Consider the following 230,686-nt stretch of genomic DNA (forward strand, 5'->3'; position numbering starts at 1 on the left):
AGCCGCTGAAGCCGCCGGCGAGCCCGTCCCCGCCAATCTGGAGGACATCACCCGCTTGTTCATCTCGGGGATCGACGGCATCAGCATGCAGCACCTGGCAGACCCCGACGAGGAGCGGTCCAAGCGTTTGGTGGAGCTCATGGCCCGGTCCCTGTCCGGTGCGCTCGACTACGCCTGAGGCTGGCGCTTCATCACCAAGGACGTCACAACACCCAGCAGCAGGAGGCCCGCGGCGGCGGCCATGGAAACCACGAAAGCCGCGCCCGGGCCCTGCGTTTCGGCCAGCTGTCCGGCCAGGTAGGAGCCAAGCGCAGTACCGGCCACAATCCCGCTGGCCAGGGCAGTCATGACAGTCGCCATTCGGCCGGACGGGGCAACGACGCCGCCGATGCTGAAGACCGTGACCATGACCGGACCCACCGGAATGCCGAGCACCAGCAGTACGAAAACCATGGGCCAGATACCCGCAGGAAGAAGCAGCAGCAAGGACAAAGCGGACATCGCCAAGGCAGCCACAACCCACCGCGAAGCCAAGCTGAAGCGCTGCGGCCAGAACGCGACAGACAACGCGGCAACCGCCGAGCTCAGACCCATCACCGCGTACAACAGGCCCGCAATCTCTGCAGTGGCGTATTGCGCTGAAAAGGCGCTCAACGCGTTCTGCGTCGCACCGAAGAAAGTGCCCATGCACACCATCGCCACCACCGGCACCGCCACTACCGCCCCGGCCCACCGCTTGCGTCGCGGCGCGGCCGCCTGAGTGCCCTCTTCGCCTGAACCCTCGACGCCGGCCTTCACCTTGCGCGGAGCCGGCACCACGGCCTGCTGGCTGGGGTGGACGGCGAAAGCAGGGACCAGGGTGATGGTCATGACGGCGGCAAGCGCGAGCGGCAGCCATGGGGCTACCATGCTGGCCAGCACACCCACCAGCGCCGGGCCGAGCACGAACGTGACCTCGTCAGCGGTGCCTTCGTAAGATAGGGCCGTGTCAAGATCAGCCCGGCTGGCGGCCACGCTTCTTTTCCCACCGGTTGCGCCGGGAGAAAGATTGCGGGTGGTCAGGGCCATCCAGCGCACGCGGGCCATGGGGCCTACCTGGGGGCAACTCGCACCGGCAAGGAAGGCCGCGATCAGGACGCCCGCAGCATCGGCTACCTCCCCGTAGCCGGGAGTGATATAGGCTGCGGCCAAAAGCCCGGCAACAGCCAGGGTATTGATGACCGCGGCGACGAGCAGGACGATGCGTTGCCCCGCACGATCAGCCAGGGAGCCCAGGACAGGTGCGCCCAGGGCGGAGCCGATGCCGACCGCTCCCGCAGCCATGCCGCCGATTGCATACGAGTGGCTGACTGAGGTCACCAAGGTCAGGGTGCCAACGGTCAACATGGCGAGGGGAAGCCGGGCGAAGAGGCCCAGCGGCAGGAAACCAGGTCCGGCAAGTTCCGGAAGCCGTGCGAAACGGCCAGGCAGACGCGAGGTCCGCGCGGGTGTCGATGACAAGGGCTGGGAGGCCACAGAAGTTTTTTCCATTAATCCGGGTTCGCTAAAGGTTGCGCATCGTCCCTCCTCCCGATGCGCGCGACCCGGTGTAACGGGTTAAGTCTATCGGATACCTGTCAGACCGGAACAGCTTCGGCAATCCGCACGCTGGAGCCGTGCCGTCCCTTGACCACCTGGAGCTGGTTGGTGATGCGTTGCTTCATTTCGGCAACGTGACTGACCAGGCCCACTACCCTGCCGCCGTCGCGCAATCCTTCCAAAGCGTCCATCACTTGCTCCAGCGCTTGTTCGTCCAGGCTGCCGAAGCCTTCATCGACAAACAGTGTCTCGATGTCCACGCCGCCCGCCTCCTGCTGGACCACGTCAGCCAGGCCGAGGGCCAGGGCAAGCGAGGCCATGAAGGATTCCCCGCCGGACAGCGTGGAGGTGTCGCGCCGCTGGCCGGTCCATTCGTCCACCACTTCAAGGCCGAGGCCGGATTTCTGGTTCCGGGCCGCGCGGGCGTCGGTGTGCTGCAGCGTGTACCGGCCGTCGCTCATGGCAACGAGCCTTTCAGAGGCCGCGAGTGCCACTTGCTCAAGGCGTGCCGCCAGGACGTAGGCGTTCAGGCTCATACGGTAGTTGTTGTCCCCGGCACCACGGACAGTGTCGGCCAGTTCAGCCAGGATGCGGGCCTGGTTGCGGGGTTCCCTGCCGGCCTCGGCCAAGGTGTTGTACTCGACCCGGATCCGTTCAATGGCCTCCACCGATTTCGCGGCAAGGGCTGCCGACAATGCTGCCGCCCTTGCCCGATCAGCCGCGTCGGCGGCGTGGAGCTTGACCTCGGCGAGTTCAGCCTCAGGCAAGGGAAGCTCGCCGATCCGGACTTCCTTGGCCGCCAGAACCAAGTCCTCGCTGGCAAACAACTCGTCCAGGCGGGCCGCTTCAGTGTCGAAATCAGCCACGTCTTTCTCCAGACCGACCACATCGGCCGGCGGAAGCAGTTCGCCACGCGCTTCCTCTGCCGAGGCGAACCCTGAGTCCGGCAAGGCATTTTGGAGCGATACGGCGGCGTCGGCCTGGGCCTGTCCTGCCTGCTGGAGTTCCCGGTCGGCATCAGCTGCCGACTGAAGGAGCGTGCGCTCGGCGGACAGGGCTTCCAGCCGTTCACGAAGACTTGGGAAATCTTCCCGTAAACCGGCGAGGTCGGCCTTCAAGGTGTCGTGCTGTTCCTGCAGGTGAAGGACGGCCGAGGACGCCCGGGAGGCTGCACCGGCGTCCTCTGCGTGCTGCTCCTGCACTTGAGCCAGTTTCCTGGTGATGCCCTCCTGCTTGCTCCGAAGCTGGTCAAGGGTCCGGGATGCCTTTGTCGCCGCCGAAGTCGAGGTCCGGGCAGCCAGGAGACGCGCCTGTGCCTCCTCCGCATCCACGGTGCCGCCTTGGGCCGCTAGTCCGGCAAGGATCTGGGCGGCTGCGGAGACTTGCTCGGCAAGGACACCCTGGGCTTTTTCGCTGGCCTCGAACCGCTCCCTGGCGTGTTCCTCTTCCTGGGCCAGGGACAGGGCCGACCGTACCGCAGCTGCGGGATGCGGGTGGTCCTCGCTCCCGCACACAGCGCATGGCTGACCGCTCTCCAACGCGGCAGCCAGCTCCCCTGCCGCATTGGCCAGGCGGAGCTCGCGAACGTCAAGCCATTCCTGGCGGTGATCCTGGGCCGTGGCACGGGCTCGAAGGTGCTTCTCGGAGATCTCTGCCAACTCGTTGGCTGCCTCGGCATGGCGGGACACAATTTCCACCAGCTCAGCAGCATTGGCTGTTTCGCGCTCAAGCTCCGCGAGTCCATCAGCCGCCGGTTCCAGTGGTTCAATCAGGCCGCTCACAGCTGTTGCTTCTTCACGCAGCCGTTCCAGTTCGTCCACGGCCCGGTCGACTGCTGCTTCATGGTCTGCCTGTTCGCGACGCTTGGCGGCAAGCCGGCCGGCGATGTCCTCCAGTCGCTTTTCGTCAGGGAGGCGGGCTTCCAGAACCGCATAGGTGGCCTTGAGGCGTTCAAGGGATGCGCTGGAGTTTGTTGCCTCCAGCCCTGCAGCTTCGAGCCGTTCCCGTAGCTGCTCAACCTTTGCGACGGCAGCGCGATACTTGCGGGCGGAGGAGTCAACGGCGTCAAGCTGGCCGCTCAGAACGGAAGCCCGGCGGTGCCTCGCGAGCTTGTCCTTGTTCTCCAGTGCCCGCGGCGCGGCCAGTTCAAGAAGGACGCGCCTCTGCGTTGCGGCTCCGAGCCGGGCATGCCGCAATGACTTTTCCTGGGCTTGCCGGAACTGTTCGGCAAGGCGCAAGGACAGCGACTCTGCCTGGTCTGCTTCGTCTGTCCTCCGCGTCCATTCAGCACTCACCTCCGCTGCCACCTCTGCCAGCCAGGCCTCCGGTTCCTGCCCGGCTGTTCCGCCGGCATCAGGGTTGGCAACTGTAGTCCCGGCAGTTTCCGTCGCGGCTTGGTCGAGCCCCAGTTGCCGGCGCTCCGCTGCAGCCCGGTCCAGCAACAGCTTGAGTTCCAAGGCATTTTCCTGCACGGCCCGGGCGGCTTCCGCCGCCTGCCGTGCGATCCGGCGTTCGACGGCTTCAAAGCGTTGCGTACCGAAGAGTTTCTGCAGGAGCTCCAGGCGGTCGTTGGCCTTGGACCTGAGGAACGCCGCAAAATCACCCTGGGGAAGCATCACCACGCGGGTGAACTGTTCCCTGTCCATCCCCAAAATGTCCGCGAGCTCGGCACCGACTTCGTCGTTCCTTGAGGATTTTTCCTCCCAACTCCCGGCGATCCGTTCCCGAAGGAGGGTCTTCGCCTGCTGGGTGGTGAACCCTTTCCTGCCCCGTGCGCTGGGGCGTTCCCAGGCGGGCGAGCGCGTCACTTCGAAGCGCCGTCCGCGTGCCGAGAATTCGCAGACGACGCGTGGTTCGGCTGAAGGTGCCGCGTGATCGCTGCGGAGGCGTTTTCCTTCCTGGCGTGCGCCGGGCACGGCTCCGTACAAGGCAAAGCAGATGGCATCAAGGATGCTGGTCTTGCCTGCCCCGGTGGCACCGTTGAGGAGGAAGAGTCCTTGCGCTCCCAAGTGATCGAAGTCGATGTGTTGGGCAGTGGCAAAAGGGCCGAAGGCTTCTATTTCCAGGCGATGGATTCTCACAGTTCCGCCTCTTCCAAGCGGACGGCTTCGAGTGCTTCCCGGAGCGCAGCTTCTTCGGCCTCGCCGGCTCCGCGGTCCCGGACATGCTCCAGAAAGCCGCAGCAGACTCCGAGATCGTCCTGGGCCTTGGCGAGTCGGTCACTGTAGCTCGTCGTGGTCCGGGTCCCGGCGCCTTCGGGATCAAAGGAAAGGACCAACGTGTCCGGAAAGCGGACTCTCAGTTTTTCCATGGCCTGGGTTGGCCGCTGCGCGTCAGTAATGGTGATCTGGCAGTAGGCCTCTTCCGCCCAGGCATACTCCCCGGACTCCAGGAGCTCATCCAAAGTCCCGCGCAGTACGGCCAGGGTCTTGGGGGCTTCCCACACTACTTCCTGGACGTCGATGTCCCCTGACGGGTTGATGTCCACCAACCAGGCACCTTTGCTGTGCTTGGCTTCGGAGAATGAGTACGCCAGCGGCGAACCCGAGTAGCGGACATTGCCGGCCAATTGCTGCCGTCCGTGGAGGTGGCCCAGTGCCGTGTAAGTGAATCCTTCGAAGAGGTCCAAGGGCACCGCTCCCAGTCCCCCGATACTGAGGTCCCTCTCGCTTTCGGACGTGATGCCTCCGCTGGCAAATGTGTGTGCCAGGACCACCGGGTAGACAGGTCCGGATTCGCGGCGACGTTCAACGTCCTTCTTGATAAGCCCTACTGCCTGCTGTGTGACGTCAAAGTGGTTGGCAGAGTCCACGCCCAGCCGCTCGGCCACAAGGCGGGGTTCAAGGAAGGGAATTCCGTAGACCGCCACTTGGCCCGGGGCGTCCCGTTCGCCTCCAAAAGGGAAAACAATGGGGCTGTCCAGGTCCTCCACCCGCGTGCGCAAGTGCACTCCCCCTCGTTCCAGCAACCGGGAAGCGAAACCCAGTCTGATGGCGGAATCGTGATTGCCGCTGGTGAGCACAACGCTGGCCCCGGCCCGGGTGAGCCGCACCAAAGCATCATCCAGCAGTGTGACGACGTCCAGGCCCGGCAGGGCGCGATCATAAACGTCCCCTGCAATGAGCACGACGTCCACCGAGTTGGCGTCCACGAACGTCACCAGCTGGTCCACGAAGCCGCGTTGGGCCTCGAGCATGCCAACGCCGTGGAACGACCGGCCCAGATGCCAATCCGAAGTATGGAGTAACCGCATAATTCCAAGCTAACCGGGGTCACCGACAATAAAGCGCAGACAAGCCGCCCGGCGTCGATCCTGGCCGGTTGCTAGCCTTTCTTGCCGTCGAAAAAGTCGCGTGCGTCATCGTTCGCCGGCTTCGCAGGGAGCGGCTCCGGAGTCGTTTCGGCCCGGGGGTCCGCAGCCTCCTCAGCGCTCCCGGTTCCAGCGTCGAAGTGGTCGTTGATGGCGTCCGTCCCACCCTGGTGTTCGGCAGCGGCGCGGGCAGGCCCGGACAACCCCTGGAAACCGCGGAAAGCGAGTCCGGCAAGTGCTGCGCCCATCAGAGGTGCCACCCAGAAAAGCCACAGTCCTTCAATGGCCCAGGAGGGGCTGAAGAAAGCTTGCGCGCTTGCGCGTGCGGGGTTGAAAGGGAGGTTGCCAAGAACCTGGCCGAACTGCAGCAGCACGGCCGTCGCCAGGCCCACTGCGAACGGTGCCAAGGAAGGAAGGGCACGGCGTCCGGCCGCCGCTCCGAGGAAGACGGCAACAAGCAAAGCAGAACCGATAACTTCCACCAGCAGCACGCCCGCCAGCTGGGTTTGGGCGGGAGCGTGCTCCCCGAAGCCGGCTGCTGTGGAACCAAAAGCGGCCCGCACGTCCGCGAGAACGGGCACGGTAGTCACCACAACGTAGACAAGGGCTGCACCAACCACGCTTCCGATGAGCTGTGCTGCGATATACGCGACGGCGGCGAGTGCCCGGATGCGTCCGGCAATGAGGTTGCCCAAGGTGATCGCGGGATTGAAGTGTCCACCCGAAACGTGCCCGAAAGCCACCATGCACACAGTCACGGTCAGCCCGGCGGCCAAGGCTGAGGGCAAAGGCGCCGCTGCAGGGCTCGAGAGTATCGATACACCCACTGCAACGAGCACAATGAACAACGATCCCAGGGCTTCAGCCGACAGCCTGGCCAGGAGTCCCGGTTGGGGATCGGTAGCGGCCTGCACAGAAGAGGTCATGTGGAACGGGTCCTTACGGTCGGTGTGAAAGTTGGTGCGCTGTTACCGAAGCACAGCGGGCAACACTAGGGCACGCCTTTCGACGCGCCAGGAGCCCTCGAGTATCTTGCCATCCGAAGCTGGACAGCTGCTGGGTTAACGCTGGAGACGATGAAAGCTGCCCCTTGAGCTTATCCGCCCAAGGAAATGGCCGCGATCGCGGCGGCGCCGAGGCCCATCACGGCCAGGGTGCTGGCCAGGATCAACCGCGTGGGGGCTGCCTGGAAGCCGGCCTGGAGTTGCCGTGAGCGCACCCACACCACGGAAGCGAGGACAACGGTGGCCGCCGCGGCGGCCAGCGCACAGATCCCTTGGTAGTCCAGTCCAGGCAGGCCGGTAACGATGGTGCCGGAGGAAGGCTCTGATGTCAGCCAACTCCGCCAGATGAACAGGTCCACCACCACCAGGGAGATCAGCGTCCTGCGCCAGGCAAGGGTGGTCCGCTCGGGCTGCAGGCCGGGATCCCGGGTACTTTCCGGAACGGTGCCGGTCACTGGGTCTTCCTGCTCATCGGGCCACCAGGATCAGCACCGCGAAGGCGAACGCTGCCACGGCTACCACTATGGTCATGAACAACATCACCCGTGAGAAAGGCAGTGCCTGGTCCTGCCGCATCGCCGCTTCCATCTGGCCCCACCGGCGGTAGGACAGTGCCGCCAGGCCGGCCCCTACGAGGGCCAGCAGGACGCACAAAACCAGCCGGACGGGCGTCGGCGCGATATTCGGCGCCAACTGATCTACGGCCACAGCTCCGGCAAGCAGAGCCAGCGAAGTGCGGATCCAGGCCAGGAAAGTACGCTCATTCGCCATCGAAAACCTGTAGTCAGGTGTTTTACCTGTTCGTCGCCAAGCAGGTTCACGCACGTTATCTCTCCAAGTTTTCGCAGTGCCGGACAGCTTCCCCACCATATCAGCGGGGCCTCACGGGCACGGTAAGTTACTGGCATGAGTGTTGAAGATACTTCCCCCGCCGCGCCGTCCTTCAAGTCCCGTGTCTACGGCTCCCTTTTGGGCGGGGCCCTGGGCGATTCCCTTGGATACGCCGTCGAGTTTGACTCCATCGCGGCGATTCGGGCACGCTACGGCTCCGCGGGACTGACCTCTTTTGAACAGCTCGACGGCGGCAGCCACTTTTCGGACGACACCCAGATGACGCTGTACACGGTGGATGGTCTGGTGGAGGCGCTCGAATGGGCGAACGATGGAGTGGCGGCAGACGAGATCGCCTGCCTGTGGCTTGCCTACCTGCGCTGGCTTGCGACGCAGGACGTTGCGGTTTCCTCGTCAGCGCCCGTCCCGCAGCCCCGGTGGATCGATGCCCAGGCTGTGCTCCGGCACCGGCGGGCTCCGGGCAACGCCTGCCTCAGTGGCCTGGCCTCGGGCGAGATGGGAACGGTGGCGCGGCCGGTGAATCCTGAGTCCAAAGGATGCGGCACAGTAATGCGTTCGGCGCCGTTCGGCCTGATCCCCCACATCTCCCGGGACGCCGTCTACAAACTCAGTTCCGACGCAGCCTCGTTGACCCACGGACACCCTTCAGCACGGCTAAGCGCGGCCGCCTTCAGCCTGCTGATCCATCACATTGTTGCCGGCAGCGATGTCCGGTACGCAGCCAAGGAAGCCCTCGCATATGTGAACAACGTCCCCACCGAGGCCCCGGAGCTCTCCGAGAGCCTTGAAGCCGCGTTGCAGTTATCCGCCCGGAACACCGTATTGAGCCCGGAAGAGCTGACCGCAGCGCTCGGTGAGGGGTGGGTTGCCGAGGAGGCACTCGCCGTCGGGCTTTACGCCGTTCTGGCTACCAGCGGCGGGGATCCCGCCGAGCACTTCCGCAATGCGGTGGCGGTTGCCGTCAACCAAAGCGGCGACAGCGACTCCACAGGCTCCATCGCAGGAAACATCCTGGGCGCCTTTTATGGTGAAGAGTGCCTTCCCGCGGACTGGCTGGAAGCACTGGAAGCCCCCGAGGTCATTCGCGGCATGGCGGACAGGCTGCTTGCCGTGACCACCGGCTGAGGGACCCTACGATCTGCGAACGGAGATGTCGGCGCACGCCTCGCACACGTCGGCGGGGATAAGGCCCCGGCGCTGGAGGAAGCCAAAGATGGCGCAACCGAGGCAAAAGCCAGCCAGCGATTCCAGTGAGGCTGCCACGATCAACAACGCGAGCAGCACCCATGCCGCCGGCTGGAGGCCGGTGAAGAACAACACGACGGCGGCACTCGTCAAAGCTGCCCCGATGCCTTGGGCGAAGCGCTTGGGAGGACCGGGCACCAGCTTGGCACGCCCGATCCTGGGCGCCAGGACTTTGACGGACAGCAGTGCCAACGGGGAAATCCGGGGACCAAACAGGACCCGCAGCCAGAAGCCGGCCGCCAGTGCCACCAGTCCCCCACCCCAGCTGGTCAGCAGCGTCGTAACGGCAAGGATCACCACCAGGCCGGCAGTTATCCGGGCGGCGTATTCGTTGACCGGGTTGGGGAAAGCGAAGACTCTCCGCCAATCAACCCCGCCCGCCGGCGCGTTGGCAGTTTGCCGCGCCGGGGCCAGGGAAACGCTTGGCTTGCTCATTAGCCAAGGCTAGGAGTCCCGCTCCCCGGACAGGAAGCATTGTTGCGCACTATGACCCGCGGGGGCCTTATGCGCCGCCGACCATCTGCAGGAACTCGCCCTCCGAGACGACCTCGATTTGTTGGCCCTTGGCGTGGAGTTCCAGGACCCGTTTGGCTTTGCCCGTGAGCCGTCCGGCACGAAGGTCTCCGGCCACGAAACCGTCGCCGACAATGAGAACCGTGGTCCGGGCGGTGACGCGGCTTTCGGGCCGGGCGCCCATCTCCGCGGCCCGCGATTTGGCTTCCGGCCGGGTGATCGCGAGGTCTCCGGTGAAGACCACTGTTTGCCCGAACAGGGGGTGGCCGGGCTCTGCCGCGAGGTTGGGCAGAGGATTGGGCCCTTCCTCCGGCCAGGCAGACCAGCCGCCGGCGATGCCCGGAGTGCGGTCCAGTGTTCGCTCGAAGGAGCTGCCGGTCCTGGCGGCCAACGCGGACATCGTCGCCTTGGACAAGCCGAAGGCGGGGTCGAAAGCGGGCTGGCTTGGCAGGCTGAGTCCCAGGGAAAGGTAGAGCTCGGCGATGCTGTTGGCATCGTTGCGCCGTGCGATGTCCACCAGGATCCCGGCGCATGCGCGGGCATCCTCTGCGGCGTCGTGATGGTTCACGAGCGGTACGCCGGCTTCTTCGGCCGCATACGGCAGGGAGTTCGAAACGAGTGAATAGCACCGGCGCGAAAGCATCACGGTGCAGACGTAGTCGTAGGCCGGCCCGGCGAGACCGGAGACTTCCAACCCCGACCTGATGACTCCGAGGTCGAAGGCGGCGTTGTGTGCGGCCAGGATATCGCCGCCGATGAACGCGCCGATTTCGGGGAACAGCTCACCGAACCTGGGCTGGCCCGCTACGTCCTCGGCACGGATGCCGTGGATGCGGGTGTTGTGGAACTCAAAATGATCGTGGTTCTCCGGGGGACGCATCAGCCAGGAGGCTTCCTCCACAACAACCCCGTTGCGGACCTTGCTGAGACCCACTGAACAGGGCGACCCCCTGAAGCCGTTGGCTGTTTCAAAGTCGATCGCCGTAAAGTCCAATGCCACTGGACAAGATTACAGCCGGAAAAGGCCGCCCCTGCCGATTTCGACGGCGGGGCGGCCACTTGCACCGCTAATGTGGGGAACGCTACATCGTGTTGCTTACCGTGTTGCCTAAGGTGTGGCGTGGCGAAGAGTGGCGTAGGAGCCGGCTGCGAGTGCCACGCACAACAATGCCATCCACCCGCTGACGCTCAGTGGGGTCTGCTGGGCCGTCCAGCTTCCCACTGCGCCCCACCATCCCAGCAGGGTTGCCAGCGCAGCCAGGCCGATGAGGGCCACCGCCGTTCCCAGCGTTGATACCAGAGTTCCGGTTGTCCCCCAGCGCTTGAAGATGGTGGCGAACCAGAACCCGATGATGAACATGAACATCATCACCACGAAGAAGAAGGCCGCTGTTGAGTACCAAGGCCCGTCCGTGACCCACGGAATCTTGAAGAAGTAGCCATAGACACCCCAACCGTTCGTTGCCCCTTCAATGGCACCACCCAGGAGATAAAGGCCTGTCATGCCAAGAGCGATGAGCGAGAAGAGCCCCACAGTACCCAGGTAGAAAGCCCGACGACTGATGCTCAGTCCCTGGGAGAACGGGAACACCAAGGTCATGCTCTGGATTCCGAGCACCAGGAAGTACCACAAGGGGGCTTGGCTTCCACCGCCGTATTTGCCCTCGTTGACGGGAATAAGCGCAAAGATGGCCAGCGACATCAGGAACGAAGCGGCCAGGATGGTCAGCGGCCATCCAATGTAGGTCCACTTGTTGATCAGTTGCATCCGGGCAACCGCTAGTGTTCTGCTCATCGCTTTGCCTCCAACGCGTCGTCTGCGAACTCCTGGGCACCCTGTCCCTTGGTGCCGGCTCCGGCCATGGTTTTGCGAACCACCAACTGCTGCAGGGATACGGGCGAGAGTTCAAGCCCCAGCTCCTGCGCTTCCGCGCGTTCGCGGCTGTTGAGCGTCTCGTCCACAGTCACCGAGGCCAGGGAACCGAGGGTTTCGCGATGAAGGATCTTCCGGCCGGAGAGGAAAGAGTCCACCTTGTCCGCGGAACCGGAAACAGTCACGGCGGAACCACGGATGTCCTCCGCGTCCGCGTTCATGATGATCCGGCCCCGATCGATAACAACTACGTGTTCCAGAAGGTTGGCTACCTCATCGATCAGGTGGGAGGACAGGATGATGGTTCGCGGATGTTCCGCGTAGTCCTCCACCAACCGGTCATAGAACAATTGCCGGGCTACGGCGTCGAGTCCCAAGTACGGCTCGTCGAAGAACGTCAGTTCTGCGCGTGAGGCAAGGCCGATGATGACTCCTACGGCGGACAGCTGGCCGCGGGAGAGCTTTTTGATTCGTCTCTTGACGGGGAGCTGGAAGTCCTCAGCCAGCCGGTCCGCGAACTTCTGGTCCCAGTTCCTGTAGAACAGCGCGGCGGAGCGGAAGGCGTGCCTGGGCTGGAAGTCATCCGGGTATTTTTGGGACTCTCGGATGAAACAGATACGGGACAGCACAGAGTCGTCCTCGTAAGCGCCGGAGCCGAAGACGAGGGCTTCGCCCGAACTCGCGAAGGCCTGGGCCGTAAGGACGGACATCAAGGTGGTCTTGCCGGCGCCATTACGTCCGAGCAAGCCGTAGATGCGGTTGGCCGGGAGGCTCAGGTTGACGTTGTCCAGCGCGTTGAGATCCTTGTATTTCTTGAACAGGTTACGGGCCTCGACGACGGTATCGCTCACAGGGCCGCGCTCCTTTCCTTGTCCGTTCCGGAGTCAGGTGCGAGTCCGGAACTGCGTTCAATCATGGTGTTCAGCTGCTCCTTCGAGATCCCCAGCTTTCGGGCTTCCAGTGCCAGCGGCTTGACGTATTGTTCGAAGAATTCCTCGGTGCGCCGCGCTATCACGTTGGCGCGCGCCCCTGTCGCCACGAACATCCCTATCCCCCTGCGTTTGTAGAGAATTCCTGAATCCACCAGCACGTTGACGCCCTTGGCTGCCGTTGCCGGATTAATACGGTGGAAAGCTGCGAACTCATTGGTGGAAGGCACTTGGGATTCCTCGGCCAGGCTGCCGTCCACGATTCCGTTCTCGATGAGTTCGGCGATCTGCATGAAGATCGGTTTGCTGTCATCGATCATGAGCAACACCGCCTCATTGGTTCATTACTCATGTAACTAACCATACAACCGCCGAAGTTTGAGTCAAGACTTTCGCCGAAAAAGACGACGACGGCCGTCCAGTAGGCTTGTTGGGTGATCTTTTCTGCGATGAGCGACCTTGCCGTATCCACTTTCGGGGGTGCAGGACCGGTGCAGCCCTCCATGGCTTCGTTCCTGCCCGACTGGCTCAACCCCCAGATCTTCCTGGCCGATCCTGCCCTGGCACCGTGGGTTGTACTCCTCGTGTGCGGCATCGTCTTTGCCGAGACGGGCCTGCTGGTGGGCTTCTTCCTGCCCGGCGACTCAATGCTGTTTACCGCGGGCCTGCTGGTTGCCACGGATACCATCAAGTTCAACATCTGGGCCCTGGCCGGCCTGATCATCGTCTCCGCGATCATCGGCAACCAGACGGGCTACCTCATCGGTTCCAAGGCCGGTCCCGCGATCTTCAACCGTCCGGACTCAAAGCTCTTCAAGAAAGAGAACGTTGAGAGCGCCCACGCCTTCTTCGAGAAGCACGGCGGGAAAGCGTTGATCCTGGCGCGGTTCGTCCCCATCATCCGCACGTTCGTCCCCGTCATTGTGGGCGTTGCCCAGATGGACAAGCGCAAGTTCTTCATCTTCAACGTCATCGGCGCAGTGCTGTGGGGCGGCGGCGTCACGTTCCTGGGTTACGTTCTGGGCGATCGTATCCCCTGGGTCAGCAAGAACCTGGACATCATTTTCATTGTCATCGTGCTGATCTCCGTCATCCCGGTCATCATCGAGGTCACCCGCGGCTTTGTGGCGAAGCGTAAAGCCGCAGCCGAAGGGACTGACCCGGTGGAGGAATTCATCGAAGAACATGACGGTGGGAAGCACGGCGAGCACTAAGGCTCCCGCAGCGCCACAGCAAAAGCTTCACAGCAAAGAAGAGGCACCCCGCGAACGCGGGGTGCCTCTTCTTTGACGGCTGCACAGTCAGCCGATGACGTTACTGCTGCGTCGGCGTCGCGGTCCCGGAAAGAGCAGCGATGACCGCAGGCAGCAAAGCCCGGAACGCTTGACCGCGGTGGCTGATGGCGTTCTTTTCCTCGGAGGTCAGCTCGGCGCAGCTGCGGTCCATGCCGGCAGGTTGCAGCACCGGATCGTAGCCGAAGCCCCCTTCACCGCGGGGTTCACGAAGAAGCGTCCCCTCCAGCTGGCCGTACTCCACGGTCTCGTGGGCGATGCCATCCGTCCCCGGGACAGCCAGGGCCGCGGCGCACACGAACGCTGCCCCACGGAATTGATCCGGAACATCGGACAGTTGTGCCAACAGCAGGTTCAGGTTGCCGGTGTCGTCACCGTGCCGGCCCGACCAACGGGCCGAAAAGATCCCGGGTGCGCCGCCCAGGACATCCACTGCCAGCCCGGAGTCGTCGGCGATGGCAACCAAGCCGGTCGCTTCGGCCACGGCACGGGCCTTGAGCAGCGAATTCTCGGCAAAGGTGACGCCGGTTTCTGCGACGTCGGGGGCACCCGCTGCGGCGGCATCCACCACTTGGGTATCGACGTCGAGGCCCGGCACTTGGCCCCGCAGCAGTTCGCGGAGTTCCTTCAGCTTGCCCTTGTTGTGGGTGGCGAGAACGAGACGGGGACCGCCGGCCGCCGAGGCGGCGCTCACGGAGCTTCCGCCAGCGTCTCGCGCTGGATGGCGGCGAGCTGGCTTGTGCCCAGCAGAGCAAGGTCGAGAAGGGCATTGAGTTCGTCGCGGTCGAACGGAGCACCTTCCGCGGTGCCCTGGACCTCGACGAATTTGCCCGAGCCTGTAACCACGACGTTCATGTCGGTCTCCGCGCGGACGTCTTCAACGTAGGGCAGGTCCAGCATGGGGACACCGTCGATGATGCCAACGGAAACCGCCGCAATGGTGTCCACAAGGGGCTCGGCATTGCGGGAGATGAGCTTGTTCTCCCGGGCAAAGCGGATGGCCTCGGCGAGCGCGACGTAAGCGCCAGTGATGGCAGCGGTACGGGTGCCGCCGTCGGCCTGCAGGACGTCGCAGTCCAGGACGATCGTGTTCTCGCCGAGTGCCTTGGTATCGATGATGGAGCGCAGGGAGCGACCGATCAGGCGGGAGATTTCATGGGTGCGGCCGCCGATCTTGCCCTTGACGGACTCACGGTCCGAACGGGTGTTCGTGGCACGGGGAAGCATGGCGTATTCGGCCGTCACCCAGCCGCGGCCTTCGCCCTTGAGCCAGCGTGGCACGCCCTCGGTCAGGGAAGCGGTGCACAGAACCCGGGTGTTGCCGAACTCGATCAGGGCAGAACCCTCAGCCTGCTTGGACCAGCCGCGGGTGATACTGATGGGTCGCAGTTGGTCAGGGGTCCGGCCATCGGCACGGACGACGGGTGTGGCTGTAGCTTCAGAAGTCATGCTCCAAGCTTAGCGACGATGACGGTACTGCCACCGCCGGGCCTTGCCGGATCGTGCAGTGGCTGCTGGATCGTGTAGTGGCTGCTAGATCGTGTAGTGGACTCCGGCCACGGCGACGGCGACGTCCCCGGCGAACACAGGCTTGGCCTCGGACAACACTTTAGTTTGCGAGGTCCACACGGGGATGTGAGTGAGGAGAAGGCGTTTGGCTCCTGCATTCGTTGCAGCCTCGCCCGCACGCTTGCCGGTGAGGTGGACGTCCTTGATGTCGTCGTCCCGCCCCTCTTCAAAGGCCGCCTCGCACAGGAAGAGGTCCGACCCCTTGGCGGCGTCTTCCAGTCCCTGACAGGAATCGGTGTCGCCCGAATACGTCAGGATCTTGGTCACGGGGACACCGTCCTTGCCCGGTTCGGTGGCCGTGACACGCAAGGCGTAGGCCTCCTCCACCGGGTGGTTCACGGCGAACGGCGTCACGGTGAAGGGACCAACAGTGACGGGCTTGAGCTCGGTCCAGTTGGTGAAATCGAATTCCTCATGCATCCCCGGGTCCAACTCCAAACCGTAGGCCGTGGCCATCCGGTCGGCAGTGGCAGCCGGGCCCCACACGGGAAGGCGGTCCCGTCCCCAGCCGCCCGGCTTCCAGCGCACCGCGACGTGGAGGCCGCACAGGTCCATGCAGTGGTCAGGATGCAGGTGCGTGAGGAAGATCGCGTCGATGTCTTCAAGGTCCGTGTAGCGCTGGATGGCACCCAGGGCACCGCTGCCAAGGTCCATGACGATTTTCCACTCGCGTTCGCCATCATGGGCGGTGACGAGGTAGCACGACGCCGGCGATCCCGGCCCGGGGAAAGATCCGGTGCACCCGACAATGGTCAGCTTCACAAGCCACGCCCCATGGCTGCGTCCGCGCTCGCTCCGGGGTTCACGAAATACGAGCGGCGGCCAAGGCCGGCACCGGACTTGGCTGCTTCCAGCATCTCGGGGGTGATCCGGGCGAGGCTGCCGGTTGGATACTGCGCTGCCACGTGGTCGACATGCTTCACGGAGAGGACTTCGGGTCCCAGGAAACGGCGCGCCAGTATCTCAAACTGCGCAGCGTCCCCGGTGGCGACGAACTCGTGGCTCGGCGCACTCGACCCGGTGCGCTGGATACCGTGCGTGGCCAGGGCCCGGTAGACGTCCTTGGCGGTTTCTTCCGCACTGGAAACCAGCGTGACGTCCTCACCCATGACGAACGAGATGACCCCGGTCAGCAAGGGATAGTGCGTGCATCCGAGGACGACGGTGTCCACGCCGGCATCCTTGAGCGGGGCGAGATACTCGTTGGCGGCCGCCAGGAGCTCAGGTCCGGTGGTGACGCCAGCCTCCACGAAACTCACAAAAGCCGGGCAGGCCACGGACGTGATGGTGAGGTCCGGTGCAGCGGCAAAGGTGTCCTCATATGCTCGCGAACCCACCGTGGCAGATGTTCCGATGACGCCGATCTTTCCGGACCGGGTGGCTGAAACCGCACGGCGGACAGCCGGTTGAATCACTTCAATCACCGGGATGCCGTACCGGGCCGTGTACCTTTCCCTCGCATCGCGAAGCACAGCCGCCGATGCCGAGTTGCAGGCAATGGTCAGGAGCTTCACTCCGGAGTCCACGAGTTCGTCCATCACGCCAAGGGCGTTGGCGCGGACCTCTGCAATCGGGAGCGGACCGTACGGTCCGTTGGCAGTATCGCCAACGTAGAGTATGGATTCGTTGGGCAGCTGGTCGATGATGGATCGTGCCACCGTCAATCCGCCCACGCCGGAATCAAAAATACCGATCGGGCGCGTTCCCACGATTTCCCCTGTGCTGACGGGGGCGCTACTGCCCGTAGCGCCGCTTTGTGAACCCGATGCTGAAGTCATGATTATTCGAGAATAAGGCTTCCCGTGGAGTGCGGCCATCAGGTGTGTCCTCCGCCTCGTGTCTTATGTGTCACAAGGCGTGGGTGGCGCCAGGCCCCCGGGATCAGGATTTTGCCTGCCTGGCAGAGATCATGGCCTGCACCAAGGACTCCTGCAGCCACGTGGTGAAGTTGTAGACCAGGGCCAAGTAGCTCTCCACATCTTCAGCCTGGCTCCAGTCCTGCATGGTGTGGATGTGCTCGGCGTCCGCCTCATCGCGGATGTCCAGACGTTCGGCCAGAACAAGCCTGACGTCGTTGAGAGCCATTGACCACCGGGCAGCCTCCTCGGGCGTCAGGACCAGGTCTTCCTTGTCCAAACCCATGGCCGTTGCCCGCAGGGCGCCGATTTTGTTTTCCCGGACTGAGCGTTCGGTGAGTTGCCGGAACTCAAGCGAGCCGCCGTCGTCGTCCTTCATAACGTTGGGCAGGAGCCGCAGCAGGGCCCTGTCCGTTGGCTGCTTAACGTCCATGTCCAGGCCGATCAGGGCAGCCAGCGGGTCTTCGTTCTCCCGGACTTCCGGGTCCAGCATGGAGATGACGTCGTCCAGCAATCCGCGGAGGAGATCACGTTCAGCCGGTTCAAGAAACCCGGTGATGCCTTTAAGACCGTATTTGAATGCCTTAGCCACGCTGGCGGCCGCCCTTTCCGGGTGTTTCATTGCCACTGGCAGCCTTCTCCACGGTGGCCCACAGGCCAAAACCGTGCATGGCCACCGCATGCTGCTCCACTTGTTCCTTGCTTCCGAACGCAACGATGGAGCGGCCCTTCTTGTGGACCTCCATCATCAACTTGTGTGCTTTCGACTCGGAGTAGCCGAAGTAGCTCTGGAAAACATAGCTCACGTAGCTCATCAGGTTGACGGGATCGTTCCAGATCACCAGGTTCCAGGGGACATCAGGGGCTGTCAGGACATCAGTGGACGTTTGCTCTGCAGCTTCCGTCCGCTCATCGATGTCCGTGCCAAACGCAACGCTAGGGCTCATCTGTCCATTCTATGGCGGCTCGCACTAGAGTGAATTCGTGAGTAGAGCCGCGTCGTGGGACCACCCCGCAACATCCTTGTACACAGACCACTACGAACTGACGATGCTGCAGGCCGCCCTGCACTCAGGTGCCGCGCATCGCCGTTCTGTGTTTGAAGCCTTCGCCCGACGGTTGCCGGATGGCCGCCGCTACGGCGTGGTGGGTGGCACGGGACGCTTGCTGGAAGGCATTGCGGACTTCAGGTTCGGCGATGCTGAACTCGCATTCCTGGAGCAGAACAAGGTAGTGAACAGGGAGACCCTGGATTACCTTGCCGACTACAAGTTCAGCGGCGACATCTGGGGATACGCCGAAGGGGATGCCTATTTCCCCAACTCCCCCATCCTCATCGTCGAATCGACTTTCGCCGAGGCCTGCATCCTTGAGACGTTCGTCCTTTCGGTCCTTAATCACGACAGCGCCATAGCCTCGGCTGCGTCACGGATGACCTCGGCGGCCGGAACCCGCCCCTGTATCGAGATGGGCTCCCGGCGCACACAGGAGGAATCGGCGACGGCGGCAGCACGCGCCGCTGTCATCGCCGGCTTCGCCAGTACCTCCAACCTTGAAGCCGGCCGGCGCTACGGCATCAAAACCGTCGGTACCGCAGCCCACTCCTTCACGCTTCTTCATGACACCGAGCGCGAGGCCTTCGAAGCCCAGATTGCCACCTTCGGTCCGGGGACTTCCCTGCTGGTCGATACCTACGACGTCGAAACTGCGGTTCGGACCGCCGTCGAGCTCGCCGGTGACAAACTCGGCGCAGTACGTCTGGACTCCGGCGACCTCGTTGCCCAGGCGCAATGGGTCCGGCAACTGCTCGATGACCTCGGCAACGTCAACACGCGCATCGTGGTGACCTCGGACCTGGACGAGTTCGCCATCGCGGCGCTGCAATCTGCCCCGGTGGACTCCTATGGCGTGGGGACGTCGCTGGTCACCGGTTCAGGCGCTCCGACGGCGAGCATGGTCTACAAGCTGGTCAGCCGCACCAACGACGCCGGTGAGTTCATCTCCGTGGCCAAGGCTGCCAAGAACAAGGCAAGCGTCGGTGGCCGCAAGTACGCCCTCCGCAAGCTCAACGAGCGCGGAAGGGCCACCGCCGAAGTCGTGGGCATCGGCCACCGCCCGGAAGATGACGGCAACGACCGTCCGCTGCTTCATCAGTTCGTCAAGAACGGCGAGGTCCTGCCGGGATGGACCGGGCCGGAAGGTGTTGTCCGCGCCAAGGAGCGCCATGCGGCAACCATGGCCGAACTGCCACCCGTAGTGAACCGCCTGCAGCGTGGCGAAGCCGCCATTCCCACCATTTACGAGGAGAACTGATGTCCCGGGCCTTGATCATCGTTGATGTCCAGAACGACTTCTGTGAGGGTGGCACTTTGGCGGTCGAAGGCGGCGCGGATGTCGCTGCCGCGATTACGGAGTATGTGGACGCCAACCAGCAGCACTTCGATCACATCGTCGCCACGCAGGACTGGCACATCGAACCGGGCGACCATTTCTCGGACGATCCCGACATGGTGGACTCGTGGCCGCCGCACTGCCGGGCCCGTAGCAAGGGCGCCGAGCTCCATGAGGACCTTGACCCTGAGTACATCCAGGCGTACTTCCGCAAAGGACAGTACACAGCCGCTTACTCGGGCTTCGAAGGCGTCCTGGCCCCGGAAGACGATGTTCCTACCGGGGACCTGAAGGCGGGAGCAGCGGTCGAGGAAGTACTCGACGAGGACGCGATCGGGCTCGATGACTGGCTCCAGAGCCATGACGTTGAAGACGTGGTGATTGTTGGCCTGGCTACCGACTATTGCGTCAAAGCCACAGCTTTGGATGCTGTCCAGGCCGGATACAACACCACCGTGATCGCCGGCCTCACCGCGGGAATCGCCGGGGACCTCAGTGACACCTTCGACGAAATGGAAGCTGCCGGCGTCGACGTCGATCACAGTTGACCCATCGCATCTGAACCATCGCATCTGAACCATCGCATCTGACCCAGGGCACCGTTCCCTGAAGTCACGCGGAGATGACGAAAGGGCGCCGCTGGTAGCGGCACCCTTTCGTCATGGGGGCTTGTTACTGGTTACTTCCGGCCGATGAACCAGTCCTGAAGCTTCCGAAGCCGTGCCTGCAGTTGCTCCTCGTTGGCCTGGGCAACAGCCGGACCGCCGCATACCTCGCGCAGCTTGGTGTGGACCACCCCGTGCGGCGTCCCTGTCCGGGCAGCCCACGCGGCAACGTTCTTGGCCAGCTCATTGCGCAGGTCCATGAGCATCCGGTGGTCCGGAATCGCCGGCGAAGCCGCAGCAGCCAGTGGCGACTGCCGCTTCTTGCGCGACTGCTGCTCGTGCTGGCGCTGCCGGAGCAACGTTCCCACCTGCTCGGCATCAAGGAGTCCTGGGATGCCGAGGAAGTCCAGCTCCTCGTCGGAGCCGATGTCCGCCCCGGTACCGAACTCGCCACCATCGAACAGGACACGGTCGAAGGACGCTTGGGAGTCCAAGGCCTCAAATTTGCCCTTGGTGAGCTCGTCGGAAGCTTTGTCTTCGCGGTTGGCCTCGGCCATCAGGTTTTCTTCGGGACTGAAAAGTCCGTCCTCGTCCTTTTCAGGGCGGTCCAGCGCATGGTCGCGCTCGGCCTCCATGGTGTTGGCGAGAATCATCAAGGGCGGTACCGACGGCAGGAAGACCGACGCCGTTTCGCCCCTTTTGCGCGCACGGACAAAACGTCCGACAGCCTGGGCAAAGAACAAGGGGGTCGAGGTAGAGGTGGCGTAGACGCCCACGGAGAGGCGGGGTACGTCAACACCTTCGGACACCATGCGCACGGCGACCATCCAGCGCTTGTCCCCTGCGGAGAACTCCTCGATCTTGCTCGATGCCTTGGAGTCGTCCGAGAGAATCACTGTGGGCGATTGGCCGGTGATTTTCTTCAACTGGCCGGCGTAGGCGCGGGCGTCATCGTGGTCCGTGGCTATCACCAGGCCACCGGCGTCAGGCACTGTTCGACGGACTTCGCTGAGGCGCTTGTCCGCAGCTGCCAGGACGGCGGGAATCCATTCCCCGGTGGGATTCAGAGCTGTGCGCCAAGCCTGTGAGGTGATGTCCTTGGTGACTGCTGCCTCGCCCAAGGAAGCCGCCATTTCGTCCCCGGCACTGGTTCGCCACCGCATCTGGCCGGAGTAGGCCATGAACAGGACGGGGCGCACGACGTGGTCCCGCAGGGCGTTGCCATAGCCGTAGGTGTAATCGGCCTTGGATCTGCGGATCCCGTCCCGGTCCTCGGCGTATTCGACGAAAGGAATGGGTGAGGTGTCGGAACGGAAAGGCGTACCCGTCAAGGACAGACGCCGGGCGGCGGGATCGAAAGCCTCACGGAGGCCATCGCCCCACGACAGGGCTTCACCACCGTGGTGGATCTCATCAAGGATCACCAGGGTGCGTGCCGCTTCCGTCTTGGCGCGGTGCAGCATTGGTTTGCTGGCCACCTGTGCGTAAGTGACGGCAACGCCCACGAACCCCCTGCCGTGCTGGCCGTCGGAGTTCTTGAAGTTGGGATCGATGGCGATACCCACCTTGGCGGCAGCATCGGCCCACTGCCTCTTGAGGTGGTCCGTTGGCGCCACGATGGTGATGCGGTTAACCACGCCGCTGTCCAGCAGCGTGGTCGCAATCCGCAGGGCGAAGGTGGTCTTACCTGCACCGGGCGTCGCCACGGCGAGGAAGTCCTTCGGGTTGCGGGTCATGTACAGGTCAAGTGCCTCCTGCTGCCAGGCGCGCAGCTTGGGAGCTGTTCCCCAAGCTGCGCGCTCCGGATACGCGGGAGGCAGTGAAGGACCACCGAAAAGTGTTTCTGTCATGCTGACTCCCCCGGCCTCACGGCAGTTGCGGTTGCCTCAGGCTTTTCGGGCACGCAAAAGCGGACCGGAAAGCGGTGACGTTCAGAAGGGGACTGTGTTTTCTTCCCACCCACTACTTGGAGTTGCCCGGGCCGCCGTTGTTTCCACCGTCATTGCCGGGACGGAGGCCTTCGTAAATCTCCTTGCACTCCGGGCAGACCGGGAACTTCTGCGGATCGCGGCCCGGCGTCCAGACTTTGCCGCACAAGGCAATCACGGGCTCGCCGGTCAGGGCCGACTCCATGATCTTTTCCTTGCGGACGTAGTGGGAGAACCGCTCGCGGTCGCCGGGCTCCACTTCCTGGCGTGTTTCTTCACGCTCAATGGTGGAAGTGGACGTTCCGGCTCCGGAAAGCTCGCGCATGGGGTCGTTTTCGAATGGATCCGGAGGAAGCGTAGTCATGCCAAACATCTTACCGTCTACAGGCCCTGCCACTCCGGCTTGTTGTCGTAGGTGTGCCGGTAGTAATCAGCCAGTTTCAGTGATGAAGCTGCCGCTTCATCCACCAGGATGGTGGCGTGGGGATGCATCTGCAGGATCGATGCCGCGCAAATCGCAGCCACCGGGCCTTCCACGAAATCCCGGACCGCCTGGGCTTTTTGGGCGCCCGTGGCCACCAGGACCACATGCTTGGCGTCCATAATGGTCCCCAGCCCCTGGGTCACCACGTGGTGCGGGACGTCGTCGATGCTGTCGAAGAAGCGGGCGTTGTCTTTGCGCGTCTGCTCAATCAGGGTTTTGATCCGTGTCCTCGAGGCAAGGGATGAGCCAGGCTCATTGAACCCGATATGCCCGTCAGTGCCCACGCCCAGGATCTGGAGATCCACGCCTCCGACGGCCCTAATGGCGTCCTCGTAGTCCTGGCATGCTGCTTCAAGGTCTTCGGCGGCACCATCGGGGCCGTGGACGTTCTCCGGTTTGATGTTCACCCTGTTGGTAAATTCACGCCGGATTACCTCCCGGTAAGACTCAGGATGTCCGGCCTCAAGGCCAACATATTCGTCCAGGGCGAAGCCGTGGGCCTGGCTGAAGTCCAGGCCCCCGGCTTCGTAGCGGCTGGCCAATTCGTCATAGATGGGCAAAGGAGATGATCCCGTGGCAAGGCCCAGCACGGCATTCGGCTTTCGCCGCACCAATGCCTCGATGGCATCGGCAGCAAGCGCACCGATCTGCTTGGTGCCCGGGAGAATGACAACTTCCATCGTCATGGCCTTTCTTTCTGAGGATCATCTTCTGTCACAGAGGTTATCCCATGTCCCATCTATAGGCCACGGCAATCACGGTTATTACGGAATCAGCGGTTAACGCTGAGCTCGGCAAACATCTCCGGTCCGCGCGCGTCGAGCCACTTCCCCCCGAGGCGAACGCCCACCACGAAAAGAGCCAGGCCCAGCAAAGGACCAACCGCGAGATTGATCCAACCTGCTTCAGGACCGCCGCTGAAGGCCTGGACGGCCACCAAGGCGAGTTCCGGAATGAGGAGCAGAGCCAGGACTGCCATCCCGGCTCCCTGGACAAGCAATGTCTGGGCAACGTTTCCCGGAGGCTTCTTGAAGGGGCTGTCGCCAGGCAAGGGTACGGCAATGTTATACCGGGCCGAGATCACCGAGGAGAGTCCCAGCCCCGTGAGCAGCGTTCCGAGCGACAATCCCAAAAGGTTGGGCAGCCACTGCCAGTCCCCGGTGAGGAACAACGGTCCCACGGTAAAGACCAGCACCACGGGAAGTGAGATGACCAGGCATGCCAAGGCGCGGCCCAACCGGTCATCGATTCCCCGGACACCCGCGGCCAGGTGCAACGCGAAAGCGGTGTTGTCGTAGGAAACATCTGCACAGATGGACCAGGCCATGGTAAAAGCCGTCAACGGTCCAAGAATCATGAACAACCCGTAGCTGCCGCTCTGCGAACTGCCGAAGAAGAAGAGGACGGGGAACAGCGGAACGATGACCAACGATGCCGCATACCTCGGATCCTTCATCCAATAGACCAAGGCACGCGCCATAACCGCACCCGTAGGAGTGCCGGGAAGCGTGCCGAAGAGACCAAGCTTCCCGCCCTTCCGGGCTGAGCCTCCCGAGTAGCTGGGAGTCACCAGCGCGCGCCGAAGAAGCAAGTGCCAGCACAGCAGCAGTGCGCCGATGGTGGCCAACGCAATCAAAACCTTCAGTCCGGCAGCTGCCCACTCCCCTGCTTCGAGGTCCCCGCCGAGCGACCACGCTGCACCGAGGGGTGTCCACGACAGGGTACGGGCGAGCCCGGGAAGGTAATCCGAAGTGTTGCGGACACCCTCCACGATTCCCATCATGATGGGTCCCAGCAGGACCAGGGGGATGAAAACGATGATGCTGCTGATGTCCTTGAACCGCCGTGAGGCCGAAAGGCCGGCGGTAGCCGTAGTCACCACCTTTGACAACACGATGCAGGTCAGCGCTCCCAGGACGGCACCCAGCAAGGCGCCCACCACAGACGGAGCGCTCCGCCACCAGGTCCCTACCGTTCCCAGGGCCGCAATCAACGTTGCCAGGCCGGGGATGCCAATGAATCCAGCAAGAGCCAAACCGGTCAGGAGCTGCCGGGACGGGATCGCGAACGTGGTGAAACGTGCGGGATCCAGTGTCATGTCGGCTGCGGACGCTACCAGAGGGATGATCGCCCAGCCCAGGACAGTGGCCACTCCACCCAATACCACCACGGTGTGGGCGATCTCCGGATCGGCCCACCGCAGCGCTATAAGGCCTCCAACAAGGAGGACCAGCATTCCCAAGGCGTAGAGCAATCCCAACGCCATACCGACCAACTGCCATGGGCTCCGCTTGAACCCGTTAAGAAGCAGGCGCCACTTCAGGCTTAGAAGGTGCGCAACCATTCCAGCCCCTCCGTCCGGTGTCCGCCGCCTACCAACTGGACGAAGCGTTCCTCCAGGGTCGAACCGTTGCGGACTTCATCAACAGAGCCTGCGGCCAGGACCCGGCCACCGGCAACTACCGCGACGTGGCTGCACATGCGCTGCACGAGATCCATCACGTGGCTCGAGACGATGACAGTGCCCCCGGACGCTACATAGCTTTCCAGGATGCCCCGGATGTTGGCCGCCGACACCGGATCCACCGACTCGAACGGCTCGTCCAGCACCAGCAGCCGCGGCGCATGGATCAGCGCCGATGCCAAGGCAATCTTCTTGGTCATGCCGGCCGAGTAGTCGACCACAAGGGAGCCGGCATCGGCTTCGAGGTCAAGGGCCGCCAACAGCTCCGAAACCCTCGTGCCCACTACGTCACGATCCATGCCCCGCAGGAGGCCGGAATATGTGACCAATTGTTCGCCGGTCAGGCGGTCGAACAGGCGGACGCCATCGGGCAGGACGCCCATGAGCTTCTTGGCGGCCAGTGGTTGGGCCCAGACATCGACTCCGTGGACCAATGCGGTGCCGAAGTCAGGACGCAGCAAGCCTGTGGCCATGGACAGCGTGGTGGTCTTGCCGGCCCCATTGGGTCCGACCATTCCGTAGAACGAGCCCGCGGGTACTTCCAGACTGACTCCGTCGACGGCGATCTTCTCGCCGAATCTCTTGGCCAGCCCCCTGATGGACAGGGCAGCCAAGGGCGGCTCACCTGGTGTCTGCGGCGGTTGCGCCGGCCGCGTTGATGCAGCGGCGTCGGGCGTGGAAGCCGCGGGCGGGGACTCGGATGCCTGGGCGGGCGTGGATATGGGCATGGATTCATGGCGTGGTTCCGTCATGTGACCAGCCTAACCTCGTGGGCAGAGGCGCGCCGGGGTTCTAGAAGCCGTGGCGGGGCACGGCCCGCTGGTACTGCGGAACCCAGGGCAGATCGTAGCCAAGCCCGTAGGCAGCCCGGAGCCACCAATGCGGATCGCGGAGCGCCGCACGCGCCATGAATACGGCATCAGCCCTGCCGTTGGCCACGATGTCCTCCACTTGGGTTGGACTTGTCAGCAGCCCCACCGCGGCGGTGGGCACACCGGCGTCGCGCTTTACCTGCTCGGCGAACCCGGCCTGGTAGCCGGGTACCGCGCGGATCTTCTGATGCGCAACCGCCCCTCCGCTGGAGACATCCACCAGGTCAACGCCCCGTTCTGCCGCAGCGCGTGCCAGCCTGGTCGAGTCTCCCACCTCCACGCCGCCGTCGGCCCAGTCGGAGGCCGAGATGCGCAGGAGAAGAGGCATCGAATCGGGGATGACTTCCCGGACAGCCTCCACCACTGTGAGCATGAGCCGGTTCCGGCCCTCCTCGTTTCCACCCCAGCGGTCCGTACGGGTGTTGATGAGCGGACTCTGGAACTGATGCAGAAGATACCCATGGGCGCCGTGGATTTCGACAGTGTCGAAGCCAACGGCCACAGCCCGGGCGGCCGCTGCGGCAAAGTCGGACACGACACCCTGGATGTCCTCTTCGCTCATGGCCGCCGGCGCCGCATAGCCGTCATAGGCCTGGTTCGTTGGACCGACTGTCGACCAGCCGCCGTCGTCCGCCGGGACCGAACCGGAACGTTCCGCGAACGGCCAGTAAGTGGAGGCCTTCCGCCCTGCGTGGGCCAGCTGGGCACCGATCCTGCAGTCCACGGCGCCGTGCCTGTGCACGAACTGCACGATCCGTTCCCAAGCGGCAGCCTGTTCATCCGAATAGAGGCCGGCATCCAACGGGCTGATCCTGCCCACCGGGTTGACAGCCGCCGCCTCACTCATGATCAGCGCAGCGCCTCCGGCGGCGAAGGAACCCAAGTGCATCAGGTGCCAGTCGTTCGGAACCCCCTCACCAGTCTCCGGATGGCAGCTGTACTGGCACATCGGCGAGACCCAACCCCGGTGCGGGATGGTCAGCGAACGCAAGGTGAGCGGAGAAAACAGCGCCGATCCCACTAGAAGAGGACCCTCGCCAATCCCTGCCGGGCCTTGGCCACGCGGTCGTCCTTTATTCCCACAACCTCGAAGAGCTCCAAGAGCCGCAGACGGGCAGTCTCCCGCTCGGGACCGAAGTTCCTGCCGATGAAGCTGATGATCCGGTTGAAGCCGTCCTCGATGTGGCCACCTGAGATGTCAAGGTCAGCGACGCCCAGTTGCGCCTCGACATCATCGGGCTCCTGGGCGGCACGGTTGCGGAGGGCTTCTGCCTCGGGGGCCGTGAGTTTCTCCAGCCTTGCCATCAACTCAACCTGTGCCAGGCCCGCTTTTGCCTCAGCATCAGCCGGCTGTTCAAGGAGCGCCTGCTTGTAGGCCGCTACGGCGGCGTCGTAGTCACCGGCTTCGATGGCATCGACGGCGGTCTGGTGCAGCGGCGGGAGCGGTGCGGGTTCGGCATCGTCAGCCTGCGCGGCGTCGCCGATGCTTCCGGTGACACCATTCGCGGCCGCCACTTTGAGCAGTTCATCGACGAGGTTCCGGATCTGCGCGTCATCCGCCGGGCCTTGGAACAACGGAACAGGCTGGCCTTTGATCACGGCGACGGCGGTCGGGACGGCATCTACCTGGAAGGCCTGGGCCAGTTGAGGGAAGGCATCTACGTCGGCGGCGGCAAGCACCAGCCGTCCGCCATAGCTTTCAACGACCTGCTGGGCAGTGTCCAGGACAGCGGGCGATTCTGGGGCGTACCGGGACCAGAGAAGGAACAGTACGGGAATCTGGGCGGACAATTGCACCAGATCCTGGAAGTTTGTTTCTGTTGCATCCACACGGAGCGGGGATTTGCCGGTCTCACCCCCTTGGGGTGTCTCGCCGTCCGCGGGGGCAGGAGGCCCCTGTGGCGGGGTCGGGCGGCGCAACGACGAGAGGTCGACGGCGCCGCGCAGGTTGAGCTGGCTGGCAGCGGCTGGAGTGGGTCGGTATCCGGGCGAACTCATACCGTCCACTCTAGCCGCTGCCTACCTGCTGGTCGGGCTACTTGAAGCTGGCTCCAACCAGACCGCGGGTAGCGGCCACGAGCTTCATGGGATCGGATGATCCCGCAGGCGGGATGTACACGGCCACGGACTCGGCGAAGTTCAGGACCATGCCGGTGGTGGTTTCCTTGCCACCGGCGAATACGGCGGAGTCGTCCTCAAGCAGGAGCTTGTCGCCCGCCGCCTTGGGAGTTCCCTCGAACGCGAAGTCCAGGCGTCCCACTACCAATGCTCCCCCGTCAGCGGTCTTCAGCACCACAGTCTGGTTTGGCACCGGAGTGTGGGTGAACTTGAAGTTGGCGCTGGTGCCGTTCTTCACGGTGTCCGCCTGGTAGGCAAGGGCCCCGGCGATATACGGGGACGACTGGCCATCGGCGAGCTTGCTCCGGTTTGGCGAATCCGGGTTCGTCAGCATCTCACTCAGGATTTCCAACGCCTGGTTGCCGCTGTAGGCCAGGCCGGTGCTGTCGCTGGCAGGCACTGGCGTAGTGCCCTTGCGGGCCACCGGGAAGGACGGGAAGTTGGTGCCCGGCTGGAGTGGCGCGGTGCCCCACAGCTTGTAGTTCTCACGCGGAGAAAGCTGAACGAGCGTGAGGACCTGCGGAACGACGTTTCCTTCACCCTGGGTCAGGGCATATACGGTCCTGGGCCAGTCCTTCTTGGTGCTGATGACGCTGCTCTCGAGCTTGGTGGCCCGGACAGGCATGCGCGGTTCATACGCCGAAACGGTGGACCGGATCTTGTAGTTCTGGGTGCGGATCTGGAGTTCCATTTTGTCGACGCGCGGGGCCAGCTTGGCAGCATCCTTCGCGGCATCGGCTGCGTCCACAGTGCTGGCTACCTGCTCCAGGATGCGCTGGAGCTGCGATTCGAGCATCACCGGTGTTCCGCCGTCGCCCTCAGCTGGTGAGGAAGCCGACGCGGTGGAGGTGGCATTCGGTGAGGTGGTGGCTTGGGCGGCCACAGCGGACCCGCCGACCATGACGGCGGCCAAGGCGGCTGCGACGGCAGTGACGCGCAACGCCGGACCTTCGACTCCACCAGAACGACGGCGGGCCTCATCGCCGGTGGGCGACTGTACGGGCAGGGTGGTGGTTGCTTCGCCACCCTGCGGCCCGTCTCCTTCGCCGTATTTACGACGACTGCCCAGAGCCTTGGCAATGAACGGCAGCGCCGCGCCAACCAGGATGATGATGATGCCCAGAACAATCAGGGGCACAGCCCAGGGGGTGGTTTCCTTGTTCGGGAAGGTCATGGAGATGGCAGACGGGGCAGGCTTGGTTCCGTCGGCAGCCACCAGCAAGGACCACTCGCCGTCAGCGGGCGGGTTCCACGTGTATTCGTAATCGCCGCTCGCGTCTTCAGTGCTGACCCAGAGATCGGAACCTGCCGGGGACGGCGCAGTGGCCTCACCATCGGCGGATGTCGCTTCGAGTGACTTCTGGTCTGCCGAGACGCCGGTCAGCGTGGTGTGGGCGGTCTTACCTACCCAGGCGTTGACGTCGTCGGGGCGGCCAGTGGCAATCATGTAGTTGCCTTCACCCTGGATCTTGATCTTCACCGGCCCCTCATGCAGGTCAATGAGTTTTTGATCGATCACGGTCAGCGGGGCAGCTTTGGTATCACTGGGAACCGAAGCCGTCACCGTCTCAGCGGGGGCCCAGAAAGTCAGCTGGCCAATGCCGGCCAACATCGTCAGCAGGCCCAGCAGCACCAGCAAGGCTGCAGTCTTCAAACGCACAGGATCACCTATCATCAGCGGTCGTTGAACTTCAAGGGTAACCGTTTTGTTATCAAGGAGTCAGATCGGGGTGATCCCGGCGACACCCGAAAAAGCCTGCCGTGGCGCCGCTGTGGCCCGATTCCGCGGTCCTGATAGTGTGGCGATGATCATGACATCCGGGCCCATAACTGCCTGAATTGACCCTGTACCACCAACGAAAAGGCTGTACAAGCGCGTGAAAGACCACATGGAGTCCCGTCCCGACGATGAGCCCGGGTCAGCCGCGGTGAACGCGTCATCGGACGCGCCGTCAGCCTCGGTTCCCGTCCGGACCGGGCGGCTCGCCGCCATCAGCCGCAGGCTCAGGCAGCCCATCCCCGGCGCGCGCACCCGTGTCCGCTTCGAGATGCCGCCGGAAGACGACGGAACGGGCGATCAGGACGGCTTCCGCCCGGAAGACGATCACGGCTTTGGCGCGCCCGGCCCCCGGATGTCGTCGCAGCACCCTCTTTACGTCGGTTTCATGGGAACGGCTGGCGTGGGAGTCGCCCTTGCGGTGTTCTATATCGCAAGCAACACCACCCAGCTGATCCTGTGGATCGTGGCCGCCCTCTTCATTGCGTTGGGCCTTGACCCCGTGGTGCGCTGGCTGGAGTCCCACAAAGTACCGCGCCCGGCAGGCATCCTCATCTCTGTCTCCGCCCTGGTACTTGCTGTTGCCGGTTTCTTTGCGACCCTGATTCCCACCATCGTTGAGCAGGTGTCCGAAATCGTGCGGCAGGCCCCGGATTGGATCCGCGGCTTCCTCGACTCGGACTTCTTCCGCAACGTGGACAGCCAGTTCGGCGTTCGCGACCGGATCACCACCGAACTGGACAAGTTCGTCAAGGACCCCGAAGCCATGGGCGGCATCTTTGGCGGTGTTGTTGGTTTCGGTTCAACCGTGGCTAACGGCCTCTTCGGTTCCCTCATCGTCCTGGTCCTGAGCCTGTACTTCCTGGCAGCCCTGCCCTCCATGAAGAAGTGGGCTTACCGGCTGGCACCCCGTTCCCGCCGCCCACGCGTGGAAGCGTTGTCTGAAGCCATCACGGATTCCGTGGGCAACTACGTGATCGGCCAGGCTTGCGTCGCCCTCTTGAACGCCATCTTCGCCTTCATCGTGATGACCATCCTGGGGATTCCCTTCAGCGTCCTGCTGGCATTCGTCGTGGCGCTGCTCGCCTTTATCCCGCTCGTGGGCGGCATGATCGCCGCCGTCGTTGTAATCCTCGTGGCCCTCACCGCAGGGTGGCAGACGGCCGTTGTCTACGCGATCGCCTATTTCGCCTACCTCCAGTTCGAGGCCTACTTCATCTCGCCGCGCATCATGCAGCGCGCAGTCGCAGTGCCGGGCGCGGTGGCCGTCATCTCCGTTATTGCCGGCGGCAGTTTGCTGGGCGTCCTGGGCGCACTGATTGCCATTCCCACCGCGGCCGCCATCATGCTGCTCATCAAGGAAGTCTTCATTGTCCGCCAGGACCGGCACTGACGGTCCTGATGTGCCCATGAAGAAGCCCCTGAACCGTTTGGTTCAGGGGCTTCTTCATGTCCGGGATGTTCGCCACGAACCAGCCGGATCAGGCACTCGCCACCGGATCAGGCATTGGCCACCAGATCAGGCATTGGCCACCGACCCCGCCCACTCACGCGGCAGTCCCTGTGCGCCGGCACCCGCCGGCGTGACGTCGTCGACGATCTCATCAAGGACGCGCGCCGCGTACTTTTCGCCCACCCAAAGGTGCTTGGCTCCGTCGACGCCAACAACCCGGGCCTGCGGCACCAGGCTGAACCGGCCGGCAGCCTCTTCCGGCTGCAGGTAGTCATCATGCTCAGGCACCAGAACCGTCAGCGGCTTGCCGGACTCCGCCCATTCCTTGAGGTGCACATCCGTGGCCCGATGCAGCGGCGGGGACAACAGAACCGCGCCTTCGATCCGGCTTGCCACCGGCTCCACCGCTCCATACATCAGCGCCAGTTCCGTCCCGAAAGACCACCCCACCAGCCAGCGGTTCGGCAGGCCGCGTTCGACGGCGAAACGCACAGCCGCCTCGACGTCGTACCGCTCACCTACGCCTTCTTCGAACTGTCCCTCACTTGTCCCGCGCGGAGATGATGTGCCACGGGTGTTGAAGCGAAGCACCGCGACGCCAGCCAAGGCAGGAAGCCTGTAGGAAGCCTTGCGGTAGACGTGGGAATCCATGAAGCCACCGTGCGTCGGCAACGGATGCAGCGTTATCAGCGTGGCCGTGATCTCCCCTGATTCCGGCAGGGCGAGCTCGCCCAGCAGGACCTTGCCGTCCTCGGTGGTGAATGCCACATTCTCGCGTTTGGCGGGAAGAACCGTTGAGGCACGGATCTCCGATGGCGCGTCCTGTGGGGTGAAAACGAACGAGGCGGGATCGAAAGTCATGCATCCAAGCCTAAGCGCATCAGCGGTAGCGGTACGTCCGGGTAGTCCAGCAATTGGTGTGCCAGTGGCGGCGCTCAGCCAACCCCGCGGCCTGGCCGAAGAGGTGGTTGTCGGACCACACCACCAGGTGGGCGATTCCCGGCAGGATCGCCGTTGAACAACCCGGGCAGATGTACTGCTTTTCCGCCTTCCTGGCCGTCATGGTCCGCACCATCCAGTCACCATCCGGAGCACTTTCGCGCCGGGCGATCCCCGCCCTGGCCCGCTCAAGATCGAGCTCCGGCACCGGTTCCGCCCATTTGCCTCCACCACTGCCGGGACGTGGGCCGGACGCGTTGCGGCGGGGACGGTTGGAGCGGGGCATACCTCCATTCTGCCCCAGACAACCGGGCATACGCGGTAATGTGGGGCGGGTGCGACTCGTCATAGCCCGTTGTTCTGTTGATTACGTTGGCCGCCTGAAGGCCCACCTCCCCCTCGCCACCCGGCTGTTGCTGGTCAAGGCGGACGGCTCGGTGCTGGTGCACTCCGACGGCGGCTCCTACAAGCCGCTGAACTGGATGAGCCCGCCTGCCACACTGCGGGTGACCACCCCCGAGGAAACCGAGGTGGAAGAGGGAGTAGTGGAGCAATGGACGGTGCAGTCAGCCAAGACCGATGACCGCCTCATCATCAATATCTACGAACAACTCCACGACACCTCTCATGACCTGGGCACCGACCCGGGACTGATCAAGGATGGAGTCGAAGCGGACCTGCAGCGCCTCCTGGCCGAACAGATCGAGACCCTCGGTGCCGGTTACTCGCTGATCCGCCGCGAATACTTCACGGCGATCGGCCCCGTGGACATCCTGGCCCGCGACGCCTCCGGCGCCACAGTCGCCGTCGAACTCAAACGCCGCGGCGACATCGACGGCGTTGAGCAGCTCACCCGGTACCTGGAATTGCTCAACCGGGATCCTTTGCTGGCACCGGTCCGTGGCATTTTCGCCGCCCAGCAGATCAAGCCGCAGGCGAAAGTCCTCGCCAATGACCGCGGCATCGATTGCGTGACGCTCGATTATGACGCCATGCGCGGTGTGGATGACAGCGAGTCCCGCCTCTTCTGAGGACGCCTCGGGCTGAGTGTGCCCAGGGCCACTAGAATCGGAACATGACTGCCGCAACCCGTTTTGCCACATCGTCCGCGCCAAGCCACCAGATCATCAAAGGAACGCTGGTCAGCGACGGCGAGGTGGTGGAAGACGGCCTGCTGGCCATCGACGGGGACCGGATTGCCTACGCCGGCCCTGCTGATGCCTTTGACCAGGAAGCCTTCGAAGGTTTCGAAGGGGCCATCCGCCTGGGAGTTCCCAGCGGCAGCTACCTCATTCCCGGACTGGTTGACGTCCACTGCCACGGCGGCAACGGCGGCGACTTTCCGAGCGGCGAGGAAGTTGCGGCCCGCAAGGCCATCGAGTTCCTGCACCGTTCGGGAACCACCACGTTCCTTGCCAGCATGGTCACCGCTCCACGGGAGGACCTCCTGCGTGGCATCGAGCTTTTCGTGAAGCTCGCAGAGGAAGGGTTGGTCGCCGGAATCCATCTCGAGGGTCCATTCCTCTCCCACGCTCGCTGCGGAGCCCAGAACCCGGACTACCTGCTCGAGCCCGACCTGGAACTCATGGATGAGTTGGTGGCCGCTGCGGCCGGCAAGCTCGCCACCATGACATACGCCCCGGAACTCCCCGGCGCGGCCGCACTGGTGGACCTCATGACTTCCCATGGCGTGACGCCTTCCTTGGGGCATACGGACTGTGACGACGCCACCGCCACGGCGTCGTTGGCCGCCGCCCGCGAAGGGCTTGAGTCGGCAGGTTTCGACGGCGTGAGTTCACTCCCGACCGTCACCCACCTTTTCAATGGGATGCCTCCGATGCATCACCGCGCGCCAGGACCCGTGGCTGCGTGCCTTCGCATGGCGCAGGAGGGCAAAGCCGTGGTCGAACTGATCGCCGATGGGACGCATCTGGCCCCCAGCATGGTGGCCACCGTCTTCGAGCTGGTCGGTGCGGCCAACGTTGTCCTGGTGACCGACTCCATGGCGGCGGCCGGCCTTTCCGACGGCAGCTACATGCTTGGCCCGTCCCCGGTCACGGTCAGCAGCGGCGTAGCCACGCTCGATGCCACCGGTTCGATCGCGGGGGGCACCGCTACGCTCCTGGACGTTGTCCGCAAAACGGTGGCCGCCGGCGTCGCCCTTCCTGATGTCGTCTGTTCCGCCACCGCAGTGCCGGCCGCGGTCCTGGGCCTTTCGGATGAAATTGGCGGGCTGCGGCGCGGACTGCGTGCCGATGTTGTTGTCACCAATGAGGACCTTGAACTGACCCGTGTGATGCGCAACGGGCAATGGTTGTCTTAGAGAAGTCAGGGGTAATTGCAGGCAACCATGCGTTACCTTCTTTTTACCTAAATTTTTCTCAAATACGCCTAAAGACCGTTGACCTCCGGCAGAGCACATGAAAGTGTTGTAGCAGTCTTTGTGTAGGTGGTTTTCATGCTCGCAAGACGAGTTGCGAGCGTGAAGCTCCTGCGAATCCGACCAGGTCCGCCTGGGAGGAATTCAGGTCTTCTCGCGGAGTAACAAGGCCGGTACGAAGTGTATCGGACTGAAGTTCCATAATGAGGAGATATACATGGCACTGGGAACCGTAAAGTGGTTCAACGCTGAAAAGGGCTTCGGCTTCATCACCCCGGACGACTCGGATGGGGACGTTTTCGTTCACTACTCCGAGATCCAGACCGGTGGTTTCAAGACCCTCGATGAGAACCAGCGCGTTCAGTTCGAGATCGGCCAGGGCGCCAAGGGCCCCCAGGCCACCGGCGTTACCGTCGTCTAGTCTTAACCGTTGATTTCTGCTTCCCGCAGAAACGACAAACAGGTTGGCCCTGGCTTTCGAGCCGGGGCCAACCTGTTTAAATCCGGGTTCAACGGCATAAGGCAGTTCAATAGCCCGCCGCGGGGTCCCATTACGACAGTGACTGTTACTAAACGTGAAGAAAGCGAAGAAAGGGCAACGATAAAAGGATTGACAATTCAACCAACCAATGTCCGGAGCAGCCTGGCGGAATGTCGAACCGACAGCCCGGGAAGGTATGCCCGGCTGAGTGCCCGTCCCATTGCCGGCAGGTGCAGCGGGTCCTGGTAATACATGTACAGCGTCCGGTACTCAGGTTGGAATCGTGACTTAAAGGACGCAAGGGACCGAAACCCATAAACGGGCTCCAATGCCTGACCCACGACATCCAGCAGACCCGCCAGGCCTTTGGCCTGCTGTTCGATCTCACCCTTTTCCCGGGCAAGCGGCGAGCCCGACAGGGAGATGACTTCCACTGAATCGCGCAAGTGGAGGACAGCCGAGGCGATGAGGAATTCCATCACCCCGGGGAAGGCATCGCCGCGCCGTCGCATGAAGTCCAGAGTCCAGCTGACGATCTTCCCGTCTTCGAAAACCGGCAGCCAACTGGTTACGCCATGGACATGGCCGGCGTCATCCACCGCTACGCCGCAGAGGACCTCATCGTCCTCGAGCTCATCCAGGCCTCCCAATGTGAAGCCCATTTCCGGGATCTTCTTTTGGGCCGCCCATTCCTCGGACACCTCACTGATCTGCGTGCGTATGCCATTGGGCAGCTCAGAGAACCTGCTCCAGCGTGCCGAAATGCCCAACTTCGCCGCTCGGTTCAGGGAGGTCCGGACGTTCTGCCATTCCTTGCCGCGGAATTCCAGGCCCCTGATCCGCAACCGGGTTTCCTGGGCGACCGCCACCCGGCGGAAGCCCCGTGCCTCCAGCATGGGCCACAGCTCATCGGTGCAGGAATAAAGGCAGGGGATCAGAGCATGCTGCGAGCAGTACTCCAGGAAGCCGCCGGCTGTTTCCACATGCTTCCCGGCCGGCCCGAAAGGACCGGCCATCGTCAGGGCCACGTGCCCGTGTTGCTGGTAGGCCACTCCCCCGGTCCCGTCCGGTGCGAACCAGTACTTGTTCGGCTCCCACAGCGCCATCCACGACAATGAGTCGCCCCCGGACTTCACTAGGTGACGGGCCTGCCAACGCGCCTCGTGGTCACGGCCTCCCGTATGGTTCCCTCGGATGAAAAGGACCCATACCCCAACCAGCGCGACCAGCCAGAAGACAGTGCCGGAATAGGAGAACAGGAACACTTCCAGCACGTCACGCTCGGCGAAGACCTTCCGGTAAGCCCCCGGAAGCGGAACAGGAAGATATTGCCTGGCAAGCTCCGAAGCCAAGCCGAGGAGGCCACCGTCCCGTGACATGCCCCCGGAGGAAAACCACACGATGCAATAGGCGAGACCAAGCCCGGCGCCGGTCAGGCCAACAGACCAGAACACCCTGCGCCGGAGACGGTGCGCGGAGACAACACGGAAGTGTCCCCGATAGGCGAACAACAGCACAGCGAGAATCAGGGGCACCAGTACCAGCGGGATGAGGTGCACTACGGCCGAGCTCATCATCCCTGAATGCGGACGGCCCTGTGGCCTTGGGATGGTGGCAAAAAGTCCCAGGTAGATGGCCGAAAGCACAACCACGAGCACCTGCACGCCTACCGCGATGCCCAGCGCGAGACGGCGTCCGCGCCTCATCCCGTCAGCGCAGATCAGCAGGAGCACCACAGGCACCACGGCCAACGCCAGTCCGAAGGGACCTGTGTAGCCTTGGCGTCCCAGCTCCAAACAGGAGACATCGATGCTGCCCCCGCAGTTGCTCTCAAGCTGGCCCAGTGTAGGTATCGGATTGAGGATGACATCCCGGAGCAAGGCCAACGGACCCGAAGGGCTTTTCGCAGCCGCGGTCACGATAGGACCCACCGCAAAAATTGCCATCGTCAGGGACAGCAGGTTCCGGACTTCCCTGCCTGTGGACCTGTGCAGGTGGAGATGCCCCTGGCTGCTTTGGGTCCACCAGCCCGCCGCCAAACCGATCAAGGCTCCGAGGAAGCCCACCACCGTTTCCGCGTGGCCCACGTACAACACAAGGAGCAAGGAAATTGACAGCACCACTGTCCGCAGGCGTCGTTGCCACAGCATGGGAAGGAGCGCGCTGGCCGCCAAACACGTGGACAGGACTGCTGCATAGGGTCCGATCAGCCGGGTTTCGGCCATCCGGGCCAGCCAATCGTCGTCGAAGGCTTGCGCGACCTGCGTGACCAACAGAAATGCCGACACACTGGCAAACTGGCTGCCGAAAAATACAGCCGCGGTCTTGAACGAGCCGAAGCGCCGTTCGGCAAGCCCTAGAAGGAAGACGATCATCAGGACAGCAGTGACGTAAGCCAAGGGGTTGGTCGTGAAGAAGAGCGAGGTCCAAATCGACCACCACTCACCCGATTTGAGACCAGCCAGGCTGACGCCTGCCACCCGCAGCCAGGTGTCCGGAGGCCCCGTGACGAAGCTGCCGGAGATGATGGATAGCGCCACAAACAGCGCCAGGACGCCGACGGTGAAAGGGGTGCGCCGGACGTGCTGCGCGGCCTGCCGCAATGCAGGCAAGATGACCCCTCTGACAGCAAGGCTCACTTGCGCAGCCCCCAACGCGTGGCGAGGAAGTCCAGGCCACCCGGCATTCCGCGCACTACGGCGTCCCAGGAATGACCAGCGTTCCGGATGGTGTGCTCTTCGGTTTGGAAACCGGCGCTTGCGGCACTTTGGGCCAGTTCGTGCATGTAATTGGTGAACTCGTTGTCCGTTGCGCCGGCGGCGAAGTACACACCGCTGCCGGCAAAGGTGCGCTCCCCCATCAACGCCAAAGGCGTCCGGGATTCAAAAGCCGCGACGTCGCCGTCGAACGAGTCCGCAATGGTCTTGTTGCGGTCCTTGGCGAGGGCAGGCTCACGCTCCGCCGAGAAAGCCAGTACCGATGGAAAAATGTCCGGGTGTGCCGTGCCCATTTGCAGCGCACACGTCCCGCCGAAGGAGAATCCGCCCACAGCCCACTGCTTGTGGTCCGTGGAAACGTCAAGGTTCTCGGAAATCCAGGCTGGAACGTCCTTCGAAAGGTATGTGTCTGCAGGGGCTATCCGGCTGTCCATGCACATGGTGTTGGCGCTGCCGGACCCGTTGGGATCCACCACCACGGTTACCGGTGAAATGCCCTGATGGGCTTCAGCGAACCGGTCCATTTGTGCCCGCAGCTGACCGCCCGTCAACCAGTCCGCAGGGCCACCGGGTTGACCGGAAAAAAGGACCAGCACGGGAAGGACAGGCCGTGGGGTGGTCTGATATGCCGGCGGAAAGTAGATATACGCTTCGCGGGCACTGAAGCCCGACACAGATCCGGGAATCGCGGCCTTACGCAGAATGCCGTTGGACGGCATGGACTCAGGTGCCTTCCATGCCGAAGCCAAGGGACCGGGCGTGGAACCGGGAGAACGCTTGAGGCTCTGCTCCAGCGGTTGGATGCGTGCAACAGCGGTGCCCAGGAGGTCGGCCACCGTATTGTTCAACCCGAAATACAGATTGACTTGGACAGCGCTGAGCAAGATGACCCCAAGCATCGCCAGGGTACTGAACCCGCGACCCTTCCAGGAATTACGCGGAAAACGTGCGGTACAGAGCAGGACGGCCGCAACTGCCGGGACGGACCAGGCCACCGTCTCGAACGGGAGGTTCTCTGAAAACGCGGCCAGCACGTCCACGAGGATCCAGTGGACCAAAGTCACCAGGCCGATGGAAGCCAACAGGGAGGCGGGAACAAGCAAAAACCAGGACCGCTTCCGCCGCCACAGCAGGTAGGCTGCCCCTGCCACGCCGCAAACGATGCTGAACCACAGAAACGGGCCACTGACGAGGCTGACGTCCAACAGGAAGTCCATAACGCCTAACGCCAGGTTCCGACGCCGATAACCGGCCCGGCCTCCAGCCAGGAGGACAGCCCGGCATAGGCATCAAAGTTCATCGCAAGCATGAACTTGTTGCCTTCGTACTGCAGTTCAACCACTACGACCCCGGGCTGGACTTTGACGAGCTCGTCCTCAGTCGGTTGGCGGCGCCCGAGGCGCTCCAGTGAACTGCGTTTGAACTTATGTTTGGGCACCACACTCAGCGACATCAGGCGGAACCACTCGAGATCATTGTCCTGATAACGACAAACCCCCATCTGCCAGCTGTTTCCAGCCGTGCAAATGGAGGCGTCGATCGTGCCGAGGGCGCGCCGCAGATTGAAGCGGCGCACCCCCAAAAGGCACAGTGAAATGATCAGCAACGTGAACGCTGTTGCCAAGGCGATGAACGGAATGAGGGAATCGTCCATCAAGGTCGTGCTATCGGATCCCCGCTGTAGCCGCTTCGCCCAGTTTGGCGTTGTCAGCAACAATGACCACGCGATCGTTGTCCACGGAGAAGAACCCACCGTCAACAACTACAGCGATCCGGTCACCGGAAACCGGCTGGATTGCCAGCTCGCCCTCGGCCATGATGGCCAAAAGGGGCGAGTGGCCCGGCAGGATTCCGATTTCACCATCGCTGGTGCGGGCCTTCACCATCTTGGCCGCTCCGGACCACACGAAGTGGTCCGCCGCGACAATCTCAACCTCGAGCTCAGCCATACTACTTGGTCTGTTCCTGGATCTTGGCCCAGTTGCGCTCGACGTCATCCAGGCCGCCGACGTTGAAGAACGCCTGCTCTGCGATGTGGTCCAGCTCGCCGTCGCAGATGGCGGTGAAGCCTTCGACGGTGTCCTTGATGGACACGGTGGAGCCTTCGACGCCGGTGAACTGCTTGGCGGTGTAGGTGTTCTGGGAGAGGAACTGCTGGATACGGCGTGCACGCGACACGACGATCTTGTCCTCTTCCGACAGTTCGTCAACACCGAGGATGGCGATGATGTCCTGGAGTTCCTTGTTCTTCTGCAGGATCTGCTTAACACGGACAGCCGTGTTGTAGTGGTCCTTGCCGATGTACTGGGGATCCAGGATACGGGAGGTCGACGTCAGCGGGTCAACGGCCGGGTACAGACCACGGGAGGCGATTTCACGGGAAAGTTCCGTGGTCGCGTCGAGGTGTGCGAAGGTCGTGGCCGGAGCCGGGTCGGTGTAGTCATCAGCCGGCACGTAGATGGCCTGCATCGACGTGATGGAGTGACCCTTGGTGGAGGTGATGCGCTCCTGGAGCAGACCCATCTCATCAGCAAGGTTCGGCTGGTAGCCCACGGCGGACGGCATACGGCCGAGCAGCGTGGAAACTTCCGAACCTGCCTGCGTGAAGCGGAAGATGTTGTCGATGAAGAGCAGCACGTCCTGGTTCTGGACATCGCGGAAGTATTCCGCCATTGTGAGCGCGGACAGGGCCACGCGCAGACGCGTTCCCGGCGGCTCATCCATCTGGCCGAAGACAAGGGCGGTGTCCTTGAGGACGCCGGCCTCTTCCATTTCAACCCAGAGGTCGTTACCTTCACGGGTACGCTCGCCGACACCGGCGAATACGGAAGTACCACCGAAGTTGCGGGCAACACGGGTGATCATTTCCTGGATCAGAACGGTCTTGCCCACGCCGGCGCCGCCGAAGAGGCCGATCTTTCCACCCTTGATGTACGGGGTGAGAAGGTCGATGACCTTGATGCCGGTCTCGAGCATCTCCGTGGAGCCCTCGAGGGAAGCAAAGCTCGGAGCCTTGCGGTGGATCGGCCAGTAAGCGTCGGCCTTGATCTCGGACTCTTCAACGTCCAGCGGCTTGCCGAGTACGTTGAAGATGTGGCCCTTGACGCCGTCGCCAACGGGCACGGAGATCGGAGCGCCGGAGTCCTGGACGGTGGTACCGCGGACGAGTCCGTCGGTAGCCTGCAGGGAGATGGCGCGGACGAGGTTGTCACCCAGGTGCTGGGAGGTCTCGAACGTGATGGTCTTGGTCTGACCGTTGAGAGTAATCTCGGTGGTCAGAGCGTTGTAAATCGAGGGGATTGCGTCAGCCGGGAATTCGACGTCGACAACCGGACCAATAACACGGGCAATGCGGCCGGTGGCACCGGCCGTTGCTACGTGTTCGGTAGCAGTGGCAGTCATCTCTCTCACTTCACTCAGTAGATGGCGTGGGTTAAGTTTATCTGTTTGTTGCAGGTGCGGCTTCGAGCCGAATCCGTTGCAGGCTAGGACGCGAGAGCGTCGGCGCCGGCCACGATTTCGGAAAGCTCCTGCGTAATCTCGGCCTGGCGGGCCGTGTTGCGAAGGCGCGTGTACTTCTTGATCAGATCCGTCGCGTTGTCACCGGCCGACTTCATTGCACGCTGGCGGGCTGCGAGCTCGGAAGCTGCTGCCTGCAGCATGGCTGCGAAGATGCGGGACTCGATGTAACGCGGAAGCAGTGCGTCAAGCACCTGCTCTGTTTCCGGTTCAAACTCGTACAACGGCAACAGCTCGGACTCCGAGGTTGCTTCCTCTTCGACGACCTCCAGCGGAAGCAGACGGATAACCGTCGGTTCCTGCGTCACCATGGACTTGAAGCGGGTGTAGACAACGTGAATTTCATCCACGCCACCCTCTTCGAAATCCGTGGAGAAGTCTTCGAGAAGTGCAGCTCCGACTTCCTGCGCGGTTTCGAATTCCGGTGCGTCCGTGCCACCGGTCCATACGCGGGCGTAGGACCGATTGCGGAAATCGAAGTACGCCTGAGCCTTGCGGCCAACCAGGTACGCCTTGACTTCCTTGCCTTCTGCGTGAAGAAGCTCGAAGAGACCTTCGGCCTGCTTGAGCACGCTCGCCGAGTAGGATCCTGCAAGGCCACGGTCCGATGTAACGATCAGGACTGCGGCGCGGCGGATCTGCTCCGGTTCGGTGGTCAGCGGGTGGTCGATTTCGCTCTGAGTTGCGACAGCAGAAACGGCGCGGGTAATCGCGTTCGCGTAAGGCAGTGAAGCTGCTACGCGGGCGCGGGCCTTACCGATGCGCGAGGTAGCGATCAGTTCCATCGCCTTGAAGATCTTGCGCATCGACGTCGTCGAGCTGATCTTCTGACGGTAGACCCGAATCTGGGCTCCCATACTTATCCTTTCCTAAGTTCCCGATGCGCTGCCCTGCCGGGGCCCTTGCGGACCCCGGCAGAGCAGGTTATCGAAACTAGCGCTTCTGCTTGACGATCTTTTCCTGGTCGACGTCGCCGCCGGAGATCGCTGCGTGCTCTTCGTGGCCAGCGCCAACCAAGTGGTTGTCGCCTTCGCCGAAGAAGCCCTTCTTGAAGGACACAATGGCTTCCTTCAAAGCTGCAGCGGTGTCGTCATCCAGGACGTTGGTCTGTGCCAGCGTGGTCAGGATGGAGGACTTGTGCGTGAGGTGCTCCAGGAACTCGGACTCGAAGCGGCTGATGTCCTCAACCGGAACGTCGTCCAAGTAGCCGTTGGTGCCGGCCCAGATGGAAACAACCTGATTCTCGACAGGGAACGGCGAGTACTGGCCCTGCTTCAGCAGTTCCATGAGGCGTGCACCACGGGTCAGCTGCTGACGGGAAGCAGCATCCAGGTCCGAGGCGAACATGGCGAATGCCTGCATGTCGCGGTACTGGGCCAGGTCCAGCTTCAAGGTACCGGAGACCTTCTTCATGGACTTGACCTGTGCAGCGCCACCAACGCGGGAGACGGACACACCAACGTCAACAGCGGGGCGCTGGTTGGCGTTGAAGAGGTCCGACTGGAGGAAGATCTGACCATCGGTAATGGAGATCACGTTGGTCGGGATGTAAGCGGAGACGTCGTTTGCCTTAGTCTCGACGATCGGAAGACCGGTCATCGAACCTGCACCGAGCTCGTCGGAGAGCTTGGCACAACGCTCCAGCAGACGGGAGTGCAAGTAGAAAACGTCACCCGGGTATGCTTCGCGTCCCGGCGGACGACGCAGCAGAAGGGACACGGCGCGGTAGGCTTCGGCCTGCTTGGACAGGTCATCGAAGATCACCAGAACGTGCTTGCCGCCGTACATCCAGTGCTGGCCGATGGCCGAACCTGCATACGGCGCCAGGTACTTGAAGCCAGCAGGGTCGGACGCCGGGGACGCCACGATGGTGGTGTACTCCAGCGCGCCGTGGTCCTCGAGGGTCTGGCGGACGGCTGCGATGGTGGAAGCCTTCTGGCCAACACCGACGTAGACACAGCGAACCTGCTTGGTGACATCTCCGGAAGCCCAGTTGGCCTTCTGGTTGATGATGGTGTCGACGGCGATGGCCGTCTTACCGGTCTGGCGGTCACCGATGATCAGCTGACGCTGGCCACGGCCGATCGGGATCATGGCGTCGATAGCCTTGAGGCCGGTCTGCATCGGTTCGTGAACCGACTTGCGTTCGGTGACGCCCGGAGCCTGGAGTTCCAGTGCACGGGTGGCCTCGGCCTTGATCTCGCCGAGGTCGTCGATCGGCTGGCCCAAGGGGTCGACAACGCGACCCAGGAAGGCATCGCCAACCGGAACGGACAGGATTTCACCGGTGCGGTGAACTTCCTGGCCTTCTTCAATACCGGTGAAGTCACCGAGGATAATGACACCGATCTCGCGGACGTCAAGGTTCTGGGCCAGGCCCAGCGTGCCATCTTCGAAGCGAAGCAGCTCGTTCGCCATGACCGAGGGAAGACCCTCAACACGGGCGATGCCGTCACTTGCGGTGGTCACACGACCAACCTCTACGCGCTCTGCGTTACCGGGTTCGTAGGACGCCGCGAACTCGTTCAACGCATTACGGACGTCGTCGGCGTTGATGGTCAATTCGGCCATCTGCAGTCCCTGCTCTCCTGTTTTCGTGATCATCGTTGCTCACGATGACCGGGTTTTATATCAGTTAAGTTGTGCTTTGTCTTCGCTAGCCAGCGAGCTGACGGCGGAGTTCGCTGAGGCGGGCAACTACCGAAGCGTCGAGCACTTCGTCACCTACCTGGACACGGATTCCACCGATCAGTGCGGGGTCAACATTTACGTTGACCTTCAGTTCGCGGCTGTACAGGGCGTCAAGTCCGGTCTGCAGACGGCTGGCCTGCGTTTCCGTCAACGGACGGGTAACGCTGACAGTTGCAATCCAGCGCTGCTGACGCTTGGCTGCAAGCTTGGCGAATGACTCGACGAGCTTGCTCGGCTTGACACCGCGCGGCTGCGTAACTGCCTGGCTGATGAGAACCTTGGCTTCCTCGCTGCTGCCAGGAACAAGCTTCTCGGCCAATGCAATCTTCGCCGCAGGCGATGCCTGCGGCTCAGACAGAGCACGTTGTACTTCGTGGCTGGAGGCGACGGCCTGGTTGAAGGCAAACAGATCGTTTTCCAGCTCTTCCAGCCCCGTGATACCGGAGGCAGAAACGGCCGACTTGTTTTCAGCTACGGCAATGACCACCGTGGCGGCAAGCGTCTCGAGTGCATCGCCGATATCGCGGGCCGATGCCCAGCGTGAGCCGGCCAATCCACCTGCAATCTCAGCAGCATCAGCGGAGACTTTTCCGCCAACCAGCTGCTTGACCAGCGCCGACTTTTCGTCTCCTGAACGGGACGGGTCAGTCAGGGCGCGGCGCAAGCCAGCCGAGCTGTCCACCGTTCCCAGGATTCCGAAGAGGTCCTTAGCCAACTGCAGCGAAGCGAAGGGAAGCTTGGCTTCCAACTGCGCCAGCGCTGTGGTCAGCGATTCGCTCGATATACCTGCCATTATTTAGCTGCACCTGCGCTCTGGGTCTCCAGATCTGCCAGGAAGCGGTCCACGACGCGGGCGGCGCGCTCGTCGTCGGTGAGTGCTTCACCAACGATGCGGCCGGCCAGGGTGGTGGCCAGGGTGCCGACCTCGGAACGAAGCGAGACAACAGCTGCCTGGCGCTCCGATTCGATGGCGGCGTGTGCCTGCTCGGTGATGCGTGCAGACTCCGCTGCAGCCTTGGCCTTCAGGTCCGCGAGGATCTGGGCGCCTTCGGCGCGTGCTTCTTCGCGGATGCGGTTGGCCTCGGCCCGGGCGTCGGTGAGCTGCTGCTTGTATTCTTCAAGTGCAGCAGATGCCTCAGCCTGGGCCTTCTCAGCCTTGGCGATACCGCCTTCGATGGCTTCCGCCCGCTCTGCGAACGTCTTCTCGAACATCGGGACAACAAACTTGACCACGATGAACATGAGAACGGCAAAGCTGATTAGGACAACGCCCATTTCCCAAAGGTTGGGAGTGAGGGGGCTGACCTCTTCGCCCTCTGTGGCGGCTGAGATGATCAGCTGATTCATATTTCACCCGTCGTTTTCTACTCGGTTCTGGATGTTCGCTCGTTATGAAGTCTGGCTAGAGAACGAGCGCGAAGACCAGGCCGAGAATGGCGAGGGCTTCAGTCAGGGCGAGGCCCAAGAACGCGATGGGCTGCAGGACGCGCTGAGCTTCCGGCTGGCGTGCAACACCGTTGATGTATGCGGCGAACACGAGGCCAACACCGATACCACCGCCGATTGCGGACAGACCGTAACCTACGAGGTTGAGAGTGCCTTCCATTTTTCTTCCTTTCAAGATGCCAGCTCTGTGGCAGGTTGTTTGGGTTGCTTCATCCCCGCTGCGGGGGAAGTTGAGGGTGCCTAGTGGCTATCGGCGTGAAGCGCGCCTTCAATGTAGATAGCCGTCAACAGCGTAAAAACGTATGCCTGCAGCACCATAATCAGCGCCTCCAGCATGTACATGGCAATCGCGCCGACAAGGATCAACACCGATGTGCCCTGGAGCAGGATGTTCTCCTGGGAGATCAGGAATTCGATACCCGCGCCAGCGATCATGACGATCAGGTGTCCTGCCAGCATGGTTGCGAACAGACGAAGGCTGTGCGTAACGGGGCGGACGAGGAAGTTGGAGATGATCTCGATCGGAATGATCAGCGGCAGGATGTATGCCGGAACTCCAGAAGGAACCGTGGCCAACTTGAAGTAGCGCAGACCGTTCTTCTTGATGCCAATGGCAATCCACGTGATGTAGACGATGGCTGCCATCACATAGGTACCGCCTACGTGAGAGAAGGTAGGAAGCTGAATGTACGGAATTGCTCCGTAAATGTTGTTCACCAGGATGAAGAAGAACAAACTGAACAGCAGCGGGACGTACTTCATGAAGTCCCTGCCACCGATGATGTCCTTGGCGATGCTGTTCCTCACGAAGCCGTAGGCCATCTCGCCTGCGAACTGCAGCTTGCCAGGAACCAGCTGCTGCTTACGTGCAGCTATCACAAAGAAGGTAGCAATGATGACGACCGAAAGGATCACCAGCAGCATCTGCTTCGAGAATCCTTCTGCCGCACCCCACGGCAGGATTGCCGGCAAATGCATTTCGTTAATACCAGGAGGGGCAAACTCTCCTGAGTCTTTGGCCGGGAGCGCAAGCGCGATCAACGCGTTTCCTCTCTGCAGTGTCCATCATTGGGCGTTTGGTGGGTTCCTGCAGAAGCATGGCCTGCTGGTTCCCTTGTGAAATTATTTGGCATTGCTGGGACCGTCTTTGGACGGGCCGCTGGCAGCACGGTCGCCACCAGTTCGTTTTTTGCTGCCGGTGAGGCCATGCATGTAGGACAAGTAAAATCCTCCGAGAGCTCCAAGCAGAGCGCCTGCGAGCACAATCCAGCGGGTACCCCACAGATTATCCAGACCCCACCCTATCAAACTCCAGACGATGATTCCGCCAGTTATATAGCTGAATACGGCCATACCATCGTTGTAGCCCGCACCACCGCTACCCACTTCTTGACCGGCCCTTTGGCCGGATCGCTTTGGCTCAGACATCGCCGGTTCTTTCACTGGAGTTGGGGTCGTTGAAGGTTTGAAGGCGCGCCTTGCTGAAGCCATAGAGCTCAGCAGCCTGCCACATAACCACGGTCACAATGGCACCGATCACGAACCACCGCGAGTGCAGCCACTCAGGTCTGCCGATCGCGAAAAGTATTACGGCGAAACCGACGACCTTTACGAAGTATGTAGCAACGAACAAGCCAATGGCCCCGGAGGGATTATTTCGTCCTACGTAGTGGCCCACCAACAGACTGATGCCGAAGAACACCATCACCAGCAGTCCACCAAGAACCTCCGACAGAGCACCCGCTGGGCCGTCCATGAGGGCGGCCAAGGCAGCAGCAACGAGCAGACCTGCCGATCCCACAATGGTGCTGAGCTTTAGAAGATGCAGCCAAAGCGAGGGCGTGGCACCGGAAGCTTCAAGAGGACCATTGCCCGGCTCAGGCCCGGGCTCGGCGTTTGAAGCCATGGAGATCCCTATCGTCATCTGTAAAAGGGGAAGTGTGCAGCAATGCACTGCACCTGAATTCTACACGAGATAGAACAGGTGCAGGCCATGCCAGCAGTTTTCCACCTAATGGTCACCGCTGACACGCCAAGCCAACTGATGCCGAAGAGACTGACTCGCGCATCGCACGCCAGATGTTCACAGAGGCCAGTCTTCGCAGCCATGCACTCAATGCGCGGACGCCCTACCCTCGCGGAGTGTGGGATTCCCACCTCTTCAAATCACGCAAAAGAACCCGGTTCCAGCTAGCGCTGAAACCGGGTCCTCTTGTACTTCCAACCCTGATCGACTCCTGCTGGCTAGCAGGATCCAATGGCATAAATATTAATGATCGGATTCCACAACGGACTAGTAATTCCGTCGGTCACACCCGGGTTGAGGCACCTCGTGTCGCTGCCAACATTGTAGTCGAGCCGGACAAGCACCTTGCCCGAACCGCAGTGGTTGTAAGCCGACGTCTGACCCGCGATCCAGTAGCTGGTGCCTAGAAAGCCACACGCCGTAGCCGTAGTTGATGCCTGAGCTTCCACGGCACTTCCAGTTCCGGCTGAGGCCTGAGCAGACATAGGCGCCAACGCCACCGAACCCAAGGCCAGTGCCCCGACAGCGGCAATCTTTGCAAATCGTCCCATACTTTTGACTCCCCCAAATATCGATCCCGAGTTGCAGGATCACCGAATGCCCATCGCTTGACATCACTTTTACATCATTTGCAATGGACTTGACTGCACCATGGTTACAGGCTTGTCACAAGTTGTCAAACAATGGGAACGCTGCAGACCCTGTTGGTGAAATGGGGTGCGCGGTGAGGGTTCCGTCAGGATCAGCCCCGTCCAAAGTCCAGCTCGGCAACTTGAAACTTAGAGAGCGGAGTCGTTCTTGGTCCGGCGAATGTAAGGCCACGCCGTCACGACAGCCATGACCAGCGCGGCGGCGATGACGATGATCAGCACCATTTGCCAGGGGAACACGGCAAAGGCGACGCCACCGAAGGCCAGGATGCAGGTCCACACGTACAACATCACGACGGCGGTGCGGTGCGAGTAGCCCAGGTCCACCAGCTTGTGGTGAAGGTGCCCGCGGTCAGCCGACCACGGAGACTGCCCCCGCGCTGTTCTCCGGACAACTGCCATGCCCAGATCCAGGAGGGGAAGGGATAGGACGGCAAACGGCAGCAGGATAGGAACGATCGTGGGGATGCCGTTCGCGCGGTCATACAGGCCGGAACCGATTTGTCCCGTGGCAACGACGCCAGCAGAGGCCATGAGGAGTCCGATGAGCATCGCCCCGGAGTCTCCCATGAAGATCTTCGCCGGGAACCAGTTGTGGGGCAGGAAGCCAATGCAACTGCCCACCAGGATGGCCATCAGGAGGGTTGCGAGGTCCGAGTTGTCGGTGGAGGGGTTGTTCCGGTGGACCCAGTAGGCGGTGAGGAAGAACGCTCCTCCCCCGATGATGGCCACGCCGGCCGCCAGGCCATCCAGCCCGTCAATGAAGTTGACGGCATTCATCGTGGTCACGATCAAACCTGCGGTAAGGACTATCTGGACTACTTCGGAGTCCAGGAAAATGGGTTCGGGAATGAACGGCACTACGGACATCCGAACGCCCCAAATGGCCACGATGAAGGCGGCAGCGCCCTGGCCCAGGAGTTTGATCCACCAGCGGATATCCAGGATGTCGTCGGCGACCCCCACCGCCACAATCACCACGGCACCTGCCAGGATTCCCCAGGGAGCATCGTTGTGCCTGAAGATGTCCTTGACGAAGAAGGAGTTGGACGCCACCACAAGTGCGGCGAAAAAACCCACGAAAATACCCAGGCCGCCAAGCTTCGAGATCAAGGCGGAGTGCATGTCACGGCTTCGGATGGGCTGGTACAAACGAAGCTTGTTTCCGACGACGCGGGCGCCCCATGTTCCCGCGTAGGCCACAACGGCGGCCGTGAGTGCCATCAGCAGATACATGATCATGGGGCGACTCCATGGAGCAGCCCGCTGGACGTTGCGGACACCTTGACCAGGGCACGCGGCCCGGGCGCTGCAGAGAGGGGCAACTCAGGGCAGCTCAGGGTGTGGAATTCTGTCAGTGGATAAATGGAACTACTCCGTCGCCATGCCTGCACCGGCTGTGCCGAATGTTGCGGGATTTCTGTGGACTCTAGTCACGATACTAATGCCAATGGCCGTGACCACCCTGTGACGCAGCCGCAAGGCCGCAGCTTGTTTTGGCTGCGACCTGGATGTTTGGGTGTTACCGGGCGGGCTCCTGGACGTCGCGCAGAGAGTAGATTCCGTCCAGTACCTCCGCGTTCGAACGCGGAGCCCTCAAGGCGTGCCGCAGGCCCTTGAAAAGCCCGTCCAACAGTACCCTGCGGTTGGACGAAGCAGCGATGGTCCGCGTCCAGTTGCGGAGCGAAGCCCCCGTGAACAGGACTTTTTCCCAAGGGGCCAAAGCGTTCGAGCGGGTGTAAACCCAGAGCTTGTTCCGCACCTCGTAGTAGAAGCGAGGCCCAGGATCTGCTCCTGCGTCGCCGAAGACTTTCGTATGGTGGTTGGCCACGGACGCGTTCGTGGTCAAAGCGATCCCCCGACGGGAAATCCTGGCCGTGTACTCGAGGTCGTCGTTCCAGATGAAGTAATCTGCGATCGGAAGTCCGTGCTGTTTGATCTCTTCGGCACGGATCAGCACCGACACAAAGGAAGCACTCCGGATCTGCGTAGCCCCGATGCGGGCAGCGGCGCTACGGGCGTCGTCGCTTGCGCCCATCCGGGGACGCATTCTGTTCATGGGGTGGTCCCGTCCGTCGCTCCACACAACGCGGCTTGCTATGAATGCCGGGGCTTCCCCGGTCTGCTGCCGGTAGGCATCGGACACCTCGAGGGCTTCGCGCAGAGCGGCCGGCTGCGGTTCCGTGTCGTCATCCATGATCCACACGTGGTCCGCGTTGTGATCCAGAACGGCACGTTCCATACCGACGACGAATCCCCCTGCACCGCCAACGTTGGTGTTCAATGTGACGACGTCGGTTGTCACCGGTCCTTGGTACTGCTTGAGGAATTCGGCGGTTCCGTCGGTGGAAGCGTTGTCGACGACGACGATCGCATCCGGTACCCGGGTACCTGCGCTGATGCCCTCCAAAGTGGTCTGGAGGAGATCACGGCGGTTGAAGGTCACTACCACAGCGACCACGACAGCTTGGGACGTCATTTATTTGCCTCTGGTCTTGGATGGTTGGATACGGCGCCGAATCAGCAGGGCAGCCAGCTTCCACGGTTCAACAAATACCCGGTAGGCAACCCTCCCGGGGTGCAGAACCAGGCGCCAGGCCCATTCCAGCCCCAAGCGACCCAGCCAGCGAGGCGCGAGCTTCTGGACACCCGCCACCTGCTCAATGGCACCCCCGACTGCGCAGTAGACAGCAGGGGGAAGCTGACCCAGCCTGCGATGCAGGACTGTTTCCTGAAGCGGCATCCCGAGTCCCAGCAATACAAGTTGCGGGCGGAACCCCTTCAACCACTCCACGACGGCACTTTCCAAGGACTCATCCCATGCTTCACCGGGCATCCCGTCCACAGTCGCACCTGGGACGATGGATGCCAGCCGGGCAACCGCCTTGCTGTTCGCCTCGCGGCCGGCCCCGACGACGGCGACCCGCTGAAGTCCGGGAATCTTTCCCAACTCAGGAATCCAGTCCATGGAACCGAGCCTGTAAGCCATGGTCCCCTCGCCAATCGGCTGCAGTTGCCGTTTGTGCGCGAGTCCCCACAACATGGCAACGGGAGCGCCGTCCAAGAGGACGATGGAACCCTCCTCATAGACCGCTCGAACATCAGGGTGCGAATGCACCAAGGTGACGCTGTGGAGATTATGTCCCAATACCGTACTTGTGGTTCCGGCCGCGAGGAGGCTGCCCATGGCATCGAGAAGTTCCTGGACGCGCATCGGAGTGGCGTCCACGTCGAGGACGGGGACGCGTTGGCGTGCTGGAATCATTCCGGCTGGTTTTCGCTTGCAGCCTGGGACTTCGCTGTTGCGGGTGCAGCGTCCTGAGCGGCGTTTTTCACCGAAGCAGGCTCCTCCGATGCTTCGACAGGCGGTTTCTCGCCGGTTTCGTCCGCGGGGGCCGGCTCCTCAGCAACGTCCTCGGTGGTTGGTTCCTGGGGGGCTTCCGGTTCAGCGGCAGCGACAGTCTCACCGATGCCAAGGATCGAGGGCACGATCTCCCGGAGGCGTTCAAGTTCTATGGCCCCCTGCCGCACCACGCGGAAAGGAGTGGATGTTGCATCAACAATCGTGGAAGGCACGGCGTTGGTACCCTTGACGGGCCGGAAGCCGCCTTCAAGGTATACCTCAACGGATTCAGCCAGCTGCAGGCGTGCCTCGGAAGCCGTCTGTGCTGCTTCCTGGCCGGTCCGGTTGGCGGATGAAACCGCCAACGGCCCCGTCATGCTCAATAGATCCAAAGCAAGGTGGTCATCCGGCATGCGAAGGGCTACGGTGCCCTTGGTATCGCCAAGGTCCCAGTCCAGGGACGGCTGCGCGTGCAGGATCAATGTCAACCCGCCGGGCCAGAAAGCCTGTGCCAATGCCCGCGCGTCAGCAGGTACATCAGTTGCCAGCCCGTCCAGGGCATTAACGCGGGGAATCAGCACGGGAGGGGGCATCTGCCGGCTGCGGCCCTTGGAAGCGAGCAACATGGTTACAGCCAAAGGAGAAAAAGCGTCGGCAGCAATGCCATAGACGGTGTCCGTGGGCATGACGATGCACTTCTTTTCGCTGATGGCGCGCTGGGCGTGCTGAAGTCCTTCAGCACGCTGGTCCTCGGAAGTGCAGTTGTAGGTTGTGGTCACAGCGCTATTCTTTCACTCATCAGGCGCGATGCTTGCCAGTACCGCGCTGGTTGCACGTTCTTTGCCGTTCAAGTCAAAGTGTGTGGTGATCTCTTGCCAGCGTCCGGCGCGTTGCAGCATACCGGCGATCCATTGTGCCTGGACTTCGGCGTGCTCCATCACGAAGTAGCCGCCCGGTTTCAGGAGCCGCGCCGCAGAGGCCGCTGCCGCCGTCGGAAGTTCCATACCGTCCGTTCCCCCACCGTACAGGGCTTCGGGAGGATCGTGGAGGGCGACTTCCGGTTCCGAGGGTATCGCCTCGGACGGGATGTATGGGGGGTTGGAGACGACGACGTCGAAGGTACCGTTGTGCTCAGGAAGGGCATCCCGGAGGTCGCCCTGGATCAACGAAACCCCCAAAGGTTCGAGATTCCGGGCCGCCCAGGCGTGCGCAAAGCTGCTGTATTCCACCGCGTGGACCTCAGCGCCGGGAACTTCGTGGGCTATCGAGCCTGCAATGGCACCCGAACCCGTACCGAGATCCACCACCTTCGGGTTTGCCATGCCCGAGACGTGGTCGATGACCAGTTGAACCACCGATTCCGTTTCCGGTCGGGGTATGAACACCCCCGGGCCCACGCGCAACTCCAGGTGACGGAAATACGCGACGCCCGTGATGTGCTGCAAGGGAACCCGGGCCGCACGCTCCAGCACCAAGTCCCCATAGCCATCAGGAGAGGGCGCATCGCCGAGGAGCATGGCACGGAGCCGGCCAAGCCCCACACCCAACAGGTGGTCGGCCAGCAACTCAGCGTCCACGCGTGGGCTGGGAACACCGGCGTCGGACAAAACGGCAGTAGCCTCGCGAACTGCGTCCGCGAGGCTCTGGCCTTGGTAAAACGTCATTAATGGACCCTGGATGCTGAAGTCGTAGGCGCTTGGGCTCGGCTATTCGCCGATGGCGTCCAGGCGTGCCTGCTCGTCTGCTTCAATTGCGGACTGGATGACGGGCTCAAGATCGCCATTCATGACGGCGTCGAGGTTGTAGGCCTTGTAGCCCGTGCGGTGGTCTGCAATGCGGTTTTCCGGGAAATTGTACGTGCGGATGCGCTCCGAACGGTCCATGGTCCGGATTTGCGATTTGCGCTGCTCGGAGTTGGCGGCGTCGATCTGTTCCTGCTGGTGGGCAAGGAGTCGGGCGCGGAGGACGCGCATGCCGGCTTCGCGGTTCTGCAGCTGCGACTTCTCGTTCTGCATGGCGACGACGATGCCCGTGGGCAAGTGGGTAATGCGGACAGCAGAGTCGGTGGTGTTCACGGACTGCCCACCCGGGCCGGAGGAACGGTAAACGTCGATCTTGAGGTCGTTCTGGTTGATCTCAAGTTCTTCGGGCTCGTCCACTTCGGGGAGAACCAGCACACCGGCGGCCGAGGTGTGAATACGCCCCTGTGATTCGGTCACGGGAACACGCTGTACGCGGTGCACGCCGCCCTCGAACTTCAAGCGGGCGAAAACGCCCTGTGCGGGATCGTTCGAGTTGCCCTTGATGGCGACAGCAACGTCCTTGTAACCACCGAGGTCGGACTCAGTAGCTGAAATCATTTCTGTCTTCCAGCCACGGGACTCGGCGTAACGCATGTACATACGCAGAAGGTCGCCAGCGAACAAGGCGGCTTCGTCGCCACCTTCGCCACCCTTCACTTCAAGGATGACGTTGCGGGCATCGTCCGGATCGCGCGGGATCAACAGGCGGCGCAATCGCTCCTGTGCCGCCGGTATCTGCTCCTCCAACTGCACAACCTCGGCAGCAAATTCGGGATCCTCGTCAGCCATTTCCTTGGCCGCTTCCAAATCGTCATTGAGCCCGCGCCACTTGTTGTACGCCTCCACAATGCCTTGGAGCTGCGCGGAGCGCCGCCCCAACTTCCTGGCAGCAGACTGATCGGCATAAACGGCAGGATCGCTCAGCTGTGCCTGAATAGCAGCATGCTCATCAAGCAATCCCTGTACGGACTCAAACATTTTCAAACCTCTTTCGACTTCTACAAGTCTAATAACTGCATCGTGGGGTCACGTACAGCCCATCTGGCGGGGCCCACATGGGCCATATGACCTCGCGTGGGGTCGGGTCAAGGATTCCGTTTAAACAAAGACCGCTCAAAATATGCCGGCCAGGGAGTGGCTTCGGGCCTGCCGGAGCCGGGCAGCTTCCGATCGCAGATCGAAAGCTACCCGGCGCAGGGGCGGGGCCGGCATATTTTGAGCGGTTAGAGCACAGCTATTTGTCGTTGTCCGACTTCGCTCCGAGCGTCGTCTTCTGAACCTGCATGAGGAACTCGACGTTGCTCTGGGTCTCCCGGATCTTGTTGGTCAGCAGCTCAAGGCTCTGCTGCTGCTCCAGTCCGGAAAGGACGCGGCGCAGCTTCCACATGATCTTGACCTCCTCAGGCGAGAGCAGGTTCTCTTCGCGGCGCGTGCCGGACGCGTTGACGTCCACAGCCGGGAAGATGCGCTTGTCCGCCAGCTGGCGGGACAGGCGGAGCTCCATGTTGCCAGTGCCCTTGAACTCTTCGAAGATGACTTCATCCATCTTGGAGCCGGTCTCAACAAGAGCCGTTGCCAGGATGGTCAGCGAGCCACCGTTCTCGATGTTGCGGGCCGCACCGAAGAAGCGCTTGGGCGGGTACAGTGCTGCGGAGTCCACGCCACCGGACAGGATACGGCCGGAGGCCGGTGCTGCGAGGTTGTAGGCACGGCCCAGACGGGTCATGGAGTCCAGGAGAACCACCACGTCCATGCCCATCTCCACGAGTCGCTTGGCGCGTTCGATGGAGAGCTCGGCAACCGTGGTGTGGTCGTCGGCGGGACGGTCGAAGGTAGAGGCAATGACCTCACCCTTGACGGTGCGCTGCATGTCCGTAACTTCTTCGGGACGTTCGTCAACCAGCACCATCATGAGGTGGACCTCAGGGTTGTTGGTGGTGATTGCGTTCGCGATGGACTGCAGGATGAGCGTCTTGCCGGCCTTCGGCGGGGAAACGATCAGGCCACGCTGGCCCTTGCCGATCGGAGCCACGAGATCGATGACACGCGGACCGATCTTCTTGGGGTCCGTTTCCAGGCGCAGGCGCTCTGACGGGTACAGCGGAACGAGCTTTGCGAACTCGACGCGGTCCTTGAGTTCCTCAGGGGTTTTGCCGTTGACGGATGTGACGCGAACGAGCGCGTTGAACTTCTGTCGGGCCGACTGCTGGCTGCGGTCCTCACCGTCACGCGGTGCACGGATGGCACCTACGACGGCGTCACCCTTGCGGAGGTTGTACTTCTTGACCTGTGCCAGGGAGACGTAGACGTCGTTGGCGCCGGGGAGGTAGCCGGACGTACGGATGAACGCGTAGTTCTCCAGAACGTCCAGGATGCCTGCCACGGGAAGCAGGACGTCGTCCTCGGTAACCTCGACGTCGTCAACGTCCGGTCCCTGGGCGCGTCCACGACGACGTTCGTTGCGATCACGGAAACGGTCGCTGCGGGTGTTGCCGTCACGGCCGTCCTGGCCGCCCCGGCGGTCGCTGCGGTCGTTCTGGTCGTTTCGGTCACGGCGGTTGCGGCGGTTGCGGCGGTTGCCGGTGTCGTCGCCGTCGTTGTTGTCTTCACGGCGGCCACGGTTGTTGTCGCGGCGTTCGCGCTGCTGGTCGCCGGAGTCGGCCTGCTCACGCTGCTCGCGCTGTTCCGTGCGGTCGTTACGCTGCTCACGCTGTTCCGTGCGGTCGTTACGCTGCTCACGCTGTTCCGAACGGTCGTTACGCTGCTCGCGCTGTTCCGTGCGGTCGTTGCGCTGCTCGGCTGCCGGCGCTTCCGCTGCTTCAGCCGGAGCTGCGGCAGCTTCGCCGCGGCGACGGTTGCGGGTACGGGGCTGACGACGTTCGGAGCCCGCCTCGGTTGCTTCGGCCGCGGCCGGCGTTTCGACGGCGGGTGCTGCTTCAGGCTCGGAGGCGGTGGCAGTGGTGGTCGCGGCTGCCTCAGCAGCTGCAACAACGCCATCACTCGTAGCGCGGCGGCTGCGTCCACGTCCACGCCCACGGGGAGCTTCCTGGGCCGGAGCCTCGGCAGCTGCCTCAACGGGCGCACTCTTTTCCGTGGCCTTGGCTTCTGCAACCGGGGCTTCCTTGGCCACGGCGGGAGCCTTGGCCGAGGTGGCCTTGGCTGGAGCCTTGGTAGTGGAGGTGCCCGCACGGTGGGCAGAGATGGCCGTAACCAAGTCCCCCTTGCGCATGCGGGATCCCCCCGAAATACCCAGCTGGCTCGCAAGAGCCTGAAGCTGGGCGAGCTTGAGGCCTGCAAGGCCGCTGCTCTTGGTTGCTGCCGTTGACGACTCAGCAGCAGAAGATGTTGTGTCCACAGCTGAAGCCAGCTCAGTGGTTTCTGTCACGAAGGATCCTTCCCCCTCGACGGCGTCCAGAGCGAGAGCTGGACGCGATGATTTGTTCTGGGCTGCAGTTCAGATCTGCAGCCGGTGATTTTGGCCGTGCCTGATGGATTGTGGCCAACAGGGCCGGATACTGATCGCCTTCACTGGATCCGGTTACCCGGACAGCCAGCCTGAAATTCAGGAAACAGAGAGTTCTGCGGCACCTGATGCAGGCCGGAAAGAGACGACACCACCAACGTTGGCACAGTTGACGAAAGGTACGGCGAAACACCGAAGTCCAAAATCAGGGAACTGCCCGCGGCTTTACCGGCGGTGCACTTCCACTCTAGCACCTTGAACGTCAACAGCCAGCGTCATCACACGCCAACCAACGTCGGGTGTGTTGGCTGCAGTAAACGAATTGATGAATTGGACCGCTGCTGCGGCTTCGTCGGAACCATTGGCAAGGATCATCACGGTTGGTCCGGCGCCGGAAACAACGGCTGCGTGCCCTGCTGCCCGCAAAGCTGCAATGAGTTCGGCGCTGGGCCGCATGGCTTGGGCACGATAGCTCTGGTGAAGGTAGTCTTCCGTACCCGGCAACAGCAGTCCGGGATCTGCCGTGAGGGCGTGGATCAGCAATGCGGCGCGTCCGGAGTTCATCGCAGCTGCGTGGTGGCCGACCGATGCCGGGAGCAGTCCACGCGCCGTCTCGGTGGACAGCTCGTAATCCGGTACAGCCACTACCGGAGTCACAGCTGGTGCCACCTCCGCACGGGTACTGCTGTACTGCTCGCTGTCCTGCCACGACAGCGCCAGTCCGCCGAAAATCGCCGGTGCGACGTTGTCCGGGTGGCCTTCCATCTCGCTTGTCAGCTGCAGGATCCACTGAGTGTCGCGCTGGGCCTCCTGCGGTACCAACGCGTTCGCAGCCGTCACCGCAGCGACCACTGCCGAGGCAGAGGAACCCAAACCCCGCCCATGGGGGTTGACGTTGTCCGCGGTGATCCGCAAGCCGGTGTGCTGGAAACCCAGACGCTCCAGTGCAAGATCGATGGCGCGCACCACGAGGTGGGTGGCATCGCGGGGAAGGGTGTCGGCGCCCTCACCGGAGAGCTCGAACTCAAGCTCTCCGGTGGTGAGGGTCTCCACCGTCAAAGTGTCGTAGATGGAGAGGGCCAGGCCCAGGCTGTCGTAGCCCGGGCCCAGGTTGGCGCTCGTACCAGGGACCTTGACGGTCAGCCGTTGGCCTGCCGCGACGATTACCCGATCGGTCGCGGTGGGCTGTTTTGATTCCACTCTTAGTTTTCTTCCAGTCCCAGTTCTGCTGCAACGGTGACGACGTCGTTCGGCACCTTGACCGGCTGGACTTCACTGCCGTCTTCGGTCCGGAGAGCCCACTGGGGATCTTTGAGTCCGTGCCCGGTGACAGTGATGACGATGGTCTTGCCCGACGGTACCTGGCCTGCCGCGTGCTTCTTGATCAAGCCGGCGACGCCGGCAGCCGAGCCGGGCTCGACGAAGACGCCTTCCTTGGAAGACAACCAGCGGTGGGCGTCCAGGATCTCGTCATCGGTGACGGCTTCAATAAGACCGCCGGATTCGTCGCGTGCGGCCACGGCCGTCTCCCACGAAGCGGGGTTGCCGATGCGGATGGCAGTTGCGATCGTGTCAGGCTCTGTGATGGGGTGGCCGGCAACGAAGGGGGCTGCGCCGGCGGCCTGGAAGCCCCACATGGTGGGAGTCTTGGTGGAAACGGCCGGAAGGGTCCCGTTGGAGGTCTCGAACGGCGCGGCGTACTCCTTGTAGCCCTTCCAATACGCGCTGATGTTTCCTGCGTTGCCGACGGGAAGAACGTGGATGTCCGGGGCGTCGCCCAAAGAATCCACAACTTCGAAGGCACCGGTCTTCTGGCCCTGGATGCGGGCGGGATTGACCGAGTTCACCAGGAAGACGGGGTAGGACTCACCGAGTTTGCGGGCGATGTCGAGGCAGTTGTCGAAGTTGCCATCGACCTGCAGCAACGTGGCACCGTGGGCGATGGCCTGGCTCAGCTTGCCCATGGAAATCTTGCCTTCAGGAACAAGCACCGCACACTTCAGACCCGCGGCCGTGGCGTAGGCAGCGGCCGATGCGGAGGTGTTTCCCGTGGAGGCGCAAACTACGGCTTTGGCGCCGGCCTCGACAGCAGCCGTCATGGCCATGGTCATGCCGCGGTCCTTGAAGGAGCCCGTCGGGTTCATGCCTTCGACTTTGAGGTAGACCTCTGAACCGGTCAGCTCGGACAGTTTTTGCGCGTGAACCAGCGGAGTGCCGCCCTCGCCGAGGGTGATGACCTTCGTGGCTTCCGTTACGGGCAAACGATCAGCATACTCGCGGATTACTCCGCGCCATTGGTGAGCCACTTAGACCCCTTCTACCCGCAGTACGGATGTGACGGAATTGATGACGTCGAGGCCCTTGACGGCCTCAACGGTTGCTGCGAGTGCAGCTTCGGATGCACGGTGCGTCACGATCTTCAGCTCGGCCGACTCAACATTCGAGGCGGAGTCGCGGTGGATCGTTTGACGCATGATTTCGATGGAAACGCCGTTTTCCGCAAAGATATGGGCAATCCGGGCAAGCACGCCTGCCTGGTCAGCGACATCCAAGCCGATGTAGTAGCTCGTATCGGAGGCGTCAATGGTGAGCGCCGGAACGTGGCCGGTGGTGGTCTCGGTACGGCCGGGACCGCCCAGAACCAGGCGGCGGGCGGCGGAAACGAGATCGCCGAGCACAGCGGATGCTGTTGGTGTTCCCCCGGCGCCCTGGCCATAGAACATCAGTTCGCCGGCGTTTTCGGCCTCGATGAACACTGCGTTGAAGGCTCCACGGACAGCCGCCAGCGGATGCTCACGCGGGAGCAGAGTGGGGTGGACCCGCACCGAGATGCCACTGCCGTGGTCCGAAGAGTCGATCTTCTCGGCGATCGCGAGAAGCTTGATGACGAAGCCGGCTTCTTTGGCCGAGGCGATGTCTTCGGCGCTGACCTTGGTGATGCCTTCGCAGTAGACATCGTCCAGGGAGAAGCGTGTATGGAACGAAAGCGACGCAAGGATGGCAGCCTTCGCTGCGGCATCATGCCCTTCAACGTCCGCTGTCGGGTCCGCTTCGGCGTAGCCCAGTCGCTGGGCTTCGGCGAGGGCGTCAGCGAACTGCGCACCGGTGCTGTCCATCTGGTCGAGGATGAAGTTGGTGGTGCCGTTGACGATGCCCAGCACGCGGGTGATCCGGTCCCCGGACAGGCTGTCGCGGATGGGACGAAGGATGGGGATGGCGCCGGCGACGGCGGCCTCGTAGGACAGCTGCACTCCGGCTTTATCGGCCTCTTCGTAGAGGGTGGGTCCGTCCTGTGCAAGCAGGGCCTTGTTGCCGGTGACCACGCAGGCGCCGTTCTGGATCGCGGTGAGGATCAACGAACGGGCAGGCTCGATTCCGCCCATGAGTTCGATGACCAGGTCGGCGTCCTTGACCAGAGTGTCGGCGTCAGTGGTGAACAACTCGCGCGGCAGTTCGACGTCGCGCGGGGAATCGATGGTGCGGACAGCGATACCGGACAGTTCCAGGCGTGCACCGCTGCGGGCGGCAAGTGCCTCGGCGTCGTCAATCAGAATCCGCGCGACCTGGGCCCCAACGTTGCCACAGCCCAGGAGGGCCACTTTCAAGGTTCGCACTTCAGACATTCGCCACTCCCATGTCGCGGTTCAAGAGATCTTCTTCGGTTTCGCCGCGGACGATCAACCTGGCGGCTCCGTCGCGTACAGCGACAACGCCAGGCCGGGCCAGGTAGTTGTAGTTGCTGGAGAGGGCCCAGCAGTAGGCGCCGGTACCCGGTACTGCGAGCAAATCACCGGCTGCCACGTCCGCGGGCAGATATACATCTCTAACAACTATGTCGCCGCTCTCGCAATGTTTGCCCACTACTCGGGACAGCTGCGGAGCCGCGGTGGAATCACGGGAGGCCAAAATCGCCGAATAATCCGCGTCGTACAGCACCGGACGGGCGTTATCGCTCATTCCACCGTCCACCGACACATAGCGGCGCGGATACGTAACGTTCTCCTGCCCTGCGTCAACGCCGGGAGCATCCACGCGGACCGTTTTGAGGGTGCCTACTTCGTAGAGGGTAAACGTGGTGCTGCCCACGATGGCCCGTCCCGGTTCAATTGAGATGCGGGGCGAGGCTATCCCCAGTTCGGCGCAGGTGGAACGCACGACGGCCGCCATCGCCTGCGCGATCTCGGCCGGCGGACGCGGAGTGTCCACCGGGGTGTAAGCGATTCCATAGCCACCGCCGAGGTCAAGTTCAGGCAGGACGATGGAGTACTTGCTCTGCATCGCGGCAAGGAACCGCAGAAGCTTTTCTCCTGCCACGGCAAAACCGTCAGGCTCGAAGATTTGCGAGCCGATGTGGCAATGCAGGCCCAGGAGCTCAATGCTCGGATAGGACGTCGCAGCTGCCACCGCTTCCTCGGCAGCGGACAGGCCGGCTTCCTCAGTGGAGTCTTCGGCCATGGAGAGGCCGAATTTCTGGTCCTCGTGGGCCGTGGCAATGAATTCATGCGTGTGGGCATGCACACCAGGAGTAAGGCGCAGCATGACTTTGGCGGTTTCGCCGCGGCTGGAGGCGATCTTGGCTAGGCGTTCCAGCTCGTCGAGGCTGTCCACCACGATCCTGCCAACGTGCATGTCCAGCGCGCGGTTGATCTCCGCGTCCGACTTGTTGTTGCCGTGCAGGCCGAGATTCCGTCCCTCGATCCCGGCGCGGGCAGCAACGGCGAGCTCACCGCCGGAGCAGGTGTCCAGTCGAAGGCCTTCCTCTGCCACCCAGCTGGCTACTGCCGTGCACAGGAACGATTTGCCGGCGTAGTAGACATCCACTCCCCCACAAATGTCTGCGAATGCAGCATCGAAGGCGTCTTTGAAGGCCCGGGCCCGTGAACGGAAATCCGACTCGCTCATGACGAAGAGCGGAGTCCCGAACTGTTCCTTGAGTTCCTTGACCGAAACACCGTCGATGGCGACTTCACCGGCGTCATTCTTCGCCACCCCGGCCGCCCACATGGACGGCTGAAGGGCGTTGAGGTCTTCCGGGAGGGCCAACCATTCCGGTGCAAGAGGAGAAGCGTTGCTGAATTCTGTGGTCATTTCGCTACATCCGTTCCGGCGCCGAAACACCGAGCAGTTCGAGTCCGTTGGCAAGTACCTGGCTGGTAGCGTCGTTCAACCACAAGCGTGTCCGGTTCACGTCCTGGACAGGCTCGTCGCCCTGCGGCGACACACGGCACGCGTCGTACCAGCGGTGGTAGGCGCCGGCGATGACCTCGAGGTGGCGGGCCACCCTGTGGGGCTCGCGGAGCTCGGCGGCCTTGGCCACGATCGACGGGTAGCTGCCCAGGTAAGAGAGCAGTTCGTTCTCGGTTGCGTGGTCCAGGAGCGAGGCATCGAACACGGAACGGTCCACACCGGCCTCGATTGCGTTGCGGGCAGTGCCACGTGAGCGGGCATGCGCGTACTGCACATAGAACACGGGGTTCTCGTTGGAGTTCTTCTTGAGCAGTTCCGGATCCAAGGTCAGCGGAGAGTCGGCCGGGAAGCGTGCCAGGGAGTAACGCACAGCATCCTTGCCAAGCCAGGAAATGAGGTCCTTGAGCTCGATGATGTTGCCGGCACGCTTGGACAGCTTGGCGCCGTTCACGGAGACGAGCTGTCCAATGAGGACCTCGATATTGACCTCGGGGTCGTCGCCCGCGCAGGCCGCAATCGCCTTCAGCCGGTTGATGTATCCGTGGTGGTCGGCGCCGAGGAGATAGATCTTTTCGGTAAATCCGCGGTCCTTTTTGGACAGGTAGTAGGCAGCATCGGCGGCGAAGTAGGTCGGTTCGCCATTGGCACGGATCATGACGCGGTCTTTGTCGTCACCAAAGTCGGTGGTGCGCAGCCAGACGGCGCCTCCGTCGTCGTAGACATGCCCCTGCTCGCGAAGGCGCGCGACGGCGGACTCGATCGCTCCGGCGTCGTGCAGTTCCTTTTCGGAGAAGAAGACATCAAACTCCACGCCGAAGTCAGCCAAGGTGGTTTTGATATCCGCCATCTGGGCCTCGTAAGCAGCAGCCCGAATGACCGGCAGGGCGGCTTCATCCGTCAGTTCGCGGATGTCCGGGTGTGCCTTCAGGACCTCGTCGCCAAGCTCGCGGATGTACTCGCCCGGGTATCCGCCCTCGGGAACACCCCTGCCATGAAGGCGGGAAAGCACGGAGTTGGCGAAGACGTTCATCTGCGAACCGGCGTCATTGATGTAGTACTCGGCCGTGACGTCAGCACCTGATGCACGCAGGACACGGGCAATGGCGTCACCTAGCGCCGCCCAGCGGGTGTGGCCAATGTGCAGCGGACCCGTGGGGTTTGCGGAGACGAACTCCATGTTGACCACGCGGCCCGCGAGCGCCTGGTTGGTGCCGTAGGCGGATCCGGCCTCAACGATTGTCTTGGCAAGGGTTCCGGCCGTAGCGGCATCCACGGTGATGTTCAGGAAGCCCGGTCCGGCGATTTCCACGCCGGCGACGCCGGGGATGCCCTGGAGATGGTTGCTCAGGATGCCTGCAAATTCTCGGGGATTCATCCCGGCCTGTTTGGACAGCTGCAGGGCGATGTTGGTGGCCCAATCACCGTGGTCCCGGTTCTTGGGTCGCTCCACGCGCACGGCGTCGGGCACAGCAGATTCCGTCAGGGCGATTTCGCCAGTGGAGACAGCGACCTTAAGGCAGGCGGATATGGCAGCAGAGAGTTCATCGGGAGTCACGGATCTAGCCTACCGGTGGCCCGCAAAGACGCGGAATTGGTGGGCCCGTATGTGGACAATCCGGACACAGCCGGCGCACAGGGACCGCAGGCAGCCGCCACAGACTGAACCATTACGCTGATTTCAACGTTGTGAAGAACATGGACGCCGGCCGCGCCCCTCATCCGGGGCCTGCCAGTGCCATGACCACGAGCCCACGACGACATACTTCCGGTTGAACTTGTCCAGTTGAAACGAGCAGAATCATGACTACGCCACTCCGCAAGAGCATCTATGTTGGCATTGCCGGCCTCTCCATCGCGGGAACAGCCGCTGGATGCGCGCCCAGCACCCAAGCGCCTGCCACCCAAGCGCCGGCCACCCAGGAGGGCGGCCAGGCCTCGACAGGCAGCCCTTCGCCCACAGGCTCGTCCGCCATCGCTACCACCGGAGCTACCACCGGAGCTACCACCTACAAGGACGGTACCTACAGTGCGGATGGAACCTACACGTCACCGAATGGGCAGGAAACGGTGGGCGTGGAACTGACACTGGCCGCCGATAAGGTCTCAGCGGTGAACATCACAGTCCACCCCTCCAACCCCAACACCAAGAAATTCCAAGGTGAGTTTGCCAGTGGCATCGCGGCACAGATTGTCGGGAAGGACGTGGACGAACTGAAGGTGTCCAAGGTGGCCGGTTCTTCCCTCACGTCCGGGGGGTTCAATGATGCCCTCGAGCAGATCAAGTCGCAGGCCAAGTAGCGGTCATGCCGCATCCGGGCTGGAGCAACTTCAGCTTCGACGGGATCGGCACACGGTGGGAAATTTCGACGCCGGATCAGCTGGCTCCCGTTCTCACCGGGGAGTTGCTTGCCGCTGTCGAAGCGTACGACAAGACGTGGTCGCGTTTCAGGGCCGATTCCCTGGTGACCCGCCTCTCCCGCGGTCCGGGCAGCATCACGTTGCCGGACCACGCCACCGGGCTTCAGGAACTGTATGCCACGGCCTACCGCTTGAGCGACGGGGCCATGACCCCTCTTATTGGAAGCAGCCTGGAAAGGCTGGGTTACGACGCCAGCTACTCCCTCATCCCGACGGGAGCAGCCCAGGCACCACCCCGTTGGGAGGACGTCCTTGAGTGGACAGGCACGACGATGACCGCCAGGGAACCCTTGGTGGTGGACATCGGCGCGGCCGGAAAAGGCCAGCTGGTGGACCTGTTGGGAGGGATACTCCGGGGAGCGGGCATCGATGATTTCCTGGTGGATGGCAGCGGCGACATGCTTCATTCGGGGGCCCATCCCGTCAGTGTCGCGCTGGAACATCCTTACAACCCACGACAGGCCATTGGGACCGTCGAGTTGGACAACGCCGCGCTGTGCGCTTCGGCGGCCAACCGCCGGGCATGGGACGACGGCCTGCACCATGTCCTGGACGGCACCACCGGCAAGCCGGTCCACACCACAGTGGCCACGTGGACCATGGCGGCGAGCGCCCTGGTCGCGGACGGGTTGGCCACGGCATTGTTCATGGTGGATCCTGCACCGCTTGAGAAGGAATTCGAGTTCTCGTGGCTCAGGGTCTCTTCGACGGGCGGTGCCGCGTTTTCGTCAGGTTTTGAGGGGAGACTGTTCACATGATTGCTGCCAAGTCCCGCGTTGACACCTGGTTGGGCCGCTTCACCATGTACCGCTTGATCCTGTGGGTCCTCGGGGTGCTGGTGGTGTACAGCATGATCCTCAACGTGCTGGGGTGGCTGACCTTCGGCCTGCCGGAGATGCTGGTCCACCTGCTCCTGTGCTTGGGCGTTACGTATGGATCGAACCGTTTGCTCGCCGTCGTATTCCGTGTCAGACCACACACGGAGTCTTCACTCATCACGGCTTTGCTCCTCTACTTCCTGTTCTGGCCCGCTTTTGGGCTCACCGACATGGCCGGTGTGGCGCTGGCATGCGTATTGGCGAGCGTGTCCAAGTACGCTTTGGCCTTTCGCGGCAGGCACATCTTCAATCCGGCCGCCGCTGGCGCATTCATCACCGGCCTGACCGGCTTGAACATTGCTACGTGGTGGGCGGCAACCCCGGCGATGCTGTGGTTGCTGGTGCCGGGCGTTCTGCTGGTCCTGTACCGTACCCGCAAGCTGCTCATGGCCACTGTGTTCCTCGTGGTGGCAAGCGGGATCATCACCCTTGAGCTCCTGAACCGGAGCATGACCTTCGGGCAGGCTTTGTGGCAGACCCTGGCCCAACGGCCCCTTCTGTTCTTCGTGGGCTTCATGCTGTCCGAGCCGCTCACCCTTCCTCCCCGCCGCTGGCAGCAGCTGGCGCTTGCCGCCGTCGTGGGTGTTGTCTTCGCGGTTCCTTACAACTTCGGGTTCGTGGCCAATTCCCCGGAACTGGCGCTGCTGCTGGGCAATCTCATCGCTTTCTTCCTGGGCCAACGGGGCGGGGTGGAACTGACGTTCAAGGAATCACGCGTCTTGACGCCCGGGAGCACGGAATTCCGTTTCGAACCGGCGCGGCCGGTCCGTTTTGCCGCAGGCCAGTTCATGGAGCTGAACCTGCCGCATTCGCGTTCGGACGGCAGGGGCCGACGTCGGATTTTCAGCATCACCAGCGCTCCCGGTGCGCCTGAAGTGACTTTTGGCGTGGGTACCGCCGAGCCTTTGTCGAGCGCCAAGAAAGCATTGCTTGCCCTTCGGCCAGGGGAAACCGTTTCCGCCACTGCCGTTGGTGGGGACTTTCTTCTCCCGCACGACGCCGGCAAACCGGTCCTGTTGATGGCCGCAGGTATCGGGATTACGCCTTTCTTATCGCAACTGGCGGCCGACGGCACCGCCCGCGACACCGTGGTGCTGTATCTGGCGAAGAGCCGGGACGAGCTGGCATGGGTGGAACAGCTGGAAGCCTCAGGAGCTACCGTGATTGCCCGGCTCGCCGACGGTTCCACTCCCCCGGAGTTCATGCGCGACGCCGGCATTTCCAGAATCGATGCAGCGCGCCTGAAGGAACTCGTTCCGGACATCGCCGACAGGGAAGTATTCGTCTCCGGCTCACCCGCCAGCGTTGATTCCCTGCGGTCCGCGGCACGCGGTGCAGGCGCCCGACGGGTCCATGTTGACTCGTTCGCCGGGTACTGAAGCGACGCGGGCCGCTTCCCGCTGATGGCGGGACTCACAACGGGCCGGATGTGAGCCCGTGTTGCAGTTTTCATTTGCGGCGCCGTGGCTGCTAAGCTCTAGGACGTCCCACCGGCAACGGAGGGATACCCTGGATGCCCTCGTAGCTCAGGGGATAGAGCGTCTGCCTCCGGAGCAGAAGGCCGTAGGTTCGAATCCTATCGAGGGCACAAACGAAAACCCCGCCAGTCCTGCTGGCGGGGTTTTCTGCATGCCGGCTACCGACTATCACTTACGGGCTTGCCGGGACCATGCCGCAAAATTGTCCGGCCTTGCTCCTAGGCTGATCCCAGTTGGTCTTTCCGATAGCAAAAGGGGTTTGCCGTGATGTGTTCCATCGTCCCGCCGTACATGCTTCGCAGGATTGCTGCCCAGAACGAACCCCGGCTCCGGGCGGTTGCCCGTGCAGCCAAGGAATCCCTGCTGCACATCAAGGGCCTGCAGGCCATCCGGACCGCTCCGGTTCCCGCGGCACCGCCCAGCGCACGGCAGGCCAAGCCAGGGCCGCCCAAGCGGACCATCTTCGATGCCCTCACCACTGAGGATCTTCCCGGCCAGCTGGTTCGCAAGGAAGGCGCTGCCCCCGTCGGGGACGCCGCGGCTGACGAAGCATATGACGGACTTGGTGGAACGCACCGTTTGTACGGTGAAGTTTTTGGGCGGGATTCCATTGACGATGCCGGACTGCCGCTGGATGCCACTGTCCATTACGGAAAGCTCTACGACAATGCCTTCTGGAACGGCAGCCAAATGGTTTTCGGAGACGGGGACGGACAAATCTTCCAGAGGTTCACAAAATCCGTCAGCGTCATCGGACACGAACTGGCCCATGGGGTCACGCAGTACACAGCCAACCTGGCCTACCGCAACCAGGCCGGCGCGCTGAATGAGTCGATGTCGGACGTTTTCGGCGTCCTGGTGGAGCAGTACATCAAACAGGAGTCCGTGGAGCAGGCCAGTTGGTTGATTGGACAGGGTTTGTTCACCGAGCAGGTCCAGGGAGCAGCCCTCCGCTCCATGAAGGCTCCCGGTACCGCGTACGACGACGACATCCTTGGCAAGGACCCGCAGCCGGACTCGATGGACAGCTACGTCCGCACCAGTGCGGACAACGGAGGCGTGCACATCAACTCGGGCATTCCAAACCGGGCCTTCTATCTGGTGGCAGCAGAACTCGGCGGCAAGGCCTGGGAGGCACCGGGCCAGATTTGGTACGGGACCCTGACCAGCGGGGCACTCCCTGCTACGTGCACTTTCGGGAAGTTCGCCAGGACGACGCTGGCCACGGCCGAGGAACTCTTCGGCAGCGGATCACCGGAGCATGACGCCGTCCGGAAGGCGTGGGACACTGTGAAGGTCAAGGTTTAGTCACGAGGCGGGACCGGACGCGCTGCATCCGGACCGCCCACGGGCTGACGTCGCAGGGGTAGAACGAGAAGCCGCCAGTCATGAAAATTACGGTTCAACGCAGTGGAGGAATCGCCGCGATGACACGTGTCTGGAGTGTGGAAGCCGTATCCCCGGATGAGAAGGAGCGATGGCTTCCGATTGTCGAGGCCTGCCCCTGGGATGAAGCCAAGGGCCAGGCCCGGGCGGTCAATGAACCGGACCGCTTCATGTACTCGATCCGGGCCGGACAGCACCGCGCCACCCTGCCGGACCGTGCCGTGACCGGACCGTGGCAGGAACTGATCGAGTGCGCCAAAGCCGAGGGCTCCGAGTCGCGGGGAGCCACCGGCCGGCGCCGTTAGCCGGCACTTGACGCCGTCAGATGGCTTCGGCCAGTTGCCCTCGAAAAGCCCGGCGGTAGCTCTGCGGACTCGTGTCGAGCACTTTGGCGAAATGGTGCCGCAGCAGGACCGAATGCCCGAATCCGGCTTCGCGGGCGACTTCGTCAATGTTCAGCTCTGTGGTTTCCAACAGTTCCTGTGCCCGGAGCACCCGCTGGGAATTCAGCCACGCCGCGGGCGTGGTCCCGGTTTCGGCCCGGAAGCGCCGGGCGAATGTGCGTGGTGACATGTGAAGCCGTGCTGCCAGTTCGTTGACGCTGTGTTCCTCGTCAAGGTGTTCCACCATCCACCGCAACAGCGCTTCCATGGGCGCCGATCCGCACGTCGGCATCGGCCGGTCGATGAACTGGGCCTGCCCGCCGTCGCGGTGCGGCGGTACCACCATATCGCGGGCGATGGCGGCGGCCACGTTGGCGCCAAGCTCCACGCGGACAAGGTGCAGGCAAGCGTCAATGCCCGCTGCAGTGCCTGCACTGGTGATGATGGTCCCGTCCTGTACATAGAGGACGTTCTCATCCACGATCACGGATGGATACCGGCTGGCCAGGTCCTGGGAATAGTGCCAGTGCGTAGTACAACGCCGTCCGTCCAGTAGTCCTGCCCGGGCAAGCGCATATGCTCCTGAGCAAATGGACATCACCCACGCTCCCCTGGCGTGCGCCGCCCGCAAGGCTTCGAGGACGGATTCAGGGACGACTTTATCCCGGCCAAACGGCGCCATGATCACGAGGTCGGCATCGGCCGCCGCCTCAAGGCCAAGGTTGACGTGCAGGGAGAGCCCGGACTTCATGCGGACATCCCCCGGCTCCGGGGTAACGACACGGAAGTCAAAGGCCGGAACTCCAGCCCCGCGGTCCGATCTGTCGATCCCGAAAACCTCGAAGGCCGTGCCGAACTCGAACACGGAGAAGTCCGGAACCACGATCACTGCGACTGTTTTCAACATACTTCCAGTGTGGCAGAAAATTATCTAAATGGGGCATTTCTGCCACTGTTTCTTGCGCCTGCACAGGAGCAATCTGGAGACATGGAAATCTTCGGAATCATCCTCTTCATCGTCCTCATCACCGCCGTCGCAGCCACCATCTCAGCCCTGCTGAAAGACGGACGCGGCCACAACCCTCCTGTCACGTCAAGGGAACCCTGGAGCGCCTTCGAGGCACCCAGCGCCCCGTACTGGAATCCACGCATCTACTAGGGCATGCCAGCCCACTGCAAGGTCAGCCCGACATCTACAATCGGCGCCCGCCAGTCCAAGGATTACTGCAGAGATCCTTTGACCGGCGGGCGCCCTTCTGTATGCCTGGCCGCCGCACCGTGGCGCATGGGCTAGATTCACTTGCATGATCCAAACCTCCGCCCGGCTCCTGCAGCTGTTGTCACTGTTGCAGGTCCGCCGGGAATGGACAGGCCCCGCCCTTGCCCACCGCATGGGAGTCACTGAACGTACTGTGCGTCGGGACATCGACAAGTTGCGTAATCTCGGATACCCCATACATGCCTCCCCCGGCATTGCCGGCGGGTACCAACTGGGGGCCGGCGCCCAATTGCCGCCATTGCTCCTGGACGACAACGAGGCCTTGGCCGTGGCACTGGGCCTCAACTCCGTGGCTGCGGGGCCTGTGGCAGGGATCGGCGAAGCGTCCGTCCGCGCTTTGGCAAAAGTGGAGCAGGTCCTTCCCTCCCGGCTCCGCCCCAAATTCGCCATGCTCAAGGCCGCCGTCACAACGCTTCCCAGCAACGCTGCCAGCGTCGATCCCCAACAACTGACCGTTGTCTCGGCGGCAATATCGGATCGGCGCCAGATCTCCTTTGATTACGTCAAGTCCGATGGCGACGCTTCACGCCGGCTGGTCGAACCCTACAGGTTGGTGGACACGGGACGGCGCTGGTACCTGGTTGCCTGGGACGTGGAACGCGAGGATTGGCGAACGTTCAGGGCCGACCGGTTTGCCTCGTTGCCGACCGAGCGGAAGAAGTACGCCCCGTCCATTGCCGGCGGAGGACCTGGCGGCCTACGTCCAGCAATCCATTACCCGCTCCCCCTACAGGTTCGACGTCGTTGTGCGCCTCCGCGCACCGCTCGCCGAGGTCGCCGCCGTCGTCAGTTCCCAGTACGCGACACTGACGGCCGACGGAGCGGAAGCAACGATCCTGCGGTCCGGATGGGACAACCTTGCGGCGCCGGCAGCCTACCTCGCTGCCCTGGACCTGGACTTCGAGATTCTCGAGCCGGAGGAATTCCGGTCATTTGCACGGCACCTCTCGCACCGGCTCAGTGCCGCCGCCGGGCCTGAAACAAACAGCGGAGCTGTCGCTGCGGACGCCGAACCCCGGCCACAGTAGACTGGCAGCAGCCATGACACTTCAAATTTCCTACCCCGCAGAGCTGCCCGTCTCCGAGCGCCGCGAGGATCTGATGGCGGCCATTGCCGCAAACCAAGTGACCATCATTGCCGGCGAGACCGGCTCGGGCAAGACCACGCAGATCCCCAAGATGTGCCTCGAACTCGGCCTCGGTGACAAGGGCCTGATCGGCCATACCCAGCCGCGCCGTCTGGCGGCCCGCACAGTGGCCGAACGCATCGCCTCCGAACTGGACGTCGAAATCGGCCAGGAAGTGGGCTTCCAGGTCCGTTTCACCGGCGAGGTCAGCGCCTCCACCAAGATCAAGCTGATGACTGACGGCATCCTGCTCGCTGAAATCCAACGGGACAAACTGCTCAGGAAATACAGCACCATCATCATTGACGAGGCCCACGAGCGAAGCCTCAACATCGACTTCATCCTGGGTTACCTCAAGCGCATCCTGCCGCAGCGTCCGGACCTGAAGATCATCATTACCTCGGCAACCATTGATCCCCAGCGCTTCGCCAAACACTTCGGCAGTGATGAAGAGCCTGCACCCATCATCGAGGTCTCCGGCCGCACCTACCCGGTGGAGATCCGCTACCGCCCGCTTACACAGCCTGCGGACGCTGATGACGAGACCTCGGACGACGAACTCGAAGAAGACCGCGATCCCCTTGACGCCGTCTGCGATGCCGTGGACGAGCTCGCCAAGGAAGCACCGGGAGACATTCTCATCTTCTTCTCCGGCGAGCGTGAAATCCGCGACGCCGCCGAGGCCATCAACGGCCGCATCCAAAGCAACCGGCGCCTTGCAGGCACCGAACTCCTTCCCCTCTTTGCCCGGTTGAGCCTCCAGGAACAGCACCGGGTCTTCAATCCCGGGGGCAAACGTCGCATCATTCTGGCCACCAACGTGGCCGAAACCTCGCTTACTGTCCCGGGTATCAAGTACGTGATCGACACCGGCACGGCACGCATCTCACGCTATTCGCACCGCACCAAGGTCCAACGCCTGCCCATCGAGCGGGTCTCCCAGGCATCGGCCAACCAGCGTTCAGGCCGTTGCGGCCGCGTGTCGGAGGGCATCGCGATCCGCTTGTATTCGGAAGAGGATTTCGAATCACGTCCGCAGTTTACGGATCCCGAGATCCTCCGGACCAACCTCGCCGCTGTCATCCTGCAGATGACGGCCATGGGAGTTGCCCGCGGACCCAAGGACGTGGAGAACTTCCCGTTTGTGGAACCCCCGGAGACCAGGGCCATCAACGACGGCGTGACCCTGCTGCGCGAACTCGGCGCCTTAAGCCCGGCGAAGTCCGCCGACGCCCGCGGCAACGGCCGAAGCGGCGGTGGACTGACCGCCGTCGGGCAGAAACTTGCCCAACTGCCGGTGGACCCGCGGCTTGGCCGGATGATCGTGGAAGCAGGAAAGCGCGGATGCGTCCGCGAAGTCATGATCCTCGCCGCCGCGCTGACCATCCAGGATCCGCGTGAACGGCCAACGGACAAGCAGCAGCTCGCCGCGGAAAAGCATGCCCGTTTCCGCGACGAGATCTCGGACTTCACCGGATTCCTCAACCTCTGGAACTACATCCAGGAGAAGCAGCGCGAGCTGTCCTCCACTCAGTTCCGCAAACTGTGCCGCAACGAGTTCATCAACTACCTGCGCGTGCGCGAATGGCAGGACCTTTTCACACAGCTCCGGCAGCTGGCCAAGCCCCTGGGCATCGCGCTGGATAACAAACGCGAAGCCGACCCCGTGGGGAACTACGAGGGCATCCACATCAGCCTGTTGTCCGGGCTGCTCAGCCACATTGGCCTGCTCGATGAGCGCAAGCGCGAATATGCCGGGGCACGCGGAAGCCGTTTTGCGATCTTCCCCGGTTCGGCGCTGTTCAAGAAGTCACCCACTTTCGTCATGGCCGCAGAATTGGTGGAGACCAGCAGGTTGTGGGCTCGCGTTGCTGCCAAGTTCGATCCCTTGTGGGCCGAGCAGGTGGCCCCTGATCTGGTGAAGCGAACTTACAGCGAGCCGCACTGGTCCTCCCGCCAGGGTGCGGTACTGGCCCACGAAAAGGTCACGCTCTACGGAGTGCCCATCATTCCGAACCGCCGGGTAAATTACGGACGCATCGATCCGGAGCTCTCCCGCGAGTTGTTTATCCGGCACGCGCTTGTGGAAGGCGAATGGAAGACCCACCACAAGTTCTTCCATCGCAACCGGGCACTCCTGCAGGAAATAGAAGAGCTCGAAACCCGCATGCGACGGCGCGACATCCTGGTTGACGACCAGACTCTCTTCGAGTTCTATGACGCACGCGTGGGCAAGGACGTGGTCTCCGAGAGGCACTTCGATAAGTGGTGGAAGGATGCCCGGCAGTCGGATCCCCATTTGCTGGACTTCGATCAATCGCTGTTGATGAGCGAAGACGCCGAGGCACTGGATGACTCCGCGTATCCCAAAACGTGGCTTCACAAGGGCTTCGAGCTTCCCCTGAGCTACGAGTTCCACCCTGTGGCACCCGGATCCGCTCCCAATCCTTCCGACGGCGTTACCGCTGAAGTTCCGGTACTTTTCCTCAACCAGCTGGACGATGCCCCGTTCCGCTGGCAGATTCCCGGCCAACGGGTTGAGCTCGTCACGGCGCTCATCAAATCCCTTCCAAAACAGGTACGGAAAAACTTCGTGCCGGCACCGGATGTGGCCAGGCAAGCCACCGCGGCGTTGGAAGCGGACTTCGATCCCGCCGTCGACGAGCTGGAGCCTTCCCTGGAGTTGGTCCTGCGCCGACTCAGGGGGCACATCATTCCGCCCGGCTCGTGGAACTGGGATGCGGTACCTCCGCATTTGCGCGTCAGCTTCAAAGTGGTGGACAGCAAGGGGAAGGTCCTGGACGAGGGCAAGGACCTCGCTGAACTGCAGGAAAAACTGGCACCGGCCACCCGCCGCGCCATCGCCGAATCACTGGGTGCCACGCCGGCAACCACGCTGCGGACCCCCAGTGGCAAGGGAACGGCCAGCCAAGCCGCGCCACCAGCCGGAGCCCCGGCACCTGGCGAAGGAACGGTAGCCGAACGGACCGGCATCACCGAGTGGGATTTCGGCACCGTGGATCGCCAGGTCAGCCGTGCTGTGAAGGGGCATGCCGTCACGGGGTTCCCCGCCCTGATGGACGAGGGGAAGTCAGTGGCCCTGCGGGTGTTCCAAAGCAAGGCAGAGCAGGAAGCCGCCATGCGAAGCGGCGTCATCCGGTTGCTGGCCCTGCGGATTCCTTCTCCGGACCGCTATGTGCTCGAACACCTGAGCAACACCGAAAAGCTCACCTTCAGCCAGAACCCCCACGGTTCGGTGAGCGCCCTGATTGCGGACTGCGCATTGGCTGCGATCGACAAACTCGTGCCCCAGGAACTGCCATGGGACAGGGAGTCCTTCGATGCTCTCTATGAGGTAGTCAGGGCAGAACTCATCGACACCGTTTTCACGGTGACGGCCGTCGTCGAACGCATCCTGGCCAGTACGCGGCGCATCCAGAAAGCGCTGAAGTCCAACGCCAGCCTGCCGCTCATCAGCGCCCTCAATGACATGAAGAGCCAGTTGGAGCAATTGGTCTTCCCCGGTTTTGTGGCACAGACGGGCTACGCCCAGCTCAGCCAGCTGCCGCGGTACCTGCAGGCCATTGAGAAGCGGCTGGAGAAACTTCCAGGCAACGTGCAGCGGGACAGCCTGAACATGGGCATCGTGCAGGCGCTGGAGGATGACTACGACGACGCCGTGTCGGCGCTGCTCCCGGGACGGCGGGCGGGTGCTGAGTTAACCCGGGTGCGCTGGATGATCGAGGAGCTGCGGGTGAGCCTCTTCGCGGTCGAACTCGGCACGGCCTATTCCGTTTCGGAGAAACGCATCCGCACGGTCCTCAACCAGGCACTGGCCCCGGCGTAACCCGAAGCACAAAAAACCCGGCGGTGCGTGTACAGCACCGCCGGGTTAAGAACAACGCGGAGTCAGTCTTCCGGGACAGCGTCTCCGTGTCCGGCTGAACGCAGCGCGGAACGCAGCTTTACGGCCGTCGCGTCCATCACCGCAGGGTCCGGGTTGTGATCGACATTGTGGATCTCAAAATCTGCTGTGGAATACGCAGGCCAGACGTGGACATGCAGGTGGTCCACCTCAAAACCCTCCATCAGGACGCCAACGCGCTTGGCGTCGAAGAGCCCTTCCTGCACCTTGCCGATGCTCTGGGCGACATCCATGACCTTGGCCAGAAGCTCCGGCGTGGCATGCGTCCAGGAGTCCACTTCCTCACGCGGAACCACCAGGGTGTGGCCCTGGGTAATGGGGGCTATGGTCAGGAAAGCCACCACTTCCTCGTCTTTCCACACGAAGCGGCCCGGGATCTCCCCGTTGATGATCCTGGTGAACAATGTGCTCATGCGTCTGCCCTTTCGGAGGGTTCCTGAAGTGTTGCGGTATCCAGCACAAAACGGTACTTCACGTCGCCGGCCACCATGCGGTCGTAGGCCTCGTTCAACTGCCCGGCGCCAACAATCTCGACGTCGCTGGCCACTCCGTGCTCGGCACAGAAGTCCAGCATTTCCTGCGTTTCCTCGATGCCGCCAATCAAGGAACCGGCGTAGGCGAGGCGGCGACGGATAAGCAGGCCGGGGCTGACCGGGGGCATGTCGTCGGCAGGAAGCCCGAGTTGGAAGAGTGCACCGTCCAGCCGAAGCGTACGGAAGTAGGGGTTGAGGTCGTGCGGAGCGGCGACGGTATCAATAATGACGTCGATGCTGCGGTTGGCAGCCTCCATCGCGTCGGCGTCCTTGGACAGCACCACGTGGTCGGCGCCAAGTTCCCGGGCTGCGTCAAACTTCGACTCGGAGGTGGTGAACACCGTGACTTCCGCGCCCATGGCTTTGGCGAGCTTGACCGCCATATGGCCCAGGCCGCCCAACCCCACCACTCCAACGGAGTCGCCTTCTTCAACATCGAAGTACCTCAAGGGCGAGTAGGTGGTAATCCCGGCACACAAAAGCGGAGCTGCCGCAGCCGGGTCCAGGTTCCCGGGCACTCGGAGCACGAAGCGCTTGTCCACCACCACCGCCGTCGAGTATCCACCCTGGGTGACGGCGTCTTCGTGGCGGGGATCGGCTGCGCCGTAGGTGCCCACGTTGCCGCGCTCGCAGTACTGCTCCAGTCCTTCAAGGCAGCTGTCGCATTCACGGCACGAGTCCACCATGCAGCCCACGCCAACACGGTCTCCGACCGCGAAGTCCTCCACGGCGGATCCCACCCTGGTCACGCTGCCAACAATTTCGTGACCGGGAACCAGCGGATACGGGGGCTGCCGCCATTCTCCCCGTGTTGCGTGCACGTCAGAGTGGCACAGGCCGCAGAATTCGATGGCGATCTCCACGTCGTCTTCACCAGGCTCGCGGCGGGCCACTGTCAGGGGCACGAGTCCGCTCACCGGCGAAGTGGCGCCATATGCCGCAGCCAACACTCCAGTGGAGGGCTCGGAACCGGCAGTGTCCAAAGAGATGGTCTTCGCGAGGGGCGGGGGAACAGGACGTCCAGGATTCATGCTTCGACGCTACTCCCGTCGGACCGGCTCATGCTACTTGGGCCGTCGGCAGGGTCACCATAAGGACCCTCTCCGACCACTACCTCATTCGCCCCGTTGTTCGACCATTGCGAAAACGAACCGGGGAACAAGGCCGCGCTGAAGCCTGCAATTTCCAGGGCAGCGATCTCGTGGGAGGCGGTGACGCCGGAACCGCAGTACACAGCAACCCTGGATGATGTGTCCAAACCCAACGCCTCGAACCGGCGCCGCAGCTCTTCGGCAGGAAGGAAGGTGCCCGCCTCCGAAACGTTCTGCGTGGTAGGCGCGCTGAAGGCACCGGGAATGTGCCCGGCCCGGGGATCGATGGGCTCCACCTCGCCTCTGTACCGCTCCCCTGCCCGGGCATCCAACAACACTCCATCGCGGCTCCACTGCGCCGCTTCCTGCTCAGTAATGGACGGCATTAGGCCATCGCCCAGGGAGACATTCCCGACGGCGGGACGCGCCTCGCCGGCTTCCAGGGCGTAGCCGTGTGAGCGCCAGGAGGACAGGCCGCCGTCGAGGAGGTAAACGGAGTCCACCCCCGCGTTGCGGAGCATCCACCACGCCCGGGCGGCGGCCATGCTGCCGCTGTCGTCGTACGCAACCACCGTGTCGCCGTCGTTGATCCCCCAACGGCGGGCCGCCTCCTGGAAGCGGTCCGGCGAGGGCAAAGGATGGCGCCCGCGTCCTGGAGCGGCATGGTCCGCAAGTTCCGTCGGGAGGTCCACGAAGACCGCCGCCGGAAGATGGGCCTCAAGGTAGTTCGCGTGCCCGTCTGTCCGGCCAAGGACCCACCTCACATCCAGGAGTACGGTGCGCTCTCCCGATTCAAGGCGCCGGTGCAGCTCAGTGGCAGTCATCAGGGTGGCCATGGGTTCTCCTTCGTCCGCGGGGTGATGGCCCCGTTGCTGCCGGAACCACGTTTCCAGCCTAGGCTTATCCGGTGAGCAATTCGTGTATTCAGGACCGGACCTGGGCCAGCGAGGCCATCCGCACCATCGAGGCTGAAAACAACCGCTCGGCGGACACGCATCTGTACGCGGTGCCCCTGCCGGAACACTGGGGCGTGCAGCTGTACCTCAAGGATGAGTCCACGCACCGCTCGGGCAGCCTGAAGCACCGCCTGGCGAGGTCGTTGTTCCTCTATGGACTCGTCAACGGCTGGATTACCGAGGGCACCACCATTGTGGAAGCGTCCAGCGGCAGCACGGCCGTCTCTGAGGCGTACTTTGCCCGGTTGATCGGCCTGCCCTTCATCGCCGTGATGACCAAAACCACCAGTCCGGAGAAAATCGCCCTCATTGAGGACTTTGGCGGCTCATGCTTGCTCGTGGACCATGCATCGGAGGTCTACGCCGTTGCCGAAGAGACCGCACGGACGTCCGGCGGCCACTACATGGACCAGTTCACCTACGCCGAGCGGGCAACGGACTGGCGTGGCAACAACAACATCGCAGAATCGATCTTCGAACAGCTTGCCCTCGAAGAGCACCCGGTGCCCGAATGGATCGTCGTCGGAGCAGGCACAGGCGGGACCAGCGCAACCATCGGCCGATACCTTCGCTATAACCGTTACCCCACACGCCTGGCGGTGGTGGACCCGGAAAACTCGGCCTTCTACCCTGCGTGGCGGGACGGCAACGCGGCGGCAGCGTCCGGTCTGCCTTCCCGCATCGAGGGCATCGGCCGGCCCCGCTCGGAACCGAGTTTTGTTCCGGCCGTCATCGACCACATGATCCAGGTGCCCGACGCCGCATCCGTCGCGGCCATGCGCCACCTCCGCAAACTGACCGGGCTTCACGCGGGCCCTTCCACAGGCACCAACTTGTGGGGTGTCTGGCAGCTGGTCGCCCGGATGGTGGCCGAAGGACGCAAAGGCAGCATCGTTTCACTCATGTGCGACGGCGGCGACCGTTATGTTGGCAGCTACTACGACGCCGGGTGGCTCGCGGCCCATGGCCTGGATCCGGCTTCACACGAGAAAGTGCTGGACCGGTTCCACGACACAGGAGTGTGGCCCGGCTAGACCTCTACCGACTCCCGGGGCGCGAGCCGCGTGTAGCTGGTGCCGTACCGTGCACCGATCCGCGTTACATGGCCCTCGACGACGCCACGCCCGAGTTCGTTGAGCAGGCCGTCGTGGACCGGGAAGGCCTTGGGGGCGCGGACGGAAATGACGAAGTCCACAACCTCGCCGATCTTGGACCACGGGGCGTGGATGGGGACCAGCAGTGTTTTGACTTCGATCCCGTCCGGGACCACGAAGGAGTCTCCGGGGTGGAACACGTTGTCGTCCACAAGGTAGCCGATATTTGCCACCACCGGGATCTGGGCATGGATGAGGGCGTGCTGTCCGCCGAAAGTCCGGATGCTGAAACCGGCGACGTCAAAGGATGAACCGGGGTCGACGGAGTGCACGCGGTCGGCGATGTCACTTTCTTCCTGCAGTGCGGCAGCTACCCTGGCCGGCGCATGGACCACCAGGTCAGGATTGCTCCGCAAAGCTTTGATGACCTCCGGGCTGTCGAGGTGGTCGTTGTGCTCGTGCGTTACCAGCACGGCGTCAGCTCCGTTCAACGCTTCGGCGGATTCGGAGAACGTCCCGGGATCAATCACCAGGACTTTTCCTTCCTTCTCCAACCGGACACAGGCGTGGGTGTACTTGGTGAGCATCATGAGGCCAGCCTAGGGGCGGCCGCTGAGAGTTTCCAAGCAGCCGCTGCTGGTAAAATCGAAGTTTGCCAGCATCCCCACGGAAATGAGCCTTTTCATGCCACACGGCACCAATTCCGCCACTACGGGCCCGGCCGGGCCGGTCACCGGCGGCGTCAAGGAGCAGCGCGTCACCAAGCAGCGCTTGGCCGTGAGTGCAGCGTTGGACGAATTGGATGACTTCGTCAGCACCCAGGAGCTGTACCGCCTGATGCAGAACAAGGGCATTTCGGTGTCCTTGGCTACCGCCTACCGCATTCTCCAGTCCCTGGCCGATGATGGCCTCATCGACGTCCTCCGAAATGGTGAGGGTGAGGCAGTCTACCGCCGCTGCGCCGTCACGGGCCACCACCACCACCTTCTGTGCCGGAACTGCGGCAAGGCCGTCGAGGTGGAGGCACCCGCCGTCGAGACCTGGGCAGCACGCACGGCTACTGAACACGGCTTCACCGAAGTAGCCCACACAGTGGAGATCTTTGGTCTGTGCCCCGAGTGCACCGCCAAAAAGGCCGCAGGAAAACTCTAGAGAGCCCCGGCCGGCTGGTCCCGCGTGACCCGGCCGTTCAGGCCGCGGTTGCTCCGCACCCGGCCAATAATCCGGCACACCACGTAAATCAGGAAAGACAACGTCGTCACATACGGGCTGATGGGGATGCGGCTGCCCAGGGCCAGCAGAATGCCGCCCACAGTGGCCGTCAACGCGAAGGCTACACTCAGGACCACCACCAGCTTGGGTGAGGTGGTCACACGCAACGCCGCCGCTGCCGGCGTAATCAGCAGCGCAAGGACAAGCAGTGCACCGACTATCTGGATGGACAGGGCAACACTGATGCCCAGCAGCACCATGAAGCCGATCGCCAGGCCGCGCACGGGAACACCCCGGGCTTCAGCCATTTCCGGGTCTACGCTGGCAAAGCTCAGGGGACGCCAGATGGCGAGCAAGGCGATCATCACTACCACCGCGGTTCCCGCCAACGCCTGCAGCTGAACAGTATCCACCGAGACAATCTGTCCGGTCAGCAGTCCGAACTTGTTGGCAGCCCGGCCTTCATACAGTGCCAGGAACAGAATTCCCAGGCCCAAGCCAAAGGGCATGATGACGCCGATGATTGAGTTCTTGTCCCGCGCCCTGACTCCCATGAAGCCGAGCAGGACGGCGGCCGCCACCGAACCGATCAGGGAACCGAAGATGATATCGGCTCCGATCAGAAGCGCGAAGGCCGCCCCGGCAAAGGAGAGCTCGGAGATGCCGTGGACGGCGAAGGCCAAATCCCGTTTCATCACGAACGTCCCAACCAGACCGCCCAGGAGTCCCAGTACGGCACCGGCCCAGAGCGAGTTCTGGACGAGGACCAGCAGTTCGCCGTAGTTCTCGAAGTTGAAGATGGTCTGCAGAATGGTGTCCAGATCCACTTAGAGGTCCTCCCCTGCACTTGCGTGGGCGTCGTCATGGAAGTGCGTGGTGGCGTCCGGCAGACCGACGACGACGATCCTCCCGTTGGTGTGGATGACCTCCACATGGCTGTCGTACAGTTCGGACAAGACTTCCGTCGTCATGACCTCCTGCGGCGTTCCGACCCGGAACTGGCCACCGGCCAGATAGAGCACGCGGTCCACGTAGTCGATCACGGGATTGATTTCGTGCGTCACGAAGACCACGGCGCTGTTCCGCTCGTGGCATTGCTGGTTGATCAACGAGCTGACGCCCTGCTGGTGGTGAAGATCAAGGGAGAGAAGAGGCTCGTCGCAGAGCAGGACCTGCGGTTCAGTGGCCAGCGCCTGGGCAACCCTCAACCGTTGCTGTTCGCCTCCGGAGAGCTGCCCGACCGGCACCTTGGCGTAGTCCGACGCTCCTACCAGTTCCAACAACTCGTCGATGCGCTGGTTGACCTTGCCGGACGACAACCGGATACCCCAGCGATGTCCGTCGATGCCCAGGCCCACCAAGTCCCGTGCGCGCAAGGGTGTATCCGGCGCGAAGGACTTCTGCTGCGGAATGTAGCCGATCCGCTTGCTGCCCCGTTCCACCGGATGCCCACCCAGGGACACGGTTCCGGAGTGCAGTTCCTGCAATCCCAGGAGGACCTTGAGGAAGCTGGTCTTGCCGCTCCCGTTCGGGCCGAGGACGGCGAAGAACTCACCCGGGTTGATGTCGAGGTCGAGGTCCCTCCAGAGTGTCCTCTTGCCGAACTGCAGGCTGGCTCCGCGGAGGCTCACTACGGGTGTCAAAGGTTGTCCTCGATCCATACGCTGCTGTGAACGTAGTTTGTTGGGGGCCGCTGCCTGGCGTCCGGGTGGGGGCGCTACCGGCGGCGGTGGCGGCAGGCAAAAAGGCCCCGCAGCCATCCTGAACATCTTAGGACGCCAGCGGGGCCCTTAACCGCATTGCCGGAGCCGGAAACGCCTACTTCTTCAGTGCGGATGAAACCGATTCCACATTGTCGGTCATCCATTGGACATAGTCCTTGCCCTCGGGCAGCGTTTCAGTGAAATTCAAAACCGGCACGCCGGCAGCCTCGGCTGCCCGTTTGACAGTTTCGGTCTGAGGACCGGCAGTCTGCTCGTTATAGGCCAGGAAACGGACCGAACCGGCACTGAGAAGATCAGTGGTTTCCTTCATGACGGCGGGCGGAACGTCCGTGCCCTCTTCCACAGCAGCGCTGTAGGCTTCCGGGGTCTTGTTCTCAAGGCCCGCGGCTTCCAGGAGGTACAGCGGCACAGGCTCCGTGATCGCCACGGGAGCGTGCCCGTCCGCAGCCTTCACGGCGTCGAGCTTTCCGGTCAGTTCAGTGAGCTTGGCTTTGAAGGCGTCTGCGTTGCCCGTAAAGGTCGCGGCCGAGTCCGCGTCCAGGCTGCCGAGCTTGCTTGCCACGGCATCGGCGAGCTTGCCCATGGCGTCCAGGTTGTACCAAACGTGCTCGTTGAACTCGCCGTGGTTATGCGTGTGGCCGTCCTCGGAGTGGGCCTCTTCGCTGTGGCTTTCCCCTTCGGGGGCGAGCCCTGAAATTTCGACGGCGCTGATCATGTTCTCATGGCCGATTTTGGTTTCATCGGCAATTTTGTGCAGGAATTCGTCATAGCCCCCGCCGTTCTCCACCACGAGCTTGGCTTTGGAGATCACCAGCTTGTCCTGGGCACTGGCCTCATAGGAATGAGGATCCTGGCTGGTCTTGGTGATGATGGCGTTGACGTTCACCTTGTCTCCGCCGACTGCTTTCACAATGTCGCCGTAGACGTTGGTGGACGTGACAACTTCGATGGCCCCGGAAGCCGAAGGACTGTTAGCTCCGGCCGTTCCGGCGCAGGAGGACAGCAGGAGCGCGGCCAGTCCTGCGGAAGCGGCTACGGACAGGCGGGCGGCGTAACGACGCACGTAAACCTCGGATCTACTCAAAATGAGAATCAAACACAATTACTGGGCAGATCCCAGTGTAGCCCTAATTGGGAATGATTCCTATTTAGCGAAAGGCGGGCATCGATTGAAAAATCGATGCCCGCCCGCTCTCCAAGCTCTCAGGCGGTTATGCCTGGGCTTGTTGTCCACCAAAGCGTCGAATGCCTGTCGCCTGGGTGGCATCGCGGATTTCGCCGACCAACTGCTCGATGACGTCTTCAAGGAACAAGACGCCCTGGGTGTCTCCACCGGCGCCAACAACACGGGCCAAGTGCGAGCCGGTGCGCTGCATGACGGACATGGCCTGCTCGATCTCGTCGTCCGGTGACAGGTTGGCCAAGGACCGGATGCGACCCTCGGCAATGGGGTGCCTGCGACCCTCGTCCGGGATGGACAGGATGTCCTTCACGTGCAGGTATCCGGCCAGTTCGCCGTCGTCGTCCACCATCGGGAAACGGGAGAAGCCGGTACGGCTGACCGCTTTTTCCAGGTCGACGGGCGTGGAGGCCGTCTTGAGCACCACCAGCTTGTCCAAGGGCACCATGATGTGGGACGCCGTGTGCTCCGAGAACTCCAAAGCACCGCTGAGCAATCCTGTCTCATCGTCCACCAGGCCGTGCCGGGTGGATTCCTGGACAATCGACTGCACTTCCTCAAGCGTGAAGGACGAAGACACTTCGTCCTTCGGTTCGATTTTCATCAACCTCAGGATGTGGTTCGCCAACCAGTTGAGGGACCAGATGACCGGGTTAACCACGCGGGCGATGAACATCAAAGGTGGCGCCAGCAGGAGGGCCGCCTTGTCCGCCACGGAAACCGAGATGTTCTTGGGGACCATCTCACCGAACGTGACATGCAGGAACGTGACGAACAGCAACGCGATCACGAAAGCGGAGATATCCGCCAGTTCGACCGGTACGCCCAGCAGTTCGAGCGGCTCCGCCAGGAGATGGTGAATGGCAGGCTCGGCAACCTGGAGGATCAGGAGCGAGCAGACGGTAATGCCCAACTGCGCACACGCCAGCATCAGCGACACATTCTCCATGGCGCGCAATGTTGTCTGCGCCCGCTTGGAGCCGGCCTCGGCCAGGGGTTCGATCTGGCTGCGGCGTGCCGACATGACGGCGAATTCGGCACCGACAAAGAAGGCATTGCCGATCAAAAGGACGACAAGCCAGACAATTCCTACCCAGTCACTCATACGGCACCTGCCTCGTGGTGGTCGGATCCGGCGTCGGCCTGCTCGTCATCACGGACTACGTGGTGGAAGCAGATCCTGTCGATTCTGCGGCCATCCATCCTGGTGACTGTCAGGGTGCCTCCCGGCGTTTCCACGACATCCCCCACCTTGGCTATCCGGCCAAGCTGACTCATGACGTAACCACCCACGGTTTCATAGGCAGACTCGTCGGGAACGGTGAGATTCGGGATCTGTTCCGACACTTCATCCGGCCGCAGCAGGCCCGGAAAATACCAGTCGCCTGTCGCGCTCTGCAGGACGCCGGGCCGGACTTTATCGTGCTCGTCAGCGACCTCTCCAACGATTTCTTCGACCAGGTCTTCAAGGGTGGCAATGCCCGCCGTGCCGCCGTACTCGTCAAGCACGACGGCGAGTTGCAGGTTGCCTTCGCGCAGTTCAGACAGGAGGGCATCAAGGTGGATGGTCTCAGGGACCTGAAGGACATCGGTCATGATGGCACCGGCCTGGAGCTTGGCCCGACGTTCAGCGGGTACGGCCACAGCCTTTTTGACATGGACCACGCCGCGGATATCGTCCGTGGAATCGCCAATGACGGGGAAACGGGAATATCCGGTACGCCTCGCGGCGTCAAGGATGTCAGTCACCGGCTGGTCGGCGTCGATGGTCTCCATGCGGATCCGGGGCGTCATGACGTCCGCCGCGGTCCTTCCGGAGAAGTTCAAAGTACGGGCCACAAAGTTGGCCGTACCGGCATCCAACGTCCCGAGTTCGGCCGACCGGCGCACCAAGGATGCGAGCTCAGCAGGTGTCCGTGCTCCCGAGATCTCCTCCTTGGCCTCCAGGCCAAACAGGTTCAGGACCTTGTTGGAGAACCCGTTCAGCACCACGATGGCCGGCTTGAAGACGGCAGTGAACATCAGTTGGGGTCGGGCAAGCCGCTTCCCAAGCGGGAAGGCGAGGGCGATGGCCATGTTCTTGGGGACCAATTCGCCCAGAAGCATCGACAGCAGCGTGGCGAAGGCCATGGCCACGATCAGGGCAACGGAGTGCACGACCTCGCTCGGGAGGCCCAGCAGGCCGAGCGGCCCGAGGAGCAACTGCCCGACAGAAGGCTCCATGACGAAACCAGTCAGCAGCGTGGTCAGTGTGATGCCCAGCTGGCAACTGGAGAGCTGGGTGGAGAGCGACTTGAGGCACTTCAGCAACGGAGCCGCAGCGTGGTCGCCATTGTCAACAGCGCGCTGGACGCTTGCCTGGTCGAGGGCCACCAGGGAGAACTCAACAGCTACAAAGAAGCCGGTCCCGAGGATGAGGGCAAAACCGGCGAGAAGAAGAATCCATTCCACTTAGCGCATCCCTCCAAGGGCAGGCGCGTGCAATGGGGTTAAGGCCTTCGGCCCGGGGAATCGCCCCGGCGGAGGCTGGTCGGGTGCAGCGGACGCATGGTCTGCGGCACCACCGGCAGTGAACGCCGGCGCGTGATGGGCATGTGAACGGGTATTGCCGGCTCGACGGGCACGCTGTGCGGAGTTGCCAGATTGGCTCCCCCGACAGTTCCCAGGCCGGCACCTAGATTTACTGTCCATAAGACTTTCAGTCTACAGTCCGGCAACCGTGGTCTCCCTCAGGAGGGCCAACTTCGCAACAAAAAAGCAGAGCCACGCCACTAAGTCAGCCGCAACATGATTTAGGTCACCACTATTGGCAGTTAACCAACGATCCTAACTAGACTGTCAGGGGTCTGAGTTCGCGGGACCCGGACCCTGTCCCATCGTTGCGGAAAAGCAACTTTGGCCAGCGGGAAAACAACACTCATGGAAGAGGCGTATTTCAAGTGCCAGAGCAGCCCAGCCACCGTCTACCAGAGGAATTTGGCGGAAACGAGTGGCTCGTTGACGAACTGTACGAGCGGTACCAACAGGACAAGAACTCGGTGGACACCAAATGGTGGCCGCTCTTCGAATCCTTTGCTTCCGCTGACGGCACTTCTTCCAACGGAACCTCTGCAGCCCCATCAGCTGCCAATCCCCCTACCCAAGTACTTCCCGTCGTAGCTCCGGCTGCAGCGGCACCGGCACCGGCGCCGGCGGCCCCCGCAGCAGCGCCGGCCGCCGCCCCCGCGGCTCCGGCCGCACCCGCTCCGGCGAAAAAAGCACCTGCCACGGTTGCCCGGGACGGAGCAAAGAAGCCCGCCGCCGGCACCGCTGCACAGCCGATCCCTGCCCAGCTGCCCAAGAGCAACAAGGCCCCGACAGCGCCGGAAGAGGACGTGGTTTCCGTCCTCCGCGGCCCGGCCAAGGCCATCGCCACCAACATGGTCACCAGCCTCGAAGTGCCTACCGCTACCAGCGTCCGGGCTGTTCCGGCCAAGTTGCTCATCGACAACCGCGTCGTCATCAACTCCAACCTTGCCCGTGCCCGCGGTGGCAAGGTCTCCTTCACCCACCTCATCGGTTACGCCGTTGTCCGTGCGCTTTCCCAGTTCCCGTCAATGAACGTCTACTACGACGAAATTGACGGCAAGCCGAGCGCCGTGCAGCCCGCGCACGTCAACTTCGGCATCGCAATCGACATGCCCAAGCCCGACGGCACCCGCCTGCTGATGGTTCCAAACATCAAGAAGGCCGAGACCATGGACTTCGCGGAGTTCTGGCACACCTACGAGGACCTGATCAAGCGTGCCCGCAACGGCAAGCTCACGGCTGACGACCACGCAGGAACCACGGTCTCGCTGACCAACCCCGGCGGCATCGGCACCGTGCACTCGGTCCCGCGCTTGTCCAAGGGCCAGGCGGCCATCATCGGCGTCGGCGCACTTGACTACCCGGCCGAGTTCCAGGGCGCCAGCGAGAAGATCATCGCCCAGAACGCCATCAGCAAGATCCTCACCCTGACCTCCACCTACGACCACCGGGTCATCCAGGGCGCAGGCAGCGGCGAATTCCTCAAGCTCGTCCACCAGCTCCTCCTCGGCGCGCAGAACTTCTACGACGAGATCTTTGAAGCCCTGCGCATTCCCTACGAACCCGTTCGTTGGAGCCCGGACCTGCAGGTGGATCCCGCGGACGAGATCAACAAGGTTGCCCGCATCCAGCAGCTGATCCACTCCTACCGCGTGCGCGGCCACCTCATGGCTGACACCGATCCGCTGGAGTACGTGCAGCGCAAGCACCCTGACCTTGACGTCCTGACGTATGGGCTCACCCTGTGGGACCTCGACCGCGAGTGGCCTACCGGTGGCTTCGGTGGCAAGCCGCAGCTTAAGTTCCGCGATATCCTCGGCGTGCTCCGCGATGCTTACTGCCGCACCACAGGCATCGAGTACATGCACATCCAGGAACCGGCCGAACGCAAGTGGTTCCAGGACCAGCTGGAGCACCCGTACTCCAAGCCGAGCCGCGAAGAGCAGCTGCGCATTGTCTCCAAGCTCAACGCTGCAGAGGCCTTCGAGACCTTCCTGCAGACCAAGTTCGTCGGCCAGAAGCGGTTCTCCCTCGAAGGTGGCGAGTCCCTGATTCCGCTGTTGGACGCCGTCATTTCGGACGCCGCTGACGACGGACTGGATGAAGTTGCCATCGGCATGGCCCACCGTGGCCGCCTCAACGTGCTGACCAACATCGCTGGCAAGACCTACGCACAGGTCTTCCGCGAATTCGAAGGCACCCAGGATCCCCGCTCCGTCCAGGGCTCCGGCGACGTCAAGTACCACTTGGGAACCGAAGGTACCTTCACCTCGGACAACGGCAAGCAGACCAAGGTCTACCTCGCCGCCAACCCGTCGCACCTTGAAGCCGTCGACTCGGTGCTTGAGGGCATCGTCCGCGCCAAGCAGGACCGCCTGGACCAGGGCGAGTCCTTCCCGGTGCTGCCCATCATGGTCCACGGTGACGCCGCATTTGCCGGCCAGGGCGTGGTTGCGGAAACCCTGAACCTCTCGCAGCTCCGCGGTTACCGTACCGGCGGTACCATCCACGTGATCGTCAACAACCAGGTCGGCTTCACCACTGCGCCGTCCTCTTCACGTTCCTCCACGTACTCCACCGACGTCGCGAAGATGATCCAGGCACCGGTGTTCCACGTGAATGGCGATGACCCCGAAGCCGTGGTGCGCGTTGCTCAGCTCGCCTACGAGTTCCGCCAGCGCTTCCACAAGGACGTCGTCATCGACATGGTCTGCTACCGCCGTCGCGGCCACAACGAAGGCGACGACCCCTCGATGACCCAGCCGCTCATGTACAACCTGATCGAAGCCAAGCGCTCCGTCCGCAAGCTGTACACAGAGTCGCTCATCGGCCGTGGGGACATCACCGAAGAAGAAGCAGAGCAGCTGCTCCGCGACTACCAGGAGCGCCTGGAGCGGGTCTTCGCCGAGACCCACGCCGCGCAGACGTCCCCGATCCCGATCATCACCGCGGACTCCGCGGCCGTTTCGGACATCGAGCGTCCCATTGCCCAGCAGGCGGACTTCGGGACCAACGCCCCCACGTCCACTGCGATTTCCGCTGAGACTCTTGCCCGCATCGGCCAGGCCCACCTGGAAATCCCCGAGGGCTTCACCGTCCACTCCAAGCTCAAGCAGCTGCTGGAGAAGCGCGAGCAGATGTCCCGTGAAGGCGGCATCGACTGGGGCTTCGGCGAAATCGCTGCCTTTGGTTCCTTGATCATGGAAGGCGTACCTGTGCGCCTTGCAGGGCAGGACTCGCGCCGAGGCACCTTTGTTCAGCGCCACGCCGTCTTCCACGACCGTGCCAACGGCAACGAGTGGCTGCCCTTGGGCAACCTCTCCGATGACCAGGCCAAGCTGTGGATCTACGACTCCCTGCTGTCCGAATACGCGGCCATGGGCTTCGAATACGGATACTCGGTGGAGCGTCCGGATGCGCTCGTTCTGTGGGAAGCCCAGTTCGGTGACTTCGTCAACGGCGCCCAGACCATCATCGACGAGTTCATTTCCTCGGCTGAGCAGAAATGGGGCCAGCGCTCCTCACTGGTGCTCATGCTCCCCCACGGCTACGAAGGCCAGGGCCCGGACCACTCCTCGGCACGCATTGAGCGCTTCCTTCAGATGTGCGCAGAAGACAACATGATCGTGGCCAACCCCACCACCGCGGCCTCGCACTTCCACCTTCTGCGCCGCCAGGCATACAGCCGTCCGCGCAAGCCGCTGATCATCTTCACGCCGAAGCAGTTGCTGCGCCTCAAGGGTGCCGCTTCCGCCGTCGAAGATTTCACCACGGGTGGCTTCAGGCCGGTAATCGGCGATCCGGAAGTCCAGCCGGCAAACGTGGACCGGGTCATCCTGGTCTCCGGCCGCTTGTACTACGACCTCCTCTCCAACCGCCAGAAGTCCGGTGACACCTCCACGGCGATCATCCGCGTGGAGCAGCTGTACCCGCTGCCGAAGGCTGAGATCGAGGCCGAGCTCGCCAAGTACCCGAACGCTGACATCGTTTGGGCGCAGGACGAGCCCGCCAACCAGGGCCCGTGGCCCTTCATGGGCCTGAACCTGGCACCGGAACTTGACCGCAAGCTCCGCCTGGTCTCGCGTCCGGCATCGGCATCCACGGCTGCCGGTTCCATGAAGCGCCACGCCGCAGAACAGGATGCCCTGATCAAGCAGGCATTCGAACGTAAGTAAAAACGAAACTGCCCGGCCTGAGGAGCGATTAGCACGCCTCAGGCCGGGCAGTTCTGTTTAATGGGACAGGTACCCGGTCCCAAAACCGGCCGATGATCCGGAAACTGTGCAAGGACCGTAACGAGTGTGAAGAGGTAACCGTGGAAGACAGGAAGCTGCGTATCGCAGCTGTTGGAGATGAACTGCTCGCGGGCCTGGGGGATCCCCGCGCCCTGGGCTGGCTCGGTAGAGTCCTGGCCCGCACACCCCAGGACTCCGTCGTGGTGGAGAGCTTTCCGCTCCCTTGTCCCATGGAAGGTACAGAGGGCCTGGCCGCCCGATGGCAGGAAGAAGCCGGCAGGCGCTTCAGCGATACCCATGAGAACCGGCTGGTGATCGGACTTTCAGGTCGCGATCTCGAATTTGGCCTTTCCACAGCGCGGAGCCGGCTGAATCTGGCCAACATCCTCGACGGAGCTTCGCACAGCAGCGTGGAGGTCTTCGTGGTTGGTCCGCCTCCCACTTTGGATCCGGCACGCAACAAGCGTCTTGCTGAACTCAACACAGCTTTTGCCGATGTCACCACGCGGCGCAACCACCACTACGTTGACACGTTCTCCCCGTTGCTCAATCATGAGCAGTGGAGGACGGACCTCGCAGCCAATGGGGGAACACCGGGCCAGGCCGGCTACGGCTTGATTGCGTGGCTTGTCCTGCACCGTGGCTGGTTCCAGTGGCTTAATATCGCTCAACCGGAGTAGCCATGACGCGGAACATGCAGGTTTCTGTCAGAGCAGCAACAGCGGCGGCAGTAATTGCCGCAGTGGCAGCCACAGTTTCCTGCAGTTCCGGTCCCCCGGTCTCCCCCGCGTCCTCAACAGCCGCGTCGGCACCGGCATCCACTGCTTCTCCAACATCGGCGCCCACGGCGCTGCAGCGCTTCGATTCGGAGGGCTTGCGCGCGGACTTTGAGCGGACAGCCAAGGAAGTCCTTGTCCCGGGAGCCATGGTGCTGCTGGAAACTCCCGGGGGAACCCTCACTGCGTCTTACGGCACAGGTACCCGCGGCGCCGAACGGCCGGTCTCAATGGCGGACCACATCCGGGTGGGTTCGGTCACCAAGACCTGGACAACCACAGTCATTCTTCAGCTCGTCCAGGAGGGCAAGCTCGCCCTTGGTGATCCCGTTTCAAAGTACCGTCCAGACGTTCCCAATGGTGACGGCATCACTCTCGAGCAGCTCCTGACCATGCGGAGCGGCTTGTTCAACTACACCGAAACCCTTGAGCTCAACTCAGCCATGGATAAAGAACCGCGCAGGGAGTGGAAACCGGAAGAGCTCCTCGCGCTGGGGTTTGCCCATCCGCCATATTTCGCGCCGGGGCAAGGCTTCCACTATTCCAACACGAACACGGTCCTTCTGGGCCTCATCGCCGAGAAGGTCGCAGGAAAGCCACTCGGTGATCTCTTCAAGGAGCGCATTTTCCAGCCCCTCGGCTTAAAGGGAACGGTCTTTCCGGACATTTCGTCCAACAGCATTCCGGAGCCACATCCCCAGGGCTATTTCTACGGTGACAACGTCCTGACGATGACCAATCCTGCCCTTCCCGAGGACATGCAAAAGGAAGCCGCCGCGGGCACCCTGGCCCCGAACGACGTTACTGATGTCAATCCGTCATGGGCCTGGGCAGCAGGGTCCGGAATCTCCACGACCACGGACTTGAAGATCCTCGGCGAAGCCCTCGTTAATGGGAAGCTGCTCGATGCCGGGCTCCAGCAACAACGACTCGACAGCGTCATCCCCACCAACCCGGAAAACCCCGACCGTGCTTCCTACGGCTGGGGCATAGCGAAGTTCGGGAAGCTCTACGGCCATACCGGCGAACTTCCGGGCTTCAACACCTTCATGGGCAGCGATCCCGTCAACGGAGTGACCCTCGTGGTGTGGACAAATCTGGCACCGGCGGCCGACGGCCGGGACCCTGCCGTGACCATCGCGAGGTCACTCATCGGCAAGGTCTACCAAGCCGGGAGCTGACGCCGGGTCCGTTACCTCTTGATTCGCCGGAGCTCTTGATTCGCCGGGAAACGCGATATATCGTGTTTTCATCAACGCGATATATCGCAACTTGGAGGGATCATGTCAGACGAACTATGGACCGTGACGGGCCCGCAAACCATTGAAGTGGATAACGTCCGCTCCCTGAAGCTGGGCATAGTGAAGGGCCGATTCGACGTCGTGACCCACGACGAACCCTTTGTCCGCATCGAGATCAGCGAAATCACCGGCGACCCCCTTACGGTGACACTGGTGGACGGGCGCCTGGAAGTGCGCCACCAGCTGCAGGGGCCGCAGGGCTGGTTCCGCAACCTCATGGGGACCGTCAACAACAGCAGCACCAACTCGGTGGTGGTCGGGATCGCGCTGCCACCCGGCGTCGACGTCGAGGCCGGAACCGTCAGCGGCGACGGAATGGTGTCCGGCGTCAGCGGCCGCACGCGCCTGAACACTGTGTCAGGTTCCGTCATGGCGGACGGCACCAACGGCGAACTCCACGTGAACACCGTCAGCGGGGAAGTCATCGCCAGGAACCACGACGGCGTCCTGACCGCCAAGAGCGTCTCGGGCGAAGTCACGGCGTCGGGCACCTTCAAAAGCGTCCGGGCAAGCACAGTCAGTGGCGACCTCAGCTTCGATCTCCAGGACTACACGAACGACTTTGGAGCCAACTCGGTCTCCGGCGACCTCACCATCCGGCTCCCCCACGACGTTGGCCTGGATATCGTGGCGAAATCAGCCAGCGGAACCGTAGTGATCGATGACCAGATGTACGCCCAGCCCGGCAGCAATGTCCACACAATCGTTGGTCCTGACGAACGGCTCATGCTTGTCCGCACCAATACGGTCTCCGGCAAGACCTACATCATCCACGGCTCGGCACCGTCACCGGACAACAGCCGGCAGTCGCCAGGGGAAGCTGGTCTCTGATGCCTCCCGTCTTCGCCCACGGCGCACTGCGCCTGTACCTCCTTGCCCTCTTGGAAACCGGTCCCAAGCACGGCTACGAACTGATCAAGGCCCTCGGCGACCGCTTCGGCGGAACGTACTCCCCCAGCGCCGGAACCATCTATCCGCGACTGGGCAAGCTGGAAGAGGACGGTCTCGTCGCTACAGAGACCGAGGGCCGGCGCACGAAATACTCCATCACCTCAGCCGGGCGCGCGGAACTGGACAGCCGACGGGAGGAACTGGCGGACGTCGAAGACACCATCTCCGCCTCCGTCAGGCGGCTCGCCGACAACTTACGCGAGGACATTCGCAGCAACATGCGCGGCCTTCGTGCCGATCTTGCCGCTACGGCGGAAGTAGCCCGCACAAATGCCACCTCCGCCGCTTTCCGCAGTCGGACGGCGGGCTACACACCGGAAGGCCAGCGCATCCTCAAGGAAGCAGAATTAATGGTGCAGGCCTTCCGGGACGATATCCGCGTGGAGTTGCGTCAACACGGGGCTGCCCGCCCGCTGACGCCAGTGGCACTGGAAACGGTCCGCGCGGTCCTGGATCAGGCTCGAATATCCATCAGGAATTCACTCAACAACTGAGCTGAGGCAAAGCGCCCCGCCGCGCGGACGCCTCCCGGTTCGCGGCGCAGCACCCGGATGTGCGAAACTGGAGGGCAGCTCTATTGAGTATCAATCATTGAAGGAGGCCAGCTATGAGCAAGCGTGCACGTAAGCGTCGTGACCGTAAGCGCGGCGGCGCGAACCACGGCAAGCGTCCCAACACCTAAGCCAACGGCTTAGCGTCACAGGCTTAAGAGCGAGGGCCCCGGAAACCATGCGGTTTCCGGGGCCCTTGGCGTTAAACCCTCACAAGACCAGGCCGTGCCAGCCGGCGGCCGGATCAGGCGTCAACAGGCTTGATCGAGTGAATCCTGTCCAGGATGGAATTCTTGAGGTTCTCGGGAGCGGATTCGGTGCACGAACGCTTGACCATGGTGCGGATGAGGCACTCAAGGTCATACTGTTCTGCACACTCTTCACACGTATCCAGGTGCTGCTTGATTTCCGTGAGGTCCTCACGTGTCAATGCACCGTCGAGATACTCATAGATCCGCTGCATTCGCGTATCGTCGCAATCGCCCAATCCCTGGCAGTCGCTCATTTCTCTTTCTCCTGATTGTTGCTTCCGGCCGCAGCCTGATCTTCGGTGTGGGCCTTGAAGCCCCGTTCGGCGGCATAGTCCGCCAGCATGTCCCGCAGCATCTTCCGGCCACGGTGCAACCGCGACATGACAGTGCCGATCGGGGTATTCATAATCTCCGAGATTTGCTTGTAGGCATATCCCTCGACATCCGCGAAATAGACAGCCAACCGGAATTCTTCCGGAATTGCCTGCAACGCGTTTTTGACGTCGGAATCCGGCAGGTGGTCAAGAGCCTCAGCTTCGGCTGAACGCAGGCCCGCCGAAGTGTGCGACTCGGCTTTGGCCAGTTGCCAGTCCTCGATCGTGTCCGAATTGGACTGCAGCGGTTCTCGTTGCCGCTTCCGATAGAGGTTGATGTAGGTGTTGGTCAGGATCCGGTACAGCCACGCCTTGAGGTTGGTGCCGGGCTTGTACTGGTGGAACGCTGAAAAGGCCTTGGTGTAGGCCTCCTGGACGAGGTCCTCCGCGTCAGAAGGGTTCCGCGCCATCCTCATGGCAGCCGAGTACAGCTGGTCGACGTACTGCATTGCGTCGCGCTCAAAACGCTCGCGCCGCTGCTCCGGGCTCTCCGCTGCAACATCGACGGCGGCCGGCGCCGGGGCGTTATCGTCGTCCGTCGCGTCGGCTGCTTCGTACATGGCCGCTGCGGCCGGTTCAATGGTGCTCATCGTTGCCAAGTCTACTGTCAGCTTGGGAGAATCCGGCTGCACCCCGTACCCGGCCTCCGGTAGAACCATGCGGTCCTTCACCAAAGTCAAAAAACCAACTCCGTTCAGCGAGCGGCAACGCCGTGCCGCAGTCCGGTCTCCACCGCACCTGAAACTCACAACGGCCGCTGCTGGGTAAATATTCCGCAAAAGTGCAAGACTAGATCCGACTGCACCCCGTGAACACAACACTCATCGAACAGTGTGGCAAGCCACCCAGGAGGCAAAACATGTCTTTTATCCGTTTTCTCGCGCGGCCCATGCTCGCATCCAGCTTTGTCGTTGCAGGTCTGGACAAGCTCAAGAACGCTGACGACACCGCCAAGCAACTGTCACCGGTCCTTCGACGAGCCTCTGAATCGCTGCCCTTCAAAGCGGACGAGAAGACCCTCGCCCGGGTCCTGGGTGGAGCCCAGCTCGGCGCCGGAGCCCTGCTCGGACTGGGTAAGCTTTCGCGTTTCGCAGCGACAGTGCTCGCGCTGACGTCCGCCCTGAACTCCTACGTCGAATGGCGTTCAGCCGACATCAGCACCAAGGAGGGGCGCACCGCCCGGAAGGCCCAGCTCCTGAAGAACATCTCACTTACCGGCGGCGTGTTGTTGGCGTCGGTGGACACCGAAGGCCGTCCGAGCATCGCCTGGCGGGCCGAGCACCTTGCCGCCGACGCCAGGAAGGTCACCGGCAAGCAGATCAAGAAGGCAGACAAAGCAGTGCGCAAGGCCGTAGACAACGCAGTTGGAGCATAAGGAAGCATGACAGGTACCACCGCCGCCAATACCGAACCGGACAAAGCCGCCAGCCTCCCGCTATGGCCGGCCCCTTATGCCAAAGGGCCCGTGGACGCCACCGTGACGGTCCCAGGTTCAAAATCGCTGACCAACCGGTACCTGGTGCTGGCAGCCTTGGCGGATGGTCCTTCGCGGCTCCGGGCTCCGCTGCATTCACGCGATTCGGCCCTGATGATCCAGGCCCTCAGGCAGTTGGGTGCCACCGTCACCGAGGTACCCGGTGACGGTGACTATGGGCCCGACCTGGAGATCACTCCCCTGGACCCCTCTGCTTCGAGCTCAACGACAGCCATCGACTGCGGTCTGGCCGGTACCGTCATGAGGTTCGTTCCCCCGCTGGCTGCCCTGCGCAGCGGCGCCACAGTCTTCGACGGCGATCCCCATGCCCGTAACCGTCCAATGGGAACCATCATCGAGGCACTGATCGCCCTGGGAGTTCCGGTCGCAGCCGAAGGCGGCAGGACGCCGTCGTCCCTTCCTTTCACGGTGGAAGGCACCGGCGAGGTGCGCGGCGGTCACTTGGTCATCGACGCGAGCGCTTCCTCCCAGTTTGTCTCGGCGTTGCTGTTGGTAGGCGCCCGCTTCACCGAAGGCCTGCACTTGGAGCACGTGGGCAAACCCGTTCCAAGCCTGGACCACATCACCATGACCGTTGAGGTGCTTCGGAGCGTGGGCGTTACTGTCGATGACTCCGTACCCAACCACTGGCGCGTTTCGCCCGGCAGGATCAGTGCTTTCGACCAGCGGATCGAGCAGGATCTCTCAAACGCCGGCCCCTTCCTGGCCGCCGCCCTGGCAACGCACGGCACTGTCCGCATTCCCAACTGGCCCACCGGCACCACACAGGTGGGCGATCTCTGGCGGACCATCCTTGCTGCCATGGGCGCAAGCGTCACCCTTGACGGGGGAACACTGACGGTTACAGGCGGCAATGAGATCAAGGGTGCTGATTTCGACGAAACCAGCGAGCTCGCGCCGACCGTAGCCGCACTGTGCGCTCTGGCTACCGGCCCTTCGCGATTGACGGGCATCGCCCACCTCCGCGGCCACGAAACAGACCGCCTCGCTGCCTTGGTTGCCGAAATCAACCGCCTTGGTGGCGATGCGGAAGAAACTGCCGATGGCCTGGTAATTCGCCCAGCTTCCCTCCATGGCGGAGTGGTACACAGTTACGCAGACCACCGAATGGCCACTGCCGGCGCCATCCTGGGACTCGCCGTCGACGGCGTCCAGGTTGAAGACATCGCCACAACATCCAAGACGATGCCCGAGTTCCCGGAGATGTGGGCACGAATGCTTGACTCCGCCGGCACGAATGAGGCCGGCAACTGACCATGGGCCGCGACGCACGTTCCTGGGACGAATCCGATGTCCGGATCCGTCCCAACAAAAAAGGATCACGACCCCGGACCAAGGACCGTCCCAGCTACGATGACGCCGTGATCGGACGGATCATCACGGTGGACCGCGGGCGGTACCGGGCAATCGTTGACGAAGACTCCCCCAACGAACGCATCATCATCGCCGCACGCGCCCGCGAACTCCGGCGCAACCCTGTTGTGCCCGGTGACTTCGTGGCCCTTGTAGGCGACGTTTCCGGGTCTCCGGACACGCTGGCCCGGCTGGTCCGGGTGGAAGAACGCCGGACCCTCCTTCGCCGCAGCGCCGATGACACGGATCCGATCGAACGGGTAGTCGTGGCCAACGCCGACCAGTTGGTGGTGGTTGTTGCAGCCGCGAATCCCGAACCGCGGACCGGGTTCATCGACCGCGCCCTTGTGGCGGCGTACGACGCCGGTATTGAGCCATTGCTGCTGATCACCAAGGCCGACGTGAAGGATCCCACTGAACTGCTGGCCAACTACGTCAGCCTGGATTTCCCGGTGATTATCAGCCGGACAGCCGATTCTGAAGCCGGCGGCATTGATGCCCGATCCGATGATGGGCTGTCGGCCCGGTTGGACAGGGATGCTGTTTCCCGGCTACGCGCACACCTCGGTGGCAAAGTGACCGTCATGCTGGGCCACTCCGGTGTGGGCAAGTCCACCATGGTCAACGCGTTGACGGGCGCCGAGCGGGCCACCGGCGGCGTGAATGCCGTCACCGGACGTGGCCGGCACACTTCGTCGTCGGCATTGGCGCTGAAGCTCGCGGATGCCCCCTCGGGCAGCTGGATCATTGACACCCCCGGTATCCGCTCCTTCGGCTTGGCCCACGTGGATCCGGACCGGATCTTGCATTCCTTCCCGGACCTCGAACCCGGCACCGAAGCATGCGAGCGGGGATGCAAGCACGACGCTACGGCAGTGAACTGCGGGCTGGACACCTGGGTCAATGAAGGACATGCGGGCCCTTCAGGGGTGGCGCGCCTGGCGTCACTGCGTCGCCTGCTGGGCGCGGACCCGCGCCTGGAGGCCAAAGAAGCGAAAGAGCTCGGCACGGTTACTTGATGACACTGGAAAACTGAAGGTGCAGCGGTAACGTCCCCACCGCCGCCAGTATTTCAGGATAGTTTGGTGCCATGACCCAACCCGCTTCCACCTACAACGACGACCTGCGCCTGGCCCATGTCCTCGCCGATTCCGTCGACGCCCAAACCATGGATCGCTTCAAGGCCCTGGACCTGCAGATCGAAACCAAGCCGGACCTCACCCCTGTCACCGATGCCGACAAGGCTGCGGAGGAGGCTATCCGCGGTCAGTTGTCGCGCTCGCGTCCACGTGATGCAGTCCTGGGTGAAGAGTTCGGCAGCAGTGGCCACGGATCGCGGCGCTGGATCATCGATCCCATCGACGGAACAAAGAACTTTGTCCGCGGCGTTCCAGTATGGGCAACGCTGATCGCGCTCGTCGATGAAGGCGAGCCCGTCGTTGGTGTGGTCAGCGCTCCGGCGTTGGGCAAACGCTGGTGGGCTGCCAAGGACATGGGCGCCTACATGGGTCGGTCCCTCGCTTCAGCAACCCGCCTCAAGGTGTCCAACGTTTCACGCCTGGCCGACGCTTCCATGTCCTACTCCAGCCTGTCCGGCTGGAAGGAGCGGGGCAATCTGGACGAATTCATGGACCTCACGGAGGACGTCTGGCGCACACGTGCCTACGGTGACTTCTGGTCCTACTGCCTCGTGGCCGAGGGCGCGGTGGACATCGCCTGCGAACCGGAGCTGAACCTCTACGACATGGCTGCGCTCGTCCCCATCGTGACGGAGGCTGGCGGTCGCTTCACTTCCCTGGAAGGCGAAGACGGACCGTTCGGCGGCAACGCCCTCGCCACCAACTCCATCCTGCATTCGGAAGTCCTGAAGCGTCTGAACCCCGGACTGGACGACCTCCTGCAGCCCCAAGCCTGAGGCCGGCCCTACTCCGGATTGCCGAATTTTCGACGGCGGACGCCCGCTTTTGTGCGCGTCCGCCGTTTTTTGTTCGCGGAAATGATGATTTGGCATTCCGCGTAACAAAGCGCTTAACAAAACCCCACGGCTTTGGATCGTCCCCCGGACGTGCCTTAGCCTTTTTTACAGGTCACGAGTGCCAGCGCTAAACCCCGGTTTGCTGGCCGGCAACCCTCCATTCGCGGTGGGGTGCCCCGGGTGACGACCCGGCCGGTCCGGAACGGATGCGGCAAGCGCGGATCCCCCCTGTGGGGGTCCCTCTTGAGTGAGGTCCCATGAGCACAGTCACGTTCAACGCAAACACCATCCCTTCCTTTGTTGACGAAGCCGCCCTCGAATCGGCAGCTGCGCGTCCCCTCGCCGCCGTCACGGGCGCGGAGCTTCAGGCGCCTCTGATCCAAGGTGGCCACGTCCGCTATGCCAACCTCGACTACGGCGCGTCAGCCCCTGCGCTGACGATTGTTTCCGCCTACCTCAACGAGGTCCTCCCGTACTACGCCAGCGTTCACCGCGGGGCAGGCTTCGCCTCGCAGATCAGCACCTCCGTCTACGAGAATTCCCGGAACATAGTCCGTGACTTCGTTGGCGGACGTGCAGACGATTCGGTGATCTTTACCCGGAACACCACGGACTCCTTGAACCTGCTGGCCGGCTGCCTCCCGCAGGTCGACGGCGGGTTTGCCGGCGAGGTCCTGTACTTGGACATTGAGCACCACGCAAATCTGCTGCCGTGGCAGGGCGTGCCGCACCGCAGCGTGGTTGCGGCGCCGACCCTGGCCGGAACGCTGGATAAGATCGAAGCCGAACTGGCCCTGGGCGGCGTCAGCCTGCTCGCCGTCACGGGCGCCTCGAACGTCACCGGAGAGATCCTGCCGATCGCCCGGCTTGCCGCGCTGGCCCACGAGTACGGCGCGAGGATCGTGGTGGATGCAGCCCAGCTCGCTCCGCACCGCCGCGTCAACATCGCGGAGGCTGACGTCGACTACATCGTCTTCTCAGGACACAAGCTCTATGCGCCGTTCGGCGCAGGAGTGGTAGTGGGCCGCCCGGACTGGCTCGACGCCGGGATCCCGCACCTGGCAGGTGGCGGCGCTGTCCGCGAAGCGCGCTTGGACTCCGTCAGCTGGGCCACGGGTCCGGCGCGGCACGAGGGCGGTTCCCCCAACGTCCTGGGCGCCGCGACGCTCGCCCGCGCCACGCAGGTACTCGCCGGCCTCGACCAGGACGCCTGGCACGCACACGAAGCGGGCATCCGCAGCTACCTGGTTGAGGGCCTGGAAGCCATCGACGGCGTAACAGTCCACCGGATCTTCAGCGATTCCGAGGACACCATCGGCGTGGTCAACTTCTCCGTAGAAGGATTCGACGCCGGACTGGTCGCCGCATATCTGGCGGCCGAACACGGAGTGGGCCTCCGCGACGGACGTTTCTGCGCGCATCCGTTGCTCAAGCGGCTGGGACTGCCTTCGGGTTCCCTGCGCGCAAGCTTCGGCGTCGGCTCCCGGTTGGAGGACGCCACCAGGCTGCTGGCAGGCATCGAGGAACTCAAGCGCAACGGCCTGGGCTGGGACTATGTGGTGGACGAGGGCCGCTGGGTACCGGCCAACGACCACCGCAGCTACCCCGAGTGGGCGCCCAACACCCCGGGCACAGCCGGTGCCGCTCCCTGCACGGTCGACTAGAGGGTAAATTCGTAGGGTACCTCTAACGGCCCTGTGAAGGAGTTTGCGTGTCCCTGCGCTCAGCGAACGGCGCTCCAGTCACTCCCGGTCCCGCCGGTCCCCGCGGACCCAAACTCCATGCCTCCCGCCGCCATGAACTTGGCCAAAGCTTCCAGGATGGCGGAGAGCACTACGATCGCGTGCGGCCGGGCTATCCTGTGGACTCCGTTGATTGGCTCCTACCTGAAGGGGCATCGACAGCTGCGGACCTCGGCGCAGGAACGGGCAAGTTCACCGCTCTCCTGGCCGGACGCGGACTTGAGGTGGCCGCCGTCGACCCTTCCACCGATATGTTGGCGCAACTGCGAAAGGCCTACCCCGATGTTCACGCGACGGAGGGGACGGCCGAGGCAACCGGACTGGCGGACTCAGCATTCGACGTCGTCAGCGTTGCCCAGGCCTGGCACTGGTGCGAGCCCCTTGCCGCGAGCACGGAGATCGCCCGTATCCTGCGCCCCGCGGGGGTTCTGGGGCTGATCTGGAACCAGTTGGACACCTCAATTCCCTGGGTCCACAGGCTCTCGCGCATCATGCATGCAGGCGACGTCCACAAGCCGGGATTCCGGCCGGTTATCGGCCCGGAGTTTCACGGACTGGAACGCCACCTCACCAGGTGGGAGGACCCGCTCTCGCCCGAGGACATCATGGAGTTGACCAAGTCGCGCAGTTACTACCTGCGCGCCAACGAAGCGACGCGGGCCAAAGTCATGGGCAACCTCCAGTGGTACCTCTACGAACACCTTGGCCACGCGCCGGGAGACACCGTGCCGCTGCCCTACCTGACGCAGACCTGGCGTGCATACAAAGTCCACGATGCCACACCACGGTAGGCTAGGGGTGTGAAGACCAGTACGCCCTCCTCCTCGATCGAGGACTACGTCAAGGTCATCTACTCCTATACGGAGTGGCAGGACAAGCCGATCACGTCCTCACAGCTTGCCCTGCGGCTCGGGGTCGCCAATTCCTCGGTGTCGGAAATGGTGCGAAAGCTCAAGGACCAAGGCCTCGTTGACCATCAGCCCTACAGCGCCATCCGTTTGACCTCCGAAGGCATGCGCCTCGCTCTTTCGATGGTTCGCAGGCACCGCCTCATTGAGACGTACCTGGTGGAGGAACTCGGCTACAGCTGGGACGAGGTCCACGACGAAGCCGAGATGCTGGAGCATGCGGTGTCCGACACCTTCATCGAACGCATGTCAGCCAAGCTCGGCCACCCCGTGCGGGACCCCCACGGCGATCCGATCCCGTCAGCGGACGGTGCCGTTGACTTGCCGCATGCGTACCGCATGATCGAACTCGACCAGGGCCACTCGGGCCGCATAACCCGCATCAGCGACGAAAACCCCGAACTCCTCCGGTACCTTGCCGCAGAGGACATCGCGCTCGACGCACCCGTTGAAGTGATGGGGCGCAAGCCTTTCGGCGGGGCATTGGTGGTCCGGATAGGCAGCGGCGCTGCCGGTCGGGAGTTTGACCTGGCAGATGAAGTCGCCTCCGCGCTGTGGGTGAAGAGTGCCGGCACCCACCAAGGCTGCGTGCTCCCGGCCAGCTGACCCTTGCCGCACGGATGGTCAGCCGGGCTGCCCGGCCGGACCGCCGTCGTCGGACGCTGCATCCGGTTCCCGTTCAGCGGCAGCCGCCGCCTCGCGTGGCGGGTTACGGATCCCGACGGCGGACGCCACCGCGCCGGCCAGGAACAGCAGGGCGGTCACCACCAAGGCGTTGTACAGCCCTTGCCTGGTGAAAACCGGTCCCACAATCACACCCGCGAAAGCGATCGAAATCAGGCCTGCGATACGGGCAACCGCGTTGTTGACGGCAGAGCCGATTCCGGCTTCCGTCGGCGGAACAGCGCCGAGGATCGCGGCCGTCAGAGGCGCTACGAGCGTCGCCAACCCCAGGCCGAAGACAATCTGGCCGGGCAGCACCTGCGTCCAGTAATTGAGGGGCTCCTGCACGGACAGGGACATCAGGAAGCCCACACCGCACAGCAACGGACCGATCGTCATGAACCATCGAGGACCGTACTTGCCGGCCAGGCCCCCAAAGTATGAGGCTCCCAGCATCAGGATGACGGTGCCCGGGAGCAAAGCCATGCCGGCCACGGTGGCACCCAGCCCTCCGACCTGCTGCAAGTAGATTCCCAACACGAAGAAACCGAGGGATATTCCGGCATAGATGGCCAACGTGCCGACGTTGCCCCAGGCAAAATTGCGGATCCTGAACAGTCCGAGCGGCAGCATGGGCTCGGGCGTCCTGCCCTCGTGGAACAAGAACAGGACCATGGCCAGCACACCGAGAATCAGGGGCACCCACACCTGCGGACTCCCCCATCCCATGCGTCCCTGCTCGATGAACGCGAAGACCGGACCGCCTAAAGCAACCATGGCCAGGAACGCCCCAAGATAGTCGATCCGCTTCGTCTTGTCCCTGGCGGCGTCGGAGGCGCGAAGACCGGCGAGCATGGGCCAGATGGCCAAGGCCGGAACCACATTGATGAAGAAGATGACCCGCCAGGACAGAAGATCGACGGCGGCGCCACCGATCAGCGGACCAACAATGGCCGCCGCGCTGGTCCATCCTGACCACTGGCCGATGGCCTTCGATTGCGCCGGCCCGGAGAACGACGTGATGATCATGGCCAGCGAACTTGGCACCAGGAGCGCACCTGCGATCCCTTGGAGGGCCCGTGAGACCACCAGGACTTCACCGCTCCACGCCAAGCCGCAGAGCATCGACGTGACGGCGAAGCCTGCCAGGCCCCATTCAAGGATCCGTGCCCGCCCGAAATGGTCTGACAAAGACCCCGCCACCAGAATCAAAGCCCCCAGCGTGAGCAGGTACGCGTCCACCACCCATTGCTGTATCACCAGGCCGCCACCCAGCTCCCGGCCGATGGCGGGCAGTGCGAGATTCACCACAAAGCCGTCCAGGATGGCAACGAACGACGCCACGATTGCCACCACAAGGACCCGTTTTTGGAGGGGTGTACTCGGCAACAGGACAGGAGCGTCAGTCATGTGCACAGCCTACGCCGCGTAAGTCCCGTATCGTTGAATGGTGATCAGCAGACGTGATGCCGCTTTGGCCCTTGATATTTCGATGGAAATGGCTCAGCGCCACGGCATTCCGTCCCGACTCTCCGAAGCCGAGCTCCGCGACCTTCAGGACAATCCGCCGGCCTGGCTGGCACAGTCCCGGGCCAACAGAACAGGAAAGCGACCTGTCTGGGTCCACCTCACCTGCGCCGTCTGCGGCTATTCCGAGGCTGTCCGACCCAAGAAATGGTGGCCGGACTTTTCCTTCGTCTTCTGCGGAACCCACCGGAACAGTGAACTCCCCAAGCTCTTCCTGGGCGAGGTCCGGAGCGAGTACGAAGGCGTCGGCAGCCGCTTTGTCGGCGTCGTGGATGTTCCGGAGAACAAAGCCTAGGCAACCTTCACTGCTGGCTCATTTCCGATGGATAGGCCGTGAGCTGAACAGTTTTGCCGTCCCGTAGTACTGTCAGCGGAAAAGCTTGCCCGATGGCACCCTCGAACAGCAGTTTCTGCAGGCTTTCCGCGCTGGACACGGCCCTGCCCTGCGCCCGGAGCACGAGGTCCCCCGCCAGTAATCCGGACTTCTCGGCGGGCGAACTGGAAATGACCTCCACCACCCTCAGGCCTTCCTTCTGGCCGGTCCTCACCACTGCGCTTGCATCCAGCGGAATTGGGGTGCTCACCAGGCCCAGATAGGCACGGCGCACTCGGCCATCCCTCAGCAGGGAGGCGATGATGCGTTGCGTTGTCGTATTGATGGGCACCGCCAGGCCCAGCCCCAGACCTGCCACGGCAGTGTTGATTCCCACGATGCGTCCCTTGGTATCCGCCAGTGCACCTCCGGAGTTTCCCGGGTTCAGCGCTGCATCGGTTTGGATGACGTCCTCGATGACCCTCCTGTGCTCGCCTGCACGAACAGGGATGGATCTTCCCAGGCCGCTCACCACACCGGCGGTGACAGAGCCGGACAACCCCAGGGGATTGCCCACGGCGACCACCAGTTGACCTACCCGCAGGGAATCGGCGTCGCCCAGCAGGGCCGGCGGCGGTGTGGATTTCAAGCCGCGGACTACGGCCAGGTCGGACAACGGATCTGCGCCCACCAGCTCCACGTCAGTATGTTTGCCATCGGCAAAGACGGCCCTGCCGGACTGGAGGCCTGCCACCACGTGGGCGTTGGTCAGCATGTATCCATCAGCGGTGAAGACCACTGCGGACCCGCTGCCGACTTGGACCTGGCCCCTGCGGCCTGTGCTCATCATTTCGATGGCGGCGACATGGGGTGTCACGGACTCGGCCACCCGGATAACCACTTGCGAGTAGGCGTCCAGGGCTTGCTGCTCATCAGGATCCTGAACGAATTCCGGCTCCATGCTCATTTTGTGCCTCCCGCTGCCTCCGGCGCCTTCCGCCGCCTGCCGGGCGATGCGCCTATCCACTTCAACGATCCACGGAATGCAGGTAGTCCTTGCCGCAGTACGCCTTAGGTGAACGCATCCGGTTCGGGGCACAGGAAAGCCCCTAGACCGCGAGGGTCCAGGGGCTTTCCCAGGGGTGGAGATGGGGGGAATTGAACCCCCGTCCGATGTCGTGTTGTCAGGGCTTCTCCGGGCGCAGTTTGCGTCGGATTTTCTCGGCCCCAGCCATCCTGCAAACAGGTAGCTGATCCGGGCCCAGTCATCTAAGAGTCCCGTTTACCTCAATGACGAAGGCAAACAGCAGTGGCTATCTAAATGACGCCAGGAACCGGGGCGATAGCAACCCCGGGCTGACGGACTGTCTTACTGCTTAGGCAGCGAGAGCGAAGTCAGTGCGCTTAGATTCGGCACTTATTGGTTTGCAGACAGCGTTTACGAGATAATTCTGCATCCTCGGCCCGCTTCACCTGTCGCGACTAACATCGTCGAAACCGATCATCCCCGTATTTTGTTACCAAACCCGACAGAAGGGTTAATCTCCTGTCGGACTACTCATCATAACGCATCCAGCAGGCAAGTAATTCCCCCTGGTACACCCACGTGCCTACCGGCGGTTGCGTTCACGCAGCTCACGGAGCGATTCACGCTTGTCCTGCTGCTCACGGAGGGTCTGCCTCTTGTCGTAGTCCTTTTTACCGCGGGCGATGGCGATCTCCACCTTTGCCCGTCCGTCCAGGAAGTACAACTGCAGCGGAACTACCGTGAAGCCGGACTCGCGGATCTTCTGCGAGATCTTGTCCAGTTCGTCACGGTGCAACAGGAGCTTGCGACGCCGACGCGCGGCATGGTTGGTCCAGCTCCCCTGGTGGTACTCGGGGATATGGATACCTTCCATCCACAACTCGTCGTTGTAGAACGTGCAGAACCCGTCAACCATTGAAGCGTGGCCTTCGCGGAGGGACTTCACTTCTGTCCCCATCAGCGCGATGCCGGCCTCGTAGGTATCCAGGATGAGGTAGTTGTGCCGGGCCTTCCGATTGGTGGCCACTACCTTACGGCCACTTTCCTTGGGCACGGTAGAACTCCTTGTTAGTTGCGGATTTGAACCAGTGTACGCCAGAGCGGGCCGTTTCCCGGACCCTAGAGAAGGGTCATGGGATCCACCGCTGTACCGTTCAGCCAGGTTTCGAAGTGCGCGTGGCAGCCTGTGGAGTTACCCGTGCTGCCCGAGTAAGCAATGAGCTGGCCCTGCGCGACCCTCTGCCCGTTCGCCACCACGATGCTGCTGTTGTGGTAGTAAATCGTGGTCAGCGAGTTGCCTTGCACCACACCGTGGGACAGCTTGACGCGCCATCCACCGCCGTCGGCAGAGTTCCAGCCTGAGTTGAAGACCTCACCTGCGGCTGCGGCGTAAACGGGAGTCCCGCACGGGGCGCCGAAGTCGATGCCGGTGTGCATGTAACCGCCGGTGCCGTAGAAGTCGATGGTGCCGGGCGGCGTCGCGCGCCATCCGAAACCCGAGGTGATCGGAACATAGCTGGCGAAGGGATGGCGCAGGCCGAACGCCGACGGCGAACCGGCAGCCGGCGGAACATAAGGAGCTTCAGGAGGTGCCGGCCGTCCGGCGGCAGCGGCTGCCGCAGCGGCCGCGGCTTCTGCTTCGGCGGCGAGCCGGCGCTGCTCCGCTTCCCAGGCTTCCCGCAGTTTGCGGTCACGCTCGACGATCTCGGCAGCAACAGTGTCCTGTTCCGCCTTCACCCGCGCGAGGTTCGCTTCAATCCCCGGCTTGGCCGCTTGCAACTGTCCGTTGAGGCGCGTGGTGTCCTCGATCAGCTTGTCCACTTCAGCCTTCTTGCTGGCTGCCTCGTCCCGTGCTGATTTCTCCCGCTCAAGTGCCGCGTCTGCCTTGGCCTTGAGATCCTGGATTTCTTCCTCGACCGCCACCAGTCGCGCTTGCGAGTTCACGTTGGTGGCGTTCTGCTGGGTCAGTTTGGTCATGGCCGCGTTCTGGCTTCGCATGGCCTGGTCAGCGAGATCCATGGACTCGGTCAGGTTGCCGGACTCGCTGGAACCGAACAAAAGGGCGACATTCGTGGGCACGCCGCCGGACTTGTAGGCCTGCGACGCGATCTGCCCGATCAGCTTCTTGGTATCGGTGATCTTCTGCTTGTCGTTTTCCAGCTGCTCGGTAATCTTGGCCTTGTTCTGCTGGGCGAGTTCCACCCTGGCGGCCAAAGCCTCCACTTCCTTGACGGCACTCGCGACGCGGCCCTGCGCTTCAAGCAAAGCCTGCTGGGCGCCGGGAAGGCGGCCCTGGTAGATCACAAGATCGCCGGCGGCTTTCGCAATATTCGAGTCGACGAACTCCAAGGATGCCTGTACCCGTGCGGCCTCTGCTTCCAGTGCGGCCTGCTGGTCTTCGAGGTTGTCCGCATGCGCTGCAGGCGCTCCCGACAGGAGACTGACAGCCAGCCCGACGGCGAGGACGGCACCCAGCATCCGAGCCTGGCCCGACGCAAAGCGCCGACGCAGGGAGTTCGGGTCCAACGTGGTCATCAGGAATCCTTTTCGCTTGCAGCAGTGGTAAGTCCGAGGGGCATGGTCTTCATGGCTAAACCTTCAGGTATCGCCGGAGAGTCAACAGCGACGAGACCCCCGCCAGGCCCGCGCCCAGGGCGATGAGCACAGGGGCGATCACCAGGACCTGTGTGGAGGAGATAAACGGAGTATTCAGGAATTGCCGTGACAGGTCGCCGTTGAGCCAGAAGTGCGCCATCAGCCACAGGGTAACAGAGGCCAAAACCGCTCCAACGACGGCGGCTATGACACCTTCAAGGATGAACGGCAGCTGAATCACCGTCTTTGAAGCACCTACCAGCCGCATGATGCCCGTCTCCCGCCGTCGGCTGAAGGCCGATAGCCGGATGGTGGTGGTTATCAGGAGGACCGCGCAGAAAATCATCACCGCGGCCACGCCGACAGCCGCTACCGAGGCTCCGTTCATCCACGAGAAGATCCGTTCCAGGACCTGCCTCTGGTCGCTGACTGTTTCAACCCCTGGCTGGGAGGAGAACGTCTCGCTGATGATCTGGTACTTTTCCGGGTTCTTCATGTTGATACGGAATGAGGCCGGCAGCTGGTCCTCTGATACCGAATCAACGATCGGAGAGTTCGAGAACTGTTCCTTGAAGTGCTTGTACGCCTCGGCCTGGGATTCGAACTGGAAATCGTTGATGTACTGCTTCACCGCAGGAGACTCCAACATGGCCTGGAGGTTTTCCTGCTGCTCCTTCGTCGCCGGTCCCGACGCGCAGCCGACCGCCGTCGAACCGTCGTTGCAGAGGAAGACCGCCACCTGGACTTTGTCGTACCAGTAGCCCTTCATCTGGTTGATCTGCATCTGCAGCATTCCCGCCGCACCAACAAAGGTCAGCGAAACAAAGGTCACGAGCACAACGGAAATAACCATGGACAGGTTTCGGCGCAGACCACTGCCGATTTCCCCGAGGATGAAAAGGAGCCTCACAGCTGTGCCCCCTGCGCGCGGTCGAGTTCTTCGCCGCTGGCGTCCCGCAGCCGGCGCGATTCGCCGACTACCGGAATCATTGACGTGTACAGGGCCTTCGCTTCGTCGCGAATGACCTTTCCGTTTTTGAGCTCCACAACGCGGCGGCGCATTTCGTTGACAATGTCGTCATCGTGGGTGGCCATGACCACAGTGGTGCCGTTCTGGTTGATCTTGTCCAGGACGCCCATGATTCCCATCGAGGTAATAGGGTCCAGGTTTCCGGTCGGTTCGTCGGCAAGGAGGATTCCCGGACGGTTGACGACGGCGCGCGCGATCGCCACGCGCTGCTGCTCGCCACCGGAAAGCTCGTGCGGCATGCGCCGTTCCTTGCCTTCAAGGCCCACGGTCTTCAAGACCTCGGGGACCGTTTCGCGAATAATGGAGCGGCTCTTCCCGATGACCTGCATGGCGAAGGCGACGTTGGCGAAAACGTTCTTTTGCGGCAGCAGGCGGAAATCCTGGAACACGACGCCAATCCCACGGCGCAGCTTGGGCACACGCCAACTCGAAATGTTGGCGACATTCTGGCCGGCAACGTACACGGATCCGGCTGAGGCCTTGTCTTCCTTGAGGATCAACCGCAGGAAAGTGGATTTGCCCGAACCAGAGGCGCCCACAAGGAACGTAAATTCGCCTCGGTTGATCTCAAGGCTGACAGAATCGAGCGCCGGTCGGGCATTCTGCTCGTAGACCTTGGTGACATTCTCAAATCTGATCATGGCCCTTAGTACCCCGCCGGACATGACATGAGTCGCCCAGTCCAACAGCCGGAGCGCGGGCTTTCGATGGGGGAAGTGAGAGCACCGGCCACTCGACTATACGCACGGGTAGGCCAGCATTACGGGGCTTTCGGGGGCGTGTCGCGTAATAAGGGCCGAGTCTGGGAGCCCTCTGCCAGCCTCCTGCTTATTGGCTGGCTGCTGCGTCTTACTGGTTGGCCGCTGCGTTGCGGTTACCGGTGCGCCAACGGATGCCGGCGTCGATGAAGTCATCAATGTCGCCATCCAGCACGGCCGAAGTGTTGCCCACTTCGTGTTCGGTCCGCAGATCCTTGACCATCTGGTAGGGGTTCAGCACGTAGGAGCGCATCTGGTCGCCCCATGAGGCTTTGACGTCCCCTGCCAGTGCCTTCTTCTCTGCGTCCTGCTGTTCCTTCTTAACCAGGAGCAAACGGGACTGCAGCACGCGCATGGCGGCTGCCCGGTTCTGGAGCTGGGACTTTTCGTTCTGCATGGAGACCACAATGCCCGTGGGAATGTGGGTCAGGCGTACTGCGGAGTCAGTGGTGTTAACGGACTGCCCGCCCGGGCCGGAGGAACGGAAGACGTCAACCCGGATCTCGTTGTCGGGTATTTCGATTGAATCCGTCTGCTCGATCAACGGGATGACCTCAACGGCTGCAAAGGATGTCTGCCGGCGACCCTGGTTGTCGAACGGACTGATGCGCACCAGCCGGTGAGTGCCGGCTTCCACACTCAGGGTGCCGAAGGCGTAGGGGGCCTTGACCTCGAACGTGGCGGACTTCAGGCCGGCTTCTTCAGCGTAGGACGTGTCCATCACCGTGGTGGGATAACCGTGGCGTTCAGCCCACCGCAAGTACATTCTCATCAGCATCTCGGCAAAGTCGGCTGCATCGACTCCACCCGCTCCGGCCCTGATGGTCACCACGGCTTCGCGTTCGTCGTACTCGCCGGAGAGCAAGGTGACTACCTCAAGCTCCGCGAGGGCTTTGCGGATGGACGCCAGCTCTTTGGCGGCCTCGGCCATTGAGGCTTCGTCGCCTTCATCCTGCCCAAGTTCGACCAGGACCTCGAGGTCGTCAATCCGGGCTGCGAGCTTTTCGAGTCGTTCGACTTCCGATTGGCGGTGTGACAAACGGGATGTCACCACCTGGGCCGATGCGGGGTCATCCCAGAGGTCCGGGGCCCCGGCCTGCTCGCTCAATTCGGCGATTTCAGCCTTGAGAGCGTCAACGTCAGTGACGTTTTCGATGGAGCCGTAAGTTGCTCGAAGTGCGCGGATTTCTGCGGGAAAATCTATGTCAGCCATGGTTATCCCAGCGTACGCTATCCATCAGGCTCCCTTGGCTGTCCGGCTTTTGTCCGTAGATTCATTACTGCGTGAGCCTCGACCGCGCCGTCGCCCTGACCTCGACGACGATTCCATCCGGCACCAGAAAGCTGATCACCGGCGGGTGGGCGACGGACCTGAGAACCACCACTGCCGTCCCGCCAGGCTCACTTCCGGTTCCCTCCCCCACTTCCAATCGCTCGTGGCCTGCGAAGGCGTTGCTTTTCCCAAGATATGAGCCTGCAGCCGCCAGCACCCGGTCATCCATCAGAGAAACAGCAGGTAGGCTCCCGCCCTCCAGGTCACCCACCAGGTACGAGTCTGCGGCTGCGAGCGCGGCTCCGTCAGCCAAGGACAAGAGCTTCTTGTGTTCCAGGTACACGGAGGAAGCGGCCATCACCACTGTGGCCAGGAGCAGTGCCAGCACCACATATCCGAGAATCAGCACTGTAATTTGCCCGTCATCGCGGTGGAGGACGCCATTGCGAGGCAGAATGCCAAAGCGATGCGGGCCGCCGTATCTGCGTCCCCCGGGAGGCATGGACGCTGTGAGGGGTCGAGGACTTCTTACGTTTTGTTCCCGGGTCATTGGTAGCGACCCACTATCTGCGTGGCCGAGGCGGACACCTTACTGGCGCTGAGCTTCAGGGTGTCACCAAACGGGACCATGGGAAGCAGAACATCGAGGTGGACAGTAACGGTGACACTTGCCCCTGCTGTCAGACAATTTTCCCGATCACACGAAATCTCCACGGTGGCCTGATCCGGCGTATGCCCGTAGTCGGCCAGCGCCACAATTACGGACTGCTCCGCCGCTTTCCTCGCGCTTGCCGGGTCGTGCTGAAGGACGAAAACTTTCGCGGCCTGGTCGGCCGCTCCGACCACTCCAAACGATGCGCCCTGGATTTGCCCAATGGTCACCACGAAGTAAATCAGTGGCACCATCAACAGGACTGCGAGAAAGGTAAATTCCACGACGGCGCTCCCCCTTTGTCCTTCGATGTTCCGGGCGCGACCTTCGACCGACAGTTCGGATAAGCACAGGACGTAGCACATCCTTAGCCGGAGCGCTTTGCCAAATGAATGTGCCGCTTCAACCAAGAAGGGCGGCATGGCCGTGCACCTCCATCAGGCCTTGAGGTCCAACCAACCCGAGGACCGGCATCGGCGCCTTCACCGTCACCTCCAGCGTGCGGATGCCGTCCATTACCTCTTCGCTCGTGGTGATGCTTTGTGCGAAACCCTCGTTCAGGGCCGCGGTAATCAGCTCCGCCGTCCGGGCTTTTGCCTCCAATGACGTCCGGTCGGCCAGCGCGCCGTACCTCGCTCCCGAAGCTGCAGCGTCAACGAGCGTGTTGCGTACATGCAACACCAGCATCAGTTGAATGACCGACATGCAGAGCAGGGTCAACAGCGCTCCAACCAATACGTAGTCCACCACAGCCGTTCCTTGTTCTCGGGTGGCTCGGGTCGAGCCTGAAGGGCGAAGGACAGTGGAGAACAGGGCCTGCCCCTCCACGCGGCCTATTTGCCCACCTTCGACATGGCCTGAGTGAACAAGTCATTCAAGGCAGGTGTGGCGAGGGCAAGAAGTCCAGCGACCAAGACCGCTGACATGAGTGTGATCATGACCCATCCAGGCACGTCTCCTCGTTCTTGCTCCTCTGGCTGCGGTGCCGCCCGCAAAACGAAGTCAGTGAGCAAAGCCCGCCCCGACACGGTACGGACTGGTGCAATGGGCGACCTGCTGGCAAATGTTTTCATGATTCTCCCCAATAACGGTGATACGGCGTTGTCGCTGTGGTGCTGAGTGACAGTGATGCTGTGTTGTTGCTGTATTGCTGTGTTGCTGTGTTGTGACTGTGGCGCGCTGCTGCTCCCGCTTGTTCCGGGCCGCATTCCTGCAGGAGGAGATGCAAGGGACTAGAGGCTCATCTGCAGGGCTGCGATGGCTGGAAAAGCGGCAAACACGACCGTTAGTGGCAGCACACCGAAGACGAGGGGCACCATCATGGCTATCTCCTTGCGGCCTGCGGATTCCATCAGCTCCCGCTTGGCGGCATCCCGGACATCGGCGGCCTGTGCCCGAAGCACATCTGCCAGTGGGGTCCCGCGTTCGACAGCCACCACCAAGCCATCAAAGAACCTGACCAGTGGTGGTAACTCTGCGCGGCTGGAAAAGGACTGAAGTGCTTCCGCCAGAGGCTTGCCGGACCGGGCATCCGCAAGAATCAGCGCGAACTCGTTGGAGAGTTCCCCTTGGGAGCTACGGCTCACCCGGTCCATCGCGCCCATTGCGCTTTCGCCCGCAGCTACGGCCAGAGCCATCAGCTCAGCAAGGCTTGGAAACTCGGACAGCATCCTTCTCTCACGTCGCTTGATCTGCTGCCCCAGAACCATGTCGCGGAGCACATACCCTCCCAAGGCGGCCCCAACTACCAAGACGCAGGACACCGCCGGATTGAACTGCCCGGATGCCGCGCGTGCTGTGACCACGAGCAACGCCACGACCAGACCTCCGCTGGCCCAAAGGATCTGCTCGACCCTGTAGTCAAGGATCGTTTTGGAGGACCCGGAGCGGGCCAGCCTCTTTGCCGCGACGGCGGAGCCAACGTTCAACCGCGACATGTTTTTCACCGCGTCCCGAAAGATGGGGCGAAGGATTCGTTCCAATGTTCCAAAAGGTGTGAGGTCCGGCTCTTGCGCAAGCAGGAGGCGTGACTCGAGGTTCCTGGATTTCAGCTGAGGGCTGATGCGCTCCGTAAAAGTCATTCCCCGCAGGAACGGCAGACGCGTCAAGACGAGCCAGCATCCAATTCCAAGGACGGCGCCGGAGACCGCGGCCCAAGCAGTCGACGTACTCATCGCAGAACGCGTTCATCATCAGGCAACGCACCAATACAAAGCATCAAGGAATAGCAGCACACGGAAACCAGCAAGCCAGCGAGAAGCACCATTGCTCCCACGGTTGAGTTGTAGGCCGGCATCGCTTCCGGACGGCTGGCCATCAACACCAGGACGATCCACGGGGCCGCGACTGCCAACCTCGCAGCGTTGACGGTCCATGATTGCCTGGCTTCCAGCTCACTCCGGGTGCGGGAGTTGTCCCTGAGGAAGTCGGACAAAGTCCCCAGCATTCGGCCCAGGTCGGATCCGCCAACCTCGCGGGTCATTCGAAGGGCTTCAATGATGCGATCGGCCACCGGGTCCGCGAGACGGTCCTTAAGCCTGTCCAACGCAGTCTCAAAATGCCCACCGGAGCGGTAGTCGGCACCAAAATCCAGGAAAAGCGGCCGCAATTCCTCCGGTCCTTTGGATCCAAGCTGAATGAGCGCTTCAGGCAGGGCAAGGCCAGCGCGAATAGCCGAGCGCAGGTGGTCCACGACATCCGGCCACAACAAGCGAAGCGCCGCACGACGCTTTCGCGCCCTCCGCCTCACGATTGCCAAGGGGGTCCAGGAACCGAACAACCCGAAGCATAGCGCGACCACCGGCGCCCTTGTGATGAGGAAGAAGACCGCCATGACTGCACACCCAAAACCCCCGCAGCTGAGGAGCAAGGCAGATCCTGTGACCTTTTCAATCCCTGCTGACAAAAGCAATTGGTCCAGGCGGCGTCGTTTCTTTTTCCGTGGCCTGGCTGTCGGTTGATCCCAGGTGGACCACCAGATAAGGAAAAGCCCCAAGCCACACAGAATGCCCAGGAGAGGCGGCATCAGTTCACCTCCAACAGCGCGGAGACGTCGAAGCCTGCGCGGGCAAACTTTTCCGCAGCGGGCATCGCGTTGGGCCTCGGCTGCAGTTGGCCTGCTGACATCCCAAAGACAGTGGAGGATTCGATGATCCCGTTTTCAACCCTCCGCCCCAAAGCGAGGACCTCCGTTATCTGCCTTTTCCCTGTCGGATGCCTGCCGCAATGCACCACCAGATCAATGCACGACGCCACTGTGGGGACCACAAAGGCACTGGCAATGTTGGCTCCGGCGAGAAGGGGCAATGTGCAGATCTTGGTTACGGCGTCGTGGGCAGAATTGGCATGCACAGTGCACATACCGGGAAGCCCGGAGTTGAGGGCGATGAGCATGTCCAGGCTTTCGGCTTCGCGGACTTCGCCCACAATGAGCCTGTCCGGCCGCATTCGAAGGGCTTCCTTGACGAGCCGCCGCAAAGGGATTTCGCCCTCACCCTCCAGATTCGGTTGACGGCACTGAAGTCCTATGACATCCCGTAAGGGAAGCTGGAGTTCAAAGATTTCCTCCACAGTGATGACCCGCTCGCGTGAACCTATGTGCGCTCCCAGGCAATTGAGAAGGGTGGTCTTTCCCGCCTGCGTGGCGCCGGAGACAAGAATGTTGAGGCCGCTCGCTACTGCCGCGCCCAGGAACCTCGCAGCTTGTGGTGTCAGGCTGCCGAGCTCTACCAAGTGCTCCAGGCGGCTGGCGCGCGCGGTGAACTTCCTGATGTTCACCGCCCAGTGCCTCCGGGTGATGTCCGGGATTGCCACATGCAGCCTCGAACCGTCCGGAAGTGCGGCGTCCACGAAGGGCGATGACAAGTCCAGTCGTCGTCCGGAAGTTTTAAGCATTCTCTCTACCAGGTCCCGGACCTGCTGCTCAGTGAGGCTGATCGTAGTCAGCTCGGATTCACCATTTCGGGCCACGTAGACCTCGTGGGGAGCATTGATCCAAAGCTCCTCGATCGACTCATCGTCCAGAAGCGGCTGCAATGGCCCGAACCCCGCGACAGCGTCGTAAATCAGACGACGCGCCGACTCGAGGTGACCCAAGGGAGGAAGCGGAGCGAGGAGGGCCCGTTCGTCGTAGTCGTTGACTGCCGCGTCCACCAGGCTTCGGACATCACCAGCCTGTTCCAGTGGATCCAGGCCACGACGCCGGATGAGCTCCCTGACCTCCCCCTCGACGATCCTTACAGCATCCACAGCTCTCCCCCGATGGTCACGATTGCGTAAACGAGAGGCGCATCTCGAGTGACTTACGCTAAGCGAGCCCAAGGTCCGCCTCAAGTCAGTCCGGACGGCATGTGGATAACTTGGGATCACTGGTCCCGGGGGCATCGTGAATCCCACTAGTCACTCCTGTTTCAGAATGTTAGGGTAAAGCCCGTTAGGAGCTGGCCTTTGGTCTCACGCGCAGGCGCCCCGGAGCTTGTCCCTAAGCCACACCATGCACCGCTGAGCCGCGGTACAGGGCCGGATGTGATGATGAAACGTAATTTTTTGGACCCGGTCGGACGCATCCCCATGGTGCGGGCAGGGCTGGCGCTCACCGTCGCCCTTACGGCAGGCAGTTTCCTTTGCGCGCCCGCATGGGCACAGACATCCGGTCCGCAGCCGGCGCCCACTTCTGAGGCTCCTGGCGGCGGATCATCTCAGGGCCCCCAGCCGGCTGGGAATGGCCCGGCTTCACCTCCGGTTGAAAGCACACCACGGCAAGGAAAGCTCCCTGACCAGCAAGCGCCGATCACCGGCGTCGAACTTACACCCGGTGTAGCGTCCCAACCTGCGCCTGACCCGGCCGGCAAAGCCGAAGCGCAGGCCACAAAACCCAAGTCCATGCCTGGTGACGCACCCGACGCCGAGAGTATGAAGGCCGCCATGCGCGCCGCCATCCCGGCCGGCGGCGCGGAAATGGGCCAGCGCTCCCCGAGGGTCGTGACGAACAAACAGGATAAAGAGGCGGCGGCACCGGCCCGAGGCAAGGCCGTAGGAGCAGCGGTCAAGGCCACGGTACCGATGGCGGCAGACACAGGCCACTGGCGGCCCACCATTGGAATCCAAGGGCAGGACGTGAGCGCACACCAGGGCAACGTCGACTGGCAAAGCCAATGGAGCCAAGGCTCCCGGTGGGCCTACGTCAAGGCTTCCGAGGGAAACTACTACCTCAACGAGAACTACACCCAGCAATACAACGGTTCACGGAATGTTGGCATGGTTCGCGGCGCGTATCACTTCGCCATCCCGAACTGGTCATCCGGAGCAGACCAAGCCAGGTACTTCGTAGCGAATGGAGGTGGCTGGTCGGCCGACGGCTACACTCTTCCTCCGGTGCTTGACATTGAGTACAACCCCTACGCGGGCCGGACCATCAACGGCTTCTATTTCGGCAACACGTGCTACGACATGTCCAAGGCCCAACTGGGTCAGTGGGCTGCCGACTTCGGCAACACCGTCAAGGCCTTGACCGGTCGATTCCCCGTCATCTACAGCACGACCGACTGGTGGAATACCTGCGTAGGCAACAGCACCTTTGGGAGCTACCCGTTGTGGATTGCTTCCTATTGGAACAATCCCACCAATTCGCCGGGCTCGCTGCCGGCCAGTTGGAACGACTACTCAATGTGGCAGTACAGCAGCACGGGCCCCTTCGAAGGCGACTCGAACATCTTCAACGGCACCTTTGATGAGCTCCGTACCTTTGCCCGGGGTGTTCCGACCCCTTCGAATCCCTCCATCCGTTCCGGAGCGGATGTGCTTGCGGTGATGCCTTCGGGACGACTCGATAATTTTCCAGCCGACGGCCAGGGACGTATCTCCGGGCCCGTGACCATCGGCTCCGGCTGGGGCAACGCCCTCTCCGTCCACGTCGTTGACTGGAACCAGGACGGAGTCCAGGACATCCTGGCCCAATGGGCCGACGGAACACTCCAGGTTTTCCGCGGCACTTCCGGCGGCGGCTTCAGCACGCCCATCCAAGTGGGCAGCGGCTGGCAGGAAATGTCGCTTGCCACCGGATGGTGGAACTCGAAGGATGCCTTCCCTGGAGTCATTGGCCAGGACGGCAGCGGCAACCTGTACCGATACCAGAACGCCTCGGGCGGTGCTCTGGGCGGCGGTGTCCTGATAGGTACCGGATTCAGTGGGCACCAGTTCAATCTCCTGGACTTTGACGGCGATGGCAGCCAGGACCTCGTCTCCAGAACAGGCGACGGAACGATGCGGTTGTTCCGCAGCAACGGGCTCGGGTCCTTCCTTACAGAGCCGGCACGGGTCATCGGAAACGGATGGTCCGCCATGACTTCAGTCAGCTCCGCAGCGGGCTTCAACGGCTCCGGCTCGCAAGGACTGCAGGCACGTGCCGCCAACGGCGATCTCTACTATTACCCTGCGGTGAACGGCTCGTGGGGTAACCGCTTCCTCACTGGTCTCGGCTGGAACGATGCCCTGCTCATTGGTGGTGCCCCGGTCAACGTCGAGGCAACACTGGGCGTGGATGAACCCGATGTCCTTGCCATCCGGCAGGACGGCAATCTTTACCGGTATGCGGGCTCAGGTTCCGGCGGACTCACCTCTCCCGAACTGATCGGGAAACAATGGACGGGATTGAAGGCGGGCTTCCTGACTGATTGGAATGGCGACGGCGCATTGGACATCCTTGCCCAGTGGAGTGACGGCCGGCTGACACTCTACCCGGGCTTCAAGGGGGCCGGCTTCGGCTCTCCCATCAGTCTGGGTACAGGCTGGCAGGACTGGACGCTGACCGTCGGGACGTGGAAGAAGTCCGATCCCCGGCCAAGCATTGTGGGATACGACCCCGCAGGCCGGTTGTTCCAGATCGGCAATCCATCAGGCGGGGCACTTGGAACGCGCACCCAGATCGGGACCGGCTGGTCAGGCCTGGACATAGTCCAGATGGATTTCGACAAGGACTCAAACGCCGATCTCCTGGCTAAAACCGCTTCGGGAGACCTCATGCTTTACCGGTCGACCGGTACCGGGAGTTTCATCCCGGAAGCTCCGGCAACCATCGGTACAGGGTGGAATGTCATTAACAGCTTTGGCGCAATCCGAGGATTTGCTGGAGCGGGTTCAACCGGCATCATAGGTCGAACAACTGGCGGGGAGCTCCGCTATTACCCCGTTGGGCAAAACCGTGCATGGGGTCCAACCAGCGTCATCGGATCCGGCTGGACAGGGCTGAAGATCCTCTCCCCCGCATCCAGGTAGCGCCAGGCAGCCAACAAACGTCGACTGGCGAAGGGCCCGCAAACTCCACAACGGAGCGAGCGGGTCCTTCCTGTTTTTCGTAGCAAAGCATCGCAATTGAAACAAATGATGTTCGCTTCATTGGATAGGCCTCATATTCCGGATTGCGTGATCTAATGAAGGTGGTCTCACGTATTGGCTGTTCAGCGCAATGGGAAACGGGCTTTGTTTGGGGGCAAACGAAGGTCACCATTCCGCACAATCAAGGAGTGATCTTTCATGGCGTTTACCGTTTCTACGGCCAAGGTCAGCATTTCCCCACCGTTGGATGTCAACCCATACATGGCGGGGTACGGGACCCTCGACGGTGGTCGCGAGGCTACCAGCAGTGCACCTTACGAATCCCTGTGGGCCAGGGCAATAATCCTCTGGGAAAACGGCTCGCCCAACCTGATCATGAGCGTGGACATTCTGGCGCTGCCGCACTCACTCCATCAAAGCGCCCGGGCGAGAATCCTCCAGCTCGCAAACTGGAGCAACGGGGACATCCTGATCCAATCCACCCACACACATAACGGGCCGGTGGTGGTTGATACCCTCCACCCGTTCATGTGCTACGGCCTGTCGGATTTGTCCATGGTGGAAACGTACAGCCAACAGCTCGAAGACGACCTCGTGGATGCAGCCCAAAAAGCGCTCAACAACGCCCAGACGGCAGTGACTCTCGACTACAAAGTCACCACGGCGAGTATCGCTTACAACAGGGCAGGTCTGCCGTACCTGGAAGACACCGTTCCCGTTATCGTCGCGCGTCGGGCAAACGGCAAAGCGAGGGCGGTCATTTTCAATTACGCATGCCACCCTGTAGCTGCCGGCATGCGCACACTCTTTGACGGTGATTTCCCGGCGGGGGCCTGCAACTACATCGAGAACAACAACACGAACTGCTTTGCGCTCTTCCTCCAGGGAGCGGCCGGAGACCAGAATCCCATGGGCGAACCCAGCTGGGAACTTCGCGACGAGTATGCCACCAAGCTGGGTTCGGCCGTCTCGATTGCCATGCAGACCCCCGGAAGGACCATCGGCAGCCCTCTCCAGACGAGCTATCAAGAGGTACAGATTCCCCTGGACATCACGCCCACAGCCGGCAACCTGGCGGCCGTGCGCGCGGCCTACGCGTCCAGGCTGCCCAACCTGGATGGAAATCCGGCCTGGTATGGACGCCACGCCCAAGTGATGATCGGACGGATCGACAGCGGAAGCTACTCCACCTCCGTCACGTGCCCCTTCCAGGTTTGGAAATTCGGCGGCAGCCCACAACTGAAAATCGGCATAGTGGGCGGCGAACTCGTCAGTGGCTATGCAGCGTACTTCCGGTCAAAGTACGGCGGAGCCAATGGCGTCATTGTGGGCGGCTACGGCAACGAATCCTGCTACTACCTGCCCAGCGCCCAATTCCTGCCTCCCTATTCGGTGGGCGGCAGTTACGAGGGCGGATGGGATCCTGACTACCCTGGAATCGCTGGCGGATCCATGACCGTCTACGGCCACATCGGCCACTTCCTCGGCGGTACTGGTGGCGTGGAAGCCACTGTCATCAACACTCTGAACTCAATGCTCGCCTAGGCAGGCATACTTCCGTCGAAGGCCTTGGCCAACAAGCCAGGGCCTTCGACGTACCGCAGCACGTCCTGCGGACCTCTGCCGCGCAATTCGTAGCGGTATCGATACCCAATTCGCCGGGCAATCTGTTGACCCGGCCATTCGCTCCGGACAACCATGGAGCTGGAGGCCACGATGCGATTTCATAACCTTGCAGCGGTAGCAGCAGCTGTGCTGCTGCTTGCTTCGGGCTGTTCCTCAGCTCCAGGAGCAACACCTTCGAGCACTGCGCCTTCCACATCAGCCCCCACGGTCCCGACGTCACCATCACAGTCCGCGCCGCCGTCGGAAACTTCTGCTGCACCCACCAGCGGGCAGGGACAAGGCAGCGGACAGGGCGCCGGCGACCCGGACGACTCCGGCCGGTTTTCCTATACCTGTACCAGTCTGAACGCAGTCCCCGAGACCACATTCTCAAGCCTGGCGGAAGTCTGGGCCTCATCGGGTTACCTGCGGCTGGACTCCTGCACAGCCAACTACGACGGGCCGCAGCCCTATGAGCCCACAGATGACGAGGCCCATGTCATTGCCGTCGCGGCGCCCGGAACGGACCCCGCACAAGGCCTGGACAGCTACCTGGCAGCACTGGGGCTGTGTACCCGCGTCAGCGATGATTCTGCTTCGGACATCTTCGGTGGAAGCAGTCGGCAGTTGCTGAAGGCAGCAAGCGAGCTGTGCCCCAAAGCGCCCCAGGGAAAGATCATTGCCCTATGGGCTGCGGGTGCCCGCGCTGGAGACGGTCAGCATGTAGTAGGCGACGGCGGGCTGGCACCCGGAAGCTTCCACCTCCGGAAGACGCCGCCGGAAGGCTGCACTTGGAGTGTCAAGGGACCAGATGGTGGTCAGAAAGCGGCCGGAAACGCTGCCGAAGGCCAAAGCGGAATTCTTCTTGCAGAAAAAGACGTCTTAAGTAGTGACAAATGCGGAATTTGGGAGAAGATGGAGTAATGCAGCCGGCAACGGCTGGGGCGAAAATCCAACTGCATGCGGAGCTGGGGAGCATCCGAATGAAGTGGGGATCCCTCGGTGGATATGCCAAGACGCGCTGTCGTCCAGTTTGGCCTTGCCGGTCTCGTTCTTACGGGCTGCTCTGTCCAAGTCACGCAAAATGTTGAGCCGTTCAGGCTGGGCGTAACGAATGCCGGCGATGCCGACACTCCTCGGCCCGAAAGACCGGAACCGGTCAAAAGATACAAGTTTGACTGCCGCGGGGCCGATGGAAAATCGCTCGTAGTGTTGTCGAGCCTTCCTGAAGTCTGGGCCAATACCCAGTACAAGAAATTCGCCGACGTCGGCGTCAGCTATGTCGGCCCTCAGCCCCAGGTTCTGGAAGCCGAAGAAAACGCCGCAGTCAATGTTGCCATTGCCGCTGGCGCATCCGGCGCCCGGACCGATATCTGCTTGGCAATCGTCAAGGCATGTACCCGTAGCAATCCCCCGACCATCAGTACGGCGCTGTACGGGCTCGGCGGTGCACCCATAGTCAAAGGTGCGCTGACGTTGGCCCCCATGGCCCCGCAGTCGGCAGTCCTGACCAAGTGGCTGAAGGAAGTGGCGTGATGGAACAGTCCACAGCCCGGAAATTCTCCCAGCGCCTGCTCCGGGGCAAGAAGCTGACCACAATCCTGGCGGCCGCTGCACTGGCCGCGGCCGGAATGACCGCCGTCGTCTCCAGCACCCCGGCCTTTGCCGACCAGCAGCGACAAGTGGTTGGCACGGGCCTCACGAAACCTGCCGGGGCCGTGGTTGACCCCATTGGCCGGGTATGGGTCTCAGACAGCGTGGCGGGTTTCTGCCGGATGTCCGAGCCAGTCAACGGCCAGCCCGGCACCTTGGAAAAGGCGACCTGCCTCGGCGGCACCCTGCCCGGAGCCACCCCTGGCCCAAAGGTGCCAGGGGTTTCGGTGGTCCTCGACCCTACCCCGGCCTCCGTGGGCAACGGTGACGAGACTGTCTTCATCCCGGACTCTTCAGTGGGCAGTGCACATCTCGTGCGGGCCGTATGGAATCCCCCGTTGGACCTGTTTGAATACAGCAGTACGCTGACCGTCTTGGACGGCGATGTCAGGCCAAATGCGGTCAGCGACGGCCCGGACGGCAACATCTACCTTTCCTTTGCAAACGCCCGGTCGATCATCAAAATCGTTGATCCAACCATCAAGCATCCGAGCATCGAGTCCATCGCCTCTGTCACTACAAAGGCCCTGGGCCTCGTGGCCGCCGGTTGGGACAGCAACGGACACGCCAGCGTCTACGTGTTGGAAACCACTGGACTCCGCGCATTTTCCGCTCCGGACGACGGCGACATGACCAACTATGTGCCGTTGACCTCCTACAACGTGGGCGTGGCTTCGGCGATCTTCTATGACCACGAAGCCAACATCATCTACACAGGCACCAGCAGTGGCGTCACCGCGGCCGATGCCGGGAAGGACAAGATCTCCAGGCTGAATCTCAGCACTGGAGTCGTGGACAACTCCTGGGCCTTGGGCTTCAGCAAGATCAGTGGCCTGGGAATGCGGGGCGGGCAGTTGCTCGCGCTGGATGATCCTGGACAGCTGAACGCCACGCCGGCTACCGGACAAGGAAAGATGAGCCTCCTGGGCGGAGTCAAAGCCCAGATCACTTCGGGCCCGACGCTCGCCAATGGTGCCCAATCACCCAATACCGCTTTCACCAACGACACAACGCCCACCTTTGGCGTGAGTGCCGATCCAAGCGGCAGCGCTTTGGAATGCTCCGTAGGTGGGGCCTGGACAGATTGCACCGCCGGCACTTACACCTCGGCGGTTCTGGCAAACGGACCACAAACATTCTCGGTCCGGCCGGCACCAGCAGGCGTTCCCGTTTCCCGCACGTTCACCGTGGACACAGTGGCACCTGCTGCTCCTGTCTTCACTGCACCGAACAGCGGACAAGTGGTGAATGGCAAGCCCGTACTCGGCGCGACCTTCGAAGCAGGAACGATACTGAGTTGCTCAGTCGATTCCACAGCTGACGCTGACTTCAAAGCCTGCGTACCGGGCGACACCTTCACGCTGACAACAGCGGGTGCACACACCTTGCGGATCCGGAGTACGGATCCTGCCGGAAACGTCGGCCCTGCTGCTGCCTTGACTGTGACAGCGGATCTGACAGCACCGCAGGTGGCGATCACCGCCCCCGCCAGTGGTGCCACAGTGGGTGCCGGGTACCAGTTCCAGTTCGCTTCCACCTCACCGGACGTGGCCGGATTCCGCTGCCGGTTGGGAACGGATGCCTTCACTGCATGCACCTCACCGAAGGTTTACGCGGACATCGCCAACGGCCCGAACAGGTTCGAAGTTGAAGCCCGGGACGGAGCAGGCAACACGACCGTGGCCGGGGTGAACTTCACGGTCTTTGTCGCCGACACAACGCCGCCAACCGTGACAGCAGATCCCATAGGAGGCACCTACGGCCCGTCGAGCAAGATCACGCTCACGGCAAGTGAAGCTGACGCGAAGATCTACTACACCGAAGATGGCAGCACACCCACCACGGCAAGCCCGCAATACACGGCTCCAATTGCGATGGGGAGCAAGACCCTGAAGTACATCGCAGTGGATGCCGCGAACAACGCCTCAGCACCGCAGTCACAGGTGTACGTGTTGGATAACGTTGCGCCAACTGTCACGGCCAACCCCCAGGGAGGCAATCTCGCCCTGGGACAAAGCGTCACTTTGACTACGGAGTCCGGGGCAAAGATCTACTACACAACGGACAACACCACTCCGACTATCTCCAGTCAGGTTGGTACCACCACGGTCACGGTCACACCGACTGCGACCACTACAGTGAAGTACTTCGCCGTTGACACTGTCGGAAACCAGTCCGCTGTAGCCTCGCAGACCTACACGTTGCCTGCTGCCCCAGCCAACACCTGGAAGGACTACAACTCCGATGCCAAGAATGACATCCTGGCGCGGGACGCGGCCGGAACGCTGTGGCTGTACCCGGGCAACGGGACGGGCGGCTGGCTAAGCAAGATCAACACCGGAACCACGTGGAACAACTACAACCTGATCGTTCCAACGCGGGACTTCAGCGGAGACGGCCGGAGCGACGTCTTCGCCCGGGATGCTGCCGGACAACTCTGGCTCTTCAAAGGCAACGGAACAGGCGGTTGGCAGCCGGCAGTTTCTGTTGGAAGTGGTTGGAGCGCAATGACCGCAGTTGTTGCCCCGGGTGATTTCAACGGCGACGGCAAATCGGATCTCCTCGCCAGGGATTCTGCCGGCGTCCTGTGGCTCTACAAGGGCGACGGCCTGGGTAAGTTCACAGCTGGGGCAACCCAGGTTGGGGCCGGCTGGAACGTCATGAACTCCATTTTCAGCACAGGGGACTTCAACGGCGACGGGAAGACCGACATCCTGGCTCGAGACACCGGCGGTGCGTTGTGGCTCTATCCCGGCAATGGCACTGGCGGCTGGGGCACCCGCACCCAGATCGGCAGCGGTTGGGGCGGCATGACGGCGCTCCTCGGACCAGGCGATTTCAATGGCAACGGCAAGTCCGATGTCCTCGCCCGGGATGCCAGCGGCAACCTCTGGATCTATCCGGGTAATGGCACCGGCGGGTGGCTTGCCTGGAGCCAGGTAGGCAACGGTTGGCAGGGATTCACCTCCCTCCCATAGCGGATCCAACCGCCCGGCTTGCCGTTTCGAGGGGTGCATCGGAGAATATCCGGTGCACCCCTTTCGTTGGCCGGGTTCCGTGGGCCCATCCGTGCTTCCGCAGAACGTTTGCCGGAATGAACTAGACTGAGGGTTTGCAAGGACCTCGTGACGCCAGAGTTGCGGGCTGCGGCTGGCGTCAAGAATTCGTCGGCACGAACTACCGAGGAGAGTCTTGACTTTCGACCAGGCAGGCCAACCGGATCTCTCCGTTGTGATCCCGGTCTATAACGGAGAACGGATATTGGCAGCAACAATGGCGCGCCTTTCCGGCTATCTAACCAGTGGCAACTCCGAGATCATCATCGTGGAGAACGGATCTTCCGACAACACACTCAAGGTTGCCCGCGAGCACGCGGTGGACACTCCACACGTGACATTCCACGTTCTCCAAAGCGAAAAAGGGATGGGAAACGCGTACCGGAGGGGCATCGAGGCCAGTTCCGGACGCCGTGTCCTCCTGACCGCCGATGATCTTCCCTTCGGGACCGATGATCTTGACGAGGACGCGAAGCTCGAACCAAAACCGCATGTGGTCATAGGTTCCAAAGCGCACAAGAATTCAAAAATCCAGCGCAGCCCCCTCCGCGGACTCACCACTTTCGGGTTCAAGACTCTCCGACAGGTGATACTGGGGTCCAAGGTCGGTGACTCCCAGGGAACGCTCATCGTCGACGGCGGCTGGTTGCGGAACATGGTGGACCGTTTTGACGATCCTGGTTTCCTTTTCAGCACCCAGGTTGTCTACGCCGCCGAAAAACAGGGCTTCGACATAGTGGAAGTGCCCGTTACTTTGGCGCCCGATGACGAACCCGGCGAAACCACCATCCGGACTGCCGACGTCGTAAAGATGTTCAAGGGTCTGGTTGCCATGCGCCGGCGCAAGAGCGAACTGGCAGCTGCTCCCAGCGCGGGGACACACGCCCCATGACGGGATCGATCGCAGAAACACCGTCGAACGACAACGACGTGAATTTGGAACAGCCTCCGGTCAAGACCACCAAAGCCAAACTGGTGGATTTTGCCCGTCGCGCCCTGGTGGTCATCGTCTTTGCCGCTGCGGTGTACTTCATCGCAGTCCAATGGCCACAGGTCCAAGCCACGGTCTTTGCCCTGCAATGGTGGCAGGTGCTGCTTTCGCTGCTTGCCCTCATCCCCGGGGTTCTTCTGGGCATGTACATGTGGCGGGTTGTCATGGCCAGCCTGTTGAGGTCTGTTGACATCGAGCCGCAGGGCCTGGTCCTGAACCAGATCTACCTCGTAGGCCAGATCGGTAAATATCTTCCCGGCTCCGTCTGGGCGTTCGTCCTCCAGATGGAGCTCGGCCGAAAAAACGGCATCGCACGGGCCCAGGTCTTCGTAGCTTCCTTGGTCAGTACCGGCATCACCATCGGCGCAGCTTTGGTGGTTGGAGCTTCAGCCCTGCCAATCCTTGTCCAGCGGGAACCGAACCTGCAATGGTTGTACGTCATCCTCCCCGTCGTGATTCTGGCGATGAACCCAAACGTTGTGACCTTCCTGGTCAACTTCGTGCTCAAGGTATTCCGCCGGCCACCGCTGCCTGAGCGGATACAGGCCAACACCATGGTCAAAGCCTTCATCCTCGGCGTCCTCATGTACCTGTGCTTCGGCCTGCACCTGTGGATCCTGGTAGGTCACGAGGCAACCCTGGACCTGGCGACGTTCCTGGTCCTCACCGGTGCCCTCGCTCTCGGGATGACCCTCGGGGTGCTGGCCTTCCTGCTGCCCGCTGGAGTTGGCGCACGGGAAGCCATCCTGATCCTTGCCCTGGCGGGGATGATGAGCGCCGGTGCCGCAACCGCAATCGCCGCGCTTTCCCGGATCATGTTCACTGTTGCGGACCTGCTCTGCGTAGGAATCGCCTTTGTGCACTTCCGGTGGCGGCAGTCCGCTTCCAAGTCCCCCGGAGATTCCACCTCAGAGCCCAGCTGATGCTGTGGGTCTTTTCCACGCCCGGGTGTCTACGATTCCCGGGCGTTCTTCGGGCCAATAATCAAACTTATGCCGCGCGCTAAGGAGCAAGGTACCACCATGACAGCAGTAACCTCCGAGGCCACTGCCCAGCGCCCGCCTGTCACCAAGCGGCGCTACTTCATGAAGCATGATTGGCATTGGGGCATTGTTACCGCCGTCATCGCGGCCATCTCGTCCATCATCCCCAGGCTCTTCAATCCCACGTTCTACTACTGGGACGACATGATGCAGTCCTTCCTTCCCTTGTGGCGGCACATGGGTGAGGAGATTCGTTCGGGCAGATTCCCCTTGATGGAACCGGGGGGCTGGGTGGGCGGCAACATTGTGGCCGAGGTCGGTTACGGGATATTCAATCCCGTAAACATCGTCAACTCGGTCATTGTCTCCAACTTCGAGAACCTGTCGCTGGCGAGCTACTTCATCATCGTCCAGTTCATTGCCCTGTTGGCTTTTGGAACGTACATGCTCGCCCGGGACTACGGGTCAAACAGGCCACTGGCCCTGGCTGCCGGTGTAGCGATTCCGTTCAGCGGCTTCACCCTGTTCTACGAGGCGGCCCGCTGGCCCGGCGGTCTCATGGCCTTTGCCTGGATCACGGTTTTCTGGTGGTCAGTGCGCCGCTACGCCCGACGCAACACCTCGCCCTTCCTTCCGTTCCTGCTCGGCTTCCTCACCATGACAGCCGGCAATCCCTACGGAGCCATCGGCGTCATTCTCGTCTTGGCAGCGGTGGCCGTCGAGCTGATGCTGATGCGGCACTGGCGACGCCTTATCCCGATTGTCATCGTGGGCGCTCTGGTGGGCCTGACTGCCGTCCTGGTGTACTTCCCCTTGCCCCTCAGCTCTGCCGTAACGGTCCGTCAGCAGAATGAGATCCTGAACGATCTCTTCCTCTCGCCGGACATGTCTTCCCTCCTGACGATGAGCACCTCGTCCATGAGGCCCCGGATCAACAACTTCTGGGCTCCCATCGACAACGTCCCCTCAAGCTACTTGGCATGGTTCGTTCTGCCCCTGCTTCCGTGGTTGGATTTCCGCAGCTTCAGGAACCGGTCCCGCCAGATCTTCAGCATCTATATCATTACGGGAATCTACTTCCTCCTGACGTTTGCCCCGTCACAGGTTCTGGTCTTCCGCTGGCCCATCCGTCTCATCGAGTACGTGTACTTGGGCGTGATCGTCCTTGTCGCCGTAGTGGCCTCAGCAGGCTTGAAAACCACCGCCTGGAAGAAACGGTTGTTCATCACCGTCGCGATCCTCGGCTTCGGAACCTACCGGGCCTGGTCCATGGTTCCGGAGGGCGGCAAGTGGCAGTTCTTCACGCTGGCCGTGACTTTGGTGCTAGTTGCGCTTGCGATCCTGGGATGGAAGCGCTTCGGTTACCGGGGCCTTGCCGCCGTCATGGTGGTCGGAACCATCGCCACCTTGGGCATGCAGTCCCGTCAGTTCGTCCCCAACAATGCAGTTGCAGGTATCGGCTCTCCCGTGGATGCCGATACCCTCCGGGATGCCACCAGCAACTACAAGGGAAACACCATCCAGGTCTTCAACACCATGAAGATCACGGGCGCGGAATTCACCGAGGGACGGCTCCTGTACGGCAACCAGATCCTCAACGCTGACGTCAACAACAGCATGGGCCGCTACAGCGGAATCAGCTTCACGACGTACGTCAATGCCTTGTGCATGAACTACCGCGGCGAAACGTGCCCGCTGGCCTACACTGAGCTGTTCAAACAGGCATCGCCTGAAATCGACGCCACTCTGGCTGACGTCCTTCAGGTTGAAACCGTCGCCGTCCAGAAAACCCTGATCGCTCCGGACCAGCTGGACATCGCGCCGGGATGGTCGGTTGTTGCATCAGACGAGACCCGGACCATCCTGCAGCGCCAGAACCCCTTGCCACACCCCGGCACTGTCTCATGGGTTTCTGACGGCATCACCGTCCAGGACTCAGTGCGGACAGGGAACGACGAACACGTCCAGCTCTCTGGCAACGGCAACGCTGGAAAACTGACCTTCGCGCGGCTCGCCTGGCCCGGTTACACCGTCAAGGTCGACGGCGAGACTCAGAAGCTCACGCAGGGACCTGCCGGCGTCATCATGGTGGACATCCCCGCCGGCGCCAAGTCCGTTGACATTTCCTTCACGACGCCGGGACTCACCATGGGACTTGCCGCCCAGGCAGCTGCGTGGTTCGGGATTCTGCTGTTCACCGTATTCCACTATGTGCGGCGCTACCGCCGCGGAAAGTCCGCTGAGCAGGTAGTCGCGGAACCGGCCGAAAAGGTCACCGTGTAGCCAGGGCATCCCAGTCCGGGAAAAGAGCGTCCACGCCTTCGGGTTTGGGCGCTCTTTTCGTTCGCAGGGGTCTCACTGTCCACCTGTTGGCAGTTGCCCTGGGAAAGCCGGGTTGCGGGGTCACCTATCTTGCCGGCGCCCTATGGCCCCTTGTACGTGACCGCGGGGCGCAAAAAAGGCCACCGTACCTCTGTGAAAAGAGGTACGGTGGCCTTTCTGTGTTGGCTGCGGACTCCTAATGACAAGGAGTTTTGCTGCCCTCGGAATCAGTGCTCGCGGAGCCAGGCTACTGCCTCCTCGGCAGGCCCTTCGAACTGCACGGTGCCGGATGAAAGCACCACTCCCCTGTCGCAAATCCTGGAGATCATGTCGAGGTCGTGGCTGACTACTACCAGTGTCCGGCCCTCATCTGAGAGTTGCTTGATCTTGGCGAGGCACTTTCTCTGGAAAGGCTCGTCACCTACGGCAAGAATTTCGTCCACAAGGAAGATGTCCGGCTGGGTGTGGACCGCGACCGCGAAAGCGAGGCGCAGGAACATACCGGAAGAATAGAATTTCACCTCGGTATCGATGAACTGCTCGATCTCGGAGAAGGCGACTATGTCGTCAAACTTCTCGTTGATCTCCTGTTCTGTCATGCCCAGGATCGCGGCGTTCAGGAACACATTCTCACGTCCGGAAAGATCCGGGTGGAATCCTGCACCCACCTCGATGAGGCCGGCGACGCGGCCTTTCGTGCGCACCGTCCCCTTGTCGGGAAGGATAACTCCGGAAATGAGCTTCAAAAGGGTGGACTTACCTGAACCGTTGAAGCCCAGGAGGGCGACAGTCTCCCCGGGCTGGATTTCAAAGCTGACGTCATGGAGCGCATCAAACCTTCGGGTCAGATCGCCCTTGCGTCCCTTCACCAGCCAAACAAGCGTTTCCTTCAGGGAGTGCGAGTGGCGAAGATTGAACGTTTTCTTGAGGTCCTTGACGATTACGGCAGCACCCATTTAGACCTCCTGCGCAAAGTGGCCCTCGAGCCGTCGGAACACGAGCTGGCCGATAATAAGGAACAGAGCAGCCATACCGAGTCCGAGCAGACCGGTCCACATCAAATGGGGAGGCAACTCAACGGGCCGGTTGACTGTTGGGTACCAGAACGCCCAGTGGAACAGTTCGACGGCTACCGTGATCGGATTCAGCTGGTAAATCACCAGCACCCATTCCGGGGCCAGGCGTCTGATCATGGTCCAGTCGTAAAGAACCGGGGAGGTCCAGGTAACGATCATCATCAGCATGTCGACGATGTTCTCTGCGTCCCTGAAGAAGACGTTGATGGCACCAGCCAGCAACCCCAGACCAGTCGCTGTGACAGCCACAATGACGAAGCCCAATGCAGCCCCGATGAGTTGCAGGATGTCCGGATGCCAGCCTGTGAGCAAGGCGGCAGCAAGCAGGACCACCAGCTGCGGCAGGAAATGGACCGCAGCGACCCACACTGAAGCAACCGGGAACAACTCACGCGGCAGATAGATCTTCTTCACCAACGCAGCGTTGGAGACAATGGACCGCGTGGCATTCGAGAAAGCTTCTGAGAAGAAGTTGATAACGATGACGCCGGAGAACATGTACAGCGCGTAGTTGGGGATCTGATCCCCAACCCGCAGCACAATGCCCAACGCAAAGAACAGCACTACGTACTGGACCAGGGGCTTGACGTAGGACCATGCCAGCCCGAGAACCGAACCCCGGTAACGAACACGGAGTTCCTTGCGGACGATCAACTTGAGGAGGTACCGGCGTCGATAGACGTCGAGCAGACCGGCACCTACCCCTGGAACAGCATACGTATCAGTGGAAGTGGCCATTGCTACTTGTTAGGCTCCGATGCTTCGAACGTTTCCCGCCAGGATTCCATGGAGGTGATCTCCGGGAGGGCATCGCGGTATTGCGCGCGAAGGGTCTCCCAGTTGGAGAAGAGCTGCGCGTGGAGCTTGGCAGACTCAACCACCAACTGGCGGGCCATCCTGGGGTCCCTAAGGTGCCAGGAAGCTCCGGTGCCGTCAGCGTTCGAGACCACAGCGCTGTCGAGGTGGGCCAGGCTCCACCACTTTCCGTCCTGGTGGGCCACTTGGGCCTCCGGGTTGGCCTTGGCCGTGTCGCGGACGGGAGCCAGCGTCTGCTTCAGGACGGTTTTCACTGCCCATGGCAACAGACCGAGCGCACCCGGCTGCTTGTAGGACTGGGGCTTCTTGGGCGGGCGCTTCCGGAAAACTTCCGGGAACGCCGCGGGGTCCGTCTTGACCTGGGAGTCGGGGAACTCTTCACGCATGGCGCGAAGCTTCGGCATCGTGGTCGGCAGCTGTTTGTGCAGGTCGCCGGGACCGGCGAGGACGTCCCGCAGGGCCATGACGCGGGCCTGCTCGGGGTAGTACTGCATCGACACCAAGTGCTTGATGTCCGTGTTCAGGCTCTCGCGGAGGATTCGTCCGCCCTTGGGGAACGGGGAGTGCAGGAGGGTGGCGATGAGCCGGTTGCGCTCATGGTAGTACGCCTGCCAGTCGACGGAATCGTCCTTATCTGCCCATGAGACGTGCCATACAGCTGCACCCGGAAGCGTCACTGTCGGGAAGCCGGCTGCCCGGGCCCGGAGCGAGTATTCAGCGTCGTCCCACTTGATGAACACCGGCAGGGAGAGCCCGATGGTCTCCACCACGGCCTTGGGGATGAGGCACATCCACCAGCCGTTGTAGTCGGCATCCCAGCGGCGGTGCAACTGAGGCGTGGACCGCAGGCCGGCCTGGGAGAAGTCATGATTGCCAAGGCCCTCCACCGGTCCCCACAGGAACCTGTAGAAGTTGACCACCTCTGAGTAGGCATGCAGGACAGACTTGTTGTACATGTCAAACATGTGTCCGCCGACGATGGTCGGTTTGCGGCAGAGATCGGCGAACGCCACTGCGCGCATAACGCCCTCTGTCTCAAGTTCAATGTCGTCATCGAGCAGCATGACGTAGTCGCTCTTGTCTGAAACGAGCATCTCGTACATGTTGCGTGCGAAACCACCCGAACCGCCGAGGTTGCCCTGGTTGATGATCCGGAGCTGGTCTCCCATGGATTCAGCGACAGCGTCGAAACCGGCTTCGTCGGCGACCTTTTTGTTTCCTTGGTCGACGATGATCAGTTCGGCAAGAATTTCCCGAAGACCGGGGTCTCCGTCAATAGCCTTGATGGTTTCCAGGCAGTAGTCTGCGCGGTTGAAGGTGGTGACACCCAACGTCACGCGCCCCTGGGTGCGGCCCTCGTCCGGAACGGCCCAGTGAGCGCTCTTCAGGGTCATGCCGTCACCGCCGGCGATCAGGTCAAACCAGTACCACCCGCCGTCGCCGAACGGGGCAAGAGTCAGCTCGAAATCGTTCGAGGCGGAACCCTCGACCAACACGGAATCGACACGCTGGGATGCACCGCGTGCGTTGGAGCGGTAGACAATGATCGTACCTTCGCCCTCGGTTTCGAGGTGAAGGACCGTCTTTGTGGCAATCGTCCATTTGCGCCAGTAGCTCGCCGGGAAAGCGTTGAAGTAGGAGCCGAAGGAAAGACGTTCGCCACGGCGGACCTGGACGGAACCGCGGTCGAGGATGTCCTCCGGGTGGAGCTGCCGGGTCATGCCGACGGCCTGCACATCCGAGCTTCCCCGGCCTGATCTTTGAACTGTGCTCGTGTCCGGGTCTACGTACAGGGGGAGGGTGTCGAGGTCACGGTTCGCCGGGAAAATGACACGCTGGACAATCCGCAGGTTCTGTTCAGTTGAACCGGGGGCATTCACGTCGGTGGAAGCCGTCATGGCAGTCTCCTGGCTTTCGTTTGTTGTGGTGGTCATGCGTCCACTCCCCCACTTTCAAGCTTGGCGCCGCCTGTGAAGTGCGGCTTGATCTTGTTGTCGTACATGGACAAAGCTGAACCGATCGCCATGTGCATATCGAGGTACTTGTAAGTTCCAAGGCGGCCACCGAACAGAACGGACTTCTCACCCTTGGCCAGATCGCGGTAAGCAAGCAGCTTTTGACGATCGTCGGAAGTGTTGACGGGGTAGTACGGCTCGTCGCCCTTCTCCGCAAAGCGCGAGAACTCCCGCATGATGACCGTCGCGTCCTTGGTGTAATCCCGCTCCGGGTGGAAGTGGCGGAATTCGTGGATGCGCGTGTACTTTTCCTCGGCGTCGGGATAGTTCATCACTGCGCAACCCTGGAAGTCCTCAATGGGCAGGACCTCTTCTTCAAGGTCGATGGTGCGCCAGGAGAGGTCACCTTCTGCGTAGTCAAAGTAGCGGTCCACGGGACCCGTGTAGATGACAGGCACCTGTCCCAGCACGGAAGACCGGCCGAACTCGCCGTCGTCGAAGAAGTCCGTATTGAGGACAACTTCGATGTTGGGGTGGTCCGCCATACGCTCGATCCAGGCCGTGTATCCGTCGACCGGCAGTCCTTCGTACGTGTCATTGAAGTAGCGGTTGTCGTAGTTGTAGCGAACCGGGAGCCGGGAAATGATCTCCGCGGGCAGGTCCTTGGGGTCCGTCTGCCATTGCTTGCCCGTGTAGTGCTTGATGAACGCTTCGTAGAGCGGGCGTCCGATCAGCTGGATACCCTTGTCGTTCAGGTTCTGCGGATCAGTACCGGCGAGTTCACCGGCCTGCTCGGCGATGAGTGCCTTCGCTTCGGTCGGGCTCATGGCCGAGCGGAAGAACTGGTTGATGGTGCCCAGGTTGATGGGCATCGGGTACACCTCGCCCTTGTGGCTGGTGTAAACCTTGTGCTGGTACTTCGTGAAGGTCGTGAAACGGTTCACGTACTCCCAAACGCGTTCGTTGGACGTGTGGAAGAGGTGCGCTCCGTAGCGGTGCACCTCAATTCCAGTCTGCGCTTCGTTCTCGCTGTAGGCGTTTCCACCAATGTGGTGGCGGCGATCAAGCACCGCAACCTTCAGCCCCAACTCGGTAGCGGCGCGTTCTGCAATGGTCAGGCCAAAGAAACCCGAGCCGACGACGACGAGATCAGCGTTCACAAACTCTCCTGTGTATTGGCGTGCGGGCACAAAAATGCCCACGTCTACTGGTCAAGGCTACCCGACGTTACGATCGAATCCCGATTCGGGAACGCGCGTAAGGGGGGCAGCGATTGACCGGAAAAACGAACGGGAGGCGTGGCCTGCGCCAGCCTCCCGTTCAAATGTGCAAAAATCCAGCCGCGCTACAGCGCGACGACAGCGCCCGTTTCGGCTGATTTGAGTACAGCCTCAGCAACGCGCAGGGTCTCAAGGCCTTCGGCCATTGTGACAATGTTCATGGATTTGCCCAGAACGGCGTCGCGGAAAGCCTCATGTTCCATCTTCAGTGGTTCACGCTTGGCCAAGGCAAAACGGGTCGACGATCCCTCGGACACACCACGGAATGCCGCGATGGAATCCCAGTCCGTCTGGAAGGTGCCGTTCTCGACAAACGTCAAGTCAGCGGAAATCGTGTCGGCAATGTATGCGCCACGCTCGCCCAGGACAACCGTCGTGCGTTCCTTCATGGGTGAGAGCCAGTTGACGATGTGGTTGGTTACTACGCCGTCCTTGAGGTGCCCGATCGCAGTGACCATGTCCTCGTGCTGACGACCACTCCGTGATGTAGTGTGCGCAACGACGTTGACAAAGTTACTCTGGGCCAGCCACGCGGTGAGGTCGATGTCGTGGGTAGCAAGATCCTTGACCACTCCAACATCGGCAATCCGGGACGGGAACGGGCCCTGGCGCCGGGTGGAGATCTGGTAGACCTCGCCGAGATCGCCATTTTCAAGCCGCTCACGGAGGCTCTGCAGGGAGGGGTTGAAGCGCTCGATGTGCCCAACGGCGCCGATCAAGCCTTTGGAATCAAAGGCCTCCGCAATCCGGCGGCCGGAGACAGAATCGTTGGCAATCGGCTTTTCCACCAAGCAGTGCACGCCGGCCTCGGCCAGCTGCAGGGCAACTTCCTCGTGGAGGATTGTCGGCACGGCGGCGACAGCCATGTCGATGCCCTGCTCAATGAGTTGCTCGACGGAATTGCAAACCTCCAGCCCACTGGCAACGTTGTGGGGGTCTCCAAAGGAGTCAGCGACGGCGACGAGGTCAACACCCTCAAGCTCGCGGATAACGCGTGCGTGGTGACGGCCCATCATGCCCAGCCCAATGAGGCCAGCGCGCAGATTTGCCACTAGCTACCTGCCTTTGCAACGGCGTTGACAGCAGCGACGATCCGGTCAAGGTCATCCTGGCTAAGTGACGGGTGCACGGGAAGGGACAGCACAGTGGAGGCCGCTTCTTCAGTGACCGGCAGGTCATCGGAGGTCTGGAACGGCGCAAGGCGGTGGTTGGGAATCGGGTAGTAGACGCCGCAGCCCACGTTGTACTCTTCGCGCAAGGCCTTCGCGAAGCCATCACGGTCCTCGGCAATCCGGATGGTGTACTGGTGATAAACGTGCTCGTAGCCTTCAACGACCTTCGGGGTAACGACACCTTCGATGTTTGCATCGAAGAATGCTGCGTTCTCCTGCCGGGTCTTCGTCCAGCCTTCGACCTTGGTCAGCTGCACACGACCGATTGCTGCGTGAATGTTGGTCATGCGCGCGTTGAAGCCAACCAGTTCGTTTTCGTACTGGCGCTCCATGCCCTGGTTGCGAAGCAACCGAAGCCGCCGTTCGACGTCGGCCAGGCCGGTGCTGACCATGCCGCCCTCACCGGAGGTCATGTTCTTCGTCGGGTACAAGCTGAACATGGCGAAATCGCCGAATGTACCGACCTTGCGGCCGTTGACTGCCGCGCCGTGTGCCTGGGCAGCGTCTTCAAAGACCTTCACGCCGTGCTTGGCGGCGACTGCGCCGATTCCGTCCACGTCAAACGGGTGACCGTAGAGGTGCACCGGCATGATGGCTGCGGTGCGGTCCGTGATCTTCGACTCGACGGAAGCAGGATCCAGCGTGTAGTGGTCGATGTCCACATCGGCGAAGACAGGGGTAGCACCCGTCAAGGCCACGGAGTTGGCCGTTGCCGCGAAGGTAAACGACGGCACGATGACTTCATCGCCAGGGCCAATGCCCGCAGCCAAAAGGCCGAGGTGCAAACCGGATGTTCCGGAGTTGACGGCCACGGCTGCCCTGCCGTCCAGGAGGACCTGCGAGAATTCCTGTTCAAAGGACGCAACCTCCGAACCCTGTGCGAGTTGGCCGGAGGCCAGAACAGCCTCTACTGCCTTGCGCTCATCATCACCGATGATGGGCTTGGCGGGGGGAATGAATTCGGGGCTCATGCCTCTACCTCTCGAAGGGTCTCGTTCTGTTCAACATATGTGGCGCCGGTTTCCGGGCATACCCAGTTGTCACCGCTGCGTTGCAGCGGGAAACCGGCCTTGCCGACCCAACCATGGCGCTTGGCCGGAACTCCGACCATCAAAGCAAAATCAGGAACATCTTTGGCCACGACAGCACCCGCGGCCACAGTAGCCCAGCGTCCGATCGTGACCGGAGCAACACATACAGCGCGGGCGCCGATGGACGCGCCTTCACGAATAGTGACGCCCACGGGCTCCCAATCATGGGCGCTCTTCAAAGTTCCATCGGGTGCAACTGCCCGGGGGTATGTGTCATTCGTCAGCACTACGGCGGGTCCGATGAAGACCCCTGCCTCCAGTTCCGCGGGCTCGTAGACAAGCGCATAGTTCTGAACTTTGCAGTTGTCCCCCATCTTGACTCCGGAGCCGATGTAGGCCCCGCGTCCGACGATGCAATTGACCCCTAGTTCGGCCTGCTCGCGGACTTGGGCAAGATGCCAAATCTTTGATCCATCACCAATTACCGCCTTGTCTGAAACATCGGCGCTCTCCGCAACCACTATCACCGGTGAAGGTCCTTCCTCATTGAGCACACGCGACAACGAGTTTCATCTTAGCTGAGACACAAAGCCACAGCGTCAAGGCGCCGTTTACCCTTCCCTGGCAAAAGTTGTCCACATACACCTCATGGGGTGCTGCGGTTTCGTCCTGAGCTCCATAACGATGGTGGTGCATGCAAAGGGAGGACAAGGCAATGACGTTGGAGTGCACACTCGTTCGGAGCCCCACTGCGCCCATGCCAGCGGATCCGGAGGAATTGACCATCGAAGTACCGCCGGGCGCGTCCGGTGCCCAGCTGGAAGCCCTGATCAAGGCCGTCCGGAACACCGGGCAGCTTTCTGTTGCAGGGCGGCATCTCGCCGACCTGACCGTCGGGGTGCCACCTCTTGTGTCCGGTGCAGTGATCGTGGACGGATTCGTGCCGCCGGCGGAAACATCAACCATGCTTCCTCTGATGTTGCTCACCCATACCGGCCCTGCCGCAGGGTCTGTCTTCCGGATTCCGCGTGGGCAACACCACATTGGCCGTGGAACTGCAGGGATTTCGCTACCCGATCCTGGAATGTCCAGGGAACACGCATTACTGGATGTCTCGGGTGAACGCTTGGAAGTAACCAGCGTTGCTGCAGCGAACCCCATAGATGTGGACGGTCGGCCCGTCCGCCGCGCTTTGGTCACATCCCGCTCCAGCCTCCGTTGCGGGCATACAACTTTCAGCCTCGCGCCGGACAACGAGTGCTTTCCTGCCGTCGCAGCGGATGCGGGTCGTTCGGTGCAGGAACCAATCGAGGTGCCCTGCGCAAAGAACCACGGGAACCGGGCCACCATCGCGCTTGCCGCAGGGTTGCCTTTGATTGCCGGAATCGGTCTCGCGGCAGCCACCGGGATGTGGATGTACTTGGGGTTCTCTGCGATATCCGCGCTTGGCTTGGTTTTCCCCTTGTTGCTTGGGGGAAAGGGACGGCAGGAATACCGCCGAGCGCTTGATCATGCGGTTCGCGAAGACATCGCCAGACGCCACCGTTGCTCGCCTTCTGCCGCCGAGCTACTGGTAGCCGGCCAAAGCCGTCCGGCGGCCGCGGGACCTGGCGCAAGGGGTGTGGCCTCAGGCGGAAACCCCGGGACGCCGTCGCCGGATACCAATGCAGGAGGTGTCCAGGCTGAGCCCCGGGTTTGGTTGCGACTGGGCACCGCCCAGTCCTCGGCCAATATCCGCCTCGTCCCTGGCGACCGACAATTCTCACCGCCACCCGTCGGCTCGTGCCCTGTCTCGTTAGATCCTGGCCATCGGCACGTGGCTATACAAGGCCACGGCAAACACGTGGCAGCCTTGCTTCGATTCATCGTCATGCAGCTTGCAAGTTTCCCAAACTCAGCCTCTGCTCCCATCGTGTTGCTGGGGGCAGTCGAAGACCTGCCCCTGAGTGCCCGGTTTCTCCCTCAGGTGACCCTCGCTGCGGACGCTGAAGCGGCCGTGGCTGCCTTGAACACGCTCCGGCATGGCCGGCAGGGCACTCTTATTGTGATGGAGAGCCCAACAGGGCAGGAGAACGAGACCCTTTCCCGAGCCATCCAGGCTTCGCATCAGGCCCAGTGGCAGGTACTGCACTGTCACTCCGGGGCTTCAGTCCCCCTGGACGCCATCACCATCGAACCGTCGGGCGTGGCTGCATCTTTTGAGTCGGCAGGTGAGCGCTTCGATTTTGTGCCCGACCTCGTTCCCGCCGAGGTATTCGATCGCTTCTGCCGGACAGTTGCCGCAAGGTTGAGCGAGCAAGCGCCGCGTACTCACGGCGTTCTTCCAGACCGGTCTTCACTGGCGGCCCTTCTTCCCTGCGGCCAACGCCGGATCCTCAGCAGGTGGCGCACTGCCTCCGGACTGGAAAGCCTGACAGCTGTGCTGGGAGAAGGCCGGGCCGGCCCGGTCACATTCGACCTCAAGATGGACGGTCCCCACCTTCTGATTGCGGGTACTACCGGCTCTGGAAAGTCCGAACTGCTGAAGACTTTCGTTGCTTCCATCGCGCTGAGCGTCCCGCCGGAGCACGCAGCTTTTCTGTTTTTCGATTTCAAGGGCGGTTCAGGGCTGGGTCCGTTAACAGCCCTCCCGCACTGCGTGGGCATCCTGACGGATCTGAGCCGGCAGCATCTTGATCGGGCATTGGAGTCGCTGCGTGGAGAAATACGGCACCGCGAGAAGCTTTTCGCCGACTGGGGGGCAACGGACCTCGCAGAATACCAACGAACGAAAGGCGCCAAGGACTGCAGGCTCCCGCACCTGATCCTGGTCATAGATGAGTTCCGGATCCTTGTCGACGAGGCTCCGGCTGCGCTCCACGAACTCATGCGGGTGGCGACGATCGGACGTTCCCTGGGAATCCATCTGGTCATGGCCACACAGCGGCCACAAGGAGCCTTGACTGCTGATATAAGGGCAAACGTGACCTCCAGCATCGCACTTCGAGTCCAGTCGGAGATGGAGTCGGTCGACATCATCAATTCGAAGGCTGCTGCGTCAATTGGCGTTGATGTTCCCGGGCGGGCGTTCCTGGCAACGGCAGCGAAGGAGCCCGAAGAGTTCCAAGCAGCCTCTCTGGACGCTCCGCAATCCGGCGGTGTGTCGTCCATGGCCGACCATTTGTCGCCAGGAAGCGGCGCCGCGCCTGGCCGGGTTGTTCGGTCTGCTGCCCAGGCGCTCGGCGAACCCTTCGACAGCCGGGATCTCGTCGGCAAGGACGTCGACGGTTCCGGCCGCAGCACGTCCCAGGCACTTACAGGCGCCGGGAGTTTGGTATCCAATATTAACGCCGCTTGGCGCCACTTGGGCACTCCCTCTCCCCGAAGCCCCATCGCAGCACCCCTACCGCACTCGATTCCCTGGACGGCCGAACTCTCAACTGAGGGTGAGCCTGAGGTGATGCATGAAAGCGATAGGGCATCCTGGCGGGTGGGACCGGTGGCCCTGGTGGACAAGCCTGCGCAGCAACGGGTTGAGTGCCTCACTTGGATGCCCGCCGACCATGGACACCTGGCATTGATTGGCAACGCATCAAGTGGCATGCAGGACAGCTTCCGCGCGATCACCGCCCTGGTGGCCACCCGGGCGCCCCAGCCCCATCTGTACATTCTGGACGCGAGCCGATTACTGGGTCAGCTGGAGTCGCAACAAGGAATCGCGGCTTTCGCGGGTGTCGATCAAGTTGGCTTCGCGGCCCGGATCCTGTCGCGGTTGGCAGCCGAAATGGAGCGACGGCGCGCCTTGGGTGGCCTCGAGGGGCGTTGCCGGCCACTGGTGCTGATCGTGGCCGGCTGGTGCTCTTGGTCAACGGCCTTCCGAGGAGGCCCCCACGAATGGGCTGAGGGCATTCTGCACGACATCGCCAGGGACGGAAGCCCCGTGGGCATCACTCTTCTGATTTCCGGGGAGCGGGAACTGGTCAGCTCCCGCCTGTTTGCCGTAATCCCAAATCGTGCCTATTTTCCTTTGGGGACAACTGATGAATCCAGGTTCCACTGGCCTCGTCTTCCCGAAGTGGAACCCGTTCGGGGGCGGGCCGCAGTGATGGGAAACGTCGTCGAGGGTCAAACGGCCACAGCGCAGTTCCGGGAGGCGCCAACAGCTGGGCTCTGGCCTTTTGGGGACTTGGCTCCGGCCGAACCGCCTTTTCGCTTGCGCCCCCTCCCCCACCTGCTAACACGCGAGGACTTCCTCAACCGCAAGGCAGCGCTGGCCAGCTCGAAGAAAGAGCTGCGTACGGCAATCCGGTCGGTGGGGGTGGATGAAAAGGTGCCAGAGCCTCTCTGGATCGGCGTCGCCGGTGACGAAGCACAACCCGCAGCGCTACCCCTCAGGGACAAGGGAGTCAGCCTTGTCCTGGGCGGCCCAAGTTCCGGCAAGAGCACCATTCTTGGATCGTTGGTCTGCTTGAACCCGGGGACCTTGTGGCTCTTTCCACCGGACGCAGCCTCTGCGGGAGCGTTCTGGGCTTCAATTGCGTCGGAGGCCACTGCGGGAAACCTGGATCCTGGAAGTGTGCTGCTGGTGGATGACGCAGACTCCCTGGATGCCCAGGGCCGCCAGGCTCTCAATGCCCTGGACGGGCAAGTCGCAGGCATCATCCTGACAGCTACGTTCGGCCCGGCCCTACATCAACTTCCTCTGGCCAGGCAGGTGCAAGCAGCCGGCATGGGGTTGGTCTTGTCGCCCTCAAGACCGCACGACGGCGAGCTCCTGGGTGTCCGGCTTCAACCCGACACCGCGCGGCGCCCTGGCCGCGGCTTCATTGTCGACCGCGGTGTAATTACTCCCTGCCAGGCAGTACTCTCCTCCGGCCTTCCAACACGCGGGTGACCACACCCGGAACGCCGTGCGATGGCCGCTATAAGACGTCGCCGGAACCACCTGTACGCGATGCGTAAGAGATGACGTCTTTTTGGAAGAGGAAGATGATTGCGGCAAGCGCGGGAAGGATCATTGCCAGCCCTTGGAACACGAGTCCGCCCGTCATGGTTGGAAAACCTATGGTGAGGACGAATAGTTGGGCCACCAGCGCAGCCGCGCGGGTCCACCTGTACCCGCGGAACAGGAAATGCCCCACCGCGAACAGCCACGTTGAGAAGGCCAGCAACAGAACTAGCGTAAAGACCGCTCCCCAAAAAGTCAGCACTGGAGCGCCAGTCAGGAGCTCGAAGCCATACCAGGCCGCGGCCGCCAGCAAGGCAAGCGCTTCGAGCACAACGACGACGGAAATGATCAGAATCCCTCGGGGACGCACGGTTCCCGAGTTGCTCGGAGACTGTCGGCCGGAACCATTGTTTCCATCGTGGCCAGCGTGAGGTTGGGCAGGGTCTACAGGAGGTCTTGACACACTGGCACACTACCGGACATAGTCATCTAGCAGTGAGGGCACTGGCGGCTGATGTGATGCATCGCTCACGGATTCCGAGCATTTCGACCACTAACACCCCTTGTTTACAAGGCGTTAACATGAAACGCTTGACTCAGACGACCAAGGGGGCCCATGCGGGCCCCTTTCCTTTGGAGCCTCTCGTGAATGTTTTCACAAAAGGCCCTTCTAGTTCTCACGAATGGAGTGACTGATCAGCATGGATTGGCGTAATCGCGCAGCCTGCCTCGACAAGGACCCGGAGCTCTTCTTCCCAGTCGGCAACACGGGACCAGCACTTCTCCAGATCGAGGAAGCCAAGAGCGTCTGCCGCCGCTGCCCCGTGGTGGACACCTGCCTTCAGTGGGCATTGGAGTCCGGCCAGGACGCCGGCGTTTGGGGCGGAATGAGTGAAGACGAACGACGTGCACTCAAGCGTCGCGCAGCACGCGCACGTCGCGCCTCCTAGTTTCGAAGAAAGAGAAAGGCCGCGGACCGAATGGTCCGCGGCCTTTCTCTTTATGGCAGACAGAACATGAGGGTGCTAGGCCCGGGCGAGGTTAAGGACAATTTCCACGGCTGTCCCGCCACCCTCCCTCGGACTCCACTGGATGGTTCCGCCGAGCTCACTGGTGACCAGGGTGCGGACGATCTGCAAGCCCAAACCCTCCGTGTACTGCCCATCCGGCAGCCCCACACCGTCGTCGGCAATGGTGACGGTCAGGAACTCGTCCTTGCCGTCCCCTTCGGCCCGGTCAGCCACCAGCCACACTGTTCCGGTGCGGCCTTCCAGTCCATGCTCGACAGCATTGGTAACAAGCTCGTTGATGACCAGTGCCAGCGGAGTCGCAAAATCGCTGGGCAGCTCCCCGAAAAGCCCTGAACGTTCGGTTCGCACCTGTTGCGACGGCGAGGCCACTTCGGCTGACAGCCGGAATTGCCGCCCGATCAACTCGTCGAAGTCAACGCTCTGCGTAAGACCTTGGGACAGAGTTTCATGCACGAGTGCGATCGTGGCTACACGCCGCATCGCTTGTTCGAGGCCTTGCTTGGCCTCGTCGCTGACCATTCGCCTTGACTGCATGCGCAGGAGGGCGGCCACAGTCTGCAGGTTGTTCTTGACCCTGTGGTGGATTTCGCGGATGGTCGCATCCTTGGTGACGAGCTCCATCTCCCGGCGCCTGAGCTCGGAAACGTCGCGACAGAGCACCAGGGCGCCGAAGCGGTGTTGCTCGTCGCGAAGCGGGATGGCTCGCAACGAAAGGCTGACTCCCCTGGATTCAATTTCACTTCGCCATGGCATGCGGCCCGTGACCACCAAAGGCAGGGTCTCGTCAACCATCCGCCGGTCCTTCAGCAAGCCTGCGGTCACTTCAGCCAATGAACGGCCTTCCAACGACTCGACTTCACCGAGTCTGCGGAATGCCGAAACCCCATTGGGACTTGCGTATTGGACTATGCCGTCGGCATCGAGCCGGATCAGTCCGTCACCGACCCTCGGAGCCCCTCGACGCGAGCCCGTCGGAGAAGCAAAGTCCGGCCACAGTCCGAGAGTGCCCATGCGAAGAAGGTCGTAGGCACACTGGCGATATGTCAGCTCCAGCCGCGAAGGCATACGGGAGCTGGAAAGGTCCATGTGGGACGTTACGACGGCGAGTGTTCTTCCGTTGCGCACCATTGGAACCGCTTCAACGCGGAGGGCCATCTCGCTGCTCCAGCTTGTTTCGCTTGAACGCTCGATGGCCCTGCTGTTCCATGCTTTCTCCACCAAGGGCCGGAGATCCGAGCGGATGCCCTCACCCACGAAGTCCGCATGGAACACCGTGTGCGATGTTGACGGACGGACGTGGGCGAGGGCAATGTAGCCGAACTCAGGGTGTGGGAACCACAACGCAAGGTCAGCGAAAGCCAGGTCGGCGACCATTTGCCAGTCACCGACGAGGAGGTGCAGCCATTCGGCATCTCCAGGCCCGAAATCAGCGTGTTCCCTGATGGGGTCTGTAAAGATTGCCACTGCACCTCCATTTGCGACGCGAGGATGTTCCTAGCGTCGGACGATTGACCTCAAGAGCCTTAATGCTACCGACAGTGAGGCCATGTCGTCGGCCTCGAGTGCGTTGACCTCATCAAACATGGTCTTCGCCCTGCCCAGTTGCTCGGCGTTCAGCCCCTCCCATGCCTTGAGCCGTTCTTCGGCAGACGCATTGGGTTCGGTTGCTTCAAGGACTGACGTAGTCATGTCGGCAACGGTCGAGTACAGGTCGTCCCGCAGGGCTGCCCGGGCAAGAGCCTGCCAACGGTCATCGCGCGGCAGGGAGCTGATGCGTTCGAGCAACGAGTCCACGTGGAAGCGGTTGAACACTGTGTAGTAAACGTGTGCCACATGTTCCACGGTGTCGTTGCCGGTCTGGGCGATCCGGGCGATGTCCAGAAGGGCGTAGCTCTCGAAGAGTTCCGCCCACCTCCGGGCGAGGTGTTCGGGAAGATCCCAACTCAGCGCCTTGTCGAGCCAGCCACTGATGCGGACCTTGTCCTCACCACGCAGGTAGTCCAGAAGCTTGGCGCGCAACGGTTCCATCATGGGCTTGAACGCTTCCACGACGCTGGCAATCGGCTGTGATGCCATTCCTTGTCCCAGTACCCAACGCACTGCCCGGTCGAGCAAGCGCCGGATGTCGAGATGAACTTCGCTCCAGTGCTCGGTGGGGAATGACGCCGGCAGCGCATTCAGCTCAGCCACCATTGGGTCGAGGTCGTAGATTTCGCGCAGGGCTACAAATGCTTTGGCCACTGCGACCTCGTTCGCCGATGTTTCTTCGATGGCCCTGAACGCAAACGTGATGCCGCCCAGGTTGATGATGTCGTTTGCCACCACGGTGGCGATGATCTCGCGCCGCAGCGGGTGGGTGTCCAGCTCGGCGTCGAACTTCTCGCGCAACTGTTTCGGGAAGTAGTTGCGGATGGTGTCCGAGAACCACGGGTCGTCAGCCAGGTTACTTTCGCGCAACGCCGTACCCAGCTCAATCTTCGCGTAAGCCGCGAGGACCGCGAGCTCCGGTGAGGTTAGGCCCTGGCCCTGTTCCAAACGGGCACGGAGGGTATCCGTGGTTGGCAACGCTTCAAGGTCCCGCTTGAGGTCGGCGGATTTCTCCAGCCAGTCCATCAGCCGCTCATAACTTGGACTCCAGTCCGCGACCCGCGTCCGGTCATTGAGCAGCAGGATGTTTTGATCGATGTTGTCCTGCAGCACCAGCCTGCCGACCTCGTCGGTCATGTCGGCGAGGAAGGCAGCCCTCTCAGCCTCTTGGAGCTTGCCGGCCGCCACCATCCGGTCCACGAAGATCTTGATATTGACCTCGTGGTCCGAGCAGTCCACGCCTGCGGAGTTGTCGATCGCATCCGTATTAAGGATGACGCCTTGCAGAGCGGCTTCAATACGCCCGCGCTGGGTCAATCCGAGGTTTCCGCCCTCTCCAACAACCTTGACCCGCAAGTCACGCCCATCCACGCGGATGGAATCGTTGGCCTTGTCACCGACTGCTGCGTGGGTTTCCGTGCTCGCCTTGACGTAGGTGCCGATACCACCGTTGTAGAGGAGGTCGGCCGGTGCCAGCAGGATTGCGCGGAGCAGTTCAGGCGGGCTGAGTTGTGTCGTTCCCTCGGGCAAGCCCAACGACTTCCGCACCTGTTCGGAGACCGGAATCGTCTTTGCCTGGCGTGCATACACACCGCCGCCCTCACTGATGAGTGCACGGTCGTAGTCGTCCCAGGAAGAACGGGGCAGCTCAAACAAACGTTGCCGCTCAGCGAAGGATGCTGCTGCATCAGGTGCGGGATCGAGGAAGATGTGGCGGTGGTCGAAGGCGGCCACCAGCCTGATGTGGCGCGACAGCAGCATGCCGTTTCCAAAAACGTCACCTGACATATCGCCAACACCCACCACGGTGAACTCTTCGGTCTGGGTGTCGAGGTCGAGTTCGCTGAAGTGACGCTTGACCGACTCCCAGGCTCCGCGCGCCGTAATACCCATCGCTTTGTGGTCGTAACCGACCGATCCACCGGAGGCGAAGGCGTCACCCAGCCAGAAGCCGTACTCGGCCGCCAGGCCATTTGCCGTGTCCGAGAAAGTAGCCGTGCCCTTATCGGCCGCCACCACCAGGTAGGAGTCGTCGCCGTCGTGACGAACAACGTCCGACGGCGGGACAAGCCTTTCGCCGTCGGCCGACGTCACGAGGTTGTCCGTAATATCCAGCAAGCCCCGGATGAAAGTCTTGTAGCTTTCGATACCTTCGGCCATCCAGGCGGCGCGGTCCACGGCGGGATTGGGCAGTTTCTTCGCGAAGAACCCGCCCTTGGCGCCCGTTGGGACGATAACGGCGTTCTTGACGGTCTGCGCCTTCACCAGCCCAAGGATCTCGGTTCGGAAATCCTCCCTGCGGTCCGACCAGCGGAGACCGCCACGAGCCACCTTGCCGAAACGCAGGTGCACCCCTTCAACGCGTGGGGAGTAAACCCAGATTTCGAACATCGGACGCGGGAAGGGCAGTCCCTCAATCGACGTCGGGTCCAGCTTGAAGCTGAGGTATTCCTTGTTCTGGAAGTAATTGGTTCGCAGCGTGGACTCAATAAGGTTAATGAAGGTCCGCAGGACACGGTCGGCATCCAAAGTGGCAACCTGTTCCACCGACTCGGCGAGGGAGGCACGCGCTGCCTCCTGGCGTTCGTCCCGCACCTCGTCCGCCACTGAGGGATCGAATCGTGCTGAGAAGAGTTCAATGAGCCCACGCGCAACGTCGGGGTTGCCCAGCAGGGTATCGGCGATGAAGCCGAAGGAGTTCGTGTTCCCCATTTGGCGCATGTACTTGGCGTACGCCCTCAGCACCACTACCTGACGCCAGTGCATTCCTTCGCGGAGCACCAGGCGATCGAAGTTGTCGGATTCCACCGCACCGGTGACTGCAGCACCGAAGGACTGGGCCAAAAGACTTCCGGTAGCCAGGGGGTCAACTCCCGCGGGGTACTTCAGTCCCAGGTCGTAGAGGAAGAAATCGCGATGATCCGCAGTTTCGATCTCGAATGGCCGCTCATCCAGTACTTCCAGGCCAAGGTTGTGGAAGTAGGGAAGGATCTGGCTCAGGCTCTTTGGCTCCATCAGGTAGAGCTTGACCCGGGCGTCTTCCTCCAAAGCCTCACCCGCTCCGTCGGGAAGGTACACGTGGACGCCGGGTTTCACATTTCGAGTGGCTTCACCGGCCCGCTCCGCCTGGGCACCGTATTCCTCAAAGCGTTCGATGTCCTGCAGCGCGTCTTCGACCTCATAGTCCACGCGGTAGCCAGCGGGGAACGCTTCGGCCCAGAGAGCCGCCAGGGCATCTGCGCTCTCGGCAGGGTGATGCTCTCGAAGCACCTCCGTAATGCCCTCGCTCCAGGACCTCGACGCCCGCATCAACCGGTGTTCGAGTTCCTGTACGTTCACTTCCGCCAGCTCAGCGGTGCGGGGCAAACGAATCCGGAAGAAGACACGGGCAAGTGCCGATTCAGTGATCCGGGCCTCGTAGTCGATCGTCTCGGCCTTGAACGTCTCACGGAGTTCCTGCTCGATCCGAAGCCGGACACTGGTGGTGTAGCGGTCGCGGGGCAGGTAGACAACGGCAGACATGAAGCGGCCGTAAATATCGGGACGCAGGAACAGCTTCGTCCTGCGGCGCTCCTGCAGGCGCTGGATCCCCATGGCGGTTGCGGCAAGATCCGCTATCTCGATCTGGAAGAGTTCGTCCCTGGGGTAGGTCTCAAGGATGCCCAGGAGGTCCTTGCCGGAGTGTGAGTCAATCGGGAAACCAGCATTCCTCAGGACCGCGTCAACTTTGTCCCGGACGATCGGGATACTGCGGACAGAACCCGTGTAGGCACTCGTGGCGAACAACCCGATGAACCGGCGTTCACCGTTGACGTTGCCCTGGGCGTCAAAGCTCTTGACGCCGATGTAGTCGAGGTAGGCAGGACGGTGGACCGTGGAGCGCGAGTTTGCCTTGGTGATGACCAGCGCCCGCTTCTCTCTTGCCCTCTTGCGACCCGCATCGGTCAAGTGTTGTACCTGGCGGGTGGTGTCCCCTGCGCGGAGGAGTCCCAGGCCACTGTCCTCACGAAGCTGCAGGACGTCCTCGCCCTCTTCCTCCACGAGGTCATATTCGCGGTATCCCAGAAAGGTGAAGTTGCCGTTGTCCAGCCAGCGCAGAAGGTCCTGCGCCTGCCGCAGCTCAGCAACCTGCTCGGGATGGGAGACTCCGCCGAGCGCTTCTGCCAGTTCCAGCGCCTTGCTGCGCATTTTCGGCCAGTCCTCGACGGCGGCACGCACGTCCCCGAGAACGCGATGCAGGCCTTCGATGAGTTGTGCGCGGGCGTCATCGCTGACACGGTCAATTTCGACGGCGATCCACGACTCCATGTGCGAGGCATTGTCACCATCGCCGAGAAGGTGGGCGATGCTCGGCAGAGCAGCGGTGTCGCCACTGGAAATACCCACAGTGGACGGGACCCGGGAAACGCTGCGCATTTCGCCGGAAACCCGGTCACGGGTCACGACGAACAAGGGGTGCATGACCATGCGGATGGCGCAGTTTTGGCGGACGAGCTCTGCGTTCACGGAGTCCACAAGGAAGGGCATGTCATCCGTGACGATATAAACAACGTTACGATCGGATTCGCTGCCGATTTCCACCAGGGCGTTTCCCGGACGGCGCGACTGGGCGACCGCTTTGTGCTTGGTGGCCCGCGAGATCAGCAGCTCCGGGGAATATGCCTGCGCATCCTCCTCCGCGAGGTGCTCGTAGTAGTCACCGAAGAACCCTTCACGGACAACTGCTGCATCGGACCGATCCTCCACGCTGGATCCTGACGACATCGACAAACGCCTCCATCACAAGTTGATTGCTGCGACTCTGCAGCCCACATGCCGAGCCTAGCGCTTAAGGCGCTGCAGGGCTCTGATACTTCGCCCAAAGGAATTGCGTTTTTGATGGACAGGTGCACATACGAGGCCGGCGATGGCAATCCTCAGCTCTGAATCGGGTGCGCATTCCAAGAGCACAGATCCCGTGAGCAGCGCCGTATCGCAAGCGAGCGGATCCGAGGGGAGGTAAGCGTCGATGCCCGCGCCTGGACCGTACCGGTTCCAGGCATCCTGCAACTGTTGGTGCGGGGCATATCCAACGGCTGATCGCTTGACTTTGTTCAACACAATTCGTGGCGACGCCTGCGGAACAACCTCTGCCAGCTCAGCCAAACCCCGCACCAGCCGTGGCACGCCGATGGCATCTGCGGTCCCCACGGCAAAGACAACGTCGGCCAGCTCAAGACTGCGAAGTGTTGCCGCGTTACGCCTTGGAGCCAAAGTGTCAAAGCTGAGTTCTTCATCGGATTCGAGACAGAAGCCCACGTCAATTACCACAGTGTCGGCCAGCTGCCTGGCTCTCTCCAAAACGCGAGTCAGAGCTGCGGCCCGTAGTTCAGTCCAACGGTCCGCCCGCGTGGTCCCGGTCAAAACGCGAAAAGAACCCGCCTTGGTGAAGACGCGGCTGGCCGTACCCGCCAGGGCATCGGCATCGAGCAGGCCCTGGTCGGCGAGTCTGCACGCTTGGGCCAAACCAGCCGACTCGTCCAGAAGGCCCAGCATCGCCGACACGCTGGCTCCGTAGCTATCCGCGTCCACCAGGATGACCGACTGACCATCAGCGGCCAATTCCGCCGCCATGTTGACCGCAAGCAAAGTCCTGCCCGGGGCACCGGTTGGCCCCCACACCGCGAAGATGCGCCCCGCACCATCACTGGGCTCTTCCGATTTCCCATCCGGCAGCGCCAGCTGCGGCGGTTCAACACTTGGATCCGCGAAACCCGCGCTGAGGCCATTGTCGGCCCGACCATAACGGCTGGCGCGTGCCACTGCTTGGGAAATCTCGTCCGCGAGGGCTTTGGGTTCAATATCCGAGGACGCGGCAACAACTCCGATGGAGCGGAGCCGCCCGGCTTCATCGGGATTATCGGTCAAGGCGAGGATAGAGACACCTACCGCCGCAAGCCTGTCCACCAACGTCGTGGTGAGTTCCTCGCAGCCGTCACCGACTATGGCCGCCAGCGCCAAACCGCTCTGGCACGCAGCCATCAGTTCGGCGAGTTCTGAACAGCGTCGGACAACCGTCACAGGGCCGTGCAGGCGTTCCAGCCCCTCAATGACGGCTTCCTGGGCGGCACCAACGGTTACGACGGGGATACTCATGAGACCCGTCCCGCTGGATTCCAGACCACGGAAACCTTGGCCTTGTTGGCCTGCGCCCCGAGCAGTTTTGGCATCTGCCCGTCTGTGACCAGGACGAGCACCGTTGAGGTTTTCGCCGCTCCCAATGTGGCAGAGCCGGGGACGATCTGCGCGATCTCAGCGCCCGGCAGCAGCAGCTGCGGATCCTCATAAGCCGCAGCCGCTCCAGGCATGGCAACCCAAACATCCACCCGGGCCCCTGGGCCCGCCTGGGCCGGCAACTCCCCGTCCATGGCAATGGCCACAGGCTTTCTGTCCAACGCATCGGCTGTGCCGAGGCTTTCACGGGGCAGCAGCTGGTTCCTGGCCACCCGCTGCAGGGCGACCTTCCCGGCTGACAGGCCATCCTCAACGGTGATGTAGCCTTCCTCAACCTCATCCAAACGGACCTTGACGATGGAAAGGTCCTCAGTGGTTATCTGCTGGCCGACCGCGATCTCTTCCCGGGCGGCGTATACCTGCGTCGTTTTGTCAGCACTTCCAACCAAGGCAACTGCTCCGGCCACTGACAGGAGCACCAGCAGGACGCCTATCAGCAGCCGGGGGTCCTTCCACGAAGGCTTGCTGATGCGTGCGGCGGCAAGAGGTGCAATTGGACCCATGTTTGTCTACTCCCCCAGGACGTGTTGTGAGCATGGTCGGCGGACCCGCCTCCCCATTCTTACCGTCGGGCGATATCCACCCCAAAGCCAGTGGCCGCAAATGGGCCGAAACTGTGGATAACTACACCAAACGACAGTGTGAGTGGCAAAATGGAGCCATGCCCCGATTCCTGACATTGGCCGATGTCGCCGAACAGCTCCAGATAAATTCCCCCCAGGCGTACGCCCTCGTCCGCAGCGGGGAGCTCAAAGCAATCCAAGTGGGAGGGCGCGGACAATGGCGTATCGAAGAGACGATGCTCGAGCAGTACATTCAAGACCGATACGCCGAAGCCAGCCGAATGATAGAAGAGGCCAAATCCAAGTCAGGCCAGCCTGGCAGCCGGAGCGCCTAGAGCTCCTGGCCGCTGGCTGAGCTGAGCGCCACGAGCGACCCGAAGGGGACAGTGACAACACTGGCCACATTGCCGGGGCGCCGGACTTCACCGTCTTGCACCACAGCGACATCAAAGTGATCCCGCCCCACCCTGTCGATGACACCCCTCAACTCGAGACCCCCGTTGGCCAACGCGCCTAAATGCACAATCACCGACGCCCGGTTCCTGGCCAACGCCCTCAGCGCTGTGGCCATACCCAGCGGAGATTGGAGCCGCGGAGAGGCCTTCTGCGCATACCGGCCCAGTCCCTGATAACTGAGGACCGAAGGGAAGGGAACCAGCCATTGCCGGACGCCCTCGGTCAGGACCAACCACTCACCTCCAACGTGGGTAACCACCCCGAGGAGCGTCGCGCCGCCGGAGAGGACCACTTTGACCTTCGCGGCACCCAGGGCACGTAACCGATCGGTGAGTTGGATCGTCGCCAGCTCCACTCTGGCCCGTTCAGTGATCTCCGTTTCCCTCTCCAAGGCCCGTTCAGCCAAAAATTGTGCTTCCAAATCGTTGAAGAGAGAGTCCCATCTCATGTCGTCAGACTAGGCTGCATTACGGAGCCAACGCCAATCCCTGCCCGTTAAGACAGACCCACGATTGGACAGGCATGAAAAAGTGTGCCAAAAATGGACTCCAGATTGATCAAACTGCATCAAATTGCATCAAACGAAGCTTGGGGGCTTTGAATGGCACGAACCTTGCGGAGAGACACCGGGCTTGCTGTGGCGATCCTTGGGCTGGGACTCCTTCTGGCGCTGGCAGGCAACATCCTCGTCGGCCAATGGCAGACTTCCCAACGACATCATCAGAGCCTTTCCTTTGATGTGTTGGCAGGATTTGCTGCAAGCGCCGCGGGAACAGCGATAGTTGCCTGGTGGGTGCTTTCCCTAGTGATGGCATTTCTCGCCGCCCTCCTCCACCGGGTGGGCGCCGGCAACAGAGCCACTGCCCTCTCCAGGTTCAGTCCCCCGTTCATGGTCAGGCTTGCGATAGCCGTACTGGGCATGAACCTCCTTGGCGGTGGCTTGGCTCAGGCAGACGTCCAACCAACGCCGGAGTGGATTCCGACTTCCACGCACGGCCGCGCAGTCCTCACGGAGCCGTCTCCTGCAGCCACGGGCGGAGCTGACCGCAGCAACACAACGTCCACCGCGCCCGATCCGGGCTGGCGACCCCGGCCACCCGTGGTTGTTCCAGGGCTACTCAGCCAGCCAGGATCCCGCGATGCAGCAGCCGCACCCGGGAGCGTGAGCGGTGTGGAGGTAAAAGCCGGGGACACACTCTGGTCCATAGCCGCCTCGAGGCTGGCACCGTTTTCGACTGACGTGGATGTTGCCGCCGCATGGCCGAAGTGGTACGCCGCGAACCGCTCTGTCATCGGTGACAACCCCGCCGTACTGCTTCCAGGCCAAATCCTTCAACCTCCCGAACCCGCATAGCAGCGGCAACGTCACACCCGGACTCAATGAAACAGCCGCCTACTCAGGGGCGGCAGCAAGCCTCACAGCAAACCCCAGCGTCATCCCAGCAGAAGCCACCCGAGCATAAGCGTTCCCCGCGCTTTGGCTCATGTAGTGAATGCCAGAGGTATGACCTTGTCCGTTGCAACCGCAAACCGGCCCCCAATCCGCCAAGGCACCCAACGTGCCAGCGCCTCGTCCGGCTCGACAAAAGGGGCCGACACAGACATCCGGTTGGTGGCGCGCAGTATTGCCCAGGCCGCCCTTGAGGTTCTTGCAGGCACGCGTCCGCTTGTGCAGTTGTCGCGCTCGCTGGACCCTGAATGCTATTTGGCCCTTCAACATCGCGCGGCTCTGACCCGCAAACATGCAGCGCGCAGCAAGGGAAGTCCACAACCGCACCTCAGCCCGATGGTCCGTTCGGTTCGCGCTTGTTCCATCAGTGAATCAATTTGCGAAGCCAGCATCGTCGTCGCTGAAGAGGGCCGTTGCCGTGCGGTTGCCATGCGACTCGAACGGACCGACGGGTTGTGGCAGGTTACTGCGCTGGAGATCGGCTGAGTCCATGGGAGTCCGGGCCGGGGTCCACAAGTCCGGATAAGGCTAAGGGGCGATCCCCGGACCGGTATGTCCGTGGGATCGCCCCCTTGTTGTTCCTAACGCTTATTGTTCCTAGCGGCGCTTCTTCTTCGCCGGTTTGCGCTGTTCTTGGCTTGCTGCCTTGGCAGGGTTCCCTGACCGGCCCGACGCACGTCCTTCGATCCGCGTCTGCGTAGCGCCATCTTCACCGGGTGCGGTGTACTGCAATTGGGCCGGTTTCTCCGGTGCCTGCAGGCCAGCGGCCCGGATCTGGGGATCGTGATGTTCTGTGTGTCCCCCGGCTGCCGAATCATCCGCCACTACGACGTCCTCGGCCGGCGTCACTTCCACCTCAAGGTTGTACAGGAAACCGATGCTCTCCTCGCGGATGGCCTCCATCATGCTCTGGAACATCACGAAGCCTTCGCGCTGGTATTCCACCAGCGGATCACGCTGCGCCATTGCTCGGAGCCCGATTCCCTCCTTGAGGTAGTCCATCTCGTAAAGGTGTTCCTGCCATTTACGCCCAAGAACCGACAGTACAACGCGGCGTTCCAGTTCCCGCATGCTCTCGGAACCGATGGCTTCTTCGCGTGCCTGATAGACGAGGCGCGCATCGGAGAGGATCTCTTCGCGCAGGAAATCAGCCGTAATCCTCGACTTGCCGCCGGCTTCCTCAATGACTTCTTCAGGGGTTACCGTCGCCGGGTACAGGGTCTTCAGGTTCGTCCACAGCTGGTTGAAGTCCCAGTCGTCGCCATTGCCTTCGGCCGTTGCTGCATCAATGAGGGAGTTGATGGTGTCCTCAAGGAAGTACTGGACCTTTTCGTGCAGGTCATCGCCCTCAAGGATCCGACGGCGGTCGCCGTAGATTGCTTCACGCTGGCGGTTGAGGACGTCGTCGTATTTCAGGACGTTCTTGCGCTGTTCCGCGTTGCGGGCTTCCACCTGGCCCTGGGCCGAGGCGATGGCACGTGAGACAAGCTTTGACTCGAGTGCGACGTCGTCAGGTACCGAGCTGTTCATGAGCCGCTCAGCTGCCCCCGAATTGAACAGCCGCATGAGGTCGTCCGTGAGGGAGAGATAGAAACGGGATTCACCGGGGTCGCCCTGGCGTCCGGAACGGCCGCGCAACTGGTTGTCGATCCGGCGGGATTCATGTCGTTCCGTACCCAGGACGTAAAGCCCACCCAGGTTCAGCACTTCTTCGTGTTCGTCCTTGACGGCCTGCTTCGCTGCGGCGAGGGCCTCGGGCCAGGCGGCCTCGTACTCTTCGGAATTCTCCTCCGGGTCCAGTCCGCGCTTGGCGAGCTCGGCAATGGCGGTGAATTCGGCGTTGCCGCCCAGCATGATGTCGGTGCCACGGCCGGCCATGTTGGTTGCGACCGTAACTGCACCCTTGCGACCGGCCTGGGCAACGATGGATGCTTCCCGGGCGTGGTTCTTTGCGTTCAGGACTTCGTGGCGGATGCCTTCCTTGGCCAGCAGCTTGGAAAGGTATTCGCTCTTCTCAACACTCGTGGTACCGACCAGCACAGGCTGGCCGTTCTCGTGGCGCTCGGCGATATCCGCAACGACGGCGTCGAACTTTACAACCTCGTTCTTGTAGACGAGGTCCGACTGGTCGATGCGCTGCATGTCACGGTTGGTGGGAATGGGAACCACGCCGAGCTTGTACGTGCTCATGAATTCGGCGGCTTCAGTCTCTGCCGTACCGGTCATGCCGGAGAGCTTTGAGTACATGCGGAAGTAGTTCTGCAACGTCACTGTGGCGAGGGTCTGGTTCTCAGCCTTGATCTCGACGTTTTCCTTGGCCTCAATGGCCTGGTGCATACCTTCGTTGTAGCGCCGTCCGGCCAGGATACGGCCGGTGTGCTCGTCAACAATCAGGACCTCGCCGTCGAGGATGACGTAATCCTTGTCCCGCTTGAAAAGTTCCTTGGCCTTGATGGCGTTGTTCAGGAAGCCGATGAGCGGCGTGTTGGCCGATTCGTAAAGGTTTTGGATCCCGAGGTAGTCCTCCACCTTTTCAATACCGGCTTCGAGGACTCCGACGGTTCGCTTCTTCTCGTCGACTTCATAGTCGACGTCGGGCTGGAGCCGAAGGACAACCTTGGCAAATTCGCTGTACCAGCGGTTCGTGTCGCCTTGGGCCGGACCGGAAATGATGAGCGGTGTACGTGCCTCGTCGATGAGGATCGAGTCGACTTCATCCACAATCGCGAAGTTGTGTCCGCGCTGAACCAGCTCGCTGGCGTCCCAGGCCATGTTGTCCCGGAGGTAGTCGAAGCCGAATTCGTTGTTGGTGCCGTAGGTAATGTCTGCTGCGTACTGCTCCCTGCGGATCGTTGGATCCTGGTTGGAGAGGATGCAACCGCTGGTGAGGCCAAGGAAGCGGTAGACGCGGCCCATGAGCTCGGACTGGTATTCAGCCAGGTAGTCATTGACCGTCACCACGTGCACGCCCTTGCCGGTGAGCGCATTCAAGTAAGCCGGCGCAGTAGCGACGAGGGTCTTGCCTTCACCGGTCTTCATTTCAGCGATGTTGCCCAGGTGAAGTGCTGCGCCGCCCATGAGCTGGACGTCGAAGTGGCGCATGCCCAGGGTTCGGGACGAGGCTTCACGCACAGCAGCGAAGGCTTCCGGCAGCAACGCGTCCAGCGTCTCCCCATCCTGGTACCGGGACCGAAGAATGTCCGTTTCGGCACGAAGTTCGGCATCCGTGAAGGACTTGAAAGAGTCTTCCAGGGCATTGATGGAATCGGCATAGTTCCGCAGTTGCTTGAGGGTCTTTTTGTCACCCGTGCGGAGAAGTTTTTCGATTAGTGATGCCACGTGAAAGTGCTCCCAGTCTCATGCTGCCGAATTCTGGCTGTTTCAGTCTACGGGAGAGACCAAGGCAGCGTGGCCGGGTTCACCTCTGAGCGGACTGGCGTTTCGGGGTTCGGCATAGGGAGGCGCCGGACGTCCTGTAACCGCGTCCGCCAGGTCACCGGCGAGATCCCCTACCGGCCACACCACCACTTCCTGCAGTCCGAGCCAAGTCGCCATGAGCCCAAGTTCAGCAGCGAGCTCGACGGCGGTATCCGCCGGCGCGTCCGGCTCACGGAACGCCGAGCGAACCAGCAGCTGACCTGATGCACGGTCTGCCTTCAGGTCAACCCTGGCTGCGAGGCCCTCCCTGAGCAGGAAGGGCAGCACGTAATAGCCGAACCGGCGCTTCGCGGCAGGGGTGTAGATCTCGATCCGGTAGTGGAATCCAAACAGTTCCTCAAGACGCCGCCGTTCGAAGACAAGGGAGTCAAAGGGACTCAGCAGCGCCCGCCCTTCGGCCTTCCGTGGAAGCCTGGCATTGACGTGCTTGAAAGTCTCCCGTTCCCATCCCCGGACCGTCACTGGCTCCAGCACGCCCGCGCCCACCAGCCTTCGGACTGATTCCGCCCCCGCTTTGAGCGGCGTCCGGAAGTAGTCGGAAAAGCACCTAACGGTTCCTATGCCGTGGGCCTGGGCTGCTGCCTCAATAAGGCGGTCAAGGGCTTCCTCAGCATCCACGGCAGCCGTGGGATAGGTGGAGACCACCCGGGAGGTGGGGGTGTATTTGCGCTCAAACTGGGGAGTCCGCGAAGCGGCTGAAACGCGCCCTTCTTCAAAAAGGTGCTCCAGGACCCTTTTGACGATGTTCCAGTTCCAGCCCCAGTTATCGCGATCGGCTGCGGGATTGTGTCCGAGTTTTGCGGTGAGTTCCGACGCCGTCATGGGCGGCCCGCTGCCCAGAGCCGCCAAAATCCGGTCTTCCATGTCCCGACGAATACCCGGATCCAGGCGATGCGCCCCCACCCACGCCCGCTTTTGCCACAGAAGCAGGTCCGCAAAATGCTCGGGTCGTATGAAGCTTGCCTCGTGCGCCCAGTACTCCATCATTTTCCGCGGCTTGCGGGACGAGAGGTTGAAAAGAATGTTGGTGTCGTAGTTTCCCAGCCGCGAGAAGAACGGAAGGTAGTGGCTGCGCGCGAGGACATTGACAGAATCGATCTGGACAAGCTGCAGTTGGGCAAAGGTCCGGCCCACTGCCCGTGAAGTCACGGGGCCAGCGGGCCGGACCTTTGCCAATCCTTGAGCTGCCAATGCGATCCGCCGTGCCTGCGAGAGGCTCAGCGAAGCGGTCATTGGTATCCCTTCGTCAGATGCAGGCCTTACTTGGCGGTGGCTGCTTGGTCATCGGACCGATACGCGAGGATTTTCTCCTCGACGGCATCTTCGCCGGGTTCGCAGGTGGAATCGAGGGTAATCACACCGTAGGTCCAGCCACTGCGCCGATAGACAACCGATGGAGCGTTGGTTTCCTTATCCAGGAAGAGGTAGAAGTTGTGCCCCACCAGTTCCATGTTGTCCACCGCGTCATCCAGGGTCAGGGATGCCGCGGGGAACACCTTCCGGCGGATCAAAACAGGCGAGTCGCCGGCGGGGATGTCGTTCTCGATGTCATAAGGAGAATGCTCCACTGTTTCCGCAGCAGCCTCCTGGTGGTTGCTGGCCTCCACGTAGAGAGGCTCGTTGGCACTTGCGGGTTCAAGAGTTGCCGTAGCTTCCCGCACGGCCTTGGGCGTGTGCCGGCCGTGGTGCACCTTTTTCCGGTCCTTCGCACGACGAAGCCTCTCAAGCAGCTTGTTGTACGCCAGATCGAAGGCAGCGAATTTGTCAGCGGCTGTGGCCTCTGCACGGATGACGGGGCCACGGCCCAGGACTGTCACTTCGACGGTGAGCTCACCCGGCGTCTGCCGGGGATTGGTTTCCTTGGAAACCTTGGCGTCTACTCGCTGGACCTTGTCCCCCAACGATTCAATCTTTGAGATTTTCTCGCCGGCGTATTCGCGAAAGCGGTCTGAAACTGTCAGATTTCGTCCGCTGATCATGAACTCCATGGTGCCCTCCAAATAACTCAGGTGACACGACAACGGCACTGTTGGGGGCTGATCTGACGGACAGTCGAGCCCCTTTCCGAGCCGCTATCGACAGGTACATCTTTTCTTGGTACCCACAATCGACGTTAGTTCATCGCAACGCGTTATTCATCCTTTGGCCACTTATTTTTTGATTGAGTCTTAACAGCTTCACAGGTGGTCGTGTGCGGGCGCGATTGAGGCGTAGGCTGGTGGCCTCGTGGCCGCCAACACGACTGCTCCGCAGACCACGCCTCCTGCGGCCTCCACCGCACGTGCTGCCTCGGCAAGGGTTGCCCCTGTCGTGAGGACGTCGTCCACAAGGATGCATCCCATTCCCCGGATCAGTCTGGTCCGTGTACGCCTGACGCGCATGGAACCCCTGACTTTGCGAGCCCTTTCTCCGCGCCCCAGCCCCTTCTGGCCTGAACCGCCGTCGCTGCCTTGACGACCCGGAATTGCATCCGCGATTCCTGGCAACAGTGCCTGAAGGGATCCCCGACCGTCCCTGCGGAAGGGTAAAAACCGCACCTTGGTCAGCACATCACGGTGTGGGCATTGGGCCTGCGAGTGGCGCAACCGGAGTATGAGGAGCATCAAATGCAGTGGACTGAATCCGCGCTTACGGTAGGCGCCGCCGCTGGTGGGAACGGGCACAAGGCAGTAGCCGCTCTCATTGCCGACGGCAGCATCCACGGCCTTCCCAAGGCAACCTGCCAAAACACCCGCCAGACGCCACTGGCCGTAATGCTTGAACGAGAGCAGGCATTGTGCCAATTCGTCCCGGTAGGGTCCCGCAGCCACCACGCCGAGCCTCGCTCCGCCGTCGACAGTAACAAGGGCCGGCGATTGCAGCTCTGCCCGGAAGGGCTGACCACACAATTGGCGCACACGCTTGGCGCAGCCTGCGCAAAGGACGGTATCTTCCGCACCGCAACAGACGCATTCGACCGGAACCACAATTGTCCGAAGGTCTTCCAGCGCGCCTTCCAAGGCCGCAATCAGCCGGGCAATCCGACTGTCGTCCCGTCCGCGGCGACGTGCCCTCCCCGGGTCGGGCGCCAGCAGGTCAGGGTCCGGTGCGGTACGGCTTCCTCCGCTGGACGGCCAACTGCCGGGTGAAAGGTTCATCGACCCAGTTTGTACCGGGGCCAGCGAAGGATGAAGATACGAAGCGTGCTATGTGGATACTCTGTCCGCAGGTCTCACCCTGGGAAAGCCGGCTCCGTGGGACCTTTGAGTTGCAGCTCCCAGCCGTTTCCGACCCGTTGGAAGATTCCGGCCTCGGATTGGCCGAAGATCTGCTCGGGACCATTGCCCGCGCTGATGCTGGTCAGGCCATCCCAGGGTGCGAGTTGTTGTGCTTCACCCGATGCGAGGGAGAGCAGCTCCGGAACCACTGTGGACGTGGCCGAAGCGGACATCACTGCCACGGTCGAAGCATTCACCCAGACTCCCTGGTCTGCCGCCCCGGTGGTGAGGAGCGTGATGGGAGCAGTGAGATCCTTGGGCACGCCATCGGGATTCCGGACGATGCCGGCGATCTGCACGGTGGATTTCCCGTTGGCCTCGGAAATGACCAGCGCCCTGGTTCCCTCCCGGGAAACCCTGAAGTCCTTCACGGTGCGACCGGAAAGCCATGACGGGGTTATGGTCACGTTGGGAATTGCCATACCGGGCGCGATGCCGGTGGGTTTGTAGGCCACCACTTCTGCCGCCCCGTTGGCCCCCGGACCCGCTGTCCACACCCAGTCCTGCGGACTGAAGGATGGACCGGTGAGGGTACTTCTGGTAGTCAGCTGGCGGGCGGGCTGGCCGGGTTCGATCGAATAAAGGGTGGTCTTGTCCCCGTTGAGGAAGGCAGTTGTCTGGGATGCCGGTGATTCGGCAGGCGAATGCGGACCGAGCCCGGCGACCGACTGGATATCGGGGAGCGGCGTGATCCGGTTGTTTTCGTAACGAACCAGCTCGCCGTTGTTCACCGCGATCTGCCGGGCCGGAACGGTCTTGTCCACCACTGGTGGCAGGACCGTGCCATTGTCTTCCACACGGACCAGGTCCTGGTCTGCCCGCAATTGCACGTTGATGACATCCGGTTGGCTACGGAACGTTAGAGCCAACTGGTTCTGCATCCTTTGGCGGTCTTCCGCAGAAGCGTCGAACAACTCCTTGGCCGAGAGATCCACCTGCGCAGCACCTGAAACGACCGGAACGGATTCACGCGCGAGCTTCATTCCTGACGGGAAGGCACTGACAACTGCCCCCCGCAGATACGGCGCCGGACCGGCCAGCAAGGCACTGGTCATGGATTTGACCGTGTTCTTCTTGATGAACCACCGGTAATCGGGCACCGCATAGGTGAAGGTTGGGTCATAGAAGTAGATGGGGAACGCTCCGTAGATCACCTTGAACGTTTCCTCGGGAATCGCGGTTCCGTCCGGCACCTTGGAGATCCGCCACTGACCCTCCACCTGTTCGAGCGTCAGCGGGATGGTCTCCTTGGTCCCGGGCGGGTATTGCGTCGCAACGCCGTCGGCGTCCACGGAGTAGGCGAGGTCGAGCACGTAAAGGTACTCGTTTTCCCCGGAGGACTTGACCACTTCTGCCTCGCGGAAAACGATCGCCCGCTTATCCGGCTTCCACGTAACCGACTGGGCCTGCGTCAAGTACTGGCGGGCCACAGGATAGTCATCCTCATAGCCGCTGCCGGCCATGTAGAAGTCCTCGATGATCGCTTCGGGACTTGATCCCTCACGGGGCGCAGCGGGGAAAAACACCGGTGCGTTGGGATTTCCAGCGCCTTCGTCCTTGCTCTTGCCAACCGGGCCCGAACGCGGAATCTGTGCACAGGATGAGAGCAGCAGCATGATGACAGCCAACAGCGCGAGGATTACCCCGCGGCGCCGGCGTCCGGGCTGAGTCATGGCTTCTCCCCTGCTTCGTGATCCCGGGCGGCCGGCTCTTCGCTGTCCGATGAGGATTCAGGCGCGGTGCTGGTGTTTTCAGTACCGATCACAAGTACTTGGCGCTCACTTGCGGAACCGGGGAAATCAATGTCTGCAGGCTCAAGCAGCAGCGGGGACTTGACGATCGAACCTCCCTGCCGGAGAGGCAGTGTCAACCGGAAGTTGGATCCGGAGCCCTTTTGGCCCCATGCCTGCAGCCACCCGTTGTGGAGTTTGGTGTCCTCGGCCGCGATTGAAAGGCCAAGGCCGCTGCCACCAGTGGTCCGGGCACGTGCGGGGTCCGCGCGCCAAAAACGATCGAATACCCGGGCCGCCTCAGCCTGGCTCATACCTATGCCGTGGTCCCTGACGGACACGGCCACGGCGTCGTGGTTGGCCGCGACCGAAATATGGATCGGTTTGCCTTCGCCGTGTTCAAGCGCGTTCAGCAACAGGTTGCGGAGGATCCTTTCGATTCTCCGCGAATCCATCTCCACGATGATGTTCTTCTCCCGCGCGTTGAGGCGGACTTCCGAACCGTACTCTTCGGCCACGGGAGCCGCGCCTTCCATCACATGGGCTACGACCTGGAAGATGTCCTGGGGTTCGGCGTCGAGGACAGCGGCACCAGCGTCGAAGCGGGAGATTTCCAGCAGGTCCGACAACAATGACTGGAAGCGCTCAACCTGGTAGTACAACAACTCGGCCGACCTCTTGTTCATGGGGTCGAAATCCTCACGGGCATCGAAGAGGACTTCGGCCGCCATCCGCACGGTGGTCAACGGAGTTCGCAATTCGTGGGACACATCGGAGACGAAGCGTTGCTGCATCTGCGACAAAGTAGCCAACTGGGTGATCTGTTCCTGAAGGCTTGCCGCCATGTGGTTGAAGGATGCGCCCAACCTGGCTACTTCGTCTTCGCCCTTCACAACCATGCGTTCCTGCAGCTGCCCTGCAGCCAGCTTCTCCGAGACGACGGCGGCATGGCTGACCGGACTGACGACGTTTCGCGTGACGTACCAGGCAATGGCACCGATCATCAGGACAAGGGCTGCACCTCCTGCCCACAGAACATTCTGGATCTCGTCCAGGGTCTGTTGCGCGGTGTTGAGGTCGTAAATCAGGTAAAGCTCATAGACAGTGCCATTGAAGGTGACTTTGTTTCCAACGGCAATGCCGGGGCGGTCCTCATTGCCCACCGGGAATTGGGTAGGTGCCCAGAACTGTTGCTTGCCACCTTCTTGAACGGCCTTGCGGAGGTCGGGGGGTATTACCCGGATGGTCAGCTGGTCCGAGGCACGCGACTCGACCCACCGGTTGCGGGGTTTGGTCTGCTCCGGTGCCGCTTCGAAGACATACCTTCGCTGGATGACCGAGCCGCGGCCTTCGACTGCTGTCAACGTGTCGTAGACGAGGGTGATGACGCTCGACTGGTCGGTGACCTGTGCGCCGTCGAACGTGTCCTGGACTTGTTTGACGTTGTAGCGGGACTCCGATTCAGCCTGGGCCAGGCGTTCCTGGAAGAGGTTGTTGGCGATCTGGTTGGACAGGTAGGCGCCGACGATCGCGAAGGATGTAACGGCCAGCAGCAAGGTGGTGAGGACCGTGCGGAACTCCAGGGAACGCCGCCAGCGGCGGAGGATCGAACGCCACAGGAAGCGCAACCCCGGTTTGATCTGGCGTACGCCGATGGAAACGAGGCGGGAAACCCGAAGGACCAGGATCAGCCCGCGACGCGTCCAGATCCGGGCACGTGAGAAGAACCACGGCAGGTTCCGGACCGGCCGCGGTGGTGATGGTTCCGGTGTGGACGGCAGAGCCGGGCTTCCGGTACCCACGCCTTCTGCGTCAGGACCTGATGATCCCTGGGCTTCTCCAGGCGTGCCGGTCTTCCCGACCGGAGACTCAGGAACCTGCTTTATATCCGACACCACGCACCGTCAAAACGACCTCGGGCGCTTCAGGATCGCGTTCAATCTTGGAGCGCAGACGCTGGACGTGGACGTTGACCAAACGCGTGTCAGCGGCATGCCGGTAGCCCCAGACCTGTTCCAGGAGCAATTCACGGGTAAAGACCTGCCACGGCTTCCGCGCCAAGGCAACCAGGAGGTCGAACTCGAGGGGAGTAAGCGAGATGCGGTCTCCCCCACGGGTCACCAGGTGACCGGCGACGTCGATGGTCACGTCCGCAATGCGCAAGGTCTCGGGGGCCTTCTGGTCGCCCGGACGCAGTCGCGCACGGACGCGGGCAACCAGTTCGGCGGGCTTGAAGGGCTTCGGAACGTAGTCGTCTGCACCGGATTCGAGTCCGCGGACTACATCCGAGGTGTCCGACTTGGCGGTGAGCATGACGATCGGAACATCCGATTCCCCACGGATTTGCCGGCATACCTCGATGCCGTCAGAGCCAGGCAGCATAAGGTCCAGCAGCACCAGGTCCGGCTTGGACGAACGGAACACGTCCAGTGCTTGGCCGCCATCTGCGCAGAACACCGGCTCGAAGCCATCATTCCGCAGGACGATGCCAATCATCTCTGCGAGTGCTTCGTCGTCGTCAACTACCAGAATGCGTGCCTTCATAGTTATATATTCCCTTATCACCAAGTCTTTGTCCTGTTGGGCGCCGTGCACGGCATGGCGCCCAAGGGGCAGTTCCACCGTACTGCACCGGGGCGCGGCACGCCCGCAAACACTGCTCGTGCGGCGGGCTATGAGGGACGACGGCGGGACTATAGGCTGGGTGCGAAGGTCCGCCTGGGGGACGTCGACTGTCGGCGGACCGGACCTCATGGGGAGGAAACGTGTCACAGCCAGACCACGGCCATCATTCGCCGACAGGTGGCCAGCCGGCGAGGGGAAACCAGCCACCATACGGGATGCCGCCCGGTGGTCAAGTACCCGGTGGTCAAGTACCGGGTGGCCAGGTGCCCGGGGCACAGCCTGCGTGGGGTAACCAACCGCAGTGGGGCGGACCGCCGGCGTGGACGGCCCCCCAAAACCAGGCACAGAATTGGCAGGGCGCCCCCGGTCCTGCATGGCCACCGGGACCTCCGTATGGCCAGCCTCAGTACATAGCTCCTCCCAAACCGGGAGTCATCCCGCTGCGTCCATTGCAGTTCGGCGAAATCCTGGACGGATCCTTCCAGACGATCCGTCGCAACGCTGCCTCCATGTTTGGCTCGGCGTTGCTCGTGCAGGCGCTGGGAGCAGTCTTCACCGGGGTTATCTCACTGGTGATGCTCCAAATGACGGTCTCCCTGGAATCAGTGGACTCCAGGGCTGAATTCAATGAAGCCATGGGCCCGATTTTCGCCATTATGGCGGGAGCCCTCGGGGTCACGCTGCTGCTTGGATTCCTCGGGTCTGTCCTTCAGGGTGTTCTGGCAGTCCCTGTCGCCCGTTCCGTCCTCAACCGGCGGACGGGCTTCAAACAGATGTGGAAGCTTGCCGGGAAACGGATCCTTCCCTTGTTGGGCGTTGCCGGACTGTTGACCATCGGCGGAATACTGGCTTGGGCCGCCGTGGTGGGCATCGCAGTGCTCCTGTTGACCGCGATGGGCCCCGGTGCGCTGTTGATTGTCCTTCCCCTCGGCCTTGGCTCCATCGTCGTCTTTGTCTGGATCGCCCTGAAACTGATGCTTTCGCCGGCCGTCATCGTGGTGGAGCAAACGGGCGTCTACGACGGCCTCCTCCGGTCCTGGCAGCTGACCAAAAACAATTGGTGGCGGATATTCGGGATCACCCTGGTGGTGACCCTGATGCTGGGCATCATCGCCCAGGTTGTCCAGATCCCGGCATCCCTGGCTGCAGCATTCATCAGCGAAACCGTGGCACCCCATCCCGATGCTGAAACCACCACTTCCATGCTTGTCATCACCACTGTCATCACCACCGCAATCCAAGCCCTCGTGGGATCGGTGACGTTCGCTTTCCAGTCCTCTGTCTCTGCGTTGATCTACATGGATCTCCGCATGCGGCGCGACGGCCTTGATGTTGAGTTGATGAGGATGCTGGAGACGGGCGCCAACCCTGACGGAGTGCCCGGCGGCCCCTCGGCTGCGCCGGGTCCTGTCGGCTGGCCCACGGTATGACGGCATCACCCGTAGCAGTGATTACTCCTTTGTTATCGATGGAACCACCTGTGACTCCGGAGCGCGACGAAGCCCGGCGCTGGGCCATCGAAGAACTTGGAAAACCCCAATATTCCGATGCCCGCCCCGGATGGCTGGACCAGCTATGGCGTGACTTCCTTGATTGGCTTTCATCGTTGGAGGGCGACGGAACAGGTCCGGACACCAATTTCGCCCTGCCCGCGATTGTTGCCATCGCCGTGGTGCTCATCATCGTGGCGGTTTTCGTGGTCCGGCCCCGGCTGAATGCCCGCCGCGCCAACCGCACTGATGACATTTATGGTGCCGACGCCACCGCCGACGCCGACGGTTACCGGAGACGGGCGTCAGCTGCTGCCAACGACGGCGACTGGGCGGCCGCCGTCGTCGATCAGTTCCGGGCTTTGGTCCGATCGGCGGAAGAGCGGGACATCATCGATGTCCGGGCCGGCAGGACCGCGGATGAAGCATCGGCGCAACTGGGGCAGGTCTTCAGCACGGTGCAACCGCGCCTGGGTGCAGCAGCCCTCCTGTTCGATGCCGTCCGCTACGGTGAGCAGGGTGCAACCCGCGCCGACTATGAGTCCACCCGCGGGCTGGATGCTGAATTGCTGACGATGAAGCCCGACTTTGACGGCGCCGTCCACACTGGATTCGCGGTGCCCCGATGACACTGACCGCCAAACAGCCCGCTCAGGATCATGAGGCAGGATCCCCTGTCCCCTCCCCCGGGCAGGCTTTCACCCAATGGTTCCGGAAACACCTGACGTGGATTGCGCTCGGCGCACTTCTGGTGGGTTTGGTGACGTATCTTGCCGTCACCAGCATGTCCGGCGGGACGGACTCCCGGGCGCTCTCCGCGCGGAACCCGGCCCCCGATGGGGCAATGGCCGCAGCGGAGATCCTGGGACGGCACGGAGTGGCCCTGACCACCACGGATTCCTACGACGACACGGTGTCGGCGTTGTCGGATAAGGACCAGACCACGGTCTTTCTCTATGACCCCCGCGGGTACCTCGACCAATCCCGGATTCAGGACCTCGCGGCAGCCGCAGACCGCGTGGTGGTGGTCAAGCCAAGGCTGCGAACACTCAACGGGCTTGGTCCCGGATTCCGTCCCGGCGGTGTGATTCCCGAGGGCCAAACGGTCATCGAACCTGCCTGTACCGTGGAGGATGCCACGGTCTCGGGCCCGGTGTCAGCGCAGGGCTCCGTCTATGCGGGACCCGAGATGTGCTACTCCAGCCGCGGTGACGGGCCCGGTTTGTATGCAGCATCAACCGACGGCCGGTTGATAGTCCTGGGCAGCACGGACCTGGTGGACAATGAGCATCTTGCCACGCAGGGCAACGCCGCACTGGCGCTTCGTACACTGGGGAACAACCCCGACCTCATCTGGTATCTGCCCGGAGTCAAGGACATCTCCGCGACCGATACGGCTCCCACACTCAGCGAACTTGCACCCAAATGGTTGGCTTACGCAGGGCCTTGGCTGGGCATCGTGACTCTGCTAGCCATCGGCTGGCGTGGGCGGCGGCTTGGACCCCTTGTTTTCGAACCACTTCCCGTTGTGGTCAAGGCAGCCGAAACGGCCGAAGGAAGGGCACGGCTTTACCAGGATGCGCGGGCAGTGGAACGAGCGGCCGGGAACCTGCGGGCGGGCACCCTGACCCGCCTTGCCCGCCATTTCAACCTCGGAGCGGACGCAAGCACGGACGCCGTAGTGGACGCATCCGCCCGGCGGCTGGGGAGGCCGGCCCCGGAAGTTCGGTCAGTCCTGGTCGACTTCAGGCCGGGAACCGAAGGACAACTGGTGCAGTGGGCACAAGAGCTTGAACGAATAGAACAGGAGGCCAGGAGCCGATGAGCAGCCAGCCGAACAGTTACACGGACTCAAACAGCCAGTACATGGGCGGGGCGATGCCACGACACGCCCCGATGACACAAGACGACGCCGCGCCGCAAGGCGATGCCTCGACACAGCACAACCAAGTGCCGGCCAGCGACGAAAGCCACCAGCGTCAGGTTGCCGGGGACCCGGCGCGCCAGTCGCTGCTGAATGTGCGTGATGAAGTCGGCAAGGCCGTCGTCGGGCAGGATCCCACTGTGACCGGGATGCTGATCGCTCTGCTCTGTGGCGGGCATGTCCTGTTGGAGGGTGTTCCAGGTGTGGCGAAAACTCTCCTGGTGCGGGCGTTGTCCACGGCTCTGAGCCTGGACACCAAGCGTGTTCAGTTCACCCCGGACTTGATGCCGGGCGACGTGACGGGCTCGCTTGTCTATGACTCCCATTCCTCGGAATTCACGTTCCGCGAGGGCCCTGTCTTCACCAACATCATGTTGGCCGACGAAATCAACCGGACGCCGCCCAAGACCCAAGCTTCATTGCTGGAAGCGATGGAAGAGCGGCAGGTGTCGGTTGATGGCGTCTCGCGTCCCCTCCCCGTCCCTTTCATCGTGGCGGCAACCCAGAACCCGGTGGAGTACGAAGGAACCTACCCCCTCCCGGAAGCTCAGCTTGACCGCTTCCTCCTCAAATTGACCATGCCGCTGCCCGGACGGGCGGAGGAGATCGAGGTCATTCGACGCCATGCCAATGGCTTTGACCCGCGGGACCTTGCTGCGGCCGGGGTACGGCCGGTGGCGGGAGCCTCGGACCTTTCATCGGCGCAGGCTGCAGTTGCACAGGTTGCCGTTGCTCCGGAACTTCTGTCTTACATCGTCGACATTGTCCGCGCGACCAGGTCCGCTCCGTCCTTCCAACTGGGCGTCTCCCCCCGTGGTGCCACGGCACTGCTCAATACGGCCAAGGCGTGGGCCTGGCTTTCCGGCCGGACCTTCGTGACACCCGACGACGTCAAAGCTTTGTCACTTCCGTGCCTCCGGCACCGGGTGGGGCTCCGGCCCGAAGCCCAAATGGACGGTATCCAGGTGGACGACGTCCTGGGGAGCATTCTCGCCTCGGTTCCGGTGCCGCGGTGATCCGAGTCCGCTTGGCCGAGGGGGCCTGAATGGCCATCACCGGTCGCTTCGTAGTGCTGGCCCTGGCAGGGTTGGTGCCACTGGTGCTGTTCCCGTCCTGGCCGACGGTACTGCTGGTGTGCGTGGTCCTGGTGCTGGCGCTTGTGCTGGATCTGCTTCTGGCAGCGTCCCCGGCAAAGCTTGTCCTGGAGCGTTTGCAACCCGGGAATGTCACATTGGCAGGCAGCGCGGAATCTGTGGTGTCGGTGACCAACGCCACCGGACGGAAACTGAACGCCGTCATTCGGGATGCGTGGCAGCCGTCCGCCGGAGCCACGAATCCCGTGCAACGCTTGGCCGTTCCTGCGGGCGAGCGTCGCCGGATGAGTGTGACGTTGGTTCCCAGGAGACGCGGGGATCTGGAAAGCCCGCACGTGACCATCCGCTCGTTGGGGCCCTTGGGTTTGGCGGCCCGACAACGCACCCGGCCACTCCCCGGGCAGTTGCGGGTGTTGCCACCATTCCATTCGAAACGCCATCTTCCCTCCAAGCTCAGGAAGCTCCGTGAACTGGACGGCCGCGCAGCGGTGCAGATCCGCGGTGCCGGAACCGAGTTCGACTCGCTACGGGATTACGTCCGGGGCGATGACGTCCGGTCCATCGACTGGCGCGCCACCGCCCGCCGCACGTCCGTGGTGGTCAGGACCTGGCGCCCGGAACGCGACCGTCGCGTCGTCGTCGTGCTTGACACGTCCCGAACAGCGGCCGCCAGGATAGAGGACGAACCGCGGCTCGATACGGGAATCGAGGCAGCGCTGCTGCTTGCGGTGCTGGCCGAACGCGGCGGGGACCGCGTGGACTTCCTTGCGTATGACCGGAGGCTCCGCGCCAGGGTCGAGTCGGCATCCAAGGGGAACCTGCTGGGGCAGCTCGTCCAGGCAATGGCGCCGTTGGAAGCAGAGCTGATCGAACTTGACTGGCAGCAGATCCCGGGGCAAGTACGCGCCGTGTCGGCGCACCGTTCGCTGGTGGTGCTTTTGACGGCGCTCGACGGCGGGGCCCCCGAAGAAGGACTGCTCCCCACCGTGGCGCAACTGTCCCGCCAGCACGTGGTGATTGTTGCTTCGGTTCGCGATCCCCTGCTTGCGGCGATGAAGGCCGAACGGACCACGGCCAGCCAGGTGTTCCGGGCCGCCGCTGCCGAACGCGCGCTTCTTGAGCGCGCGGCAGTCACTGCCCAATTGCGCCAGCTTGGTGCCGAAGTGGTGGATGCCGAACCGCTGGACGTGCCGCCTTTGCTCGCCGATACCTACATAAGGCTCAAAGCAGCCGGTCGTCTCTAGTTTCCAGATCCAGGAAGGACAGCCATGAACGCGCCAATTTACCAGCTTGCCCTCGGTGATGACTTCACCAGGTTGGCTCCGGAAGTGCAGGAGTACTTTTCCCTGGCGGCCGGCTCCGGATCGTATGGCATCGGGGAGGGTGTTTTTGACGTCGTCGGTTGCCGGCAGAGGTGGCTGCGGCCCCTGCTCGCCCTCACGGGGAGCGAGCAAGCATTCTTCCCGGAGTACGGTGAGGGCATTCCTTTCCGCATCGAGAACCACGCACACGTTGACCCGTTCGGCCGTCCGGCCCTGACGGCCAGGCGGGAGATCTACTTCCCCACCGGCACGCGGCTGTTCCACGATACGACGAGCGCCGTCCTGCCGTCGGGACAGCAACCCAACGAACGGGCGCGCTTGGTGGACCATATTGGCCGGTATCGCCGCCTGGTCACGGACCTTGACGTCACGGTTACCGATGAAGGCCGCCTTCGCGGTATTTCCAAGGCGAGCCGGCTGTTCCTGGGACCGCTGCGCCTTCCCCTTCCAGCCGCGTTGGATGCGAAAGCCTATGCCGAACAGTGGTGGGATGAGGCCGAGGGCAAGCACCGCATCCAAGTCAAAGTGATCCAGCCGCAGATCGGCCTGGTGCTGGTGTACGCGGGTCGTTTCGACTACCGACTTGCGCCCTATCTGCCGGGCGCCGTCCCCGGCACGGCCCTTCCGCGCTATGCCGAACCGGACCGTTGGGAGCCGCGGATCTAGCCCTGGGCCAGTTGGTCCAGGCCATCGGCAACCTTAGTCAGCTTCGTCAGCACGTCCTTGGCCGCCGACGGCGTAAAGTCCGCCAGCCCCGTGGAAGGTGTGACCCGGAGACCGGCAAGGCCGGAGGCCTCCAGGCCGAGCTGGCGCCAAGGCTTCCAGATGCTCTCCACGACGTCGGAGGTCTTGGGTAGCAGGGCCCTGGGATCGCCGGTCGGCAACGCACCGGCCCATACCCGCTTCCCGCCCTCCACGGCACCGGCGAGCTGCTCCCATTGGCGTGTAGTCAGCGCCCTCAACGGCACCGCCACGCCGTCGGCACCCGCGGCGAGTATCCGATCAATGGGTGCTTCGATTTCCGGGACGGAAATGACGGTCTCGACGACGCCCGCAGCCTTGAGTGCGTCGATCACCAACCGCCACGCGCCAGTGACTTCCTCGCCGTCGATGGATCTCAGCGTTCGGTAACCGCTCGCCGTCGGGATGGTTCCGGCCATGACGGAAGCGATCTCCGGTTCGTCCACCTGGACCACCAGGCGGGCGCCAGGTACGGCCGCGGAGAGTTTGCGGAGGTGTTCCGCTACGCCCGCCGCCAAAGAATCCGCAATGTCCCGCCTGGCGCCGTAGTCCAGCAGCGCGCGTTCGCCGTTGTGCAGGTGAAGGCTGGCGGCCAGGCTCAACGGGCCCATCAGCTGGATCTTGAGTTCAGTCGCTGAGACGTCCTCGGCACCGGCCACGTCGGCCAGAATGTTGATGTCCGTTGCCAGGGCCGAGCTCGCGCGCCGTTCATCCTTGCCGGGCCTGTCCACCAAACGCCATCCATGCGGCTGGACGTCGATGTCCAGGTCCACGAGCAGTGAACCCGTCCGGCCGACGGCATCGGACCCGACCCCGCGGGCCGGCAGTTCGGGCAGGAAAGGAAGATGCGGGTCCCCCAGCTCCCCGCGGATGATCCGGATGGCCTCGGCGGGATCGTTGCCCGGCCACGGCCCCAGGGCAGTCGCGCTTGCACGCAGGTCAGTCACAGAGGACATGGATCAGGCCTGCTGGCTGGAAATCTGGTGATCCTCGGCGATGGCCTCGTGGTGGCGGATCACTTCGCTGATGATGAAGTTCAGGAATTTCTCGGCGAAGGCAGGATCAAGGTGGGCGTCCTCGGCAAGACGGCGGAGCCGGGCTATCTGGGCAGCTTCACGGCCCGGGTCCCCGGCCGGCAGCTTGTGGGTTGCCTTCAGCACTCCCACCTTCTGCGTCGCCTTGAATCGCTCCGCGAGCAGGAAGACCAAGGTTGCGTCGATGTTGTCGATGCTGGACCGGATGGACAGCAGTTCGTCCATGACGGAGCGGTCAACGTGGCCGGCCAGGGAGCTCGCGGCCGGGTTGAAGGAATCGTCGTCATGGGGAAGGGCATTGTTCTGCTCGGTCATGCATCCAAGTCTATGGTGCGGGACGCAGTGTTTTCCGCGTATGAAGCGGAGCACAATGGCACCATCACTGTAGTTTCGGCAAAGGAGCTTTCATGGAAATCGCGGTTCTGGGCACGGGGATGGTGGGCCATGCATTGGCTGGCAAGCTGGTGGAGCTGGGCCATGAAGTCACCATGGGGTCCCGGGAATCAGGCAACCCCAAGGGCGTGCAGTGGGCGGAACAGGCGGGAGCCCGGGGGCATGCGGGCTCGTTTGCGGAAGCGTGTTCCCGGTCCAGCCTGATCATCAATGCCACGCCGGGAACAGTCAGCCTGGCTGTCCTTGCCGAGGCGGGTGCGGACAACCTCAACGGAAAGGTCCTCCTTGACGTGTCCAACCCGCTGGATGGCTCCAAAGGCTTTCCGCCCCCTCTGACGGTTTGCAACACGGACAGCATCGCCGAGACCATCCAACGGAGCTACCCGAAGGCCCGTGTGGTCAAGTCGCTCAATACGGTCAGTGCACCGGTGATGGTGGATCCGGGCCGTCTTCCCGGTCCCCATGACGTGTTCATTGCGGGCAACGACCTGGACGCCAAGTCCACCGTTTCTGCTTTGCTGCAGGAATTTGCGTGGGAACCCGGGCACATCCGGGACCTGGGTGGACTGGACGCGGCACGGGGCATGGAAATGTGGTTGCCGCTGTGGCTGCGGATCTTCATGCAGCAGCCGCAAGGGAAGATGTTCAACATCGCCATCGTCTCCGAGTAGCTGCCCAGCCACAGCCCGGAAAGGCGCGCCCCGCACCGCAGGACACGCCTTTCAGCACTCGGCTCCGGGAAGTCAGCCGCCCAGCAGTGCCCGGTGCGCTTCCCGCCGTCGTGCTTGTTCTTCGGGGTCCGGCACCGGCAAGGAGGCGATCAGACGCTTGGTGTACTCATGCTGCGGTGAGCCCATCACGTGGTTTCCGATCCCCTGCTCCACCAGCTGTCCCTTGTAGAGGACACCCACCCAGTGGGACAGCATGTCCACCACTGCGAGGTCGTGGCTGATGAAGAGGGCAGCAAATCCGAACTGTTCCTGGATGTCCTTGAACAGGTCCAGTACCTTGGCCTGCACCGACACATCCAGCGCGGACGTCGGTTCGTCGGCGATCAGCAGCCGGGGGTTCAGCGCCAGGGATCGTGCCAGGGAGGCGCGCTGGCGTTGTCCGCCGGAGAGCTCGTGCGGGTACCGCTGGGCGTACGACGCCGGCAACTGGACTGACTCGAGCAACTCGCCGACCTTTTTCCGCGCCTCAGCCGCACCTGGCTTGGTGTGGATCATCAGCGGCTCGGCGACGCACTCACCGATGGTGAGGTGCGGGTTGAAAGACGCTGCAGGATCCTGGAATACAAAGCCGATCTCCTTGCGCAGCGGCCGGAAAGTCCGCTCCTTGAAGTCCAGCATTTCGTAGCCCAGCACCTTCAGGCTGCCGCCCGTTGTCCGGTTCAGGCCGGCGATGGCCCGTCCGATGGTGGACTTGCCTGAACCCGACTCCCCTACCAGGCCAAAGACCTCGTTCTCCGAAACGGTGAAACTGACATTGTCCACCGCTTTGAACCCATGCCTGCCGAAACGGCCCGGGTATTCAATGGTGAGGTTCTTTGCCTCCACCAGGACTTTTCCATCCTGGTGAAGCCTGCTGCGTGCTCCTTCGGAGGCCGAATGGCGGCCCAGGTGAGGCACTGCGGCGAGGAGTTTGCGGGTGTACTCCTGGCGGGGCTCGGCGAAGAGGACCTTCGAGGGCGCCTCCTCCACCACATCGCCCTGGTACATGACCACCACCCTGTCTGCCAGGTCGGCCACGACGCCCATGTTGTGGGTAATGAGCACAATGGACGTCCCGTAGTTGTCCCGCAGATCCCGGAGCAGTTGAAGGATCTCGGCTTGTACGGTGACGTCGAGCGCGGTGGTGGGCTCATCGGCAACGATCAGCCCCGGATCCAAGGCGAGCGCGGCAGCGATGACCACGCGTTGCTTCTGACCTCCGGAGAACTGGTGGGGGTAGTAGTTGACCCGGGTTTCGGGGTCGGGGATGCCCACTTTGCGCAGTGCCTCGGTGGCTCTCAGTTTCGCCTCCTTGGCCGAGATGCGCCTGCCGTCGGATGCATGTGCCCGGATGCCTTCGGCAATTTGCCAGCCGACGGTGAAGACCGGGTTCAAGGCGGTGGAAGGTTCCTGGAACACCATCGCCACGTCGCGGCCACGGATCTTGCGCAGCGCGGACTTGCTGACGCTGATGACGTTGTTGCCGTTGATCAGAACTGCGCCCGAGCTGATGGCTGTTTCCGGAAGCAGGCCAAGAATGGTCTTGGCTGTCACGGTTTTTCCGGAACCGGACTCCCCCACGATCGCGACAACTTCGCCGGGGTTCACCTCCAGGCTGACGTTCTTGACTGCGTGGACGTCTCCGCCGTCGGTGGCAAAGGTGACTTGCAGCCGGTCAATGGTCAGTACTGGCTGGCCTGTGGGTGCCTGGTCCGAAACCTGGCCAAGGTTGGTGGTCATGGTTTACCTGCCTCTGCCGGTGTGGACGGCGTTCCTGGTGCGGATGGCGTTCCTGGTGTGGAGGTGGCACCTCCGGCACGTTTGCGTCCCCGGATACGGGGGTCGTTGAGGTCGTTGATGCTCTCGCCCACGAGTGTGAGGCCCAGGACAGTGAGCACGATCGCGATGCCGGGGAAGACACCTGTCCACCAGATACCGGAGGAGGTGTCTGCCAGTGCCTTATTGAGGTCGAATCCCCATTCCGCCGCGGAGGTGGGTTCGATGCCGAAGCCCAGGAAGCCCAGGCCCGCCAACGTGAGGATCGCTTCGGAGGCGTTGAGGGTGAACATGAGCGGCAGGGTCCGGGTGGCGTTCTTGAAAATGTGGCGCCCGATGATGCGCATGCTGGAGGCGCCAAGGACCTTGGCCGACTCAACGAACGGTTCGGCCTTGAGCCTGATGGTTTCGGCGCGGATCACCCGGAAGTACTGCGGAACGAACACCACAGTGATGGAGAACGCGCAAGAGAAGATACCGCCCCAGAAGCTGGACTGGCCACGGCTGATGACGATGGAAATGACGATTGCCAGAAGCAGGGTGGGGAAGGCATAGATGGCGTCGGCCACCACAACCAGTATCCGGTCCAGCCACCCGCCGAAGTAACCGCTAAGCAGTCCAAGGGCGACGCCGAGGAACAGTGACATGGCAACGGAGACAATAATGACCGTTACAGCGGTCTGCGATCCCCAAACGACACGCGACAAGACGTCGTAGCCGCCAACAGTGGTTCCCAGCAGGTGCTTGCCGCCCGGCGCTTGCTGGGTGGGGAAGGAACCAGATGCATCGCTGAGCTGGGAGTAGCCGTATGGCGCCAGCAGCGGCGCGAAGATGCTTGTGAGGATGAACAGCCCGCTGAGGACGACGCCCACAACGAGCATGCCGCGTTGGAGCCCGACGCTCTTTTTGAGATGCGAGATGACCGGGAGCCGGGAGAAAAGCGGCTGCCTGGGCGGGGTGAGTGTGGGGGTGCTCATGGTCAGTACCTCACTCGGGGGTCGATGAGCGCGGCAATGATGTCCACGATGAAGTTGGTGACGGCCACGATGATGGCCAGCAGGACGACGATGCCCTGTACCGCGACGAAGTCACGGGCATTCAAGTACTGGACGAGCTGGTATCCAAGGCCTTTCCATTCGAAGGTGGTCTCCGTCAGGATCGCACCGCCCAGCATGAGCGCTATTTGCAGGCCCATCACGGTAATGATGGGGATGAGGGCCGGCTTGTAGGCATGCTTGGTCACGAGCCGGAACTCGCTGACACCCCGTGAGCGTCCTGCCTCGATGTAGTCCTTGCCCAGGGTCCCGATCACGTTGGTGCGGACCAGCCGCAGGAAGACGCCGGCGGTGAGCAAACCAAGGGCGATTGCGGGAAGGATGGCGTGGGAGACGACGTCGCCCAGTGCCATGAAGTTGCCGCTGCGGATGGCATCAAGCCAGTAGATGCCCGACGGCGCCGCGAGACTGCTCATGGTCAGTTCAGTCCGCGTTGACGCACGGCCGGCTACAGGGAGCCACCCGAGCCACACGGAGAAGGTCAGCTTAAGCAGCAGCCCTGAGAAGAACACCGGCGTTGCGTAGCAGAGGATTGCAAAGAACCGCAGGAAGGCATCCGGGGTCTTGTCCCGGTGCTGGGCAGCGATGAGGCCGAAGGGGATACCGACGGCGAGCGCGACGATCAGCGCGTTGATGGAAAGCTCGAGCGTTGCTGCGCCAAAAGTGAAGAGTACCTCGACGACCGGACGCCGGTCCGTGATGGTGGTGCCGAAGTTGCCGGTGAGGAGCTGGCCCAGGTACTCGAAGTACTGCACCAGGACCGGCCTGTCGTAACCGGCGTCGTGGATCCGCTGGGCCAGGACATCGGGAGGAAGCCGGCCACCCTGTGCTGCCGTGATGGGGTCGCCGATGACCCTCATCAGGAAGAACACGAGGGTCACCAAAATGAAGACGGTGGGGATGATCAGGAAGAACCGGATCACGATGTACCTGCCGAGTCCACCCCCGCCCTTGGACTTGCTCCTGGGAGCAACTACCCCGGGCTCAGCCTCGGGTACTTCTATAACTGTTGTCATTGTTACCTGTATTTCCTGCCCGTGGATTGCGCGGGATTGGCTGATACGCGCCGGCCACGATGGTGGTCAGCAAGGGAGGCGGGACACTGGATCAGTGGCCCGCCTCCCCCATCACAGAGCGTTGTTACTTGGACACGGTTCCGAGACGGAACTTGAAGGAAGGATCCAGCGTCTTGTCGACGCCGTTCACGCCGCTTCCGACAACAGCCACCTGGGCGCCTTGAAGCAGCGGCAGGGTGGAGATGTCCTTGGCCAGCGCGTTCTGGACGTCCTTGATGTCCGCCTCACGCTTGGTCTTGTCGGCCTCGGTGAGCTGCTTGGCAATGAGGTCGTTCACCGTGGGGTTGTTGTAGTGGTTCTTGAGGAATCCGCCGTCGGGGAAGAACGGGGTGAGGTAATTGTCGGCGTCGCTGAAGTCGGGGAACCACCCGAACTGGAACAGCGGGTACTCGTCGGCACGGCTTGCCTTGCTGTAGGTGACCCATTCAGTGGACTGGAGATTCACCGTGAACAGTCCGGACTTCTCCAGCTGCTCCTTGATCATGGCGTACTCGTCACCGGATGATCCGCCGTAGTGGTCCGGGTTGTACTGCAGGTTCAATGCCACCTTGTCAGTGATTCCAGCATCGGTAAGGACCTTCTTGGCCTTGTCCAGGCTGGGCTTGCCGGCATCGCCGTAGGCGTCCTTGAACGACTCGTTGGCGCCGAGGAATCCACTGGGGACGTTGGAGTACAGGGGCAGGTAGGTGCCCTTGTAGACCTGGTCGGCGATGGCCTGTCGGTCTACGAGGTTGGCCACGGCCTGGCGTACTGCCAAAGCCTTGGCGGGGTCCGCTCCGGTTGCCTTGGTTCCAAACGGCATGGTGTCAAAGTTGAAGGTGATGTAGCGGATCTCACCGCCCGGACCCGTCAGTACCTTGACCTTGGAGTCCTTGCGGAGATCGTCGATGTCCGTAGCGCTCAGGCTGCGGAAGGCGACGTCGATCGCTCCCTGCTGGATTTCCAGCTTCAGGTTGGTGGGGCTGGCGTAGTACTTGATGGTGGCTGCATCATTGGCCGGTTTCCCGAGGACGCCCTTGTAATCGGCAAAGGCTTTGAAGCTGACAAGTTCGTTCTTCTTGTAGCTGTCGATGGTGTACTGGCCGTAGAACGCGTTCGCCTTGATGATCTCGTCATCGGAGAGGATCTTGTCTGCCGGGAAGACCTCGTCATCGACGATCGGTGCGGCAGGGCTGCTGAGTATCTGGCTGAAAGTCTGATCGTTGGCGTTCTTGAGCTTGAAAACCACGGTGGTGGCATCGGGCGCGCTGACGCTGTCGATGTTCGTCAACAACGATGCCGGTCCGGCAGGATCATTGATGGCCACCTGGCGGTCGAAGGAGAACTTCACGTCCTTGGAGTCCAATGTGTGGCCGTTGGCCCACTTGAGCCCGGATTTGAGCTTGACGGTGTACTCGGAAGGGGCCGTGAAGGACGATGACTCGGCGAGGTCCGGTACGGGTTCCGCGCCACCCGGCTTGGAATTCAAGAGGAAGGAGTAGACCTGGTTCATCACCATGAATGAACCGTTGTCATAGGAACCCGCGGGGTCCAGTGATGTGACTTTGTCTGTTGTGCCGTAGGCGATGGGGCCTGCGGCCGCCGGAGCAGACGAGGAGCCGCCACCGGAGGGGCCCGTGCATGCCGTTAAGGCGAATGCGGAGATGCCCGCCAGCGCGATAGCGCCGTGCAGGGCCTTCTTGTTCAGTGCCATCTGGTGAACCTTCTGTTCGATGGATTCGATGCTCCGCCGTGGGATATTTGTGACGGAGCACACTCTTAGTGCCTCGATTCAACCAGACTTCGAAGCCCGCGAACCCCCGTTTTGGTGATTTGAGACACAAAATTTACTTTCCAGTAGCTTCCCCAGGCACTACGGGAGCATTGCCGGACAGGTGGGACAGGAATATGGTTTATCCCGGGTGCTCAACCGCTGGATCACACGTCGAAAGTCAGGCTCATGGAAAAGGCAGCCCTTTGTGTGGGGATCAACAAATTCAAGTACCTTCCGGAGTCCAGCTGGCTTCACGGCTGTGTCAACGATGCCGAGGATCTGGCCGGCCTGCTCGAGGAAAGCTACGGATTCCCAGCATCACAGGTCACCGTTCTGAGAGATGACAAAGCCACCAAAAAGATGGTTCTGGCGGAGGTCAACAAGCTGGTGGACGCGGCGGTCGAGGGCACCATCCAGCAGATCGTGTTCACCTTCTCCAGCCATGGCACGCAGATTCCGGATACCGGTGGCGACGAAGACGACAGCCTTGATGAGGCCTTTGCCTGCCACGACATCAACGATGCCGGTGACTCCTGGGACCCCGGAACGGTCATTTCAGACGACGAACTGGCTGCCGTGTTCGGCCGCCTTCCTGATGGAGTCCTGATGGATGTGCTGCTTGATACCTGCCACAGTGGTACCGGGCTGAAGTCGCTGGACCTGATTCCCGGCCGTCGCCCGCGCTTCCTGCCTGGACCAACGCCCCGGGCCGTCATGGCGAACGAGGACCTGGAGACCCGGACCCTGCGCGATATTGTCAAGACCGCCAAGTTGTCCACGCCGGTCCTCATGGCAGCCTGCAGATCCGACCAAACCGCAGCGGATGCCCTGATGGAAGGCCGGTACAACGGCGCGTTCACGTACAACCTCGTTAAATCCCTGCGCAGCGACGGAGGCTTGGGGCGGGCTGACCTCCTCAAAGAAGTGAGCAAGGGATTGAAGGCCGGCGGCTTCGACCAGGTGGCGCAGCTTGAGGCGTCGAGGGCTGCGCGCAAAGCGGCCTGGGGAGCTTGAGTTCAGTTCCCGCATCAGGTCCCTGCCGTTCCGGCCTGCCTAGTCCCCCGTGCCGTGGAATTTGTTGCGCACCCCGGATGAGGCCGCTTGCTCGGCTTCGTGGTGCTGGTCGGAACCGAACAGCTGGCCCTGCCGTTCCCTGTCCATGACGGGTTTGAGCGCGGCATAGACGAGGCGGCCACCGGCGTCGAACCTCAACAGTCCTCCTCCACGGACGTCAATGAAGTCCCGCCCGGTCTTCACCCCAAGGCGGACATAGGCTTCCCTCCGGCTCATCCGGACCGTCTGGATGAAGGATGCTCCGATCTCGGAAATGATGAACCCGTCCGGCGATACGCGTTCGGACGTACGGACCCGGGTGGAACTCAGGGGTGTGCGCCGCTCGAGACGGGCGGCCTCCAGGAGCCGCGGGTTCTCCCACACGAAGCGCTGTACTTCCTGGGGGTCTGATCCCAGTGCCGAGAGGCGGATCGGGTAACGGAGCCCGCTGTAGTTCTCAACCCCGCTGATGTTGTTCAACGAAACCCGGCGGATGCCGATTGCGGAAAACTCGGTTTGGAGTGCTTCCCGGTATCCATGGACATCGTCAGGAACCATGTCGAGGTCGGCGGCTATGATTCCGCGCAGAAGATCGCGCCAGGAAACATCCACCGGCGGCATGTAGGACAGGCCCCGAATCACCATGCGAAGGATCCTGGTTGCCACAATCGAACCGGACTCGGCCTTTTGCTGGAGGCTGTGGAACCCGCCGTAGCGGGCATTCCTTTCGGACCATAAGCGCTGGACGGCCCGGAGCACCGCACCCACCACGACAGCACCCCGCGCGTGGGGTTCGGGGAGCAACTGCCAGCCCTCCGGCGCGGCACCGACGAACGGCTCGCGCAGTGGCCCACGGGCAAAGAGATCCCGGGCGAAGTCAAAGAGCGAGCGCATCAGCACTGCGTCATCAACGGTCTGCCCCGCTTCGAAACCTCCTGCCGCGGCTTCGAGCTGCCGGTACACAACTTCCTTGGAAGAGAACACGGAGAGGATGGCCACGATGTCGGCCAAAGCCTCGTGCATGGCCAGCTGTTCCATGGTGGCCATCTGGTCCGCCCAGGCCGGCCTGAACCCATCCAGGATCGCGTGTGTCACCTCATGGGCAACAATGTCGCGGTACAGGGCAGTCGGGACTTTGTATCCCATCCGGTCCACGGATCCGAAACGGATGATGTTGGTGCCCCGCTCGTACCCGGTGTCTGTTGCGGTGACCAGGTCACGGGCTTTGAGCACCACACGCCCTTCGGGGTTCCACGGCATGCGCCTGCCCAGGGTGGTTTCGAAGATTTCCAGGGTGCTCATCGCGACACCGTAGACGTGCTGGGCCAGGAAGCGGGTGTCGTCCAGGAGCTCGCGCAGGCCGGCCGGCGGTGGTTCGGAAATCAACCGCCAAGGATCTCCCGGCTGCGTCAGGCTCACCGGGGATACGGTGGTCCCCCGCCACTTCCGGATATGGATGGCGTAGCGGTGGCCCGTGGGACCGCGCCGCAACCGTTCAACCGGTATGCGTACCTGTGCCGTCAGCGGCGCACCCCCGGCGGGGGCGATCGGCCCCTCAGCAAGGATGGTCAAGGAGACCATCTGCCCGGCTTTGATGTCTCCCGGGCTCTTCTTTGGAAATGCCACAGTCATCGCCGTCCCGAATGCGGACCCCAAACACCGCAGCGGAAACGCTGCTTAGCCCAGTATGGAGTCGGGGCATTCGGGAGGCAATGGCTCCTAGAGGGCTACCCGCTGAAGTGAGCGCGCGGCGTCGATGGTTGCCTGCCCCAGGACCCTGCTGCCTTGGTAGAGAACCACGGTCTGGCCGGGAGCCACGCCACGCAGCGGGTCGGTCAGGGTGACGACGAGCTGTGCCCGTTCCACGCCGGACCCGTCCTCGACGGCTTCCACGTGCGCGACTGCGGGGACGGGATCGCCGTGGGCACGGACCTGGGCGTGGCATTCGAAGCTGGCGCCGGTGGCGACCTCCGGGATGGGCAGGCCGGCCCAGGAGACCTTGATGCCGCGGATCTCGTCGATCGCCAGCAGGGCTTCGGGGCCCACGACTACCTTGTTTTCCTTGGGACGGATCTCGAGGACGAACCTGGGCTTGCCGTCAGCGGCCGGAGTGCCCAGCTTCAGCCCGCGGCGCTGCCCGACGGTGAAGGCGTTGGCGCCAGGGTGCTCGCCGACCTTGGCCCCGGTTTCATCAACGATGTCACCGGTGGTCATCTCGATCTTTTCGGCCAACCAGCCCCGGGTGTCGCCGTCGGAGATAAAGCAGATGTCGTGGCTGTCCGGCTTGTTGGCCACAGACAGGCCGCGCCGCTCAGCCTCGGCACGAACTTCTGCCTTGGAGGGTGTGTCCGCCAGCGGAAACATGGAGTGCTTCAGCTGCTCATGGGTCAGGACGCCCAGGACGTAGCTCTGGTCCTTGGCCCAGTCGGCAGCACGGTGGAGTTCACGGTTGCCGTCAGCGTCTTCGATCACCTTGGCGTAGTGGCCGGTGCAAACAGCGTCGAAACCAAGGGCGATCGCCTTCTCCAGCAATGCCGCGAACTTGATGCGCTCGTTGCAGCGCATGCACGGGTTCGGCGTCCGTCCGGCGGCGTATTCGTCGATGAAGTCCTGGACGACATCTTCCTTGAAGCGCTCGGAGAAATCCCACACATAATAGGGAATTCCCAGGACGTCGCAGGCCCGCCACGCGTCACGGGAATCCTCAATGGTGCAGCAGCCCCGGCTGCCGGTGCGAAGGGTCCCCGGCATGCGGGACAACGCGAGGTGGACCCCCACGACGTCGTGCCCTGCCTCAACGGCTCGGGCGGCGGCCACGGCGGAGTCCACTCCGCCGCTCATTGCTGCAAGTACTCGCATGCTGGCTTTCTGGATCAAGGGATGTGGCGGCCTGTCCGGCTTTTGACGGCCGTGGACGCCCATCCATTCTAGCGTGCGATACCACGCCAGAGCTAGATCCTTGTGATTGACCCACCCTCGGATTCCAATCCTTCGGCTCTTTCGGCCAGCGTCGCCAGGTTCCGTCGCTGCGAAGGGGCAGCGCCGCCGTCGTCCTCGTAGACGGTGGCGTCAGCGAGATCGCGCCCTGCGATGTACCCGAAAGTCAGGGCCGGTCCGAGATTGATGCCTCCTGCGGGGTAATGGCCGCCCATGACTGAGGCCTGGTCATTACCCGCGACATAAAGGCCGCCGATGGGTTGGCCATGGGTGTCAAGGACGCGTGCCCGGGAATCTGCTGCGAGCCCGGCAAAGGTACCGAACGAACCGGGGACAATCCGGACAGCATAGAACGGACCCTTCTCCAAAGCACGCAGCGAAGGATTGGGCTTGTTTCCGGGATCGCCGCCATAGCGGTTGAATTCACTGCTGCCACGTTGGAAATCGGGATCAATGCCCTTGCGGGCGTTGTCATTGAATGCCGCGACGGTCTCTGCCAGTCCTTGCGGATCGATGCCGCATGCCGCAGCCAGCTCCTCGAGTGTGTTGCCTTTCTTCAGGTAACCGGAGCGCAGGTAGGGAAAGAGCGGCACGGGAAGGGGCTTGGCCATCCCCAACGGGAACCTTCGCACGAACGCTGCATCAGCGATCTGCCACGCTTCGACCGGTTCACCTTCAGGAGTGGCGTTGAACATGCCCTGGACGTAGTCGTAGTAGCCCTGGGCCTCGTTGACGAATCGTTTGCCGTCCCGTCGGACGCCGATGCTGCCCGGTTTTGCCCGGTCCATGATGTGCGGGAACGTTCCGGTGCGTCCATTAATGTATGGGACCAGGGAGACAGGACACCAGGCGGCCGGCGACTCAACGTCGGTCTCAAACCGGGCACCCACTGCCTGTGCCATGGAAATGCCGTCGCCGGTGGTTTCTTTTGGCGCCAGTGTCCAGTGCTCCCGGCCCGTGGGCGTCTTCGGGAACAATGTCTTGCGGCGGGCGACGTCATTGGGGAAGCCTCCGGCCGCCAGGACGACGCCACGGGAGGCGTTGATCTGCAGTTCCCCTTGGGGAGAATCGACGACGGCGCCCGCCACCTTTCCCGAGGCATCCGTCACCAGCCGTTTGGCCGGCGTGGAGACGCGGATCTCCACAGCAAGGTCATCAGCGGACTTCAGCAGCCTGCCTGTGAGCGCGGTTCCGTTGACCAACTGCATGTTCCGCCGGTGTGTAACAAGATCGAGCAGATGGAAGGCAACCCGCCAGCCGGCGTGGAAGATGCCTTTGACGTTGCCTCGGGAGGCGGAGAGGAATTTGCGCAGATCCGGACCCGCCATGATGCCCATTCCAAGGAATGAGGTTTCGTAGAGCTGGTGGCGCATCATCGCGCGGAGCCCGGGCCTGATGTTGCGTGCGTTGAACGGCTTAGGCCCGACGGAACGGTGCCCGGTGCCGGCTCCTGGTGTGTCGCCATAGATGTCTTTGATCTCGGTACCGGGTACGAACTGCAGGCTTGTCTTGTCCTGGAAGAACCCCACCATGTGGGGCACGGCTTCCAGGAAAGCCTCCACCCTGTCCTCTTGGTAGTGGTTTCCGAGCCGGTGGCGCAGGTAGGTGCGGAACTGTTCGCGGTCCTCCACCACGCCATCTGATTTTGCCAAGGGATTGCCGGGGGTCCAGGCCCAGCCGCCGGACCAGGAGGTAGCGCCGCCACAGACGTCGGCCTTTTCAACAACCACCACCTTCAGCCCGTGATAGGCGGCGGTCACAGCTGCGGACAGGCCGCCCGCGCCGGAGCCGATGACCAGGACGTCGCAGTCCACGGCGGGCAGGGCAGAGGAAGAATCCAGGGGTGTATTCATGTTCAGTGCTTTCTCAGTGGAAGTAGGTGTCAGAGTCCAGGCGGGGCGCCGCGCCGGTTTCGAGTGCGTCGATCGCAGCCATGTGCTGCTGGTTCAGGCGGAAATTGAAGACATCCAGGTTTTGCTGTTGGCGTTGGCTGTCTGCCGATTTGGGTACCGCTACCCGGCCGTGCTGGACGTGCCAGCGCAGCACGATCTGGGCTGGAGTCTTGCCCAGTTCCTTCGCGGGACCGTCGACTGCCGGGTGGCTAAGGAATCCGCCGCTTCGTCCCAGCGGACTGTAGGCCGCAGTGACTATCCCGTGTCCGCGGTGGTAGGCCAGCTGATCGGGTTGGCCGTGCTCGGGGTCGACTTGCACTTGGTTCAACGGAACTGCCAGGCCTGCCCCCTGGACAGCCTTCAGGTGCGACGGTTTGAAGTTGGAAACACCCCAGGCCCTGATGGAACCGTCGTCGACGAGGTTTTGCAGTTCTTCGCAGGCGTCGACGTATCGACCTTGGGCCGGGTTGGGCCAGTGAACCAGGAACAGGTCCAGGTAGTCGGTCCCAAGCTGCTGCACCGAATTGCCGAACGCCTCCCGCACCCCGCTCCGGCTATGCCACCGGGTGTTGAACTTGGTGGTGAGGAACAGCTCCGACCGGGCGATGCCGCTGCGACGGATGCCCTCCCCTACAGCCGACTCGTTGGCGTAGTTTTCTGCTGTGTCGATGTGCCGGTAGCCGTTGCTGATGGCCTGGGACACTGCCGCGGCGGCGTCCTCGCCCCTGAGTGGCCAGGTTCCCAGGCCGATCAGGGGTACGCGGACGCCATTGGCGAGTTCCGTCGTCGTGGTCTCTGTGCCCTTGCAGGTCATTTTGCACCTGCCGTATCGGGAGAGCCGCTTGGCTGAAGGCTGCAGCCCCGGGTCAGCACGGCGTCAACCCCTGCCCTCAGCAGGCGTGCCCAGCCGGCATCGCCGAGTTCGGCGACCCGCCGGTCCGAAGGTACCTCCACACTGACCGGAAGAATCGCCGGTAATACTGCAACCGCGGCCGCGAGGTCGAACTCGCCCTCGCCGGGTATACCCCTCTCCGAGCGGGATTCGGTGACCAGTCCATCCCGGGTCCCGGGTCGGGCAAGCGGCCCATCGCACAACTGCAGGAGCGGCACGAGGTCGGCGTTGGCGCGCAACGCGTCCCACTGCCTGGCTGCGCCCGGACCGTTGTATCGGTTGAAGTGCAGGGTGTCCACCACGATCCGGCAACCAGCCTGCCGTGCGATGTCTGCGGCCTGGGCGATCGAGGCTACGGGCTGGTAGGAGATCGCCTCCAGCGTGGGGGTGATCCCGAATCCGCGGCCGTCCTCTGTCATCCGGGCAAGTGTTCCGACCAGTCGGGCGGTGTCCGGAGCGGCACCGGCAACGGTGATGGAGCTCGCCTCCAGGGCCTGGCCCGCTTCCATCATGCGCAGCCACGTGTCACGTTGGTCGGTGCCGTCGAGCAGGAGGAACTCGATGTCCCGCACGGTCACGCCCGTGTCTTTCATCCGCGACAACGTTTCGCGCAACATCCGCGACCCCGGCTGAAGGTCGTAGGGGCTTTCAGTCGGTGTCACGGGGCGGACCCGGAGTCCAACGAAATCGAAACCCGCCACGGCGGCAACGTCCACCAAGGCAGGAGGCGGGGTGTGAAGCAGGGACAACTGGGCCAGGCCGATCGGCCTGTGCACGTTTCGGGTCATCGCTTTGTTCCGTTCAGTGTCAGTTCGTTGGTGGCGGCAGCGTCTGCAGCGAGCAGGAAGGCGATCCGCTGGGCCGCGTCGTAGCCGCTCTTGACGGCGTTGGAGGCAATGGCCGGTGTCTGGTCCACGACGGTTCCGGCCAATGTCACAGGCACTCCGGCGACGCGGCTCAACTCTGCGTCCCGGATGTTTCGGGGAATAGTGCTGTCCAAGGGAGCGACGGACCGTGACACCAGGAGCGGTCCGGGCGCATCGAGCCATTCGCCTCCGGCAGGGAGGTCCGGGCCGCTGATCCGGACACGGCCCCCGTCGAACTCCTCGATGACGACGCCGAGGCGGATCCGCACCCGGGGGTTGGCTTCAAGCCGGGGCACTGCCAGGATTTTGGCGCGGCGCCCCGACTCGGGGGCGATAGCCTGCTGAGGGCCGATCAACAGGACGGCAGTCCCCCGGTCTGCCAGTGTGTCCGCCACACTCATGGCCACCGAGTCGGCACCCCAGATCGTCAGGGCTTCGGGTACGTCGCTTACGTCCTCGGTGCCGCCCTCGATCACTTCCAGGTGGGCGGCGAGCCAGTCGCGCACGTCAAGGACGTTGGACATGTCTCCGCCATTGAAGCCCGCCTCGGGTCGGAGCCCGCCGGTGGCCAGTACGACGGCGTCTGCCGCGGTGTCGCGGACCACTCCGCCAAGGTGCGCAGTGTCCACGCGCGAACGCAGGCGGACCTCGATGCCGAGCCGGGCGTTCTCCTCCGCTGACCATTCAGCGAAACGGTGGAAGTCCGGGGTGGATTTCATCCTTTCCGCGAGGGCAAACCGGCCACCCGGGCGGACGCCGTCGTCGAACAAGGTCACCTTCGCTCCTGCTTCGGCGAGTTCGCGCGCGGCAGTGAGACCTGCGGGTCCGGCGCCCACAACCACCACGCGGGACCCCTCTCGGACAGAGGGCGTCGGTACGGGAACACGGGAGCGACCCACCGCTGGGTTGACTGTGCAGGTCACCTGGCCGAGGCCCAGGTTGTCGATGCACACGTTGCAGGCGATGCAGGGCCGGTAACGCTCATCGCGCAGGACGCCGCCTACGAACCCCGGGTCGGCATGGATCGCCCGGGCAAGGCTGACGAAGTCGCAGCTGCCGTCCCGGAGTACCTCTTCGATAATGGCCGGCGAGTTCAAGCGGCCGGCCATGCCCAAAGGAAGACCAAACTGCCGGTACGCCTTGGCATAGCCTGCCAGGATTCCCGGCTTCCACTCCCCGGACTGCACGATCCATTCACCGGCCTCATAGCTCCCGGCGGAGATGTCCAGAAAGTCCAGATGCTCCAAGTGGGCCTTGGCGAGGATGGCCACCTGCTGTTCGGCGGTGATGCCGTCTGCAGGTCCCTCCACGACGGAGACGCGCATGCCCACCACAGTGTCCGGGACGGCTTCCCGCACGGCGTCGATGACGAGGTTCATGAACCGCTCCGGAGCCGCGAACTCGTCCGTGCGGTGGTTGGACAGAGGGGACATGAACTGGTGGATCAGGTAGCCGTGGGCGCCGTGGATGTTGATCACGTCGAAGCCTGCGGCCACCGCCCGGCGTGCGGCCTGCGCGTAGGCTTCCACCAGCTCATGGCAGTCCTCGACAGTGAGTTCACGGGGAACCTCGCCACCTGCAACTTCGCACGCTACCGGTGAAGGGGCAAGGTTCTTATGCCCCGAGACCGCAGCCTGCGCGGTTCGCCCACCGTGGTTGAGTTCGACGGCGGCGAGCGCACCTTCGGCGTGCAATGCGTCAGTGAGCCTCCGCAGGCCCGGGATCATGGCGTCGCTGTGCAGTCCGAGCTGGTGGGTTCGGCCCTTTCCGTCTGCGCGAACGTATGTCGCTTCGGTAGTCACCATGCCGAGTCCGGCCCTTGCCCGGGTCACGAGGTAATCGATGTACTGATCGGTGATCCGCCCGTCAGTGGTGCCGTAGTTGCGTTCCATGGGAGCGGAGGCCAGGCGGTTCCGGAGGGTTTTCGGGGTGCGGCCGTTGCGGCCAAGTGCCAGGGGGCGGTCTGAATAGCGTTTTGTTTGTTCCATGGGTGTTCCTTAGCCTGCAAGTTCTGCGGGTGCTCGTGTGCCTGCAGGCGCGTGGTCGAAGCGGACGGGGACTCCCGTGCGCGATGATTCGTAGACCGCCAGCAGTATCCTTAGTGCTTTCGTCGCATCCCGGCCGGTGATCGCCGGGTCGTCGCCGTTCCGGAGTGCCCGGACAAAGTCGCGGACCTGGGTGGTGTGGTGTGGGATCAGCTGGCCGTTGATCGTAGCCAGGCTGACGTTGGGGTCAACCCCGCTCGGGAAGACGGGTTCGGAGGAGATCGTCCCGGCCGCGGCCCACAGGTCCACACGTCCGTCGCTGCCTTCCGGGAATTCAGTCAGGGAAGCCGATGCTCCGGTTTCTCCTGTGATCCGGATCTGGACGCCCAGGCTCGGGGACACCGCCGTCGAAGCTTCCAGGGTGGCGATGGCCCCGGAAGCGAACGTGATGACCGCAGTCGCGGAATCTTCCACTTCGATGTGGCCGCTGTGTTTGAAGGTGTTGATCTTGCCGTAGACCTCGGCCACTTCTCCCATGAACCACTGCAGGAGGTCGATGTAGTGGATGGCCTGGGTCATCAGCACCCCGCCACCGTCGCTGGCCCAGGTCCCGCGCCAGGCGTCCCGGGAGTAGTACTCAGGCTCACGGTGAAGCATCACAGAACAACGGCCCATGATGGGCCGGCCAAGGGTGCCGTCGTCGATCGCTGCGCGGATGCGTTGCGCGGCCGGCCAGAAGCGTCGTTGGAAGAGGACTCCGAGCTTGACGCCGGCGTCGTCGCAGGCTTTGACCATGCGTTCCGCTGAGGCCAGGTCCGTGGATATGGGCTTCTCGCAGAGCACGTGGACTCCCGCGGCAGCGGCCTGGAGCACCACTTCCTCGTGGGTGGGGTGCGGCGTGCACACCGAGATAACGTCCACCCCGAGACCGAGGAGCTCCGGAACACTGTTCACTGCGGCTGGGATTCCCCGGGCTTCGGCAGTGTCCCGGGCGCGCTGGAGGTCCACGTCGCAGACGCCGACTATGACGGCGTCTGCAAGGGCGTTGAAGGCTTCCAAGTGGTTGCGTGAGATTGCGCCGCATCCTGCGATTCCGATGCGCAGGGGTTCGGCGGTAAGAGGTGATGGTGTGGTCATCTGCGGGGCTAACTTTCTGGTACTGGCCGGAGTTCGTGGTGCGCTCCAGCCGGAGGCGTGCGACGGGGTCAGTAGGGCTGGGTCAGTAGGGCTGGGTCAGTAGCTTGCCCGACCGCCGGACAGATCGAAGACGAAGCCGGTGGTGTAGGACGCCGCGGGCGACACGGCGAATTCGATGAGGGCAGCCGCTTCGGCGGGCGTTCCGAACCTGCCCATGGGGATCTTGGCAGCCTGCGCCGCCTGCTGTTGTGCCGGCACTTCGGCGAACAGCGGGGTCACCACATTGCCCGGAGCGAGCGCATTGACGGTGATGCCGGACAGGGCAAACTCCTTGGACAGGGACTTAACCAGGCCCAGGATCCCCGCCTTGCTGGCGGAGTACGCCGGCATGTTGACAACGCCTTCCTTGCCCGCCGTCGAGGAGATATGGAGCAACCGGCCGTATCCTGCCTGGGCCATACCGGGCAACACGGCCTTGGAGACAATGAAGGCGCCCGTCAGGTTGATCCGCATGATGCGTTCGAAGTCCTCGACAGATGTTGCGGCTGCCGGGGCAACGGGGCCGAGGATCCCGGCGCAGTTGACCACGGCATCGAGGCCTCCCATGCCCAGCACCGCCGCGGAGACCGCGGCCGCAACCGATGCCGGGTCTGTGACGTCCACGGCGACATCCCCTACAGGTGACAAGGTGCTTGCAGGTGACGAGGTCCTTGCTCCGGCAGGCCAGGTGGGCGATGGCAGGTCCGCACCCATGACTGTGGCGCCGGAAGACCTGAGGCGTTCAGCCGTCGCCAGCCCGATTCCGCTGGCGGCCCCGATGACCAGGCAGCGGGACTCGGCGATAGTGGTTGGCGCACTGTAACCCATGACTAACTGACCTCCCGTCGAAACGTGGCCAGCATGCCCTCGGCGTCGGCGGGAATGCCGGTGAAGAGCTCGAAGGCTGCGGCAGCCTGGCCCACCACCATGCGGCCGCCGTCCAGGACTTTGCAGCCCTTGGCACGGGCTGCCTTGATCAGTTCGGTTTCGAGCGGCCTGTAGATTACGTCGGCTACCCACAGCCGGGAGTGGATCACATCGGGGTCGATGGGCAGTCCAGGGTGGCCCGTCATGCCGATCGGCGTTGAGTTCACCAAACCGGTGGCTGTCCTGATGCTTCCGGCGACGGCATCCGTTCCGTCCACCGATAGCCGGCTGTCCGGAAAGTGCGGGGACAACCGAAGGGCAAGGGCTTCGGCCCTGGCCGGCTCAATGTCGGAGATCACCAAGTGCCTGGTTCCGTTGCGGAGCAGACCGAAGGCCACCGCTGCCCCGGCTCCCCCAGCCCCGAGAAGCACTACGGCATCGGTGGCAGCCGTTGGGAGGCCGGCTTGGAGACCCGCGATGAAACCGGTGTGATCTGTGTTGTGCCCGACGGCCTTGCCTTGGTGAAAGGTGATGGTGTTGACGGCACCGAGGATCCGGGCTTCCGCGGAGAGTTCGTCCAGGCCGTCCTGCACCAGCTGTTTGCTCGGATGGGTGACATTCAGGCCGTCGAATCCCAGATCGGCTGCCTGCCTGACGAGCGCTGCAGAGTTTTCCGCGGCTTGTCCTATGACGTCCAGATCGATGACGCGATAGGTGTAGTTAAGTCCCAACCGGTCGGCTTCCGTCTCGTGCAGGCCCGGAGTGAGGGACCCGGCAATCCCTGAGCCAAGCAAACCAACCAGGAACCGATGGTTGCCATCGCCGTCGTGCCGGAATCCCCGGGGGTCCGCCAGTGTTCGCTGGTTCATGCCCGTGACTTATCGGCAATTGCGGCAGGGGTTGTCTTCTTCAGTCCCAGCATGGCCGTGGGCGTCTTGAACGTCTCCGGTGCCAGCAGCGCGGCGACGGCCGAAATGGTGCAGGCCACGGCGGCGAATGTTGCGACGGGAACCCAGTTGGCTTTGTCGCCACCGATCAGCAATTCGGAGATGACGGGTGCGAATCCTGCCAGGAGCAGTCCGAACATCAGGCTGATGGCCATGCCGGAGTAGCGGACCTTGACCGGGAACTGCTCCGGGAAGTATGCGGGGTAGATGGAGTTGGACCAGGTGTACGCAACGCCGATCAGGAGGATCCCCGTGACGAAGATCAGCGGAAGGTTTGCTGCGGACAATGCCATGAAGAACAGGAAGATCATGCCGATCTGCAGCACCAGGCCGGAGACGAAAACGGGTTTGCGGCCGATCCGGTCCGAGAGGATGCCGGCCAATGGGCCCATGGCCACAGCGGCAAGGTTGGCGACGGCAATGACTGTCAGCATCAGGCCCTTGTCAACGCCGACGACGGAGGTGGCGTAGGACAGGGCAAAGACGTTGATGATGGTGTTGATGATGGTGAACAACGACATCGCGGTGACGCGGGTGACTGTGATCCAGTGGTGCCGGAACAGCGTGACGAGCGGAACCTTGACGACTTCGTCCTGGGCTTTGGCTTCCTCGAAAACGGGAGGCTCTTCCAGCAGCCGCCTGAGTACGAAGGCAATGACCGTAACGACAGCGCTGGCGAGGAACGGGACGCGCCAGCCCCACGCAAGCAACTGGTCTTCCGGCATCGACGCGACGGGAATGAACACCAGGGTGGAGAGGACGATGCCGAACATGATTCCGCTCATGGTCCAGCTGGTGTAGAAAGCCCGCTTGTTTTCGGGTGCGTGCTCAAGGGTGAGGGAGCTTGAGCCCGGTGATTCACCGCCAGCGGACAGGCCCTGGATGAGACGGAGGGCCACAACCAGGATCGGCGCAGCCATTCCGATGTCGTTGTACGTGGGCAGGCAGCCGATGAGGAACGTTGAAGCGCCCATGAGCAGGAGGGTGAGCAGCAGGATCCTTTTGCGGCCGAATTTGTCACCCAGGTGGCCGCAGATCACCGCACCCAGCGGGCGGGCGATGTAGGCAACCCCAACGGTGGCGAAAGACAGCAGCATCGCCGAGGGGCCGGGTGCGAAAAACAGCTTGCCGAAGATCAGGGCTGCCGCAGAGCCGAAAATGAAGAAATCGTAGTACTCAAGTGCGCTGCCAACGAACCCTGAAACTGCTGCGATTTTCGCGTTGTTCTTGGTTTGTGCTGGCGCCGATGTCGACACTGACATGATGTTCCCTTCTGGTAACGGGACCGTTGGCAGCGTCGGGCGGGCCGGCTGCGGAACGGTTTGCCGCGCTTGGTGCGGCTTCTCCATCCAGTGTGGGGGCGATCACTTAGTGTGTCCACGACTAAATTGATCTATAACTATGCTGAAAACCAACTAAATGGCGTGCGGTGGCCTTGGGATCTCCGGGAATATCTCTTCGATGATTGCGAGCACGGCCGCAAGCACGGAGGAATCGTTGTCCTCCGACCACGCGATGGAGTGATTCATGAAGTGCCGTGGCGGCTCCAAGGCAATGTAGGTGGCGCCGGAGGGGATGATCCCGGATATCCCGTTGCTCATGAGTGTCACCCCCACTCCTGCGGCCACGAACGTCAGCACCATGTAGGGGTCCGAGAGCTCCTGGACGATACGCGGGCGGAAGCCGGCCGCCATGCAGGATGCGAGCATCACTTCGGTCATGGAGGACGAACCATCCAGTGGCGGAGAGATGAAGTCATCGGACGCCAGTGCCTGCAAAGGGATGGATTGTTCCTGCGCCAGCGGATGATCCAATGGCACTACCGCGCCGACTTCCTCGCTTGCAACCAGCCGCGTCACCACCCCGGGGACGGGAGCGTCAGGAAGGCCGACAAAGGCGAGGTCCAACGTGCCGTTTGCCACGCTGGCCAATCCGTCCGTGGTGCGGACACTGCTGGTGAGGTCCATCGTGATGTCCGGATGGCGCCTCCTCACGGCACGGGTCAGTGGCGGGAGGGTCAGATGGTTGACCGCTCCGGAGAATCCGATCCTGATGTTGCCCCTGACGCCTTCAATTTCGGCCTGGGCTGCTTCCCGGGCCAGACGCATTTCCTGAAGTACCCGGTACGCGCGCGGCAAAAGGGCATACCCGGCAGATGTCAAGGCAACGCTGCGGGTGTTGCGTTCAAAAAGGCGGGACCCCAGGTCCGCCTCGAGCTTCCGGATCGTCTGGCTCAGCGGTGACTGTGAAGTATGCAGGCGCTGCGCGGCACGGCCGAAATGCAGTTCTTCGGCGACGGCGACAAACGCTTCCAACCAGCGGATCTCTGTCATGTCTTCAGAATGTACCCTCTGCACCGTCCAACAGGGTGCAGGCATCGATCACATACGAGCCGGCTCGCCAACGACCCGGACATTCCCCTCGACGAATTCCTGCCCGGGTCACGCGACGGTAGTGGCGGCTTAAGCCACACCCTGCCGGGCGACAGTCGCCGCTGTCTGGATGGAGGACTCATGACCTGCCATCCCTGCTTGCCGCGCCCTGGAGCAAGCTTCCGGAAGTGCTTTCAGAAGGGCTTCAACATCAGCTTCAGTGGACGTGTGTCCCAGCGTGAAGCGCTGGGCACCACGGGCGGTGTCCTCGTCCAGTCCCATCGCGAGCAGGACGTGCGAGGGCCGCGGCACTCCGGCCGTGCACGCCGAACCCGTTGAGGACTCAACGCCTGCCAGGTCAAGCAGGAACAGCAGTGAATCGCCTTCGCAGCCAGGGAAGGTGAAGTGGGCGTTGCCGGGAAGCCGGCGCTCACCCGTGGCGCCACGGAGCACGGCGTCTGGAACAGCTTCAAGGACTCCCCGGATGAGATGGTCACGCAACGCCGCCAGTCGATCCCGCTCCTCCGGCAGCTTTGCGGTGACGGCTTCTGCTGCAGCGGCGAAGGCGGCGACCGCGGGGGTGTCCAAAGTGCCCGAGCGTACGTCCCGCTCCTGCCCTCCCCCGTGCTGGACAGGAGTCAGCTTCACCGCCCTGCCAAGGAACAGTGCACCAACACCGACGGGACCGCCCAGCTTGTGTCCCGAGACGGACATGGCAGACAGTCCCGAGGCCCGGAAATCGACGGGAACGGATCCGAAAGCCTGCACCGCATCCGAGTGGACCGGAATGCCGTGGGGCCTGGCAAGCTCCACGATGTCGGCGACCGGCTGGATGGTGCCAACCTCATTGTTGGCCCACATGACCGTTACCAGGGCAACCGATTCGGGATCCCGGCTAATCTCCTTTTGGACGACGTCAAGCCGGACCGCGCCTTCGCTGTCCACAGGAAGCCACGTAACGTCCGCCCCTTCGTGGCGCTCAAGCCATTCGACGGTGTCCATGACCGCATGATGCTCGACGGCGGAGCAGAGTATCCGGGTCCGGCGGCGGTTTTCGTCACGGCGGGCCCAGTAAAGTCCCTTGACGGCCAGGTTGTCGGCTTCTGTCCCACCCGAAGTGAAGATGACTTCCGAAGGATGGGCCCCCGCCGCGGCGGCGAGCGTTTCGCGGGCGTCCTCGACGGCGCGCCGCGCCCTGCGGCCGGCACCGTGGAGGGAGGACGGGTTTCCCGTCTTCGCCAACTCGCGTGTCATGACGGCGAGCGCTTCCGCCGAAAGCGGCGTGGTGGCGGCATGGTCGAGGTATACAGGCACCTTGCCATTCTACCGATGCCGCGCCCCGGCGCTCAGTGTCGTCCCACTACGACGGCGGAACCACTGCCAGCTTCGTCTCGACCTCGGCCCGGGCCTTGGCCAAGGAAGCGTCATCCGGACAGGCCAGCGAGATATACACCGAAGATGCGGGAGCGCTGAAAAGCCTGGCCAGCACCACCACTGGACTGCCGCCTGAGGCTGCGGAGGACTCCAACGCCAGGAACTCCACGCTGCGAACCGGTTTATCGGAGTCCTGACCCCATCGCAATGTGGCAGGCTTCAGTTTCTCCACGTCAATTCCCGCATCAAGATAATGAAAGAGTCCCTTGGTGGAGGCAACATCGTCACCTGCCACAACCAAGGGGCCCTGGTTGACGCTGACACGTGCTGCGAGCGTGCACCCGTCTGTTTTCTTGAACCGGGCCTCGCCCTGGAGGCCTGAGTGCACCACGGACCAGCCCGGCACCTCCTCCAGCTTGCTCGACACCGTCACGGGATCACCGGGAGCCAAAGTGCCCCCCGCCGCCAACGGCAAGTCCTTCGCGGCCACGGCCTCTGCATCATGCCCTGGCGTGATGGTTGGAGTGGCGAGAGTGGATTGCGACGGCGCCGGTTTCGGCGCTGAAGGGTCGGGTACGTTCACGCTGCAGGAAGCGAGCAAGACGCCCACGGTTCCCAGGGCAAGTGACCCCGCCAGCCGCCGTCGAACGCTAAACGCCACCTGATGCTCCCGCCTCTATGCCCTGCCGCCTGACTGCGCCCTGCCGCGTCCGAGTCTAGCCGCCCGCAAGGAATCCTCCGCTTGGGCAAGGCAATCTAGGCAAGGACGTGCAGCGCAAGCGGAAGGACATCGATGTCCACCGGCAACGCGGCAAGCCGTTCACCGTCCGCGTAGGCCACCACTCCCTCTGCCTCCAACCGGACCTCCCGGACGCGGCGGATCATCACCTCGCGCCTGCCCGTGTGCCTGCCCGCAAAGACCTTCGGAAAAATGGAAAGGAATTTCAGCCGCGACAACGGCTCCACCACGAAGAGATCAAGCCAGCCATCATCCGGCAAGGCATCCGGGGTGATGCGCATGCCACCGCCGATGGATTGCCCGTTTGCCACGGAAATAAGCAACGCCCGCTGGTTCCAACTCACACCGTCAGCACAGACCCTGTATTCAATCCGGCGAAAAGACCCAAGCTCCCTCAGCATGGCCAGGTTGTAACGGCTTTTCCCCCGCGGCCAGCGCCAGGAGTTGGCGCGCTCGTTCACTGCGGCATCGAACCCGGCCGACAGCACCCCCGCGAAATAGGTGGTCTTCCCTCCCGCCCTGACCCTGCCGACGTCGACCCTCCGTCCGCCCGCCGCAAAGGCGTCCAGGACCCGCCGGCACGCACCAGCGGGACTGTTCAACGGTAAAGCCAAAAGCCTGGCCACGTCATTGCCCGTTCCACTGGGAATGATCCCGAGCGGCACCTCCAGGCCTACCAGCGCGTTGACGCCCAAGTGGATCATTCCGTCACCACCTACCACTACCAGCGCCGCCACCTCCTCATCAGAGGACAGCGCCTGTCGCACCAGCGCACCCAAGGGCTCATAGCCGCCGGCCTGAAGAACGACGACGGTCCAACCGGCGGCGCGAAAGTACCCTGCGGCCTCGTCCCCCGCCCCGCGGGACCTGCCAAAAGAAGCCGCCGGGTTTACGGCCAGCACAATCTTTCCTTGCGCCACGGAGGGCCGGGAACGTTCCGGAGGAGTCACAGCCCGAATTATGCCAGCCGGGGAACCACGCGCCCCCGTGCCGACGTTCACATAGTGGCTGGATAAACTTGCCAATACCGCCCCGATGGAGCGGCCGTCATCACTAGAGAAGGGCCCGTGCTTGGCCGAGGGCAGCAGTTCGCACTATCAGGTTCTCCGAGTAGCCGTCACCGCGACGGACAAAGAGATCAAAGTGGCCTACCGCAAGGCTGCCCGGAAAGCCCACCCCGATCACGGTGGAGAGGCAGAGATGTTCCGGCGCGTAACCCTCGCGTACGAGACACTCATCGACCCCCGGCGCAGGGCCGAGTACGATCGCCGTTATGCCAGCGGTACCACCGAACGCGCCCAGGCCCGGCCCGGAGACTATTCGGGCACGGCGGCGCCAGGACCATCGGCAAGCACCAACGTCAAGCGGCCTCCAACGCAGCGCAACACTGCCGGCGATCCACCGGTCTACGTTCCCGCCTTCGACGACCCCAACGAAGTCCCCCTTGTTTCGGCAGCCGAAGCGGCCCAACAAGTCCACGGCCTACCCCGCAAACGCGGAATCTTCGGCGCCGAGGCCCGCATCCAACGGGAAATGCGCACGGTGCAGCTCATCAGCCGGCAGGTCCTTCCGGCCATGCCGGCCGCCCGGCTGATAAACGGCCTGCGCTCGCCGTCGGACAACAACCACATCGACCACGCCGTCCTGTCCGGCTACAGGCTGGCATTGGTTGGTTCCATGCTGCTGCCCAAGGGCGCATACGCCTGGGACGGACAGTCATTGCGCCATGGCGGCCGCTCGGTCGCTCCCCCGCAACTGGCCCACATTGTCCGCCACATGCAGGACATCTTCCCGGAGTTGAACGTCACTGGCTGGGTAGTCCTGCACAGCCCCGACGGCAACCTGCATGAGCCCGTCATTGATCATTACGGCAAGGGCCAGGGCAGCGCCGTCGAGATTGTCAACGGCGCAGGTCTTGTCCGTGGCCTGAAGCAATTCCTGGGTTCGGGACCCGCGCCCAACACGGTTGTGGTTCCCGTGTTGGCCAGGCTGCTTCGGGGTATGCACTAGCTCTTGGCATGCCCTGGCTCCCGGCCTGTGTCAGGTGTCCAACACACGCCTGACTAAGATGGGACGGTGTTCCGCATCCTCTTCCACACTCCAGAAATCCCGGGCAATACCGGCAACGCCATTCGGCTCGCCGCCATTACGGGCGCCGAGCTTCACTTGGTGGAGCCCCTCGGTTTCGACTTTTCCGATGCCAAGCTTCGGCGGGCCGGCCTGGACTACCACGACCTCGCTGTCGTCACAGTCCACAAAGACATCGAGGCCGCCTGGGAAGCCCTGCAGCCCGAGAGGGTCTTCGCCTATACCTCCGACGGCGAGACGTCCTATACAGACATCGACTACCGCCCTGGTGATGTGCTGATGTTCGGACCCGAATCCGTGGGCCTGCCGGAATGGCTCAAACGGGACCCGCATGTCACTGCGCGGGTACGGCTCCCCATGAGGCCGTCGTTGCGCTCGCTCAACCTTGCCAATGCCGCCTCCATCGCCGTTTTCGAGGCATGGCGGCAGAACGGTTTTGCCGGCGCCAAGGTGTAGCCCATCCACGGCGGCCACAGCACCGAATACCTTACGCAGGGACAATCCTGTCAGGGACATTCATTGAGGGAGCCTCCGTGAGCGCGTTGCAGACCAGGGCCTTAACACAACACGGCCATATCGCCGCACCCGCAACGCGACCCCGCAGTGCTGCCGGATTCAGACGCGACAACATATGCTGGACTGTAATGGACACCCCCAACAACCCCGGCCCACCGGTCTTCGAAGCTACCAGCACTGCCACTGACCTCAACACGCAGTTGACCGGCCTGCTTGAGCTGGTGGCAGCAAGAGACCAGCAGGCATTCGCCGAGTTCTATGCACTGACCTCGCGGCGTGTTTTCGGCATGGCCAGGCGCGTGCTCATAGACCCGGACCTCAGTGAGGACGCCACCCAGGAGGTTTACATCCAGGTGTGGCAGGGTGCGGCCAATTTCGACCGCAGCGCGGGAACGCCGCTTGCGTGGCTCATGACCATCGCCCATCGCCGGGCCATCGACCGTGTGCGGGCTGTCCAGGCAGCCACAGACCGCGAGGCCCGCTACGGCGCCGCGAGCCAGGACCTGGACCGGGACCTGGTGGCCGAGGAAGCAGACAGCAACCTCGAGGCCGAAGCCGTCAGCCGCTGCCTCGGCACCTTGACGGACACCCAGCGTGAATCCGTCCGTCTGGCCTACTACGGCGGGCTGACCTACCGGGAAGTGGCTGAACATCTCGGCGCGGCCGTGCCAACCATCAAATCGCGCATCCGCGACGGATTGCTGCGCCTGAAGACCTGCCTGGGGGTGGGCTGATATGACTGAGAACACCGGTGGAGGCTTTATCCGCAGAATGTTTGCCAACGACATCGCTACAGATCTCGCTGAGGGCCGAGTGCTCGAACTCGCTGAGATCTACGCCCTGGACGCCGTCAGTGACGACGAACGGGCCATGATTGACGACTACGTCAAGGACGCTCCCGAGGGAGCCGAGTTCTTCCAGCGGGTCCGCGAGGCACGCGAAACCCTGGCGGTGAGCTTCACCGCCCAGGACGAGCCTCCCGCAGGCCTCTTCGGGAACATCATGGAACGGATAACCCAGGAGGCAACGGCCCCGGCAGCTGCGGAACCGGCGGCACCGGCCGCGGTGAGTCCCGCCGTCGACGACCTCGCAGCGGCGAGGGCCAAACGCGAAGAGCGGCAGCGGGCCGGCGGTGCACGCCGCTGGATCGTGGGAGTGGCGGCAGCCGCAGTGATCGGCCTTGGCGGAATCGGCGTGGGCGCTTATGTCTCGGCGCAGAACGATCCCGTCAACCAGGTCCTGCAGGCGCAGGATGTGCAGAAGCAGTCCGCCCCTGTTCCCGGCGGCGGTACTGCCACGATTTCCGCGTCATCGGCCAAGGATTCGTTCGTGGTCCTGATGGACGGGGTGGCCCCCGCTCCTGAAGGCAAGGTCTACCAGCTGTGGACGCTGCCCAAGGACGGCTCCGCGCCGGTTCCGCAGGGCACCATGGACGCCCAGACGCTCTCGAAGCCGGCGGTGGTGAAGGGCTTGTCTTCGGCGTCGTCCGTTGCCATCACCGTTGAACCGGCCGGCGGGTCGCAGGCTCCCACGAGCGCTCCGGTCCTGGTGGTCGCCCTCAGCGCCTGAGGCGCAAGGAATTAATGCACGACGGCGGCCGTCCCACCTTGGGGACGGCCGCCGTCATTGTTTGCCGGCTGGTTCCTGGAGCTACAACACCAGCGACAGGAGCATCACGAAGCCGAATCCGACTACGGAAATTAGCGTCTCCATCACGGACCACGTTTTGAAGGTCTGGCCTACGGTGAGCCCGAAGAGCTCCTTGACCAGCCAGAACCCCGCATCATTGACGTGGGACAGGAACAGCGAACCCGCACCGATTGCCAACGCGAGCAACGCCGCATGGGTCGGACTCAGGCTGCTGGCCAGCGGCGCCACAATGCCCGCAGCTGTCACGGTTGCCACCGTGGCGGAACCGGTTGCGAGGCGAAGCGCTACGGCAACGATGAAGCCCAGCACCAGGACGGACATGTTGGCGCCCTCGGCCCATTTCTTCACCGCGTCACCCACACCGGCACCGATCAGCGTTTGCTTGAAACCTCCGCCTGCGCCAACGATCAAGAGGATCGCAGCAATCGGACCAAGGCTCTCACCCAGCTTGGCCGTGATCCTGCTGCCCGTGAATCCCACGGCATAGCCGAAGGTCACGATGGCCACCAGGACCGCGAGGGTCATGGCCACCAGCGGCTGGCCGACGAAGTCGAAGAAGATCCGGATGGCCGGTGCGGTGTCGGGATTTGGCCAGATGATGCCGCCCAGGGCCTTCAGCAGCATCAGGACGACCGGGAAGATGATGGTCAGCAGGGTGACCACGAACGAAGGCTGGCGCTTGACCTCGCTGAGGTCCGTCGTGTGCTGGGTATCAATACCGCCAGCCACAGCCGGCGCATCGACAGGAACCCAGCGTGCAGCCAGACGCGAAAACAGCGGGCCACAGATGATGACTGTGGGGATTGCCACCAGGATGCCCAGGCCGAGGGTAGTTCCGAGTTCAGCCTTCACAGCACTGATGGCGATCAACGGTCCCGGGTGCGGAGGCACAAGCCCATGCAGTACGGACAGGCCGGCCAGCGCCGGGATCGCGATCCTCATGAGTTTCATCTTGGATCGCTGCGTCACCAGCACAATCACGGGCAGCAGCAGGACGAGCCCGATCTCGAAGAACATCGGCAAGCCGATGATGACGGCCACCAGCGTGATCATCCAGACCAGCTTGTTGCCGCTTGCCTTGGCAAGCAGGGTGTCCACCACCCGGTTCGCCCCGCCGGAATCCGCGAGCAGCTTCCCCAGCATGGCACCGAGGGCGATCAGCAGCCCGACCTCCTTGAGGACACCTCCCACACCGTCCTCGAAGTTGGTGATGACCTTGCCCAGTTCAACACCGGACGCCAGGCCAACGAAGGCGGAACCCAGGACGAGGGCCAGGAACGGATGAAGCTTGAGCTTGGCGATCAGCACCACGATCAGGGCAATGCCCAGCGCCGCCACCACAAGCAGTTGGGTGTCGTGCCCGGTCCATTCCTGCACTTGCGCTGCCGTCTGGAGGGCAATCACTTAACGCCCGCTTCGGAGTCCCCGGTCAAAGGGTGCAGCCCCAGGCGTTCAATGACCTCGTCAGCTTCTTCGGCAGGAGAGGCCGAAACGCACAGCGAGATGTAGTTCTCGTCTTCCGTGGGTTCCTCCAGCGCGTCGAACTGCGATTCCAGGAGCGACGGCGGCATGAAGTGTCCATGCCGGGAAGCGAGACGGTCGGAAATCTTGTCCTTGCTTCCCTGCAGGAACACGAACACCACACCTTCGCCCCGGAGCACGTCACGGTACTTCTTTTTCAGGGCTGAGCACGTAATGATGGCCGGCACTCCGGCATCAGCACGCTCTCGGATCCACTCCGAGATGATGCCGAGCCAGGGCCAGCGGTCCTCGTCAGTGAGCGCCTGTCCCGAGTGCATCTTGGCTACGTTCGCTTCGGGGTGCAGATCGTCGCCTTCGGCCAGATCCCATCCCAGTTTGCCGGCCAGTACGCCGGCCACGGTGGACTTCCCTGAGCCGGAGACTCCCATAATCACCAGCACGGGTTGTTGCGCAGTCTTCGCCATCAAAGTCTGCCTTCCTCGAATAAATATGATTTAACCGAGATCAAGCATATGACACGGGTTACACCACGGCAACGTCAGAAGCCGGCGATGGTACTGGATCCGTTCACCGACACCACGTGGAATGCCTCGGCGCTGGTTCCCGAAGGGAGGCCGCCCCGCTCTCCATTCGCCAGCATCATTCCCCGGACCACCCGCTCCATCCCGGCGACATCGGGGTGCTGGCTGGCGTGAACCCGAATGGCCTCGATCTTGGCCTCCACATGGGCGGATACGTCCACAAAATGGTTCTCCCTGGACTCCGGGCTCGAGATGAACCACAGCCACGGAAGCTTGTAGGCGGCAAGGCCGGACTCTGCCAGTTCGGGGTACGCGAACGGATTCTCGACGGCGGGATATACCGCCCGGGTCACCGCCTCCCCCGCGGCCAAATGGTCGGGGTGGCTCTTTTGAAGACGGTCCCAGTTGCGTTCCGGGTGCATGGTCAGAACAATGTCCGGGCGGATTTCGCGGATAAGCTTCACCACCTGCTTGATGACGCCGTGTGACGGTTCCAGATAGCCGTCGCGCTCGTGCAGATAGTGGATATCCGTGACACCCACCAGCGCGGCAGCCCGTTGCTGCTCCTCGGCCCGGAGCTCAATGATCCTGGCACGGTCCGCGGGATCAAAACCGCCGGCGTCGCCGTCGGTCATGATGCAATAGCTGACTTGGACGCCCGCGGCCGTCCACGCGGCTATGGTTCCTGCGGCACCGAAATCAATGTCATCAGGATGGGCAGTAAAACAAAGCACCCGCTCGACGCGCTCCGTGGAGGCATCGAACGGGCTCTTTGCTGACGTGGCGTCAGTGGGCAAAGGGATCAGCCTTTCCGCTTCTTGATTTCGGCCGTGGCCTGCGGGATGACCTTGAACAGGTCACCGATGATGCCGTAGTCGGCGATTTCGAACACCGGAGACTCGGCGTCCTTGTTGACGGCGACAATCACCTTGGACGTCTGCATGCCGGCCTTCTGCTGGATGGCTCCGGAGATCCCGGCGGAAATGTACAGCTGCGGCGAAACCGTGACACCGGTCTGGCCCACCTGGGCATCGTGGCCGATCCATCCGGCGTCCGTGGCGGCGCGGGAAGCGCCCACAGCTGCACCGAGGGCGTCCGCAAGCTCCTCCAACGGACCGAAGTCGCCGTCCACGCCGCGGCCACCGGCCACCACAATCCTGGCTTCGCTGAGATCCGGGCGGCCGCTGACCGGTTTCTCGGCCCGTGCCGAAATACGGGCCGCATTCGCAACGGCGTCGCCGGGGACGTCCACCGTCGCCGTGGCGGGGGCAGCTGCAGCGCCGGCTGGTGCGGGTTCAAAGTTGTTGGCCTTGACCGAAAGGACCGTCACTGATGTTGTGGCCTTCGCGGAGGTGTTGTACGAGCCGGCCAGGACCGACTTGTGCGCGGTGCCGTCAGGCTCAACTCCCACAACATCCGTGATGACTCCGGCGTTCAGCTTGATGCCAAGCCTGGCGGCGATCTCCTTGCCTTCAGGAGAGTTGTCGAGCAGGACAGCCGTGGCTCCGGACGCTGCGGCGGCGGCAGCCAGGTAGGCAGCCTTAGGACCCACGAGGTAGTTATCGAGGTCGTCCGTCGACGGCCGGTAGACCGTCGTGGCGCCGTAGGCACCCAAGGTGGCGGCGACGTCGTCGGACAACTCGCCGGTGAACGCGACGGCGGTTTCCCCCAGCGAGCGGGCGATGGTCAGGAGCTCCAGGCTGCTCTTCTTGAGAGCGGCTCCCGGGTTGTCAATGAATACAAGTGCATTTGCCATGGTTGGGGTCCCCTTTAGAGCAGCTTCTGGGCGGCAAGGAAGTCGACCAGCTTGATGCCAGCGTCGCCTTCGTCGGTGATGATGGTGCCGGCAGTGCGCGGCGGCCGTGCTTCGGCGGACTCAACCACGGTCCAGGACCCGGCGAGGCCAACCTGCGAGGCGTCCACACCGATGTCGGACAGCGCCAGGGAGGTGATCTTTTTCTTCTTGGCCGCCAGGATGCCCTTGAAGTTGGGATAGCGGGGCTCGTTGATCTGGTCAGTCACCGAAACAACGGCCGGAAGCGCAGCCTCAACCGTCTCCGAGTAGGGACCTGCGTCCCGGCGTGCCGTGACCCGACCGCCCGCGATCTCCAGGCTGGACGCGAAGGTCACCTGCGGGAGGGACAAACGCTCGGCCAGCTGGGCCGGGACCAGCGACGTCTCACCGTCGGTGGATGCCATGCCCGTCAGGACCAGGTCCACCGGACGTCCGTCGGCCGAGAGGTGCCGGATCGCAGCGGCAAGCGCCAGCGACGTGGCAGCAGCATCCGAGCCTGCCAAAGCGTCATCGCTGAGGTGGACTCCCGAATATGCGCCGATCTGCAGCGACTTCTTGACCGCGTTGACCGCACCCGACGGGCCCATGCTCAGGGCAATGACCTCGTTGCCCGCTTTCGGTCCGCCGCGTTCCTCGGCCAGCTGCAATGCTGCCTCGAGGGCATACTCGTCCAATTCGGACAGGATGCTCTCTTCACGGTCGGTTGTGTTGGCAGGTCCGGTGATATGCCGGTCGAACTGCGCGTCCGGGACGTGCTTGACCAGAACGACAATCTTCAATGTCTCTTCCACTGTCTTCGAAGCAGCCTTCCATGCTTGTGGACGGCCAACCGCAACAGCGTGGCCGTGAATTGCCCAGCGCGTGGGCTCGTCCTAGCTAAGCATATTGCCCGCAGAAAACCACTCCCAGCGTTAACCCCTGTTTCAGTCCTGCGGAACCACGCCGGGACGGCACGACGACGGCCCGCACCTCAAAGGTGCCGGCCGTCGTCATGGTTTGCCTCTCCCGGGCCTTACTGCTGCGCCGCGTCGAGGGTGACCTCGACTTCCTGGCTCTGGCCACCACGCTGGATGGTGACCTTGACCTTGGCGCCTGCAGGCTGCTCCCGCACCGCTGCAGTCAACTGGTTGGGATCGCTGACAGCGTAGTCACCGAACTTCGTGACGACGTCCCCAACCTTGATGCCGGCCTTTGCTGCGGCAGAACCGGAGGTCACCGAGGCAACCTCCGCGCCCACGCTGAACCCTGAGTCGCTGCTGGTCGCAGACTTCGCCCGGACCGAAACGCCGAACTGGCCGTGGCTGGCCTTTCCGGAATCGATGATTTCCTGGGCCACGCGCTTGGCATGGTTGATAGGGATGCTGAAGCCCACGCCGATGTTGCCGCTCGACGAATCGGACGTGCCGCTGCCGGCGGATGCAATGGCGACGTTGACGCCGATGATCTCGCCCTTGCTGTTCACCAACGCGCCGCCCGAGTTGCCCGGGTTGATCGCAGCATCCGTCTGGATCACGTTGATGGCAATGGAACCTTCGTTGGCGGTGGACTGACCCTGCTGGCCGTTCGGCGGCGCAAACTGGAAGCCCTGGTCGCCGCCCTGCGAATTGTCGGTGCCCTCCTTCGGCGCTGCCGAAGAAGCCACGCTGATGGTGCGGTTGAGGGTGGAGACAATACCGTCCGTCACCGTACCGGTCAGGCCCAAGGGCGAACCGATTGCGACGGCGGTGTCCCCCACGTTGATCTTCGACGAGTCACCCAGGGTGGCAGGAACCAAACCCGAGGCGTCGCTGACCTTGATGACGGCGAGGTCGGACAACGGATCCGTTCCGACAACGGTTGCCTTCAGGACCTTGCCGTCGCTGGTACGGACCTCGATGGCGGCGTTGGACGTAGCGCCATCCAATGTCACGACGTGGGTGTTGGTGAGGATATGGCCCTGATCGTCCAGGATGACTCCGGATCCGGTTCCGCCTTCATTTCCGCTGGTGGCCTTGATGGTGACCACGCTGGGTGAAGCCTTGGCGGCCGCGGCGGTGATCACGTTGACATCATCCTTGTTGTTCACGATGACGGTGCTGGACTGGCCACCCGTGGACGCTGCCGGAGCGGGGTTGTCCCACAACGCGTTGCTGCCCGCGACAACTCCACCGCCAATGAGGCCCGCTGCGAGCATGCTCGCCACAAGTGTTCCCACTCCGAACGCGGGCTTGCGTTTGGTGGTTACGGTCGCGTGCTGGACTCCCTGAGCGTGCTGGCCCTGGGGGTGCTGACCATGGGGGTGCTGGCCCTGGGTGCTCTGGAACTGTGGGCCGGGGTTGTTGCCGCCCGGGTTTGCTCCGCCACCGTAGAAGGGCTGGTGCTGCGGGTAGTTGGGGCGCTGCGCCGGATCCTGATGCTGTGGAGTGCCGTAGTAGGGCTGCTGGTTCTGCGGCTGGCCTTGCTGCTGACCATGGCCCTGCTGCTGGTCCTGCTGCTGGTCCTGGGCCTGCGGCTGGAACGCCGGCAGGGGCGTCGTGGCCTGGGACGCGCCATCCGCGCCCTGGTTTTGCCCTGAAGTCCAGGCAGGTTGCTGCTGGGCGCCATCGTTGTGCCCGCTGGCATCATTATGCTGGCCCGACGTTGCATGGGGCTGTGATGGCTCTCGGCCTTCCGGTCCGTTGCCCTGCGCTGGGTTCTCCGTCATGGGTCTTCCTTTCGTCCTCGTCTTCAACAACTATGTACCCAATAACTGGAACAAAAGGGGACGTTCGCTGGGAGCTTCCTGAAAGGCTAAGGTCTGCGCTTGCTGGGCCGCCTAGATGCCTCTCAACGAGGCAACAATCCATGTTTCTCCTATATTTCGCTGGTGGCATATTCACCCCTGTGGACGGGCCATGGGGTGCACCATAGAATCAAGAGGAATTGCCACAGCGACCTGCGGCTTTACACCATGCGTGGGGGCGCTGAGCATTCTGTGACGATTGGTACGCCTTGTTCCAGTCGCAGACGTGCTGAAGGGTTGCACATGCGGTCAATATTTAAACGCGTACTCGCTGTCATTGGCGTGGCTGGATTGTTGGCCCTACCGGCCGGCGCGGCTTGGGCGGAGAGCCCGGTGACGCTTGATCCCACCACCAAGATCGTGGATTCCGCGGGAGTACTGGGTGGTGACAAGGCGAAGGTCGAAGAAGCCATCCAGAAACTTGGCAAGGATCACGCCATGACGCTGCACGCGGTCTTCGTCAAGAAGTTCGAGAATCCCACCGATCGCGTGCAATGGACCCAGGATGTGGCCGAGAAGGCGCAGCTGGGTCCCAATGCTCTGGTTCTCGCTGTTGCTACCGACACGCGGCAGTACCAGCTGAGCAAGCCCAGCAACAGCAAAATCACTAACGCCCAACGGGACACAATCACCAGCAAGGCCATTGACCCCCAGCTGCGCGCTGGCAACTACGCCCAAGCAGTCATCGACGCTGCCGCAGCCATTGGCGACGCAGCAGGCGGCGGCAGTGGAACCGTCCCCAATGGGAGTGCCGGTGTTGGAGTCCTCGTCGGGGTGGGTGTCGTGGCGGCCGGTGGTGCCGGTACATACCTTTACCTTCGTAACCGACGCAAGAAGGGCGGAACCAAGGCTGTCAGCGGCAGCTACGGACCGCAAGGCGAACAACTTGACCCGCTCGCGGGACTCAGCATCCCGGAACTGCGTCAGAAGAGCGGCTCGCTGCTCATCGAAGCAGACGACGCCATCCGCTCCAGCGAACAGGAGCTGGGCTTTGCGCAGGCGCAGTACGGTGACACCGCGATTGGCAACTTCACCAAGGCCCTGGAAGAGGCCAAGGGCCACATGACGGAGTCCTTCAAGCTTCAGCAGCAACTGGACGACCATATCCCGGACACTGAAGAACAGCAGCGCAGCTGGCTCGGCGAGATCATCCGTCGTTCCGAAGCAGCCCTGGCGTCGTTGCGTGACCAGAAGGCTGACTTCGACTCCCTGCGCGAACTGGAAAAAAACGCGCCGCAGGCCTTGGCAGCAGTGACGGCCGGGGCGAAGGAAGCCGACGCCAAGATCGCCAACGCCGAGCAGTCCCTTGACGGTCTCAGGGCCAAGTACGCAGAATCTGCGTTGACCCAGGTCTCCGACAACATTTTGCAGGCCAAGGAACGCCTGGCGTTCGTCCAGAACGCAGCAACCACGGCACAGGAGAAGCTGACAGCTGGCGAGAGCAGCATGGCAGCAGTTGCCGTTCGCGCTGCTGAGGAAAGCCTTCACCAGACCAACATCCTGATCGAGGCCATCTCCAAGACCGCCGGCAGCCTGGATGAAGCACGCGCCTCCCTCGATGGTGCCGTAGCCGAGACCAGCCAGGACCTCGCCCAAGCCCGGGCGATGATCCAATCGGGTGCCCATCCTGAACTCGCGGGCCCGGTGGCCGGAGTGGAAGCTGCCCTGACGCAGGTGAAGACCGAAATCCAAGGCGGCAAGATCGATCCCATTGCCACCCTCAGCCGTGTTGAGTCGGCCCACCAGGCCTTGGACCAGTCCTTGTCCGGGATCCGTGATCAGCAGGAGCAGGCCCGCCGCGCGCAGGCCTCACTGCAGCAAACCATCATGGCTGCACAGGCCCAGATCAGTGCGACCTCGGACTACATCACGGCTCGCCGTGGTGGCGTTGGTACCGAAGCCAGGACACGGCTGGCCGAAGCCCAGCGCAATCTCGACTACGCCCTGTCCATCTCCCGCAATGACCCGGTGACCGCGCTGACCTACGCTCAGCAGGCCCACTCGCTGGCGGCACAGGCCGCCCAGCTCGCACAATCCGATGTCGACCAGTTCGGCTACGCCGACCAAGGCTATGGCCGCGGCGGCATGTTTGGCGGCGGAGGCGGTGGCGGGGGCCTTGGCGGCGCAATCCTAGGTGGAATCCTCATCAACTCCATCCTGAATGGCGGCGGAGGTGGCTGGGGCGGCGGCCACAACAGCGGCGGCGGTGACGGCGGCTTCTTTGGCGGCGGCGGTGACTCCGGTGGAGGCTTCGACGGCGGCGGCTGGGGTGGCGACGGCGGCGGCGGTGGCGACTTCTAGACCTAGAGACTAAGTGGGGTCCGTGCCCCGCATAGAAGCGGTACAACAACTGATCACTGAATTCAGTGGGCATCACTGAGCAGGACGAAAGGCAACACCATGGTTAAGCAGTCCATTTTCGGTCGGATCTCGCAGCTGGCAAAGGCCAACATCAACGCCTTGCTTGACCAAGCAGAAGACCCGCAGAAAATGCTGGACCAGATGGTCCGCGACTACACGAACAACATTGCCGAAGCCGAGTCCGCCGTGGCACAGACCATCGGCAACCTCCGGATGCTGCAGGCGGACTACAACGAGGACATCAAGAACGCACAGGACTGGGGCAACAAAGCCTTGGCCGCGTCCCGGAAAGCCGACGAGTACCGCGCAGCTGGCGACACCGTGGATGCCCAGAAGTTCGACAACCTGGCCAAGGTGGCCATCCAGCGCCAGATGACCGCAGAGTCCGAGGCAAAGGCGGCCGAACCGAGCATTGCGTCCCAGACCGAGGTCGTGGACAAGCTCAAGACCGGTCTTGACCAGATGAAGAACAAGCTCAACCAGCTCACCGCCAAGCGCAATGAGCTGGTGGCACGTTCCAAGACGGCTGCCGCGCAGTCCCAGGTACACGATGCCCTCAAGAGCATCGACATCATGGATCCAACGAGCGAGGTTGGCCGCTTCGAGGAAAAGATCCGCCGGGAAGAGGCCAAGGTCCTCGGCCAGCAGGAGCTTGCCAGCTCCAGTCTCGACGCACAATTCAACCAGCTTGAGGACCTTGGTGAGCAGACGGAGATCGAAGCCCGTCTTGCCGCACTGAAGTCCGGCGGCTCCAAGCCGGCAATCGGCGCCGGAGCCCCTGCATCCGCCGAGGCGACGGTCGACGAAGCTGACTTCGACAAACTCTAGGCCGAACGGGAGGGTACCCCCTTCCACGCGTTGCTGACAGCCAAGTGGGCAGGATCCCGAGGGATCCTGCCCACTTCGTTTTAAGCGCTGGCCGCCTGCCCTTCGGTGGATGACGGCGTTTCTTGCCCCGGGCTGGCATCTGTTGCAACCTCGGCGCGAATTTCGAATCCCTTCGGATGGAAATAGGTCACTGTGCACTCCAGGACCTCTCCATGGGGTCCAAGCGTGGTCCTTTCGAGCCTGGGCACCATCGCGAACCCACGCACGTTCAGAGCGTCTGCAAGGTGCTCAGGGGGTGCATGCATGGTCACGGTGATCTCGGCGCGATGGAGGGGCTTCAGCGTTCTGTCCTGGATGACCTGGTAGATGGAATTCCGCTCGGCGTCAGCCAAGCTGATGTGCCGCCCAATATGTGAGGGAATGAAGATCTCCGCAATTGCGTACGGCCACCCAGCACTCGAGTAGGAACGTCGGATTACCAAAACCAGGTTGTCATCGGAAACCAATTTCGCTGGAACACTGCGGTCCTTTTCCATCCATTTGTATTCGATGAGGCCCTTGACGGTCTTCATGCCGGCAGCGGTAAAGGTTTCCATGAAGGGTGCCAGTCGATTCAGCATCTTCACCGGGCGCTGGGCCATCACGAAAGTGCCCTTCCCCTGCCGACGGACCAGCAGCCCCTTGGACACCAGCGTTTCGATTGCCTTCCGGACAGTCGTTCGGCTGATCCCATATTCGTCCATGAGGGCCTCTTCGGTGGGAATGCGCGATCCCGGTTCCAGACGGCTCACTTGGTCCGTCAGGACGTCAGCCACCTGCTGGTACACCGCTACAGGGCTGTCCCTCTGAAGTGTTTTGTGCTCGGGGCCTGAGTTGACGTCACCATTGACCATAGGCTGTCCCATCGAAGAATTTTTCCTGCCTCAGCAAATCCGGATTCGATGCTAGCACCCACGTCGTCAACGACATCTTTCAGCGCCCTGGGTTAAACAAAAGATCCGGACCAGTTTCACTGATCCGGATCTTTTCTCCAGTTGCGGGGACAGGATTTGAACCTGTGACCTCTGGGTTATGAGCCCAGCGAGCTACCGAACTGCTCCACCCCGCGTCGCAAGAACAACTCTACCCCACGGTTCAGGGTGTCTCTGACCATAGGCCATCAAAGGTGCCGCAGATCACGCTGGAGTCTTGGTCCACATGAGCGAGGGTCGCGCCCAAACAGCCGGAACGTGAGCAAGGGTTGGGAGCAAACACGCGGGACGTGAGCAAGGGTCGCACCCAAACAGCCGGAACGTGAGCAAGGGTCGCGCCCAAACAGCCGGAACGTGAGAAAGGGTTGGGGGCAAACACGCGGGACGTGAGCAAGGGTTGGGGGCAAACACGCGGGACGTGAGCAAGGGTTGCGCCCAAACAGCCGGGACGTGAGCGAGGGTTGGGAGCAAACAGCCGGAACGTGAGCAAGGGTTGGGGGCAAACACGCGGGACGTGAGCAAGGGTTGGGGGCAAAACAAAAGGTCCGGATCAGCTATTACTGATCCGGACCTTTTCTCCAGTTGCGGGGACAGGATTTGAACCTGTGACCTCTGGGTTATGAGCCCAGCGAGCTACCGAACTGCTCCACCCCGCGTCGCAAGAACAACATTACCGTCCGGTGAATGGCAGACCAAATCCTGGCGACGTGATGTGCATCTCCCCCGCCCCACGGATGGTCGGCACGTGCAAAAAAGGCCGGCACCCGCTCCATAAGGAGCGGGTGCCGGCCTTCAATCGACGCGCGGCCTTAGCTGCTCGGCGATGGTGACGGCGTCGCGCTTGGAGTAGCTGACGGCGTCGACGTTGTCCCCAGTCGGGCTTCAGCGTCCATAGCCTTCTTCAAGGCTTCTGACAGCTTGTTCTGCTGTTCGCCGTAACCGGCAAAGTCACCCTTGGCAAGGGCTCCTTGACCGTCCTGGATGGCCTTGTTGGCCGCCTCCAAGGCTGCCTTGAGGTCAGCCTTGGCATCCGTAGGTCCGGCTGGCGGGGTAGTTGTTCCCGGGGGCGTGGTGGGCGTCTGGCCATTATTGGCCGAGTCGCCCGCCGTTGCTCCGGAGTTGCCGCCGAACAGCTGGTCCAGGGCCGCGTCAAGCGTCGGCGCAAAACCGATCTTGTCGCCGAAGGCAACCAGAACACGCTGCAGTGTCGGGTAGGACGTCTCACCCGTGGATTTCAGGTAGACAGGCTGGACATACAGCAGGCCGCCACCGACGGGCAAGGTGAGCAGGTTGCCGTTCAGAACATCGGACGCACCCTGGCGCAGGAGGTTCAACGCCTGTGACACTGTGGGGTCCGAGTTGAACTTGTTCTGTGCCTGTCCCGGACCAGGAACCTGTGTGTCGGTTGGCAGTTGCAGGAGCCGCAGCTTGCCGTAGCTGTCTGCCTTGACGCCCTTGACGTTGCCGGCGTCGGAATCTGCCGCAAGGAAGCCGTACAGAATGTTCCTGGCGTTTCCGTTCACGGTTTGCGGGATGAACGACGAGGTCAGCTGGAACGCAGGCTTCTCCTGGTCAGGCATCTGCAGGGACATGTAGAACGGCGGCTGCTTTACTGCCTCGGAAACGGTGGGATCGTTCGGAACGCTCCACGCGTCGTTGTTCTGGTAGAAGTTGTCAGGATCCGTCACGTGGTAGCGGCCCAGGAGTTCACGCTGGACCTTGAAGAGATCCTCCGGGTAGCGGACGTGGCTCATGAGGTCGCCGGACATCTCCGAGTACGGCTTGATGGTGGTCGGGAAAACCTTCTGCCATGCCTTCAGGATGGGGTCCTGGTCGTCCCAGGCGTAGAGGTTTACCGAACCGTCGTAGGCATCAACGGTGGCCTTGACCGAGTTCCTGATGTAGTTCACGGAGCTGTTCGGCAGGGCAACGGTCCGACCGGCGCTGGTCTGCGAGTCAGCCGTGGCGTTCTGCAGCTGCTGCGGCTGCGAATACGGGAAGTACTGGCTGGTGGTGTAGCCGTCGACAATCCACTTCACGCGGCCGTCAACCACTGCCGGGTAGGCATTGCCGTCCACCGTCAGGTAGGGAGCAAGTTTCTCCACCCGTTCGCGGGGATTGCGGTCGTAGAGAATCTGCGATTCAGCGTTGACGCCGTCCGAGAGCAACAGGTCCGAAGACTGGAACTTGATGGAGTAGAGGATCCGGTTGAGCCAGTTGCCCACGTTCGGGCCACCATTGCCATTGAAGGTGTACTGCGTCTCTCCCCCGCCTTCGCGGCTCGCCGGACGGTCCTGCTCGCGGTTCGGAGCGCCATCCGGGGCACCAACAATCGAGTACTCGGGCGAGTTCTCACCGAAGTAGATCCGGGGCTCGTAGGTGGTGTCGTTGCCCAGGACACCGTTGGACGGAATGCCGGACTGCAGGAACTCGGGCTTGCCGTCAGCGGTGAACTTGTTGCCCTTTGCAGCCACCACGCCATAGCCGTGCGTGTACACGATGTGCCTGTTGACCCAAGTCTGCTGGTTCGCGCTCAGGCCGTCGGGATTCAGTTCACGGACTGCAATCACCGTGTCCTGGACCTTGCCGTCCACCATGTAGCGGTCGACGTTCAAGGTCTGCGGGAACTGGTAGTAGGGGCGGAACTGCTCAAGCTGGGCAAAGGCCGATGAGATGAGGTTCGGGTCAAGGAGCCGGATGTTGGCTGCGGTCTGCGCGTCCGCGGCCAACGCACCGGCTGTCGCCGTCGTCGTGGCGTTGTAGGCGGAGACATCAATCTTGTCCAGGCCGTAGGCAGACCGCGTCATGTTGATGTTGCGGTCGATGAATTCCCGCTCAAGGGTGTTCTCCGAGGGGCGGACCTGGAACTGCTGGATAACCCAGGGGTAGACGCCGCCGGCGAGGATCGCCGTGATTACCAGCATCGCGGTACCAATGACCGGCAAGCGCCATCGGCCGATCACCGCAGCAATAATGAACAGGATGGCTACCAAAGCCGCGGCAACTGCGAGGATCGCCTTCGTGGGCACCACGGCATTGACGTCCGTGTACAAGGCGCCGGCCCAGCGGCCGGAGTTGCTCTGGACGGTGGTGTACCTGTCCAGCCAGAAGTTGACGCCCAGCAGGATCAGGAAGAGCGCGCCCGTCACCGCAATGTGGATCTGCGCTGCACGGCTGGTGAAGATGCCCCGCTCCATGAGGCGGATGCTGCCATAGAGATAGTGGGTGAGGATGCCGGCGATGCCGGCCACCACGGTAATACTGATGAGGAACCCGGTGACGAAACCCAGGAACGGCAACGACATCAGGTAAAAGCTGATGTCGAGGTTGAACAGGGGGTCCGTTTGGCCGAAGGGCTCCTGGTTGAAGAACAACAAGGCTTTTTGCCATTGGCTGGCTGCCGCGCTTCCGGCAAAGAGTCCGAAGAGAATAGGCAGGCCGATCATGACCACCCGACGGACAGGCTCGAGCTGCGCCTGGTAGCGGTTGAGGTTATCCCGGGACTCCGCATCAGGAGCGTAGACGGGGCGTGAACGGTACGCGATCCTGATGGCAAAGAAGACCGCTGCGAACATCATGGCGAAACCGACCAGGAACGTGATGATCCTGGCAAGATTCTCCCGAAGATAAACTTCGAAGAAACCAAGCTGCTGGTACCAGAGGACGTCAGTCCACACATTGGCGAAGAAAATGAACCCGACGACGGCCACGGCCACGACAATGAGCGTCGGAGTCAGGGCACCTCGTCTCAGCGGTGATCTTCCGGGCGGGTTGGAGCTGGCGGGACGGGACAAACTCTGTACCTCATTGGTGTCAGTGAACAGTCGGTGTGCGAGTACTTGACATTCTCTGCCGCTGGGATATGGCGGAGGCCGTCATATATGCCACGAGTGGCGGTGGAGCTAAGTTCCACCGCCAGTCTAGTTGTTTGTGCAGGTGGGAAGGCCCGCCGTGTCCTGTCCGGACCCGAGTCGCTCCACGGCAGCGGTCGCGTCGGCCAACGTCTCCACTTTGACGACCTGAAGTCCATCCGGGACATGCCCCACGACGTCGGAACAATTCGCCGCCGGAGCCAGGAACATAGTGGCTCCGTGCTGGCGGGCACCGATCATCTTCTGCGCAATGCCGCCAATCGCGCCCACGTTGCCGTCGGCGGTGATGGTGCCTGTGCCGGCGATGTGTTTGCCCCCGGTCAGATCACCCGGTGTCAGGTTGTCCACGATCCCCAAAGCGAACATCATTCCCGCACTGGGACCTCCAACGTTGTCCAGCGAAATGCTGACATCAAAAGGAAAGGTGAAATCGCTCGACAACAGCACCCCGAGGACATACCGGTCAGCCTGATTCCTGGTGGGGGTAACTGTTTCGGTGACGAGGGCGCCATTCCGCTCCACCCCGACGGCGACCGGAGCACCCGCGCCCGCGGCAAGTTCGGCCTGCACTACGGCCATCGAGGTGATGGCCTTCCCGTTGATGGTCTTCAGGCGGTCACCTTCCTTGATCTTGCCGGCGGACGGCGAAGGGTCCGACAATCCGGCAACATCCAGCCGCTGCTCAAAGGGAATATCCAGCTGCCGCAACGCTGCGGCCACTGCATTCTCCTGAGATGTCTCCATGTCGATTTCGCCCTGCTGGACCGTCTGCTCTGCAGTGGTGCCCTTGGGATAAATGAGTTCCTCGGGGTAGATCGCCTTGGAACTGTCGAGCCAGGCACGGAAGACATCGAAAATAGTGGCGGGAGTCTTGGGACCGCCGGTCATGACCACGGTAGTGAGGTCAAGGTTCCCTTTGGCCGGGAACGCCTCGTGGCCGGAAATGCTGATGACCGGCTTGTCACCGTCCTTGCCCAGAGTATTGAACGTCGGGCCGGCCGACTCAATGACGTACGGGACCGGCAACGCGGCCGCCCCGATGCCGAGGCCCAAAGCCAGCAGCCCTGAAATCACCATGATCATGTAGCGGCCGTTACCCGGAGGTACGGGAGGCACCGTGGAGGGATCGGCGTCGGACTTTTGACGCGGATCCTGGCTCTGGCGCGAGGTAAAGGAGCCCTCGGGGCTGGGTGAAGTAAGCATTGAGGCCTCTCTTTTTCCGGCATGGCGTGACCGGTTCCTATGGCTTGCTCCCGCCGCAGGCGGCGGCAGCACATACCAAACATCAACACTACGCGGTACGGCGCAGCTGTACTGCTTTGCCTACAGCGAACGACGCCGCGTCCGGGCAGACAGCTTTCCGGCCGCGCGGTACGGTGAAAGAGATCACCAGCCAGTTCGACGATCGGCGGCACCATGACTTCCAACCCAAACAACCCGTCCAACGACGACGAGACTCCCAAGGATCCCCTGGCAGAAATGCTGCAGAACCTTATGGGCGGACAGGGCATGGGCAACATCGATCCCGCTGAACTGGCCAAGGCTGCGGGCCTGCCCAACGATCCCCAGCTGCTCCAGCAAATGTTCGCCCAGGTCCAGGCCATGATGAGTTCCACCTCCGAGGGCCCCGTGAATTGGCAGCTTGCGCATGAGAACGCCCGCCGGGTGGCCGCCTCCAGCAGCGACCCATCGGTCACTGCCCAACAAGCCAGGGAAGTCGACGAAGCCCTGAGGCTCGCCGAATTATGGCTCGACCCCGTCACTGACCTGTCCGCCACAGGATTGATCGGACGCGGCTGGTCACGCGCTGAATGGGTGGAAGCGACGCTTGGGACCTGGAAGCGGCTGACCGAACCGGTAGCGAACAGCGTTGCCAACGCTTTGTCCAATGCACTCACCCAACAAATGCCCGAGGAAATGAAGTCCATGATGGGCGGAGCCTCCTCCATGCTGCAGAACATGGGCGGAGCGATCTTCGGCATGCAGTTGGGCCAGGCAATCGGTGCCCTGTCCGCGGAAGTTGTCAGTTCCACTGATATCGGTGTCCCATTGGCGGACCTGGAAATGGCACTCCTGCCGGCGAACGTCGCCAAGTTCGGCGAAGGGCTCAGCCTGCCGGAGAACGACGTCCGTTTGTTCCTGGCCGTCCGTGAAGCAGCGCACGCCAGGTTGTTCGTGCAGGTTCCGTGGCTGCGTGGCCACTTGCTCGGTGCCATCGAGGCCTACGCCCGCGGCATCCACATCGACATGTCCCGCATTGAAGACCTGGCCCGGGATCTCGATCCCAGCAACCCTGAAGGCATCCAGGCGGCTCTGTCCCAGGGCGTCTTCACTCCGGAACGCACCCCCGTGCAGACAGCCGCCTTGGAAAAGCTTGAGACTGCCCTCGCTCTTGTCGAGGGTTGGGTGGACGAACTTACCGCTGAGGCCACCGACAAGGTCCTGCCCTCCGCGACCGCCCTGCGTGAGACCGTCCGACGCCGGCGCGCCACCGGTGGACCGGCAGAACATGCCTTCTCTTCACTGGTCGGCTTGGAGCTGCGTCCTCGACGCCTCAGGGAGGCTGCCACCTTGTGGGCCACCCTCAAAGAAGAGCGCGGCATAGCTGGACGCGATGCCATCTGGCACCATCCGGACCTGCTGCCCACCGGCGCCGACCTGGACGATCCCAAGGGCTTCTCCGAGCGCAGGCGCCTCGCCGAGGCAAGCGACAGTGAAGTGGACGACGCCCTTCAGAAACTGTTGGACGGCGGCTACGAAACAGCCGACGACGCTGGTGAAACCGAATCATCCGACACCCCGGCCGACGAGCCTGACTCCGACGGCAACGATCCCCAGCCGCCGGTTAAATAACCGGGTCCCGAACACAACCGTCAGCAACGGTCGCTTCGAAAGGCGGCCGTTGCTGCTTTAATCCTCGTCCGAGGCTGTATCGGAGTGGTCTTCGGGGCCGGCTTCTCCGGTGAGCCCCCTCGACGTCGCGAAGGCCACTCCCTCCAGGAAGGCCTTGGCCCGCTGGGTCTCGGGGTAGGCGTCAACCAACGACCAAAAGTGCGCGTTATGCCCTGCGACAAGCAAGTGCGCGAGCTCGTGCACCAGGACGTAATCAATCACCCACTGCGGCATGGGTTGGAGCTTGTTGGACAACCTGATGCTGCCATCAGCGGGCGTCGTCGAACCCCACCGCGAGTTCTGGTTACCGACCCAACGGACCGACGACGGGACAGCACGCCCGCCGAGGTAGGTACGCGAAAGATGCGCGGCGTGCTCAGCAAGTACTTCATCAGTTGCGGGGCGGCGCTTGCTCCTGCCGGACCGCTGCTCGCCTTGCTTCTTAAGTTTGGCGAGCATGCGCCGTACCCATTCACGCTCCTGGGACTTGGTGAAGCTCGCCGGGATAGCGACCACGGCGTTGCCGTCTTCCCAAAATGCTGCGACCGTTCGACGCCGCCTTGTTGACCGGCGCACGACAACCGGAGCTCCGTCGTCGGTCACCTGGGGCAAGTCGCGGTCCCCTGCCCGTGCGCCTGCCATCAGAGAACAGCGCTCTCCGCCAAGACCGCCAGGACAGCTTCGCCATAGCGCTCCAGCTTGGACGGTCCGATGCCGGCGAGGCCCGCCAGCTCTTCCAGGGAGGTCGGTTTGGCCTCGGCGATTGCCGTCAAGGTGGCGTCGGTGAAAACGACGTAGGCAGGGACATCGGCGGATTTTGCCTCGTCTTTGCGCCATTGCCGCAGGGCGTCGAACGTTTGTTCCTCGTAAGAGGGCGGGCATTGGTTGCAGCGTCCCACCTTCCGTTCAGCGCCGGTGGCGAGCATGCTTCCGCACACCCTGCACGACGCCGGTGCGGCAGCTTTCCTGCGCACCGGGCCTGTCTTGCTACGGGCGTTTGCGGACGCCACGGAGTCGGGGCGAAGGCCGTCCAGGAACCTCGATGGTTTACGGTTGGCCCTCCCGCCGGGTGTGCGTGCCGTTGACCATGACAGGTTCAGGTGTTCACGTGCGCGGGTGATGCCCACGTAGAGCAACCGCCGTTCCTCGTCCACGTCTTCGGGCGTATCGGCGAAGGAGATCGGCATCAGGCCTTCGCTGAGGCCCACCAGGAACACTGCGTCCCATTCGAGGCCCTTGGCAGAGTGGAGCGAAGCAAGCGTGACACCCTGGACCGTCGGGGCATGTTGGGCCACGGAACGTTCCTGGAGCTCGTTGACGAACTCAGCCAACGTGAATGACTCACCGCGGCTCACAGCCAACTCGTCAGCCAGGGCGACCAGCGCGGCCAAAGACTCCCAGCGCTCACGGAGGGCTCCCCCGTTATGCGGCGCAGCTTCGGTGTATCCCAGGGACGCTACGATGTCCCGAACGATCTGGCCCAGGGGCTCCTGGGGGCCCTCCGCAACGGCCCGGGTGGCAGCCCGGAGTTGCAGGATGGCATCACGGACTTCCTTTCGGGCGAAGAACCGTTCACCACCCCGAAGCTGGTAACCGATGCCCGCAGATGCCAACGCCTGTTCGTAAGCCTCGGATTGACCGTTGGTACGGAAAAGGATGGCTATCTCGCTGGCTTGGACCCCGGCATCGAGCAGCTCCTGGATCCTGCCTGCGACGACAGCTGCCTCGGCCTCGTCGTCCGGGCACTCCATGAACTTCGGTTCCGGACCGGACGGTCGTTGGGCCACGAGCTTGAGGGGCGGCGCCCATGCGGCATCGGCGACGGGTCCCCCGCTCCGCCGGGATCCGAGAAGATCGTTCGCCAGCTTCACGACCTGGGGTGTGGACCGGTAGTCACGGATGAGCTTGACCACGCTTGCACCAGGGAATTGCGTTTTGAATCCCAACAGGTGCTTGGGAGAGGCTCCTGTGAAGGAATAGATGGTCTGACTGGCGTCTCCGACCACGCACAACTCATCGCGGCCACCAAGCCACAAATCCAGGAGCCGCTGCTGGAGCGGGGAAACATCCTGGTACTCATCCACCACAAAATGCCGGTACTGCTCGCGAACGGTCGCAGCCACCTTGGGATCCTCCTGGAGAATTCCCACTGTAATGAGCAGGACATCTTCGAAATCGATGACGTTACGGTCAGTCTTGATGTCCTCGTATGCTTGGAAAACCCGCGAAACTGCCGTCAGATCGAACCCGCCCGGCGTCCCACGGCCCTGGGCGTTCTCCAGGTAATTGGCGGGCGTCAGCATGGATACCTTTGCCCATTCGATCTCCGCCGCCAGGTCCCTGATGGAAGCGCGGTCCGTACTGAGGCGCAAGCGGCGGGAGGCCTCCGCGATCATGTTGGCCTTGTGGTCCAAGAGATTCGGCAAGGTGCCGCCAATGGCTTGCGGCCAGAAAAACTGCAACTGCCGCAAAGCTGCGGCGTGGAAGGTGCGGGCCTGCACATTGGCCACGCCAAGATCGCGAAGCCTGCTGCGCATTTCGGCAGCGGCCCGCGCGGTGAATGTCACAGCCAGCAGCCGCTGAGGGCTGTAGACCCCTGAGTGGACACCGTAAGCGATGCGGTGGGTGATGGCACGGGTCTTTCCGGTACCAGCTCCGGCCAGCACGCACATGGAACCTGTCAGGGTACTTGCCACTTCACGTTGCTCGTCGTCCAAGCCGCCGAGAATGCGCTCCTCAAGTGAGCCACCGGCGTCGAAAAACACCTCTGTCACGGCTGGAGATCTTCGATGACGCCGCCGTACCAGTGCTCGATCAGGGAACGGGCAATCGAAAGCCGCGTGGAAATCGTGATCTCGCCGCTGAGCACAGCTTCCTGCAGCTCATCCCTGCTGAACCACCGCGCCCGTGTTACCTCCACGCCGTCCGGCCTGGCAACGGCGTCGTCAGTGGTGGCCGTGAACCCCAGCATGAGGGACGCGGGGAAAGGCCAGGACTGCGAGCCAAGGTATTGGCAGGCCGTCACGCGGACACCCACCTCTTCTCCGATTTCCCGCACCACGGCTTGTTCCAGAGATTCGCCCGGCTCCACGAATCCAGCCAGGGTTGAGTAGTTTTTGGCGTCAACAGGGCCGCCGCCACCCAGCAGGAGGCGACCATCTGGTCCCACCACGGTGACAATGATGGCAGGATCGGTGCGCGGGTAATGTTCCGAGTTGTCCTTGGGGCAGCGCCGGACCCAGCCGCCCGCTTCGACTTCCGTGGGGCTGCCGCACTGCGGGCAGTGCGTGTGGGTGGCATGCCAGTTGGAAATCGCACTGGCTTCGATGAACAGTGCAGTGTCCATGGCATCCAAGGTGGCAGCCACATCCCGGAACCCGGCCCACTCGACGTCCGAGGGGATCGTGGCCGTTCCCGCAACCGGGGGCTCGGCGGTTGTGAACAGGAGGACCGGGGTTCCTTCCGGCAACGAGGACGACATCAAAGTGGTACCCAAATAGATGGCGGCGGCACCGGCGTCGGACTCCTTCAGTGCGGTCCACAGGGCGGTGGCGTCGCCGAACCAGAGCCCCTCCGCAGTCACCAGCGCTTTGCGCTGCGAGATGACCATGGCCTTGGCAGTGCCTGAAGCGATGACGTCTTCAACCATGCCGGGTTTCATACGGACGCCCGAACCGCGATCCACCATGGCAGGGCGGACGGGAAGAACAGTGTCCATCAGGTGGTTGGCAAGCGCCGGCGACTCCGTATGACTCATGTATCTACCGTACTGACTCGTACCGACAAAAAACATTTGAAAGGCCCGCCGCTTGTGGAGAGCGGGTGCCGGCACGCAGCCGGGTCGGTCTTTTGGGCCGATCCGCTGTCGATTTGACGCGGATCTGAAGACTCGCCGCGCTGCATCATGGCCATCGGCCGCACTCAATCTACCGTGGAGAGGTGAGAAGAACACCGCTCGAACTGGCCGCTATAGCAACCGCGGCGGTGCCTGGTTTGGCGCCGACGGCTACAGCTTATTCCCCCGACGACAACGCAGACTTCGACTCCGCGTCGTTGTTGGACGCGGAAGGCAAACGCTGGCGGGTCCGTTCGCCGCGCCATCCTGAGGCGAGCACGCGCCTGGAAACCGAATTCATGGTGCTCCGGGCCTTCGCCCCTGCCGTACGGGCCGAACTGCCCTTCCATGTGCCCACCATTGCCGGCACCGTCCGGCAGGGCTCTCTCACTACCTTCGTTTATGCGCACCTTCAGGGATCGGTGCTGTCCATCGAAGAACTCTCGGCCAGCAGCCCGGCATTGGCCAAGGAAATCGGTGCGGCACTGGCTGCTGTCCACGATCTTCCGCTGAGCCTGGTCATCAATGCAGACCTTCCCAGCTATTCGGCCAATGAATTCAGGCAGCGCAAGCTCAACGAACTGGATCAGGCGGCAACAACGGGCAAGATTCCGGCCACGCTCTTGCGCAGGTGGGAGCATGCCCTGGAGGATGTCGCCCTGTGGCGGTTCAACACCTCCGTAGTCCACGGCGATCTCCACGAAGACAACCTGATGGTCCAGGGCGACAACGTCACCGCAGTGACTGGGTGGACTGATCTGCGGATCGGTGACCCTGCCGACGATTTCGCGTGGCTGGTGGCCTCCAACGAAACGTCGTTTGTGGAAGCAGTGCTGGACCACTACACCCAGGCCCGCAGGGAGACCCCGGACGCCCACCTGCTACGCCGCGCTGCCCTGCTGGCAGAGTTCGCACTGGCCCAATATCTGGTCAAGGCCATGGCAGCCGGACATCAAAGCATGACAGCGGAAGCTGAGTCCATGCTGCAGTCCCTCGCCAGCGACATAGAGGACCAGGCACGCCGCGATGAAGAGGCGGAAGCCGCCGAAAGGGAAATTGCGGAGCATCAGGCCGCGATGGCTGCTGCCCACCAACCTGCGGTCAGCGTGGTGGCAATTCCCGACGCCGGTCCAACAGTTTCGGTGGCAGCAATCCCCGCTGCCGAGCCGGCCGCCGAAGGGTCGACTGACTCGCCTGATACGACAGCCTCGGCGGATTCCGCCCGGGCCGGGGACGATGCCTCAAGCGACCATGACGACACGTCCACGGCCGCCATCAGCGTGGTCACGCCACTGCACACGGCGGACCGTTCCTAGGCTTCATTTGTCCTCGCCCGAACCTCACTTGGCTTTCAAGGCCTCGGCAACGATCTGTTCAAGTTCCGCGGCGCTGCCCAGATCATGCGGGCGCACCACTGCGTCTTCGGCCACGTAGTAGAAGGCTGCACTGACTTCCTCCAGGGGCACGTCCTTGAGCCGCGCCCACGCCAGCCGGTACACGGCCAGCTGCACCGCGCGCGTTGCCAGTTGTCTTCCTGCCGGACGTCGTCCGGTTTTCCAGTCAATCAACTGCCACCGGCCATCGGCGTCACGGAACACGGCATCGATCCTGCCGCGGACGACCACGTCACCGATACGGGTTTCCACGGGCACCTCCACGAAGGCCGGAGCACGCTGCGCCCACTCGGACTGCTTGAACGCAGCCACCATGTCATCCAGCCCATAGGCCTCATCAATGTGCGAGTCCGAGCCGGGTGCCTCGTCGAGGTCCAGCATTCCTGTCGTCCCGAAGTACTCCTCCACCCAGGCATGGAACGCTGTACCCTTGCGCGCCGAGATTCCCGGTTCCCGGGGAACAGGCCTGCGGAGCTGGGACAGTACGGCCGCAGGGTTGTCGCCGAGGTCCACGAATAGTGACGCGGAGATATGGCTGGGCAGATGGATGTCGTGGATTGCCTTCCGTCGCCTTTGCCGGTCCAGCAAGAGCTCAGCTTCCTGCGACCACTTTCCGGCCGCACCGCCCAAGGGGGGCGAGGAATGTTCGATGTCGGGATTTTCCATGTATGCCCGCACCATTGCTGCGGCCCGGTCCATGGCCTCCCGACGGCCAGGCGCCAGCCTGAGGCGGGCTCCGGTCCTCGGGTCGGACGGTCCTTCAAGAGGATCGTAGGGAAATTGAGCTATCTCCAGCGAAGTCGTCAAAGGGCTGGTGTCGGGCAAGGCTTCTTCTGACACGGAATCAGGGTGGACGTCGGCCTGCGCGGCAATGCCACAACGTCCGTCACCTTCCTGCCCCAGCCCGGCAAGCGGCGCCAGCTCCGAAAGGAAGGCGGACATCCCGGCTATCCCCGAGCGCGAACCATTCCACGCTGCGCTGGAGGCCCATAGGACGAACTTTGCCCGCGTGTAAGCAACGTAGGCAAGGCGGCGTTCCTCAGCTTCACCATGGTGTTGGACTTCCGATTTGAAGTCCTTCTCTGCATCCAGCCAGCCCTTCTGGTCGGACTGGTCAAGGTCCCACTGAGGAAGGTCGGCGCGATCTCCGCGCAGGGGCCACGGCAATGCCGCGGCGCCGGTGCTCCACCGGGAGTCCCTGTTGCTGGGGAACGAACCTGCGTTGAGGCCGGGTACGAAGACCACGTCCCATTCCAGGCCCTTGGAGGCGTGGACGGTCAGCAACTGCACGGCTTCGCGGTTGGTCTCCGGCGGTGCGACGTCCAGGCCGCCTTCCTCGGAGGCGGCTGCCTCCAGCCAGGACAGGAAGGCCAGAAGGTCGATCCGCTGCGAGGTCTGGAGGAAGTTCGCCGCGGCGTCCTGGAAGGCATCCAGGTTTCGTCGCGCCTGATGAATGCTGACCCCCGGCTTGGCGGCAACTTCGATGTCGAGGAGCATGGCCCGCTCCACCTCGCCCAGCAGCGTGGTGAGGTCATCGCCGATGAAACTCCTCAGGGAGCGCAGTTCCGCGGCAAGGGTGTTCAGGCGATCCAAGGCCGCACCGCTCAAGCTCCTTCCATGGCCGGAAGTCCACCCCGGCTTGGGCAGGTAGTCAAGAGCCTCCACCAGGCTGGCGGCGTCGGTGATATCGCTTTCCACCACGACGGCCGATGCTTCCTCGTCAGTTTCGCTCGCTTCACCTTGTGCGTCCGGGGCGGACCGACGCCGGGCGAGGAACTTGGACCAGTCGCTGAAAGCCATCAGGTCCGCCGGACCAATCCGCCAGCGTGCCCCGGCAAGCAACCTCATCAGGGCATCAGAACGTCCTGGATCAGCCAGGACGCGCAGGGTAGCCACAACATCTACGACCTCCGGGGTGTCCAGCAGTCCGCCCAAGCCGACGATCTCGTAAGCGATTCCCTGCAGTTCGAACTCGCGGCGGAGGCACTCCATCTGGGCGCGCCGGCGGCACAAAACCGCCATGGTCGGTTTCGTCGGTGTACCGTCGGCCTCTTCTTCGAACACAGTCCGCTGGTAACGCCGGACGTCGCGGACGATCGCGGCAGCCTCGTCCTCATCAGTTCCGAACCGCCCGATGACCACGCTGCCGTCAACAGCGGCAGGACTGGGTACCAGCGGCGGGACGGAAACGGCCCCGGAGTCCGTTTTCTCCCCCGCCGCTGCGCCGGCGCCCGCAGCCTTGTTCAAGGGCGCGGCGATGGCATTGGCTGCCTGCAGGATGTTCCTTCCGTTCCGCCAGGCAGTGGTCAGGTAGGACGTAGGTGCCACGGAGTACGACGTCGAGTCTTCCCCGGCCGCCTTGTGCACGACCGGGAACTCCTGCACGAAATGGAAGAGCTGACCGGCCGAAGCGCCCCGGAATCCGTAGATGGACTGGTTGGGATCACCGACAGCGGTGACGGCGTGGCCCTGGCCGAAGAGCCGCGAAAACAGAACCAACTGGGCGTGCGAGGTGTCCTGGAACTCGTCCAGGAGAACCACCTTGTACCGCGCGCGTTCCGTGGCAGCTGCCAAAGGGATGTCCCGCGCAATCCGGGCAGCCAGAGCCACCAGGTCCCCGAAGTCCAGGACCCCGCGCTGGCGCTTGGCTTCCTGGTATCGGACCACCATGTCAGCCACGCTGGCCCGGGTCCGGAGCATCGCCGCCAGTTCCCCGGCGGCCTGTGTCGGGTTCTTCTTAGCTCCGGCCACGTAGGGAAGCTGTTCGAATCCCTGCACCCGTTCGAGCACCCATTCACGCACCATGGCCGGGTCCTGGAGATGCTCGGCGCATTCACCTGCCAACTGGATGACACCGTTGACCAACGTCGACTTTGCGGCTGTGAAGTGCTCATAGTCGCCGTCGTAGGCCTCTACGACTTCGCTGGCCAACTGCCAGGACTGCGCGCCACCCAGCAGGACGACATCACGCTCTATCCCCAACCGCAGGCCGTAGTCGGACACAATTGCGCTGGCGTACGAATGGTAAGTGGAAACCCTGGGCTCCAGATCATCAGCGCCGAGCAGGTCCGCCGGGAATCCGATGGTGCCATCGTCTTCGGCGGCCACCCGCTGGAGTGTGGCCAGCTTGCTCCTGATTCGACTGGCCAGTTCTCCAGCAGCCTTGCGGGTGAACGTCACGCCCAGGACCTCTTCCGGGCGGACCCAGCCGTTGGCGACAAGCCACACCACACGGTCGGCCATGGTGGCGGTCTTTCCGGAACCCGCTCCGGCAATGACCAGACGCGGCGTCAGTGCGGAAGAAATGATGTCCGACTGTTCGGACGTGGGGTGGTTCTTCTCGCCCAGGATGTCCGCCAGCTGCGACGGCGTAAAACGGGGCTCCGGGGTACCCGCGCCGCCATCGAATGTGGAGGCCCCCACACCGTCCAGGAGTTCAGTGCTCATTCGGTAACCTGCTTTCCTCGCGCGCACAGTGGGCAAATGTCCGGAAGGCGGCAACCATGTCCGCCATGACTGCTTTTGCCTGGATCATGCCGTGCTTCAAACGTTGCGCCGGCCATCAACGCTGCGGCCTCATTGACCAAGGCCTCAGCCCAGTTGTCACCGGACTCCAGGGGGTCCTGCTGCTGAACGGCCGGACTCTTGGTCTTGGTACCGAGTTGGGCCAGCACAGCGCCCCCGGGCATGGAAGGTTTCGTCGTTTCTGCGGGGAGCCCGGGGCCAGGTTCTTCTCCGGACGGCGCGGCGTCCTGGAACGCACCCTTCAAAACTGCCGCCTGGTAAGCGCCCAACTGCGGATGGTTGGCGACTTCTGCCTTGCCCGGCTGGCGCTTTCCGGTTTTGAGGTCGACGACGACCAGCCGCCCCTCGGCATCAAGCTCCAACCGGTCCACCTGACCGCGGAGCACGGCATGACGTTGGAGGCCTTCGGGGTCCAGGTCCCCGGCGGGTACCGCATCAAGCCTGACGTCAGGAAGCTGGACTTCAAAGTCGTGCTCGACCGCAAGAAGGCTCCTGCCTTCGCTTCGCATAATGAGGACATACTGGGCCAGTTTCCGGACCATGAGCTCAGCCCGCTGGAAGTCCAGCCGCCCCTCCCAGTTGTCCTTCATCCCCAATGTAGGCCAACGGCGGACGAGTTCGGCCACGTACTCTCCGCCCGAAGCCTCGGGCAGGTCCTGGGCAATGCTGTGGACAAGGGTGCCCAGGCTGCGTGCGAAATCGGTGGCCGCCTCTCCTCCGGCGGCCTGGACAAACCAGTCCAGCGGGGATTTGTGGACCGCTTCCACTTTGGACGGTGAAACGGAGACTGTGCCGCCCGGGGGTACAACCGGGTCCATGGAACTCAGGGGCGCCAGGCCCCACCAGGTGTCCGGATCCGCGCCAGGAACCGGGGGCTCCGAGCTGGCAAGCCTGGCCAGTATCCGGGCGGCCTCCTGCGCAGCCGCCGGCTCCTGGCCTGAGGACTCGTCCAGTTGGACGTGCTGCCGGAGTTCCGCCACGAGGGCCCGCAAAGTCATGGGACGGTCCACGGGGGTGTAACTGCGTTTGTATTCCCCTTGGCCCAAGGGAGCCACATAGTCCAGGAATGCGGACGGTTGCTCATCCTCAGAGGAGACAGCCGTGCAGATCAGGACCTCACGTGCACGTGAGATGGCGGTGGAGAAGCTTCGCAGTTCGTCGTACCGGATATCCCGGAGCCGGCTGAGCGGTCCCCGGCCCAGGGCGTAATCCACCCCGTGCTCCACGGCATCGGCATACACCGTGCTGCCCAGGAGTTCGCCGCGCAAGCGGGTATTTGGCCAGACACCTTCCTGGAGGCCGGCGACAATCACCACCGGCCACTCCCGCCCGGCAGCACTGGCGGGGGTCATGATTTCCACGCAGTCTTCAAGTTGTGCGCGTGCTGCCAGCGTGTCCATTGGCAGCTCCTGGTTCAGCAAATAGTCAAGGAATTGCTCCGGCCCTGAGCCAGGAAGCTGGTCCACGAAACGTTCGGCAGTGTGGAAGAGCGCCATCATCGCGTCAAGGTCCCGATCGGCACGGGCCCCGGCGGCACCGCCTTCCAAGGCTGCTTCGGCCCACCGTGCGGACAAGCCCGTGGCTTGCCACAACGCCCAGAGAACTGATTCGGCGTTGGCTCCGGGTTCGGCGACGGCTGCAACACCGGCCGAGATTGTCCGAGCGAGTCGTCGGGCAGCACTGCCTTCGATACCCAGCGATGCCAACGCACCCGGTTCAAGCAGGGCCTCCACCAGCAGCGCGTCGCTGGACCGGCCGCCACCTCCAAGAAGTTCCTCACGCCGCAGTGACTGACGGAGTCTTCGCAGTTCAATGGCCGTAGCCCCGCCGATGCGGGAGGTCAGGAGTGATACAGCGGTCTCGGGGGTCAGCTTGACCGGGTCCAACACAACGGCAAATGCTTCAAGAAGGGGACGCACTGCGACTTCGTCGCGAACAGCAGAGTCTGCCACCGGAACCCGCACCGGAATGCCTTGTCCACCCAAGTAGCGCTGCAACTGTGAGATTTGCCCGCCATTGCGGACAATCACCGCGATGTCGCTGAATTCGCGGCCATCCCGCAGCTGCGCTTCAAGAATTCTTTGGGTGACGTAACGCAGCTCGTGAACGGCGGAGGGCAGCACGTGGCCTTCCACCCTGCCCTCGGGGAAAAGTGCCGTATTTTCAGCCCCGGCGTGCGGGGGCTGTTCCATCTGCCTCGCCAACTGACCGCCGGAACGCTGCGAAATACGGGCCGCTACGCGGGACCAGGCCTCAGCCACCGCAGGAGCGTGGCGGTGCGTCATGGACAGGGGCCGTTCCAGGACGGCCCGCTCCGGACCGCCCAGGAGCGCCGGCAGCTCCGCTACGAGATCCGGCCGTGCGCCACGGAAACCCTGCACCACGGTATCCGGGGAGTAGGTCACCACCGCGTCCTTACCCTCCGCAACATCAGCCAGGAGTTCGAACACCGCGGGGTTGGATTCCTGGGCGTCGTCCACCAGGAACAACTGAAGGCGCCGCCGCTCTTCAGCCAGGAAGTCCGGGGAGTCCTGGAATATCTGCCGGGCAGTGGTAATGATCCCGGCGGGGTCGAAGGCCTCCGGCATACGGAGATCGAGGATGTCCCTGTATTCGCTGTAGAGTTCTGCGGCGGCCATCCAGTCGGGCCTTCCGCACTCGTAGGCCAGGCCAACCAGATCGTCAGCTGTACGTCCGGACTCGATGATCCGATCGAACAACTGGCGGATTTCATGGCGGAAGCCCCGGGTGGGCAGCGCCGCGGCCAGGTCATCCGGCCAGGGCAACTGGAAGCCCGGACGCGAGTGGCCCTCCAGAAGCTCCTTGATGATGAGATCCTGCTCCGGGCCGGAGAGGAGTTTGGGCGGCCGCGCCAGCGGCAGGACACCTTCAGCTTTGGCGCGCCGGATGATATCGAAAGCATAGGACGCCCAGGTGCGGGCCGGCGTCGTACTGAGGCTGCGGTCCAGCCGACCCGTAAAGGTGTCGCGCAGGGCAGCGGCCGCATGGCGGCCCGGGGCAAGGATGAGGATCTCTTCGGGGTCCAGCCCGTCCTCGTGGACACGGCGGACAGCTGACTCCACGAGCACGGTGGATTTGCCGGTTCCAGGACCGCCGGGCACGAGGATCGGCCCGCTCCCCTGTGGAAGGGAGACCACAGCGAGCTGGTCGGGAGACAAGGCAGGGGCCGCGTAATGGGTTTGCCGCGGCGGCAGCAGCCGGAGGGCTGCGGATGCTGGGCGGGGTTTGGCAGGAGTCGCGGTCACACAGTCATTTCATCATCGGGTACCGACAATATATGGAGTCGACGCTCCAACTGGTCGGAGATCACATCAAGTTGGTCAAAATCCCCGTCCGTGGGCGCCCATCGGGCCGCCGCGAGATCGACGCGCCACCTGCCTTCGCCGGTCAGCAGGAACGCCCGGTACGCACCGTGCAGCGGAGTGGATTCTTCCAGATAGTGCCGGAGAGCGTCGGCTTCGTGGCCGGGAGGCGCTTCTCCGCTTGCCCGCAGCACCCGCCACCAGGCCACGGCGCTGCCGTAGTGGCTCATAACAGCACCAACCTGCCGCGGCCCACCCGAACCGAGGAGCTCGGCAACGTCGCCGTAGGACACCGCCGAAGCAGGCGGAACGAGGTCCACGACGGCCAGGACCGCCGTTACGTACTCCATCCGCATGTGTTCAGCCTAACGGCAGGAGTGTCCTACCCAGTAGTGTCGGTGCCAGCCGGTACCGTGAAAACCATGAGCTCCTGGAACACCCTCTCCCGCGCCGCATTCGACCTCGAGACCACTGGGAAGAACTCCCGTTCCGCACGGATCGTCACCGCTTCCATTACCGTGGTGGACGACCACGGGGAACTCATCGCGGAACACGAATGGCTGGCGGATCCGGGCGTGGAGATCCCCGCTGAAGCCAGCGAAGTGCACGGCATCACCACGGAGAAGGCAAGGGCGGAAGGGCGGCCGGCGGCGGAGGTCACGCGCGAGGTCGCCGGGGTACTCCAGGAACTGTTCGACGCCGGAACTCCGGTTATCGCTTTCAACGCCAGTTACGACTTCACCGTCTTGGCGGCCGAATCCGCCCGCTACGGCGTTCCCCAGCTGAGCCGCTTCCCTGTGCTCGATCCCTATGTGATGAACAAGCAGGTTGACCGGTACCGCAAGGGCAAGCGCACACTGACCGCCCTGTGCGAGGAGTACGGTGTTGATCTGACCAACGCACATACTTCTGCCGCCGACGCCCTCGCCACGCTCCGGGTGCTGGATGCCATGGCCGGCAAGTTTCCCAAACTCCAGATGCCGGCCTCCAAGCTGCACCAGCTGCAAGTAGACTGGGCCGCATCCCAGGCCGCGGATTTCCAGCAGTACCTGCGCCGCAGCAAGCCCACTGCCGTCATTGAGGGTGAGTGGCCAGTGCTTCCTCCGGTGGACGCCAGCCGCGGCGGTTTCTAGCCCCCGGCCCCGGTAAAGGCTTTCTGCGACGCATGTCACACGTTTTTCGGGAACCCCCGGGTGCCCCGTAGTTCAGGCGTGAATTCCACCCGCGGAGCCATAACCGGAACAGTCAGCTTGCTATTCAGCTCCAACGGGAACGATCTTCGGGAAAATCGAGGGTGAGCAACCATTTCTTCGATTCACGGCGCCCTTGTGGGCTGGTGACATAATTAAGTTTGGCGGGTTGAAGTCTGCTAGGACAGCCAACCTTTGTATTGCTGCCGTTTCCCCGCCCACCGCGAAACGTCTCCGTGACCCGATGAAAGTGATTTTCTTCATGAAATTCAAAGCCCCTAAGTGGCTGTCTGTTGCCCCCGTGGCCGCAGCCCTGGTGATTTCCCTGGCAGCATGCGGCGGAGGAAGCTCCGAGCCCAGCGGAACTGCCACTGACGCCCTCGCCGGCAGCGACCAGAAGTCGCTGGACAGCTTCACTACCGCCGACGTTACTCCCCTGGACAAGATCGACAAGTCCAAGCTCGGCCTCATCACCGACGGCACCATCCGCGTAGGCACCCTGTCCGACGCCCCGCCGAACATCTTCATCGATCCTTCCGGCAAGTTCACCGGTTACGACAACGAGCTCCTGCGCGCCATCGGCGACAAGCTTGGACTCAAGGTCGAGTTCGCTTCCACCGATTTCTCCGCTTTGCTGTCCCAGGTGGGCAACAAGCAGTTCGACGTCGGATCCTCCTCGATCTCGACCACTGACGCCCGCCGCAAGACTGTTGGCTTCACCAACGGTTACGACTTCGGCTACATGGCCGTTGTGACCAAGAGCGACTCCAAGATCACCGGCTTCGGCGACATCAAGGAAGGCCTCCGCATCGGCGTTGTCCAGGGCACGGTCCAGGACGACTACATGACGAACACCCTCAAGATCGA

The 230,686-nt window shown here is 62.6% G+C and carries 196 protein-coding genes, 3 tRNA genes, 1 other RNA gene, 1 pseudogene and 1 riboswitch (2 of these 202 cut by a window edge); of the genes and pseudogenes, 65 read left to right on the forward strand and 136 right to left on the reverse strand.

Annotation, left to right across the window (positions count from 1 at the left end; translation table 11 throughout):
* Positions 1 to 178, forward strand: the end of a protein-coding gene (locus tag PYR64_RS11510; RefSeq protein ID WP_018776302.1) for a TetR family transcriptional regulator. The gene continues 434 nt to the left of window position 1, outside the view; only the last 178 of its 612 coding nucleotides appear in the window; its start codon lies off the left edge, out of view; it ends in the stop codon at positions 176 to 178.
* On the opposite strand, the gene PYR64_RS11515 is transcribed toward PYR64_RS11510, so the two are convergent.
* From PYR64_RS11515 to PYR64_RS11540, 6 genes are all read right to left on the reverse strand, one after another.
* The gene (locus PYR64_RS11515) at positions 169 to 1,530 is read right to left on the reverse strand and encodes an MFS transporter (RefSeq protein WP_110503964.1); all 1,362 of its coding nucleotides are present in this window, start codon (positions 1,528 to 1,530) and stop codon (positions 169 to 171) included. The genes PYR64_RS11510 and PYR64_RS11515 overlap by 10 nt on opposite strands.
* A gap of 86 nt (positions 1,531 to 1,616) precedes the next feature.
* Complete coding sequence (locus PYR64_RS11520; RefSeq protein WP_275775312.1) at positions 1,617 to 4,658, reverse strand: SMC family ATPase; 3,042 nt, start codon at positions 4,656 to 4,658, stop codon at positions 1,617 to 1,619.
* A complete protein-coding gene (locus tag PYR64_RS11525; RefSeq protein WP_275775315.1) occupies positions 4,655 to 5,830 on the reverse strand; it encodes an exonuclease SbcCD subunit D in 1,176 nt (391 codons plus the stop codon). Before PYR64_RS11525 ends, PYR64_RS11520 begins: the two co-directional genes overlap by 4 nt.
* Before the next feature lie 71 nt (positions 5,831 to 5,901).
* Positions 5,902 to 6,813, reverse strand: coding sequence for an aquaporin (locus PYR64_RS11530; protein ID WP_275775317.1), 912 nt, complete (start codon positions 6,811 to 6,813; stop codon positions 5,902 to 5,904).
* Positions 6,814 to 6,983: 170 nt separating this feature from the next.
* On the reverse strand, positions 6,984 to 7,346 hold the full coding sequence (locus tag PYR64_RS11535) for a DUF202 domain-containing protein (protein WP_018776307.1): 363 nt from the start codon (positions 7,344 to 7,346) through the stop codon (positions 6,984 to 6,986).
* A 13-nt stretch (positions 7,347 to 7,359) separates the two neighbouring features.
* Positions 7,360 to 7,662 carry a DUF202 domain-containing protein gene (locus tag PYR64_RS11540; protein WP_018776308.1) on the reverse strand — a complete coding sequence of 101 codons (303 nt, stop codon included), beginning with the start codon at positions 7,660 to 7,662 and terminating at the stop codon, positions 7,360 to 7,362.
* Between the two features lie 135 nt (positions 7,663 to 7,797).
* Here PYR64_RS11540 and PYR64_RS11545 point away from each other — a divergent pair, with 135 nt between their 5' ends.
* A complete protein-coding gene (locus tag PYR64_RS11545) occupies positions 7,798 to 8,868 on the forward strand; it encodes an ADP-ribosylglycohydrolase family protein (RefSeq protein ID WP_275775321.1) in 1,071 nt (356 codons plus the stop codon).
* Positions 8,869 to 8,874: 6 nt separating this feature from the next.
* Here the strand turns inward: PYR64_RS11545 and PYR64_RS11550 are convergent, their stop codons facing one another.
* The 5 genes from PYR64_RS11550 to PYR64_RS11570 all read right to left on the reverse strand — a co-directional run bounded on the left by PYR64_RS11550 (position 8,875) and on the right by PYR64_RS11570 (position 12,623).
* A complete protein-coding gene (locus tag PYR64_RS11550) occupies positions 8,875 to 9,423 on the reverse strand; it encodes a DUF4395 domain-containing protein (protein WP_275775323.1) in 549 nt (182 codons plus the stop codon).
* A gap of 67 nt (positions 9,424 to 9,490) precedes the next feature.
* On the reverse strand, positions 9,491 to 10,501 hold the full coding sequence (locus PYR64_RS11555; protein WP_275775325.1) for an exonuclease domain-containing protein: 1,011 nt from the start codon (positions 10,499 to 10,501) through the stop codon (positions 9,491 to 9,493).
* 108 nt (positions 10,502 to 10,609) lie between these two features.
* A complete protein-coding gene (locus PYR64_RS11560; protein WP_189075144.1) occupies positions 10,610 to 11,296 on the reverse strand; it encodes a hypothetical protein in 687 nt (228 codons plus the stop codon).
* Positions 11,293 to 12,225: an ABC transporter ATP-binding protein gene (locus PYR64_RS11565; RefSeq protein ID WP_055972142.1), complete on the reverse strand. Its 933-nt coding sequence runs from the start codon at positions 12,223 to 12,225 to the stop codon at positions 11,293 to 11,295. The genes PYR64_RS11560 and PYR64_RS11565 overlap by 4 nt, the downstream gene beginning before the upstream one ends.
* A complete protein-coding gene (locus tag PYR64_RS11570) occupies positions 12,222 to 12,623 on the reverse strand; it encodes a GntR family transcriptional regulator (protein WP_179128283.1) in 402 nt (133 codons plus the stop codon). The genes PYR64_RS11565 and PYR64_RS11570 overlap by 4 nt, the downstream gene beginning before the upstream one ends.
* 129 nt (positions 12,624 to 12,752) lie before the next feature.
* On the opposite strand from PYR64_RS11570, the gene PYR64_RS11575 reads away from it, so the two are divergent.
* On the forward strand, positions 12,753 to 13,517 hold the full coding sequence (locus tag PYR64_RS11575) for a VTT domain-containing protein (RefSeq protein WP_018776315.1): 765 nt from the start codon (positions 12,753 to 12,755) through the stop codon (positions 13,515 to 13,517).
* 100 nt (positions 13,518 to 13,617) lie between these two features.
* On the opposite strand, the gene rdgB is transcribed toward PYR64_RS11575, so the two are convergent.
* The 6 genes from rdgB to clpS form a co-directional block, all read right to left on the reverse strand.
* Positions 13,618 to 14,289 carry an RdgB/HAM1 family non-canonical purine NTP pyrophosphatase gene (gene rdgB, locus PYR64_RS11580; RefSeq protein WP_018776316.1) on the reverse strand — a complete coding sequence of 224 codons (672 nt, stop codon included), beginning with the start codon at positions 14,287 to 14,289 and terminating at the stop codon, positions 13,618 to 13,620.
* Positions 14,286 to 15,044: a ribonuclease PH gene (rph, locus tag PYR64_RS11585; RefSeq protein ID WP_275775332.1), complete on the reverse strand. Its 759-nt coding sequence runs from the start codon at positions 15,042 to 15,044 to the stop codon at positions 14,286 to 14,288. The genes rdgB and rph overlap by 4 nt, the downstream gene beginning before the upstream one ends.
* A gap of 84 nt (positions 15,045 to 15,128) precedes the next feature.
* Entirely contained in the window at positions 15,129 to 15,926 is a 798-nt protein-coding gene (locus PYR64_RS11590; RefSeq protein WP_039242026.1) for an MBL fold metallo-hydrolase, read from the reverse strand.
* On the reverse strand, positions 15,923 to 16,981 hold the full coding sequence (gene murI / locus PYR64_RS11595) for a glutamate racemase (RefSeq protein ID WP_275775335.1): 1,059 nt from the start codon (positions 16,979 to 16,981) through the stop codon (positions 15,923 to 15,925). The genes PYR64_RS11590 and murI overlap by 4 nt, the downstream gene beginning before the upstream one ends.
* Before the next feature lie 64 nt (positions 16,982 to 17,045).
* Positions 17,046 to 17,612: a DUF2017 domain-containing protein gene (locus PYR64_RS11600; protein ID WP_055972139.1), complete on the reverse strand. Its 567-nt coding sequence runs from the start codon at positions 17,610 to 17,612 to the stop codon at positions 17,046 to 17,048.
* Positions 17,605 to 17,967 carry an ATP-dependent Clp protease adapter ClpS gene (clpS, locus tag PYR64_RS11605; RefSeq protein ID WP_018776321.1) on the reverse strand — a complete coding sequence of 121 codons (363 nt, stop codon included), beginning with the start codon at positions 17,965 to 17,967 and terminating at the stop codon, positions 17,605 to 17,607. The genes PYR64_RS11600 and clpS overlap by 8 nt, the downstream gene beginning before the upstream one ends.
* 37 nt (positions 17,968 to 18,004) lie before the next feature.
* Between clpS and PYR64_RS11610 the strand changes: the two genes are divergently transcribed.
* Both PYR64_RS11610 and PYR64_RS11615 read left to right on the forward strand, forming a co-directional pair.
* A complete protein-coding gene (locus PYR64_RS11610) occupies positions 18,005 to 19,333 on the forward strand; it encodes a nicotinate phosphoribosyltransferase (protein ID WP_026266922.1) in 1,329 nt (442 codons plus the stop codon).
* Positions 19,333 to 19,959, forward strand: coding sequence for an isochorismatase family protein (locus PYR64_RS11615; protein ID WP_018776323.1), 627 nt, complete (start codon positions 19,333 to 19,335; stop codon positions 19,957 to 19,959). The genes PYR64_RS11610 and PYR64_RS11615 overlap by 1 nt, the downstream gene beginning before the upstream one ends.
* Positions 19,960 to 20,090: 131 nt before the next feature.
* Here the strand turns inward: PYR64_RS11615 and PYR64_RS11620 are convergent, their stop codons facing one another.
* The 8 genes from PYR64_RS11620 to PYR64_RS11655 form a co-directional block, all read right to left on the reverse strand.
* Positions 20,091 to 21,866: a DEAD/DEAH box helicase gene (locus PYR64_RS11620; protein ID WP_018776324.1), complete on the reverse strand. Its 1,776-nt coding sequence runs from the start codon at positions 21,864 to 21,866 to the stop codon at positions 20,091 to 20,093.
* Positions 21,867 to 21,978: 112 nt separating this feature from the next.
* Positions 21,979 to 22,317, reverse strand: a complete 339-nt coding sequence (locus tag PYR64_RS11625) for a DUF3039 domain-containing protein (RefSeq protein ID WP_018776325.1) — start codon at positions 22,315 to 22,317, stop codon at positions 21,979 to 21,981.
* An 8-nt stretch (positions 22,318 to 22,325) separates the two neighbouring features.
* Positions 22,326 to 23,108: a glucosamine-6-phosphate deaminase gene (nagB, locus tag PYR64_RS11630; RefSeq protein WP_275779941.1), complete on the reverse strand. Its 783-nt coding sequence runs from the start codon at positions 23,106 to 23,108 to the stop codon at positions 22,326 to 22,328.
* Between the two features lie 92 nt (positions 23,109 to 23,200).
* Positions 23,201 to 24,772 (reverse strand): transporter, encoded by a 1,572-nt coding sequence (locus tag PYR64_RS11635; RefSeq protein ID WP_275775339.1) that lies wholly within the window; start codon positions 24,770 to 24,772, stop codon positions 23,201 to 23,203.
* Positions 24,754 to 25,644, reverse strand: coding sequence for an ABC transporter ATP-binding protein (locus tag PYR64_RS11640; RefSeq protein ID WP_039242033.1), 891 nt, complete (start codon positions 25,642 to 25,644; stop codon positions 24,754 to 24,756). Before PYR64_RS11640 ends, PYR64_RS11635 begins: the two co-directional genes overlap by 19 nt.
* A 40-nt stretch (positions 25,645 to 25,684) precedes the next feature.
* Positions 25,685 to 26,785, reverse strand: a complete 1,101-nt coding sequence (locus tag PYR64_RS11645) for an NADH:flavin oxidoreductase/NADH oxidase (protein WP_039242034.1) — start codon at positions 26,783 to 26,785, stop codon at positions 25,685 to 25,687.
* The gene (locus tag PYR64_RS11650) at positions 26,785 to 27,762 is read right to left on the reverse strand and encodes a tetratricopeptide repeat protein (RefSeq protein WP_275775342.1); all 978 of its coding nucleotides are present in this window, start codon (positions 27,760 to 27,762) and stop codon (positions 26,785 to 26,787) included. The genes PYR64_RS11645 and PYR64_RS11650 overlap by 1 nt, the downstream gene beginning before the upstream one ends.
* A 37-nt stretch (positions 27,763 to 27,799) precedes the next feature.
* On the reverse strand, positions 27,800 to 29,557 hold the full coding sequence (locus PYR64_RS11655) for a hypothetical protein (protein ID WP_275775344.1): 1,758 nt from the start codon (positions 29,555 to 29,557) through the stop codon (positions 27,800 to 27,802).
* 202 nt (positions 29,558 to 29,759) lie between these two features.
* Between PYR64_RS11655 and PYR64_RS11660 the strand changes: the two genes are divergently transcribed.
* Positions 29,760 to 31,052, forward strand: coding sequence for an AI-2E family transporter (locus PYR64_RS11660; RefSeq protein WP_026266926.1), 1,293 nt, complete (start codon positions 29,760 to 29,762; stop codon positions 31,050 to 31,052).
* Positions 31,053 to 31,178: 126 nt separating this feature from the next.
* Here the strand turns inward: PYR64_RS11660 and PYR64_RS11665 are convergent, their stop codons facing one another.
* Positions 31,179 to 31,973 (reverse strand): alpha/beta fold hydrolase, encoded by a 795-nt coding sequence (locus PYR64_RS11665; protein WP_039242038.1) that lies wholly within the window; start codon positions 31,971 to 31,973, stop codon positions 31,179 to 31,181.
* A gap of 19 nt (positions 31,974 to 31,992) precedes the next feature.
* Positions 31,993 to 32,337, reverse strand: coding sequence for a hypothetical protein (locus tag PYR64_RS11670; RefSeq protein ID WP_018776334.1), 345 nt, complete (start codon positions 32,335 to 32,337; stop codon positions 31,993 to 31,995).
* Between the two features lie 49 nt (positions 32,338 to 32,386).
* On the opposite strand from PYR64_RS11670, the gene nucS reads away from it, so the two are divergent.
* The 3 genes from nucS (at position 32,387) to PYR64_RS11685 (ending at position 34,852) form a co-directional block, all read left to right on the forward strand.
* On the forward strand, positions 32,387 to 33,082 hold the full coding sequence (nucS, locus tag PYR64_RS11675; RefSeq protein ID WP_018776335.1) for an endonuclease NucS: 696 nt from the start codon (positions 32,387 to 32,389) through the stop codon (positions 33,080 to 33,082).
* Positions 33,083 to 33,126: 44 nt separating this feature from the next.
* Positions 33,127 to 34,374, forward strand: coding sequence for an amidohydrolase family protein (locus PYR64_RS11680; RefSeq protein WP_275775347.1), 1,248 nt, complete (start codon positions 33,127 to 33,129; stop codon positions 34,372 to 34,374).
* 274 nt (positions 34,375 to 34,648) lie between these two features.
* Positions 34,649 to 34,852, forward strand: a complete 204-nt coding sequence (locus PYR64_RS11685) for a cold-shock protein (protein ID WP_018776337.1) — start codon at positions 34,649 to 34,651, stop codon at positions 34,850 to 34,852.
* Positions 34,853 to 35,049: 197 nt separating this feature from the next.
* Here PYR64_RS11685 and PYR64_RS11690 read toward each other — a convergent pair whose 3' ends face one another.
* From PYR64_RS11690 to argS, 25 genes are all read right to left on the reverse strand, one after another.
* The gene (locus tag PYR64_RS11690) at positions 35,050 to 37,566 is read right to left on the reverse strand and encodes a DUF2156 domain-containing protein (RefSeq protein WP_039242040.1); all 2,517 of its coding nucleotides are present in this window, start codon (positions 37,564 to 37,566) and stop codon (positions 35,050 to 35,052) included.
* On the reverse strand, positions 37,548 to 38,846 hold the full coding sequence (locus tag PYR64_RS11695; protein WP_039242042.1) for an alpha/beta hydrolase-fold protein: 1,299 nt from the start codon (positions 38,844 to 38,846) through the stop codon (positions 37,548 to 37,550). Before PYR64_RS11695 ends, PYR64_RS11690 begins: the two co-directional genes overlap by 19 nt.
* Positions 38,847 to 38,851: 5 nt before the next feature.
* A complete protein-coding gene (locus PYR64_RS11700) occupies positions 38,852 to 39,283 on the reverse strand; it encodes a DUF2550 domain-containing protein (RefSeq protein WP_275775352.1) in 432 nt (143 codons plus the stop codon).
* A 10-nt stretch (positions 39,284 to 39,293) separates the two neighbouring features.
* Complete coding sequence (locus PYR64_RS11705) at positions 39,294 to 39,578, reverse strand: F0F1 ATP synthase subunit epsilon (protein WP_018776341.1); 285 nt, start codon at positions 39,576 to 39,578, stop codon at positions 39,294 to 39,296.
* Position 39,579: 1 nt separating this feature from the next.
* Complete coding sequence (gene atpD, locus PYR64_RS11710; protein WP_014922173.1) at positions 39,580 to 41,031, reverse strand: F0F1 ATP synthase subunit beta; 1,452 nt, start codon at positions 41,029 to 41,031, stop codon at positions 39,580 to 39,582.
* A gap of 83 nt (positions 41,032 to 41,114) precedes the next feature.
* Positions 41,115 to 42,005, reverse strand: a complete 891-nt coding sequence (locus tag PYR64_RS11715; protein ID WP_018776342.1) for a F0F1 ATP synthase subunit gamma — start codon at positions 42,003 to 42,005, stop codon at positions 41,115 to 41,117.
* A 76-nt stretch (positions 42,006 to 42,081) separates the two neighbouring features.
* Positions 42,082 to 43,719 (reverse strand): F0F1 ATP synthase subunit alpha, encoded by a 1,638-nt coding sequence (gene atpA, locus PYR64_RS11720; protein WP_011775259.1) that lies wholly within the window; start codon positions 43,717 to 43,719, stop codon positions 42,082 to 42,084.
* Positions 43,720 to 43,804: 85 nt separating this feature from the next.
* Entirely contained in the window at positions 43,805 to 44,632 is an 828-nt protein-coding gene (locus PYR64_RS11725; RefSeq protein ID WP_018776343.1) for a F0F1 ATP synthase subunit delta, read from the reverse strand.
* On the reverse strand, positions 44,632 to 45,186 hold the full coding sequence (locus tag PYR64_RS11730) for a F0F1 ATP synthase subunit B (protein WP_018776344.1): 555 nt from the start codon (positions 45,184 to 45,186) through the stop codon (positions 44,632 to 44,634). The genes PYR64_RS11725 and PYR64_RS11730 overlap by 1 nt, the downstream gene beginning before the upstream one ends.
* Positions 45,187 to 45,241: 55 nt before the next feature.
* A complete protein-coding gene (gene atpE, locus PYR64_RS11735) occupies positions 45,242 to 45,445 on the reverse strand; it encodes an ATP synthase F0 subunit C (RefSeq protein ID WP_018776345.1) in 204 nt (67 codons plus the stop codon).
* Positions 45,446 to 45,525: 80 nt separating this feature from the next.
* Positions 45,526 to 46,326, reverse strand: a complete 801-nt coding sequence (atpB, locus tag PYR64_RS11740) for a F0F1 ATP synthase subunit A (protein WP_026266929.1) — start codon at positions 46,324 to 46,326, stop codon at positions 45,526 to 45,528.
* A gap of 81 nt (positions 46,327 to 46,407) precedes the next feature.
* Positions 46,408 to 46,713: a hypothetical protein gene (locus PYR64_RS11745; protein WP_079580533.1), complete on the reverse strand. Its 306-nt coding sequence runs from the start codon at positions 46,711 to 46,713 to the stop codon at positions 46,408 to 46,410.
* Positions 46,706 to 47,191 (reverse strand): hypothetical protein, encoded by a 486-nt coding sequence (locus PYR64_RS11750; protein WP_018776347.1) that lies wholly within the window; start codon positions 47,189 to 47,191, stop codon positions 46,706 to 46,708. The genes PYR64_RS11745 and PYR64_RS11750 overlap by 8 nt, the downstream gene beginning before the upstream one ends.
* An 899-nt stretch (positions 47,192 to 48,090) precedes the next feature.
* Positions 48,091 to 49,203: an MraY family glycosyltransferase gene (locus tag PYR64_RS11755; protein ID WP_018776348.1), complete on the reverse strand. Its 1,113-nt coding sequence runs from the start codon at positions 49,201 to 49,203 to the stop codon at positions 48,091 to 48,093.
* A gap of 280 nt (positions 49,204 to 49,483) precedes the next feature.
* Entirely contained in the window at positions 49,484 to 50,440 is a 957-nt protein-coding gene (locus PYR64_RS11760) for a glycosyltransferase (protein ID WP_039242049.1), read from the reverse strand.
* Positions 50,441 to 51,226 (reverse strand): WecB/TagA/CpsF family glycosyltransferase, encoded by a 786-nt coding sequence (locus tag PYR64_RS11765; RefSeq protein WP_039242051.1) that lies wholly within the window; start codon positions 51,224 to 51,226, stop codon positions 50,441 to 50,443.
* A complete protein-coding gene (locus tag PYR64_RS11770) occupies positions 51,223 to 52,083 on the reverse strand; it encodes an L-threonylcarbamoyladenylate synthase (RefSeq protein WP_018776351.1) in 861 nt (286 codons plus the stop codon). Before PYR64_RS11770 ends, PYR64_RS11765 begins: the two co-directional genes overlap by 4 nt.
* 12 nt (positions 52,084 to 52,095) lie before the next feature.
* Positions 52,096 to 52,968, reverse strand: a complete 873-nt coding sequence (gene prmC / locus PYR64_RS11775) for a peptide chain release factor N(5)-glutamine methyltransferase (RefSeq protein WP_064721733.1) — start codon at positions 52,966 to 52,968, stop codon at positions 52,096 to 52,098.
* 42 nt (positions 52,969 to 53,010) lie between these two features.
* Complete coding sequence (gene prfA, locus PYR64_RS11780; protein WP_014922181.1) at positions 53,011 to 54,084, reverse strand: peptide chain release factor 1; 1,074 nt, start codon at positions 54,082 to 54,084, stop codon at positions 53,011 to 53,013.
* A 256-nt stretch (positions 54,085 to 54,340) separates the two neighbouring features.
* Positions 54,341 to 56,491 (reverse strand): transcription termination factor Rho, encoded by a 2,151-nt coding sequence (gene rho, locus PYR64_RS11785; RefSeq protein WP_275775365.1) that lies wholly within the window; start codon positions 56,489 to 56,491, stop codon positions 54,341 to 54,343.
* Between the two features lie 303 nt (positions 56,492 to 56,794).
* Positions 56,795 to 57,769, reverse strand: coding sequence for a homoserine kinase (gene thrB / locus PYR64_RS11790; RefSeq protein ID WP_018776355.1), 975 nt, complete (start codon positions 57,767 to 57,769; stop codon positions 56,795 to 56,797).
* Between the two features lie 2 nt (positions 57,770 to 57,771).
* Positions 57,772 to 58,875: a threonine synthase gene (gene thrC / locus PYR64_RS11795; protein WP_018776356.1), complete on the reverse strand. Its 1,104-nt coding sequence runs from the start codon at positions 58,873 to 58,875 to the stop codon at positions 57,772 to 57,774.
* Positions 58,876 to 60,192, reverse strand: a complete 1,317-nt coding sequence (locus tag PYR64_RS11800; RefSeq protein ID WP_055972109.1) for a homoserine dehydrogenase — start codon at positions 60,190 to 60,192, stop codon at positions 58,876 to 58,878.
* A complete protein-coding gene (gene lysA, locus PYR64_RS11805; RefSeq protein ID WP_275775368.1) occupies positions 60,185 to 61,657 on the reverse strand; it encodes a diaminopimelate decarboxylase in 1,473 nt (490 codons plus the stop codon). Before lysA ends, PYR64_RS11800 begins: the two co-directional genes overlap by 8 nt.
* Before the next feature lie 4 nt (positions 61,658 to 61,661).
* Entirely contained in the window at positions 61,662 to 63,311 is a 1,650-nt protein-coding gene (gene argS / locus PYR64_RS11810) for an arginine--tRNA ligase (protein WP_018776359.1), read from the reverse strand.
* Positions 63,312 to 63,556: 245 nt separating this feature from the next.
* On the opposite strand from argS, the gene PYR64_RS11815 reads away from it, so the two are divergent.
* From PYR64_RS11815 to PYR64_RS11840, 6 genes are all read left to right on the forward strand, one after another.
* Positions 63,557 to 64,054: a hypothetical protein gene (locus PYR64_RS11815; protein ID WP_275775371.1), complete on the forward strand. Its 498-nt coding sequence runs from the start codon at positions 63,557 to 63,559 to the stop codon at positions 64,052 to 64,054.
* 5 nt (positions 64,055 to 64,059) lie between these two features.
* Positions 64,060 to 64,932, forward strand: a complete 873-nt coding sequence (locus PYR64_RS11820) for an FAD:protein FMN transferase (protein ID WP_275775373.1) — start codon at positions 64,060 to 64,062, stop codon at positions 64,930 to 64,932.
* A complete protein-coding gene (locus PYR64_RS11825) occupies positions 64,929 to 66,431 on the forward strand; it encodes an oxidoreductase (protein WP_275775375.1) in 1,503 nt (500 codons plus the stop codon). Before PYR64_RS11820 ends, PYR64_RS11825 begins: the two co-directional genes overlap by 4 nt.
* A 136-nt stretch (positions 66,432 to 66,567) precedes the next feature.
* Positions 66,568 to 66,640: transfer RNA gene (locus tag PYR64_RS11830), tRNA-Arg, on the forward strand.
* A 181-nt stretch (positions 66,641 to 66,821) separates the two neighbouring features.
* A complete protein-coding gene (locus PYR64_RS11835) occupies positions 66,822 to 67,838 on the forward strand; it encodes a M4 family metallopeptidase (protein WP_051088465.1) in 1,017 nt (338 codons plus the stop codon).
* A gap of 80 nt (positions 67,839 to 67,918) precedes the next feature.
* The gene (locus PYR64_RS11840) at positions 67,919 to 68,221 is read left to right on the forward strand and encodes a protealysin inhibitor emfourin (protein WP_275775377.1); all 303 of its coding nucleotides are present in this window, start codon (positions 67,919 to 67,921) and stop codon (positions 68,219 to 68,221) included.
* 16 nt (positions 68,222 to 68,237) lie between these two features.
* Here PYR64_RS11840 and PYR64_RS11845 read toward each other — a convergent pair whose 3' ends face one another.
* Positions 68,238 to 69,206, reverse strand: coding sequence for a helix-turn-helix domain-containing protein (locus tag PYR64_RS11845; protein WP_018776366.1), 969 nt, complete (start codon positions 69,204 to 69,206; stop codon positions 68,238 to 68,240).
* Between the two features lie 81 nt (positions 69,207 to 69,287).
* On the opposite strand from PYR64_RS11845, the gene PYR64_RS11850 reads away from it, so the two are divergent.
* The 3 genes and pseudogenes from PYR64_RS11850 (at position 69,288) to hrpA (ending at position 74,552) form a co-directional block, all read left to right on the forward strand.
* Positions 69,288 to 69,458: a hypothetical protein gene (locus tag PYR64_RS11850; RefSeq protein ID WP_018776367.1), complete on the forward strand. Its 171-nt coding sequence runs from the start codon at positions 69,288 to 69,290 to the stop codon at positions 69,456 to 69,458.
* Between the two features lie 145 nt (positions 69,459 to 69,603).
* Positions 69,604 to 70,606 (forward strand): annotated as a pseudogene (locus tag PYR64_RS21765) (WYL domain-containing protein).
* A gap of 13 nt (positions 70,607 to 70,619) precedes the next feature.
* Complete coding sequence (gene hrpA / locus PYR64_RS11865; protein ID WP_275775380.1) at positions 70,620 to 74,552, forward strand: ATP-dependent RNA helicase HrpA; 3,933 nt, start codon at positions 70,620 to 70,622, stop codon at positions 74,550 to 74,552.
* A 62-nt stretch (positions 74,553 to 74,614) separates the two neighbouring features.
* On the opposite strand, the gene PYR64_RS11870 is transcribed toward hrpA, so the two are convergent.
* The 3 genes from PYR64_RS11870 to PYR64_RS11880 are packed head-to-tail and all read right to left on the reverse strand — an operon-like array spanning position 74,615 to position 77,090.
* A complete protein-coding gene (locus tag PYR64_RS11870) occupies positions 74,615 to 75,043 on the reverse strand; it encodes an HIT family protein (RefSeq protein ID WP_018776370.1) in 429 nt (142 codons plus the stop codon).
* On the reverse strand, positions 75,040 to 76,194 hold the full coding sequence (locus PYR64_RS11875) for an NAD(P)-dependent alcohol dehydrogenase (RefSeq protein ID WP_275775382.1): 1,155 nt from the start codon (positions 76,192 to 76,194) through the stop codon (positions 75,040 to 75,042). Before PYR64_RS11875 ends, PYR64_RS11870 begins: the two co-directional genes overlap by 4 nt.
* Positions 76,191 to 77,090, reverse strand: a complete 900-nt coding sequence (locus tag PYR64_RS11880; RefSeq protein ID WP_275775384.1) for a sulfurtransferase — start codon at positions 77,088 to 77,090, stop codon at positions 76,191 to 76,193. Before PYR64_RS11880 ends, PYR64_RS11875 begins: the two co-directional genes overlap by 4 nt.
* Positions 77,091 to 77,161: 71 nt before the next feature.
* Here PYR64_RS11880 and PYR64_RS11885 point away from each other — a divergent pair, with 71 nt between their 5' ends.
* Positions 77,162 to 78,244, forward strand: coding sequence for a PLP-dependent cysteine synthase family protein (locus PYR64_RS11885; RefSeq protein ID WP_275775386.1), 1,083 nt, complete (start codon positions 77,162 to 77,164; stop codon positions 78,242 to 78,244).
* Here the strand turns inward: PYR64_RS11885 and PYR64_RS11890 are convergent.
* Positions 78,241 to 78,894, reverse strand: coding sequence for an MBL fold metallo-hydrolase (locus PYR64_RS11890; protein WP_039242078.1), 654 nt, complete (start codon positions 78,892 to 78,894; stop codon positions 78,241 to 78,243). The two genes, PYR64_RS11885 and PYR64_RS11890, sit on opposite strands and share 4 nt — an antisense overlap.
* 94 nt (positions 78,895 to 78,988) lie before the next feature.
* Here PYR64_RS11890 and PYR64_RS11895 point away from each other — a divergent pair, with 94 nt between their 5' ends.
* On the forward strand, positions 78,989 to 79,456 hold the full coding sequence (locus tag PYR64_RS11895) for a Fur family transcriptional regulator (RefSeq protein ID WP_018776375.1): 468 nt from the start codon (positions 78,989 to 78,991) through the stop codon (positions 79,454 to 79,456).
* Here the strand turns inward: PYR64_RS11895 and PYR64_RS11900 are convergent.
* The 5 genes from PYR64_RS11900 to PYR64_RS11920 form a co-directional block, all read right to left on the reverse strand.
* Positions 79,453 to 80,343: a metal ABC transporter permease gene (locus tag PYR64_RS11900; protein ID WP_018776376.1), complete on the reverse strand. Its 891-nt coding sequence runs from the start codon at positions 80,341 to 80,343 to the stop codon at positions 79,453 to 79,455. The genes PYR64_RS11895 and PYR64_RS11900 overlap by 4 nt on opposite strands.
* Positions 80,344 to 81,159, reverse strand: a complete 816-nt coding sequence (locus PYR64_RS11905; protein ID WP_227453525.1) for a metal ABC transporter ATP-binding protein — start codon at positions 81,157 to 81,159, stop codon at positions 80,344 to 80,346.
* Positions 81,160 to 81,334: 175 nt separating this feature from the next.
* Positions 81,335 to 82,336, reverse strand: coding sequence for a zinc ABC transporter substrate-binding protein (locus PYR64_RS11910; RefSeq protein WP_055972079.1), 1,002 nt, complete (start codon positions 82,334 to 82,336; stop codon positions 81,335 to 81,337).
* A 115-nt stretch (positions 82,337 to 82,451) separates the two neighbouring features.
* On the reverse strand, positions 82,452 to 83,525 hold the full coding sequence (locus tag PYR64_RS11915) for a hemolysin family protein (protein ID WP_018776379.1): 1,074 nt from the start codon (positions 83,523 to 83,525) through the stop codon (positions 82,452 to 82,454).
* A complete protein-coding gene (locus PYR64_RS11920) occupies positions 83,522 to 84,871 on the reverse strand; it encodes a hemolysin family protein (RefSeq protein ID WP_018776380.1) in 1,350 nt (449 codons plus the stop codon). Before PYR64_RS11920 ends, PYR64_RS11915 begins: the two co-directional genes overlap by 4 nt.
* A gap of 488 nt (positions 84,872 to 85,359) precedes the next feature.
* On the opposite strand from PYR64_RS11920, the gene PYR64_RS11925 reads away from it, so the two are divergent.
* From PYR64_RS11925 to PYR64_RS11945, 5 genes are all read left to right on the forward strand, one after another.
* On the forward strand, positions 85,360 to 89,163 hold the full coding sequence (locus PYR64_RS11925; protein ID WP_110503940.1) for a multifunctional oxoglutarate decarboxylase/oxoglutarate dehydrogenase thiamine pyrophosphate-binding subunit/dihydrolipoyllysine-residue succinyltransferase subunit: 3,804 nt from the start codon (positions 85,360 to 85,362) through the stop codon (positions 89,161 to 89,163).
* 92 nt (positions 89,164 to 89,255) lie between these two features.
* A complete protein-coding gene (locus PYR64_RS11930; protein ID WP_018776382.1) occupies positions 89,256 to 89,903 on the forward strand; it encodes a GDSL-type esterase/lipase family protein in 648 nt (215 codons plus the stop codon).
* A 2-nt stretch (positions 89,904 to 89,905) separates the two neighbouring features.
* Positions 89,906 to 91,180, forward strand: a complete 1,275-nt coding sequence (locus PYR64_RS11935; protein ID WP_189075160.1) for a serine hydrolase domain-containing protein — start codon at positions 89,906 to 89,908, stop codon at positions 91,178 to 91,180.
* 102 nt (positions 91,181 to 91,282) lie between these two features.
* Positions 91,283 to 92,131 carry a DUF4097 family beta strand repeat-containing protein gene (locus PYR64_RS11940; protein WP_018776385.1) on the forward strand — a complete coding sequence of 283 codons (849 nt, stop codon included), beginning with the start codon at positions 91,283 to 91,285 and terminating at the stop codon, positions 92,129 to 92,131.
* Positions 92,131 to 92,745, forward strand: a complete 615-nt coding sequence (locus tag PYR64_RS11945; RefSeq protein ID WP_189075161.1) for a PadR family transcriptional regulator — start codon at positions 92,131 to 92,133, stop codon at positions 92,743 to 92,745. Before PYR64_RS11940 ends, PYR64_RS11945 begins: the two co-directional genes overlap by 1 nt.
* Positions 92,746 to 93,046: 301 nt before the next feature.
* On the opposite strand, the gene rsrA is transcribed toward PYR64_RS11945, so the two are convergent.
* Both rsrA and PYR64_RS11955 read right to left on the reverse strand, forming a co-directional pair.
* The gene (gene rsrA, locus PYR64_RS11950) at positions 93,047 to 93,307 is read right to left on the reverse strand and encodes a mycothiol system anti-sigma-R factor (protein ID WP_018776387.1); all 261 of its coding nucleotides are present in this window, start codon (positions 93,305 to 93,307) and stop codon (positions 93,047 to 93,049) included.
* The gene (locus tag PYR64_RS11955) at positions 93,304 to 94,017 is read right to left on the reverse strand and encodes a sigma-70 family RNA polymerase sigma factor (RefSeq protein ID WP_269453275.1); all 714 of its coding nucleotides are present in this window, start codon (positions 94,015 to 94,017) and stop codon (positions 93,304 to 93,306) included. The genes rsrA and PYR64_RS11955 overlap by 4 nt, the downstream gene beginning before the upstream one ends.
* Before the next feature lie 269 nt (positions 94,018 to 94,286).
* On the opposite strand from PYR64_RS11955, the gene PYR64_RS11960 reads away from it, so the two are divergent.
* The 7 genes from PYR64_RS11960 to PYR64_RS11990 all read left to right on the forward strand — a co-directional run bounded on the left by PYR64_RS11960 (position 94,287) and on the right by PYR64_RS11990 (position 101,506).
* Positions 94,287 to 94,802: a DoxX family membrane protein gene (locus tag PYR64_RS11960; protein WP_055972066.1), complete on the forward strand. Its 516-nt coding sequence runs from the start codon at positions 94,287 to 94,289 to the stop codon at positions 94,800 to 94,802.
* 6 nt (positions 94,803 to 94,808) lie between these two features.
* Entirely contained in the window at positions 94,809 to 96,176 is a 1,368-nt protein-coding gene (gene aroA, locus PYR64_RS11965; RefSeq protein WP_039242096.1) for a 3-phosphoshikimate 1-carboxyvinyltransferase, read from the forward strand.
* Between the two features lie 2 nt (positions 96,177 to 96,178).
* A complete protein-coding gene (locus tag PYR64_RS11970; protein WP_275775403.1) occupies positions 96,179 to 97,294 on the forward strand; it encodes a ribosome small subunit-dependent GTPase A in 1,116 nt (371 codons plus the stop codon).
* 71 nt (positions 97,295 to 97,365) lie between these two features.
* Positions 97,366 to 98,190, forward strand: coding sequence for a histidinol-phosphatase (gene hisN / locus PYR64_RS11975; protein WP_018776392.1), 825 nt, complete (start codon positions 97,366 to 97,368; stop codon positions 98,188 to 98,190).
* A 170-nt stretch (positions 98,191 to 98,360) separates the two neighbouring features.
* Positions 98,361 to 98,474: riboswitch (SAM riboswitch) on the forward strand.
* Positions 98,475 to 98,507: 33 nt separating this feature from the next.
* The gene (locus tag PYR64_RS11980) at positions 98,508 to 99,914 is read left to right on the forward strand and encodes an aminotransferase class V-fold PLP-dependent enzyme (protein WP_055972057.1); all 1,407 of its coding nucleotides are present in this window, start codon (positions 98,508 to 98,510) and stop codon (positions 99,912 to 99,914) included.
* 47 nt (positions 99,915 to 99,961) lie between these two features.
* Positions 99,962 to 100,783, forward strand: a complete 822-nt coding sequence (locus PYR64_RS11985; RefSeq protein WP_110503934.1) for a class I SAM-dependent methyltransferase — start codon at positions 99,962 to 99,964, stop codon at positions 100,781 to 100,783.
* A gap of 9 nt (positions 100,784 to 100,792) precedes the next feature.
* Positions 100,793 to 101,506 (forward strand): metal-dependent transcriptional regulator, encoded by a 714-nt coding sequence (locus tag PYR64_RS11990; protein WP_018776395.1) that lies wholly within the window; start codon positions 100,793 to 100,795, stop codon positions 101,504 to 101,506.
* An 18-nt stretch (positions 101,507 to 101,524) separates the two neighbouring features.
* Here the strand turns inward: PYR64_RS11990 and PYR64_RS11995 are convergent, their stop codons facing one another.
* Complete coding sequence (locus PYR64_RS11995; RefSeq protein WP_026266934.1) at positions 101,525 to 102,979, reverse strand: MFS transporter; 1,455 nt, start codon at positions 102,977 to 102,979, stop codon at positions 101,525 to 101,527.
* A gap of 31 nt (positions 102,980 to 103,010) precedes the next feature.
* Between PYR64_RS11995 and PYR64_RS12000 the strand changes: the two genes are divergently transcribed.
* Positions 103,011 to 103,385: a hypothetical protein gene (locus tag PYR64_RS12000; protein ID WP_026266935.1), complete on the forward strand. Its 375-nt coding sequence runs from the start codon at positions 103,011 to 103,013 to the stop codon at positions 103,383 to 103,385.
* A 7-nt stretch (positions 103,386 to 103,392) separates the two neighbouring features.
* On the opposite strand, the gene PYR64_RS12005 is transcribed toward PYR64_RS12000, so the two are convergent.
* The 14 genes from PYR64_RS12005 to PYR64_RS12070 all read right to left on the reverse strand — a co-directional run bounded on the left by PYR64_RS12005 (position 103,393) and on the right by PYR64_RS12070 (position 114,986).
* A complete protein-coding gene (locus tag PYR64_RS12005; RefSeq protein ID WP_275779944.1) occupies positions 103,393 to 104,364 on the reverse strand; it encodes a trypsin-like peptidase domain-containing protein in 972 nt (323 codons plus the stop codon).
* A gap of 179 nt (positions 104,365 to 104,543) precedes the next feature.
* Positions 104,544 to 104,912: a transfer-messenger RNA gene (gene ssrA / locus PYR64_RS12010) on the reverse strand.
* Between the two features lie 101 nt (positions 104,913 to 105,013).
* The gene (gene smpB / locus PYR64_RS12015; RefSeq protein ID WP_018776399.1) at positions 105,014 to 105,484 is read right to left on the reverse strand and encodes an SsrA-binding protein SmpB; all 471 of its coding nucleotides are present in this window, start codon (positions 105,482 to 105,484) and stop codon (positions 105,014 to 105,016) included.
* Positions 105,485 to 105,549: 65 nt separating this feature from the next.
* A complete protein-coding gene (locus tag PYR64_RS12020; RefSeq protein WP_018776400.1) occupies positions 105,550 to 106,965 on the reverse strand; it encodes a M23 family metallopeptidase in 1,416 nt (471 codons plus the stop codon).
* A gap of 55 nt (positions 106,966 to 107,020) precedes the next feature.
* Positions 107,021 to 107,935, reverse strand: a complete 915-nt coding sequence (gene ftsX / locus PYR64_RS12025) for a permease-like cell division protein FtsX (protein WP_055972042.1) — start codon at positions 107,933 to 107,935, stop codon at positions 107,021 to 107,023.
* The gene (ftsE, locus tag PYR64_RS12030) at positions 107,932 to 108,696 is read right to left on the reverse strand and encodes a cell division ATP-binding protein FtsE (protein WP_018776402.1); all 765 of its coding nucleotides are present in this window, start codon (positions 108,694 to 108,696) and stop codon (positions 107,932 to 107,934) included. Before ftsE ends, ftsX begins: the two co-directional genes overlap by 4 nt.
* A gap of 208 nt (positions 108,697 to 108,904) precedes the next feature.
* Positions 108,905 to 110,026, reverse strand: a complete 1,122-nt coding sequence (gene prfB / locus PYR64_RS12035) for a peptide chain release factor 2 (RefSeq protein ID WP_018776403.1) — start codon at positions 110,024 to 110,026, stop codon at positions 108,905 to 108,907.
* Between the two features lie 64 nt (positions 110,027 to 110,090).
* The gene (locus tag PYR64_RS12040) at positions 110,091 to 110,495 is read right to left on the reverse strand and encodes a pilus assembly protein TadG-related protein (RefSeq protein ID WP_345799332.1); all 405 of its coding nucleotides are present in this window, start codon (positions 110,493 to 110,495) and stop codon (positions 110,091 to 110,093) included.
* Positions 110,496 to 110,632: 137 nt separating this feature from the next.
* Positions 110,633 to 111,022: a hypothetical protein gene (locus PYR64_RS12045; protein WP_345799333.1), complete on the reverse strand. Its 390-nt coding sequence runs from the start codon at positions 111,020 to 111,022 to the stop codon at positions 110,633 to 110,635.
* Positions 111,023 to 111,140: 118 nt separating this feature from the next.
* A complete protein-coding gene (locus tag PYR64_RS12050) occupies positions 111,141 to 111,488 on the reverse strand; it encodes a TadE/TadG family type IV pilus assembly protein (protein WP_275775413.1) in 348 nt (115 codons plus the stop codon).
* Positions 111,489 to 111,571: 83 nt separating this feature from the next.
* Positions 111,572 to 111,811 carry a hypothetical protein gene (locus PYR64_RS12055; protein ID WP_110503932.1) on the reverse strand — a complete coding sequence of 80 codons (240 nt, stop codon included), beginning with the start codon at positions 111,809 to 111,811 and terminating at the stop codon, positions 111,572 to 111,574.
* 159 nt (positions 111,812 to 111,970) lie between these two features.
* Complete coding sequence (locus tag PYR64_RS12060; protein ID WP_189075164.1) at positions 111,971 to 112,912, reverse strand: type II secretion system F family protein; 942 nt, start codon at positions 112,910 to 112,912, stop codon at positions 111,971 to 111,973.
* Entirely contained in the window at positions 112,909 to 113,763 is an 855-nt protein-coding gene (locus tag PYR64_RS12065) for a type II secretion system F family protein (protein WP_275775418.1), read from the reverse strand. The genes PYR64_RS12060 and PYR64_RS12065 overlap by 4 nt, the downstream gene beginning before the upstream one ends.
* Complete coding sequence (locus PYR64_RS12070) at positions 113,763 to 114,986, reverse strand: ATPase, T2SS/T4P/T4SS family (RefSeq protein WP_275775420.1); 1,224 nt, start codon at positions 114,984 to 114,986, stop codon at positions 113,763 to 113,765. The genes PYR64_RS12065 and PYR64_RS12070 overlap by 1 nt, the downstream gene beginning before the upstream one ends.
* 279 nt (positions 114,987 to 115,265) lie before the next feature.
* Between PYR64_RS12070 and PYR64_RS12075 the strand changes: the two genes are divergently transcribed.
* From PYR64_RS12075 to PYR64_RS12110, 8 genes are all read left to right on the forward strand, one after another.
* Positions 115,266 to 118,010: a GH25 family lysozyme gene (locus PYR64_RS12075; RefSeq protein WP_275775422.1), complete on the forward strand. Its 2,745-nt coding sequence runs from the start codon at positions 115,266 to 115,268 to the stop codon at positions 118,008 to 118,010.
* A 258-nt stretch (positions 118,011 to 118,268) separates the two neighbouring features.
* Complete coding sequence (locus tag PYR64_RS12080) at positions 118,269 to 119,615, forward strand: hypothetical protein (RefSeq protein WP_018776412.1); 1,347 nt, start codon at positions 118,269 to 118,271, stop codon at positions 119,613 to 119,615.
* A 171-nt stretch (positions 119,616 to 119,786) separates the two neighbouring features.
* Complete coding sequence (locus PYR64_RS12085) at positions 119,787 to 120,599, forward strand: hypothetical protein (RefSeq protein WP_275775426.1); 813 nt, start codon at positions 119,787 to 119,789, stop codon at positions 120,597 to 120,599.
* A 285-nt stretch (positions 120,600 to 120,884) separates the two neighbouring features.
* Positions 120,885 to 121,211 carry a hypothetical protein gene (locus tag PYR64_RS12090; protein WP_229778544.1) on the forward strand — a complete coding sequence of 109 codons (327 nt, stop codon included), beginning with the start codon at positions 120,885 to 120,887 and terminating at the stop codon, positions 121,209 to 121,211.
* Positions 121,211 to 124,306, forward strand: a complete 3,096-nt coding sequence (locus PYR64_RS12095) for a chitobiase/beta-hexosaminidase C-terminal domain-containing protein (protein ID WP_275779948.1) — start codon at positions 121,211 to 121,213, stop codon at positions 124,304 to 124,306. Before PYR64_RS12090 ends, PYR64_RS12095 begins: the two co-directional genes overlap by 1 nt.
* 214 nt (positions 124,307 to 124,520) lie before the next feature.
* Positions 124,521 to 125,276, forward strand: a complete 756-nt coding sequence (locus PYR64_RS12100; protein ID WP_200942028.1) for a glycosyltransferase — start codon at positions 124,521 to 124,523, stop codon at positions 125,274 to 125,276.
* On the forward strand, positions 125,273 to 126,298 hold the full coding sequence (locus PYR64_RS12105; protein ID WP_275775430.1) for a lysylphosphatidylglycerol synthase domain-containing protein: 1,026 nt from the start codon (positions 125,273 to 125,275) through the stop codon (positions 126,296 to 126,298). The genes PYR64_RS12100 and PYR64_RS12105 overlap by 4 nt, the downstream gene beginning before the upstream one ends.
* A 99-nt stretch (positions 126,299 to 126,397) precedes the next feature.
* A complete protein-coding gene (locus PYR64_RS12110; protein ID WP_275775432.1) occupies positions 126,398 to 128,641 on the forward strand; it encodes a hypothetical protein in 2,244 nt (747 codons plus the stop codon).
* Positions 128,642 to 128,907: 266 nt separating this feature from the next.
* Here the strand turns inward: PYR64_RS12110 and PYR64_RS12115 are convergent, their stop codons facing one another.
* The 7 genes from PYR64_RS12115 to PYR64_RS12145 all read right to left on the reverse strand — a co-directional run bounded on the left by PYR64_RS12115 (position 128,908) and on the right by PYR64_RS12145 (position 136,537).
* The gene (locus PYR64_RS12115) at positions 128,908 to 129,636 is read right to left on the reverse strand and encodes an ABC transporter ATP-binding protein (RefSeq protein WP_018776420.1); all 729 of its coding nucleotides are present in this window, start codon (positions 129,634 to 129,636) and stop codon (positions 128,908 to 128,910) included.
* The gene (locus PYR64_RS12120; protein WP_018776421.1) at positions 129,637 to 130,494 is read right to left on the reverse strand and encodes an ABC transporter permease; all 858 of its coding nucleotides are present in this window, start codon (positions 130,492 to 130,494) and stop codon (positions 129,637 to 129,639) included. It abuts the gene before it with no gap.
* Positions 130,495 to 130,496: 2 nt separating this feature from the next.
* On the reverse strand, positions 130,497 to 132,506 hold the full coding sequence (locus PYR64_RS12125; protein WP_018776422.1) for a glycosyltransferase: 2,010 nt from the start codon (positions 132,504 to 132,506) through the stop codon (positions 130,497 to 130,499).
* On the reverse strand, positions 132,503 to 133,687 hold the full coding sequence (glf, locus tag PYR64_RS12130; protein ID WP_018776423.1) for a UDP-galactopyranose mutase: 1,185 nt from the start codon (positions 133,685 to 133,687) through the stop codon (positions 132,503 to 132,505). The genes PYR64_RS12125 and glf overlap by 4 nt, the downstream gene beginning before the upstream one ends.
* Positions 133,688 to 133,872: 185 nt before the next feature.
* Complete coding sequence (locus PYR64_RS12135) at positions 133,873 to 134,859, reverse strand: Gfo/Idh/MocA family oxidoreductase (RefSeq protein WP_018776424.1); 987 nt, start codon at positions 134,857 to 134,859, stop codon at positions 133,873 to 133,875.
* Positions 134,859 to 135,950, reverse strand: coding sequence for a DegT/DnrJ/EryC1/StrS family aminotransferase (locus PYR64_RS12140; protein ID WP_018776425.1), 1,092 nt, complete (start codon positions 135,948 to 135,950; stop codon positions 134,859 to 134,861). The genes PYR64_RS12135 and PYR64_RS12140 overlap by 1 nt, the downstream gene beginning before the upstream one ends.
* Positions 135,947 to 136,537, reverse strand: coding sequence for an acyltransferase (locus PYR64_RS12145; RefSeq protein WP_179128310.1), 591 nt, complete (start codon positions 136,535 to 136,537; stop codon positions 135,947 to 135,949). The genes PYR64_RS12140 and PYR64_RS12145 overlap by 4 nt, the downstream gene beginning before the upstream one ends.
* A 230-nt stretch (positions 136,538 to 136,767) precedes the next feature.
* Here PYR64_RS12145 and PYR64_RS12150 point away from each other — a divergent pair, with 230 nt between their 5' ends.
* A complete protein-coding gene (locus PYR64_RS12150; RefSeq protein WP_275775437.1) occupies positions 136,768 to 140,883 on the forward strand; it encodes an FtsK/SpoIIIE domain-containing protein in 4,116 nt (1,371 codons plus the stop codon).
* Between the two features lie 28 nt (positions 140,884 to 140,911).
* Here the strand turns inward: PYR64_RS12150 and PYR64_RS12155 are convergent, their stop codons facing one another.
* A complete protein-coding gene (locus PYR64_RS12155) occupies positions 140,912 to 141,400 on the reverse strand; it encodes a hypothetical protein (RefSeq protein ID WP_035733094.1) in 489 nt (162 codons plus the stop codon).
* Between the two features lie 238 nt (positions 141,401 to 141,638).
* Between PYR64_RS12155 and PYR64_RS12160 the strand changes: the two genes are divergently transcribed.
* Entirely contained in the window at positions 141,639 to 141,887 is a 249-nt protein-coding gene (locus tag PYR64_RS12160; protein WP_003804966.1) for a WhiB family transcriptional regulator, read from the forward strand.
* A gap of 75 nt (positions 141,888 to 141,962) precedes the next feature.
* Here the strand turns inward: PYR64_RS12160 and PYR64_RS12165 are convergent, their stop codons facing one another.
* The 4 genes from PYR64_RS12165 to PYR64_RS12180 are packed head-to-tail and all read right to left on the reverse strand — an operon-like array spanning position 141,963 to position 150,331.
* Positions 141,963 to 143,432, reverse strand: a complete 1,470-nt coding sequence (locus PYR64_RS12165) for a PAS domain-containing sensor histidine kinase (protein ID WP_018776429.1) — start codon at positions 143,430 to 143,432, stop codon at positions 141,963 to 141,965.
* Between the two features lie 30 nt (positions 143,433 to 143,462).
* Positions 143,463 to 148,319, reverse strand: a complete 4,857-nt coding sequence (locus PYR64_RS12170) for an NAD-glutamate dehydrogenase (protein ID WP_275775449.1) — start codon at positions 148,317 to 148,319, stop codon at positions 143,463 to 143,465.
* A gap of 57 nt (positions 148,320 to 148,376) precedes the next feature.
* A complete protein-coding gene (locus tag PYR64_RS12175) occupies positions 148,377 to 149,690 on the reverse strand; it encodes a P-loop NTPase (RefSeq protein ID WP_055971978.1) in 1,314 nt (437 codons plus the stop codon).
* Complete coding sequence (locus tag PYR64_RS12180) at positions 149,687 to 150,331, reverse strand: SAF domain-containing protein (RefSeq protein ID WP_018776432.1); 645 nt, start codon at positions 150,329 to 150,331, stop codon at positions 149,687 to 149,689. The genes PYR64_RS12175 and PYR64_RS12180 overlap by 4 nt, the downstream gene beginning before the upstream one ends.
* A gap of 158 nt (positions 150,332 to 150,489) precedes the next feature.
* Between PYR64_RS12180 and PYR64_RS12185 the strand changes: the two genes are divergently transcribed.
* Complete coding sequence (locus tag PYR64_RS12185; RefSeq protein WP_018776433.1) at positions 150,490 to 150,726, forward strand: helix-turn-helix domain-containing protein; 237 nt, start codon at positions 150,490 to 150,492, stop codon at positions 150,724 to 150,726.
* Here the strand turns inward: PYR64_RS12185 and PYR64_RS12190 are convergent.
* A complete protein-coding gene (locus tag PYR64_RS12190) occupies positions 150,723 to 151,295 on the reverse strand; it encodes a hypothetical protein (protein ID WP_055971976.1) in 573 nt (190 codons plus the stop codon). The two genes, PYR64_RS12185 and PYR64_RS12190, sit on opposite strands and share 4 nt — an antisense overlap.
* A gap of 153 nt (positions 151,296 to 151,448) precedes the next feature.
* Between PYR64_RS12190 and PYR64_RS12195 the strand changes: the two genes are divergently transcribed.
* Both PYR64_RS12195 and PYR64_RS12200 read left to right on the forward strand, forming a co-directional pair.
* On the forward strand, positions 151,449 to 152,201 hold the full coding sequence (locus PYR64_RS12195) for a LysM domain-containing protein (RefSeq protein WP_055971972.1): 753 nt from the start codon (positions 151,449 to 151,451) through the stop codon (positions 152,199 to 152,201).
* A gap of 258 nt (positions 152,202 to 152,459) precedes the next feature.
* On the forward strand, positions 152,460 to 152,783 hold the full coding sequence (locus tag PYR64_RS12200) for an Rv3235 family protein (RefSeq protein ID WP_229778545.1): 324 nt from the start codon (positions 152,460 to 152,462) through the stop codon (positions 152,781 to 152,783).
* A gap of 111 nt (positions 152,784 to 152,894) precedes the next feature.
* Here the strand turns inward: PYR64_RS12200 and secA are convergent, their stop codons facing one another.
* The 4 genes from secA to PYR64_RS12220 all read right to left on the reverse strand — a co-directional run bounded on the left by secA (position 152,895) and on the right by PYR64_RS12220 (position 158,077).
* Entirely contained in the window at positions 152,895 to 155,636 is a 2,742-nt protein-coding gene (secA, locus tag PYR64_RS12205) for a preprotein translocase subunit SecA (protein WP_055971969.1), read from the reverse strand.
* 42 nt (positions 155,637 to 155,678) lie between these two features.
* Positions 155,679 to 156,968, reverse strand: a complete 1,290-nt coding sequence (locus tag PYR64_RS12210) for a crosslink repair DNA glycosylase YcaQ family protein (RefSeq protein WP_055971966.1) — start codon at positions 156,966 to 156,968, stop codon at positions 155,679 to 155,681.
* A 26-nt stretch (positions 156,969 to 156,994) separates the two neighbouring features.
* Positions 156,995 to 157,723 (reverse strand): ribosome-associated translation inhibitor RaiA, encoded by a 729-nt coding sequence (gene raiA, locus PYR64_RS12215; RefSeq protein WP_018776439.1) that lies wholly within the window; start codon positions 157,721 to 157,723, stop codon positions 156,995 to 156,997.
* Between the two features lie 189 nt (positions 157,724 to 157,912).
* The gene (locus tag PYR64_RS12220) at positions 157,913 to 158,077 is read right to left on the reverse strand and encodes a phosphoribosyltransferase family protein (RefSeq protein ID WP_229778546.1); all 165 of its coding nucleotides are present in this window, start codon (positions 158,075 to 158,077) and stop codon (positions 157,913 to 157,915) included.
* 264 nt (positions 158,078 to 158,341) lie between these two features.
* Between PYR64_RS12220 and PYR64_RS12225 the strand changes: the two genes are divergently transcribed.
* Positions 158,342 to 158,863, forward strand: a complete 522-nt coding sequence (locus tag PYR64_RS12225) for a hypothetical protein (RefSeq protein ID WP_229778547.1) — start codon at positions 158,342 to 158,344, stop codon at positions 158,861 to 158,863.
* Between the two features lie 83 nt (positions 158,864 to 158,946).
* Here PYR64_RS12225 and PYR64_RS12230 read toward each other — a convergent pair whose 3' ends face one another.
* From PYR64_RS12230 to mtrA, 3 genes are all read right to left on the reverse strand, one after another.
* On the reverse strand, positions 158,947 to 160,665 hold the full coding sequence (locus PYR64_RS12230) for an LpqB family beta-propeller domain-containing protein (RefSeq protein WP_018776441.1): 1,719 nt from the start codon (positions 160,663 to 160,665) through the stop codon (positions 158,947 to 158,949).
* A complete protein-coding gene (gene mtrB, locus PYR64_RS12235) occupies positions 160,662 to 162,524 on the reverse strand; it encodes an MtrAB system histidine kinase MtrB (RefSeq protein ID WP_275775456.1) in 1,863 nt (620 codons plus the stop codon). The genes PYR64_RS12230 and mtrB overlap by 4 nt, the downstream gene beginning before the upstream one ends.
* A 67-nt stretch (positions 162,525 to 162,591) precedes the next feature.
* On the reverse strand, positions 162,592 to 163,266 hold the full coding sequence (mtrA, locus tag PYR64_RS12240) for an MtrAB system response regulator MtrA (RefSeq protein WP_018776443.1): 675 nt from the start codon (positions 163,264 to 163,266) through the stop codon (positions 162,592 to 162,594).
* Between the two features lie 530 nt (positions 163,267 to 163,796).
* Here mtrA and PYR64_RS12245 point away from each other — a divergent pair.
* Genes PYR64_RS12245 through PYR64_RS12270 form a run of 6 tightly spaced genes read left to right on the forward strand, consistent with a single transcriptional unit; the run spans position 163,797 to position 169,843 of the window.
* Complete coding sequence (locus PYR64_RS12245) at positions 163,797 to 164,777, forward strand: glycerophosphoryl diester phosphodiesterase membrane domain-containing protein (RefSeq protein WP_039242135.1); 981 nt, start codon at positions 163,797 to 163,799, stop codon at positions 164,775 to 164,777.
* A gap of 50 nt (positions 164,778 to 164,827) precedes the next feature.
* The gene (locus PYR64_RS12250) at positions 164,828 to 165,466 is read left to right on the forward strand and encodes a DUF4129 domain-containing protein (protein ID WP_018776445.1); all 639 of its coding nucleotides are present in this window, start codon (positions 164,828 to 164,830) and stop codon (positions 165,464 to 165,466) included.
* A complete protein-coding gene (locus tag PYR64_RS12255; protein WP_039242137.1) occupies positions 165,463 to 166,662 on the forward strand; it encodes a DUF4350 domain-containing protein in 1,200 nt (399 codons plus the stop codon). Before PYR64_RS12250 ends, PYR64_RS12255 begins: the two co-directional genes overlap by 4 nt.
* The gene (locus tag PYR64_RS12260; RefSeq protein ID WP_200942023.1) at positions 166,659 to 167,777 is read left to right on the forward strand and encodes a MoxR family ATPase; all 1,119 of its coding nucleotides are present in this window, start codon (positions 166,659 to 166,661) and stop codon (positions 167,775 to 167,777) included. The genes PYR64_RS12255 and PYR64_RS12260 overlap by 4 nt, the downstream gene beginning before the upstream one ends.
* Positions 167,778 to 167,806: 29 nt before the next feature.
* Positions 167,807 to 169,099: a DUF58 domain-containing protein gene (locus tag PYR64_RS12265; RefSeq protein WP_275775460.1), complete on the forward strand. Its 1,293-nt coding sequence runs from the start codon at positions 167,807 to 167,809 to the stop codon at positions 169,097 to 169,099.
* 24 nt (positions 169,100 to 169,123) lie between these two features.
* Positions 169,124 to 169,843 (forward strand): DUF4166 domain-containing protein, encoded by a 720-nt coding sequence (locus PYR64_RS12270; protein WP_055971954.1) that lies wholly within the window; start codon positions 169,124 to 169,126, stop codon positions 169,841 to 169,843.
* Here PYR64_RS12270 and PYR64_RS12275 read toward each other — a convergent pair.
* The gene (locus PYR64_RS12275; RefSeq protein WP_018776450.1) at positions 169,840 to 170,874 is read right to left on the reverse strand and encodes a hypothetical protein; all 1,035 of its coding nucleotides are present in this window, start codon (positions 170,872 to 170,874) and stop codon (positions 169,840 to 169,842) included. The genes PYR64_RS12270 and PYR64_RS12275 overlap by 4 nt on opposite strands.
* A 3-nt stretch (positions 170,875 to 170,877) precedes the next feature.
* Positions 170,878 to 171,267, reverse strand: coding sequence for a chorismate mutase (locus PYR64_RS12280; protein ID WP_018776451.1), 390 nt, complete (start codon positions 171,265 to 171,267; stop codon positions 170,878 to 170,880).
* 92 nt (positions 171,268 to 171,359) lie between these two features.
* Between PYR64_RS12280 and PYR64_RS12285 the strand changes: the two genes are divergently transcribed.
* Complete coding sequence (locus PYR64_RS12285) at positions 171,360 to 172,016, forward strand: NAD(P)-binding domain-containing protein (RefSeq protein ID WP_275775464.1); 657 nt, start codon at positions 171,360 to 171,362, stop codon at positions 172,014 to 172,016.
* A 72-nt stretch (positions 172,017 to 172,088) separates the two neighbouring features.
* On the opposite strand, the gene PYR64_RS12290 is transcribed toward PYR64_RS12285, so the two are convergent.
* The 4 genes from PYR64_RS12290 to PYR64_RS12305 form a co-directional block, all read right to left on the reverse strand.
* Complete coding sequence (locus tag PYR64_RS12290) at positions 172,089 to 173,795, reverse strand: ABC transporter ATP-binding protein (RefSeq protein WP_018776453.1); 1,707 nt, start codon at positions 173,793 to 173,795, stop codon at positions 172,089 to 172,091.
* Complete coding sequence (locus PYR64_RS12295; RefSeq protein WP_035733098.1) at positions 173,792 to 174,808, reverse strand: ABC transporter permease; 1,017 nt, start codon at positions 174,806 to 174,808, stop codon at positions 173,792 to 173,794. The genes PYR64_RS12290 and PYR64_RS12295 overlap by 4 nt, the downstream gene beginning before the upstream one ends.
* 2 nt (positions 174,809 to 174,810) lie before the next feature.
* Positions 174,811 to 175,902 (reverse strand): ABC transporter permease, encoded by a 1,092-nt coding sequence (locus PYR64_RS12300; RefSeq protein ID WP_275775466.1) that lies wholly within the window; start codon positions 175,900 to 175,902, stop codon positions 174,811 to 174,813.
* A 124-nt stretch (positions 175,903 to 176,026) separates the two neighbouring features.
* Positions 176,027 to 177,655: an ABC transporter substrate-binding protein gene (locus tag PYR64_RS12305; RefSeq protein WP_026266945.1), complete on the reverse strand. Its 1,629-nt coding sequence runs from the start codon at positions 177,653 to 177,655 to the stop codon at positions 176,027 to 176,029.
* 246 nt (positions 177,656 to 177,901) lie between these two features.
* Here PYR64_RS12305 and PYR64_RS12310 point away from each other — a divergent pair, with 246 nt between their 5' ends.
* Positions 177,902 to 178,729, forward strand: coding sequence for a caspase family protein (locus tag PYR64_RS12310; RefSeq protein WP_018776457.1), 828 nt, complete (start codon positions 177,902 to 177,904; stop codon positions 178,727 to 178,729).
* A gap of 39 nt (positions 178,730 to 178,768) precedes the next feature.
* On the opposite strand, the gene PYR64_RS12315 is transcribed toward PYR64_RS12310, so the two are convergent.
* From PYR64_RS12315 to PYR64_RS12380, 14 genes are all read right to left on the reverse strand, one after another.
* Complete coding sequence (locus PYR64_RS12315) at positions 178,769 to 180,394, reverse strand: hypothetical protein (protein ID WP_146230279.1); 1,626 nt, start codon at positions 180,392 to 180,394, stop codon at positions 178,769 to 178,771.
* Positions 180,395 to 180,487: 93 nt separating this feature from the next.
* Positions 180,488 to 181,609: a tRNA 2-thiouridine(34) synthase MnmA gene (gene mnmA, locus PYR64_RS12320; RefSeq protein ID WP_229778574.1), complete on the reverse strand. Its 1,122-nt coding sequence runs from the start codon at positions 181,607 to 181,609 to the stop codon at positions 180,488 to 180,490.
* Positions 181,610 to 181,719: 110 nt separating this feature from the next.
* Entirely contained in the window at positions 181,720 to 183,558 is a 1,839-nt protein-coding gene (locus PYR64_RS12325) for an FAD-dependent oxidoreductase (protein WP_275775471.1), read from the reverse strand.
* A gap of 13 nt (positions 183,559 to 183,571) precedes the next feature.
* Positions 183,572 to 184,411: an aldo/keto reductase gene (locus PYR64_RS12330; RefSeq protein WP_210077063.1), complete on the reverse strand. Its 840-nt coding sequence runs from the start codon at positions 184,409 to 184,411 to the stop codon at positions 183,572 to 183,574.
* Positions 184,408 to 185,277 (reverse strand): TIM barrel protein, encoded by an 870-nt coding sequence (locus tag PYR64_RS12335; protein ID WP_039242153.1) that lies wholly within the window; start codon positions 185,275 to 185,277, stop codon positions 184,408 to 184,410. The genes PYR64_RS12330 and PYR64_RS12335 overlap by 4 nt, the downstream gene beginning before the upstream one ends.
* A complete protein-coding gene (locus PYR64_RS12340) occupies positions 185,274 to 187,343 on the reverse strand; it encodes an FAD-dependent oxidoreductase (protein ID WP_275775475.1) in 2,070 nt (689 codons plus the stop codon). Before PYR64_RS12340 ends, PYR64_RS12335 begins: the two co-directional genes overlap by 4 nt.
* A gap of 9 nt (positions 187,344 to 187,352) precedes the next feature.
* Positions 187,353 to 188,477, reverse strand: a complete 1,125-nt coding sequence (locus tag PYR64_RS12345; protein WP_275775477.1) for a Gfo/Idh/MocA family oxidoreductase — start codon at positions 188,475 to 188,477, stop codon at positions 187,353 to 187,355.
* Positions 188,478 to 188,573: 96 nt separating this feature from the next.
* On the reverse strand, positions 188,574 to 189,344 hold the full coding sequence (locus PYR64_RS12350; protein ID WP_275775479.1) for an SDR family oxidoreductase: 771 nt from the start codon (positions 189,342 to 189,344) through the stop codon (positions 188,574 to 188,576).
* 2 nt (positions 189,345 to 189,346) lie between these two features.
* Positions 189,347 to 190,252 (reverse strand): shikimate dehydrogenase, encoded by a 906-nt coding sequence (locus tag PYR64_RS12355; protein WP_275775481.1) that lies wholly within the window; start codon positions 190,250 to 190,252, stop codon positions 189,347 to 189,349.
* A complete protein-coding gene (locus tag PYR64_RS12360) occupies positions 190,249 to 191,592 on the reverse strand; it encodes an MFS transporter (RefSeq protein ID WP_275775483.1) in 1,344 nt (447 codons plus the stop codon). Before PYR64_RS12360 ends, PYR64_RS12355 begins: the two co-directional genes overlap by 4 nt.
* A 153-nt stretch (positions 191,593 to 191,745) precedes the next feature.
* Positions 191,746 to 192,663 (reverse strand): LysR substrate-binding domain-containing protein, encoded by a 918-nt coding sequence (locus tag PYR64_RS12365; RefSeq protein ID WP_275775485.1) that lies wholly within the window; start codon positions 192,661 to 192,663, stop codon positions 191,746 to 191,748.
* A 129-nt stretch (positions 192,664 to 192,792) separates the two neighbouring features.
* Positions 192,793 to 194,016, reverse strand: coding sequence for a cysteine desulfurase family protein (locus tag PYR64_RS12370; protein ID WP_275775487.1), 1,224 nt, complete (start codon positions 194,014 to 194,016; stop codon positions 192,793 to 192,795).
* Positions 194,017 to 194,062: 46 nt separating this feature from the next.
* Positions 194,063 to 194,737: a hypothetical protein gene (locus PYR64_RS12375; protein WP_275775488.1), complete on the reverse strand. Its 675-nt coding sequence runs from the start codon at positions 194,735 to 194,737 to the stop codon at positions 194,063 to 194,065.
* A gap of 95 nt (positions 194,738 to 194,832) precedes the next feature.
* Positions 194,833 to 195,765, reverse strand: a complete 933-nt coding sequence (locus PYR64_RS12380) for a diacylglycerol kinase family protein (RefSeq protein WP_275775490.1) — start codon at positions 195,763 to 195,765, stop codon at positions 194,833 to 194,835.
* A gap of 121 nt (positions 195,766 to 195,886) precedes the next feature.
* On the opposite strand from PYR64_RS12380, the gene PYR64_RS12385 reads away from it, so the two are divergent.
* From PYR64_RS12385 to PYR64_RS12400, 4 genes are all read left to right on the forward strand, one after another.
* Entirely contained in the window at positions 195,887 to 196,825 is a 939-nt protein-coding gene (locus tag PYR64_RS12385) for a J domain-containing protein (protein WP_275775492.1), read from the forward strand.
* A 66-nt stretch (positions 196,826 to 196,891) separates the two neighbouring features.
* Positions 196,892 to 197,359, forward strand: coding sequence for a tRNA (cytidine(34)-2'-O)-methyltransferase (locus PYR64_RS12390; protein WP_039242162.1), 468 nt, complete (start codon positions 196,892 to 196,894; stop codon positions 197,357 to 197,359).
* Between the two features lie 188 nt (positions 197,360 to 197,547).
* Entirely contained in the window at positions 197,548 to 198,153 is a 606-nt protein-coding gene (gene sigK / locus PYR64_RS12395) for an ECF RNA polymerase sigma factor SigK (RefSeq protein ID WP_018776475.1), read from the forward strand.
* Position 198,154: 1 nt separating this feature from the next.
* Positions 198,155 to 198,988, forward strand: a complete 834-nt coding sequence (locus PYR64_RS12400) for an anti-sigma factor (RefSeq protein WP_275775496.1) — start codon at positions 198,155 to 198,157, stop codon at positions 198,986 to 198,988.
* Positions 198,989 to 199,069: 81 nt separating this feature from the next.
* Here the strand turns inward: PYR64_RS12400 and PYR64_RS12405 are convergent, their stop codons facing one another.
* From PYR64_RS12405 to PYR64_RS12430, 6 genes are all read right to left on the reverse strand, one after another.
* Positions 199,070 to 200,473 carry a gluconate:H+ symporter gene (locus PYR64_RS12405; protein WP_052247237.1) on the reverse strand — a complete coding sequence of 468 codons (1,404 nt, stop codon included), beginning with the start codon at positions 200,471 to 200,473 and terminating at the stop codon, positions 199,070 to 199,072.
* Positions 200,470 to 201,015, reverse strand: a complete 546-nt coding sequence (locus PYR64_RS12410; RefSeq protein WP_064721671.1) for a gluconokinase — start codon at positions 201,013 to 201,015, stop codon at positions 200,470 to 200,472. The genes PYR64_RS12405 and PYR64_RS12410 overlap by 4 nt, the downstream gene beginning before the upstream one ends.
* A 74-nt stretch (positions 201,016 to 201,089) precedes the next feature.
* A complete protein-coding gene (locus PYR64_RS12415) occupies positions 201,090 to 201,869 on the reverse strand; it encodes a PIG-L deacetylase family protein (protein WP_039242164.1) in 780 nt (259 codons plus the stop codon).
* Positions 201,870 to 201,874: 5 nt separating this feature from the next.
* The gene (locus PYR64_RS12420) at positions 201,875 to 202,828 is read right to left on the reverse strand and encodes an electron transfer flavoprotein subunit alpha/FixB family protein (RefSeq protein ID WP_275775500.1); all 954 of its coding nucleotides are present in this window, start codon (positions 202,826 to 202,828) and stop codon (positions 201,875 to 201,877) included.
* 14 nt (positions 202,829 to 202,842) lie between these two features.
* Positions 202,843 to 203,646, reverse strand: coding sequence for an electron transfer flavoprotein subunit beta/FixA family protein (locus tag PYR64_RS12425; protein ID WP_035733182.1), 804 nt, complete (start codon positions 203,644 to 203,646; stop codon positions 202,843 to 202,845).
* Between the two features lie 233 nt (positions 203,647 to 203,879).
* Positions 203,880 to 205,550, reverse strand: a complete 1,671-nt coding sequence (locus tag PYR64_RS12430) for a trypsin-like peptidase domain-containing protein (RefSeq protein ID WP_275775503.1) — start codon at positions 205,548 to 205,550, stop codon at positions 203,880 to 203,882.
* Positions 205,551 to 205,871: 321 nt separating this feature from the next.
* On the opposite strand from PYR64_RS12430, the gene PYR64_RS12435 reads away from it, so the two are divergent.
* Positions 205,872 to 207,929 carry a TPM domain-containing protein gene (locus PYR64_RS12435; protein WP_275775505.1) on the forward strand — a complete coding sequence of 686 codons (2,058 nt, stop codon included), beginning with the start codon at positions 205,872 to 205,874 and terminating at the stop codon, positions 207,927 to 207,929.
* 99 nt (positions 207,930 to 208,028) lie between these two features.
* Positions 208,029 to 208,817, forward strand: a complete 789-nt coding sequence (locus PYR64_RS12440) for a PspA/IM30 family protein (RefSeq protein WP_018776485.1) — start codon at positions 208,029 to 208,031, stop codon at positions 208,815 to 208,817.
* Positions 208,818 to 208,897: 80 nt separating this feature from the next.
* Here the strand turns inward: PYR64_RS12440 and PYR64_RS12445 are convergent, their stop codons facing one another.
* The 5 genes from PYR64_RS12445 to PYR64_RS12465 form a co-directional block, all read right to left on the reverse strand.
* Entirely contained in the window at positions 208,898 to 209,722 is an 825-nt protein-coding gene (locus PYR64_RS12445) for a GntR family transcriptional regulator (protein WP_110503897.1), read from the reverse strand.
* A gap of 129 nt (positions 209,723 to 209,851) precedes the next feature.
* Positions 209,852 to 209,925 (reverse strand) — tRNA-Met (locus tag PYR64_RS12450).
* Positions 209,926 to 210,370: 445 nt separating this feature from the next.
* Positions 210,371 to 210,444, reverse strand: a tRNA-Met gene (locus PYR64_RS12455).
* A 153-nt stretch (positions 210,445 to 210,597) separates the two neighbouring features.
* Positions 210,598 to 213,582, reverse strand: a complete 2,985-nt coding sequence (locus tag PYR64_RS12460) for a UPF0182 family protein (protein WP_026266956.1) — start codon at positions 213,580 to 213,582, stop codon at positions 210,598 to 210,600.
* A 126-nt stretch (positions 213,583 to 213,708) separates the two neighbouring features.
* On the reverse strand, positions 213,709 to 214,863 hold the full coding sequence (locus PYR64_RS12465; RefSeq protein WP_039242196.1) for a S16 family serine protease: 1,155 nt from the start codon (positions 214,861 to 214,863) through the stop codon (positions 213,709 to 213,711).
* Between the two features lie 213 nt (positions 214,864 to 215,076).
* On the opposite strand from PYR64_RS12465, the gene PYR64_RS12470 reads away from it, so the two are divergent.
* A complete protein-coding gene (locus tag PYR64_RS12470) occupies positions 215,077 to 216,513 on the forward strand; it encodes a zinc-dependent metalloprotease (RefSeq protein ID WP_039242198.1) in 1,437 nt (478 codons plus the stop codon).
* A gap of 57 nt (positions 216,514 to 216,570) precedes the next feature.
* Here the strand turns inward: PYR64_RS12470 and PYR64_RS12475 are convergent, their stop codons facing one another.
* The 3 genes from PYR64_RS12475 to nudC are packed head-to-tail and all read right to left on the reverse strand — an operon-like array spanning position 216,571 to position 220,309.
* On the reverse strand, positions 216,571 to 217,194 hold the full coding sequence (locus PYR64_RS12475) for a M48 family metallopeptidase (protein ID WP_064721665.1): 624 nt from the start codon (positions 217,192 to 217,194) through the stop codon (positions 216,571 to 216,573).
* Positions 217,194 to 219,326, reverse strand: a complete 2,133-nt coding sequence (locus PYR64_RS12480; protein WP_275775507.1) for an ATP-dependent DNA helicase UvrD2 — start codon at positions 219,324 to 219,326, stop codon at positions 217,194 to 217,196. Before PYR64_RS12480 ends, PYR64_RS12475 begins: the two co-directional genes overlap by 1 nt.
* Positions 219,323 to 220,309 (reverse strand): NAD(+) diphosphatase, encoded by a 987-nt coding sequence (gene nudC, locus PYR64_RS12485; RefSeq protein WP_275775509.1) that lies wholly within the window; start codon positions 220,307 to 220,309, stop codon positions 219,323 to 219,325. The genes PYR64_RS12480 and nudC overlap by 4 nt, the downstream gene beginning before the upstream one ends.
* A 182-nt stretch (positions 220,310 to 220,491) precedes the next feature.
* On the opposite strand from nudC, the gene PYR64_RS12490 reads away from it, so the two are divergent.
* On the forward strand, positions 220,492 to 221,703 hold the full coding sequence (locus tag PYR64_RS12490) for a macrolide 2'-phosphotransferase (protein ID WP_275775510.1): 1,212 nt from the start codon (positions 220,492 to 220,494) through the stop codon (positions 221,701 to 221,703).
* Positions 221,704 to 221,727: 24 nt separating this feature from the next.
* Here the strand turns inward: PYR64_RS12490 and PYR64_RS12495 are convergent, their stop codons facing one another.
* The 3 genes from PYR64_RS12495 to PYR64_RS12505 are packed head-to-tail and all read right to left on the reverse strand — an operon-like array spanning position 221,728 to position 228,985.
* Positions 221,728 to 225,228, reverse strand: coding sequence for an ATP-dependent DNA helicase (locus PYR64_RS12495; protein WP_275775512.1), 3,501 nt, complete (start codon positions 225,226 to 225,228; stop codon positions 221,728 to 221,730).
* On the reverse strand, positions 225,225 to 228,572 hold the full coding sequence (locus PYR64_RS12500) for an ATP-dependent DNA helicase (RefSeq protein WP_275775514.1): 3,348 nt from the start codon (positions 228,570 to 228,572) through the stop codon (positions 225,225 to 225,227). Before PYR64_RS12500 ends, PYR64_RS12495 begins: the two co-directional genes overlap by 4 nt.
* Positions 228,569 to 228,985, reverse strand: coding sequence for an MGMT family protein (locus PYR64_RS12505; protein ID WP_018776496.1), 417 nt, complete (start codon positions 228,983 to 228,985; stop codon positions 228,569 to 228,571). The genes PYR64_RS12500 and PYR64_RS12505 overlap by 4 nt, the downstream gene beginning before the upstream one ends.
* Before the next feature lie 66 nt (positions 228,986 to 229,051).
* Here PYR64_RS12505 and PYR64_RS12510 point away from each other — a divergent pair, with 66 nt between their 5' ends.
* Both PYR64_RS12510 and PYR64_RS12515 read left to right on the forward strand, forming a co-directional pair.
* A complete protein-coding gene (locus PYR64_RS12510) occupies positions 229,052 to 229,762 on the forward strand; it encodes a 3'-5' exonuclease (RefSeq protein ID WP_026266959.1) in 711 nt (236 codons plus the stop codon).
* A gap of 319 nt (positions 229,763 to 230,081) precedes the next feature.
* Positions 230,082 to 230,686, forward strand: partial view of an ABC transporter substrate-binding protein gene (locus PYR64_RS12515; protein ID WP_026266960.1) — the 5' portion only. Its footprint extends 346 nt past the window's final position; the window shows 605 of its 951 coding nt (coding positions 1-605); it begins with the start codon at positions 230,082 to 230,084; its stop codon lies beyond the right edge, outside the window.

The organism is Paenarthrobacter sp. Y-19 (assembly GCF_029223985.1).
In the GTDB taxonomy this organism is placed as follows: domain Bacteria; phylum Actinomycetota; class Actinomycetes; order Actinomycetales; family Micrococcaceae; genus Arthrobacter; species Arthrobacter nicotinovorans.

What these genes read in the sequence shown, in the direction of transcription:
- PYR64_RS11515 (WP_110503964.1), bottom strand. Translation starts at nt 1,530, where the DNA reads ATGGAAAAAACTTCTGTGGCCTCCCAGCCCTTGTCATCGACACCCGCG.
- PYR64_RS11525 (WP_275775315.1), bottom strand. Translation starts at nt 5,830, where the DNA reads ATGCGGTTACTCCATACTTCGGATTGGCATCTGGGCCGGTCGTTCCAC.
- PYR64_RS11530 (WP_275775317.1), bottom strand. Translation starts at nt 6,813, where the DNA reads ATGACCTCTTCTGTGCAGGCCGCTACCGATCCCCAACCGGGACTCCTG.
- PYR64_RS11540 (WP_018776308.1), bottom strand. Translation starts at nt 7,662, where the DNA reads ATGGCGAATGAGCGTACTTTCCTGGCCTGGATCCGCACTTCGCTGGCT.
- PYR64_RS11545 (WP_275775321.1), top strand. Translation starts at nt 7,798, where the DNA reads ATGAGTGTTGAAGATACTTCCCCCGCCGCGCCGTCCTTCAAGTCCCGT.
- PYR64_RS11550 (WP_275775323.1), bottom strand. Translation starts at nt 9,423, where the DNA reads ATGAGCAAGCCAAGCGTTTCCCTGGCCCCGGCGCGGCAAACTGCCAAC.
- PYR64_RS11560 (WP_189075144.1), bottom strand. Translation starts at nt 11,296, where the DNA reads ATGAGCAGAACACTAGCGGTTGCCCGGATGCAACTGATCAACAAGTGG.
- PYR64_RS11570 (WP_179128283.1), bottom strand. Translation starts at nt 12,623, where the DNA reads ATGATCGATGACAGCAAACCGATCTTCATGCAGATCGCCGAACTCATC.
- PYR64_RS11575 (WP_018776315.1), top strand. Translation starts at nt 12,753, where the DNA reads ATGAGCGACCTTGCCGTATCCACTTTCGGGGGTGCAGGACCGGTGCAG.
- rph (WP_275775332.1), bottom strand. Translation starts at nt 15,044, where the DNA reads ATGACTTCTGAAGCTACAGCCACACCCGTCGTCCGTGCCGATGGCCGG.
- murI (WP_275775335.1), bottom strand. Translation starts at nt 16,981, where the DNA reads ATGGCCGCACTCCACGGGAAGCCTTATTCTCGAATAATCATGACTTCA.
- clpS (WP_018776321.1), bottom strand. Translation starts at nt 17,967, where the DNA reads ATGAGCCCTAGCGTTGCGTTTGGCACGGACATCGATGAGCGGACGGAA.
- PYR64_RS11615 (WP_018776323.1), top strand. Translation starts at nt 19,333, where the DNA reads ATGTCCCGGGCCTTGATCATCGTTGATGTCCAGAACGACTTCTGTGAG.
- PYR64_RS11620 (WP_018776324.1), bottom strand. Translation starts at nt 21,866, where the DNA reads ATGACAGAAACACTTTTCGGTGGTCCTTCACTGCCTCCCGCGTATCCG.
- PYR64_RS11625 (WP_018776325.1), bottom strand. Translation starts at nt 22,317, where the DNA reads ATGTTTGGCATGACTACGCTTCCTCCGGATCCATTCGAAAACGACCCC.
- nagB (WP_275779941.1), bottom strand. Translation starts at nt 23,108, where the DNA reads ATGGAAGTTGTCATTCTCCCGGGCACCAAGCAGATCGGTGCGCTTGCT.
- PYR64_RS11635 (WP_275775339.1), bottom strand. Translation starts at nt 24,772, where the DNA reads ATGGTTGCGCACCTTCTAAGCCTGAAGTGGCGCCTGCTTCTTAACGGG.
- PYR64_RS11640 (WP_039242033.1), bottom strand. Translation starts at nt 25,644, where the DNA reads ATGACGGAACCACGCCATGAATCCATGCCCATATCCACGCCCGCCCAG.
- PYR64_RS11650 (WP_275775342.1), bottom strand. Translation starts at nt 27,762, where the DNA reads ATGAGTTCGCCCGGATACCGACCCACTCCAGCCGCTGCCAGCCAGCTC.
- PYR64_RS11655 (WP_275775344.1), bottom strand. Translation starts at nt 29,557, where the DNA reads ATGATAGGTGATCCTGTGCGTTTGAAGACTGCAGCCTTGCTGGTGCTG.
- PYR64_RS11665 (WP_039242038.1), bottom strand. Translation starts at nt 31,973, where the DNA reads ATGACTTTCGATCCCGCCTCGTTCGTTTTCACCCCACAGGACGCGCCA.
- PYR64_RS11670 (WP_018776334.1), bottom strand. Translation starts at nt 32,337, where the DNA reads ATGCCCCGCTCCAACCGTCCCCGCCGCAACGCGTCCGGCCCACGTCCC.
- PYR64_RS11680 (WP_275775347.1), top strand. Translation starts at nt 33,127, where the DNA reads ATGACTGCCGCAACCCGTTTTGCCACATCGTCCGCGCCAAGCCACCAG.
- PYR64_RS11685 (WP_018776337.1), top strand. Translation starts at nt 34,649, where the DNA reads ATGGCACTGGGAACCGTAAAGTGGTTCAACGCTGAAAAGGGCTTCGGC.
- PYR64_RS11695 (WP_039242042.1), bottom strand. Translation starts at nt 38,846, where the DNA reads ATGGACTTCCTGTTGGACGTCAGCCTCGTCAGTGGCCCGTTTCTGTGG.
- PYR64_RS11700 (WP_275775352.1), bottom strand. Translation starts at nt 39,283, where the DNA reads ATGGACGATTCCCTCATTCCGTTCATCGCCTTGGCAACAGCGTTCACG.
- PYR64_RS11705 (WP_018776341.1), bottom strand. Translation starts at nt 39,578, where the DNA reads ATGGCTGAGCTCGAGGTTGAGATTGTCGCGGCGGACCACTTCGTGTGG.
- atpD (WP_014922173.1), bottom strand. Translation starts at nt 41,031, where the DNA reads ATGACTGCCACTGCTACCGAACACGTAGCAACGGCCGGTGCCACCGGC.
- PYR64_RS11715 (WP_018776342.1), bottom strand. Translation starts at nt 42,005, where the DNA reads ATGGGAGCCCAGATTCGGGTCTACCGTCAGAAGATCAGCTCGACGACG.
- atpA (WP_011775259.1), bottom strand. Translation starts at nt 43,719, where the DNA reads ATGGCCGAATTGACCATCAACGCCGACGACGTCCGTAATGCGTTGAAC.
- PYR64_RS11725 (WP_018776343.1), bottom strand. Translation starts at nt 44,632, where the DNA reads ATGGCAGGTATATCGAGCGAATCGCTGACCACAGCGCTGGCGCAGTTG.
- PYR64_RS11730 (WP_018776344.1), bottom strand. Translation starts at nt 45,186, where the DNA reads ATGAATCAGCTGATCATCTCAGCCGCCACAGAGGGCGAAGAGGTCAGC.
- atpE (WP_018776345.1), bottom strand. Translation starts at nt 45,445, where the DNA reads ATGGAAGGCACTCTCAACCTCGTAGGTTACGGTCTGTCCGCAATCGGC.
- PYR64_RS11745 (WP_079580533.1), bottom strand. Translation starts at nt 46,713, where the DNA reads ATGTCTGAGCCAAAGCGATCCGGCCAAAGGGCCGGTCAAGAAGTGGGT.
- PYR64_RS11750 (WP_018776347.1), bottom strand. Translation starts at nt 47,191, where the DNA reads ATGGCTTCAAACGCCGAGCCCGGGCCTGAGCCGGGCAATGGTCCTCTT.
- PYR64_RS11755 (WP_018776348.1), bottom strand. Translation starts at nt 49,203, where the DNA reads ATGATCATGTATCTGCTGATGGCACTCACGGCCGCCGTTGTGGCCTAC.
- PYR64_RS11760 (WP_039242049.1), bottom strand. Translation starts at nt 50,440, where the DNA reads ATGACGTCCCAAGCTGTCGTGGTCGCTGTGGTAGTGACCTTCAACCGC.
- PYR64_RS11765 (WP_039242051.1), bottom strand. Translation starts at nt 51,226, where the DNA reads ATGATTCCAGCACGCCAACGCGTCCCCGTCCTCGACGTGGACGCCACT.
- prmC (WP_064721733.1), bottom strand. Translation starts at nt 52,968, where the DNA reads ATGACGTTTTACCAAGGCCAGAGCCTCGCGGACGCAGTTCGCGAGGCT.
- prfA (WP_014922181.1), bottom strand. Translation starts at nt 54,084, where the DNA reads ATGTTTGAGTCCGTACAGGGATTGCTTGATGAGCATGCTGCTATTCAG.
- PYR64_RS11800 (WP_055972109.1), bottom strand. Translation starts at nt 60,192, where the DNA reads ATGTCTGAAGTGCGAACCTTGAAAGTGGCCCTCCTGGGCTGTGGCAAC.
- lysA (WP_275775368.1), bottom strand. Translation starts at nt 61,657, where the DNA reads ATGACCACAGAATTCAGCAACGCTTCTCCTCTTGCACCGGAATGGTTG.
- PYR64_RS11815 (WP_275775371.1), top strand. Translation starts at nt 63,557, where the DNA reads ATGACTACGCCACTCCGCAAGAGCATCTATGTTGGCATTGCCGGCCTC.
- PYR64_RS11820 (WP_275775373.1), top strand. Translation starts at nt 64,060, where the DNA reads ATGCCGCATCCGGGCTGGAGCAACTTCAGCTTCGACGGGATCGGCACA.
- PYR64_RS11825 (WP_275775375.1), top strand. Translation starts at nt 64,929, where the DNA reads ATGATTGCTGCCAAGTCCCGCGTTGACACCTGGTTGGGCCGCTTCACC.
- PYR64_RS11835 (WP_051088465.1), top strand. Translation starts at nt 66,822, where the DNA reads ATGCTTCGCAGGATTGCTGCCCAGAACGAACCCCGGCTCCGGGCGGTT.
- PYR64_RS11840 (WP_275775377.1), top strand. Translation starts at nt 67,919, where the DNA reads ATGAAAATTACGGTTCAACGCAGTGGAGGAATCGCCGCGATGACACGT.
- PYR64_RS11845 (WP_018776366.1), bottom strand. Translation starts at nt 69,206, where the DNA reads ATGTTGAAAACAGTCGCAGTGATCGTGGTTCCGGACTTCTCCGTGTTC.
- PYR64_RS11850 (WP_018776367.1), top strand. Translation starts at nt 69,288, where the DNA reads ATGGAAATCTTCGGAATCATCCTCTTCATCGTCCTCATCACCGCCGTC.
- hrpA (WP_275775380.1), top strand. Translation starts at nt 70,620, where the DNA reads ATGACACTTCAAATTTCCTACCCCGCAGAGCTGCCCGTCTCCGAGCGC.
- PYR64_RS11870 (WP_018776370.1), bottom strand. Translation starts at nt 75,043, where the DNA reads ATGAGCACATTGTTCACCAGGATCATCAACGGGGAGATCCCGGGCCGC.
- PYR64_RS11875 (WP_275775382.1), bottom strand. Translation starts at nt 76,194, where the DNA reads ATGAATCCTGGACGTCCTGTTCCCCCGCCCCTCGCGAAGACCATCTCT.
- PYR64_RS11880 (WP_275775384.1), bottom strand. Translation starts at nt 77,090, where the DNA reads ATGGCCACCCTGATGACTGCCACTGAGCTGCACCGGCGCCTTGAATCG.
- PYR64_RS11890 (WP_039242078.1), bottom strand. Translation starts at nt 78,894, where the DNA reads ATGATGCTCACCAAGTACACCCACGCCTGTGTCCGGTTGGAGAAGGAA.
- PYR64_RS11895 (WP_018776375.1), top strand. Translation starts at nt 78,989, where the DNA reads ATGCCACACGGCACCAATTCCGCCACTACGGGCCCGGCCGGGCCGGTC.
- PYR64_RS11915 (WP_018776379.1), bottom strand. Translation starts at nt 83,525, where the DNA reads ATGAGTGACTGGGTAGGAATTGTCTGGCTTGTCGTCCTTTTGATCGGC.
- PYR64_RS11930 (WP_018776382.1), top strand. Translation starts at nt 89,256, where the DNA reads ATGATCCGGAAACTGTGCAAGGACCGTAACGAGTGTGAAGAGGTAACC.
- PYR64_RS11935 (WP_189075160.1), top strand. Translation starts at nt 89,906, where the DNA reads ATGACGCGGAACATGCAGGTTTCTGTCAGAGCAGCAACAGCGGCGGCA.
- PYR64_RS11940 (WP_018776385.1), top strand. Translation starts at nt 91,283, where the DNA reads ATGTCAGACGAACTATGGACCGTGACGGGCCCGCAAACCATTGAAGTG.
- PYR64_RS11945 (WP_189075161.1), top strand. Translation starts at nt 92,131, where the DNA reads ATGCCTCCCGTCTTCGCCCACGGCGCACTGCGCCTGTACCTCCTTGCC.
- rsrA (WP_018776387.1), bottom strand. Translation starts at nt 93,307, where the DNA reads ATGAGCGACTGCCAGGGATTGGGCGATTGCGACGATACGCGAATGCAG.
- PYR64_RS11955 (WP_269453275.1), bottom strand. Translation starts at nt 94,017, where the DNA reads ATGAGCACCATTGAACCGGCCGCAGCGGCCATGTACGAAGCAGCCGAC.
- PYR64_RS11960 (WP_055972066.1), top strand. Translation starts at nt 94,287, where the DNA reads ATGTCTTTTATCCGTTTTCTCGCGCGGCCCATGCTCGCATCCAGCTTT.
- aroA (WP_039242096.1), top strand. Translation starts at nt 94,809, where the DNA reads ATGACAGGTACCACCGCCGCCAATACCGAACCGGACAAAGCCGCCAGC.
- PYR64_RS11970 (WP_275775403.1), top strand. Translation starts at nt 96,179, where the DNA reads ATGGGCCGCGACGCACGTTCCTGGGACGAATCCGATGTCCGGATCCGT.
- hisN (WP_018776392.1), top strand. Translation starts at nt 97,366, where the DNA reads ATGACCCAACCCGCTTCCACCTACAACGACGACCTGCGCCTGGCCCAT.
- PYR64_RS11980 (WP_055972057.1), top strand. Translation starts at nt 98,508, where the DNA reads ATGAGCACAGTCACGTTCAACGCAAACACCATCCCTTCCTTTGTTGAC.
- PYR64_RS12000 (WP_026266935.1), top strand. Translation starts at nt 103,011, where the DNA reads ATGGTGATCAGCAGACGTGATGCCGCTTTGGCCCTTGATATTTCGATG.
- PYR64_RS12005 (WP_275779944.1), bottom strand. Translation starts at nt 104,364, where the DNA reads ATGGAGCCGGAATTCGTTCAGGATCCTGATGAGCAGCAAGCCCTGGAC.
- PYR64_RS12020 (WP_018776400.1), bottom strand. Translation starts at nt 106,965, where the DNA reads ATGACCACGTTGGACCCGAACTCCCTGCGTCGGCGCTTTGCGTCGGGC.
- ftsE (WP_018776402.1), bottom strand. Translation starts at nt 108,696, where the DNA reads ATGATCAGATTTGAGAATGTCACCAAGGTCTACGAGCAGAATGCCCGA.
- prfB (WP_018776403.1), bottom strand. Translation starts at nt 110,026, where the DNA reads ATGGCTGACATAGATTTTCCCGCAGAAATCCGCGCACTTCGAGCAACT.
- PYR64_RS12055 (WP_110503932.1), bottom strand. Translation starts at nt 111,811, where the DNA reads ATGAAAACATTTGCCAGCAGGTCGCCCATTGCACCAGTCCGTACCGTG.
- PYR64_RS12060 (WP_189075164.1), bottom strand. Translation starts at nt 112,912, where the DNA reads ATGAGTACGTCGACTGCTTGGGCCGCGGTCTCCGGCGCCGTCCTTGGA.
- PYR64_RS12065 (WP_275775418.1), bottom strand. Translation starts at nt 113,763, where the DNA reads ATGCCGCCTCTCCTGGGCATTCTGTGTGGCTTGGGGCTTTTCCTTATC.
- PYR64_RS12075 (WP_275775422.1), top strand. Translation starts at nt 115,266, where the DNA reads ATGATGAAACGTAATTTTTTGGACCCGGTCGGACGCATCCCCATGGTG.
- PYR64_RS12080 (WP_018776412.1), top strand. Translation starts at nt 118,269, where the DNA reads ATGGCGTTTACCGTTTCTACGGCCAAGGTCAGCATTTCCCCACCGTTG.
- PYR64_RS12085 (WP_275775426.1), top strand. Translation starts at nt 119,787, where the DNA reads ATGCGATTTCATAACCTTGCAGCGGTAGCAGCAGCTGTGCTGCTGCTT.
- PYR64_RS12095 (WP_275779948.1), top strand. Translation starts at nt 121,211, where the DNA reads ATGGAACAGTCCACAGCCCGGAAATTCTCCCAGCGCCTGCTCCGGGGC.
- PYR64_RS12105 (WP_275775430.1), top strand. Translation starts at nt 125,273, where the DNA reads ATGACGGGATCGATCGCAGAAACACCGTCGAACGACAACGACGTGAAT.
- PYR64_RS12110 (WP_275775432.1), top strand. Translation starts at nt 126,398, where the DNA reads ATGACAGCAGTAACCTCCGAGGCCACTGCCCAGCGCCCGCCTGTCACC.
- PYR64_RS12115 (WP_018776420.1), bottom strand. Translation starts at nt 129,636, where the DNA reads ATGGGTGCTGCCGTAATCGTCAAGGACCTCAAGAAAACGTTCAATCTT.
- PYR64_RS12120 (WP_018776421.1), bottom strand. Translation starts at nt 130,494, where the DNA reads ATGGCCACTTCCACTGATACGTATGCTGTTCCAGGGGTAGGTGCCGGT.
- PYR64_RS12125 (WP_018776422.1), bottom strand. Translation starts at nt 132,506, where the DNA reads ATGACCACCACAACAAACGAAAGCCAGGAGACTGCCATGACGGCTTCC.
- PYR64_RS12140 (WP_018776425.1), bottom strand. Translation starts at nt 135,950, where the DNA reads ATGAGCCCCGAATTCATTCCCCCCGCCAAGCCCATCATCGGTGATGAT.
- PYR64_RS12150 (WP_275775437.1), top strand. Translation starts at nt 136,768, where the DNA reads ATGCCAGCGGATCCGGAGGAATTGACCATCGAAGTACCGCCGGGCGCG.
- PYR64_RS12160 (WP_003804966.1), top strand. Translation starts at nt 141,639, where the DNA reads ATGGATTGGCGTAATCGCGCAGCCTGCCTCGACAAGGACCCGGAGCTC.
- PYR64_RS12170 (WP_275775449.1), bottom strand. Translation starts at nt 148,319, where the DNA reads ATGTCGTCAGGATCCAGCGTGGAGGATCGGTCCGATGCAGCAGTTGTC.
- PYR64_RS12175 (WP_055971978.1), bottom strand. Translation starts at nt 149,690, where the DNA reads ATGAGTATCCCCGTCGTAACCGTTGGTGCCGCCCAGGAAGCCGTCATT.
- PYR64_RS12180 (WP_018776432.1), bottom strand. Translation starts at nt 150,331, where the DNA reads ATGGGTCCAATTGCACCTCTTGCCGCCGCACGCATCAGCAAGCCTTCG.
- PYR64_RS12185 (WP_018776433.1), top strand. Translation starts at nt 150,490, where the DNA reads ATGCCCCGATTCCTGACATTGGCCGATGTCGCCGAACAGCTCCAGATA.
- PYR64_RS12190 (WP_055971976.1), bottom strand. Translation starts at nt 151,295, where the DNA reads ATGAGATGGGACTCTCTCTTCAACGATTTGGAAGCACAATTTTTGGCT.
- PYR64_RS12195 (WP_055971972.1), top strand. Translation starts at nt 151,449, where the DNA reads ATGGCACGAACCTTGCGGAGAGACACCGGGCTTGCTGTGGCGATCCTT.
- PYR64_RS12210 (WP_055971966.1), bottom strand. Translation starts at nt 156,968, where the DNA reads ATGACCGCTTCGCTGAGCCTCTCGCAGGCACGGCGGATCGCATTGGCA.
- raiA (WP_018776439.1), bottom strand. Translation starts at nt 157,723, where the DNA reads ATGGAGTTCATGATCAGCGGACGAAATCTGACAGTTTCAGACCGCTTT.
- PYR64_RS12220 (WP_229778546.1), bottom strand. Translation starts at nt 158,077, where the DNA reads ATGGGATGCATCCTTGTGGACGACGTCCTCACGACAGGGGCAACCCTT.
- PYR64_RS12225 (WP_229778547.1), top strand. Translation starts at nt 158,342, where the DNA reads ATGCAGTGGACTGAATCCGCGCTTACGGTAGGCGCCGCCGCTGGTGGG.
- PYR64_RS12230 (WP_018776441.1), bottom strand. Translation starts at nt 160,665, where the DNA reads ATGACTCAGCCCGGACGCCGGCGCCGCGGGGTAATCCTCGCGCTGTTG.
- mtrA (WP_018776443.1), bottom strand. Translation starts at nt 163,266, where the DNA reads ATGAAGGCACGCATTCTGGTAGTTGACGACGACGAAGCACTCGCAGAG.
- PYR64_RS12255 (WP_039242137.1), top strand. Translation starts at nt 165,463, where the DNA reads ATGACACTGACCGCCAAACAGCCCGCTCAGGATCATGAGGCAGGATCC.
- PYR64_RS12260 (WP_200942023.1), top strand. Translation starts at nt 166,659, where the DNA reads ATGAGCAGCCAGCCGAACAGTTACACGGACTCAAACAGCCAGTACATG.
- PYR64_RS12265 (WP_275775460.1), top strand. Translation starts at nt 167,807, where the DNA reads ATGGCCATCACCGGTCGCTTCGTAGTGCTGGCCCTGGCAGGGTTGGTG.
- PYR64_RS12270 (WP_055971954.1), top strand. Translation starts at nt 169,124, where the DNA reads ATGAACGCGCCAATTTACCAGCTTGCCCTCGGTGATGACTTCACCAGG.
- PYR64_RS12275 (WP_018776450.1), bottom strand. Translation starts at nt 170,874, where the DNA reads ATGTCCTCTGTGACTGACCTGCGTGCAAGCGCGACTGCCCTGGGGCCG.
- PYR64_RS12280 (WP_018776451.1), bottom strand. Translation starts at nt 171,267, where the DNA reads ATGACCGAGCAGAACAATGCCCTTCCCCATGACGACGATTCCTTCAAC.
- PYR64_RS12285 (WP_275775464.1), top strand. Translation starts at nt 171,360, where the DNA reads ATGGAAATCGCGGTTCTGGGCACGGGGATGGTGGGCCATGCATTGGCT.
- PYR64_RS12290 (WP_018776453.1), bottom strand. Translation starts at nt 173,795, where the DNA reads ATGACCACCAACCTTGGCCAGGTTTCGGACCAGGCACCCACAGGCCAG.
- PYR64_RS12295 (WP_035733098.1), bottom strand. Translation starts at nt 174,808, where the DNA reads ATGAGCACCCCCACACTCACCCCGCCCAGGCAGCCGCTTTTCTCCCGG.
- PYR64_RS12300 (WP_275775466.1), bottom strand. Translation starts at nt 175,902, where the DNA reads ATGACAACAGTTATAGAAGTACCCGAGGCTGAGCCCGGGGTAGTTGCT.
- PYR64_RS12305 (WP_026266945.1), bottom strand. Translation starts at nt 177,655, where the DNA reads ATGGCACTGAACAAGAAGGCCCTGCACGGCGCTATCGCGCTGGCGGGC.
- PYR64_RS12310 (WP_018776457.1), top strand. Translation starts at nt 177,902, where the DNA reads ATGGAAAAGGCAGCCCTTTGTGTGGGGATCAACAAATTCAAGTACCTT.
- mnmA (WP_229778574.1), bottom strand. Translation starts at nt 181,609, where the DNA reads ATGAGCGGCGGAGTGGACTCCGCCGTGGCCGCCGCCCGAGCCGTTGAG.
- PYR64_RS12325 (WP_275775471.1), bottom strand. Translation starts at nt 183,558, where the DNA reads ATGAATACACCCCTGGATTCTTCCTCTGCCCTGCCCGCCGTGGACTGC.
- PYR64_RS12330 (WP_210077063.1), bottom strand. Translation starts at nt 184,411, where the DNA reads ATGACCTGCAAGGGCACAGAGACCACGACGACGGAACTCGCCAATGGC.
- PYR64_RS12335 (WP_039242153.1), bottom strand. Translation starts at nt 185,277, where the DNA reads ATGACCCGAAACGTGCACAGGCCGATCGGCCTGGCCCAGTTGTCCCTG.
- PYR64_RS12340 (WP_275775475.1), bottom strand. Translation starts at nt 187,343, where the DNA reads ATGGAACAAACAAAACGCTATTCAGACCGCCCCCTGGCACTTGGCCGC.
- PYR64_RS12345 (WP_275775477.1), bottom strand. Translation starts at nt 188,477, where the DNA reads ATGACCACACCATCACCTCTTACCGCCGAACCCCTGCGCATCGGAATC.
- PYR64_RS12350 (WP_275775479.1), bottom strand. Translation starts at nt 189,344, where the DNA reads ATGGGTTACAGTGCGCCAACCACTATCGCCGAGTCCCGCTGCCTGGTC.
- PYR64_RS12355 (WP_275775481.1), bottom strand. Translation starts at nt 190,252, where the DNA reads ATGAACCAGCGAACACTGGCGGACCCCCGGGGATTCCGGCACGACGGC.
- PYR64_RS12360 (WP_275775483.1), bottom strand. Translation starts at nt 191,592, where the DNA reads ATGTCAGTGTCGACATCGGCGCCAGCACAAACCAAGAACAACGCGAAA.
- PYR64_RS12365 (WP_275775485.1), bottom strand. Translation starts at nt 192,663, where the DNA reads ATGACAGAGATCCGCTGGTTGGAAGCGTTTGTCGCCGTCGCCGAAGAA.
- sigK (WP_018776475.1), top strand. Translation starts at nt 197,548, where the DNA reads ATGGACACCCCCAACAACCCCGGCCCACCGGTCTTCGAAGCTACCAGC.
- PYR64_RS12400 (WP_275775496.1), top strand. Translation starts at nt 198,155, where the DNA reads ATGACTGAGAACACCGGTGGAGGCTTTATCCGCAGAATGTTTGCCAAC.
- PYR64_RS12410 (WP_064721671.1), bottom strand. Translation starts at nt 201,015, where the DNA reads ATGGCGAAGACTGCGCAACAACCCGTGCTGGTGATTATGGGAGTCTCC.
- PYR64_RS12420 (WP_275775500.1), bottom strand. Translation starts at nt 202,828, where the DNA reads ATGGCAAATGCACTTGTATTCATTGACAACCCGGGAGCCGCTCTCAAG.
- PYR64_RS12430 (WP_275775503.1), bottom strand. Translation starts at nt 205,550, where the DNA reads ATGACGGAGAACCCAGCGCAGGGCAACGGACCGGAAGGCCGAGAGCCA.
- PYR64_RS12435 (WP_275775505.1), top strand. Translation starts at nt 205,872, where the DNA reads ATGCGGTCAATATTTAAACGCGTACTCGCTGTCATTGGCGTGGCTGGA.
- PYR64_RS12440 (WP_018776485.1), top strand. Translation starts at nt 208,029, where the DNA reads ATGGTTAAGCAGTCCATTTTCGGTCGGATCTCGCAGCTGGCAAAGGCC.
- PYR64_RS12445 (WP_110503897.1), bottom strand. Translation starts at nt 209,722, where the DNA reads ATGGGACAGCCTATGGTCAATGGTGACGTCAACTCAGGCCCCGAGCAC.
- PYR64_RS12465 (WP_039242196.1), bottom strand. Translation starts at nt 214,863, where the DNA reads ATGCTTACTTCACCCAGCCCCGAGGGCTCCTTTACCTCGCGCCAGAGC.
- PYR64_RS12470 (WP_039242198.1), top strand. Translation starts at nt 215,077, where the DNA reads ATGACTTCCAACCCAAACAACCCGTCCAACGACGACGAGACTCCCAAG.
- PYR64_RS12475 (WP_064721665.1), bottom strand. Translation starts at nt 217,194, where the DNA reads ATGGCAGGCGCACGGGCAGGGGACCGCGACTTGCCCCAGGTGACCGAC.
- nudC (WP_275775509.1), bottom strand. Translation starts at nt 220,309, where the DNA reads ATGAGTCATACGGAGTCGCCGGCGCTTGCCAACCACCTGATGGACACT.
- PYR64_RS12495 (WP_275775512.1), bottom strand. Translation starts at nt 225,228, where the DNA reads ATGAGCACTGAACTCCTGGACGGTGTGGGGGCCTCCACATTCGATGGC.
- PYR64_RS12505 (WP_018776496.1), bottom strand. Translation starts at nt 228,985, where the DNA reads ATGCGGATGGAGTACGTAACGGCGGTCCTGGCCGTCGTGGACCTCGTT.
- PYR64_RS12510 (WP_026266959.1), top strand. Translation starts at nt 229,052, where the DNA reads ATGAGCTCCTGGAACACCCTCTCCCGCGCCGCATTCGACCTCGAGACC.